This window comes from Nocardioides astragali (assembly GCF_024436375.1).
In the GTDB taxonomy this organism is placed as follows: Bacteria; Actinomycetota; Actinomycetes; order Propionibacteriales; family Nocardioidaceae; genus Nocardioides; species Nocardioides astragali.
Genome location: NZ_JAFMZM010000005.1, coordinates 1 through 224998, shown reverse-complemented (window position 1 = coordinate 224998; position 224998 = coordinate 1). Strand labels below are relative to the sequence as shown.

Annotated in this window: 230 protein-coding genes and 1 tRNA gene (1 of these 231 cut by a window edge); 108 read left to right on the top strand and 123 right to left on the bottom strand. The window is 70.8% G+C overall.

What is annotated here, in order from left to right; all coding sequences use genetic code 11:
- A protein-coding gene (glgP, locus tag J3P44_RS18120) for an alpha-glucan family phosphorylase (protein ID WP_255891862.1) crosses the window boundary here: on the bottom strand, positions 1-531 show its 5' end (the start). 2052 nt of this gene lie to the left of the window's left edge; the window shows 531 of its 2583 coding nt (coding positions 1-531); it begins with the start codon at positions 529-531; the stop codon falls past the left edge of the window.
- 92 nt (positions 532-623) lie between these two features.
- On the opposite strand from glgP, the gene J3P44_RS18115 reads away from it, so the two are divergent.
- From J3P44_RS18115 to glgB, 5 genes are all read left to right on the top strand, one after another.
- Complete coding sequence (locus J3P44_RS18115) at positions 624-4472, top strand: M36 family metallopeptidase (RefSeq protein WP_255891861.1); 3849 nt, start codon at positions 624-626, stop codon at positions 4470-4472.
- A gap of 104 nt (positions 4473-4576) precedes the next feature.
- Positions 4577-6571, top strand: coding sequence for an alpha-1,4-glucan--maltose-1-phosphate maltosyltransferase (locus J3P44_RS18110; RefSeq protein ID WP_255891860.1), 1995 nt, complete (start codon positions 4577-4579; stop codon positions 6569-6571).
- A 38-nt stretch (positions 6572-6609) separates the two neighbouring features.
- A complete protein-coding gene (gene treS / locus J3P44_RS18105; protein WP_255892129.1) occupies positions 6610-8355 on the top strand; it encodes a maltose alpha-D-glucosyltransferase in 1746 nt (581 codons plus the stop codon).
- Positions 8352-9782 carry a maltokinase N-terminal cap-like domain-containing protein gene (locus J3P44_RS18100; protein WP_255891859.1) on the top strand — a complete coding sequence of 477 codons (1431 nt, stop codon included), beginning with the start codon at positions 8352-8354 and terminating at the stop codon, positions 9780-9782. Before treS ends, J3P44_RS18100 begins: the two co-directional genes overlap by 4 nt.
- On the top strand, positions 9779-11668 hold the full coding sequence (gene glgB / locus J3P44_RS18095) for a 1,4-alpha-glucan branching protein GlgB (RefSeq protein ID WP_255891858.1): 1890 nt from the start codon (positions 9779-9781) through the stop codon (positions 11666-11668). The genes J3P44_RS18100 and glgB overlap by 4 nt, the downstream gene beginning before the upstream one ends.
- 47 nt (positions 11669-11715) lie before the next feature.
- Here glgB and J3P44_RS18090 read toward each other — a convergent pair whose 3' ends face one another.
- Entirely contained in the window at positions 11716-12582 is an 867-nt protein-coding gene (locus J3P44_RS18090; protein WP_255891857.1) for a hypothetical protein, read from the bottom strand.
- Positions 12583-12746: 164 nt separating this feature from the next.
- On the opposite strand from J3P44_RS18090, the gene J3P44_RS18085 reads away from it, so the two are divergent.
- The 4 genes from J3P44_RS18085 (at position 12747) to ppdK (ending at position 19629) form a co-directional block, all read left to right on the top strand.
- Positions 12747-14594, top strand: a complete 1848-nt coding sequence (locus tag J3P44_RS18085; RefSeq protein WP_255891856.1) for a multicopper oxidase domain-containing protein — start codon at positions 12747-12749, stop codon at positions 14592-14594.
- 97 nt (positions 14595-14691) lie between these two features.
- A complete protein-coding gene (locus J3P44_RS18080; protein ID WP_255891855.1) occupies positions 14692-15756 on the top strand; it encodes a type IV toxin-antitoxin system AbiEi family antitoxin domain-containing protein in 1065 nt (354 codons plus the stop codon).
- 169 nt (positions 15757-15925) lie between these two features.
- Entirely contained in the window at positions 15926-16951 is a 1026-nt protein-coding gene (locus tag J3P44_RS18075; RefSeq protein ID WP_255891854.1) for an NUDIX hydrolase, read from the top strand.
- A 14-nt stretch (positions 16952-16965) separates the two neighbouring features.
- Positions 16966-19629, top strand: a complete 2664-nt coding sequence (gene ppdK / locus J3P44_RS18070; RefSeq protein WP_255891853.1) for a pyruvate, phosphate dikinase — start codon at positions 16966-16968, stop codon at positions 19627-19629.
- Positions 19630-19641: 12 nt separating this feature from the next.
- Here the strand turns inward: ppdK and J3P44_RS18065 are convergent, their stop codons facing one another.
- The gene (locus J3P44_RS18065; protein WP_255891852.1) at positions 19642-20598 is read right to left on the bottom strand and encodes a co-chaperone YbbN; all 957 of its coding nucleotides are present in this window, start codon (positions 20596-20598) and stop codon (positions 19642-19644) included.
- A 59-nt stretch (positions 20599-20657) separates the two neighbouring features.
- On the opposite strand from J3P44_RS18065, the gene J3P44_RS18060 reads away from it, so the two are divergent.
- The 3 genes from J3P44_RS18060 to J3P44_RS18050 all read left to right on the top strand — a co-directional run bounded on the left by J3P44_RS18060 (position 20658) and on the right by J3P44_RS18050 (position 22765).
- Positions 20658-21245, top strand: a complete 588-nt coding sequence (locus tag J3P44_RS18060; protein WP_255891851.1) for a GtrA family protein — start codon at positions 20658-20660, stop codon at positions 21243-21245.
- Between the two features lie 101 nt (positions 21246-21346).
- Positions 21347-22078 carry an SDR family oxidoreductase gene (locus tag J3P44_RS18055; RefSeq protein WP_255891850.1) on the top strand — a complete coding sequence of 244 codons (732 nt, stop codon included), beginning with the start codon at positions 21347-21349 and terminating at the stop codon, positions 22076-22078.
- Between the two features lie 210 nt (positions 22079-22288).
- Positions 22289-22765 (top strand): hypothetical protein, encoded by a 477-nt coding sequence (locus tag J3P44_RS18050; RefSeq protein ID WP_255891849.1) that lies wholly within the window; start codon positions 22289-22291, stop codon positions 22763-22765.
- Here J3P44_RS18050 and meaB read toward each other — a convergent pair.
- Complete coding sequence (meaB, locus tag J3P44_RS18045; protein ID WP_255891848.1) at positions 22756-23715, bottom strand: methylmalonyl Co-A mutase-associated GTPase MeaB; 960 nt, start codon at positions 23713-23715, stop codon at positions 22756-22758. The genes J3P44_RS18050 and meaB overlap by 10 nt on opposite strands.
- A gap of 19 nt (positions 23716-23734) precedes the next feature.
- On the bottom strand, positions 23735-24919 hold the full coding sequence (locus tag J3P44_RS18040; protein WP_255891847.1) for an acetyl-CoA C-acetyltransferase: 1185 nt from the start codon (positions 24917-24919) through the stop codon (positions 23735-23737).
- Positions 24920-25082: 163 nt separating this feature from the next.
- Here J3P44_RS18040 and mce point away from each other — a divergent pair, with 163 nt between their 5' ends.
- The 4 genes from mce (at position 25083) to J3P44_RS18020 (ending at position 29853) form a co-directional block, all read left to right on the top strand.
- Positions 25083-25565 (top strand): methylmalonyl-CoA epimerase, encoded by a 483-nt coding sequence (gene mce, locus J3P44_RS18035; protein ID WP_255891846.1) that lies wholly within the window; start codon positions 25083-25085, stop codon positions 25563-25565.
- A gap of 108 nt (positions 25566-25673) precedes the next feature.
- The gene (ccrA, locus tag J3P44_RS18030; RefSeq protein WP_255891845.1) at positions 25674-27014 is read left to right on the top strand and encodes a crotonyl-CoA carboxylase/reductase; all 1341 of its coding nucleotides are present in this window, start codon (positions 25674-25676) and stop codon (positions 27012-27014) included.
- A 140-nt stretch (positions 27015-27154) separates the two neighbouring features.
- A complete protein-coding gene (locus tag J3P44_RS18025) occupies positions 27155-28501 on the top strand; it encodes a hypothetical protein (protein ID WP_255892134.1) in 1347 nt (448 codons plus the stop codon).
- A gap of 26 nt (positions 28502-28527) precedes the next feature.
- Entirely contained in the window at positions 28528-29853 is a 1326-nt protein-coding gene (locus J3P44_RS18020) for an AI-2E family transporter (protein ID WP_255891844.1), read from the top strand.
- Here J3P44_RS18020 and J3P44_RS18015 read toward each other — a convergent pair.
- Entirely contained in the window at positions 29831-30823 is a 993-nt protein-coding gene (locus J3P44_RS18015) for an EamA family transporter (protein ID WP_255891843.1), read from the bottom strand. The two genes, J3P44_RS18020 and J3P44_RS18015, sit on opposite strands and share 23 nt — an antisense overlap.
- A 47-nt stretch (positions 30824-30870) precedes the next feature.
- On the opposite strand from J3P44_RS18015, the gene J3P44_RS18010 reads away from it, so the two are divergent.
- Positions 30871-31407, top strand: coding sequence for a CGNR zinc finger domain-containing protein (locus J3P44_RS18010; RefSeq protein ID WP_255891842.1), 537 nt, complete (start codon positions 30871-30873; stop codon positions 31405-31407).
- Positions 31408-31429: 22 nt separating this feature from the next.
- Here J3P44_RS18010 and J3P44_RS18005 read toward each other — a convergent pair whose 3' ends face one another.
- Both J3P44_RS18005 and J3P44_RS18000 read right to left on the bottom strand, forming a co-directional pair.
- Positions 31430-32200, bottom strand: a complete 771-nt coding sequence (locus J3P44_RS18005; protein ID WP_255891841.1) for an alpha/beta fold hydrolase — start codon at positions 32198-32200, stop codon at positions 31430-31432.
- Positions 32201-32204: 4 nt separating this feature from the next.
- The gene (locus tag J3P44_RS18000) at positions 32205-32966 is read right to left on the bottom strand and encodes a hypothetical protein (protein ID WP_255891840.1); all 762 of its coding nucleotides are present in this window, start codon (positions 32964-32966) and stop codon (positions 32205-32207) included.
- Between the two features lie 225 nt (positions 32967-33191).
- On the opposite strand from J3P44_RS18000, the gene J3P44_RS17995 reads away from it, so the two are divergent.
- On the top strand, positions 33192-35621 hold the full coding sequence (locus J3P44_RS17995; protein ID WP_255891839.1) for a LuxR C-terminal-related transcriptional regulator: 2430 nt from the start codon (positions 33192-33194) through the stop codon (positions 35619-35621).
- A 98-nt stretch (positions 35622-35719) separates the two neighbouring features.
- On the top strand, positions 35720-36181 hold the full coding sequence (locus J3P44_RS17990; protein WP_255891838.1) for a VOC family protein: 462 nt from the start codon (positions 35720-35722) through the stop codon (positions 36179-36181).
- A 6-nt stretch (positions 36182-36187) separates the two neighbouring features.
- Here the strand turns inward: J3P44_RS17990 and J3P44_RS17985 are convergent, their stop codons facing one another.
- Entirely contained in the window at positions 36188-37996 is a 1809-nt protein-coding gene (locus J3P44_RS17985) for a 3-hydroxyacyl-CoA dehydrogenase family protein (protein ID WP_255891837.1), read from the bottom strand.
- A gap of 47 nt (positions 37997-38043) precedes the next feature.
- Positions 38044-39000 carry an MOSC domain-containing protein gene (locus J3P44_RS17980; RefSeq protein WP_255891836.1) on the bottom strand — a complete coding sequence of 319 codons (957 nt, stop codon included), beginning with the start codon at positions 38998-39000 and terminating at the stop codon, positions 38044-38046.
- On the opposite strand from J3P44_RS17980, the gene nucS reads away from it, so the two are divergent.
- Entirely contained in the window at positions 38989-39714 is a 726-nt protein-coding gene (gene nucS, locus J3P44_RS17975) for an endonuclease NucS (RefSeq protein WP_443678177.1), read from the top strand. The two genes, J3P44_RS17980 and nucS, sit on opposite strands and share 12 nt — an antisense overlap.
- Here nucS and J3P44_RS17970 read toward each other — a convergent pair.
- Entirely contained in the window at positions 39711-40304 is a 594-nt protein-coding gene (locus J3P44_RS17970; RefSeq protein ID WP_255891834.1) for a 3'-5' exonuclease family protein, read from the bottom strand. The two genes, nucS and J3P44_RS17970, sit on opposite strands and share 4 nt — an antisense overlap.
- Before the next feature lie 17 nt (positions 40305-40321).
- Between J3P44_RS17970 and J3P44_RS17965 the strand changes: the two genes are divergently transcribed.
- Entirely contained in the window at positions 40322-40774 is a 453-nt protein-coding gene (locus J3P44_RS17965) for a DUF952 domain-containing protein (protein WP_255891833.1), read from the top strand.
- Positions 40775-40787: 13 nt separating this feature from the next.
- Here the strand turns inward: J3P44_RS17965 and J3P44_RS17960 are convergent, their stop codons facing one another.
- The 5 genes from J3P44_RS17960 to J3P44_RS17940 all read right to left on the bottom strand — a co-directional run bounded on the left by J3P44_RS17960 (position 40788) and on the right by J3P44_RS17940 (position 44991).
- Positions 40788-40979, bottom strand: a complete 192-nt coding sequence (locus J3P44_RS17960; RefSeq protein ID WP_255891832.1) for a hypothetical protein — start codon at positions 40977-40979, stop codon at positions 40788-40790.
- Positions 40980-41010: 31 nt separating this feature from the next.
- A complete protein-coding gene (locus J3P44_RS17955) occupies positions 41011-41628 on the bottom strand; it encodes a histidine phosphatase family protein (protein WP_255891831.1) in 618 nt (205 codons plus the stop codon).
- Positions 41621-42532, bottom strand: a complete 912-nt coding sequence (locus J3P44_RS17950) for an FAD-dependent oxidoreductase (protein WP_255891830.1) — start codon at positions 42530-42532, stop codon at positions 41621-41623. Before J3P44_RS17950 ends, J3P44_RS17955 begins: the two co-directional genes overlap by 8 nt.
- Before the next feature lie 34 nt (positions 42533-42566).
- Positions 42567-44606 (bottom strand): ethylmalonyl-CoA mutase, encoded by a 2040-nt coding sequence (locus J3P44_RS17945; RefSeq protein WP_255891829.1) that lies wholly within the window; start codon positions 44604-44606, stop codon positions 42567-42569.
- Positions 44607-44682: 76 nt separating this feature from the next.
- Entirely contained in the window at positions 44683-44991 is a 309-nt protein-coding gene (locus J3P44_RS17940) for an STAS domain-containing protein (RefSeq protein WP_255891828.1), read from the bottom strand.
- Positions 44992-45119: 128 nt separating this feature from the next.
- Here J3P44_RS17940 and J3P44_RS17935 point away from each other — a divergent pair, with 128 nt between their 5' ends.
- The gene (locus J3P44_RS17935; protein WP_255891827.1) at positions 45120-45692 is read left to right on the top strand and encodes a cob(I)yrinic acid a,c-diamide adenosyltransferase; all 573 of its coding nucleotides are present in this window, start codon (positions 45120-45122) and stop codon (positions 45690-45692) included.
- A 7-nt stretch (positions 45693-45699) separates the two neighbouring features.
- Here J3P44_RS17935 and J3P44_RS17930 read toward each other — a convergent pair whose 3' ends face one another.
- Positions 45700-46869: an MFS transporter gene (locus J3P44_RS17930; RefSeq protein WP_255891826.1), complete on the bottom strand. Its 1170-nt coding sequence runs from the start codon at positions 46867-46869 to the stop codon at positions 45700-45702.
- Positions 46870-46928: 59 nt separating this feature from the next.
- Between J3P44_RS17930 and J3P44_RS17925 the strand changes: the two genes are divergently transcribed.
- On the top strand, positions 46929-47900 hold the full coding sequence (locus J3P44_RS17925) for a LacI family DNA-binding transcriptional regulator (RefSeq protein ID WP_255891825.1): 972 nt from the start codon (positions 46929-46931) through the stop codon (positions 47898-47900).
- Here J3P44_RS17925 and J3P44_RS17920 read toward each other — a convergent pair.
- The 22 genes from J3P44_RS17920 to argS all read right to left on the bottom strand — a co-directional run bounded on the left by J3P44_RS17920 (position 47897) and on the right by argS (position 68988).
- A complete protein-coding gene (locus J3P44_RS17920) occupies positions 47897-48340 on the bottom strand; it encodes a DUF2550 domain-containing protein (protein ID WP_255891824.1) in 444 nt (147 codons plus the stop codon). The genes J3P44_RS17925 and J3P44_RS17920 overlap by 4 nt on opposite strands.
- 114 nt (positions 48341-48454) lie before the next feature.
- Positions 48455-48862 carry a F0F1 ATP synthase subunit epsilon gene (locus J3P44_RS17915; protein WP_255891823.1) on the bottom strand — a complete coding sequence of 136 codons (408 nt, stop codon included), beginning with the start codon at positions 48860-48862 and terminating at the stop codon, positions 48455-48457.
- The gene (gene atpD / locus J3P44_RS17910) at positions 48862-50319 is read right to left on the bottom strand and encodes a F0F1 ATP synthase subunit beta (protein WP_255891822.1); all 1458 of its coding nucleotides are present in this window, start codon (positions 50317-50319) and stop codon (positions 48862-48864) included. The genes J3P44_RS17915 and atpD overlap by 1 nt, the downstream gene beginning before the upstream one ends.
- A gap of 2 nt (positions 50320-50321) precedes the next feature.
- On the bottom strand, positions 50322-51224 hold the full coding sequence (locus J3P44_RS17905; protein WP_255891821.1) for a F0F1 ATP synthase subunit gamma: 903 nt from the start codon (positions 51222-51224) through the stop codon (positions 50322-50324).
- A gap of 2 nt (positions 51225-51226) precedes the next feature.
- Complete coding sequence (gene atpA, locus J3P44_RS17900) at positions 51227-52870, bottom strand: F0F1 ATP synthase subunit alpha (protein WP_255891820.1); 1644 nt, start codon at positions 52868-52870, stop codon at positions 51227-51229.
- A gap of 72 nt (positions 52871-52942) precedes the next feature.
- Positions 52943-53737: a F0F1 ATP synthase subunit delta gene (locus J3P44_RS17895; protein WP_255891819.1), complete on the bottom strand. Its 795-nt coding sequence runs from the start codon at positions 53735-53737 to the stop codon at positions 52943-52945.
- Positions 53737-54327 carry a F0F1 ATP synthase subunit B gene (locus J3P44_RS17890; RefSeq protein WP_255891818.1) on the bottom strand — a complete coding sequence of 197 codons (591 nt, stop codon included), beginning with the start codon at positions 54325-54327 and terminating at the stop codon, positions 53737-53739. The genes J3P44_RS17895 and J3P44_RS17890 overlap by 1 nt, the downstream gene beginning before the upstream one ends.
- A gap of 30 nt (positions 54328-54357) precedes the next feature.
- The gene (atpE, locus tag J3P44_RS17885) at positions 54358-54546 is read right to left on the bottom strand and encodes an ATP synthase F0 subunit C (RefSeq protein ID WP_207208869.1); all 189 of its coding nucleotides are present in this window, start codon (positions 54544-54546) and stop codon (positions 54358-54360) included.
- 102 nt (positions 54547-54648) lie between these two features.
- Positions 54649-55446: a F0F1 ATP synthase subunit A gene (atpB, locus tag J3P44_RS17880; protein ID WP_255891817.1), complete on the bottom strand. Its 798-nt coding sequence runs from the start codon at positions 55444-55446 to the stop codon at positions 54649-54651.
- A gap of 12 nt (positions 55447-55458) precedes the next feature.
- Positions 55459-55683 carry a hypothetical protein gene (locus tag J3P44_RS17875; RefSeq protein WP_255891816.1) on the bottom strand — a complete coding sequence of 75 codons (225 nt, stop codon included), beginning with the start codon at positions 55681-55683 and terminating at the stop codon, positions 55459-55461.
- A 29-nt stretch (positions 55684-55712) separates the two neighbouring features.
- Positions 55713-56192, bottom strand: a complete 480-nt coding sequence (locus J3P44_RS17870) for a hypothetical protein (protein WP_255891815.1) — start codon at positions 56190-56192, stop codon at positions 55713-55715.
- A gap of 73 nt (positions 56193-56265) precedes the next feature.
- Positions 56266-57480 carry an MraY family glycosyltransferase gene (locus tag J3P44_RS17865; protein ID WP_255891814.1) on the bottom strand — a complete coding sequence of 405 codons (1215 nt, stop codon included), beginning with the start codon at positions 57478-57480 and terminating at the stop codon, positions 56266-56268.
- A gap of 2 nt (positions 57481-57482) precedes the next feature.
- A complete protein-coding gene (locus tag J3P44_RS17860) occupies positions 57483-58148 on the bottom strand; it encodes an L-threonylcarbamoyladenylate synthase (RefSeq protein WP_255891813.1) in 666 nt (221 codons plus the stop codon).
- Positions 58145-58996, bottom strand: a complete 852-nt coding sequence (gene prmC / locus J3P44_RS17855) for a peptide chain release factor N(5)-glutamine methyltransferase (RefSeq protein ID WP_255891812.1) — start codon at positions 58994-58996, stop codon at positions 58145-58147. The genes J3P44_RS17860 and prmC overlap by 4 nt, the downstream gene beginning before the upstream one ends.
- Entirely contained in the window at positions 58997-60070 is a 1074-nt protein-coding gene (prfA, locus tag J3P44_RS17850; RefSeq protein WP_255891811.1) for a peptide chain release factor 1, read from the bottom strand. It abuts the gene before it with no gap.
- A gap of 87 nt (positions 60071-60157) precedes the next feature.
- A complete protein-coding gene (gene rpmE / locus J3P44_RS17845; protein ID WP_255891810.1) occupies positions 60158-60403 on the bottom strand; it encodes a 50S ribosomal protein L31 in 246 nt (81 codons plus the stop codon).
- Between the two features lie 140 nt (positions 60404-60543).
- A complete protein-coding gene (rho, locus tag J3P44_RS17840; protein WP_255891809.1) occupies positions 60544-62439 on the bottom strand; it encodes a transcription termination factor Rho in 1896 nt (631 codons plus the stop codon).
- Between the two features lie 145 nt (positions 62440-62584).
- Positions 62585-63484: a homoserine kinase gene (gene thrB / locus J3P44_RS17835; RefSeq protein WP_255891808.1), complete on the bottom strand. Its 900-nt coding sequence runs from the start codon at positions 63482-63484 to the stop codon at positions 62585-62587.
- 4 nt (positions 63485-63488) lie between these two features.
- A complete protein-coding gene (gene thrC / locus J3P44_RS17830) occupies positions 63489-64568 on the bottom strand; it encodes a threonine synthase (protein ID WP_255891807.1) in 1080 nt (359 codons plus the stop codon).
- On the bottom strand, positions 64565-65881 hold the full coding sequence (locus J3P44_RS17825) for a homoserine dehydrogenase (protein WP_255891806.1): 1317 nt from the start codon (positions 65879-65881) through the stop codon (positions 64565-64567). The genes thrC and J3P44_RS17825 overlap by 4 nt, the downstream gene beginning before the upstream one ends.
- Positions 65878-67296, bottom strand: coding sequence for a diaminopimelate decarboxylase (gene lysA, locus J3P44_RS17820; RefSeq protein ID WP_372496643.1), 1419 nt, complete (start codon positions 67294-67296; stop codon positions 65878-65880). The genes J3P44_RS17825 and lysA overlap by 4 nt, the downstream gene beginning before the upstream one ends.
- Before the next feature lie 6 nt (positions 67297-67302).
- Positions 67303-68988, bottom strand: coding sequence for an arginine--tRNA ligase (gene argS / locus J3P44_RS17815; protein ID WP_255891805.1), 1686 nt, complete (start codon positions 68986-68988; stop codon positions 67303-67305).
- A gap of 106 nt (positions 68989-69094) precedes the next feature.
- Here argS and J3P44_RS17810 point away from each other — a divergent pair, with 106 nt between their 5' ends.
- From J3P44_RS17810 to J3P44_RS17800, 3 genes are all read left to right on the top strand, one after another.
- Complete coding sequence (locus J3P44_RS17810; RefSeq protein WP_255891804.1) at positions 69095-69592, top strand: thioesterase family protein; 498 nt, start codon at positions 69095-69097, stop codon at positions 69590-69592.
- A 96-nt stretch (positions 69593-69688) separates the two neighbouring features.
- A tRNA-Arg gene (locus J3P44_RS17805) sits at positions 69689-69761 on the top strand.
- A 179-nt stretch (positions 69762-69940) separates the two neighbouring features.
- Entirely contained in the window at positions 69941-71356 is a 1416-nt protein-coding gene (locus tag J3P44_RS17800; protein ID WP_255891803.1) for a choice-of-anchor P family protein, read from the top strand.
- Positions 71357-71383: 27 nt separating this feature from the next.
- Here J3P44_RS17800 and J3P44_RS17795 read toward each other — a convergent pair whose 3' ends face one another.
- Positions 71384-72301 carry an LCP family protein gene (locus tag J3P44_RS17795; protein WP_255891802.1) on the bottom strand — a complete coding sequence of 306 codons (918 nt, stop codon included), beginning with the start codon at positions 72299-72301 and terminating at the stop codon, positions 71384-71386.
- Positions 72298-72918, bottom strand: coding sequence for a hypothetical protein (locus J3P44_RS17790; protein ID WP_255891801.1), 621 nt, complete (start codon positions 72916-72918; stop codon positions 72298-72300). The genes J3P44_RS17795 and J3P44_RS17790 overlap by 4 nt, the downstream gene beginning before the upstream one ends.
- Before the next feature lie 132 nt (positions 72919-73050).
- Here J3P44_RS17790 and J3P44_RS17785 point away from each other — a divergent pair, with 132 nt between their 5' ends.
- The 5 genes from J3P44_RS17785 (at position 73051) to J3P44_RS17765 (ending at position 79013) form a co-directional block, all read left to right on the top strand.
- Positions 73051-76869 carry a multifunctional oxoglutarate decarboxylase/oxoglutarate dehydrogenase thiamine pyrophosphate-binding subunit/dihydrolipoyllysine-residue succinyltransferase subunit gene (locus J3P44_RS17785; RefSeq protein ID WP_372496642.1) on the top strand — a complete coding sequence of 1273 codons (3819 nt, stop codon included), beginning with the start codon at positions 73051-73053 and terminating at the stop codon, positions 76867-76869.
- A 21-nt stretch (positions 76870-76890) separates the two neighbouring features.
- Positions 76891-77067, top strand: coding sequence for a DUF6104 family protein (locus J3P44_RS17780; RefSeq protein WP_255891799.1), 177 nt, complete (start codon positions 76891-76893; stop codon positions 77065-77067).
- Between the two features lie 25 nt (positions 77068-77092).
- Entirely contained in the window at positions 77093-77725 is a 633-nt protein-coding gene (locus J3P44_RS17775; protein WP_255891798.1) for a TetR family transcriptional regulator, read from the top strand.
- 65 nt (positions 77726-77790) lie between these two features.
- Positions 77791-78291 (top strand): sigma-70 family RNA polymerase sigma factor, encoded by a 501-nt coding sequence (locus J3P44_RS17770; protein ID WP_255891797.1) that lies wholly within the window; start codon positions 77791-77793, stop codon positions 78289-78291.
- Positions 78288-79013, top strand: coding sequence for a hypothetical protein (locus J3P44_RS17765; protein ID WP_255891796.1), 726 nt, complete (start codon positions 78288-78290; stop codon positions 79011-79013). The genes J3P44_RS17770 and J3P44_RS17765 overlap by 4 nt, the downstream gene beginning before the upstream one ends.
- A gap of 15 nt (positions 79014-79028) precedes the next feature.
- Here the strand turns inward: J3P44_RS17765 and J3P44_RS17760 are convergent, their stop codons facing one another.
- Together J3P44_RS17760 and J3P44_RS17755 are read right to left on the bottom strand one after the other, a co-directional pair.
- Positions 79029-79736: an SDR family oxidoreductase gene (locus J3P44_RS17760; RefSeq protein WP_255891795.1), complete on the bottom strand. Its 708-nt coding sequence runs from the start codon at positions 79734-79736 to the stop codon at positions 79029-79031.
- On the bottom strand, positions 79733-80701 hold the full coding sequence (locus J3P44_RS17755; protein WP_255891794.1) for a zinc-binding dehydrogenase: 969 nt from the start codon (positions 80699-80701) through the stop codon (positions 79733-79735). Before J3P44_RS17755 ends, J3P44_RS17760 begins: the two co-directional genes overlap by 4 nt.
- Positions 80702-80771: 70 nt before the next feature.
- Here J3P44_RS17755 and J3P44_RS17750 point away from each other — a divergent pair, with 70 nt between their 5' ends.
- The gene (locus J3P44_RS17750) at positions 80772-82013 is read left to right on the top strand and encodes a GNAT family N-acetyltransferase (protein WP_255891793.1); all 1242 of its coding nucleotides are present in this window, start codon (positions 80772-80774) and stop codon (positions 82011-82013) included.
- Positions 82014-82040: 27 nt separating this feature from the next.
- Positions 82041-83183, top strand: a complete 1143-nt coding sequence (locus J3P44_RS17745) for a glycosyltransferase 87 family protein (RefSeq protein ID WP_255891792.1) — start codon at positions 82041-82043, stop codon at positions 83181-83183.
- Here J3P44_RS17745 and J3P44_RS17740 read toward each other — a convergent pair whose 3' ends face one another.
- Both J3P44_RS17740 and J3P44_RS17735 read right to left on the bottom strand, forming a co-directional pair.
- Positions 83184-84359: an NAD(P)-dependent malic enzyme gene (locus J3P44_RS17740; protein ID WP_255891791.1), complete on the bottom strand. Its 1176-nt coding sequence runs from the start codon at positions 84357-84359 to the stop codon at positions 83184-83186.
- Between the two features lie 20 nt (positions 84360-84379).
- On the bottom strand, positions 84380-84688 hold the full coding sequence (locus J3P44_RS17735; protein WP_255891790.1) for a S24 family peptidase: 309 nt from the start codon (positions 84686-84688) through the stop codon (positions 84380-84382).
- Positions 84689-84839: 151 nt separating this feature from the next.
- Here J3P44_RS17735 and sodN point away from each other — a divergent pair, with 151 nt between their 5' ends.
- The 3 genes from sodN (at position 84840) to J3P44_RS17720 (ending at position 86742) form a co-directional block, all read left to right on the top strand.
- Entirely contained in the window at positions 84840-85241 is a 402-nt protein-coding gene (gene sodN / locus J3P44_RS17730; RefSeq protein ID WP_179620218.1) for a superoxide dismutase, Ni, read from the top strand.
- A 249-nt stretch (positions 85242-85490) separates the two neighbouring features.
- The gene (locus J3P44_RS17725; protein ID WP_255891789.1) at positions 85491-85907 is read left to right on the top strand and encodes an ATP-binding protein; all 417 of its coding nucleotides are present in this window, start codon (positions 85491-85493) and stop codon (positions 85905-85907) included.
- A gap of 1 nt (position 85908) precedes the next feature.
- Entirely contained in the window at positions 85909-86742 is an 834-nt protein-coding gene (locus tag J3P44_RS17720) for a SigB/SigF/SigG family RNA polymerase sigma factor (protein ID WP_255891788.1), read from the top strand.
- 8 nt (positions 86743-86750) lie between these two features.
- Here the strand turns inward: J3P44_RS17720 and J3P44_RS17715 are convergent, their stop codons facing one another.
- Positions 86751-87125, bottom strand: coding sequence for a hypothetical protein (locus J3P44_RS17715; RefSeq protein WP_255891787.1), 375 nt, complete (start codon positions 87123-87125; stop codon positions 86751-86753).
- Positions 87126-87324: 199 nt separating this feature from the next.
- Between J3P44_RS17715 and J3P44_RS17710 the strand changes: the two genes are divergently transcribed.
- A complete protein-coding gene (locus J3P44_RS17710) occupies positions 87325-87576 on the top strand; it encodes a WhiB family transcriptional regulator (RefSeq protein ID WP_056601527.1) in 252 nt (83 codons plus the stop codon).
- Between the two features lie 27 nt (positions 87577-87603).
- On the opposite strand, the gene J3P44_RS17705 is transcribed toward J3P44_RS17710, so the two are convergent.
- Positions 87604-89073, bottom strand: coding sequence for a sensor histidine kinase (locus J3P44_RS17705; protein WP_255891786.1), 1470 nt, complete (start codon positions 89071-89073; stop codon positions 87604-87606).
- A 46-nt stretch (positions 89074-89119) separates the two neighbouring features.
- Here J3P44_RS17705 and J3P44_RS17700 point away from each other — a divergent pair, with 46 nt between their 5' ends.
- The 3 genes from J3P44_RS17700 to J3P44_RS17690 all read left to right on the top strand — a co-directional run bounded on the left by J3P44_RS17700 (position 89120) and on the right by J3P44_RS17690 (position 92209).
- Positions 89120-89974: a DUF2785 domain-containing protein gene (locus J3P44_RS17700; protein WP_255891785.1), complete on the top strand. Its 855-nt coding sequence runs from the start codon at positions 89120-89122 to the stop codon at positions 89972-89974.
- A gap of 89 nt (positions 89975-90063) precedes the next feature.
- Entirely contained in the window at positions 90064-91722 is a 1659-nt protein-coding gene (locus tag J3P44_RS17695) for an acetolactate synthase (protein WP_255891784.1), read from the top strand.
- Positions 91723-91729: 7 nt separating this feature from the next.
- Positions 91730-92209 carry a GNAT family N-acetyltransferase gene (locus J3P44_RS17690; protein ID WP_255891783.1) on the top strand — a complete coding sequence of 160 codons (480 nt, stop codon included), beginning with the start codon at positions 91730-91732 and terminating at the stop codon, positions 92207-92209.
- A gap of 16 nt (positions 92210-92225) precedes the next feature.
- On the opposite strand, the gene J3P44_RS17685 is transcribed toward J3P44_RS17690, so the two are convergent.
- Together J3P44_RS17685 and J3P44_RS17680 are read right to left on the bottom strand one after the other, a co-directional pair.
- On the bottom strand, positions 92226-93638 hold the full coding sequence (locus J3P44_RS17685) for a hypothetical protein (RefSeq protein ID WP_255891782.1): 1413 nt from the start codon (positions 93636-93638) through the stop codon (positions 92226-92228).
- Entirely contained in the window at positions 93635-94141 is a 507-nt protein-coding gene (locus J3P44_RS17680; RefSeq protein ID WP_255891781.1) for a SigE family RNA polymerase sigma factor, read from the bottom strand. The genes J3P44_RS17685 and J3P44_RS17680 overlap by 4 nt, the downstream gene beginning before the upstream one ends.
- An 87-nt stretch (positions 94142-94228) precedes the next feature.
- Here J3P44_RS17680 and J3P44_RS17675 point away from each other — a divergent pair, with 87 nt between their 5' ends.
- Positions 94229-94609 (top strand): thioesterase family protein, encoded by a 381-nt coding sequence (locus J3P44_RS17675; protein WP_255891780.1) that lies wholly within the window; start codon positions 94229-94231, stop codon positions 94607-94609.
- 152 nt (positions 94610-94761) lie between these two features.
- Complete coding sequence (locus J3P44_RS17670; protein ID WP_255891779.1) at positions 94762-94956, top strand: hypothetical protein; 195 nt, start codon at positions 94762-94764, stop codon at positions 94954-94956.
- A gap of 92 nt (positions 94957-95048) precedes the next feature.
- On the opposite strand, the gene J3P44_RS25820 is transcribed toward J3P44_RS17670, so the two are convergent.
- From J3P44_RS25820 to J3P44_RS17645, 6 genes are all read right to left on the bottom strand, one after another.
- Positions 95049-95123, bottom strand: coding sequence for a 50S ribosomal protein bL37 (locus J3P44_RS25820; RefSeq protein WP_369759046.1), 75 nt, complete (start codon positions 95121-95123; stop codon positions 95049-95051).
- 64 nt (positions 95124-95187) lie between these two features.
- Positions 95188-95460 (bottom strand): mycothiol system anti-sigma-R factor, encoded by a 273-nt coding sequence (rsrA, locus tag J3P44_RS17665; RefSeq protein WP_255891778.1) that lies wholly within the window; start codon positions 95458-95460, stop codon positions 95188-95190.
- Positions 95457-96128 carry a sigma-70 family RNA polymerase sigma factor gene (locus J3P44_RS17660; RefSeq protein WP_255891777.1) on the bottom strand — a complete coding sequence of 224 codons (672 nt, stop codon included), beginning with the start codon at positions 96126-96128 and terminating at the stop codon, positions 95457-95459. The genes rsrA and J3P44_RS17660 overlap by 4 nt, the downstream gene beginning before the upstream one ends.
- 105 nt (positions 96129-96233) lie before the next feature.
- Positions 96234-96887, bottom strand: a complete 654-nt coding sequence (locus tag J3P44_RS17655) for an alpha/beta hydrolase family protein (protein ID WP_255891776.1) — start codon at positions 96885-96887, stop codon at positions 96234-96236.
- A 13-nt stretch (positions 96888-96900) separates the two neighbouring features.
- Entirely contained in the window at positions 96901-97638 is a 738-nt protein-coding gene (locus J3P44_RS17650; protein WP_255891775.1) for an SOS response-associated peptidase, read from the bottom strand.
- 124 nt (positions 97639-97762) lie between these two features.
- Entirely contained in the window at positions 97763-98530 is a 768-nt protein-coding gene (locus J3P44_RS17645; RefSeq protein WP_255891774.1) for a hypothetical protein, read from the bottom strand.
- Between the two features lie 191 nt (positions 98531-98721).
- Here J3P44_RS17645 and J3P44_RS17640 point away from each other — a divergent pair, with 191 nt between their 5' ends.
- From J3P44_RS17640 to rsgA, 4 genes are all read left to right on the top strand, one after another.
- A complete protein-coding gene (locus tag J3P44_RS17640; RefSeq protein WP_255891773.1) occupies positions 98722-100407 on the top strand; it encodes a sigma-70 family RNA polymerase sigma factor in 1686 nt (561 codons plus the stop codon).
- A 69-nt stretch (positions 100408-100476) separates the two neighbouring features.
- Positions 100477-101007 carry a DoxX family membrane protein gene (locus J3P44_RS17635; protein ID WP_255891772.1) on the top strand — a complete coding sequence of 177 codons (531 nt, stop codon included), beginning with the start codon at positions 100477-100479 and terminating at the stop codon, positions 101005-101007.
- 18 nt (positions 101008-101025) lie between these two features.
- Positions 101026-102342, top strand: a complete 1317-nt coding sequence (gene aroA / locus J3P44_RS17630; RefSeq protein ID WP_255891771.1) for a 3-phosphoshikimate 1-carboxyvinyltransferase — start codon at positions 101026-101028, stop codon at positions 102340-102342.
- A complete protein-coding gene (rsgA, locus tag J3P44_RS17625; RefSeq protein ID WP_255891770.1) occupies positions 102339-103343 on the top strand; it encodes a ribosome small subunit-dependent GTPase A in 1005 nt (334 codons plus the stop codon). Before aroA ends, rsgA begins: the two co-directional genes overlap by 4 nt.
- A 15-nt stretch (positions 103344-103358) precedes the next feature.
- On the opposite strand, the gene J3P44_RS17620 is transcribed toward rsgA, so the two are convergent.
- Positions 103359-103826, bottom strand: coding sequence for a DUF2231 domain-containing protein (locus J3P44_RS17620; RefSeq protein WP_255891769.1), 468 nt, complete (start codon positions 103824-103826; stop codon positions 103359-103361).
- A gap of 41 nt (positions 103827-103867) precedes the next feature.
- Here J3P44_RS17620 and J3P44_RS17615 point away from each other — a divergent pair, with 41 nt between their 5' ends.
- The 3 genes from J3P44_RS17615 (at position 103868) to J3P44_RS17605 (ending at position 105733) form a co-directional block, all read left to right on the top strand.
- A complete protein-coding gene (locus J3P44_RS17615) occupies positions 103868-104776 on the top strand; it encodes an inositol monophosphatase family protein (RefSeq protein ID WP_255891768.1) in 909 nt (302 codons plus the stop codon).
- Positions 104777-104898: 122 nt separating this feature from the next.
- Positions 104899-105330, top strand: coding sequence for a CBS domain-containing protein (locus J3P44_RS17610; RefSeq protein ID WP_255891767.1), 432 nt, complete (start codon positions 104899-104901; stop codon positions 105328-105330).
- Positions 105331-105391: 61 nt separating this feature from the next.
- Positions 105392-105733, top strand: coding sequence for an FKBP-type peptidyl-prolyl cis-trans isomerase (locus J3P44_RS17605; RefSeq protein WP_255892127.1), 342 nt, complete (start codon positions 105392-105394; stop codon positions 105731-105733).
- Between the two features lie 21 nt (positions 105734-105754).
- Here the strand turns inward: J3P44_RS17605 and J3P44_RS17600 are convergent, their stop codons facing one another.
- Positions 105755-106432 carry a response regulator gene (locus J3P44_RS17600; protein WP_255891766.1) on the bottom strand — a complete coding sequence of 226 codons (678 nt, stop codon included), beginning with the start codon at positions 106430-106432 and terminating at the stop codon, positions 105755-105757.
- Entirely contained in the window at positions 106429-107607 is a 1179-nt protein-coding gene (locus tag J3P44_RS17595; protein ID WP_255891765.1) for a sensor histidine kinase, read from the bottom strand. Before J3P44_RS17595 ends, J3P44_RS17600 begins: the two co-directional genes overlap by 4 nt.
- 138 nt (positions 107608-107745) lie before the next feature.
- Between J3P44_RS17595 and J3P44_RS17590 the strand changes: the two genes are divergently transcribed.
- Positions 107746-108642 (top strand): ABC transporter ATP-binding protein, encoded by an 897-nt coding sequence (locus tag J3P44_RS17590; RefSeq protein WP_255891764.1) that lies wholly within the window; start codon positions 107746-107748, stop codon positions 108640-108642.
- The gene (locus J3P44_RS17585) at positions 108639-109442 is read left to right on the top strand and encodes a hypothetical protein (protein WP_255891763.1); all 804 of its coding nucleotides are present in this window, start codon (positions 108639-108641) and stop codon (positions 109440-109442) included. The genes J3P44_RS17590 and J3P44_RS17585 overlap by 4 nt, the downstream gene beginning before the upstream one ends.
- Before the next feature lie 19 nt (positions 109443-109461).
- On the opposite strand, the gene J3P44_RS17580 is transcribed toward J3P44_RS17585, so the two are convergent.
- Both J3P44_RS17580 and J3P44_RS17575 read right to left on the bottom strand, forming a co-directional pair.
- Positions 109462-109719, bottom strand: coding sequence for an RNA-binding S4 domain-containing protein (locus tag J3P44_RS17580; protein ID WP_255891762.1), 258 nt, complete (start codon positions 109717-109719; stop codon positions 109462-109464).
- 4 nt (positions 109720-109723) lie between these two features.
- A complete protein-coding gene (locus J3P44_RS17575; protein WP_255891761.1) occupies positions 109724-111022 on the bottom strand; it encodes a DUF445 domain-containing protein in 1299 nt (432 codons plus the stop codon).
- A gap of 53 nt (positions 111023-111075) precedes the next feature.
- Here J3P44_RS17575 and J3P44_RS17570 point away from each other — a divergent pair, with 53 nt between their 5' ends.
- Both J3P44_RS17570 and J3P44_RS17565 read left to right on the top strand, forming a co-directional pair.
- Positions 111076-111471 carry an FAD synthase family protein gene (locus J3P44_RS17570; RefSeq protein WP_255891760.1) on the top strand — a complete coding sequence of 132 codons (396 nt, stop codon included), beginning with the start codon at positions 111076-111078 and terminating at the stop codon, positions 111469-111471.
- 64 nt (positions 111472-111535) lie between these two features.
- Positions 111536-113116 carry an MXAN_6640 family putative metalloprotease gene (locus J3P44_RS17565; RefSeq protein ID WP_255891759.1) on the top strand — a complete coding sequence of 527 codons (1581 nt, stop codon included), beginning with the start codon at positions 111536-111538 and terminating at the stop codon, positions 113114-113116.
- Here J3P44_RS17565 and J3P44_RS17560 read toward each other — a convergent pair.
- Complete coding sequence (locus J3P44_RS17560; RefSeq protein WP_255891758.1) at positions 113106-113714, bottom strand: TetR/AcrR family transcriptional regulator; 609 nt, start codon at positions 113712-113714, stop codon at positions 113106-113108. The genes J3P44_RS17565 and J3P44_RS17560 overlap by 11 nt on opposite strands.
- A gap of 40 nt (positions 113715-113754) precedes the next feature.
- On the opposite strand from J3P44_RS17560, the gene J3P44_RS17555 reads away from it, so the two are divergent.
- The 5 genes from J3P44_RS17555 to J3P44_RS17535 are packed head-to-tail and all read left to right on the top strand — an operon-like array spanning position 113755 to position 118295.
- A complete protein-coding gene (locus tag J3P44_RS17555) occupies positions 113755-115008 on the top strand; it encodes an acyl-CoA dehydrogenase family protein (protein WP_255891757.1) in 1254 nt (417 codons plus the stop codon).
- Complete coding sequence (locus J3P44_RS17550) at positions 115005-115799, top strand: SDR family NAD(P)-dependent oxidoreductase (RefSeq protein ID WP_255891756.1); 795 nt, start codon at positions 115005-115007, stop codon at positions 115797-115799. The genes J3P44_RS17555 and J3P44_RS17550 overlap by 4 nt, the downstream gene beginning before the upstream one ends.
- A gap of 5 nt (positions 115800-115804) precedes the next feature.
- Complete coding sequence (locus J3P44_RS25605; protein WP_255891755.1) at positions 115805-116869, top strand: phosphotransferase family protein; 1065 nt, start codon at positions 115805-115807, stop codon at positions 116867-116869.
- Positions 116866-117534, top strand: coding sequence for a histidine phosphatase family protein (locus J3P44_RS17540; protein ID WP_255891754.1), 669 nt, complete (start codon positions 116866-116868; stop codon positions 117532-117534). Before J3P44_RS25605 ends, J3P44_RS17540 begins: the two co-directional genes overlap by 4 nt.
- 17 nt (positions 117535-117551) lie before the next feature.
- Complete coding sequence (locus J3P44_RS17535; protein WP_255891753.1) at positions 117552-118295, top strand: SDR family oxidoreductase; 744 nt, start codon at positions 117552-117554, stop codon at positions 118293-118295.
- A 102-nt stretch (positions 118296-118397) separates the two neighbouring features.
- On the opposite strand, the gene J3P44_RS17530 is transcribed toward J3P44_RS17535, so the two are convergent.
- Together J3P44_RS17530 and J3P44_RS17525 are read right to left on the bottom strand one after the other, a co-directional pair.
- Positions 118398-119003: a dihydrofolate reductase family protein gene (locus J3P44_RS17530; protein ID WP_255891752.1), complete on the bottom strand. Its 606-nt coding sequence runs from the start codon at positions 119001-119003 to the stop codon at positions 118398-118400.
- A gap of 63 nt (positions 119004-119066) precedes the next feature.
- A complete protein-coding gene (locus J3P44_RS17525) occupies positions 119067-119921 on the bottom strand; it encodes an NmrA/HSCARG family protein (RefSeq protein ID WP_255891751.1) in 855 nt (284 codons plus the stop codon).
- Between the two features lie 465 nt (positions 119922-120386).
- On the opposite strand from J3P44_RS17525, the gene J3P44_RS17520 reads away from it, so the two are divergent.
- The 3 genes from J3P44_RS17520 (at position 120387) to J3P44_RS17510 (ending at position 123875) form a co-directional block, all read left to right on the top strand.
- The gene (locus J3P44_RS17520; protein ID WP_255891750.1) at positions 120387-121616 is read left to right on the top strand and encodes a hypothetical protein; all 1230 of its coding nucleotides are present in this window, start codon (positions 120387-120389) and stop codon (positions 121614-121616) included.
- Positions 121617-122059: 443 nt separating this feature from the next.
- Entirely contained in the window at positions 122060-123001 is a 942-nt protein-coding gene (locus tag J3P44_RS17515) for a S66 peptidase family protein (RefSeq protein ID WP_255891749.1), read from the top strand.
- Positions 123002-123092: 91 nt separating this feature from the next.
- Positions 123093-123875 (top strand): phosphotransferase enzyme family protein, encoded by a 783-nt coding sequence (locus J3P44_RS17510; protein WP_255891748.1) that lies wholly within the window; start codon positions 123093-123095, stop codon positions 123873-123875.
- Between the two features lie 167 nt (positions 123876-124042).
- Here J3P44_RS17510 and J3P44_RS17505 read toward each other — a convergent pair whose 3' ends face one another.
- From J3P44_RS17505 to J3P44_RS17470, 8 genes are all read right to left on the bottom strand, one after another.
- Positions 124043-124288, bottom strand: a complete 246-nt coding sequence (locus J3P44_RS17505; RefSeq protein ID WP_255891747.1) for a hypothetical protein — start codon at positions 124286-124288, stop codon at positions 124043-124045.
- A gap of 494 nt (positions 124289-124782) precedes the next feature.
- Entirely contained in the window at positions 124783-125340 is a 558-nt protein-coding gene (locus tag J3P44_RS17500; RefSeq protein ID WP_255891746.1) for a response regulator, read from the bottom strand.
- A 57-nt stretch (positions 125341-125397) separates the two neighbouring features.
- A complete protein-coding gene (locus J3P44_RS17495) occupies positions 125398-125787 on the bottom strand; it encodes a Rid family hydrolase (RefSeq protein WP_255891745.1) in 390 nt (129 codons plus the stop codon).
- Between the two features lie 304 nt (positions 125788-126091).
- Positions 126092-126313: a hypothetical protein gene (locus tag J3P44_RS17490; protein ID WP_255891744.1), complete on the bottom strand. Its 222-nt coding sequence runs from the start codon at positions 126311-126313 to the stop codon at positions 126092-126094.
- Between the two features lie 157 nt (positions 126314-126470).
- On the bottom strand, positions 126471-126671 hold the full coding sequence (locus tag J3P44_RS17485) for a hypothetical protein (RefSeq protein WP_255891743.1): 201 nt from the start codon (positions 126669-126671) through the stop codon (positions 126471-126473).
- Positions 126672-126743: 72 nt separating this feature from the next.
- Positions 126744-127019, bottom strand: a complete 276-nt coding sequence (locus J3P44_RS17480) for a hypothetical protein (RefSeq protein WP_255891742.1) — start codon at positions 127017-127019, stop codon at positions 126744-126746.
- On the bottom strand, positions 126994-127461 hold the full coding sequence (locus J3P44_RS17475; RefSeq protein ID WP_255891741.1) for a DUF5709 domain-containing protein: 468 nt from the start codon (positions 127459-127461) through the stop codon (positions 126994-126996). The genes J3P44_RS17480 and J3P44_RS17475 overlap by 26 nt, the downstream gene beginning before the upstream one ends.
- A gap of 144 nt (positions 127462-127605) precedes the next feature.
- On the bottom strand, positions 127606-129720 hold the full coding sequence (locus J3P44_RS17470) for a DEAD/DEAH box helicase (protein WP_255891740.1): 2115 nt from the start codon (positions 129718-129720) through the stop codon (positions 127606-127608).
- Positions 129721-129985: 265 nt separating this feature from the next.
- On the opposite strand from J3P44_RS17470, the gene J3P44_RS17465 reads away from it, so the two are divergent.
- Entirely contained in the window at positions 129986-130585 is a 600-nt protein-coding gene (locus J3P44_RS17465; protein ID WP_255891739.1) for a TetR/AcrR family transcriptional regulator, read from the top strand.
- 12 nt (positions 130586-130597) lie between these two features.
- Here the strand turns inward: J3P44_RS17465 and paaE are convergent, their stop codons facing one another.
- The 5 genes from paaE to paaA all read right to left on the bottom strand — a co-directional run bounded on the left by paaE (position 130598) and on the right by paaA (position 134497).
- Entirely contained in the window at positions 130598-131647 is a 1050-nt protein-coding gene (gene paaE, locus J3P44_RS17460; RefSeq protein WP_255891738.1) for a 1,2-phenylacetyl-CoA epoxidase subunit PaaE, read from the bottom strand.
- A 3-nt stretch (positions 131648-131650) separates the two neighbouring features.
- Positions 131651-132190, bottom strand: coding sequence for a 1,2-phenylacetyl-CoA epoxidase subunit PaaD (paaD, locus tag J3P44_RS17455; protein WP_255891737.1), 540 nt, complete (start codon positions 132188-132190; stop codon positions 131651-131653).
- 5 nt (positions 132191-132195) lie between these two features.
- Positions 132196-133134: a 1,2-phenylacetyl-CoA epoxidase subunit PaaC gene (paaC, locus tag J3P44_RS17450; protein ID WP_255891736.1), complete on the bottom strand. Its 939-nt coding sequence runs from the start codon at positions 133132-133134 to the stop codon at positions 132196-132198.
- Between the two features lie 92 nt (positions 133135-133226).
- On the bottom strand, positions 133227-133529 hold the full coding sequence (gene paaB / locus J3P44_RS17445; RefSeq protein ID WP_255891735.1) for a 1,2-phenylacetyl-CoA epoxidase subunit PaaB: 303 nt from the start codon (positions 133527-133529) through the stop codon (positions 133227-133229).
- A complete protein-coding gene (paaA, locus tag J3P44_RS17440; RefSeq protein ID WP_255891734.1) occupies positions 133526-134497 on the bottom strand; it encodes a 1,2-phenylacetyl-CoA epoxidase subunit PaaA in 972 nt (323 codons plus the stop codon). The genes paaB and paaA overlap by 4 nt, the downstream gene beginning before the upstream one ends.
- A gap of 100 nt (positions 134498-134597) precedes the next feature.
- Between paaA and paaZ the strand changes: the two genes are divergently transcribed.
- The 3 genes from paaZ (at position 134598) to J3P44_RS17425 (ending at position 137344) form a co-directional block, all read left to right on the top strand.
- Positions 134598-136628 (top strand): phenylacetic acid degradation bifunctional protein PaaZ, encoded by a 2031-nt coding sequence (gene paaZ, locus J3P44_RS17435; RefSeq protein ID WP_255891733.1) that lies wholly within the window; start codon positions 134598-134600, stop codon positions 136626-136628.
- A 170-nt stretch (positions 136629-136798) separates the two neighbouring features.
- Positions 136799-137098, top strand: a complete 300-nt coding sequence (locus J3P44_RS17430; RefSeq protein WP_255891732.1) for a hypothetical protein — start codon at positions 136799-136801, stop codon at positions 137096-137098.
- A gap of 30 nt (positions 137099-137128) precedes the next feature.
- Positions 137129-137344 (top strand): PLDc N-terminal domain-containing protein, encoded by a 216-nt coding sequence (locus J3P44_RS17425; RefSeq protein WP_255891731.1) that lies wholly within the window; start codon positions 137129-137131, stop codon positions 137342-137344.
- A gap of 3 nt (positions 137345-137347) precedes the next feature.
- Here J3P44_RS17425 and J3P44_RS17420 read toward each other — a convergent pair whose 3' ends face one another.
- The 3 genes from J3P44_RS17420 to J3P44_RS17410 all read right to left on the bottom strand — a co-directional run bounded on the left by J3P44_RS17420 (position 137348) and on the right by J3P44_RS17410 (position 139343).
- Positions 137348-138004: an SDR family oxidoreductase gene (locus J3P44_RS17420; protein WP_255891730.1), complete on the bottom strand. Its 657-nt coding sequence runs from the start codon at positions 138002-138004 to the stop codon at positions 137348-137350.
- A 25-nt stretch (positions 138005-138029) separates the two neighbouring features.
- Positions 138030-138242, bottom strand: a complete 213-nt coding sequence (locus tag J3P44_RS17415; RefSeq protein WP_255891729.1) for a hypothetical protein — start codon at positions 138240-138242, stop codon at positions 138030-138032.
- Between the two features lie 78 nt (positions 138243-138320).
- The gene (locus tag J3P44_RS17410) at positions 138321-139343 is read right to left on the bottom strand and encodes an LLM class flavin-dependent oxidoreductase (protein WP_255891728.1); all 1023 of its coding nucleotides are present in this window, start codon (positions 139341-139343) and stop codon (positions 138321-138323) included.
- 138 nt (positions 139344-139481) lie between these two features.
- Here J3P44_RS17410 and J3P44_RS17405 point away from each other — a divergent pair, with 138 nt between their 5' ends.
- The 3 genes from J3P44_RS17405 to J3P44_RS17395 are packed head-to-tail and all read left to right on the top strand — an operon-like array spanning position 139482 to position 142081.
- Positions 139482-140162: a GntR family transcriptional regulator gene (locus J3P44_RS17405; RefSeq protein WP_255891727.1), complete on the top strand. Its 681-nt coding sequence runs from the start codon at positions 139482-139484 to the stop codon at positions 140160-140162.
- Positions 140159-141199, top strand: coding sequence for a 1-aminocyclopropane-1-carboxylate deaminase (locus J3P44_RS17400; protein WP_255891726.1), 1041 nt, complete (start codon positions 140159-140161; stop codon positions 141197-141199). Before J3P44_RS17405 ends, J3P44_RS17400 begins: the two co-directional genes overlap by 4 nt.
- A 21-nt stretch (positions 141200-141220) precedes the next feature.
- A complete protein-coding gene (locus J3P44_RS17395) occupies positions 141221-142081 on the top strand; it encodes a phosphotransferase family protein (protein ID WP_255891725.1) in 861 nt (286 codons plus the stop codon).
- A 21-nt stretch (positions 142082-142102) separates the two neighbouring features.
- Here the strand turns inward: J3P44_RS17395 and J3P44_RS17390 are convergent, their stop codons facing one another.
- Positions 142103-143536: a hypothetical protein gene (locus tag J3P44_RS17390; RefSeq protein WP_255891724.1), complete on the bottom strand. Its 1434-nt coding sequence runs from the start codon at positions 143534-143536 to the stop codon at positions 142103-142105.
- A 96-nt stretch (positions 143537-143632) separates the two neighbouring features.
- Here J3P44_RS17390 and J3P44_RS17385 point away from each other — a divergent pair, with 96 nt between their 5' ends.
- Positions 143633-145330 carry an NAD(P)/FAD-dependent oxidoreductase gene (locus tag J3P44_RS17385; protein ID WP_255891723.1) on the top strand — a complete coding sequence of 566 codons (1698 nt, stop codon included), beginning with the start codon at positions 143633-143635 and terminating at the stop codon, positions 145328-145330.
- A gap of 15 nt (positions 145331-145345) precedes the next feature.
- Here J3P44_RS17385 and J3P44_RS17380 read toward each other — a convergent pair whose 3' ends face one another.
- Positions 145346-146047, bottom strand: coding sequence for an aspartate/glutamate racemase family protein (locus J3P44_RS17380; protein ID WP_255891722.1), 702 nt, complete (start codon positions 146045-146047; stop codon positions 145346-145348).
- Between the two features lie 31 nt (positions 146048-146078).
- Between J3P44_RS17380 and J3P44_RS17375 the strand changes: the two genes are divergently transcribed.
- The gene (locus J3P44_RS17375; protein ID WP_255891721.1) at positions 146079-146708 is read left to right on the top strand and encodes a GNAT family N-acetyltransferase; all 630 of its coding nucleotides are present in this window, start codon (positions 146079-146081) and stop codon (positions 146706-146708) included.
- Here J3P44_RS17375 and J3P44_RS17370 read toward each other — a convergent pair.
- The 4 genes from J3P44_RS17370 to J3P44_RS17355 form a co-directional block, all read right to left on the bottom strand.
- Complete coding sequence (locus J3P44_RS17370) at positions 146662-146820, bottom strand: hypothetical protein (protein ID WP_255891720.1); 159 nt, start codon at positions 146818-146820, stop codon at positions 146662-146664. The genes J3P44_RS17375 and J3P44_RS17370 overlap by 47 nt on opposite strands.
- Positions 146821-146823: 3 nt before the next feature.
- Positions 146824-147939 carry a carboxylate-amine ligase gene (locus J3P44_RS17365; protein WP_255891719.1) on the bottom strand — a complete coding sequence of 372 codons (1116 nt, stop codon included), beginning with the start codon at positions 147937-147939 and terminating at the stop codon, positions 146824-146826.
- Positions 147940-147965: 26 nt separating this feature from the next.
- Entirely contained in the window at positions 147966-149099 is a 1134-nt protein-coding gene (locus J3P44_RS17360; protein ID WP_255891718.1) for a fatty acid desaturase family protein, read from the bottom strand.
- Positions 149100-149280: 181 nt separating this feature from the next.
- Positions 149281-149754 carry a DUF4383 domain-containing protein gene (locus tag J3P44_RS17355; RefSeq protein WP_255891717.1) on the bottom strand — a complete coding sequence of 158 codons (474 nt, stop codon included), beginning with the start codon at positions 149752-149754 and terminating at the stop codon, positions 149281-149283.
- A gap of 186 nt (positions 149755-149940) precedes the next feature.
- Here J3P44_RS17355 and J3P44_RS17350 point away from each other — a divergent pair, with 186 nt between their 5' ends.
- Complete coding sequence (locus J3P44_RS17350; RefSeq protein ID WP_255891716.1) at positions 149941-150498, top strand: hypothetical protein; 558 nt, start codon at positions 149941-149943, stop codon at positions 150496-150498.
- A 13-nt stretch (positions 150499-150511) separates the two neighbouring features.
- Positions 150512-150853, top strand: coding sequence for a DUF2200 domain-containing protein (locus J3P44_RS17345; protein ID WP_255891715.1), 342 nt, complete (start codon positions 150512-150514; stop codon positions 150851-150853).
- A gap of 3 nt (positions 150854-150856) precedes the next feature.
- Here J3P44_RS17345 and J3P44_RS17340 read toward each other — a convergent pair whose 3' ends face one another.
- Both J3P44_RS17340 and J3P44_RS17335 read right to left on the bottom strand, forming a co-directional pair.
- Positions 150857-151762, bottom strand: coding sequence for a helix-turn-helix domain-containing protein (locus J3P44_RS17340; RefSeq protein ID WP_255891714.1), 906 nt, complete (start codon positions 151760-151762; stop codon positions 150857-150859).
- Between the two features lie 70 nt (positions 151763-151832).
- On the bottom strand, positions 151833-152315 hold the full coding sequence (locus J3P44_RS17335) for a hypothetical protein (RefSeq protein ID WP_255891713.1): 483 nt from the start codon (positions 152313-152315) through the stop codon (positions 151833-151835).
- A gap of 61 nt (positions 152316-152376) precedes the next feature.
- Here J3P44_RS17335 and J3P44_RS17330 point away from each other — a divergent pair, with 61 nt between their 5' ends.
- Both J3P44_RS17330 and J3P44_RS17325 read left to right on the top strand, forming a co-directional pair.
- The gene (locus J3P44_RS17330) at positions 152377-153063 is read left to right on the top strand and encodes a response regulator transcription factor (RefSeq protein WP_255891712.1); all 687 of its coding nucleotides are present in this window, start codon (positions 152377-152379) and stop codon (positions 153061-153063) included.
- On the top strand, positions 153063-154331 hold the full coding sequence (locus J3P44_RS17325) for a sensor histidine kinase (protein ID WP_255891711.1): 1269 nt from the start codon (positions 153063-153065) through the stop codon (positions 154329-154331). Before J3P44_RS17330 ends, J3P44_RS17325 begins: the two co-directional genes overlap by 1 nt.
- Before the next feature lies 1 nt (position 154332).
- On the opposite strand, the gene J3P44_RS17320 is transcribed toward J3P44_RS17325, so the two are convergent.
- On the bottom strand, positions 154333-154620 hold the full coding sequence (locus tag J3P44_RS17320) for a hypothetical protein (RefSeq protein ID WP_255891710.1): 288 nt from the start codon (positions 154618-154620) through the stop codon (positions 154333-154335).
- A 343-nt stretch (positions 154621-154963) separates the two neighbouring features.
- Between J3P44_RS17320 and J3P44_RS17315 the strand changes: the two genes are divergently transcribed.
- The 5 genes from J3P44_RS17315 to J3P44_RS17295 are packed head-to-tail and all read left to right on the top strand — an operon-like array spanning position 154964 to position 158364.
- Positions 154964-155446, top strand: coding sequence for a hypothetical protein (locus J3P44_RS17315; protein WP_255891709.1), 483 nt, complete (start codon positions 154964-154966; stop codon positions 155444-155446).
- A gap of 2 nt (positions 155447-155448) precedes the next feature.
- The gene (locus tag J3P44_RS17310; RefSeq protein WP_255892126.1) at positions 155449-156372 is read left to right on the top strand and encodes an FAD:protein FMN transferase; all 924 of its coding nucleotides are present in this window, start codon (positions 155449-155451) and stop codon (positions 156370-156372) included.
- On the top strand, positions 156369-156935 hold the full coding sequence (locus tag J3P44_RS17305; RefSeq protein WP_255891708.1) for a DUF8596 domain-containing protein: 567 nt from the start codon (positions 156369-156371) through the stop codon (positions 156933-156935). The genes J3P44_RS17310 and J3P44_RS17305 overlap by 4 nt, the downstream gene beginning before the upstream one ends.
- Positions 156932-158173, top strand: a complete 1242-nt coding sequence (locus J3P44_RS17300) for an NADH-ubiquinone oxidoreductase-F iron-sulfur binding region domain-containing protein (protein ID WP_255891707.1) — start codon at positions 156932-156934, stop codon at positions 158171-158173. Before J3P44_RS17305 ends, J3P44_RS17300 begins: the two co-directional genes overlap by 4 nt.
- A complete protein-coding gene (locus tag J3P44_RS17295) occupies positions 158170-158364 on the top strand; it encodes a ferredoxin (RefSeq protein ID WP_255891706.1) in 195 nt (64 codons plus the stop codon). The genes J3P44_RS17300 and J3P44_RS17295 overlap by 4 nt, the downstream gene beginning before the upstream one ends.
- Before the next feature lie 9 nt (positions 158365-158373).
- Here J3P44_RS17295 and J3P44_RS17290 read toward each other — a convergent pair whose 3' ends face one another.
- The gene (locus J3P44_RS17290) at positions 158374-159237 is read right to left on the bottom strand and encodes a LysR family transcriptional regulator (protein WP_255891705.1); all 864 of its coding nucleotides are present in this window, start codon (positions 159235-159237) and stop codon (positions 158374-158376) included.
- Between the two features lie 84 nt (positions 159238-159321).
- Between J3P44_RS17290 and J3P44_RS17285 the strand changes: the two genes are divergently transcribed.
- On the top strand, positions 159322-160227 hold the full coding sequence (locus J3P44_RS17285; RefSeq protein WP_255891704.1) for an EamA family transporter: 906 nt from the start codon (positions 159322-159324) through the stop codon (positions 160225-160227).
- A gap of 15 nt (positions 160228-160242) precedes the next feature.
- Here J3P44_RS17285 and J3P44_RS17280 read toward each other — a convergent pair whose 3' ends face one another.
- The 4 genes from J3P44_RS17280 to J3P44_RS17265 all read right to left on the bottom strand — a co-directional run bounded on the left by J3P44_RS17280 (position 160243) and on the right by J3P44_RS17265 (position 164197).
- Complete coding sequence (locus J3P44_RS17280; RefSeq protein ID WP_255891703.1) at positions 160243-161268, bottom strand: cytochrome d ubiquinol oxidase subunit II; 1026 nt, start codon at positions 161266-161268, stop codon at positions 160243-160245.
- Positions 161265-162719: a cytochrome ubiquinol oxidase subunit I gene (locus tag J3P44_RS17275; protein ID WP_255892125.1), complete on the bottom strand. Its 1455-nt coding sequence runs from the start codon at positions 162717-162719 to the stop codon at positions 161265-161267. The genes J3P44_RS17280 and J3P44_RS17275 overlap by 4 nt, the downstream gene beginning before the upstream one ends.
- Positions 162720-162789: 70 nt before the next feature.
- On the bottom strand, positions 162790-163149 hold the full coding sequence (locus J3P44_RS17270; RefSeq protein ID WP_255891702.1) for a hypothetical protein: 360 nt from the start codon (positions 163147-163149) through the stop codon (positions 162790-162792).
- A 214-nt stretch (positions 163150-163363) separates the two neighbouring features.
- Entirely contained in the window at positions 163364-164197 is an 834-nt protein-coding gene (locus J3P44_RS17265) for an alpha/beta fold hydrolase (RefSeq protein ID WP_255891701.1), read from the bottom strand.
- 101 nt (positions 164198-164298) lie between these two features.
- Here J3P44_RS17265 and J3P44_RS17260 point away from each other — a divergent pair, with 101 nt between their 5' ends.
- On the top strand, positions 164299-164907 hold the full coding sequence (locus tag J3P44_RS17260; protein ID WP_255891700.1) for a TetR/AcrR family transcriptional regulator: 609 nt from the start codon (positions 164299-164301) through the stop codon (positions 164905-164907).
- On the opposite strand, the gene J3P44_RS17255 is transcribed toward J3P44_RS17260, so the two are convergent.
- The 15 genes from J3P44_RS17255 to J3P44_RS17185 all read right to left on the bottom strand — a co-directional run bounded on the left by J3P44_RS17255 (position 164882) and on the right by J3P44_RS17185 (position 178653).
- Positions 164882-165631, bottom strand: a complete 750-nt coding sequence (locus J3P44_RS17255; RefSeq protein WP_255891699.1) for an enoyl-CoA hydratase/isomerase family protein — start codon at positions 165629-165631, stop codon at positions 164882-164884. The genes J3P44_RS17260 and J3P44_RS17255 overlap by 26 nt on opposite strands.
- A gap of 1 nt (position 165632) precedes the next feature.
- Positions 165633-166811 carry a thiolase family protein gene (locus J3P44_RS17250; RefSeq protein ID WP_255891698.1) on the bottom strand — a complete coding sequence of 393 codons (1179 nt, stop codon included), beginning with the start codon at positions 166809-166811 and terminating at the stop codon, positions 165633-165635.
- The gene (locus J3P44_RS17245) at positions 166808-167602 is read right to left on the bottom strand and encodes an SDR family NAD(P)-dependent oxidoreductase (RefSeq protein WP_255891697.1); all 795 of its coding nucleotides are present in this window, start codon (positions 167600-167602) and stop codon (positions 166808-166810) included. The genes J3P44_RS17250 and J3P44_RS17245 overlap by 4 nt, the downstream gene beginning before the upstream one ends.
- Positions 167603-167671: 69 nt before the next feature.
- Positions 167672-168685, bottom strand: a complete 1014-nt coding sequence (locus J3P44_RS17240; protein ID WP_255891696.1) for an MBL fold metallo-hydrolase — start codon at positions 168683-168685, stop codon at positions 167672-167674.
- Positions 168685-169017: an EthD family reductase gene (locus J3P44_RS17235; RefSeq protein WP_255891695.1), complete on the bottom strand. Its 333-nt coding sequence runs from the start codon at positions 169015-169017 to the stop codon at positions 168685-168687. Before J3P44_RS17235 ends, J3P44_RS17240 begins: the two co-directional genes overlap by 1 nt.
- Before the next feature lie 92 nt (positions 169018-169109).
- Entirely contained in the window at positions 169110-169730 is a 621-nt protein-coding gene (locus J3P44_RS17230; protein WP_255892124.1) for a TetR/AcrR family transcriptional regulator, read from the bottom strand.
- Between the two features lie 69 nt (positions 169731-169799).
- Complete coding sequence (locus J3P44_RS17225) at positions 169800-171302, bottom strand: class I adenylate-forming enzyme family protein (protein WP_255891694.1); 1503 nt, start codon at positions 171300-171302, stop codon at positions 169800-169802.
- 41 nt (positions 171303-171343) lie between these two features.
- Positions 171344-172138 carry an SDR family NAD(P)-dependent oxidoreductase gene (locus tag J3P44_RS17220; RefSeq protein WP_255891693.1) on the bottom strand — a complete coding sequence of 265 codons (795 nt, stop codon included), beginning with the start codon at positions 172136-172138 and terminating at the stop codon, positions 171344-171346.
- Between the two features lie 11 nt (positions 172139-172149).
- On the bottom strand, positions 172150-172902 hold the full coding sequence (locus J3P44_RS17215) for an SDR family NAD(P)-dependent oxidoreductase (protein ID WP_255891692.1): 753 nt from the start codon (positions 172900-172902) through the stop codon (positions 172150-172152).
- On the bottom strand, positions 172899-174140 hold the full coding sequence (locus tag J3P44_RS17210) for an acyl-CoA dehydrogenase family protein (RefSeq protein ID WP_255891691.1): 1242 nt from the start codon (positions 174138-174140) through the stop codon (positions 172899-172901). The genes J3P44_RS17215 and J3P44_RS17210 overlap by 4 nt, the downstream gene beginning before the upstream one ends.
- 36 nt (positions 174141-174176) lie before the next feature.
- On the bottom strand, positions 174177-175145 hold the full coding sequence (locus tag J3P44_RS17205) for a phosphotransferase family protein (RefSeq protein WP_255891690.1): 969 nt from the start codon (positions 175143-175145) through the stop codon (positions 174177-174179).
- Entirely contained in the window at positions 175142-176347 is a 1206-nt protein-coding gene (locus tag J3P44_RS17200; RefSeq protein ID WP_255891689.1) for an acyl-CoA dehydrogenase family protein, read from the bottom strand. The genes J3P44_RS17205 and J3P44_RS17200 overlap by 4 nt, the downstream gene beginning before the upstream one ends.
- A gap of 10 nt (positions 176348-176357) precedes the next feature.
- Entirely contained in the window at positions 176358-177503 is a 1146-nt protein-coding gene (locus J3P44_RS17195; protein ID WP_255891688.1) for a thiolase family protein, read from the bottom strand.
- The gene (locus J3P44_RS17190; RefSeq protein WP_255891687.1) at positions 177500-177880 is read right to left on the bottom strand and encodes a Zn-ribbon domain-containing OB-fold protein; all 381 of its coding nucleotides are present in this window, start codon (positions 177878-177880) and stop codon (positions 177500-177502) included. Before J3P44_RS17190 ends, J3P44_RS17195 begins: the two co-directional genes overlap by 4 nt.
- Positions 177865-178653: an enoyl-CoA hydratase/isomerase family protein gene (locus J3P44_RS17185; RefSeq protein ID WP_255891686.1), complete on the bottom strand. Its 789-nt coding sequence runs from the start codon at positions 178651-178653 to the stop codon at positions 177865-177867. The genes J3P44_RS17190 and J3P44_RS17185 overlap by 16 nt, the downstream gene beginning before the upstream one ends.
- A 131-nt stretch (positions 178654-178784) precedes the next feature.
- Here J3P44_RS17185 and fabG point away from each other — a divergent pair, with 131 nt between their 5' ends.
- The 5 genes from fabG (at position 178785) to J3P44_RS17160 (ending at position 184083) form a co-directional block, all read left to right on the top strand.
- A complete protein-coding gene (gene fabG / locus J3P44_RS17180; RefSeq protein ID WP_255891685.1) occupies positions 178785-179543 on the top strand; it encodes a 3-oxoacyl-ACP reductase FabG in 759 nt (252 codons plus the stop codon).
- A 73-nt stretch (positions 179544-179616) separates the two neighbouring features.
- Positions 179617-180648: a Gfo/Idh/MocA family protein gene (locus J3P44_RS17175; RefSeq protein WP_255891684.1), complete on the top strand. Its 1032-nt coding sequence runs from the start codon at positions 179617-179619 to the stop codon at positions 180646-180648.
- Positions 180645-181118 (top strand): heme-degrading domain-containing protein, encoded by a 474-nt coding sequence (locus J3P44_RS17170; RefSeq protein ID WP_255891683.1) that lies wholly within the window; start codon positions 180645-180647, stop codon positions 181116-181118. The genes J3P44_RS17175 and J3P44_RS17170 overlap by 4 nt, the downstream gene beginning before the upstream one ends.
- 75 nt (positions 181119-181193) lie before the next feature.
- Positions 181194-183548 (top strand): ATP-binding protein, encoded by a 2355-nt coding sequence (locus J3P44_RS17165; RefSeq protein ID WP_255891682.1) that lies wholly within the window; start codon positions 181194-181196, stop codon positions 183546-183548.
- 253 nt (positions 183549-183801) lie between these two features.
- Positions 183802-184083: a hypothetical protein gene (locus tag J3P44_RS17160; protein ID WP_255891681.1), complete on the top strand. Its 282-nt coding sequence runs from the start codon at positions 183802-183804 to the stop codon at positions 184081-184083.
- On the opposite strand, the gene J3P44_RS17155 is transcribed toward J3P44_RS17160, so the two are convergent.
- Positions 184073-184729, bottom strand: a complete 657-nt coding sequence (locus J3P44_RS17155; protein WP_255891680.1) for a response regulator — start codon at positions 184727-184729, stop codon at positions 184073-184075. The genes J3P44_RS17160 and J3P44_RS17155 overlap by 11 nt on opposite strands.
- Positions 184726-185856, bottom strand: a complete 1131-nt coding sequence (locus J3P44_RS17150; protein WP_255891679.1) for a sensor histidine kinase — start codon at positions 185854-185856, stop codon at positions 184726-184728. The genes J3P44_RS17155 and J3P44_RS17150 overlap by 4 nt, the downstream gene beginning before the upstream one ends.
- A 132-nt stretch (positions 185857-185988) precedes the next feature.
- Here J3P44_RS17150 and J3P44_RS17145 point away from each other — a divergent pair, with 132 nt between their 5' ends.
- The 7 genes from J3P44_RS17145 to J3P44_RS17115 all read left to right on the top strand — a co-directional run bounded on the left by J3P44_RS17145 (position 185989) and on the right by J3P44_RS17115 (position 195186).
- Positions 185989-188154, top strand: coding sequence for an MMPL family transporter (locus J3P44_RS17145; RefSeq protein ID WP_255891678.1), 2166 nt, complete (start codon positions 185989-185991; stop codon positions 188152-188154).
- A 31-nt stretch (positions 188155-188185) separates the two neighbouring features.
- Entirely contained in the window at positions 188186-188536 is a 351-nt protein-coding gene (locus tag J3P44_RS17140; RefSeq protein WP_255891677.1) for a hypothetical protein, read from the top strand.
- Positions 188537-188768: 232 nt separating this feature from the next.
- Positions 188769-190730, top strand: a complete 1962-nt coding sequence (locus J3P44_RS17135; RefSeq protein ID WP_255891676.1) for a GTP-binding protein — start codon at positions 188769-188771, stop codon at positions 190728-190730.
- Positions 190731-191240: 510 nt separating this feature from the next.
- A complete protein-coding gene (locus tag J3P44_RS17130) occupies positions 191241-191762 on the top strand; it encodes a SigE family RNA polymerase sigma factor (protein WP_255891675.1) in 522 nt (173 codons plus the stop codon).
- 82 nt (positions 191763-191844) lie between these two features.
- On the top strand, positions 191845-192906 hold the full coding sequence (locus tag J3P44_RS17125; RefSeq protein WP_255891674.1) for a hypothetical protein: 1062 nt from the start codon (positions 191845-191847) through the stop codon (positions 192904-192906).
- A gap of 221 nt (positions 192907-193127) precedes the next feature.
- Positions 193128-194069, top strand: coding sequence for a hypothetical protein (locus J3P44_RS17120; protein WP_255891673.1), 942 nt, complete (start codon positions 193128-193130; stop codon positions 194067-194069).
- On the top strand, positions 194062-195186 hold the full coding sequence (locus tag J3P44_RS17115; RefSeq protein ID WP_255891672.1) for a hypothetical protein: 1125 nt from the start codon (positions 194062-194064) through the stop codon (positions 195184-195186). Before J3P44_RS17120 ends, J3P44_RS17115 begins: the two co-directional genes overlap by 8 nt.
- A gap of 7 nt (positions 195187-195193) precedes the next feature.
- Here J3P44_RS17115 and J3P44_RS17110 read toward each other — a convergent pair whose 3' ends face one another.
- Positions 195194-196696, bottom strand: coding sequence for a hypothetical protein (locus J3P44_RS17110; RefSeq protein ID WP_255891671.1), 1503 nt, complete (start codon positions 196694-196696; stop codon positions 195194-195196).
- A gap of 127 nt (positions 196697-196823) precedes the next feature.
- Between J3P44_RS17110 and J3P44_RS17105 the strand changes: the two genes are divergently transcribed.
- A complete protein-coding gene (locus tag J3P44_RS17105) occupies positions 196824-197216 on the top strand; it encodes a response regulator (protein ID WP_255891670.1) in 393 nt (130 codons plus the stop codon).
- 16 nt (positions 197217-197232) lie between these two features.
- Here the strand turns inward: J3P44_RS17105 and lon are convergent, their stop codons facing one another.
- A complete protein-coding gene (gene lon, locus J3P44_RS17100; protein ID WP_255891669.1) occupies positions 197233-199545 on the bottom strand; it encodes an endopeptidase La in 2313 nt (770 codons plus the stop codon).
- A 246-nt stretch (positions 199546-199791) separates the two neighbouring features.
- On the opposite strand from lon, the gene J3P44_RS17095 reads away from it, so the two are divergent.
- Positions 199792-201456, top strand: coding sequence for an amidase (locus tag J3P44_RS17095; protein ID WP_255891668.1), 1665 nt, complete (start codon positions 199792-199794; stop codon positions 201454-201456).
- Between the two features lie 72 nt (positions 201457-201528).
- Here the strand turns inward: J3P44_RS17095 and J3P44_RS17090 are convergent, their stop codons facing one another.
- Genes J3P44_RS17090 through J3P44_RS17075 form a run of 4 tightly spaced genes read right to left on the bottom strand, consistent with a single transcriptional unit; the run spans position 201529 to position 205499 of the window.
- Positions 201529-201999, bottom strand: a complete 471-nt coding sequence (locus J3P44_RS17090) for a MaoC family dehydratase (RefSeq protein WP_255891667.1) — start codon at positions 201997-201999, stop codon at positions 201529-201531.
- Positions 201992-203215: an acyl-CoA dehydrogenase family protein gene (locus J3P44_RS17085; protein ID WP_255891666.1), complete on the bottom strand. Its 1224-nt coding sequence runs from the start codon at positions 203213-203215 to the stop codon at positions 201992-201994. Before J3P44_RS17085 ends, J3P44_RS17090 begins: the two co-directional genes overlap by 8 nt.
- Positions 203216-203229: 14 nt before the next feature.
- Positions 203230-204291, bottom strand: coding sequence for a phosphotransferase family protein (locus tag J3P44_RS17080; protein WP_255891665.1), 1062 nt, complete (start codon positions 204289-204291; stop codon positions 203230-203232).
- An 11-nt stretch (positions 204292-204302) separates the two neighbouring features.
- Positions 204303-205499 (bottom strand): acyl-CoA dehydrogenase family protein, encoded by a 1197-nt coding sequence (locus J3P44_RS17075; protein WP_255891664.1) that lies wholly within the window; start codon positions 205497-205499, stop codon positions 204303-204305.
- Positions 205500-205624: 125 nt separating this feature from the next.
- Between J3P44_RS17075 and J3P44_RS17070 the strand changes: the two genes are divergently transcribed.
- Together J3P44_RS17070 and J3P44_RS17065 are read left to right on the top strand one after the other, a co-directional pair.
- On the top strand, positions 205625-205984 hold the full coding sequence (locus J3P44_RS17070; RefSeq protein ID WP_255891663.1) for a nuclear transport factor 2 family protein: 360 nt from the start codon (positions 205625-205627) through the stop codon (positions 205982-205984).
- Positions 205981-206355 (top strand): hypothetical protein, encoded by a 375-nt coding sequence (locus J3P44_RS17065; protein ID WP_255891662.1) that lies wholly within the window; start codon positions 205981-205983, stop codon positions 206353-206355. The genes J3P44_RS17070 and J3P44_RS17065 overlap by 4 nt, the downstream gene beginning before the upstream one ends.
- Here J3P44_RS17065 and J3P44_RS17060 read toward each other — a convergent pair.
- Positions 206346-206951 (bottom strand): TetR/AcrR family transcriptional regulator, encoded by a 606-nt coding sequence (locus J3P44_RS17060; RefSeq protein ID WP_255891661.1) that lies wholly within the window; start codon positions 206949-206951, stop codon positions 206346-206348. The two genes, J3P44_RS17065 and J3P44_RS17060, sit on opposite strands and share 10 nt — an antisense overlap.
- 80 nt (positions 206952-207031) lie before the next feature.
- On the opposite strand from J3P44_RS17060, the gene J3P44_RS17055 reads away from it, so the two are divergent.
- Positions 207032-207544, top strand: coding sequence for a cupin domain-containing protein (locus tag J3P44_RS17055; protein WP_255891660.1), 513 nt, complete (start codon positions 207032-207034; stop codon positions 207542-207544).
- A gap of 95 nt (positions 207545-207639) precedes the next feature.
- On the top strand, positions 207640-208032 hold the full coding sequence (locus J3P44_RS17050) for a hypothetical protein (protein ID WP_255891659.1): 393 nt from the start codon (positions 207640-207642) through the stop codon (positions 208030-208032).
- A 4-nt stretch (positions 208033-208036) separates the two neighbouring features.
- Here J3P44_RS17050 and J3P44_RS17045 read toward each other — a convergent pair whose 3' ends face one another.
- Together J3P44_RS17045 and J3P44_RS25600 are read right to left on the bottom strand one after the other, a co-directional pair.
- On the bottom strand, positions 208037-208801 hold the full coding sequence (locus tag J3P44_RS17045; RefSeq protein ID WP_255891658.1) for an SDR family NAD(P)-dependent oxidoreductase: 765 nt from the start codon (positions 208799-208801) through the stop codon (positions 208037-208039).
- Positions 208802-208820: 19 nt separating this feature from the next.
- Entirely contained in the window at positions 208821-209846 is a 1026-nt protein-coding gene (locus tag J3P44_RS25600) for an NADP-dependent oxidoreductase (protein WP_255891657.1), read from the bottom strand.
- A gap of 168 nt (positions 209847-210014) precedes the next feature.
- Between J3P44_RS25600 and J3P44_RS17035 the strand changes: the two genes are divergently transcribed.
- Positions 210015-210635 (top strand): TetR/AcrR family transcriptional regulator, encoded by a 621-nt coding sequence (locus J3P44_RS17035; RefSeq protein WP_255891656.1) that lies wholly within the window; start codon positions 210015-210017, stop codon positions 210633-210635.
- Between the two features lie 23 nt (positions 210636-210658).
- Here J3P44_RS17035 and J3P44_RS17030 read toward each other — a convergent pair whose 3' ends face one another.
- The 4 genes from J3P44_RS17030 to J3P44_RS17015 are packed head-to-tail and all read right to left on the bottom strand — an operon-like array spanning position 210659 to position 215748.
- Complete coding sequence (locus J3P44_RS17030) at positions 210659-211723, bottom strand: NAD(P)-dependent alcohol dehydrogenase (protein ID WP_255891655.1); 1065 nt, start codon at positions 211721-211723, stop codon at positions 210659-210661.
- Entirely contained in the window at positions 211720-212187 is a 468-nt protein-coding gene (locus tag J3P44_RS17025) for a nuclear transport factor 2 family protein (RefSeq protein ID WP_255891654.1), read from the bottom strand. Before J3P44_RS17025 ends, J3P44_RS17030 begins: the two co-directional genes overlap by 4 nt.
- Positions 212188-212230: 43 nt before the next feature.
- Positions 212231-214174: an oxidoreductase gene (locus J3P44_RS17020; protein WP_255891653.1), complete on the bottom strand. Its 1944-nt coding sequence runs from the start codon at positions 214172-214174 to the stop codon at positions 212231-212233.
- A gap of 17 nt (positions 214175-214191) precedes the next feature.
- A complete protein-coding gene (locus J3P44_RS17015) occupies positions 214192-215748 on the bottom strand; it encodes an aldehyde dehydrogenase (RefSeq protein WP_255891652.1) in 1557 nt (518 codons plus the stop codon).
- 227 nt (positions 215749-215975) lie between these two features.
- Here J3P44_RS17015 and J3P44_RS17010 point away from each other — a divergent pair, with 227 nt between their 5' ends.
- The 8 genes from J3P44_RS17010 to J3P44_RS16975 form a co-directional block, all read left to right on the top strand.
- Positions 215976-217538: a sugar ABC transporter ATP-binding protein gene (locus J3P44_RS17010; protein ID WP_255891651.1), complete on the top strand. Its 1563-nt coding sequence runs from the start codon at positions 215976-215978 to the stop codon at positions 217536-217538.
- Entirely contained in the window at positions 217535-218638 is a 1104-nt protein-coding gene (locus J3P44_RS17005) for an ABC transporter permease (protein WP_255891650.1), read from the top strand. The genes J3P44_RS17010 and J3P44_RS17005 overlap by 4 nt, the downstream gene beginning before the upstream one ends.
- A 73-nt stretch (positions 218639-218711) precedes the next feature.
- Entirely contained in the window at positions 218712-219851 is a 1140-nt protein-coding gene (locus J3P44_RS17000) for a sugar ABC transporter substrate-binding protein (protein WP_255891649.1), read from the top strand.
- 100 nt (positions 219852-219951) lie between these two features.
- A complete protein-coding gene (locus J3P44_RS16995) occupies positions 219952-220647 on the top strand; it encodes an alpha/beta fold hydrolase (RefSeq protein WP_255891648.1) in 696 nt (231 codons plus the stop codon).
- A 117-nt stretch (positions 220648-220764) separates the two neighbouring features.
- Positions 220765-221862, top strand: coding sequence for a sugar ABC transporter substrate-binding protein (locus J3P44_RS16990; RefSeq protein ID WP_255891647.1), 1098 nt, complete (start codon positions 220765-220767; stop codon positions 221860-221862).
- A 263-nt stretch (positions 221863-222125) separates the two neighbouring features.
- Positions 222126-223379, top strand: coding sequence for a cytochrome P450 (locus J3P44_RS16985; RefSeq protein ID WP_255891646.1), 1254 nt, complete (start codon positions 222126-222128; stop codon positions 223377-223379).
- Complete coding sequence (locus tag J3P44_RS16980; RefSeq protein ID WP_255891645.1) at positions 223376-223576, top strand: ferredoxin; 201 nt, start codon at positions 223376-223378, stop codon at positions 223574-223576. The genes J3P44_RS16985 and J3P44_RS16980 overlap by 4 nt, the downstream gene beginning before the upstream one ends.
- Positions 223527-224998, top strand: a 1472-nt coding sequence (locus J3P44_RS16975; protein ID WP_372496626.1) for a 2-oxoacid:acceptor oxidoreductase subunit alpha, incomplete at its 3' end; no start/stop codon positions are given. The genes J3P44_RS16980 and J3P44_RS16975, both read left to right, overlap by 50 nt.

Genomic DNA, 224998 nt, shown 5'->3' with positions numbered 1-224998 from the left:
GGGGTCGAGCACGGGGTAGCTCTCCAGCTGCCACCCGTCCCGGTCGAGGGCCTGCTTGAAGTAGCCGTGCCGGTAGAGCAGGCCGACGCCGATGAGCGGGATGCCGAGGTCGGAGGACGCCTTGAGGTGGTCGCCGGCCAGGATGCCGAGTCCGCCGGAGTACTGGGGCAGCACGGAGGTGATGCCGTACTCCGGTGAGAAGTACGCGATGGAGCGCGGCGCGTCGGCGCCGGCCTTCCGGGCGTACCAGCGGTCCTCGGAGAGGTATCGCTCCAGGTCGGCGTGGGCGGCGTCGAGCCGGGCCCGGAAGTCGGCGTCGTCGACCAGCTGGTCGAGCCGTTCGCGGCCCACGGCCGCGAGGAAGCGCACGGGGTCGCCCTGGACCTCCCGCCACACCTGCGGGTCGATGGACGAGAACACGTCCTGCGTCGGTGGGTGCCACGACCAGCGGAGGTTGCCTGCCAGCACGGACAGGGCACCCAGGGGCTCGGGCAGGACGGGACGGACCGTGAATCGTCTGAACGCTCGCACGATCGAGCACGCTAGGGCATTTCTTTTAACGATCCAACCCATCGGAGCTGTGGCCTGCATAACTCGCGAGTAGCTTTCACAGTTGTTGCGGCATGACCTTGCCCCGCACCCGTTCCGGTCGCATCACCCTCGCGGCCGTGTCGCTCCTTGCGATCTCCACCTTCGCCATGATCCCCGTGCCGGCCACCGCCGAGCCCGAGACGATCACCCCCGGCCCGGCCCCGGCCGACGTCCGCACGCTCGGTGACCCGCTCGCCGGCCCGCGTGACATCGACGCACGCGGCACCGCCGTCCCGACCCAGCTGCAGCGCCAGGCCGTCGCCGCGCTGGGGGACGTGACGGCACGCTGGAACCAGCTCGGCACCCCCGCCTCGATCCTGCCCTCCGACGGCACGCTCGGCGCGGCGCCCGGTGCCCCGGCCGACGGAGCCCGCGGCTGGCTGCGTGACCACGCGGCGGCGTTCGGGATGACGTCGTCAGACGTCGACGGGCTCGCCCTCGTCAGCGCGCAGAAGCTCGCGCAGTCCGACGCCCGGGCCGTGCTCTTCCGCCAGGAGTTCGGCGGCGTCGCCGCAGCGCTCGGCGGACTGGTCACCGTCGGCGTGGCCGACGGCAAGGTCGCCTACGTCTCCTCCTCCCTCGCGCGGACGACCGGCGCGATGCCGCAGGCCACGCTCACGCCGCTGCAGGGCTGGCTGAAGGCGGCCACCGACCTCTCCGTCGGTGTGCCCTCCGACCGAGTCGCCGAGATCACCACGACCGTCAGCGGCGGCTGGACCCGCCTCGTCGTCCCGGGCTTCGCGCAGGAGCAGCAGGTCCGGCTCCGCGCACTCCCGATGGCCGACGGTTCCGTCCGACCGGTCCTCGAGGCCAACGTTGTCAACGTCGTCGGGGGCGCCTCCCTCGCCTTCACCAGCCTCGTCGACGCGGTCACCGGCGAGGTGCTCGCCCGGCACAACAAGACGGAGAACTTCGCCTACAACGACATCTTCACCGGCTCGGTCGACCTCACGACCGGGTGCGGCCCCAAGCACCCGTTCGACCTCGAGGACGACCTGACCCGGCAGATCAACGCCCTGGCCACCGGGTCGCCCTCGGACGACTTCGTCCTCAAGCTGTTCAGGGGCTCGACCCTGCTCACCTCGCAGGACCTCGCCACCAACCCGGAGGCCCTCCAGTACGCCGCGCCGAGCATCCCGGGCGGCACGTACTCGCTCCAGGTCTGTGAGTTCGAGCCCGGCACCGTCATCGTCGGTCAGTACGCCCTCGCGGTGAGCACGAGCGACGCAGCCGCTCCAGGCACCGGCGACCTGACGGGCAACCCGATGTGGCGCTACTTCACCGCCAACCCGACGCTCGACTCCCCCGACGAGACGCCGAGCAACTCGGTCGTCGGCTGCTGGAAGCTGGCCGACCCGGCCTGCGCCACCCCGCCCGGCGCGCTCGCCAACGTGGCCGCCTTCGGCCCTTGGGACACCATCGGCGCGCTGCCGACCTTCACCACCGTCGGCAACAACGCCAACACCCATGAGGCCTGGACGAGTCCCCTGACGCCCGGCGGGCTGGCGCAGGCGCCGGTCTCCCCGACGCGGGAGTACACCGAGGAGTTCGAGGACCGCTGGAACAACACCCGGTGTGACGTCGCCGAGCTCACCCCGGGGGGCAACGACATCAACGCCTCGGTCGGCAACCTGTTCGCCGCGCACAACCGGATGCACGACTACTCCTACTACCTCGGCTTCACCGAGGAGAACTACAACCTGCAGCTCGACAACGGCAGCCGCGGCGGCGTCGGGGGCGACCAGGAGATCGGCAACGCGCAAGCCGGCGCCGTCTCCGGCGGCAGCCCGAGCTTCCTCGGCCGTGACAACGCCAACCAGGTCACGCTGCAGGACGGCACGCCCGGCATCACCAACCAGTACCTCTTCGAGCCGATCGCCGGTGCCTTCTACGCCCCGTGCACCGACGGCGGCCTCGACATGGGCATCGTCGGCCACGAGTACACCCACGCCATCAGCAACCGCATGGTCGCCGGCCCCGACGAGGGCCTGACCTCGGAGCAGGGTGGCGCGATGGGCGAGTCGTGGAGCGACCTGGTCGCCGGCGAGTACCAGTTCGCGCACGGCTACAGCAACGGAGGCAACGTCTGGGCGGTCGGCGCGTACGCCACCGGCAACACCGAGACCGCGATCCGTGACTACTCCATCGACGAGAACCCGTTGAACTTCTCCGACTACGGGTTCGACAGCACCGGGCCCGAGGTCCACGCCGACGGCGAGATCTGGAACGGCACGATGTGGGAGGTCCGCCAGGCCCTCGTCGAGAAGTACGACGCCCAGTTCCCGTACGCCGACACGGCCCTGCAGCTGCAGTGCGCGGACGCCACCGCGACGAGCACCCCTCGCCCGGCCGACGCCTGCCCCGGCAACCGTCGCTGGGTCCAGCTGATGTTCGACGCCTTCCTGCTCCAGCAGGGTGCGACCTCGATGCTGGACGCCCGCGACGCGATGATCGCGGCCGACCAGATGCGCTTCGGCGGCGCCAACAGGGACGTCATGTGGGCGGCGTTCGCCCGACGTGGCATGGGCGCCGGCGCCTCGGTCGTCGACGCCGACGACCACGAGCCGACGCCGAGCTTCGCGACCCCGGCGGGTCCGAACTCCACGATCACCTTCGCCACGACGGGCAAGGCCAGGATCTACGTCGGTGACTACGAGGCCCGGGTGACCCCGGTGGCCGACACCGATCCGGCCACCGACCTGGGCGCCAGCGCGGCGTTCACCCCCGGCACCTACGACATGCTTGCGGTTTCCGAGGACCGCGGGTTCACGCGCTGGACCATGACCGTCCTCGCCGACGGGAGCTCGCGGACCGAGACGCTCGGCGACGTGGTCAACCTGGCCGGCGCCGCGGCCGGGGCGACCGTCATCGGCTCCACCGAGGGCTCCCTCAACCCCGAGGCGCTCATCGACGGCACCGAGGCCACGAACTGGGGCGGCGTCACGGAGGCGCAGGTCGACGAGTCCAACCCCTCGGTCGCCGTCGACCTCGCCGGCGACGTCAGCACGGTCAAGCGGGTCCAGGTGAGCGCCTACCTCACACCGGCCCCCGCCTCACCGACGGACATCCCGCTGGCGCAGGACGACCCGGACTCGGGCTCGCGCTTCACGGCGCTGCGCCAGTTTGCCCTCGAGGCCTGCACCGCGAGCTGTGCCTCGGGTGACGCCACCTGGACGCGGTTCTACACCTCGCCCGCCGATGCGTTCCCCAGCGAGCTGCCCCGACCGGTGGCGCCGACGCTGACCATGCGCGAGTTCGACGTGCCCGACACCGCGGCGGCTGCCGTCCGGCTGGTCACGTTGGAGAACCAGTGCACCGGGCAGGAGGCGTACGCCGGCCAGCAGACCGCGAGCGCGACCGTCCTGACCGACTGCAAGGAGGGCTCCGACCGCGGCACGATCGTCCACGCCTCCGAGCTGCAGGTCTTCGCCGAGAACGCCGCGCTGCCGCAGCAGCCCACCCAGCCCGGGACCGGCACGGGGACGGGCACCGGGACCGGCACGGGCACCGGTACGGGCACGGGCACCGGCACCGGCGCCGGCGCGGAGACCGGCACCGCGGCCGCCGTACGCACCCGCACGCGCATGATCGTCAAGCGGGCCTACCAGACACGGCAGAAGCCCGCTCCCGTCCTGTTCCTGTCGGTGCGTTCGGCCGTGGACACGGAGCCCGGGAAGTTCGTGGTGCGGATCAACAAGCGCACTTGGAAGGTCGTGAGGACGGCGGACGGCACCGCTCGCGTCCGCGTGCCGAAGGCGGTCCTGCGCCAGGGGCGCAACACGGTGCGGGTGCGCTTCGTGCCCGCAGACCCGAAGGCGTTCGTGTCGTCGAAGACCCGTCTGCGGTCCATCACCGTCTCCGGCAGCCGCTCGCGCAGCTGACGCAGGCGGCGCGCCGCGGCCGAGCCACCCCACGGGTCGTCCCAAGGGGTGGCCTCGGCCGCGGTCGGCTTGCGCACGGGAGACGGGTTCGCAAGTGTGGGGTCATGGTTGGCCGCATACCCGTGATGGATGTTTCCCCCGTCGTCGACCTCGGTCGGCAGTCTGCGAAGGCCACAGTGGGTGAGCCGATGCCGGTCCGGGCGACCGTGTTCCGCGAGGGGCACGACCAGCTGGCCGCCGAGGTCGTCGCCATCGACCCCGGCGGGAAGAGGCGCGACCCGGTCCGCATGGTCCCCGACGGGGAGCAGCCCAACCGCTACGTCACCCACGTCACTCCTGACACCGAGGGTGAGTGGACCTTCGAGATCCATTCCTGGTCCGACCCGATCGGCACCTGGCAGCACGACGGGGGCATCAAGATCCCGGCGGGCGTCGACGTGGAGCTGATGTTCACCGAGGCCCGGCTGCTGCTCGAGCGCGTCGCGGCCGGGAAGGGCGCGGACAAGCTTGACAAGGCCTCGGCCGCGCTGGTCGCCGGCGCGATCGCGGCGGCGGGCGACACCTCTCGGCCGGCGGGTGCGCGACTGGCCGCGCTGCAGGACCCCGACCTCGACGCCGTGCTGCGGGCCCACCCGCTGCGCGAGCTGACCACCGTGACCGGGCCGTTCCGCTTCCGAGCCGACCGGGTGCGCGCGCTGTTCGGCAGCTGGTACGAGTTCTTCCCCCGCTCCGAGGGCGCGACCCGCGACGAGAAGACCGGCAAGATCACCAGCGGCACGTTCCTCACCGCGCTCGAGCGCCTCGACCGCGTCGCCGAGATGGGCTTCGACGTCATCTACCTCCCGCCGATCCACCCGATCGGCGAGGTCAACCGCAAGGGCCCCAACAACACCCTGACGCCCGGGCCTGACGACACGGGCTCGCCCTGGGCGATCGGCAGCAAGGACGGCGGCCACGACGCGATCCACCCCGACCTGGGCACGTTCGACGACTTCGACGCGTTCGTGGCCCGGGCCGCCGAGCTCGACCTCGAGGTCGCCCTGGACCTGGCGCTGCAGGCGGCACCCGACCACCCCTGGGTCACCACGCACCCGCAGTTCTTCACCACCCGGGCCGACGGCACCATCGCCTACGCGGAGAACCCGCCCAAGAAGTACCAGGACATCTACCCGATCAACTTCGACAACGACCCTGCCGGCATCTGCCGCGAGGTGCTGCGGATCGTCAAGCTGTGGATCTCCCACGGGGTGCGGATCTTCCGGGTCGACAACCCGCACACCAAGCCCCTGGCCTTCTGGGAGTGGTTGCTGGCCGAGGTGCGGCGTACGGATCCCGACGTGATCTTCCTGTCCGAGGCGTTCACCAGGCCGGCGATGATGCACGGCCTCGGCGCGGTCGGCTACCACCAGAGCTACACCTACTTCACCTGGCGCACGGGCAAGCGCGAGCTCGAGGACTACCTCGTCGAGGTCTCGAGCGAGTCCGACCACCTGATGCGGCCGAACTTCTTCGTCAACACGCCCGACATCCTCCACGCCTACCTGCAGTACGGCGGTCCGGCGGCGTTCAAGGTGCGTGCCGCCCTCGCCGCGACCGGGTCCCCGAGCTGGGGCGTGTACGCCGGCTACGAGCTGTTCGAGCACGTCGCGGTCAAGCCCGGCTCGGAGGAGTACCTCGACTCGGAGAAGTACCAGATCCGGATCCGCGACTGGAAGAAGGCCGACGCCGAGGGCACCACCCTCGCGCCCTACCTCACCCGTCTCAACCAGATACGGCGCGCCCACCCTGCGCTGCAGCTGCTGCGCAACGTCTCCATCCACGCGAGCGACGACGACAGCGTGCTGGTGTTCTCCAAGCGCCACACGCAGGCCGACGGCACCGACGACACCGTGCTCACGGTCGTCAACCTCGACCCCCACGGCACCCGCGAGACCATGGTCCACCTCGACATGCCCGCGCTCGGCATGGGCTGGCACGACTCGTTCATCGCGCACGACGAGATCACGGGTGCCGACTGGAGCTGGAGCCAGCACAACTACGTACGCCTCGATCCCGGCCACGAACCCGCCCACGTCATCAGCGTCAGGAGGACCCGTTGACCGACCAGCTCTCGTCAGCACACCTCACATCGGCCCAGATGCCCAGGGACGCCGGAGCGGCGACGGCGGTGCTGAACGCGGAACCCGACTGGTTCCGCACGGCGGTCTTCTACGAGGTGCTGGTCCGGTCGTTCCGCGACTCCAACGGTGACGGCACCGGGGACTTCAAAGGCCTCATCGAGAAGCTCGACTACCTGGAGTGGCTCGGCGTGGACTGCCTCTGGGTGCCGCCGTTCTTCACCTCGCCCCTGCGCGACGGCGGCTACGACGTCGCCGACTACAACAACATCCTCCCCGAGTGCGGCACGGTGGACGACTTCCACGAGTTCATCGACGCCTGCCACCAGCGCGGCATCCGGGTGATCATCGACTTCGTCATGAACCACACCAGTGACGCCCACCCGTGGTTCCAGGCCAGTCGCAGCGACCCGGACGGCCCCTACGGCGACTTCTACGTCTGGTCCGACACCGACGAGCTCTACCAGGACGCCCGGGTGATCTTCGTCGACACCGAGCCGTCCAACTGGACGTGGGACCCGGTGCGCCAGCAGTACTTCTGGCACCGCTTCTTCCACCACCAGCCGGACCTCAACTTCGACAACCCCAAGGTCCACGACGCGATGCTCGACGCGATGGCGTTCTGGCTCGACATGGGCCTTGACGGCTTCCGCCTCGACGCCGTGCCCTACCTCTACGAGCGGCCCGGCACCAACGGCGAGAACCTGCCCGAGACGCACGACTTCCTGAAGAAGTGCCGCCGGTTCGTCGACGAGCACTACCCCGGACGCGTCCTGCTGTGCGAGGCCAACCAGTGGCCGGCCGACGTGGTCGAGTACTTCGGCCCCGAGAAGACCGACGACGGACGCTGGATCGGCACCGAGTGCCACATGGCCTTCCACTTCCCGGTGATGCCGCGCATCTTCATGGCGGTGCGTCGGGAGTCGCGGTTCCCGATCTCCGAGATCCTCGAGCAGACCCCGCCGATCCCCGAGGGCTGCCAGTGGGGCATCTTCCTGCGCAACCACGACGAGCTCACCCTCGAGATGGTCACCGACGAGGACCGCGACTACATGTGGTCCGAGTACGCCCACGACCCGCGCATGAAGGCCAACATCGGCATTCGCCGCCGTCTCGCGCCCCTCCTCGACAACGACGTCAACCGGATGGAGCTCTTCACCGCTCTCCTCCTCTCGCTGCCGGGCTCTCCGGTCCTCTACTACGGCGATGAGATCGGCATGGGCGACAACATCTGGCTCGGTGACCGCGACGGAGTGCGTACGCCGATGCAGTGGACGCCCGACCGCAACGCCGGCTTCTCCTCCGCCACGCCGGGGAAGCTCCACCTGCCAGCCGTCCAGGACCCGATCTACGGCTACCAGTCCGTCAACGTCGAGGCGCAGTTGGAGAACACCTCCTCACTGCTGCACTGGACCCGGCGGCTCGTGCACGCGCGGCGGCGGCACCCGGCGTTCGGCCTGGGTGACTTCGTCGACCTCGGCGGCTCCAACCCGAGCGTGCTGTCCTACATCCGCGAGCACGACCCTTCGACAGACTCAGGGCAGGCGTCGGAACGCGACGTGATCCTGTGCGTCAACAACCTCTCCCGCTTCCCCCAGCCCGTGGAGCTGGACCTGCGGCACTGGGAGGGCATGGTCCCGGTGGAGCTGCTCGGCGGGGTGCCCTTCCCGGCCGTCGGCGAGCTGCCCTACCTCCTGACCCTCGGTGGCTACGGCTTCCTCTGGCTGAGGCTCACCGACCCGACGACGTCGGGGGTGGAGCCGTGAGCACCGAGCACCACACCAGCGAGATCACGGGCTGGATCTCCCAGGCCCGCTGGTTCGCCGGCAAGGGTCGCGACTGGGAGCTGACCAGCCTGCGCCGGGTGGGCGAGCTGCCACGTCCGACCGGGGAGGGCCAGACGGCGCAACCGCCGCCCGAACTGCACGTCGTGATCGACCTCGCCGAGGTGACCTATGCCACGGACGGCGAGGACGAGACCGACCTCTACCAGCTCCCCCTCGCGTTCTACGCCGAGCCGCAGGAGCGGATCAGCCACGCCCTGATCGGCGAGTGGGACGACGAGGACTTCGGTCACGCGTTCGTCTACGACGCGCTGCACGACCGCGAGTCCATGGCGCTGTGGCTGGCGGCCTTCGCCGCTCCCCCGAGCCCGGTACGTGGACAGCTCGAGTTCCACCGCCTCCCCGGTCACGACCTGGACGTCGAGGCCCACTCGACGCTGTTCTCGGGCGAGCAGTCGAACTCCTCGGTCGCCTTCGGCGAGGACTCGCTGATGAAGGTCTTCCGCAAGGTGACCCCGGGCGTGAATCCCGACGTCGCGATCCACCGGGTGCTGACCGAGGCCGGGTCCACGCACGTCGCCTCCCTCTACGGCTGGCTCGACCTGGTCGACGAGGACACCGGCACCACGTTCCAGCTCGCGATGCTCCAGCAGTTCCTGCGCACGGCCAGCGACGGGTGGGACCTGGCCCTCGCGAGCGTGCGCAACCTGTTCGCGGAGGCCGACCTGCACGCCGAGGAGGTCGGTGGCGACTTCGCGGCCGAGGCCGCCCGCCTCGGCGTCGCCCTCGCCGAGGTGCACGCCGACCTTGCCGCGCACTTCCCCGTCGAGCAGCGCGACGCCGCCGACCTGGGCCACCTGGCCGGAGCGATGGAGGGACGGCTCGACGCCGCCCTCGACGTCGTACCGGCCCTGGCGGAGCACCGGACGCGACTGCGCGCGACGTACGACCAGCTGCGTGGCCTCGACCAGGTCGAGGTGCAGCAGGTGCACGGCGACCTCCACCTCGGCCAGACCCTGCGCACGGTGCGGGGCTGGAAGATCGTCGACTTCGAGGGCGAGCCCGCCAAGCCGCTCGCGGACCGGCTGCAGCCCGACTCGGTGTGGCGTGACGTGGCCGGGATGATCCGGTCCTTCGACTACGCGCCGCGAGTGGTGGCCATGACCGCGTCCGGCGACGGCCCCGAGGCCGACCAGCGCAACTACCGGGCCTCGGAGTGGGCGGCACGCAACCGCGCCGCGTTCCTCGAGGCCTACACCACGCAGCGTGGTGAGGAGCTGGGCAGCTCGGCCCGCACCCTGCTCGACGCCTATCTCGCAGACAAGGTCGTCTACGAGGCGGTCTACGAAGCACGCAACCGTCCGGGATGGCTGTCCATCCCGCTGGCAGCGTTGGGAGAGACGACATGACCGACATCAGCCACACGCACCAAGCCCCCGGTGAGCTCGACCTGCACCTGATCGGCGAAGGGCGCCACGAGGAGCTCTGGAAGGTCCTCGGGGCGCAGGTCTCGACGTCCGGCACCTCGTTCCGCGTCTGGGCCCCCAACGCCATGGAGGTCCAGGTGGCCGGCGAGTGGGCCGGCTGGGACGGCGCGGCACACCCGATGACCCGCCTCGACGGCTCCGGGGTCTGGCACGCCCACGTCGAGGGCGTGGGCACCGGCGCGCAGTACAAGTACCGGCTGCGCGGCGCCGACGGACAGTGGACCGACCGCGCCGACCCGTTGGCCCAGTACGCCGAGAAGCCGCCGAGCTCCGCCTCCGTGGTCTGGGCCTCCCAGCACGAGTGGGGCGACGACGCCTGGCTGGAGAAGCGCCGCAACAGCCAGCCGGTGGACGAGGCGATGTCGACCTACGAGGTCCACCTGGCCTCGTGGCGCAAGCACTACTCCGGCGAGCTCTACACGTGGGACGAGATCGCCGACGCGCTCGTGCCCTACGTCTCCGACCTGGGCTTCACGCACGTGGAGTTCATGCCCGTGATGCAGCATCCGTTCGGCGGCTCGTGGGGCTACCACGTGACGTCCTACTTCGCGCCCGACTCACGCTTCGGTGACCCCGACGGGCTCAAGCGCCTGATCGACCGGCTCCACCAGGCCGGGGTCGGCGTGATCCTCGACTGGGTCCCCGGCCACTTCGCCACCGACGAGTGGGCGCTGGCCCGCTTCGACGGGACCCCGCTCTACGAGGACCCCAACCCGCAGCGCGGCTGGCACAAGGAGTGGGGCTCCCACATCTTCAACTTCGGCCGCCACGAGGTCCGCAACTTCCTCTACGCCAACGCGGTCTACTGGCTCGAGGAGTACCACGCCGACGGCCTGCGCGTGGACGGCGTGGCCTCGATGATCTACCTCGACTACGCCCGCGAGCACGGCGAGTGGTCGCCCAACAAGCACGGCGGGCGGGAGAACCTGGAGGCCGTGCAGTTCCTCCAGGAGATGAACGCCACGGTCTACAAGCGCGTGCCCGGCATCGTCACGATCGCCGAGGAGTCCACCGCCTGGCCGGGGGTGACCGGCCCGACGAGCGAGGGCGGCCTGGGCTTCGGCTTCAAGTGGAACATGGGCTGGATGCACGACTCGCTCAACTACGCGTCCAAGGACCCGCTCTACCGCAGCCACCACCACGGCCAGATGACGTTCTCCCTCGTCTACGCCTTCGCGGAGAACTACGTCCTGCCGATCAGCCACGACGAGGTCGTGCACGGCAAGGGATCGCTGCTGCGCAAGATGCCGGGCGACCGGTGGAAGCAGCTGGCCAACCTGCGGGCCTACCTCGCCTACATGTGGGCGCACCCGGGCAAGCAGCTGCTCTTCATGGGCTGCGAGTTCGGCCAGGAGTCGGAGTGGGCCGAGAGCCGCGAGCTCGACTGGTGGCTGCTCGAGCACCCGGAGCATGCCGGCGTGCACGCGATGGTGCGCGACATGAACGCCACCTACAAGGACTCCGGTGCCCTGTGGGGTCGCGACAACGACCCGGCCGGCTTCGGGTGGATCGACGCCAACGACGCGGGTCGCAACGTCTTCACGTTCGTGCGCCGCTCCCCCGGCCAGCCCGACCTGGTCTGCGTGGCCAACTTCGCGGGCCAGCCCCACGAGGGCTTCCGCCTGGGCCTTCCCTCGGCCGGGACCTGGTCGGAGGTCCTCAACACCGATGCGGAGGCCTACGGCGGCTCGGGCGTGGGCAACCTCGGCTCGATCACGGCCGTCGAGGGTGACCACCACGGCCAGCCGGCGTATGCCGACATCGTGGTCCCGCCGCTCGCGACGGTCTGGTTCCGCAGGTCCTCCTGACCCCGGGGCCCCCACGCTGGGGGTCAGGAGGCTGCGTCACCCCCGGATCAGGTGAGGTGGATCATCTTGATCATGCCCATCAGCGCGTGGGGCATGCCCCCCATCTTCGGGTCGGGGAAGAAGCACATGACGGCGTACTGCCCGGGCGGCAGGTCGTAGTTCACCGTCATGCTCCGTCCGGGACTGAGCGACCCGGTGTCCATGAACGCCGGCAGGCCCCAGGGCGGAGGAGTCTCCTCCCCGCTCTGCAGGTACTCCAGCACCTGGTCGACGGTGGTGCCCTCCTGGACCTGCTGCATCAGCACGAAGTGGGGGACCCCGGTGTTGCCCCTGTTCTTGAACAGGAACCGGCCCTTGGCCGGCAGGTTCGACGCCCCTCCCCACGAGGGACCGTTCTTGGCGATGATGCGACCGTCGGTCCTCGGCACCGACGACGCCCGGCGTGGGCCGCGGACGACCAATGTCTTGCCGCTCACCACGCCGCGCGGGCCGACGAAGATCGGCGTGTAGGCGCCGGCCCTCGGGAACACGATGGTGCCGGAGCCGCCACCGGCGAAGCCGCCGATGATCGTCGTGTTGGCGATCGCCCGCTTGAGCGCCTTGACGTCGTTCTTCGCACCGAACTTGTTGACGTCGGCGGTGAAGTCCGCGATGTCGTAGCCGGCCTTGAACTTCGCGAACTCGACGATGCCCTGGCCCTTGACGCTCATCCTCACCCGACCGGCCCGCAGGCCCTGGGCGCCCTTGACGATGATCGTCTTCTTCGTCAGCGTGGCGGTGATCTGTGGAACCGCCGCCCGTGACGTCATCGCCGCGGGTGAGGCGTCCGCCCCGACCGGCGACAGCAGGAGCGGCGTGCTCGCGAGCGCTGTTGCGCACACGACCGCCACCGTCCCGCGCAGTCTCTTCCCCATCTGCATGAGTTGACCAACCCTTCTGGTGAGCTCTTCCGGCGACCGCCGGTCGAGCCTTCCCATAGAGCCACGAATCCCCTCTGCCGTCATCCCCGGGCCTGCCGAGGTCCAGACCACCGACGAAAGGGTGTGCCGACCCGCGACCCGACGTGGACACTCGCCGGATGAGGAGGTTCGTGGCGCACCGTCGATGGGCGCCTGCCGTGGCAGTCGTCCTGTGCGCCGCTGCGTTCGTGGCGTACGACGTCGGGCCGGCGCACGACGCACGCCCCGCCTGGGCGGAACCGGTCCGCAACGCCACGATCGTCATCGACCAGGGCGCGACGAGGAAGGGCTTCGCCACGCCGGAGGTGACCGTCTCAGGAGGCGGTGAGGTCACGGTGGTGAACCTCGACTCGATGGACCACACCGTCACCTCGGTGGCCGACGGTCCCGACGGCCTGCCGGTGTTCGACGTACGCGTCAAGGCCGGCACCACCGCGACCGTGCCTGGCGTCGCCGCGCTCGCCGCCGGGGAGTGGGCCTTCTACTGCAAGTTCCACCCGAGCATGCGAGGCGTGCTGACGGTGGTGGGCGGCGGCGGTGGGGTCGAGCCGGAGCGCCCCAGCTTCGAGCAGCCGCTGGTGGTGCCGCCCACGAAGCGTGGCGCGGACATCCGACTGGTCATGCGCCGCAGCCTGGTGCGCACGATGCCTGACGGCCCACGCACCTCCATGTGGACCTACGACGGCACCTACCCCGGCCCGACCATCCGCCGTCGTGGCGGTCAGGGCACCAAGGTCACGTTCGTCAACCGCCTGCCGCGGGCTGCGGGATCGATGTCGACCCACCTCCATGGAGACCACCACGAGCCCCAGCACGACGGGCAGCCGACGACGCACCTGATCCGACCCGGCAGGAGCCGGACCTACGACTACCCGCTGACCGTCGACGGTCGCCCCGAGCCGGGATCGTTCTTCTGGTACCACGACCACCGGATGGACCGCACCGCACGCAACAACTGGCGCGGGCTGCAGGGGATGTTCATCGTCACCGACCCGCCGACGCCCGGCCTCCGCCTGCCCACGGGTGCCCGCGACGTGCCGCTGATGATCTCGGAGCGCTCGTTCCGCGCCGACAACCAGCTGACCGACCCGTTCGCCCACGGCCCGCGAATGGTGGGCCACCACGGCGAGATGGCGTGGGTCGGGCCGCACGCGCCGCCCGACGACGCGACGGTCGGGGACACGGTGCTCGTCAACGGCCGCCACGCGCCGTACCTCGGCGTCTCGGCCACGCGCTACCGCCTGCGGCTGCTCAACTCGTCCCCGTTCTCCAGCTACAACCTCACGCTGTCCGACGGGCGACCGTTCCTCCAGATCGGCACCGGGAGCGGGCTGCTGCCGAGGGCGACCGTACGGACGTCCGTGCTCCTCGGCCCCGCGCAGCGCGCCGACGTCATCGTCGACTTCAGCGGCGCGACCGGTCGGCGCCTGGTTCTCGAGTCGGTCCCGGCAGCCCCCGGCCTGACCGGGGACGATGCGCGCGAGACGGCCGTCATGGAGTTCCGGGTGGGTGCCCGGGCACGCGACACCTCGCGGTTGCCGGCGCGCCTGCCCTCACCGAAGCTCGTCTCCCCCGTCCCGACCCGGGTCGCGAGGACGTGGACCTTCGGCCTCGACGGGAACGACCGCCACGGCACCTTCTGGTCCATCAACGGTCGGGCCTTCGACCCCGAGCGGGTCGACCACCGCGCACGCCTGGGCACCGTCGAGCGCTGGCGCTTCCGCAACACCAGCGACGTGACCCACTACGTCCACATCCATGCCCAGCAGTGGCGCACCCTGCGGCGCGACGGCAAGGCGCCACCGCCCTGGGAGCGCGGACTGGAGGACACCTGGCGCCTCGAGCCCGGGGAGGAGGTCGAGGTGGCCGCCCGGTTCACCGACTACACCGGCGCGTTCATGATCCACTGCCACATGCTCGACCACGAGGACCACGGGATGATGGCCCGCTTCGACGTGATGCCCTGAGGGCCTCCCCGCCGCTGCCTGTTCATCATGGGATGTCGGTCCACCCGCACTCACCTGCGTCAATTGACATGGGGAAGTGCTGGTTCGCCTGCATCCCATGGTGAAGCGTCAGCAGGAGTCCGACGCCACCGCTCGTCCCCAGCCCAGCCGTACGCCGAGTTGTCCCCAGCGCAAGCGTTACGCCCAGGACACGCGCGACGTGGACGTCGATCCTGAGGTGATGGATGACCCTCTGCGAGCGATCTGCCTCGATCTCGGATTCTTCACCCGGGCCCACGCCCGCGCGGCGGGTTTCGACGACCGCGCCGTCACCAAGGAGGCGCGCGCCGGGCGATGGTTCCGCATACGTCGTGGCTATTACACGTTCCCCGACATCTGGTCCTCCAGCACGGAGGAACAACGTCACCTGATGCGATGCCGGGCGGTGCTCGACTCGTTGGGCGATGACGTCGCTCTGAGTCACACGTCGGCATGCGTCGCCCAGCGGATCGCTGTGTGGGGACTCCCGCTGGACCGCGTGCACGTCACCCGGCTCGACGGCGGGGCCGGCAGGATCGAGGGTGATGTGGTCCACCACGAGGGGTTCGTCGCGGACCACGAAGTGGGGATGGTCGACGGCATGCGCGTGCTGGCACCAGCCCGCTGCGTCCTCGAGGCCGGGACGTTGGGGACGCCTGAGAGTGCACTCGTCTGCCTGAACTCAGCACTCCACCGCCGGCGGTGCGGCCTCCAGGACATCGGTGCGCAGTTCGACCTGATGGCGCACTGGCCCCGCGTGCGCCACCTTCACGTCCCCGTCCGCATGTGCACCGACAAGGCCGAGTCGGTGGGCGAGTCGCGGGGGCTCTGGCTCTTCTGGACCCAGAACCTGCCGGCACCCACCTTGCAGTTCGAGGTCCACGACCGCGGAGAGCTCGTCGGGCGCACCGATTGGGGATGGCCCAGGCTTCGTGGACTCGGTGAGTTCGACGGCAAGGTCAAGTACGGCCGCTTGCTCAAGCCCGACCAGGACCCGGGCGAGGTGGTGTTCAAGGAGAAGCAGCGTGAAGACCGTCTGCGAGAGGTCACCGGAGCGTGGATGGTCAGACTTGTCTGGTCCGACCTCAGCGAGCCGGCACGGACCGCCCAGCGGCTGCGCCGTCTGATGTCGGCGGCGAGCTGAGGGCGTACTGGCAGGACGTCCGCCTCCCGAGGCTGACTGTTCATCATGGGATGTCGATCAACCCGCACTCCCCTGCGTCAATTGACATGGGGAAGTGCTGGTTCGCCTACATCCCATGATGAAGCGGCGGCGGCGAAGGGCGCGTGGGCATTCTCGCTAGGGTGAAGCCGTGCCTGATGACCAGCCGACGCTGACCGACGGCACGGTCACGTTGCGACCGTGGCGCGACGACGACGTGGAGGCCGCCGTGGCCGGGCACGACGACGAGATGGCGCTCTGGTTCGGGTGGGAGCCCCACGACGTCACCCTGGAGAGCCATCGCCGCGCGATCCAGGACTGGCGCGACGACTTCGCCGCCGACCGGCGCCGCACGTCCTTCGTCATCGAGCACGAGGGCGCTCCGGTCGGCAGCGTCGAGGCGACCCGGCAGGGGAAGCTGGGCGCGAGCCTCAGCTGGACCCTGTACGCCGGCCAGCGCGGCCATGGCTTCGCGGCCAGGGCCGTGCGGATCCTGGTCGACTGGGCCTTCACCGACGTCGACCAGGGTGGCTTGGGCCTGCAGCGGGTCGAGGCGCGGATCGACCCGCGCAACGACGCGAGCCGACGCGTCGCCACCCGCGCCGGCCTGCGCCTCGAAGGTGTGCAGCGGGTGACCCCGGGCATGGGCGACCGGCCTGACGCGACGTCGTACGCCGTCTACGCCCGCCTCGTGAGCGACCCACCCCTGAGCGACCCGGAGAGCTTCCGGTCCCTGCTCAACTCCTTCCTCCCCCGCAAGCGCGCGATCTCGCAGATGCTCGTGCGCGACCCCGAGGGTCGCGTGCTGCTGTGCCAGCTGACCTACAAGCGCGACTGGGACCTGCCCGGCGGTGTCGTCGAGGTCGGCGAGTCCCCGCGGCTGGCCGTGCAGCGCGAGGTCGAGGAGGAGCTCGGCCTCGACATCGAGCCGACGGGCCTCCTGCTGACCGACTGGCTGCCGGCGTGGGGTGGCTGGGACGACGCCGTCTGCCTCGTCTTCGACGGGGGCACCCGTCCCGCGGACGTCCTCGACGAGGTGGTCAAGCAGGAGCGAGAGATCCGCGACGCCCGGTTCTGCACGCTGGAGGAGGTCGACGAGCTCGCCGCCGACTTCACCGCGCGACGCGTGCGCGCGGCGGTCGGCGGCAACCAGCCGTATACGGAGTCCGGCCGCTGAGGCAGGATGCCTTCATGGCTTGGGTCTACGAATTCTCAGAGGGCAGCAAGGACCAGAAGGACCTCCTCGGCGGCAAGGGGGCGAACCTCGCCGAGATGACGACGCTCGGGCTCCCCGTGCCACCGGGCTTCACGATCTCCACGGAGACCTGCCGGGCCTACCTCGCCGAGGGCGGGGAGCCGGACGGTCTGGCCGAGGAGGTCACCGACCACCTGGCGACGCTCGAGTCCGCCATGGACAAGCGGCTGGGTGACGCCGACGACCCGTTGCTCGTCTCCGTGCGTTCGGGCGCCAAGTTCTCCATGCCGGGGATGATGGAGACCGTCCTCAACGTCGGGCTCAACGACACGTCGGTGGGTGGCCTCGCCGCCCGCAGCGAGGACGAGCGCTTCGCGCTGGACTCCTACCGACGCCTGCTCCAGATGTTCGGTGGCACCGTCCTCGACGTGGACTCCGAGCTCTTCTCCGAGGCCCTCGACGACGCCAAGCGCGCCAAGGGCACGGAGTCCGACCTCGACCTCGACGCCGACGACCTGCGCGACCTCGTGGAGACCTTCAAGGTCATCATCAAGGACCAGACCGGCCGGGACTTCCCGCAGGACCCGCGGGAGCAGCTGGACCTGGCGATCCGGGCCGTCTTCGACTCCTGGAACACCGACCGCGCCCGCCTCTACCGCCGCCAGGAGCGCATCCCCGAGGACCTCGGCACGGCCGTCAACGTGCAGGCGATGGTCTTCGGCAACTTCGGGATGGACTCCGGCTCCGGCGTGGCCTTCACCCGCGACCCCGCGAGCGGTGAGCAGGGCGTCTACGGCGACTACCTGCAGAACGCCCAGGGCGAGGACGTCGTCGCCGGCATCCGCAACACCGTCTCGCTGGCCGACATGGCCGACATCGACCAAACGTCGTACGACGAGCTGATCGGCATCATGACGCGGCTCGAGCGCCACTACCGCGACATGTGCGACATCGAGTTCACCGTCGAGCGGGGCAGGCTCTGGATGCTCCAGACCCGCGTCGGCAAGCGCACCCCGGAGGCAGCCTTCCGGATCGCGATCCACATGGTCGACGAGGGCCTGATCCAGATGGACGAGGCCGTCCTGCGCGTCACCGGCGACCAGCTGGCCCAGCTGATGTTCCCGAGCTTCGACGAGACGTCCGAGCGCACCCTGCTCGCCACCGGCATGAACGCCTCCCCCGGCGCCGCGGTCGGCAAGTGCGTCTTCGACTCCGACACCGCCGTGGAGTGGGCCGAGCGCGGCGAGGACGTCATCCTGGTCCGCAAGGAGACCAACCCCGACGACCTGCGCGGGATGGTCGCGGCCCGCGGCATCCTCACCAGCCGCGGCGGCAAGACGTCGCACGCCGCCGTCGTGGCCCGCGGCATGGGACGTACGTGCGTGTGCGGCGCCGAGTCGCTCGACGTCGACACCAAGGCCAAGGAGTTCCGCGTACGCGGTGGCGAGACCGTCCGCGAGGGCGACGTCATCTCGATCGACGGGACCACAGGTCAGGTGTTCGCCGGGGCCGTCCCGGTGGCCGACTCCGTCGTCGTGCGCCACTTCGAGGGCGAGAAGCTGGACGACGACCTCGCGCTGGCCGTCTCGCGGATCATGGCCCACGCCGACGGCGCACGCCGGCTGCGAGTGCGCACCAACGCCGACACCCCCGAGGACGCGGCCCGCGCCCGTCGCTTCGGCGCCCAGGGCATCGGCCTGTGCCGCACCGAGCACATGTTCCTCGGCGAGCGGCGAGAGCTCGTCGAGAAGCTGATCGTCGCGGAGGGCGACGACGGCCAGGAGGCCGCGCTCGCCGAGCTGCTGCCGCTCCAGCGACAGGACTTCACCGAGATCCTCGAGGCGATGGACGGCCTGCCGGTGACCATCCGGCTGCTCGACCCGCCACTGCACGAGTTCCTCCCCGACCTGACAGAGCTGAGCGTCGAGGTGGCGCTCGCCGAGGAGCGGGGCGAGGTCGACGAGCACGCCACGAGGCTCCTCACGCACGTACGCCGCCTCCACGAGCAGAACCCGATGCTGGGCCTGCGCGGTGTCCGCCTCGGCATCCAGATCCCCGGCCTGTTCCGGATGCAGGCGCGTGCGATCGCCGAGGCCGCCGCCGACCGGATGGCCGTCCACGGCACGCCGAGGCCCGAGATCATGGTGCCGCTGGTGGCCAGCGTGCGGGAGCTCGAGATCGTCCGCGCCGAGATCGAGCAGGTCATCAAGGACGTCCAGGAGTCGAGGGGTGCCAAGCTCGAGATCACCATCGGCACGATGATCGAGCTCCCCCGCGCGGCCTTCCTCGCCGACCGGATCGCCAAGGCCGCCGACTTCTTCTCCTTCGGCACCAACGACCTCACCCAGATGGCGTGGGGCTTCTCCCGCGACGACGTCGAGGCCGCGTTCTTCTCGCGCTACTTCGAGCGCGGGATCTTCGACGTCTCACCGTTCGAGTCGCTCGACCAGCTGGGGGTCGGCGGCATGGTCGAGATGGGGACGACGAAGGGGCGGGAGACCAAGTCCGACCTCAAGGTCGGGGTGTGCGGTGAGCACGGCGGCGACCCGCTGTCGGTGCACTTCTTCGACCGGATCGGCCTCGACTACGTGTCGTGCTCGCCGTTCCGGGTGCCGGTCGCCCGGCTCGAGGCCGGGCGGTCGGTCCTCGACCGGCGCTGATCAGCGACGCTGTCAGAAGAGGGCGGACGCGAGGTTGCGACGCCCGGCGAGGACGCGCGGGTCGTCGTTGCCGACCGCCGCGAAGAGGCCGAGCAGGTGGTCGCGCGCCCGCGACCGGTCCGGGTCGGCCGTGCGCGCGACCAGGTTGACCAGCCGGTTGAAGGCGTCGTCGACGTGCCCGCCGAGCATGTCGAGGTCCGCGACCATGGTCTGCGCGTCCACGTCGTCGGGGTTCTCGGCCGCGGCGGCCCGGGCCTGTGCGAGGTCCACGCCCTGCGTGCGCTGCATGACCTTCGCGATGGCCAGGCCACCCACCGCCTCCACGTCGGCCGGGTTTGAGTCGACGAGCTTCTGGTACTCCGCCACCGCACGATCGATGTCGCCGGCTGCCAGGGCGTCCTGGGCGGGCGCGTAGCGCGGGTCGACGACCTCCTCCTCGCCCTCGGCGGCGGGCGGCGCGCTGGAGCGAGGCTGGTGGCGCCCGGTGATCCCCTGGGCGGTGAGCTGCTGGCCGACCTGGGTCAGCGCGGTGCGCAGCTCGTCGATCGGCAGGGGGTCCTGCAGCAGCGGCATCGGCCGGCCGTCGACGACGGCCACCACGAGCGGGATCGAGGGGATCTGCATGGCTTGGGCGATCTGCGGCGCCGCGTCGATGTCGACCAGGCCGAGGAGGTAGCGCCCGTCGTGCTCCTCCACCACGGTCGCGAGGTCGTCGGCGAGCTGGCCGCTCTCGGGCATCCGGGTGCGCGAGTAGAACGCCAGGAGCACCGGCGCGGTGATCGACTGCTCGAGCAAACCCTGGAAGCTCTGCTCGTCCACGACCACGGTGTACGACAACCCGCCACCCGCCGTCGTACCGGTGGACCTGCTGGTCGATGTCCCGGCGGGCGCGCCGGCCTGCGGGGCAGGCTGCTTCCCCAGGCCGGAGAGGTCGATGGCTCCCGGGCGGCTGAACGGCTGCTGCGTCATGCGGACAATCCTAGAGAGACGTGTCATGAGGGGCACCGGGGGTCGGTAGCCTCGGGTGCATGGGATCTCGCGGGGCCGCGTTGTTCGCGCGGCACCGGCGCAACCTGAACCTGCTCCTGCGCTTCGGTGTGGTGGGCGTCCTGGGGGTGCTGGTCAACCTGCTGACGCTGATCGTGGTGCGCAGGCTGGGCCCCCACTTCGACGACGCGGTGGTCGGGCTGGGTGTCTCCGAGTTCAACCTCCGCTGGTACCACGTCTACTCGACGCTCGCGTTCCTCGTCGCCAACCTCTTCAACTTCCAGCTCAACCGCTCGTGGACGTTCCACAGCAACCGGCAGTCCCGATGGTGGCCCGAGTACTGGCCGTTCCTGGTGGTCGGTCTGGGCGGACAGGCCGTCGGCCTGGCCCTGCTCACCATGCTGATGCACCCGCAGTCGCCGGTGAGCCTGCCGACCAGCGTCTTCGACGACTCGACCGGCCTGCGGACCCGGCTCTACTGGTCCCAGCTGATCGTCATCGCGCTGGTGATGCCGGTGTCCTTCGTCCTCAACAAGCTCTGGACCTTCGCGGCGGTGAGGGGCGGCCGGCCCGACCTCGCGGATCCCCTCCATGAGGGTGATGTGGTGCTCGGGGACGATGTGGCCTGAATCTGCCGGGGTGTGTCCGAGATGAGCACAGCCTCACCTATCTCCACACCCCTACCGCGTGGTAGAACATGCCGCGGGGTTATTGGGAGGGGCACCACGGCATGACATCGGGGTCATACGACTTCACCGGCTACGAGGTGCTCGTCGTCGGCGGGACGCGCGGCGAGGGTCACGCCATCGCTTCGTCCTTCGCGCGGTCCGGGGCCTCGGTCACGGTGACCGGCACGATGATGCTGCGCGAGCTCTACGACACCGACCTCTCGCCGTTCGACTACGAGTCGGTCAACCTGGCGCGGCAGGAGTCCATCGACCACCTCGTCGGGGCCATCGACCACCTCGACGTGCTGGTGCTCGCCGCGACCTGCAACCTCCCCTACGGCCTGCCGCCGGGCGAGCAGGCCTTCGTCGCCGAGGCCGCCCGCTCCGGGTTGCTGGGGCCGACGTTCCTCACCACCCGACTGCGGTTCAAGCTCAGCCACAGCCCGGCGCTCGGCGGTGGCTGCGTCGTCAACACCGGCGCCGTACGCACGTGGCTGGAGCTGTCCTCGACACCGGAGGCGGCGCAGGCCGAGATCGTGGAGTCGACCGCCCGCGCCGGCGACAACTGGGCCGGCCTGGGCGTGCGCGTGAACTCCGTGCTGCAGGCCCCGCGCTCGGTGTTCCCCCGGCAGTACGCGCCCCCGTCGGAGCTCATCGGCGGCAGCCGGGTCGCGGGCGGCACCCTCGTCCGCACCCAGCAGCAGCGGGCGAGCGACTCCGTGGCCGACGCGACCCTCTTCCTCGCCAGCAGCGCCGCGTCGCGCATCACCGGCCAGACCCTGCGGATCAGCTGACCCCGACGAGCTCCCGGTCGGGCTCGTCGACCTGCTGCGGCGGCGCAGAGTACGAGCGAGCGCTTTTCGACGTCCCGAGTTCTCGCATATCGCACCGGACACCGCCGACTCGCAGTTACATTCCATCCACACGAAAGCAACAAGAGATCCACAAGGACTCGCCGCCGCCTCGGGCTCCGTCGCCACCTCGTCACTTGGAAGGACCCGCCGATGGCCGCTCCCCTCATCCCACCGCCCTTGTTGAGGGGCGGTGCGTCCTGGGTGGGACGCGCGTCCCACCATCGCCGCCACCAGGTCCGCTCCGGTGGATCCGCGCCACTCGCCGGCGTACAGACGCTGTGGGAGTCGCTCGTGGAGGTGCTGCGTGCGATCGAGGGCCCCTCGTCCGCGTTGTTGTGCACTGCGGACGGGTCCGCGGTGGCGACCTTCGGCCTCCCGAGGTCGGACGTGCCCCGAGTCTCCTTCGAGACCGGTTCGGCGTTCGCGGCACGGACCCCTTCCGCCGGGGTCGAGACCATCGAGCTCACCGCGGACCAGCGACACACCGTGATCGCCTGGGTGCCCGGACCTCCGCAGCAGCACCACCTGCTCTCCGTGACCGCCGAAGGGGTCAGCCCCCCGCTGTTGCACGCCTGGACCCAGCGAGCGGCCGAGGACCTCGGCGAGCTGCTGGCTGCTCAGCCCTGAGCCAGCAGCTCGTCGGCCGCGGCGTAGGGATCCACGTCACCGGTCGCCACCCGCCCGGCGAGGGTGTCCAGGTCGGCGCTGCCCCCTGCCTCACCCCAGCGCGCGCGCAGCGTCGCCAGCGCGATCGCCTCGACCTCGCGTCGCGCCCGGTCCGTACGGCGCCGAGCCAGCTCGCCGGACCCCTCGAGCCACGCGGCATGGCGATCGACCTCCGCGAGCAGCTCGTCGATCCCCTCCCCCGTGCTCGCCACTGTCTGCAGGACGGGCGGTCGCCACGCGCCCTCGCGGCGCTCGGCCATCGAGAGCATCGTCCGCAGCTCACGACGGGTGCGGTCGGCACCCTCCCGGTCGGCCTTGTTGACGGCGTACACGTCCCCGATCTCGAGGATGCCGGCCTTCGCGGCCTGGATGCCGTCGCCCATGCCGGGCGCGAGCAGGACCAACGTGGTGTCGGCCAGTCCGGCCACCTCGACCTCGCTCTGCCCGACGCCGACCGTCTCCACGATCACCACGTCACACCCTGCGGCGTCGAGGACGCGCGCCGCCTGCGGGGTCGACCAGGCCAGGCCGCCGAGGTGCCCGCGCGCGCCCATCGAGCGGATGTAGACGTCCGGGTCGAGCGCGTGGTCCCCCATCCGGACGCGGTCACCGAGGAGGGCGCCGCCCGAGAAGGGTGAGGACGGGTCGATCGCGAGGACGCCCACCCGCTTGCCGGCGCGTCGCATCGCCGACACCAGCGCGTTGGTCGAGGTGGACTTGCCCACGCCGGGGGCGCCGGTGATGCCGAGCACGTGGGCGCGCCCGGTGTGCTCGCGCAGTGCCGACATCACCTCTCGCAGGAGCGGGGAGGCGTCCTCGACCAGCGTGATCAGGCGGGCGACGGCCGCTGGGTCTCCTTGGCGCGCCCGAGCGACGAGGTCGGGGACGTCGAGGGTCCCCCGTCGGCTCACGCCTGCCTCACACCCCGGCTCATGAGGCGGGGACGCGGATGATCAGCGCATCGCCCTGGCCGCCGCCACCGCAGAGCGCGGCGGCACCGACGCCACCGCCGCGGCGCTGGAGCTCGAGAGCCAGGTGCAGCACGATCCGGGCCCCGGACATGCCCACCGGGTGGCCGAGCGCGATCGCGCCGCCGTTGACGTTGACCTTGTCCTGGTCGACGCCGAGCTGACGGGCCGACTCGATGCCGACGGCTGCGAAGGCCTCGTTGAGCTCGAAGAGGTCGATGTCGGAGACCGCGATGCCCTCCTTCTCCACGGCCTTGCTGATCGCGTTGGCGGGCTGGAGCTGCAGGGAGGAGTCGGGGCCGGCGACCTGGCCGGAGGCGCCGATCTCCGCGAGCCAGGTCAGCCCGAGCTCCTCGGCCTTGGCCTTGCTCATCACGACGACGGCGCAGGCGCCGTCGGAGATCTGCGAGGCGGAGCCGGCCGTGATGGTGCCGTCCTTCGCCACCGGGCGCAGGCGGGAGAGGGAGTCGACGGTGGTGTCACCGCGCACGCCCTCGTCCTCGGCCACTGTGATGTCGCCCTTGCGGGTGGAGATGGTCACCGGCACGACCTCGTCGTCGAACACGCCGTTCTTCCAGGCGAGCGCCGCACGCTGGTGCGACTGGGCAGAGAACGCGTCCTGCTCCTCGCGGCTCAGGTTGGCACCGGCGCCGTTGCAGCCTTCGGTCAGGTTGATCATCGCCTGGTGGGTGAACTGGTCATAGAGCGCGTCGTAGGCCATCGAGTCGACCAGCGCGGTGTCGCCGTACTTGAAGCCTTCTCGGCTCTTCGGCAGCAGGTGAGGCGCCTGGGTCATCGACTCCATGCCGCCGGCGACGACGATCTCGTGCTCGCCGGCGCGGATCAGCTGGTCGGCTATCGCGATCGCGTTGATGCCGGAGAGGCACACCTTGTTGATCGTGATCGAGGGGACGGTCATCGGGATGCCGCCCTTGACCGCGGCCTGGCGGGCGGTGATCTGGCCCGTGCCGGCCTGGATGACCTGGCCCATGATCACGTAGTCGACCTGCTCGCCACTGACGCCGGCCTTCTCCAGCGCACCCTTGATGGCCACGCCGCCGAGGTCGGCTGCCGACTGGTCCTTGAGGCCGCCGAGGAGGCGGCCGATCGGGGTGCGAGCCCCAGCGACGATCACGGAACCAGACATGGGTTTTTCCTCCAGGCAGTGCGGGGGTGGGGTGGTGCTCAGCGTTCTCCGATCGACGATACCCATCGAGGCACCTCGACCGGGAGGGTCTCCGGCCCGGCCGTCGTGAGGCACACGTCACACCCCCTCGCGCCCCGTGCCGGTGTCCGCCACCATGTGCTCCATGAGCGCCCCCGAGCAGACCGACGACCGACTCAGCGAGGTCCGGCACCTCTTCACCGCCATCGACCACGTCGGGATCGCCGTGCCCGACCTCGACGAGGCCGTGGCGTTCTACCGCGACGCCTACGGCATGCAGGTCCTCCACGAGGAGACCAACGAGGAGCAGGGCGTCCGGGAGGCGATGGTCGGGGTCGGCGACCGTGCCACGAACCCGGCGGGGTCCTGCATCCAGCTGCTGGCGCCGCTCTCCCCCGACTCGACGATCGCCAAGTTCCTCGACCGCAACGGTCCGGGCCTCCAGCAGCTCGCCTTCCGGGTCGAGGACGTGGAGCACGTGGCCGGCGTCCTCCGCGAGCGCGGACTGCGACTGCTGTACGACGCCCCGAAGCGTGGCACGTCCGACAGCCGGGTCAACTTCATCCACCCCAAGGACGCCGGCGGCGTGCTGGTCGAGCTGGTCGAGCCGGCGCAGAACCAGCACTGACCGAGCCGGCCCGCCGAGCGCGACCTATCTCACAGCCCGCCCCACACAAGGTTACTCACCGGTATCTTGACCACGATCGCGCCACCGATGCCTCACCAGGAGACACCCGTGCAGAACATCCTCGAAGCCATCCAGTCCGGGAACGCCACCTCGGAGGACTTCGCCTCCTTGGAGCTGCCCGAGTCCTACCGCGCCGCCTTCGTGAAGAAGGACGAGGTGGACATGTTCGAGGGCCTGACGGCGAAGGAGAAGGACCCCCGCAAGTCCCTCCACGTCGACGAGGTCCCCCTGCCCGAGCTCGGACCGGGCGAGGCCTTCGTCGCGGTGATGGCCAGCGCCATCAACTACAACACCGTGTGGACCTCGATCTTCGAGCCGGTCTCCACCTTCGGCTTCCTCCAGCGCTACGGACGCAACTCCGAGCTGACCAAGCGCCACGACCTGCCCTACCACGTGGTCGGCTCCGACCTGTCCGGCGTGGTGCTCAAGACCGGGCCCGGCGTGACGAAGTGGAAGCCGGGCGACCGCGTCGTCGCCCACTGCCTCTCCGTCGAGCTCGAGGGTCCCGACGGCCACAACGACACGATGCTCGACACCGAGCAGCGGATCTGGGGCTTCGAGACCAACTTCGGCGGCCTGGCCGACGTGGCCATGGTCAAGGCCAACCAGCTCATGCCCAAGCCCGAGCACCTCACCTGGGAGGAGGCCGCCTCCCCCGGCCTCGTCAACTGCACGGCGTACCGCCAGCTCGTGTCCAAGAACGGCGGCGACATGAAGCAGGGCGACAACGTGCTGATCTGGGGCGCGTCCGGCGGCCTCGGCGGCTTCGCGACCCAGTACGCCCTCAACGGCGGCGCCACCCCGGTGTGCGTGGTCTCCAACGAGGAGAAGGCCGCCATCGCCCGCAGCATGGGCGCGGAGCTGATCATCAACCGCTCCGAGGAGGACTACCGGTTCTGGAACGACGAGGGCACCCAGCAGGACCCGAAGGAGTGGAAGCGGTTCGGGGCGAAGATCCGCGAGCTCACCGGCGGCGAGGACATCGACATCGTCTTCGAGCACCCCGGCCGCGAGACCTTCGGCGCCTCGGTGTTCGTGACCCGCAAGGGCGGCACCATCACCACGTGCGCGTCGACCTCGGGCTACATGCACGAGTACGACAACCGCTACCTGTGGATGAACCTCAAGCGGATCATCTCCAGCCACTTCGCCAACTACCGCGAGTCGTGGGAGGCCAACCGCCTCATCGCCAAGGGCAAGATCCACCCCACGCTGTCGCGCACCTACCGCCTCGACGAGGTCGGCCAGGCCTCGCTCGACGTCCACCAGAACGCCCACCAGGGCAAGGTCGGCGTCCTCTGCCTGGCCCCAGAGGAGGGCCTCGGCGTCCTCGACCACGAGATGCGCGCCCAGCACGAGACCGCGATCAACCGGTTCCGCGGCGTCTGACCGGGCGTCCCACCCGACGTCGAACAGCCACCGACCACCCCGGTTCGCGGACTATCCGCGAGCCGGGGTGTGTTTGGCTTCGGCCATCGGACACACTGGGCATGACGCAGACCGTACGAACCGAGAGTGGGTGCCGCAGCATGAGCCGCGACCAGGGCCTGTCCATCTTCGACGAGCCGGAGTCCACTGACGACGCAGCGGAGGCGACCCAGGTCCTCCCGGTCATCCCGAAGGACGAGCCCGTCGACGCGCCACCTGTCGAGGCCGAGCCTGTGGACGCCCAGCCTGTCGACGCCCAGCCTGTCGACGCCGGACCCGCCGACGCCGAGGTCGCTGAGCCCGCCGAGGTCACGCCCGATCCCGAGCGCACCCGTCGCACCCCGGTGATCCCGCCCCCGGCGTCGGCTCCCACCCCCCAGCCCCAGAGCGGCTCTCCAGCCGCTCCCCAGACCCGCCTTCAGGCCCCCGTGGCCGCCCCGAGGCCCGCACCCGCCGCGGCGCCCCTGCCGCTGGTGCGTCGCGGCGGCTACGACAAGACCGCCGTCGACCAGCGCATGGGCCAGCTCCTGAGCGAGAAGTCCGGCCTGGCCACCAGCCTGGCGAGCAGCGAGCAGCGGGTCATCGAGCTCGAGGGCGAGCTGGAGCGGCTGCGCAGCGAGCTGCAGGAGAACCTCAACCCGACGTACGCCGGCCTCGGCGGCCGCGCGACGTCCATGCTCAAGCTGGCCGAGGACGAGGCCAACGACGTCCGTACGGCGGCCCAGCGCGACGCGGCCGAGATCCGCGCCCAGGCCGAGCGCGACGCCCGCAGCATCCGCGCCGACGCCGCACGCGAGGCCGACGACATGCGGATGGTGCAGCTCAAGGAGCTCGACGAGATGCGCTCGCGGCTCACCACCGACGCCGAGACCGAGCGGAGCCTGGCCAGGTCCGAGGCCGAGGACATCCTCGCGGCCGCCAAGCGCGAGGCCGACCAGCTCCGGCTCGCGGCCCAGCAGGAGACCAAGGAGCTGCGTACGACGGCGGTCCGCGAGGCCGAGCAGGCCCGCGCTGCCGCCGACCGCGAGGTGCAGGAGGCACGGCGCACCCTGGCCGTCGAGAAGGAGCGGCTGACCCGCGAGGCCGCCGAGCACCACAGCAACGCGACCTCCGAGACCCAGCGCCTGGTCGCCGAGGCCGAGGACCGGGCCACGGCTGCCGAGCAGCGGGCGCGCGAGGCCACCGCCCAGGCCAACGCCCACCGCCAGCAGGCCCAGAACGAGGCCGAGGGCCTGCTGACGCGTGCGCGGCGCGAGGCCGAGCAGGTCGTGGCGTCCGCCCGCACCCAGGCCGACTCGATCAACGCGACGCGGATCGCCGAGGCCGAGCGCGAGCTGGCCAACATCCAGGCGGAGGTCGAGCGCGTGACCAAGCGCCGTGACGCGATCACCGCCCAGCTCGGCGCCCTGCGCGACGTCGTCGCCGGGTTCGACAAGGACGAGTCCTGAGCTGGCGCTCTCGGCTCCTGGAGGCGATGGGCACCCGGGACTCCGAGCCCGTGCCGGCGCCCACAGCACCGCAGCGCGTCGAGCAGGCCGTGGAGAAGGTCGTCGAGCAGGTGAGCGACGAGGCGGACCGTGCCGAGGCCGCAGCGGACTCCGCTGAGGAGTCGGCCAGGTCCGCCGCCGTCATCGCCGAGCAGATCGACGACGCCACGGTGGCCAGGTCCGCCGCCGTCATCGCCGAGCAGATCGACGACGCCACGGACCTCGTGGTCGACGAGGCCACACCCGCGCCCTACGTCCCCGTCGCGCCTGCCACCCAGCCGACGCTGCTCCGGCACACGCCGTTCAACATCGGCTTCTACGGCGCCCTGGGCGCCCTGGTGGCGATCTTCCTGGCCCAGCAGCTGCAGAGCATCTCCTCGATCCTGGTGCTGCTCGTGATGTCCATGTTCCTCGCGATCGGCCTCAATCCCGTCGTGGAGTTCTTCATGCGCCGCGGCATGAGGCGAGGCCTGTCGGTCCTGCTCGTGCTCGTCGTCGTGATCAGCGTGCTCGCGCTCTTCGTCGTCGCGGTCGCTCCGGTCATCAGTGAGCAGATCGCACAGATCACGCGCAACGCGCCGGGGTGGCTCGACGACCTGCAGGCCAACGGCCAGGTCCAGCGTCTCGACGACAAGTACGACGTGATCGCCCGGGCCCGCGACTACATCGAGGACGGCAACTTCGGCGAGAGGCTGTTCGGAGGCGCCCTGGGCGTCGGGCTCAAGGTGCTCTCCGCCCTGACCAACAGCCTGATCGTCCTCGTGCTGATGATCTACTTCCTGGCCTCGCTCCCGAGCATCAAGCACGCCGCGTACTCCCTCGCGCCCGCGTCCAAGCGCCCCCGCGTGAGCGACCTCGGCGACCGGATCATCCGCTCCACCGGCGCCTACGTCGCCGGCGCGTTCCTCGTCGCCCTGTGCGCCGGCATCAGCACGCTCCTGTTCTCCTTCATCGTCGGCCTGGGCGACTACGCCTTCGCGCTCGCCTTCGTCGTCGGACTCTTCTCGCTGATCCCCGTCGTCGGAGCGATCGTCTCGGGCGTGATCATGACGCTGCTGGCCCTGACGGTCTCACCGACCGTCGCACTGGTGGCGCTGATCTACTACCTGGCCTACCAGCAGATGGAGTCCTACGTCATCTACCCCCGGATCATGAAGAAGTCCGTGGACATCCCGGGCTCGGTGACCGTGGTGGCGGCGCTCGTCGGTGGCGCGCTGATGGGCGTCATCGGGGCCCTGCTGGCGGTTCCGGTCGCCGCGGCGCTGCTCCTGCTGCACCGCGAGGTGTTCCTCAAGCGGCAGGACGCCCGCTGACGGACTCCGGCTCCGGCCTCGGCTCGGGCTCGGGCTCGGCCACCAGTGGCGCGCGCGTCTCCCCCAGCTTGACCACCACGACGCCGGCCAGGACGAGCAGGCCGCCGGCCAGCTGGATCGGGCGGGGCAGCTCGCCGAGCACCAGCCACGCGAAGACCACGGCGGCCAGCACCTCGCCGAGCGCCACGAACGAGGCCAGCCTGCTGCCGAGTCGGCGACCGGCCTCGATGCCGGTCACGTAGGCGAACGCCGCGGTGACCAGGCCGAGGGCCAGGACCGGCAGCCACCACGGGACGGCGTGGCCGTCGTACACAGCGGGAGCGGTGGAGGCACGCAGCGGCAACAACCCCAGGCCACCCGCTGCGAGCAGCACGGCGCCGGCGACGAGCAGCCCACCCGCGGCCAGGCTGATCCCGGGCAGCCCGTTGCTCTCGTCGGCGGAGATCACGAAGTAGGTCGCGGCACCGACCATCGCACCGAGCGCCCAGAGGACTCCCACCGTGCTCAGCTCGGCTCCGGAGACCACGTCGAGCACCAGCACCAGGCCGACGGCCGCGATCGCCGCGCCCAGGATGGTGAGGCGAGAGGGCCGGTGACCGTGCCTGAGCCACAGCCACAGCACGACGGCGACCGGCGCGGTGTACTCGAGCAGGAGCGCGACGCTCACCTGCATGTAGGTGACGGCGTAGAAGTAGCAGAGCTGGGCGCCGGCCACCGCCGCGACGCCGTAGATCGTGACCAGGCCGGCGTTGTCGCGGACCAGGTGCCAGCGTCCGCGGAGCGCCAGCACGCCCGGCACGATGAGCACGGTCGCGGCGATCGCGGTGCGCACCGTCACCGCCGCACCCGCGCTCCACCCGGAGTCGATCAGACCACGTGCGAGCACGCCGGACATCCCGAACGTGGTGGCGGACGCGAAGGCGAGCAGCAGGCCGACGGCCGTCCGGGACGAGGTCGTGTCATGTGTCATAGCCGTCACGGTCATGACATTAGGACGTGCTCGTGTAATGTGTCAACGTGCTTTTCACGGATGACACCGACGCGGCGCTCCAGGCAGCGGTCGCCCTGGTGAACTCGACCGACGCGCCGGGGCAGCCCCTCGGCTCGGTCGACGACCTGTCCGCCTTCCTCCAGTCCTGGTCCTACACCGGGCGTCACGACGCGACCCCCGCCGAGCTCGAGTCCGTACGCCGCCTCCGGCCCGCTCTGAGGGCCCTGCTCCTGGCCGAGCGCGACGACGCCGCGGAGATGGTCAACGGCATGCTGGCCAAGGCCAAGGCCCTCCCCCAGCTCCAGCGCCACGACCACTGGGACTGGCACCTGCACGCCGTCGACCCGGACCGCCCCCTCGACGAGCGGGTGGTCGTGGAGACGGCCATGGCGATGGTCGACGTGGTCCGCGCCGACGAGATGTCGCGCCTGGCGCGCTGCGCCGCCGACGACTGCGACGACGTCGTGCTCGACCTCTCGCGCAACCGCTCGCGCCGCTACTGCTCGACCACCTGCGGCAACCGCGAGGCCGTCGCCGCCTACCGGGCCAGGCAGAAGGCCTGACCTGTCAGCCTGACTGGCAGGGTCAGCGCACGAACCGGCGCAGCACCTCGAGGAACACCTCGGGCTGCTCGGAGTGCACCCAGTGCCCGGCGCCCTTGACGAGCACCCGTCGGTTGCGCGGGAACCGCCGGTCCATCTCCGCGGCGTGCTCGTCGGAGATGTAGTCGGAGCCGGCCCCGCCCACCCACAGCACCGCACCGTCGTACGACGTGTCGCCCAGCTTCTCGTCCGGCCAGCCGACGAGGCCGTCCATGTCCTCGCCGAGCAGGTCGAGGTTGAGCTGCCAGTGCCAGCCGTCGTCGCTGCGGCGCAGGTTCTGCAGCAGGAAGCTGCGCACCACCGGGTTGGGCACGGCCTCGCGCAGCGCCTCCTCGGCCTGGTCGCGCCGCTCGAGGGTCGTGAGGTCCATCTGGCGCATGGTGTCGATGTAGCCGACGAACTCCCGCCCACTCGCGTACGTCACCGGGGCGACGTCGACGACGACGAGGCGCTCGACCAGCTCGGGGTGGCGCAGGGCCAGGCACATCGCGATCTTGCCGCCCATCGAGTGGCCGACGAGCGCCAGCGGCGCCTCGGGCTCGAGGTGGGAGGCCACCATGTCGGCCAGCTCGACGTAGTCGAAGGTCTCCGTCCACGGCGAACGGCCGTGGTTGGGCATGTCGAGGAGGAGGACGCGGTGGTCGGGGCTGAGCGCCTTGGCGATCTGCGTCCAGTTCTTGCCCTGGCCGAAGAGGCCGTGACAGAAGGCGATCGTCGACCCGTGGTCGCCGAGGACCGTCGTGTGCAGGCTCACCGGGCTAGAAGTCGAAGCCGTCGAAGAGGCCGCCGATGCCGTCGCCGATGCCGCTGAAGAGGTCGCCGACCCCCTCGCCGATCGCACCGATCCCCTCGCCGAGGCCGTCGAAGCCGCCGCCGAACAACATGCCCATGAACATCCAGTCCATCGGCCCGAAGCCACCGAAGTAGCCCTGGGCGTAGGGCTGGTAGGCCCGGCCGCCCTGCCAGTAGGGCACGCGCCGCGACCCCACCATCACCTTGCGGATGTCGGGCTCGGCACCGGCCCGCACCCGCTCGACGTCCAGGGCGCATGCCGGGACGTCGCGCGAGGCGCCACCCGGGGGAACCCACGGCACATCCGCGACGGACAACCCGTGGCGCGGGTCGAAGAAGCAGGGTGGACGCCGCTGCGGCAGCGGCTGGCCGGCGACGCGGGCCCGCACGCACGCCATGGCATAGCGCCCGTCCTCGAGGATCTCGGTGACGTGCCTGACGTCCTCGGGCCGGGTGAGGGCGGCTGCCGCGGCCTTGGCGGACTCGTAGGCGTCGAGAGCGCGCTGGTAGTCGGCGTTGGCGCCCGGGTCGAGCTCCTCACCGGCGAGGTCGATGTCGAGGTCCTGGAGCTCGACACCCAGGGCCGTGACGTCCTCCTCGGCCAGCCGCTTGACCGGAGCGACCTCGGCCTCGGTCCGGGCCAGCTGGCGCTTCTTGCCCGACTTGCCGGCGGCCACAGCGACGGCCGTGAGCCCGCCGAGGACGACCAGCACGAGCACGAGTTCCATGGCCACAGACTACGCAGCGGCGGCAAGGTCCGGGCAGCACAAGAGCAGGCCGCGCATCGACCCCCGACGACGCGCGACCTGCTCATAGAGACGGCCGACGGGCTGCGGGACCGTCCCCTGTGCGGTCCCGTCGCCCTCGGCGTACGAGAAGACTCCCGCAGACATGCGGGTGCCAGCATCCGTAGTCCTACCTATCTCTCCTTCGCGGCGAGATACATTCAGCGGGTGCTGTCCCCGTGCCTCGGTCGCGACGACGTCCAGCGCGCGTTGGTCGAGGCGATGGCGGAGTCCCGCTGGGTCACGGTGGTCGGGCCGCCCGGAAGCGGCAAGACCCTCCTCGTACGCCACGCCGCCGCCGACGCGAGCGCCTCGTGGGTCGACGCGCGCAACCTGCACAGCCTCGACGACGTGCTCGTCGCCGCGCTCGAGAGCCTCGGGTCGGAGACTGCGCCCGGCGACTCGCTCAGCGGAGCCCTCAGCCGCGCCCTGGACGGTCGCGAGTGCCTCCTCGTGCTGGACGGTCTCGACCTCGACGCCACCGGCGCAGGTCCGGTCCTCCAGGCGCTGCTCGACAGCACCACCGACGCACGCGTCGTGGTGACGGCGCGGACCACCGCCGGCCAGCCCTACGAGTCGGTCGTACGTGTCGGCCCGCTGCCGGTGCCCCATGCGCGCTCTCCGCTGGAGGGGCCGGCGGTCGAGCTGTTCCTGCGGTGCATCCGCTCGGCCGGTGGGCAGCGGGTGGACCTCGCCACGCAGGCGACCGAGGTACGCCGACTCCTGCGCGCCACCGGCGGCCTGCCCCTGCTGATCGAGCAGGTCGCCGTGCAGTCGGCGCTGGTCGGCCTGAGCAACGCCATCTCCACGGTGAGCCTCGACCAGGCGGTCGACTCCGCACACGCGCTGCTCGATGACGCGAGCGCGACCGCGCTGCGGCGGATCGGTGTCCTCGACTTCCCGGCTGGCCTCGGCGTGCTCGCCCGGGTGCTCGCCCTCCCCGTCCCCGAGGCGGCCGAGCTGGCCGGCAACCTCGTGCGGCGCAGCCTGCTCGAGGTGGACTCCCGAGGACGCTTCGACATGCTCTCCCCCATCAGGGGGCGGGCGCGCGCCCTGGCCGGGCCCGGGGACGTCGCCGCAGTGGAGGCCGGACTCCTGAGGTGGGCGCAGGACCACGCCCCGGCGCACGACAACGTCGGCGCCGCGGACGCCGAGTGGCTCGCCGACCTGCCCGCGATGCGCCAGGCGGTCCTCACCGCGTGCGCCCATCCGGAGACCCGAGCGGCCGGCTACAGCGTCGCCAATCGGATCTACGGCTCGCTCTACACCTCCATGCGTGCCCGCGAAGCGCTGGAGATCCTCGAGGGTGCGCTGACGAGCGGCGACGGCCCGCCGGCGATCGGGGCCCAGGTCGCGCGTCGAGCCGGCATCGCGGCCTCGGAGATGCGTGGGACCTATGAGGGCTTGTGGCTGCTCGACCGCGCCGACGAGCAGGCGTCCGCCGCCGAGCGGCCCGAGGAGCAGCTGGCCAAGACCGCCTCGATCCGCGCGGAGATGCACCTCGACGCCGGCGACCTGAGGCGAGCGGAGGCCGAGGCCCGGCGCGCCATCGACCTCGACCCCGATGGGTCCATTCGCCGGCAGGCCACCCGCACGCTGGCCGACGTCTACGTCTCCCGTGCGTGCTTCGCAGAAGCGGCTGCCGCCGCCAACGACGCGATGCCGGGGCGCATCGCCCAGGACGAGCGGTGGATCGATCTCTCCGCGCGCACGTTGCTCGCCCGCATCGCCCTCGAGCAGGGGCGGGTGGCCGAGGCGGTTGCGGCGACGCGTGCCGTGGTGGCGGAAGCGCGCGAGCTGGCCGAGGACCGGGTCGGCCTCCTCGCCGAGACGATGCTGCGCAGCCTGGATCCCCACTGGGAGCCGAGCCCGGTCAACCGGGAGACGCTCCCCTGGGCGGTGCGCCTCCCGGTGCTGGCCCAGGATGCTCGCGACCTCTTCGCGCGGGGCGAGAACCGCCGGGCAGCCGGGCTGGCAGCCGACGTCGTGGCGCTGGCCGACTCCGCCCGCCTCGGGCGCGACGCGGTGGAGGCCCGGCTGCTGCTCGGGCGCGCCCTGCTCGCCCAGGCCGACCACGACCAGGCCGCCACCACGTTCCTGACTGCCCTCGAGCAGGCGGCGGCCATGCCGATGCCGCTGCGCGTCGCCGACGCGCTCGACGGCCTGGCCTCCGTGGCGCAGCACCGCGGCATGCGCGAGGCGCGCCAGGTCGCGGCGGCGGCGGCCGCCGTCCGTGCGCCGCGTCTCGCAGCCCCTTGGGGGTACGCCGCGGCCCACCACGTCCGGCCGGCACACACCGCCCCCGACCGCTGGATCGTGGACGGGGATCTGACGCCCGAGGGCGTCCGGACCGCGACGGCGCTCTTCACCGGAGGCGCGCCCGCCGGTCCGTCGCCCCTCGATGCCCTGACGGCGGCCGAGCAGCTGGTCGCCCAGCGGGTGGCCCAGGGCCTGACCAGCCGGAAGATCGCGGAGGAGCTCTTCGTGTCCCCCCGCACGGTGGACGCGCACCTCACGCACATCTACCGCAAGCTGGACATCAACACCCGAGCGCGGCTGGCCGCGCTCGTGATGGAGCAGACGCACCTCGCGCTGTAGCCGACTGTCGGTGGGCCTGTGCAGGATGGACGCATGAGCACCCCACGACGTTCTTCTCCTCCGCTGCGCTCCCCCGAACAACGCCGCGGGGACCCCGCATGAGCCGGACCATCCAGGTGACCTTCGACGCCCACGACCCGCAGTCACTCTCCCGCTTCTGGGCCGAGGCGATGGGCTACCGCAACCCGCCTCCGCCCGGACGCGAGCTCGAGCCGGGCCAGGACCCGTTCGACGCCTGGCACGCCTTCCTCGCCGAGGTCGGAGTGCCGGAGTCGGAGTGGAACTCCGCGTCCGCGGCCGAGGATCCCGACGGTGACGGGCCGCGGCTGTTCTTCCAGCGGGTGCCCGAGGGCAAGAGTGCCAAGAACCGCGTGCACCTCGACGTCCGCGCCGCGCCGGGGCTGGAGGGCGAGGAGCGGATGGCCGCGCTGGAGGCTGAGTGCGAGCGGCTGGTGGCCCTAGGCGCGGCCCGGGTCGAGCGGCACGAGCCGTCCCCGCCCATGACCGCGGGTCACATCGTGATGACCGATCCCGAGGGCAACGAGTTCTGCCTCGATTGACCAGGCTCAGCGGGCGCTGTAGTCCCGGAAGCCGCGCCCGGTCTTGCGACCGAGGTAACCGGCCGTCACCAGGTGCTCCAGCAGCGGCGCCGGGGAGAAGCCCGGCTCGCGGAACTCCAGGTAGAGCTCCTTCTGGATCGCCAGCGAGACGTCGTTGCCGACCACGTCCAGCAGCTCGAATGGCCCCATCGGGAGCGCGCAGCCGAGCTTCATCGCGGTGTCGATGTCGTCGGCCGTGGCGTAGTGCGCCTCGAGCATCTTCACCGCGTCGTTGAGGTAGGGGAAGAGCAGGGCGTTGACGATGAAGCCGGCGCGGTCACCGCACTTCACCGCGACCTTGCCGACCCGGTCGCACAGTGCGAGCACGGTCTCGGTCACGGCCTCGTCGGTGGCGACGGTGGAGACGACCTCGACGAGCTTCATGATCGTGGCGGGGTTGAAGAAGTGCATGCCGATGACGTCCTGGGGACGCTTGGTCACCCGAGCCATCGAGATGATCGGCAAGGAGGACGTCGTGGTCGCCAGGATCGCGCCCGCCCCTCCTCGACCACCCGTACAGATCTCGTCGAGGTTCTCGAACAGCGTCGTCTTGACGGCCAGGTCCTCGGCGATCGCCTCGACGACGATGTCGACGTCCTTGAGGTCGTCGAGCGACGTGGTGCCGCGGACCCGGCCCAGCACCTCGGTCTTCTGCTCCTCGGTGGCGCGCCCGCGCTGGATCTGCTTGTCGAAGTTCTTGGTGATCGCGGCGACCACGCCGGCGACCTTGTCCTGGCCGCGGCCGGCGAAGAGGACGTCGTAGCCGGCCTTCGCGAAGACCTCCACGATCCCGGACGCCATCGTGCCGGTGCCGACCACGCCGACGAGCTTGATGTCGTGGCGCAGCTGCGGCTTGTCGTCCTCGCTGGGGGTCTGCGCGTCCGCGACGACGACTGGTGAGTCGGGGGCCTCGTAGGTGTAGAAGCCGCGGCCCGACTTGCGACCGAGCAGCCCCGCGGTGACGTACTGCTTCAGGATCGGGGCCGGCGCGTGCAGGCGGTCGCGGCCCTGCTTGTACATCGTGTCGAGGATCTCGTAGGCGGTGTCGAGGCCGATCAGGTCGAGCAGCGCGAGCGGACCCATCGGATAGCCGCAGCCGAAGCGCATGGCGGCGTCGATGTCCTCGCGCGAGGCGTACTTGCCCTCGTACATCGCCACCGCGTGGTTGAGGTAGCCGAAGAGGAGGGTGTTGGCGATGAAGCCCGCCTTGTCGCCGCACACGACGGGATCCTTGCCGAGGTCGCGCAGCACGCGCTGCACGTCGGCGAGGACATGGGGCTCGGTGACGACGGTGCGGATGATCTCCACGAGGTCCTGCACGGGTGCGGGGTTGAAGAAATGGACACCGATCACGCGACCGGGCAGCGAGTTGGCGGTGGAGATCTCGGTGACGCTGAGCGAGGACGTGTTGGTGGCGAGGATGGCGTCGGGGCCGACGACGTCGTCGAGCGCCCGGAAGATCGACTTCTTGAGCTCGATCGACTCGATGACGGCCTCGATCACGAGGTCGGCGCCGGCGAGGTCGCTCATCGACGTGGTGAGGGTGATCCGGCCCAGCAGCTCGGCCTGCTGCTCCTCGGTCATCTTCTCTCGCTTCACGGCGCGCCCGGTGGAGTGCTCCAGGTGCTGCCGGCCGCGCTCGACCCCGGTCTCATTGACCTCGACGCCGATGACGGAGTAGCCGTTGCGCGCGAACACCTCGGCGATGCCGGCGCCCATCGTGCCCAGGCCGATCACGCCGACGGTGGTGAACTCGCGGGTAGTTTCGTCGCTCATGGCCCGCATACTCCCACGGGGGTGAGGGCCGATGGGTGTGGGAACCGTCACGCCCCACCGCTGCCGGAGGGACGTACGACGACCACCTCGTCACCCGGCCGGACGGGTCCGGGGCGGACCACCCTGGCGCAGAGTCCGCGCATCCGTCGGGGCTTGCCCTCCGGCCCGTTGACGAACGCCATCGCGGCCTTGCCGTAGCGGGCGATGAACTTGCCGCACCCGTTGTGCGGCTGGTCCGTCACCACGATGACGGCACCCTCGGGGCCGCCGATGTGGAGCTCGCTCCACGCGGGGAGGTTGGCGTGGGAGAGGTCGAGGTCCATGAACATCTGGTCGCCGGCCAGCGCCTCGCGCTCAGGGTCCTGGGCCAGGAACTCCACGAGTCGGTGGTTCATGAGGTTGAGCTGCATGTCGGGGTGAGCGGAGCCGTCAGGCGTACGACGGCTGCCGCGCGCCTTCCACGTGTCGCCCACCAGGCCGTCGACGACGTCGAGGTGACCCACCTCGAGCACCTCGCGCTCCCCCGTCGCGGGACGGCTGATGACGGCCCTGAGCACGCCCACGTCCCGGGGCGACGCGTCGAGCGTGGGCAGGAAGCCGGCCAGCTCCTCAGCGGTGCGGTGGCGCCGCAGGACCCGGCGCATCAGGACGAGGTCGGCGTCCTCGTGGACCTCTGCCAGGTGGCCGGGCACCGGCTCGTCGGCCGGGATCTCGTCGAACCCCAGCCGGGAGAACGTCCCGACCTCCGTCGTGGTCGCGGCGGCCAGCACCTGCCCCTGCCCCCGCGCTGCCAGGCGCCCGCACGCGGCCTCGACGAGCGACGTCCCCATCATCGGGTCCCCGTGCAGGCCCTCGACCACGGCGTGGCCCTTGGAGAGACCGACCCGCACGTGCGCGACGGGCGGGTCCCCGGCCACCATGACGAAGCCGGGTCCTTCGGTGTGTGGGATGGCCAGAGCAGCCAGGTCGCGGCTTCGCGCGGGACGCACGTCGTGGAGGGTCACGGGGTCACTGTAGATTCGCCCGTCGTGAGGATCGTCGTCGCACGCTGCCAGGTGGACTACGCCGGACGGCTCACGGCCCATCTGCCGCTCGCCACCCGGGTCCTGATGCTCAAGTCGGACGGCTCCGTGCTGATCCACTCCGACGGCGGGTCCTACAAGCCGCTCAACTGGATGTCGCCCCCGTGCACGGTGCGCGAGGGCTTCGCGGAGGACGGCCGGCCCGAGTGGCTGGTGACGGCCTCCAAGTCCGACGACACCCTGCGGATCCTCATCGACGAGGTCCTCCACGACACCTCGCACGAGCTCGGCGTCGACCCCGGCCTGCAGAAGGACGGCGTCGAGAAGCACCTCCAGGAGCTCCTCGCCGAGCACCCCGCCACCCTCGCGGACGGACTCACGCTCGTACGCCGGGAGTTCATGACCGCGATCGGCCCGGTCGACCTGATGTGCCGCGACGCCGAGGGGCTCTCGGTCGCCGTGGAGATCAAGCGCCGGGGCGAGATCGACGGCGTCGAGCAGCTGACCCGCTACCTCGAGCTCCTCAACCGCGACCCCCTGCTCAGTGCCAAGGGTCCGGTCCGCGGCATCTTCGCCGCCCAGGAGATCAAGCCCCAGGCCCGCGTCCTCGCCACCGACCGGGGCATCGCGTGCGCCCTCGTCGACTACGACGCCCTGCGCGGCATGGACGACGGCGCGGAGCACCGGCTGTTCTAGGCGGGTCGGCGCGACCTCCGCAGCACCTCGACCAGCAGGTTCGCGTAGCCGCGGGCGTCGTCGATGGCCCGGTGCGTGTGGGGCACGTCGCCGAACCACTCGCTCGGCAGGTCGTGCACCGAGAAGGTGGCCCAGTCACCGCCCGTCACGCCGCAAGCCAGGCTCTTGAGGCAGAGGCCAGGGCCGTGGAAGAGGCGGTCGGTGTCGTACATGCCCTGGCAGACGGCGTACGGCGTGAAGCGGCGGAGGTAGTGGTCCACGTACATGCCGTCGAAGCCGAGCGGCGAGGACACGAACTCCCGCGCCTCACCGAGGCCGCGCACCCACGACACGAAGTCGGCCATCACCTCCGGGACCGGCCGCGGGTCGGCCGTCGCCGCCGCGAGCACCTCCGGTGGCTGGGAGTGGAAGAACGCCATCACGTCGGGATCGGCTTCGGCACCGGGCAGCGGCTCCAGCACCGCTTCGAACTCCCCGACCGGCTTCCCGCTCGCGGTGACTGCCACCGAGGCGAACGAGAGCATGGAGCTGGCCCCGGGGACGAAACCGTCGACCTCGATGTCCGTCACCACGTAGACGCGCTCAGTCATGTCGCTACCCTCGCACGGTGACTGCGACGCAGCCGGAGCGCATCTTCCACATCGCGACCGCGTCCGACTGGCGGCGCACCCTCGAGACCGGCACCTACACCACCTCGACGATGGGACGGACCCTCGCGGAGGAGGGCTTCATCCACGCGAGCCGTCGCGACCAGGTGCAGGGCGTCTTCGATCGCTACTACCGAGGCGCCGGCGAGCACCTGGTGCTGCTCACGATCGACCCCGCGCGCCTGACCGACGCGGAGGTGCGTGTGGAGGCGGTGGGCGACGACACCTACCCGCACGTCTACGGCCCGATCAACCGCACCGCCGTCGTGGACGTCGTGCCCCTCGACCGGCGGGGAGCCACCGAGACGGTCATCTCGCTGTGGGTCAAGGGCATGGCAGCGCGGATGGGCATCGCGCTGGCCGTCATGGCCGTGGTCGCGCTGGTCGTCCTCGTGGCCCAGCGGCTCGCCTGAGGAGGTCAGGCGGTCAGGCGGCCTTCTTGCCGCTCTTCTTGACCCCGACCTTGACCAGCTTGCGCTTCTTCACGGTGTAGCCGGGAGGGAGCGTCCCCTCCTTGAGCATCCGCAGCGGACACCGGTTGCACTTGGTCGTGGACACGCAGCACTTCTTCTTGGGCAGCTTGGCGACCTTTCCCGCCTTGTCCTTGGACTTGCCCATGCCTGCACCCTACACCGCGGTTAGGGCAGGCTTACCTCGCCTCAAGGGGTGAACCGGCCCACGACCGGGCCACCCAGCCGTCCACGTCCGCATCCATCGCCACCACGCCGCAGTGCGGCATCGGCAGCTCGCGGCTGTGGCTCATGTCGAGGTTGCGGGCCAGGGCGGACAGCGCCATGCACATCACCCCGCCATGGCTCACCACGAGCACGCCTTCCCCACGGTGGTCGTCGGCCAGCTCGGCGAGGACCGCCTCGAAGCGCTCGACGACCTCCGTGCCGCTCTCCGCTCCAGGGATGCGGGCCGTCAGGTCGCCGTCGAGCCAGGACGCGAACGTGGCGGCGAAGGGGTCGGGAACGCCGTTAGTGCCGGCTGCGTCGCCGACCCCGAACTCCCGCAAGGCCTTGCGCACCACCACGTCGACTCCGAGCACGGAGGCCACGATCTCGCCGGTCTGGACGGCGCGAGCCATGTCGCTGGTCCACACCCGGGCGATCCGTTCACCACGCAGCGACTGGGCGAGCTCACGCGCCTGCTCGCGCCCGAGCGGGCTCAGCCAGCCGCCGGCATCGCTGAGCAGCTCGCTCTCGTAGACGGCCTCGCCGTGCCGGGCGACGAACACCCGGGCGGGGCACTGCAGGTCACTCACTCGCCAATCCCACCACGTCGTCCGCGCACCCCCAGCTCACGGTGACCCCGAACCCGCCGTGGCCGTAGCAGTGGATGACGTCCCCCTCGCGCTGCAGGCGCACCGAGGGGCGTCCAGGGCGCAGCCCGACCTTGTGCCGCAGGATCCGGGCGACAGCCAGGCGAGGCTCGATCTCGGCGGCGTTGCGCAGGATCGCCTCGGCGGTCGCCGGGTCCGGCGTACGGCTCCACTCCCCCTCGATCGCCGTGCCGCCGAGCACGACGTCGCCGCTGCGCGGCACGATGTACGTCGGCGTCTCGGCGTCCACCCACCACCGGTCGATGCCGACCTGCTCGACGACCACGACCTGCCCTCGCACGGGAGCGACGCCGGGGTCGGTCCCGAGGAGCCTGGCGCCGATCCCGCTCGCGTTGACGACGAGCGCCTCACCGGCGGGCAGGGCGGAGAGGTTGATCCGGGTGATCGACCCGCCCAGCGCCTCGACCCGGGCGGACAGCCAGCGGAGGTAGACCGGCATCTCGATCACGGGTGTCCGCATCGTCACCCCTGAGGCGTAGCCCGGTGGCAGCGAGGTCTCCCGGTCAGGGCCTGCTCCGTCCGGGAGCGCGGCGCGCCACCACAGGTCGCCCTCCCCCTCGCGGAAGAGCTCGGTGCCGGTGCGCATCACCACACCCGTCGACTCGTCCTCGCACAGCGCCGCGAAGGCGTCGTACGCGGCCCTCGCCCAGCGGAGGACGTGGTCCTGGGGACGGGCGTACGGCAACCACACGGCCGCGGCGACCGCGGAGGTCGTCTCCAGCGGTAGATCGCGCGCCACCACGTCGACGCGGTGCCCGGCCTCCAGGAGCCGGACGGCGCACGACAGGCCGATCACTCCGGCCCCCACCACGATCACCCGTCGCATGGCAGGGAGTCTGCCAGTCGAGCGTGGGCGGGGGTCAGTCCAGGTCGTTGGCCTTGCGGATCACCTGCACGATGCCGCCCATGATCTCGGTCAGCCCGAAGTCCTTGGGTGTGTAGACCGCCGCGACACCCAGGTCCACCAACCGCTTGCCGTCGGACTCGGGGATGATCCCGCCGACGATCACCGGCAGGTCCTCGCGTCCGGCCGCCTTGAGCCCCGCCAGCACGTCGGGCACCAGCTCCATGTGCGACCCGGACAGGATCGACAGGCCGACGCAGTGCACGTCCTCGGCCACCGCCGCGGCCACGATCTGGTCCGGCGTGAGCCGGATGCCCTGGTAGATCACCTCGAAGCCGGCGTCGCGGGCGCGTACGGCGACCTGCTCGGCGCCGTTGGAGTGGCCGTCGAGCCCTGGCTTGCCCACCAGGAGCCGCAGCCGACCACCGAGCTCCTCGCCGGTGGCCCTGACCTGCTCGCGCACGGCCGAGAGCTCGGCTCCGGCCTCGCCGACCTGGCTGGCCCCTCCGACGGCGCCGGAGACCCCGGTGGGTGCCCGGAACTCACCGAAGACCTCACGCAGGGTGCCGGCCCACTCACCGGTCGTCGCGCCCGCCCGCGCCGCGACCAGGGTGGCGTGCATGAGGTTGGCGTCGGTCTTGGCGGCCTCGGCGAGCGCCGTCAGCGCAGCCTCGACGGCGGCCTCGTCGCGCTCGGCCTTCCAGGCGCGCACCGACTCCAGTGCGGACTGCTCCGCCTGGGGGTCGGCCGCCATGATCGCCTCGTCGAGGTTGGCGGTGAGCGGCGACGGCTCCGTCGTGTCGTACTTGTTGACCCCGACGATGATCTCCTCGCCGGACTCGATGCGCCCGCGGCGCGCGGCGTGGGCCGAGACGAGGTTCTGCTTCATGTAGCCCGACTCGACCGCAGCGATGGCGCCGCCGAGCGCCTGCACCTGGTCGATCTCGGCCTTGGCGCCATCGACCAGCTCGGCCACCTTGGCCTCGATGACGTGCGAGCCGTCGAAGATGTCGTCGTACTCGAGGAGATCGGACTCGAAGGCCAGCACCTGCTGGAGGCGCAGGGACCACTGCTGGTCCCAGGGCCGTGGCAGCCCGAGCGCCTCGTTCCAGGCCGGCAGCTGCACGGCGCGGGCGCGGGCGTTCTTGGAGAGCGTCACCCCGAGCATCTCGAGCACGATGCGCTGGACGTTGTTCTCCGGCTGGGCCTCGGTGAGGCCGAGCGAGTTGACCTGCACGCCGTAGCGGAAGCGGCGCATCTTCGGGTCGGTGACGCCGTAGCGCTCGCGCGTGATCTCGTCCCACAGCTGCACGAAGGCGCGCATCTTGCAGGTCTCCTCGATGAAGCGGACGCCCGCGTTGACGAAGAACGAGATCCGGCCCACGACCTTCTCGAAGTCGTCCTCGGAGACCTGGCCGGAGCTCTTGACCTGGTCGAGGACCGCGATCGCGGTGCACAGTGCGTACGCCAGCTCCTGCACGGGGGTCGCGCCGGCCTCCTGCAGGTGGTAGCTGCAGATGTTGATCGGGTTCCACTGGGGGATCTCGTGGACGGTGTAGGCGATCATGTCGCTGATCAGCCGCAGGGAGTGCTCGGGCCCGAAGACGTAGGTGCCCCGGGAGAGGTACTCCTTGATGATGTCGTTCTGGGTCGTGCCGGCGAGCTGGTGGGCGACCTCGCTGGGGTCGAGCCCGGGGTTCTGCTCCTCGGCCACGACCTGGTACATCGCGAGCAGCCACATGGCGGTCGCGTTGATCGTCATCGAGGTGTTCATCTCGGTGAGCGGGATGTCGGCGAAGAGCTTGCGCATCTCCCCCAGGTGCGGGACGGGAACGCCGACCTTGCCGACCTCGCCGCGGCTGAGGGGGCTGTCGGGGTCGTAGCCGGTCTGGGTCGGCAGGTCGAACGCCACGCTGAGGCCGGTCTGCCCCTTGGCCAGGTTGGTGCGGTAGAGCGCGTTGGACGCCTCGGCCGTGGAGTGGCCGGCGTAGGTGCGCATCACCCATGGCCGGTCCTTGGCGGGGCGATCCGGCTGCGTGCCCGGAGGTGGGGTCATGGCGACAGGGTAGGACGCCGGTTACCCGCGAGTCACCGGTCGCCGGTGTGACAACAACCTCAGCGACAGGGGCTGGTCAAGCGCTTGCGGCGGCGCGCTCGACGTCGAGCGCATGGGCCAGCCTGGCGAGGTGCGCCATACGTCGTACGGCCGGGCCGGGGTTGCGCACCGTCAGGTGGTGGCCGGTGAGCCACGCGTGCCGCGTGGCGACGGCCAGCAGACGCAGGGCCGTGAGGTCGATGGTCGTCACGTCGGTCATGTCGAGGACGACGTCGCGGTCGAGTCCGTCGAGGCGCTCGTAGATCGCAGCGCGAACCTCACGGGTGCTGCGCACGTCGAACGCACCGTGCAGGACCAAGGTCGGTCCGTCGATGACGATGTCCATCCGGTGCTCCTCCCGACGTCCCCGACGCCGTCTGCGTGACCTCTGTCACTCTACGACGTTTTTTTACCTTTTGTGGTTGCGTCCACGCCTCACCTTTTACGGCGATTCCTGACCAGTAGGTTTGCCGCATGGTCAACCTCACGCGCATCTACACCCGCACCGGCGACACCGGCCACACCCGACTCGGCGACATGAGCAAGACGTCGAAGACCGACCTGCGGCTCGAGGCCTACGCCTGCGTGGACGAGGGCAATGCCCACATCGGCGTGGCGCTGGCCCACGGCGGGCTCGAGGACGATGTCGTCACGGTGCTCACCCGAGTGCAGAACGACCTGTTCGACGTCGGCGCCGACTTCTCCACGCCCGTCGTGCCGGACCCGAAGTACCCGCCGCTGCGGGTGGAGCAGGACTACGTCGACCGTCTCGAGGCTTGGTGCGACCACTACAACGAGGACCTGCCGGCGCTGCGCTCCTTCATCCTCAACGGCGGCACCGTCGCCGGAGCGCACCTGCACGTCGCTCGCACCGTCGTACGCCGTGCGGAGCGCGCCGCGTGGGCCGCGTGGGGCGAGCACGAGGACACCATGAACATCCTCGCGATCACCTACCTCAACCGGCTCTCGGACCTGCTGTTCATCCTCGCCCGGCACGCCAACCGCGAGGACGGCGACGTGCTGTGGGTCCCGGGCGGCGAGCGCTGACCTCGGCTCAGGCGCTCCTCGCCGCGGTCGCGACCCTCTGCTCCCGCGCCGCGGGGACGACGAGGGCGGCCGGCATGAGCAGCACGGCGACCACCAGCAGGGCCTTGAGGGTGCCGACCTCGTCCCCGACGAAACCGAGGAGCGGGGGTCCGGCGAGGAACGCGGCGTAGCCGATGGTCGAGACCACGCTGACGCGCGACGCCGCCCGGACCGGGTCGTCCGCCGCGGCGCTCATGCCCACCGGGAAGCCGAGCGAGGCGCCGACGCCCCACAGGACGATGCCGATGACCACGAGGGCGGGCTGCTCGGCGAAGACGATCAGCAGCACACCCGCGCCGGCGACGGCCATGGTGCCCCACAGGACCGCGACCCGGCCGAAGCGATCGATCAGGCTGGTGCCGGCGATCCGGCCGGCCGTCATGGCGAGGACGAAGACGGCGAAGCCGGCCACGCCCACGGCGTGCGAGACGCCGTGGCCGTCGACGAGGGCCACGGCGAGCCAGTCGTTGGCCGTCCCCTCGGTCATGGCAAGGGCGAGCACCATCACGCCGATGAGCAGCGTGCGGGGCTCCAGCCACGCGCGGGCGGCCGAGGTCCGGTGCTCCTCGTGCACCTCGGCGACGGGCAGGAACGCCGGGGACGTACGCCACACGACCGCGATCGCCAGCAGGACGACGGCGACGAGGTGGGCCACGGCAGGCACGGAGAGCTCGATGACGAGCGCCCCGACCAGAGCGCCGACCACGGTGCCGCCGCTGAAGCCGGCGTGGAAGCGCGGCATGATCGTGCGCCGGAGGCCGCGCTCGACCTCCGCGCCCTCGACGTTCATCGCCACGTCCCACACACCGATGCCGACGCCGTAGAGGAAGAGCCCGCCGACGGTCAGGGGCAGCACGTGCCCGAGGCCCACTGCGGCGGCGAGCATCCCGACGGTCGCGGCGGCGGCGCCGATGCGCACCACACGCACTGTGCCCCAGGAGTTGATCGCCGCGCCGGTCGTGGGCAGGGCCAGGACCGAGCCCACGGCGATCGCGAGGAGGACCAGGCCGAGCTGGCCGTTGGTCAGCTCGAAGCTCGAGCGGACCTCCGGGATGCGCGAGACCCAGCTGGCGAAGACCAGGCCGTTGAGGAAGAACGTCAGTCCGACGGCGTTGCGGGCGGCGGTCAGCTGGGGCACGGCTCTCCTTGGACGTCGAAACGTTTCGATCGAAACGATTCGATGTTAACCTCTCTCCTGTGTCCGGGCAAACGCGCACCCTCACGCTGGCCGACGTCGCCGCGGCGGCCGGGGTGTCGCTGTCGACGGCGTCGCTGGCGTTCTCGGGCAACAAGCCGGTCTCCGAGGTGACGCGCGAGCGGGTGCTGGCCGCTGCCGCGACGCTGGGCTACTCCGGCCCCAACCTGCTGGCGCGCAACCTGCGCCAGGGCCGCAGCGGCGTCGTGGGCATCGCGGTCGGCAAGCTCAGCACCGCGTTCCAGGACCCGGCGGCGCTGCCGATGATGGACGCCGTCTCGCAGGTGCTCGGCTCGGCCGGCATGGGCCTGCTGCTGATGGGCGACGACGACGGGCACGCCCGGCTCCCGCTCGACGCGGTGATCTACGCCGTCTGCGGTCGCGACACCTGGGCGGCGTACGACGACCTGGTCGTGCGCGACGTCCCCGTGGTCGTCGTGGACGGGCCCTCCTGGGCGGGGGCGTCCCTCGTGGACGTCGACCACCGCGCGGGGTGCGTCGACCTGGGTGCCCACCTGCACGGGCTGGGGCACCGGCGCGTCGCCACCGTGACCCTCGAGGCCTCGCACCCGCAGCGCGAGCGCGACGCGGGCCTGCGGGAGGTCTTCCCCGACGCCGTCACCATCGGCGCCTGTCCCAGCGACCTCGCTGCGGCGCAGTCCCTCGCCGGGACCTACCTGGCCGAGCGGCCGGACGTCACCGCGATCGTGTGCCAGAGCGACGTGCAGGCCGCCGGCGTCGTCCTCGAGGCGCGGCGGCGCGGCCTGGCCGTGCCCGGCGACCTGAGCGTGGCAGGCTTCGACGGCGTGCCCACGCCGTGGCTCGACCTGGTGCTGACGACCGTCGTCCAGCCGCTGGCGGAGAAGGGCCGGGCGACGGCCGATGCCGTGCTGAAGCGCATCGAGGGCGAGGACGTCGCCGACGTCGTGCTGCCGGTGGAGCTGCGGGTGGGCGACTCCACCGGACCCGCCTAGCGGCGGTTCCAGTCGGTGCCGGGCGGGCCGGACTCCAGCCAGGACTGGAAGCCGGTGAGCGAGGCCTCGCTCATGGCGATCTCGAGCGGCTCCCCGCCGTAGTGGCACGACGCCACCACGTGGCCGTCGTAGAGCGACATCTCTTCAGCACCGGCCGGAGCGCGCCGGCCGGAGTACTCCAGCAGGTCGCGCGCCCAGACGCGTTTGGGGCGCGGGGACAGCGAGAAGATCCGGAACCACTCCAGCGACTGACCGGAGTAGCGGCCGATGCCGAGCAGCCAGCCCCGTCCGGGGGTGTCGGTGCGCACGCGGTAGCTGAGCTCGAACGTGCCGCCGTGGCGGGCGAGGAACCGGCGCCGGAAGATCAGGGAGATGCCGTAGAGCAGGGCAAGGAAGAGCCCGAGCCCGACAACGTCGAGCAGCCAAGCCCAGACCGGCATCCACACCCTCCTGACGACGCCCCGCGCGTCCCGTCCGACAAGCCTGAAGAAACAGGTGAGCGCACGAACCCGGAAGTTCGTGCGCTCACCCTAGCGGTCGTGCGTGACGGTCTGTCAGGAAGCCCGCTCCGCAGCACGGATGCGAGCCTCGGCGCGACGTACGGCCTCGTGGGCCTCGTCGTTGTTCTCGCCGGACTCCTTGGCCCGCTCGAGGTCCTGACGTGCCTTCTCGAGGTCGATCTCGTGGGACATCTCGGCCCGTTCGGAGAGGATCGAGACCCGGTTGTCGGCCACCGACAGGAAGCCGGCGTCGACGGCCGCGACCCAGGTCTCGCCCTCCACCGTCTGTACGTCGACGACGCCCTCGATGATCGAGGACAGCAGCGGCGCGTGGTTGGGCAGGATGCCGACGTCACCCTCGGTGGTGCGAGCGATGACCATGGTGGCCTGACCCGACCAGACCAGCCGGTCGGCCGCGACGAGCTCCACCTGGAGGACGGCGCCCGAGGACGAGTCCGCCATCAGAGGCTCTTCTGGATCTCGGCCCACTTCTGCTCGACGTCGTCCAGACCGCCGCACATGAAGAAAGCCTGCTCGGCCACGTGGTCGTACTCCCCGTCGGCGATCTTGTTGAACGCCTCGATGGTGTCGGCCACCGGGACGGTCGAACCCTCGATGCCGGTGAACTGCTTGGCGACGTAGGTGTTCTGCGACAGGAAGCGCTGGATGCGACGGGCCCGGGAGACGATGATCTTGTCCTCCTCGGAGAGCTCGTCGACACCGAGGATCGCGATGATGTCCTGGAGCTCCTTGTTGCGCTGCAGGATCTGCTTGACCCGGACCGCGCAGCGGTAGTGGTCCTCACCGATGTACTGCGGGTCGAGGATGCGCGAGGTCGAGGTCAGCGGGTCCACGGCCGGGTAGATGCCGAGCGAGGCGATCTCGCGCGACAGCTCGGTCGTGGCGTCCAGGTGCGCGAACGTCGTGGCCGGCGCGGGGTCGGTGTAGTCGTCGGCGGGGACGTAGATCGCCTGCAGCGACGTGATCGAGTGACCACGCGTCGAGGTGATGCGCTCCTGCAGCTGACCCATCTCGTCGGCCAGGTTGGGTTGGTAGCCCACCGCGGACGGCATGCGACCGAGCAGCGTGGAGACCTCGGAGCCGGCCTGGGTGAAGCGGAAGATGTTGTCGATGAAGAGCAGCACGTCCTGCTTCTGCACGTCGCGGAAGTACTCCGCCATCGTCAGCGCCGACAGGGCCACGCGCAGACGCGTGCCCGGCGGCTCGTCCATCTGGCCGAAGACGAGGGCGGTCTGGCCGATGACGCCGGCCTCCTCCATCTCGACGATGAGGTCGTTGCCCTCGCGGGTGCGCTCACCGACACCGGCGAACACCGACACACCACCGTGGTCCTTGGCGACTCGCGCGATCATCTCCTGGATGAGCACGGTCTTGCCCACGCCGGCACCGCCGAAGAGGCCGATCTTGCCGCCCTGGACGTAGGGGGTCAGCAGGTCGATGACCTTGATGCCGGTCTCGAACATCTGGGTCTTGGACTCGAGCTGGTCGAAGGCCGGAGCCTTGCGGTGGATGCCCCACCGCTCCTTGACGTCGAGGGTCTCGCCCTCCTCCAGGTTGAGGCAGTCACCGGTGGTGTTGAACACCTTGCCGAGGGTCACGTCGCCCACGGGGACGGTGATCGACTCACCCGTGTCGGTGACCTGGCCGCCGCGCACGAGGCCGTCGGTCGGCTTCATGGAGATCGCGCGGACCATGCCGTCGCCGATGTGCTGGGCGACCTCGAGGATGATCGACTTGGTCTCGCCGCTGAGCTCGAACTCGCAGGTCAGGGCGTTGTAGATGGCGGGCATCGAGTCGGTCGGGAACTCGATGTCCACGACCGGGCCGATGACCCGGGCGATGCGGCCGACCGCGCCGCCCTCGCTCGTGGTGGTCGTCTCTTCAACAGTGGCAGTCATGTTCACTCACTCCCGGCTTGTGCGTCGGCAAGGGCGTTGACGCCACCGACGATCTCGCTGATTTCCTGGGTAATGCCAGCCTGGCGTGCCTGGTTGGCGATGCGCTTGTACTTCTTGATGAGCTCGTCGGCGTTGTCCGTCGCGGACTTCATCGCCTTCTGACGTGCGGCCAGCTCGGAGGCGGCCGCCTGCAGCAGGGCGAAGAAGATCCGGCTCTGGACGTAGCGCGGCAGCAGGGAGTCGAGCACCTCGGACGGTGAGGGCTCGAACTCGTAGAGGGGCAGCAGGTCGCCCTGCTCGGGCGGCTCGGTGCCCTCGACGACCTCGAGCGGCAGCAGGCGTACCGCGGTGGGCTCCTGGCTGAGCATCGAGCGGAACCGCGTGTAGACCACGTGGACCTCGTCGACACCCTCCTCGTCGAGGAACGTCGCGATGAGGGTCGCGCCGATCTCGGCAGCCACGTCGTAGGTCGGCTGGTCCGAGAACCCGGTCCACGACTGCACCACGGGGCGCTGGCGGAACTTGAAGTAGGCCTCGCCCTTGCGACCGCTGCAGTAGAGGTCGACCTCCTTGCCCTCGCCCTTGAGCTTCTCGACGAGGCGCTCGGCCTCCTTGATCACGCTCGAGGAGTAGGCGCCGGCCAGACCACGGTCCGAGGTGACGACGAGGATCGCCGCCTTCTTGGGGTCCTCCGGCTCGACGGTCAGGGCGTGGTCCACGTTGGAGAACGTCGCCACGGCCGAGACCGCGCGGGTCAGCTCACGGGCGTAGGGCGCTGCCGCCTGCGCTCGCTGCTGCGCCTTGATGATGCGGGACGCAGCGATGAGCTCCATGGCACGCGTGATCTTCTTCATCGACTCCGTCGACTTGATCCGCGCGCGGTACTCGCGTACCGAGAGAGCCATGGTCAGCTCCGCTTCTGCTTGACGATCTGCTCCTGCTCGACGTCCTCGTCCTCCAGGGCGACGTGCTCTTCCTTGCCGGCCTTGATGCTCTGGCCGTCGGAGGTCTCGAACTGGTCGAGGAAGGAGTCGTAGGCCTTCGCGAGCTCGTTCTCGGTCGAGTCCTCGAACTTCAACGACTCGCGGATGCCGGCGAGGATGCCGTCGTGGCTGCGCCGCAGGTAGTCGAGGAACTCGTTCTCGAAGCGCAGCACGTCGTCGGTGGGCACCTTGTCGAGACGGCCCGACGTGCCGGTCCACAGGGAGACGGTCATCTCCTCGAGGGGGTACGGCGAGTACTGCGGCTGCTTGAGCAGCGCCATCAGGCGCTGGCCGCGGTCGAGCTGCTGGCGCGAGGCCGCGTCGAGGTCGGAGGCGAACATGGCGAACGCCTCCATGGCGCGGAACTGCGCCAGGTCGACCTTCAGCGAGCCGGTGACGGACTTCATCGCCTTCGTCATGGCCGAGCCGCCCACGCGCGACACCGAGACACCCACGTCGATGGCCGGGCGCTGGTTGGCCGCGAACAGGTCGGACTGCAGGAAGATCTGGCCGTCGGTGATCGAGATGACGTTGGTCGGGATGAACGCCGAGACGTCGTTTGCCTTGGTCTCAATGATGGGCAGACCCGTCATCGAGCCCTTGCCCATGTCGTCGGACAGCTTCGCGCAACGCTCGAGGAGCCGGCTGTGGAGGTAGAAGACGTCACCGGGGTAGGCCTCGCGACCCGGCGGGCGGCGCAGCAGCAGCGACACGGCGCGGTAGGCCTCGGCCTGCTTGGTGAGGTCGTCGAAGACGATCAGGACGTGCTTGCCGTCGTACATCCAGTGCTGGCCGATGGCCGAGCCGGTGTAGGGGGCCAGGTACTTGAAGCCCGCCGAGTCCGACGCCGGGGAGGCGACGATGGTGGTGTACTCGAGCGCGCCGGCCTCCTCGAGGGCGCCACGCACGGCGGCGATGGTCGAGCCCTTCTGGCCGATCGCGACGTAGATGCAGCGCACCTGCTTGTCCGGGTCGCCGGACTCCCAGTTGGCCTTCTGGTTGATGATCGTGTCGATGGCGATCGTGGTCTTGCCGGTCGACCGGTCACCGATGATCAGCTGGCGCTGACCACGGCCGATGGGCGTCAGGGCGTCGATGGCCTTGATGCCGGTGGCCAGCGGCTCGTGCACCGACTTGCGCACCATCACGCCGGGAGCCTGGAGCTCCAGCGCGCGCCGGCCCTCGAGCGGGGTGATCTCGCCGAGGCCGTCGATCGCGGTGCCGAGCGGGTCGATCACGCGGCCGAGGTAGCCGTCACCGACGGGGACCGAGAGGATCTCGCCCGTGCGACGCACGACCTGGCCCTCCTCGATCTTGTCGAAGTCACCCAGGACCACGACGCCGACCTCGCGGGTGTCGAGGTTGAGCGCGATGCCGAGCGTGCCGTCCTCGAACTCGAGCAGCTCGTTGGCCATGACCGACGGCAGGCCGCTCACGCGGGCGATGCCGTCGGCGGCCTCTGCGACCGTGCCGACCTCTTCCTTGGCCGCCGAGTCGGGCTTGTAGTCCGACACGAAGCGCTGAAGCGCGTCCCGGATCTCGTCCGGACGGATGGACAGCTCCGTCATTTCATTCACCTGTTCTCTGACTGTGCTCGAAGTTTGATGGGCTCGAAAGGTTCTTGGATGTCGGTCAGGTGGTCAGCCGGCGAGCCTGCGCGCCGCCTCGTCGAGGCGGCTGGAGACCGTCCCGTCGATCACGTCGTCGCCGATCTCGACACGGATGCCGCCGATGACCTCGGGGTCGACGACGACGTTGAGGTGCACCTGGTGGCCGTAGGAGCGCTCGAGCGCACCGGCCAGGCGCTGGCGGTCGGCGTCGGCGAGGGGGCGGGCGACGCGAACGGTCGCGACCCCCTGGCCCCGGACGTCGGCGGCGATCTTCTGGTAGGCGGCGAGTGCCACCGTCACCGTGCGGTGGCTCCCGGACAGCGACTGCTGGACGAGGGTCACCGTGGCCGGGAGCACCTTGTCGCCCAGCAGGCCGTTGATCAGCGCTGCCTTGTCCTCGCGGCTGCGCGCCGGGTCGGAGAGGGCGTCACGCAGGTCGGGGTTGGCCTGCACGAGCTGTCCGACGGCGAAGAGCTCGTCCTCGAGACGACCCGCCTCGCTGCCGGTGGAGCGGACCGCTGCCACGACGCCGAGCTGCTCCAGGGTGTCGGCCAGGTCGCGCCCGGCGCTCCACCGCTGCGAGACAGCTGTGGTGACGACGTCCAGCGCCTCGGACGAGACCTTGTCGGCCAGCACCGACCGGAGCAGCTCGGCCTTGGCCTTGCCGTCGATCGAGGCGTCGGTGGCGACCCGGCGCAGGCCCGGCTCGGAACGGACCAGGTCCGCGACCCCGAACAGGTCCTGAGCCACCCGCCCCGTGTCGCCGGTGCGCGGAAGCACCTCGGCGGCAGCGGCGTAGGCGTCGGCAGACGCACCTCGCATCATCAGTTGACGCTCCCCGAGGTGGCGCCGTCCTGGGCCTCGAGGTCGGCGAGGAAGCGCTCGACGACGCGGCTCTGGCGAGCCTCGTCGTCCAGGCTCTCCCCGACGATCCGACCGGCCAGGCCGGTCGCGAGCGCGCCCACCTCGGCACGGAGCGAGGTGACCGCCTGCTGGCGCTCGGCCTCGATCTGGGACTTGCCGTGCTCGACGATGCGCGAGGACTCGGCCTGGGCCTGCTCCCGCATCTCCGCCACGATCTGGGCGCCCTGCTCACGCGCTTCCTCACGGATGCGCGCCGCCTCGTGCCGGGCCTCGGACAGCCGCTGCTCCAGCTCGGCGAGCTTGGCGTCGGCCTCGGCCTGCTTGGTCTCGGCGGCGGCGATGCCGCCCTCGATCGCCTGCGTGCGCTCGGCGAAGGTCTGCTCGAAGCGAGGAGCCACGAACTTCCAGATGAGGAAGAGCAGCAGGCCGAAGACGACGAGCGACAGGACGAACTCGACGGGCACGAAACCGAGCGGGTTCTCCGGGGCGTGGCCGCCCTCGGTGCCCTCGGTGTGCTCGGTCGTGTCCGAGAGGAGGATCAGATTCTGCATGAGGCAGTCCTAGTCAGTGGAGGGCCAGCGTCAGTTGAGGACGAAGGCGAGGGCGATACCGATGATCGCCAGCGCCTCGGCGAGCGCGAAGCCGAGGATGGCGATCGACTGCAGGCGGCCCTGGGCCTCCGGCTGACGAGCCACACCGGAGATGTAGGCCGCGAAGATCAGGCCGATGCCGATTCCGGGGCCGATGGCCGCCAGACCGTAGCCGATCATGTTGAGCGAGCCGTTGAGAGTGCCGTCCACGGCAATTTCCTTTCGGTTGGTGCTACTTCAGGTGGGGTGGTGCAGATCGTGGGTGCTGTGCTTGCTCCGGGCTCAGTGCTCGTCGGCGAGCGCGCCGGAGATGTACATCGCGTTGAGCAGGGTGAAGACGTAGGCCTGCAGGAACTGCACCAGGAGCTCGAGGAACGAGATCGCGATGGCGAGGACCCAGGCGAGGGGGCCGGCGACGTAGCCGACGCCGCCGTACTCGATGAGGAAGAGGCCGCCGGTCGAGAAGAGGATCAGCAGCAGGTGGCCGGCGAACATGTTGGCGAACAGACGCAGGGCCAGCGTGGCCGGGCGGACCAGGATGTTGGAGAAGAACTCCAGCGGCACCAGGAGCGGGTACATCGCGGGGCTCACACCGGACGGGACGCTCTGCAGCTTGAGGTAGCCGATGAACCCGTGCTTGTGGATGCCGACCGCGTTGTAGATGACCCAGCTCAGGGCAGCCAGGGCGTAGGCCATCGAGGCCCGCGAGAAGGTCGGGAACTGGATCGCGGGGATGGACGCGAAGGCGTTGTTGACCAGCAGGAAGAAGAAGATCGTCACGAGGTAGGGGACGAACTTGAGGAAGTCGCGGCTGCCGATGATGTCGCGGCCGATCGAGTTGCGGACCATGCCGTAGGCGGCCTCTCCGGCGAACTGCAGACGACCCGGCACAAGGGTGGCGCGGCGGGCGGCGGCGTAGAAGAACACGAAGACCACGAGGGCGCCGAGCAGCAGCTGGACCATCGGCTTGGTGACCGCGAGCCCACCGAGGTGGAACAGCGGCACAGCGTCGAAGTCGAAGCTGTTGGGGCCCGGCGCGACGAATTCATCGCCGGACGCAGCCATCGTGATGCCGAACATCGAGTCAGTCTCCTACTGGCTTGCCTTGTTGAACCGTGCGTATGTCATGTAGATCCCGAAGCCGGCACCGATGAGGATGCCGATCGCCACGAGGAACGTCGTTCCCAGCCAACGATCGAGGGCCCACCCAGCCAGACCGTAGAAAGCCACACCCGAGACGACGTAGCCGAAGGCGTGCCAGGGGTCGCCCTTGGGGGTGTCGTCGGGTCCGGCCGTCGGGGGAAGCTGTCGAGCCATCGCGCCCCGCACACTAGCAGCGGGAACAGTCATCGCTCACCCCCGGGGTGAGGGACCGGCTGGTCGCTGGCGGAGGCGCCTTCGGGGGCGTCGTAGAGCGGGATCCGCTGGCGCGTCGCGGCCACGACCTGCCCCACCAGCCAGAGCAGGGTGACGGCGATGACGCCCGCCGCGAACCAGCCCCGGGACAGGGTCTCGGCCCCGACGCCGGCGCGCTGGATCGCTGCCACGACGAGCGCCAGGACGAGGAGCTGGAGGGCGTACGTCAGCAGCGCCACGAGCAGCGAGGCTGCTGGCAGCAGCCGGGCGACCGCACCCACGCTGGCGACGCCCAGGGCGAACACCACGAGCGTCAGGACTCCCCCGGACGCCGCCCCGACCACGGCCGGACGACCGTCCGTCAGTGCCGCTGCGACCACGAGGACGAGCACCGCGACCGCGCCGGCAGCCACCGCACCGAGGAGCGGGGACACCCTGCTCCGGGTGCCTTGCTTCGACTCGGTCGTCATGGCGGCGGCCTGTCTCTCAAGGGTCTGGATGACTGCTCGTGAAAACTATCACAAAGTCCTCGGCCCCCTCCAATCAGGTCCCAGGCAGGGGTTCCTCCGCCTCCGGACGGGGGTCGACGGGCTCCTCGGGCCGGCCTTCGACGGCGGCGTACTCGGGCAGCCCGGTGTCGCCCAGGCCGGTCTTCGGTGGGCGGTGCAGCTTGGGCAGCACGAAGGTGAGCGCGATCGACAGGGCCAGCATCGAGCCGAGGCTCCACCACACCCAGGGCTTGTCGCGCAGGCTGACGATCACGGCGCCGGCGGCGATGGTGAAGGCCCACATCCACATGATGAGGACCGCGCGCCGCTGGGAGTGGCCGATCTCGAGGAGCCGGTGGTGCAGGTGCTGCTTGTCGGCGCTCATCGGTGAGCGGCCGGCCCGCGTGCGTCGTACGACGGCGAGGACGAGGTCGGCGATGGGCACCATCAGCAGCGAGATGGGCAGCAGCACCGGCAGCACGGTGACGAAGAGGCTGTTGCCTCCCGAGGACGGCATGCCGGAGAACTGTCCGGTCAGCGTCAGCGCGCTCGCCGAGAGCACCAGCCCGATCAGCATCGATCCGGAGTCGCCCATGAAGAGTCGGGCGGGGTGGAAGTTGTGCGGCAGGAAGCCGGCGCAGGCACCCGCCAGCGCGGCGCTCAGCAGGGCGCCGGTGGTGGCCAGGGTGAGGTTGTTCTCGGCGGTGAGGGCGTAGCAGTAGAGGAAGAAGGCGGCGGCGCCGATGCCGACGACGCCGGCTGCCAGGCCGTCCAGCCCGTCGACGAAGTTGACCGCATTCATGGTGCCGATGACCACGAGCAGCGTCAGCAGCGCGCCCTGGGCGTCGTCGAGCGCGAACTGGGTGCCGTCGGCGCCCGGGAAGTACCAGAAACGCACGCCCATCGCGACCAGCAGCCCGGCGGCGAGCACCTGTCCACCGAGCTTCGTCAGCGCGTCGAGCTCGAAGATGTCGTCGATGACCCCGACGGCGCAGACGAGGGCCCCGGCCCCCAGCACCACCCCGGCGTCGGTGAAGACGAAGTCCTCGCTGGCGGTGGAGAGGAACGGGAGCTGTCGCGCGACGAGGTAGGCCGCGCACAGTCCACCGAGCATCGCCAGCCCGCCGAGGTAGGGGATCGGCTCGGCGTGGACGTCGCGGTCACGCACCGCGGCCACGGCTCCGGTGCGGAGCGCGATCTCGCGGGCGATGACGGTGAGCAGGTAGGTCACCGACAGGGCGACCAGGAAGACGAGGAGGTACTCCCGCACCGTCAGCCCTCGTCCGAGAGGACCACGCCGTGCTCCTCGAGGACCGCGTTGAGCTCGTCGAGCGAGAGGGCGCCCAGGCGCAGGACCCGGCCCTCCGGGACGGTGACGTCGACGATCGTGGAGGCCTCGCCACCCGAGGAGGCTCCCCCGTCGACGATGACAGCCACGACGTCGCCCAGCATCTCCTCGGCCGCGTCCGCGTCCGTGGCGGCGGGGCGGCCGGTGAGATTGGCCGAGGACACGGCGAGCGGGCCGGTGCGCTCGAGGACGGCCAGCGCCACCTCGTCGTCGGGCATCCGGACCGCGACGGTCCCCCGGGTCTCCCCCAGGTCCCACATCAGTGACGCCTGCTGGCGGCAGACGAGGGTCAACGGGCCGGGCCAGAACTTCTCGACGAGCGTGCGCGCCCACGGGGGTACGCCGTCGGCGAGCGCGTCGAGCGTGGTGGCCGCCGAGACGAGCACCGGTGGCGGCATCTCCCGGCCGCGGCCCTTGGCGTCGAGCAGGCTCCGGACGGCCTCGTGGGAGAACGCGTCGGCGGCGATGCCGTAGACGGTGTCGGTGGGGATCACCACCAGGTCTCCACGTCGTACGGCGCCGGCAGCGGCGGTCACCGCGGCCTCACGCTCCTCCTCCGTCGAGGTCGTCAGCCTGTCCACGTCGCTCATCGTGCCAGTCGCGCGGTCAGGTAGCGCGGTCGACCCGCGAGGTCGAGATGGTCGGTCACGTCGAGCCACCGCCCCGCGGCGGTGAAGACACCGGGGGCCGACTCCCCCTGCACGTCGGCGTGCTCGGCGCCGACCACTCCCCCGGGCCGCAGCAGCAGGGCAGCTCGCCGCTCGAGGACGCGCATCGCGTCGAGCCCGTCCTGGCCCGAGAAGAGGGCCAGGTGCGGGTCGTGGTCGCGGGCCTCGGCCGCCACGGACTCCCACGCCTCGAGCGGGATGTAGGGCGGGTTGCACACCACGACGTCGACGGTGCCGAGCAGGTCGTCGAAGGACGTGGCGAGGTCGCCGTGGCGCAGGTCGACGCCGGTGCCGGCCAGGTTGCGCTCGGCCCAGGCGAGGGCTCCCTCGTCGAGCTCGACGGCGTGCACGTCGGCGTCCGGGACCTCGTCGGCGACGGCCTTGGCGATCGCCCCCGAACCCGTGCAGAGGTCGACGACCCGGCAGGTCCGGCCGGCGTGCTCGACCGCGCGAGCCGCATCGATCGCCCAGCCGGCGAGCAGCTCCGTCTCCGGGCGAGGCACGAAGACGCCCGGGCCGACCGCGAGCTCGACGTGGCGGAAGGCGGCGGTGCCGGTCAGGTGCTGGAGCGGCTCGCGAGCGGCGCGGCGCGCCAGCAGCGCGACGTACTGCTCCTGCTGCTGGCGATCGAGGTCGTCGACGAGCGGCAGCCGTCCGAGGGGGACGTCGAGGACGTGGGCGAGCAGGAGGTCGGCGTCGCGCTCGGGGGAGGCCACGCCTCCCTCCCGAAGCACTGCGGCACCCTCGCGCCGCGCCGCGCGGGCGCGCACTCAGGACTCCAGCGCCGCGAGGCGGGCCGCCATGTCGGTCTCGACGCACGAGTCGAGCACCGGCTGGAGGTCGCCGTCGAGCACCTGGTCGAGGTTGTAGGACTTGTAGCCGGTGCGGTGGTCGGAGATCCGGTTCTCGGCGTAGTTGTAGGTGCGGATCCGCTCGGAGCGGTCGACCGTGCGCACCTGCGAGCGCCGCGCGTCGCTCGCCTCGGCGTCCGCGGCATCCTGGGCGGCCTGGAGCAGCCGCGAGCGAAGGATCCGCATGGCGGACTCCTTGTTCTGGAGCTGGCTCTTCTCGTTCTGGCAGCTGGCCACGATGCCGCTGGGCAGGTGGGTGATCCGCACCGCGGAGTCGGTGGTGTTGACGCTCTGGCCGCCGGGACCGCTGGAGCGGTAGACGTCGATGCGCAGGTCGTTGTCGTCGATCGTCACGTCGACCGGCTCGGCCTCGGGCGAGACGAGCACTCCGGCCGCCGACGTGTGCACGCGTCCCTGCGACTCGGTGACGGGCACGCGCTGGACCCGGTGCACGCCGCCCTCGAACTTGAGCAGGGCGTACGGCGCCTGGCCGGGCTCCACGGTGCCGCGAGCCTTCACGGCCGCGGTGACCGACTTGTAGCCCCCGAGGTCGGACTCGTTGGCGTCGAGGATCTCCACGCTCCACCCGCGGGTCTCGGCGTAGCGGGTGTACATCCGGAGCAGGTCGCCCGCGAAGAGCGCGGACTCCTCCCCGCCCTCCCCGGACTTGATCTCCAGCAGGGCGTCCTTGCCGTCGGCCGGGTCGCGCGGCACCAGGAGCCGGCGCAGCCGCTCCCCGGCCACCTCACGGCGCGCGGCCAGCTCCTCGGCCTCGGCGGCGAAGCCCGGGTCGCTGGCGCCGAGCTCACGGGCCGCCTCGATGTCGTCGCCGAGCTGGAGCCAGTCCTGCCAGGTCGTCACCACGGCGGTCAGCTCGGCGTAGCGCTGGTTGAGCTGCTTGGCCAGGCGCTGGTCGGCATGGGTCTCGGGCAGCGTCAGGCGTCGCTCGAGATCGGCGTGCTCCTCACGCATTCCCTCGACGGCCTCGAACACGGCGCTCCTCCTCGGCTCGGCAGCAGGTGGGCAGACGACAAGGCGCCGGTCACCCGCGCGAAGCGGGCGACCGGCGCCTGGCGTGAGCTACTTGCTCTCGGCGGTCTCGGCAACCTTGTCGGCCGGAGCCTTCTTGGCGTAGCGGGCCTCGAAGCGGGCGACGCGGCCGCCGGTGTCGAGGATCTTCTGCTTGCCGGTGTAGAACGGGTGGCACTGCGAGCACACGTCGGCGTGGAGCCGGCCGGACGTCGCGGTGCTGCGAGTGGTGAACGACGCGCCGCACGTGCAGGTGACGGCGGTCTCGACGTACTCGGGGTGCGTGTCCTTCTTCATGGTTTCCTCTCGAATTGTTCCGGGTCGCCCGCGTGGATCGCTCAGGACGTGAACCGGAACCGACACACAAGTGTGCCACCGGTGTGAACAACGGCGCCAATCCGGGGATTCCCCGCCGGCGGCCCGCCAGCTGCGCGGGATCAGCGCGAGCCGACGAGCTTGGTCACCGCCTGGGGGGAGTCCGCGGCCGCGAGCTGCTTGCGCAGGTCACCGACGACCGCTCCCTCAGCGGGTGCGAGCAGCTTCTCCTCGTGGCGCGTGCCCGACGCGGCGATGTCGACGGCCGGCACGATCCCCTTCGCGGCACGGTCCGCGCTGAGCACCAGCTCCAGGTTGGCGGTGCCGGAGAGCTCCTCGAGGAAGAACTCGTCGGTGGCGGACCCGGTGCCCACGGTGACCGTCGCGAGGATGGTCAGCGAGCCCGCGTCCTCGATCTTGCGTGCCGCACCGAAGAACTCCTTGGTCGGGTGCACCGCGGACGCGTCGACCACGCCGCCGAGGATCCGGCCGTTGGCGGGCGCGGCGAGGTTGTAGGCCCGGCCCAGGCGGGTCAGGGAGTCGAGGAGCACGACCACGTCGTGGCCGAGCTCGACGAGGCGCTTGGCGCGCTCGATGGCCAGCTCAGCGACCAGGGTGTGGTCGGCCGGCTGACGGTCGAACGTCGAGGCCACGACCTCGCCCTTGACCGCGCGCTGGAAGTCGGTGACCTCCTCGGGACGGGTGTCGACGAGCACCACCATCACGTGGCACTCGGGGTTGTTGGTGGTCACCGACTGGGCGATCGACTGCAGCAGGGAGGTCGCACCGGTCCGCGGCGGGGTGAGGACCAGCCCGCGCTGGCCCTTCCCGACCGGTGCGGCGATGTCGATGACCCGACCGCTCAGGTTGGCGTCGTCGGTGGCCAGGCGCAGGCGCTGGTGGGGGTGGACCGGCACCGCGTCCGCGAACTCCGGGCGCTCCTTGGCGCCCTCTGCCTCGGTGCCGTTCACGCTGTCGATGCGGACCATCGGGTTGAACTTCTCCCGACGCTCCCCCTCCCGCGGCTGGCGTACCTGCCCCACGACCGCGTCACCGCGACGCAGGTGGTACTTGCGCACCATCGACAGCGAGAGGTAGACGTCCTCGGGACCGGGCAGGTAGCCCGAGGTCCGCACGAACGCGCAGTTGTCGAGCACGTCGAGGATGCCGGCAGCCGGCACCAGGACGTCGTCCTCGAGGATCGTGGTGTCGGGCTCGTTGCGGGCACCGGTGCGCGGGACCGTCCGGTCGCGGTCGCGGCCGCGGCGGCGGCGGTTGCGGCGGCTGCCACCCTCGTCGTCCTCGTCGTCGGCCGGGCCCTGGCCCTGGCCCTGGCCCTGGCCGGCCTGGGCCTGCTGGTTCTGGTTCTGCTGGGTCTGGTTCTGGTTCTGCTTGGCCTGCTTCTGGCTCTGCTTCTGGTCCTGCTTGGCCTGGTCCTGCTTGGCCTGGTCCTGCCGGGCCTGCTGGTCCTGCCTGGCCTGGTCCTGCCGGGCCTGCTGGTCCTGCCTGGCCTGGTCCTGCCGGGCCTGCTGGTCCTGCCTGGCCTTGTCCTGCCTCTGGGCGGGCCGGTCGGCCTGCTTCTGCTCGGGCTGCTCCTGCTCGGGCTGGGCCGACTCGCCGGCCTGCTCGGCCTGGCGCTGCTTGCGGGTGCGGGTCCGCACCGTCGTCTGGGCCGTCACCGGGGCCGTCGACGCGGCCGCAGGCTCGGGGTCGGCGCTCGGCAGCTCGGGCTGCTCGGGCTGCTGTCTCCGGGGTGCATCGGCGCTCGGCGCCACGGACGTGTCGGGCCGGGCGGCGGAGCCCGACTGGGACGCCTTGATCGCGTCGACCAGCTGGGCCTTCTTCATCGATCCGGCACCGGAGATGCCCAGGCCGGCGGCCATCGACTTGAGGTCGGCCAGCAGCATCGAGCTGAGGCCGCCCGACTTCGACGCTGGCTTCGAAGCCGCCTTCTTGGCAGGCTTCTTCGCCGCCGCGTCCGCGTCAGCAGAGGGGGCAGCAGTGGGGGTCTCGGTCACGTGGGTCCTTCGCACGTTGCGTCGCCTGCGGTGACCGGCGAGCGGCCTGCGAGGCGGATGGTGGTCGCCCGTGCACGCAGTCGTCGTGGAGGTCGTGGGACCGCCAGGGAGACCGGGACGGGCAGGTGCGCCGAACGGCGCGCCGTCAGGTTAGCAGGACCGCTCCGGCTGGTTCGATCGACAGGTCGTGACAGGTCCACCCGTCCGGGCAGCGCCCGGTCAGGGCCGAGGTGTCGGCGGAGCCGAAGGCGAGCACGGTGGGTCCCGCGCCGGAGACCACGGCGGGTACGCCGTCGGCACGGAGGCGGCGTACGAGCGCCAGGGTCTCCGGCATCGCCGGCTCCCGCTGCTCCTGGTGCAGCCAGTCGCGGGTGGCGGCGAGCAGGTGCTCCGGGCGGCCGGCGAGGGCGGCGACGAGGAGGGCCGCGCGACCCGAGTTGGCGGCAGCGTCGGCATGCGCCACCGACGCCGGCAGCAGGCCGCGCGCGACCGAGGTCTCGACCCCGCTCGGCGGGACGAAGGCGACAGCGGTGATCCGCGGGTCGACGCCGGCGCGGACGGCGTACCAGTGGTCGTCCTCGCGGCCCGAGATCACGAAGCCGCCGTAGAACGCCGGAGCCACGTTGTCCGGGTGTCCCTCGAGGTCGGCGGCGAGGTCGAAGAGGGCCTCGTCGGACGCAAGGAGCTGGCCGCCGGCGACCAGGCCGCGGGCCAGGACCACCCCCGCGACGATGGCTGCCGAGGAGGAGCCGAGCCCACGGGCGTGCGGGATCACGTTGTGGCAGGAGAGCCGCAGCCCGGGAGGCCGGGCGCCCATCAGCTCGAAGGACGCCCGCATCGCGCGCACGACCAGGTGCGACTCGTCGCGGGGTACGCCGTCTGCGCCGGCACCCTCGACCTCGACGAGCAGGCCCTCGGGCAGCACCTCGGCCTCGAGCTCGTCGCGCAGCGACAGCGCGAGCCCGAGCGAGTCGAAGCCAGGACCGAGGTTGGCCGACGTGGCCGGGACGGTGACCCGCACCGCGCCCTCGACGAAGGTCGTCACGCCCTCAGGCCAGCCCGGCCGCGGCCGCGGCAGTGTCGACGTCGGCGTCCACGACGGTGTCGACGATGTCGCCGCAGGACTCCAGCGCCGTAGCAGTGTCCTTGAGTCCGTGGCCCGTGACCGTGATCGCCACGGTCGACCCGGCGAAGGACTGCCCGGAGGCCACCGCTGCCAGCAGGCCGGCGACTCCCGCTGCCGAGGCGGGCTCGACGAAGACGCCGTCGTTGCGGGCGAGGTCGAGCTGCGCGGCGAGGATCTGGGCGTCGGTCAGCGCCGCGAAGCCACCCTCGGACTCCTTGGCGGCCTGCTCGGCGAGGTGCCACGAGGCCGGGTTGCCGACCCGGATGGCGGTGGCCTTGGTCTCGGGATCGGGGAACGGCTCACCGGTCACGAGCGGCGCCGCGCCCTCGGCCTGGAAGCCGAGCATCCGCGGTCGCCGGGTGGCGCGGCCGAGGTCGGCGTACTGCTGGTAGCCGAGCCAGTAGGCCGAGATGTTGCCCGCGTTGCCCACCGGCAGGAGGTGGAAGTCGGGGGCGTCGCCGAGGAAGTCGACGATCTCGAAGGAGGCGGTCTTCTGGCCCTGGAGCCGCACCGGGTTGACCGAGTTGACGAGCTCGACCGGGTAGCCCTTGGAGAGGCCGATCGCCATGGCGAGGCAGTCGTCGAAGTTGCCGCGGACCATGATGACCTGCGCCCCGTGCACCACGGCCTGCGCGAGCTTGCCGGCGGCGATCTTGCCCTCGGGGATCAGGACGAGCGGCTTGAGCCCGGCCTTCGCGGCGTAGGCGGCCATCGAGGCCGAGGTGTTGCCGGTGGAGGCGCACACCACCGCCCGGGCGCCGAGGTGCTTGGCGTGCGAGATCGCCGCGGTCATCCCGCGGTCCTTGAAGGAGCCGGTCGGGTTGTCGCCCTCGACCTTGAGCCACACCGCGGCGCCCGTCACGCCGGAGAGCCACTCGGAGTGCACGAGGGGGGTCCCGCCCTCGCGGAGGGTCACCGCCTCGAGGCCATCGGGCAGGTCGAGCAGGTCGCGGTACTCCTCGATCACGCCGCGCCACTGGTGGGCCGCCCTGAGCTCGCTCATTCGGAGTCTCCTTCCACCCGCATCACCGAGGTGACCTCGCGGACGATGTCCATCCCGCGCAGCTGCGCGACGGTCGCGCTGAGTGCGGCGTCGGGTGCCTCGTGCGACACGACGACGAGCTGGGCGTCGGCCCCACGGCCCTCCTGCCGGACGGTCTGGATCGACACGTCGTGGTCGGCGAAGGCGTTGGCGACAGCGGCGAGCACGCCCGCCCGGTCGTCGACGTCGATCGCCACGTGGTAGCGGGTGCGGGTCTCCCCCATCGGCTGGACGGCCCGGTCGGCGTACGCCGACTCCCCCGCGCCGCGCGTCCCGGCGAGGCGGTTGCGGGCCACCGTGACCAGGTCGCCGAGCACGGCGCTCGCGGTGGGCGCCCCGCCGGCACCCGGTCCGTAGAACATGAGCCGGCCGGCCGCCTCGGACTCCACGAACACGGCGTTGTAGGCCTCGTGCACGCTGGCCAGCGGGTGCGAGCGCGGGATCATCGCGGGGTGCACCCGGGCTGCGACGACGTCCTGCCCGTCGGGCCCGGGGCGCAGCTCGCAGATGGCGAGCAGCTTGACCACCGAGCCCATGTCGCGGGCGCTGGCGACGTCGGCCGCGGTGACCTCCGAGATGCCCTCGCGGTGGACGTCGGCGGCGGTCACGCGGGAGTGGAAGGCCAGGCTGGCGAGGATCGCCGCCTTGGCCGCGGCGTCGAAGCCCTCGACATCGGCGGTCGGGTCGGCCTCGGCGTAGCCGAGCTCCTGGGCCTCCTCCAGCGCCTCGGAGAACCCGGCCCCGGAGGTGTCCATCCGGTCGAGGATGAAGTTGGTGGTGCCGTTGACGATGCCCAGCACCCGGGTGACCCGGTCACCGGCGAGCGACTCCCGCAGCGGGCGCAGGATCGGGATCGCGCCGGCCACGGCCGCCTCGTAGTAGAGGTCGCGCTCGGCCTTGGCGGCCGCCTCGAAGAGGGTCGGTCCGTCCTCGGCCAGGAGCGCCTTGTTGGCCGTGACCACACTGGCGCCGTTCTCGAGTGCGGAGAGGATGAGCGAGCGGGCGGGCTCGATCCCCCCGATGACCTCGACCACCACGTCGACGTCGTCGCGGGCCACGAGAGCGGCAGCGTCGGTGGTCAGCAGCCCGTCGGGCACCTCCACGTCACGCGGCGCGTCAAGCCGGCGTACGGCGACCCCGACCAGCTCGACCGGCACGCCGACGCGGGCGGCCATGTCGTCGTGCTGCTCGGCCAGCAGCCGCACCACCTGGGAGCCGACTGCTCCGCAGCCGAGCACCGCCACCTTGAGCGTGCGCTTGTCACCCTCGTTCATGAGACACCCACATCAGTCGCCAACAAGTCGGCGACAGTCTCTCGTCGCAGCACGGTGAAAGTCTTCCCGTCCCGAACTCCGATCACCGGAGGACGCAGCGCGTGGTTGTAGTTGGAGGCCATGGATCTGCAGTAGGCGCCGGTGCCGGGCACCGCCACCAGGTCGCCGGGACCCACGTCTCCGGGCAGGAACTCGTCCTTCACGACGATGTCGCCCGCCTCGCAGTGCTTGCCGACGACCCGGGACAGGACCGCCTCGGCATCGGAGCGGCGCGAGGCGAGCGTGGCGGAGTAGTCGGCGTCGTAGAGGGCGGTGCGGATGTTGTCGCTCATGCCCCCGTCCACGGAGACGTACGTGCGCCGCGCGCCCCCGTCGAGCTCGACCTGCTTGACGGTGCCCACCTCGTAGACGGTGCACACGGCCGGGCCGACGATCGCCCGGCCGGGCTCGATCGAGAGCCGCGGCTCGCTGATCCCGAGCCCGCGGCACTCGTGCTCGACGATCTTGGACATCTCCGTGGCCAGCTGGGCGGGGTCCGACGGGTCGTCCTGGGTGGTGTAGGCGATGCCGAAGCCTCCACCGAGGTCCATCTCGGGCATCTCGACGCCGATCTCCTCGCCCACGGTCGCGTGCAGCGCGAGCACCCGCCGGGCGGCCACCTCGAAGCCGGAGGTGTCGAAGATCTGGCTGCCGATGTGGGAGTGCAGGCCGAGCAGGTCCAGCCCCTCGGCCTGGTGGACGCGGCGTACGGCCTCCAGGGCGTCACCGCTGGCGATGGAGAAGCCGAACTTCTGGTCCTCGTGGGCAGTGGCGATGTACTCGTGGGTGTGGGCCTCGACCCCGGCTGTGACGCGCACCATCACCCCGACCGTGCGGCCGAGCTCGGTCGCCACCGCGGAGAGCCGCTCGATCTCGACGAAGGAGTCGACGATGACGCGCCCGACGCCCAGCTCGACGGCGCGCTGGAGCTCGCCGAGGGTCTTGTTGTTGCCGTGGAAGCCGACACGGTCCATCGGGAAGCCCGCACGCTCGGCCACCGTGAGCTCGCCGTCGGAGCACACGTCGAGCGAGAGCCCCTCCTCGGCCAGCCAGCGGGCCACCGTCGTGCAGAGGAACGCCTTGCCGGCGTAGAAGACGTCGTAGCCGCCGAAGGCGTCGCGGAAGGCGCGCGCCCTGCTGCGGAAGTCGGCCTCGTCGAGGACGTACGCCGGCGAGCCGTGCTCGCGGACCACGTCGGTCACCGGCACCCCGCCGACCGCGAGAACGCCGTCGGACTTGGCGGCCGTCTGCGACCACAGGTGGGTCACCAGCTCGTTGGGGTCGGCTGGCTCACGCAGCCAGTGGGGCCCGCCGGGGCGTGTGGAGCGCAGCGCGCCGTCGGCGTGCGCCCAGCCGGAGGGATGGGCAGTCGGCACGCCCGATCACATCCTCTCGGGCGCGGAGACGCCGAGCAGGCGGAGGCCGTTGGCGATGACCGTCCGGGTTGAGGCGACCATCATGAGCCGCGCCTCGTTGACCGGGGCCACCGGCTCGTCTCCCTGGGGCAACATGCGGCACTCCTTGGTGTCGTACCACTTGTTGAAGACCGATGCCGTGTCCTCGAGGTAGCGCGCCACCCGGTGGGGCGCGCGCAGCTCAGCGGCGGCGGTGACCACCCGCGGGAACTCCGCCAGCGCCCGGAGCAGCGTGCCGTCCAGCTCGTGGGCCAGCAGCGTCGGGTCGAACGAGTCCTCGGGCAGCGACATGCCGAGGTCGGCGGCGTTCTCCATCATCCGGCAGGTGCGGGCGTGGGCGTACTGGACGTAGTAGACGGGGTTGTCGTTGTGGGCCCTGGCCCACAGGTCCAGGTCGAGGTCGATGTTGGTGTCGTTGGTGTAGCGAGCGAGGGCATAGCGCGACGCGTCGACGCCGATGGCGTCCACCAGGTCGTTGATCGTGACCGTGGTGCCGGCACGCTTGGACATCCGCAGCGGCTTGCCGTCGCGCAGCAGGTTGACCATCTGGCCGATGAGGATCTCCAGGTCCTTGCCCGGCTCGTCCCCGAACGCGGCGCACATGGCGTTCATCCGGCCGACGTAGCCGTGGTGGTCGGCGCCGAGCATGATGAAGCAGCGGTCGAAGCCCCGCTCCTTCTTGTCGAGGTAGTAGGCCAGGTCACCCGAGATGTAGGCCGGAGTGCCGTTGGAACGCACGATCACGCGGTCCTTGTCGTCGCCGTACTTCTCGGTCCTGAGCCACAGCGCGCCGTCAGCCTCGTAGGTGTTGCCCATCTCGGTGAGTCGCGAGATCGCGCGCTCGACGGCGCCGGACTCGTGCAGGTTGTTCTCGTGGAAGTAGACGTCGAAGTCGACTCCGAAGTCGTGCAACGACTGCTTGATCTCGGCGAACATCAGCTCGACGCCCTCGGCACGGAAGACCTCCTGGGCCTCGTCCTCGGGCAGGTCGAGGACCTCGGGCCGCTTGGCGACGACGTCCTTGGCGATCTCCTCGATGTAGGCCCCGCCGTAGCCGTCCTCGGGCACCGGCCGCCCCTTCGCCCAGGCCAGCAGGGAGGAGCTGAACCGGTCGAGCTGGGCGCCGTGGTCGTTGAAGTAGTACTCGCGGGTCACCTCCGCGCCGGAGAAGGTGAAGATCCGTCCCAAGGCGTCGCCCACGGCGGCCCAGCGGACCGCGCCGATGTGCAGCGGTCCAGTCGGGTTGGCGGAGACGAACTCGAGGTTGATCTTCTCGCCGGCGAACGCGTCGGAGGAGCCGTACGACTCCCCCGCGGCGACGATGTCGGCCGCGACCTGCCCCTGGGCACCGGCCTCGACCGTGATGTTGAGGAAGCCGGGTCCGGCGATCTCCACCTCGCTGATGCCGTCGGAGGCGCGCAGCCGCTCGGCCACGAGGTCGGCGAAGGCGCGCGGGTTGGTGCCCTGCCCATTGATCAACACTTGCTTCGCCAGCTGCAGCGCCACGTTGGTGGCGTAGTCGCCGTGGCCCTTCTGCCGGGGTCGCTCCACCGTGACCCGGGTCGGCACGCCGTCGGGCAGCGTGATCGCGCCGTCGGCCACGAGGGCCCCCAGCGCGTCGACGATGGTCTCGGAGAGCTGATCAGGATTCACCCGCCAACCCTATCGGCGCGGCACACCGGGGACCGAACCGGTTTCACGCCCTGGCCACCCGTCCGTCGCTCCAGGGCGCACCGGCACTGCCCTATGGTTCTGGGCTGTGACGACGCATCCCACCTACGACCAGCTGGTCGCCCTTCCGGCCTACGTCGAGCAGCCCGTGCCGATGCCGTTCGAGGACATCAACGGCCATCTCAACGTGCGGCACTACATCGGCATCGCCAGCGAGGGCCTCGACGAGTCGCTGGTCGAGGTCGGGATCCCGATGATGTGGCCGCTGACGCACGGCCAGGCCTGCTTCACCGCCGAGCACCACGTCACCTACCTGAGCGAGCTGCGCACCGGCGACACGATGTCGGCCCGGGTGCGCCTGCTCGGTCGCTCGGAGCGCGCCGGTCACGCGCTGGTCTACCTGCTCGACGAGACGCACCGGAGGGTGGCGTGCGTCGTCGAGGAGGTCTTCCTGCACGTCGACCTCGAGTCGCGCCTGACGTCGCCGTGGCCGGAGGACGTGGCTGCGGCGCTCGACGCCCGCGTCGCGGAGCACGAGGCGCTGCCGTTCGCGCCGACGACGTCCGGTTCGCTCGCGCTGCGCTGAGATCCCGCGCTGGGACCCGCACTGTCGGCCAACCGGTTTCACGCCCCCGTCGGGCGACCGGTAGTCTTCACCGCGCACTGGCCGAGGCCCGTGCGGGCCTCCGTAGCTCAGGGGATAGAGCACTGGTTTCCGGTACCAGGTGCCGCAGGTTCGAATCCTGCCGGAGGCGCAGATCTGGTCGCCGAGCGGTGGCACCCTCGCGGGTGTCACCGCTCGAGGCATTTCAGCCCATAGTCTGACCCGGCCGTGACCAAACCGTGCCCGCCTCGTTGATCGGGCGAGGGAGTTACTGACCGGTACAAGGGGATCGGCGTCAGGAGAGCTCCCGGGGACCCTTTGGGAGGGAACATGCACCACAGCACCACTCGTCGCCTCGCGGCCGCGATCAGCATCGGCCTCAGCGCCGCGCTCGCCACCACGTCCGGGCTGGCGGCGCCGGCCCAGGCCACGGAGGGCGCGGAGGCTCGCGCCGGTCGAGCGGCCCAGCTGACCGACTTCGGCTACCGCGGCGACGTCTACGGCGTGAAGCTGGTGACCAACAGCGTCGAGGCCCTCAACCTCAAGGACGCCCACGCCCAGCAGCTCTGCACCCGTGCGGCCGGCCAGGTCGTCGAGCGCGAGAGCGTGGTGTCGGTGCCCGACAACCCGCTGATCAACGTCTCGGCCAGCACCAGCCGCACCGAGACCTACGTCGACGGCAGCACCCACGGCGTACGCGGCACCAGCACGATCGGCGACATCAGCATCGGCGGCACGGTCGGCCCACTGACCACGCCCAAGCTGGTCATCAAGGGTCTCCAGACCACGGCGAACGCCTTCAACACCCCGCAGGGCTACGGTCACGCCGAGAGCTTCACCTTCGCCAGCATCTCCCTCTCGCTGCTCGACAACACCGTCATCCAGAGCCTGCCGCCCGAGCTCCAGGAGCTCCTGGCGCCGCTCGACCAGGTCACCGACACCGTCTTCACCGGCACCCAGCAGGTCGCCCAGGAGGTGTTCCAGGTGCTGAGCGACGTGACCAGGCCGATCCAGATCCCCGGTCTCGGCAGCATCGCGCTCGGTTACAAGAACGGTCGCGCCAACAGCCACAACGCCCAGTCCCAGGCGTCCGCGCTGCGGATCGAGGTCACCGCCGGTGACCGCCGCCAGCTCGTCGAGCTCGGCACCGCTCGGGTCCGGATGGGCGGCCCCGCGCCCGTGGGCGTCTTCCGCTCCGGCGGCACCGCCATGGACTACCAGGCCCTCGAGGGCGCCCTGAAGTTCGGCAACGTCGAGCACAAGGCCCTCCCGTGCCAGGGCTCGCGCGGCAGGACCCAGACCTACAAGGTCCCGCACGCCAGCCAGCTGCTGCCGGTGCCGGTTCTGCTCGACGGCGTCGTCTACCAGGTCAACGGCGACCAGTTCCGTGCCAAGCAGGTCGCCAAGGGCTGGTCGCGCACCGCCATCGGGTCCGTGTCCATCCCCACTGCCCAGCTGGTGATCACCGACATCAGCTCGCGCGCCGCCATGCGGCAGAAGACCGGCCAGCGGGTCCGCTCCAAGGTCTCCACCGCCATCGGCTCGATCACCGTCGCTGGGGAGGCCCTCGCGATCCCCGAGCCCGGCGGTGTCGTCGAGCTGCCCAACGGCATGGGCGAGATCCAACGACAGCTGGTCGACACCGGCTACCGCGGCTCCCAGGTCATCGGCCTGCGGATCAAGCTCTACTCCGAGGCCGTGGTGATCGACCTGGCGCGCACCGCGGGGCGCATCTACCCGCGCTGACGCGCACGGCCGGCCAGCAACGGGTGGTCAGCAGTGACGCAGCGCGGCGTCGCTGCGCGCCTCGCGACCGAGGCGACGGGCCTGCGCGACGTCGGGGAACACGACGCTGGCGGCGCCGACGAAGCCGATCCGCCCGCGTACGACGCACGTGGTGATCTTCGACGGATCCACCCGGGCCACCGCCTGGGCCAGCTCGTAGAGCTCGGCCGGGGAGGCGTTGGTGTCCATGTGGGCCATCACGGTCATGACGCCGCGCTCGATGAAGCCGGGACGGTCGGCCTGGGACCTGATCCGGGCATGGATGCCGCGCAGCGTGCGCTGCTGGTTGGCCGACCGGTCGAAGTCACCGCCGACCAGGCCCTTGCGGATCCGGGAGAAGGCCATCGCGTTGTAGCCGTTGAGATGGATCCGGCCCCGGGCGAAGCCCTCCTTCTTGAGGTAGGGGTCGTAGAAGCGGCGCGGGTTGGTCACGGTGATCCCGCCGATGTCGTCGACCATGTCCTCGAAGAACGGGAACCGGGTGACCATCACGTAGTCGGGCTCGATGCCGGTCAGGTTGCGCATGGCCCCCGCCATGCCGCGCGGTCCGGCGAAGTAGAGGGCGGAGTTGATCTTCTCCCGGCCGTGGCCGGGGATGCTGACCCACGAGTCGCGGGGTACGCCGATCGCGGTGGCCGAGCCGGTGCGGGTGTTGATGCCGACCAGCTGGAGCGCGTCGCCGCGCGAGCGGACCATGCTCTGGCCCGGACGGGCGTCGGAGCCGACCGCCAGGATCCACACCACGTCCTCGCCGCCGACGGCGACGCCCTGGGCGTGGCGGATCTTGACCAGGCTCACCTCGGTGGACTGCACCGTGGACTGGGGCACGACGAGGGCGGTGACGGCGAGGACGGACGCGAGGGCGGCGGTCCGTGCGGCTCGGCGTACCCAGTGTGGGGCGTTCATCGCCGCGCTCCCTTCGAGACGTCGTAGCCGAAGATGCGCCACGCACCTCGCTTGTAGGTGAGGAACAGGCGTCCGCGGACGACCGTGGTGCCGGCCTTCTCGCCGCTGGTCGCGAAGCGCAGCTTCACGTGGGCCGTCACCGAGCGGGCGCGCCTGCCGGTGGCGAGGATGTCGAGGGAGACCGTGCGGCGCTGGGCGGTCACGGAGTCGATGCGGGGCCCGAGGGTCTGGTTGGTCAGCAGGGCCTTGTCGGCCCGGGCGAGCTTCTCGGCGCCGTCGGTGAAGCCCGGGAACGCGTCGGGGAAGCTGCTGCGCGGGTAGGTCCCGCCGAGGTAGGCCGCCTCCCACCAGCGGTCGACGACCGCACCGACCTGCTGGCGTACGGCCTTGCGACGCTTGTCGGGCAGGCGGCCGAAGACCCGGTGGATCTTCGTGGTGGTCTCGACGGGATGGGACGCGAGCGTCACCTGGGCGTCGTTGCGGCTGAGCCGCTCGGGTGCGGCCGACGGTTCGGAGACCGACCGGCAGGCAGCGGCGGACAGGGGCAGGGTGCAGACGAGCATGAGTCCGGCGCAGCGGCGGGCCCACGAGGTGCGGCCCGGCAAGGGGCTTGGCATGACGACTCCAGGCAGGTGGTGCGGGGGGTGATCCGGGTGTGGGCGACACCATGCCTCAAAGGACCTCCCCGCCCCTGCATTTGCACGCGTGTGCGACTAGCCTTGTCAGCGACTTGGTCAAACCCTTGCGCGATGAGATCTGGAAGAGGCGAAAGAAGCGTGGCGCAGTCCCCGAACGGGCAGTCCGGCAACCAGTCCTCGGTTGCTCCGTCATCTGACCTGGGAGCCAACGAGTGGCTCGTGGAGGAGATGAAGGAGCAGTACGACAAGGACCCCGCGAGCGTGGGTCCTGAGTGGGCGAGCTACTTCAGCAACGGGATGCCCCCGAAGGCTGCGCCCGCCGAGGCTCCGGCCGCTGCCACCACGCGGGCCGCCGACAAGCCCGCCGACAAGCCCGCCACCCAGGCTTCTGCCCCGGCGCCCGCGAAGGCCGCCGCCCCGGCCGCCAAGGTCGCGGAGACCCCCGCGCCGAAGTCGACCCCGCGCCCGGCGGCCGCCGCCGATGAGCCCGCGAAGGGCACCACGACCCCCGTCGCCAAGGACCCCAAGCCGGCCGCGCCGGCGACGGCCAGCGACGAGCCCACCTACACGGTCCTGCGCGGTGCCCCTGCTCGCACCGCCGCCAACATGGACTCGTCGCTGACCGTGCCCACGGCCACCTCGGTGCGCTCGGTGCCGGTCAAGCTGCTCTGGGACAACCGCACGGTCATCAACAACCACCTGGCCCGCGCACGCGGCGGCAAGGTCTCCTTCACCCACCTCATCGGCTACGCCCTGGTCCGGGCGCTGCGGTCGATGCCGGAGATGAACGTCGGCTACGCGGTCGTCGACGGCAAGCCCAACCTGATCACCCCCGCGCACATCAACCTCGGCCTCGCCATCGACATGAAGAAGCCCGACGGCACCCGCCAGCTGCTCGTCCCGAGCATCAAGGCCGCCGAGGCGATGGACTTCGCAGCCTTCTGGACGGCGTACGAGGACGTGGTGCGCAAGGCGCGCGACAACAAGCTCACCGTCGCCGACTTCCAGGGGACCACGATCTCCCTGACCAACCCGGGCGGCATCGGCACCGTGCACTCCGTGCCGCGACTGATGGCCGGCCAGGGCGCGATCATCGGCGTCGGCGCGATGGAGTACCCGCCGGAGTGGCAGGGCGCCTCCGAGGAGGCGATCAACCGCAACGCCATCAGCAAGTCGATGACGCTGACCTCGACCTACGACCACCGCGTGATCCAGGGCGCGCAGTCGGGCGAGTTCCTCAAGCGCGTGCACGGCCTGCTGCTCGGCGAGGACGGCTTCTACGACGAGATCTTCCGATCCCTGCGCATCCCCTACGAGCCGATCCGCTGGGCCCGCGACGTGGTCGCCAGCCACGACGACGACATCGTCAAGCAGGCCCGCATCCTCGAGCTCATCCACGCCTACCGGGTCCGCGGCCACCTGATGGCCGACACCGACCCGCTGGAGTACCGCCAGCGCAGCCACCCTGACCTGGAGATCGAGTCGCACGGCCTCACTCTCTGGGACCTCGACCGCGAGTTCGCGACCGGGTCGTTCGGCGGCGAGGGCCGCCGCTTCATGAAGCTGCGCAACATCCTCGGCATCCTGCGCGACTCCTACTGCCGCACGACCGGCATCGAGTACATGCACATCATGGATCCCGAGCAGCGCAAGTGGATCCAGGAGCGGGTCGAGCAGCCCCACGTGAAGCCGCCCCGCGAGGAGCAGCTGCGGATCCTGCTCAAGCTCAACCAGGCAGAGGCATTCGAGACGTTCCTCCAGACCAAGTTCGTCGGGCAGAAGCGCTTCAGCCTCGAGGGTGGCGAGACCACCATCCCGCTCGTCGACGAGCTCTGCGAGGCGGCGGCCGAGACCGGGCTCGACGAGGTCACCATCGGCATGGCCCACCGCGGCCGGCTCAACATGCTCGCCAACATCGTCGGCAAGAAGTACAGCCAGATCTTCCGCGAGTTCGAGGGCAACATCGACCCGCGGACGGTCCAGGGCTCCGGCGACGTGAAGTACCACCTCGGCGCCGAGGGCGAGTTCGTGGCCGGCTCGGGCGACAAGATCAAGGTCTCCGTCGCCGCCAACCCCTCGCACCTCGAGGCGGTCAACCCGGTGCTGGAGGGCATCGCGCGCGCCAAGCAGGACCTGCTCGACCAGGGCGAGAAGTTCCCGGTCCTCCCGCTGCTGGTGCACGGCGACGCCGCGTTCGCCGGCCAGGGCGTGGTGGCCGAGACGCTCAACCTCTCGCAGCTGCGCGGCTACCGCACCGGCGGCACCGTGCACGTGGTCATCAACAACCAGGTCGGCTTCACCACCGCACCCGGCTCGTCGCGCTCCTCCCTCTACGCCACCGACGTGGCCCGCATGGTCCAGGCGCCGATCTTCCACGTCAACGGCGACGACCCCGAGGCCTGCATCCGGGTGGCCCGTCTCGCCTTCGACTACCGCCAGGCGTTCAACAAGGACGTCGTCATCGACCTCGTCTGCTACCGCCGCCGCGGCCACAACGAGGGCGACGACCCGTCCTACACCCAGCCGCTGATGTACGACCTGATCGAGCAGAAGCGCTCGGTGCGCAAGCTCTACACCGAGTCCCTCATCGGTCGTGGCGACATCACGATCGAGGAGGCCGAGCAGGTCCTCAAGGACTACCAGCAGCAGCTCGAGCGGGTCTTCACCGAGGTGCGCGAGGCCAGCTCGTCGGCGCCCACCGAGTGGACCACCGTCCCGGACTACCCGGACAAGCCGACCGGTGACTTCTCCACCGCCGTGACCCCGGAGGTCCTCAAGCGGATCGCCGACAGCTACGTCACGCCGCCGGACGGCTTCACCGTCCACCCCAAGGTCATGCCGCAGCTGCAGCGTCGTGCGGCGGCGATCACCGAGGGCCCGATCGACTGGGGCACCGGTGAGATCCTCGCGTTCGGCTCGTTGCTGATGGACGGCCGCCCCGTGCGATTGGCCGGTCAGGACTCGCGCCGCGGCACGTTCGTGCAGCGCTTCGCGACGATCATCGACCGCACCAACGCCGACGAGTGGACGCCCCTGACCAACCTCACCGAGGACCAGGCCAAGTTCCACGTCTACGACTCGCTGCTCTCCGAGTACGCCGCGCTCGGGTTCGAGTACGGCTACTCCGTGGCCCGCCCCGAGGCGCTCGTCCTGTGGGAGGCGCAGTTCGGTGACTTCGTCAACGGCGCGCAGACCGTCATCGACGAGTTCATCTCCGCAGGCGAGACCAAGTGGCGCCAGCAGTCGGGCGTCGTCCTGCTGCTCCCCCACGGCTACGAGGGCCAGGGTCCCGACCACTCCTCGGCGCGCATCGAAAGGTTCCTGACGATGTGCGCGGAGGACGCGATGGTGGTCGCGCAGCCCTCGACCCCCGCGTCGTACTTCCACCTGCTGCGTCGCCACTCCCTCGGTGAGGAGCACCGCCCCCTCATCGTCTTCACGCCGAAGTCGATGCTCAAGCGCAAGGAGGCGGCCTCGCAGCCGGCCGACTTCGTCGGGGCCACCACGTTCCGGCCGTTCATCGGGGACGACGACGCGGACCCGGCGCAGGTGGAGACGCTGATCATGTGCTCGGGCCGCGTGACCTGGGACATCATGGTCGAGCGCACCAAGCGCGACAACGGTGCGAAGTTCGCCGTCGGTCGCATCGAGCGGCTCTACCCGAACCCGCTCGAGGAGATCAAGGCCGAGGTCGCCAAGTACCCCAACCTCAAGGCGATCCGCTGGGTGCAGGACGAGCCGCGCAACATGGGCCCGTGGCCGCACTACCAGCTCAACGTGTGGCCCGAGCTGGGCCTGACCGTCGAGCCGGTCACCCGCCCGTCCTCGGCGTCGCCGTCGGTCGGCACGCTGAAGCGCCACGTGGAGGAGCAGAAGACGCTGCTCGACGCGGCCTTCGAGTCGCCCCGCGGCGGCGACACCGACTACTGAGGCGCGCAGGGAGAAGCACCGGTGTACTTCACCGACCGAGGGATCGAGGAGCTCGAGCGGCGCCGGGGTGACGAGGAGGTCACCTTGGCGTGGCTCGCCGAGCAGCTGCAGGCCTTCGTCGACGCCCACCCCGAGTTCGAGACGCCTGTCGAGCGGCTGGCCACCTGGCTGGCCCGCCTCGACGACCCGGACGACTGAGCCGCGACTGCCCTACGATCACGCCATGGGGGAACCGGGGGCTAGCGGGTCGCGGGCCGAGCGCAAGGAACGCACCCGGCGGGCCATCCTCGACGCCGCCCTCGCGCTGGCCGCCGACTCGAGCCTGGGGGCGATCTCCCTGCGCCAGGTCGCCAAGCAGGTCGGGGTGGTGCCGACCGCGTTCTACCGGCACTTCGGCTCGCTCGAGCTGCTGGGGCTGGCCCTGGTCGACGAGAGCTTCCGGTCCCTGCGACTCATGCTCCTCGACGGGTGGCGGCACGCGCCGGAGTACCGAGACGTCATCGACGGGTCGCTGCCGATCGTCGCGCAGCACGTGCGGGAGAACCGCACGCACTACGCGTTCATCGCGCGCGAGCGCACCGCCGGCTCGCCCCGCATCCGCGAGGCCATCAACCACGAGATCGAGCTGATCACCCGCGAGCTCGCCACCGACATCGCCCGCAGCGGAGCGGCCGAGCACTACTCGAGCACCGACATCGCCCTTCTCGCCGACCTCGTCGTCTCCTTCGTGGTCACCATGGCCGAGCGTCTCGTGGACGACCCGGACGCCGAGGCCCAGACCCTCGACCAGGCTCGTACGCAGCTGCGGATGCTGCTGGTGGGCGCCCTCAACTGGCGTTCCCGCGAGCCGCTCTGAGGGAACCTCCCGTGCCGCTCGTGGATCTCTACTCATGACGACGCCTACACGAATGAGGAGACGGCATGCGAGCGCCTGCCTGGGAAGCGACCTACTGCGAGTTCTTCGTGACCCGCCGCCGGCGCCTGCTCGGCATCGCGTACGCCATCCTGGGCAGCTGGCCGGCCGCGGAGGACGCGACGCAGACGGCCTTCGTGAAGCTCTACCTCCATTGGCCGAGGATCGATCCCGCGGCCGTGGACGCCTACGCCCGGCGCACGGTGGTGACCACCAGCATCCAGTCGGCCCAGAAGCGCGCGCGTGAGCCGCTGACCGACTCCGTCGCCGACCATGCGGCGCGCGAGATCGACGTCGACGTGCGCGTCGACCTCATGGGCGCCCTCGCCCAGCTCTCTCCACGCGATCGCGCGGTCCTCGCGCTCCGCTTCCTCGAGGACCTGTCGGTCACGGAGGTCGCCGGGTTGCTCGGCGTGGCCGAAGGCACCGTCAAGAGCCAGACCAACCGCGCCCTCGCGCGCCTTCGGGCCGACGAGGCGACAGCCAGCACCGAGAGGAAGACCTCATGAGCTCCGACACCGACATCAGGCAGGCCTACACCCGCGTCACCGACGATGCCTCGAGCGGACCGGACCTCGCCGAGGTCCTCGCGCGCGGCCGCGGCGCACGGCGACGGCGTACGCGACTTCGTGTCGCCGGGGCTGCGGGCGTCGCCGCGGCAGTGGTGGCCGCAGGCGTCCTCGTGCCTCGGGTGACGGACGCCGACGACGTCGTCGCACCCGCGGCTGCGCCGGCTGCGACTGACTACGTCGCCGGGACGACGGTGGACGACACGATGGTGAGCACTGTCTCTGCGCACCTCCCCGGTCTCGGGCAGCCACGCGACGTCTTCCCCAGCAATTTCGACCACACCGGCCCGATGCCGGACCAGGACTTCGCCGCGGCCACCGACTGGCAGGCGGAGTACGACGTCGAGGGCGGTGGCTTCTTCCGGCTGCTGCTGGCGCACGCCGGGAAGCCCTACGTCCCGCTGTGCGACGACTGCCTCCGCACCGAGGTGCCGGGCGGCCGGATCGGCGTCGACTGGAGCCAGTCCCTCGCCGACATCGACGCCGATCACCCGTGGGCGTTCCGCGTCGTGTTCCAGGGCGACGACGGCCGCATCGCCGTCGCCACCGAGAAGGTGGCCGGCGCCACCCTGAGCTCGGCGCGGCAGGCACGTACCTTCACCGACGCGCAGCTGGCAGAGCTCGTGCAGGACCCGACCCTCACGTTCCCGGATCCGGACTAGCGCGCCGGCCGGATCCTAGGTCCCCGCACGCGGCACGACCGGACGCACGGTCACGTCGGGGATCGTCGCGTCGGCAGGCAGGTCGATGACGTGCAGGATCGTGTCGACGACCGTCTCCGCGCTGATCCAGCGCGAGGAGTCGTACGTGCGCCCCTCCTGCTCGTGCACCTTCTCCTGCATGGGGGTGGCGGTGCGACTCGGGTAGACCGTGCTCACCCGCACCCCCGACTCGACCTCCTCCGCGCGCAGGGAGTCGGCCAGGGCCCGCAGGCCGAACTTCGAGGCGGCGTAGGCCGACCACTCCGCGCTCGCGCTGAGGCCGGCGGAGGAGTTGACGAAGACCACGGTCCCGCGGCTCTCGCGCAGGTGCGGGAGGAGCTCTCGGGTCAGCACCGCCGGGGCGGTGAGGTTGACCGCCAGCTGCTCCTCCCAGTCGGCCAGGCGCAGCCGCGCCACAGGACTGAGGTCGACCACGCCGGCGACGTGCAGCAGCGTGTCCGCTCCCCCGTCGACCTGGCGCCCCAGGCCGTTGAGCGTGCCGGGGTCGGCGAGGTCGGCGACCAGCACCTGGGCCTGCGGGAAGGTGTCGCCCAGCTCGGCGGCGCGCGAGTCGTCGCGGGCGACGAGGACGAGCGCGTCGCCACGGTCGGCCAGGCGGTGCGCCAGCGCGAGCCCGATCCCCGAGCCAGCGCCGGTGAGGACGTGCCGCATCTGCCCGGTCACCGGGTGAAGACGATCTTGCCGAAGACGTCGCCCTCCGCCATCGCCGCGAAGCCGTCGCGCGCCTGGTCCATCGGGAGGGTGCGGTCCACCAGCGGACGAGTGCCGGTCGCGTCGAGGAACTTCACGAGGGCGTCGAGCTCGTGGCGGGTGCCCATCGTCGAGCCGATCACGGACAGCTGGAGGAAGAAGATGCGCGTCAGCTCCGCGTCGTCGACGTTGGGACCGGAGGTCGTGCCGCTGATGACGATGCGGCCGCCCGGGCGAAGCGAGCGGATCGAGTGGCTCCAGGTGGCCCGGCCGACGGTCTCCATCACCGCGTCGACCTTCACCGGCAGGCGGGCGCCGGACTCGAAGACCTCGTGGGCGCCGAGCTCGAGCGCACGCGCCCGTTTGGCCTCGTCGCGGCTGGTGGCGAGGACCTTCAGGCCCGCCGCCCGGCCGAGGATGATCAGGGCGGTGGCCACGCCGCCGCCCGCGCCCTGCACCAGCACGGTCTCACCGGGCTTGAGGTCGCCCTGGCTGAAGAGCATGCGATAGGCCGTGAGCCACGCGGTCGGCAGGCAGGCCGCCTCCTCGAAGGAGAGCGAGGCGGGCTTGGGGACCAGGTTGCGGCGCGGCACGATGACCTGCTCGGCGAAGGTGCCCTGGTGGCGCTCGGAGAGCAGCGAGCGCGTGGGGTCGTACGTCTCGTCGCCGCCCCACGCCGGGTCGCTCACCACCGCATGCACGACGACCTCGTTGCCGTCCTCGTCCAGGCCCGCGGCGTCGCAGCCGAGGATCATCGGCAGCGCCTCCTCGCGCAGGCCCACGCCACGCAGCGACCACAGGTCGTGGTGGTTGAGGCTGGCCGCCTTCACCGTGACGGTGGCCCAGCCGTCCGGGGCCTGGGGAGCAGGTCGCTCTCCCACCACCAGTCCGCTCAGCGGGTCGTCGGTGGCGAAGGACTCGGCATAGACGGCGAACATGGCGTCGACCCTAGCGAGTGGCGGTCGTTATCCGGTTGCACCTCCCCACCGCGGACGGTTGGCTGGCCGCGTGAACATCGACGTACGCCCCTCGCACGACGCCGAGAAGTTCCTGGCCACCGACCAGCTCGTCTGGTTCGCCGAGGTCACGGACTCCGACGCCGCCCTCCTCCGGCTCGGGCTGCCGGAGGACCAGCGGTTCGTGGTCGACCTGCCTGACGGGCCGGAGGGCCTGCACAGCGGGATCTACGGCGTGCGCCCGATGGAGATGTCCGTGCCCGGCGGGACCGTGGTGCCGATCGCGGGCCTCACGTGGGTCGGTGTCCACCCCGACTCCCGCCGCCGGGGCGTGCTCGCCGCGATGATGACCGACCACCTGTCCCGCTCGCACGATGCCGGGTTGGCGATCTCCGCGCTCCACGCCAGCGAGCCGGGCATATACGGCCGCTTCGGCTACGGCACGGCCGCGCTCACGCACCAGGTCAGCATCGGCCGCGGGACGACGTTCACGGCGCCGCAGCTCGAGGACGAGGTCTCGGGCATCACCACCCACGTGACGACGATGTCGCAGCCGGGTGTCGCCGAGCGGATGCGCGCCTGCCAGCTGGCGCACGCCGGCGACTTCCCAGGCACCATCGTCGGATCACCGGACTTCTTCTCCCTCATGACGACCGAGCCCCCGGAGGCGCTGCGCGACAAGGAGCGGCGCCGGGTCCTCTTCGCCTGTCGCAATGGCGGGGACGTCGGCTTCGTCGGGCTGCGCCGCGAGCACAAGTGGGACAACGCCCGGCCGTCGGGCACCGTCACCGCCGGCATGTTCTGCGGGGGTCCGGCGGCCCGGCTGGCGCTCGCCCGCCGCCTGGTCGACATCGACCTGATGGGCACAACGAAGCTGGAGAACATCGGCGTCGACGACCCACTGCTCGGGTGGGTGGGAGGCCCGCGCGGCACCGGCGACCTCCAGACCTGGGACAGCACCTGGATCCGCCTCGTCGACGTCGACGCGGCCTGGCCGCTCCGGTCCTACGACGACGACTGCGACGTCGTGGTGGAGGTGGAGGACCGCTACGCCCCGTGGAACGCCGGACGGTGGCGGTTGAACGCCTCTGGTGGCGAGGGCAAGGCCACTCGGGCCGACGAGGACGCCGACCTCACCCTCGACGTCAACGTCCTCGGCGCAGGCTTCCTCGGGCACGGGATCGGCGGCCTGCTGCGCGCGGGCCTCGTGCGCGAGCACCGCACCGGGGCGTACGCCGAGCTGACCAGGGCGATGCGGACGCTGGTCGCGCCGGAGCCGTCGATCGGGTTCTGAGCGCGGGCAGGCGTCTACCCTGCGATGGTGAAGGCCCCACGCCCGTTCCGTGGTCCGACCTGGCCGGCGCTGCTCGGCCTCGTGGTCGCCGGGGCCGTCGCGGGAGCCCTCGGTGGCGAGCTCAAGGACCTGCTGGTCTACCAGCACGCAGGCCAGGCCGTGCTGGACGGCGTGTCGCCCTACGCACGCGACGAGCCGGTCCACGGACTGCCGTTCACCTATCCCCCCTTCGCGGCGGTGCTGATGGTGCCGCTGGCACTCCTGCCGGCGTGGCTCGCCGCAGCGGTGTGGACCGCTGCCTCGGCCGGCGCGCTCGGGGGATCCGTCGTGCTGGTGCGCCGCGCACTGGGACGTACGTCACCTGCCTGGCTCGTCGTCCTGCTCGTCGTCGCGGCCCTCGCCCTCGAGCCGGTGTGGCAGACCGTCACCTTCGGGCAGGTCAACCTGCTTCTCATGCTGGCCGTGCTGGTGGACCTGCTTCGCCCGGAACGACGGCTGTCGGGCGTGGCGCTGGGCCTCGCGGCCGGCGTGAAGCTGACGCCGCTCGTCTTCGTCGTGCTGCTCGCGCTCGCGGGACAACGGGCCGCCGCCGCTCGCGCGGTGCTTGCCTTCGGCGCGACCGTCGCTGTCGGGTTCGCAGGGGTGCCGGGCTCGGCGACGTACTGGACCGACCGACTGTTCGACCCGAGCCGGGTGGGTCCCCCGGCGCTGGCCCACAACCAGTCGGTGTACGGCTCGCTGACGCGACTGCTGGACTCGGCCCCGTCCACTCCCCTGTGGCTGGTCGCTGCCACGCCGCTCGCCTGCGTGGTGGTGCTCGTCGCCGCGGTGTGGTGGCGTCGCGGGGACCGGGTGCTCGGCGCCTGCCTGGGCGCGATGGCGATGCTGGTCGCCTCGCCGATCGCCTGGTCACACCACTGGGTCTGGGCGGTTCCCGTCGCCCTCGTGCTGTGGGAGCACAACAGGTGGGCGGCCGCGGCCTGGACCGCCGTGTTCGTGACCCGTCCCATCGTGTGGCCGCCCTGGGGCGAGGGACGCGAGCTCGAGTGGGGAGCCACGGAGCAGCTGGTCGGCAACGCCTACCTGCTCGCCGCGCTCGTGCTGGCAGCCTGGGCGGGAAGCGCTCGCCGCCAAGCGTCTCGAGCCAGCGAGGAGCAGAAGACCAACTGATCAGCGGCGGGCGACGCCGTCGCGGCGAGCGGCCTCCGCGACGGCCTCGCGCACGGCTCCCGGGACCCGCGGGTCGAACGGGGAGGGGATCACGAGGTCCTCGCGCAGGTCGTCCCCGACGAGCTCGGCCAGAGCGGTGGCCGCGGCCACCTTCATGCCCTCGGTGATCGCGGTGGCGTGCACGTCGAAGGCGCCGCGGAAGATGCCGGGGAAGGCCAGCACGTTGTTGATCTGGTTGGGGAAGTCGGAGCGGCCGGTGGCCACGACGCGGGCGTACTTGTGGGCGAGGTCGGGGTGCACCTCGGGCGTGGGGTTGGCCAGTCCGAAGATGATCGAGTCGGCAGCCATCGAGGCGACGATCTCCTCGGGCACCTGTCCTCCGGAGACGCCGATGTAGACGTCGGCGCCGGCCATCACGTCGGCGAGGCCACCTCGGCGGCCGAAGACGTCTGCGGTGTCGCGGGCGAGGGCGGCCTTGACCTCGGTGAGGTCGTGACGCTCGGAGTTGAGGACTCCCTGACGGTCGAGGACCGCGACGTCGCGCACGCCGGCCTCCAGCAGGATGCGGGCCACGGCCACGCCGGCCGCACCTGCCCCCTGCACCACGACGCGGACGGTCGCGGCGTCGCGGCCGGTGAGCCGGAGCGCGTTGGTCAGCGCGGCGAGCGCGACCACGGCGGTGCCGTGCTGGTCGTCGTGGAAGACCGGGATGTCGAGCCGCTCCTTGAGCCGCGCCTCGATCTCGAAGCAGCGCGGCGCGGAGATGTCCTCGAGGTTGATCCCACCGAAGCTCGGGGCGAGTCGGACCACCGTCTCGATGATCTCCTCGACGTCGGTGGTGTCGAGGCAGATCGGCACGGCGTCGACGCCGCCGAACTGCTTGAACAGCACAGCCTTGCCCTCCATCACCGGCATCGCTGCGGCGGGGCCGATGTCACCGAGCCCGAGCACGGCTGTGCCGTCGGTGACGATGGCGACCGTGTTGGGCACCCACGTGTAGTGCTGGGTCAGCGACGGGTCGGCGGCGATGGCCTCGCACACCCGCGCCACACCGGGGGTGTAAGCGAGGGACAGCTCGTCGGGGCCGTGGAGGGCGACCGTCGAGACGATCTCCATCTTGCCGCCGACGTGCAGGTCGAACACGGGATCGCCCGCGTGCGGGTGAAGCGGAGCCATGCCGGGGATCCTTGCACAGCTCACCACCCCGACAGCCGCCGTCCCATGCGTGGGGAAGGCCACAGTCGCAGCCGTACGACGGCGAGCACCTGGTCCTCGGCCACCGGCCCACGATGGCGGGAGTCCACGCCCTCGTCCGGGTTGTCGCTGACCAGCCACCAGCCGGCCCCGCCCGAGCTCGTACGTCGCTGCTCCTGGGCCCGCTTGACCGTGAGCGTCCCGTCCGGGAAGCGGGCGACCACCAGGGCTCCCGGCCGGGTCCGGGCGCCGTAGCGGACGAGGAGCCGGTCACCCTCGCGCAGCGTTGGGAGCATGGACCGACCGCGCACCACGGCCGTTCCGAAGGGCGCTCCGCGAGCCGCTCTCCGCCGGACGAGACCCCGCTGCCGACCGCTCTGCACGCGGAGTAGTCTCGCAGCCGGATGCCATACCCCGATTGATCCCTACCCGATTGACACTGTCCCGATCGAGAGGAACACGATGCTTCGCCACCTGCTTGCCCCGACCGTCGAGGTCTCCGCCCACTGCGACCTGCCCTGCGGCGTCTACGACCCCGCCCAGGCACGCATCGAGGCCGAGTCCATCAAGGCGATCATCGCCAAGGTCGCCGACAACGACGACCCGGACTTCCGCACCCGCGCCATCCTGATCAAGGAGCAGCGCTCGGAGCTGGTCAAGCACCACCTGTGGGTCCTGTGGACCGACTACTTCAAGCCCCCGCACTTCGAGAAGTACCCGCAGCTGCACACGCTGGTCAACGAGGCCACCAAGCTGGCCGGCGCCAGCGGCACCAAGGGTGAGCTCGACGCCGGCAAGGCTGACGAGCTGCTCGCGAAGATCGACGAGATCGCCGAGATCTTCTGGGAGACGAAGAAGGCCTGAACGAAGTGAAGGGCTTCGAGTCATGAGCGCCATGAGCGTGCGAAGTCGCGACCGCAGAAGAAGGCCTGAGCGGGGACCGTGAAGCGGGCACCGCTCAGGTCTTCTTCTGAGCGGCTTGCCGCTCCGTCGCGATGCGCGGAGCGACACTTCGCCGCCATGCCTGCCGGGCCCGGTTGCCACCTCGTGGCGGCCGGGCCCGGTTAGTGTGTGGCCAGCACATCAGCCTCGAGGGACGGGACGCAGACGCAGATGGCAGATCACAACGGGGGCTCTCGGGCCGACGTCGAGCTCCGACTTCCCGCCGAGGGTGCCTACGCCACGATCGTTCGCACCACGGCCGCCGGCCTGGCTGCCCGGCTGGACTTCACCATCGACGACATCGAGGACCTCCGCATCGCCATCGGCGAGGCGACCGCGCTCGCGATCCCCGCTGCCGACCCGGGCACCGACCTCGTGTCGTCCTTCTTCTTCGGCCATGGCTCGCTGACCGTCACGCTCGAGGTCGAGTCGATGGACGAACCGGCCCTCGACACGGAGAGCTTCGCCTGGCAGGTGCTCGACACGATGGCGCAGGACGCGTCGGCGGGCGCCGAGGACGGGCGCTTCCGCGTCCGCTTCACGGTGACATCGCAGGTTGCTGCGGGAATGACGGGTGTCGAGCGCTGACATGAGCGCACACACGGGGGAAGAGGCGGCGGGGGCCGTCGAGCACCGCGAGATCGACGAGGTCGAGCTCAGCGGGCTGGAGCACGTACGCGCGCGCAGCGCCGAGCTGTTCGTGATCCTGCGGGACGACGACTCGAGCGCCGCGGTGCGCTCGGTGGCGCGCGACGACCTGGTGCACCTGCACCTCTCGCTCGTCGAGCACTGCGCCCGGCGCTTCCGCAACCGCGGCGAGCCCTTCGAGGACCTGGTGCAGGTCGGCACGATCGGGCTCATCAAGGCGGTCGACCGCTTCGAGACCGACCGCGGCGTCGAGTTCTCGACCTACGCGACGCCGACGGTGATCGGGGAGATCAAGCGCCACTTCCGCGACAAGGGCTGGGCGATCCGGGTGCCGCGGCGCTTGCAGGAGCTCCGCATGCAGATCGGCGGCGCGACCGGGGAGCTGACCCAGAAGCTGGGCCGCTCCCCCACACCTCGCGAGCTCGCCGAGGTCATCGGGTGCACGGTGGAGGACATCATGGAGGGCATCGAGTCCTCCCACGCCTACGCGACGCTGTCGCTCGACGCCTCCGACGACAGCGACGACGGACCGCCGGCCATGCTGGCGACGCTCGGCGTGCTGGACGCCAACATCGAGCACGTCGAGGTCCGCGAGTCGCTCAAGCCCCTGCTCGAGGGGCTCGGTGAGCGGGAGAAGCGGATCCTGTTGCTGCGCTTCTTCAAGAACATGACGCAGTCGCAGATCGCCGAGGAGATCGGGGTGTCCCAGATGCACGTCTCCCGGCTGCTCACCCGCACGCTGGCGCGGCTGCGGACCTCGCTCGAGCAGGACTGAGCGGCCGGTCAGGGCTCGAGCCGCGCGTCCTCCTCCAGCACCTGCGTGCTGGCCGGGTGGACCAGTCCGGCGATGACGACGAGCGCGACGAGCGCCAGGCCGGCGGAGACCGGCTTGGTGGACCCCGCCCACAGGTTCCACGCGAGCCCGAGCTGGATGAGCTGGGTCATCACGACGGGCCCCCGCGCCCAGCGTCGTACGTTCCACAGCGACCAGGCGCACCAGGCGAGCGCGGCAGCCGCGGCGAGGAAGAACGCCGCGGTGGTGGCGCCCATGGTCAGTCGTGTCGAGCGGATGCTGGCGAGCTCCAGGACGCCCAAAGCGGCGAGGACGAAGGCCTCCACCGCGACGAGCGAGGCGGCCACCACGAGGGGTGGCGGCACGGCACCGTCTCGACCAGTGGGCAGGGCGGGCGGCGTAACGGGCACTAGGCAATTCTAGTTGTGACGGACACGACCACCATTTGGGGTTGTGTGAACGTTCAAGTCTTGCGAGTCTTGTCGCTGCGCAACTCGCGCCCGGGCCTCGCTGATTGTCCGAAACAGCCACCTGCCTGTGAAAGAAAGAGGGACTTCCCCACTCATGGATTGGCGCAGCCGCTCCGCATGCCTCGACGAGGACCCTGAGCTGTTCTTCCCGATCGGCAACACCGGACCGGCCATCCTCCAGATCGAGGAGGCCAAGCAGGTGTGCCGACGCTGTGAGGTGCGCGAACAGTGCCTTGCCTGGGCCCTGGAGGCCGGGCAGGACCACGGAGTGTGGGGTGGCCTCAGCGAGGACGAGCGTCGCGCGCTGAAGCGCCGCAACGCCCGCGCCCGCATCCGCACCGCCTGAGCCCTGCCTCCGGGCCCAGCTCTGGACCTAGTCGACCGGCAGGTCAGCCTGCACGCGGGTGCCCCGCGAGCCGGGACCGATGTCGAGCACGCCGCCGAGCTCGGACTCGACCAGCGTGCGCACGATCGACAGCCCGAGCTGGGTCGATCCGTCCAGGTCGAAGTCGTCGGGCAGCCCCCGCCCGTCGTCCTCGACGACGAGGTGCAGCCGGCCGACGATCCGTCGCGCGGTCACCACGACCCGGCCCTCGGTGCGGCCGGACAGGCCGGCGTACCCGTGCTCCACGGCGTTCTGCAGCACCTCGGTCAGCACCATGGCCAGCGGCGTGGCGGCCTCCGACGGGAGCTTGCCGAAGGACCCCTCCCGCACGACCCGCACCGGGACCTCGACGCCACTGACGTCCACCACCATCGCGCCGAGGCGGTCGGCGATGTCATCGAAGTCGACGGTCTCCTCCACCGCGTGGCTGAGCGTCTCGTGGACGATCGCGATCGAGCCCACCCGGCGCACCGCCTCCTCGAGCGCCGCCTTGGCGTCCTCGGCCTGCGTACGACGTGCCTGCAGGCGCAGCAGCGCGGCGACCGTCTGGAGGTTGTTCTTCACCCGGTGGTGGATCTCGCGGATGGTGACGTCCTTGGTCACGAGCTCGCGGTCACGGCTGCGCAGCTCAGTGACGTCGCGGACCAGGAGCAGTGCCCCGCTTCGCTCCCCCTGCGGGCGCAGCGGGATGCTGCGCACGATAAGGGTCACCTCGTCCGTGCCGACCTCCGTCGCCCGTCCGTCGCGGCCGCCCAGCACGGCGCTGAGCGTCTCCTCGTCCGGCCGCTTGCGCGCGGGCACGAGCTCCCGGGTCAGGTCGGAGAGCACCAGCCCGGCCAGGTCGCCCTGCAGGCCCAGTCGCCGGTAGGCGGAGAGGCCGTTGGGGCTGGCGTAGACGACCTTGCCCGCGGGGTCCAGGCGGACGAACCCGTCCCCCACCCGCGGTGAGTCGGCGTGGTCGCTGCGCTGTCCCGCCAAGGGGAAGTGGCCCGCGGCGATCATCTGGGTGAGGTCGGCCGCGGTCTGGAGATAGCTGAGCTCGAGCCGGCTCGGAGTGCGTACGCCGAGCAGGTTGGTGTTGCGGGCGATCGTCGCGATCACCCGACCGGCACGGCGTACGGGGATGACCTCCACCCGCACCGGCACGTCGTCACGCCACTCGGGGTCTCCCTCGCGCACCAGGCGACCCGTCTCGTAGGCCTCGTCGAGCATCCGGCGTCGCCCGGACGGGATGAACGTGCCGAGCACGTCGTCGACCAGCGCCGTCGGCCCCGTGGTCGGTCGCATCTGCCCCCCGGCCCAGTAGCCCTTCCCCTCCCGGTCGGGCAGCCACAGCACCAGGTCGGCGAAGGAGAGGTCCGCGAGGATCTGCCAGTCGGCCATGAGCAGCTGCAGCCAGGCGACGTCGTCCTCGACGAGATCGGTGTGGGCTCGCACGAGCTCGTGGAGGGAGGGCACCCCACCAGCCTATGGCCGTGTCGGGGCCGGCTGGCAGGATGGAGGCATGTCGATCGGCTACTGGAACCAGGTGCAGGCGGCCGACTTCGAAGTTCCCGCGGACCGGCCGCTGGACGACCTGACCGCCGAGCTGACGACCATGCTCGGGTCGACCCGGCCCGAGGTCCGCGACGGCACCGCCTACCCGGCGCTGGCGACCTGGATCGATCGCGGCGTCTACGACGACCTGCTCTCCGGGCTCGGCGACGGGATGATCACCGGGCTGTCGGTGGGGATGGGCGAGCGCGGCACCGACACCGTCTTCCGCCGCAGCTTCAGCGCGCTGATCCTCGCCGAGTGCCTGGAGCGCGACAACGAGCAGCACCTCCTGCCCGGCGCCAAGATCATGGACTGGGGCGACCGGATCGCGGTCTGGTTCCTCGGCGAGCGCGACAGCCGGGGCTTCGTCCCCGACAAGGGGTGGGCCCACGCGATCGCGCACGGTGCCGACACGATCGGCGCCCTGGGCGGGTCGCCGCACCTCGCCGGCGCCGAGCACGCCGTGCTCCTCGACGTCCTCGCCGAGCGGCTGCTCGAGCAGCCCGCCGACGAGCCGCTGGTGGCAGGCGAGCCCGACCGGATCGCGCATGCCGCGATGCGGATCCTGCGGCGCAACACCCTGGGCATCGACGTCCTCGAGCCTTGGGTGCACCGGATCGGGGGGGCCTCCAACGCCTTCGGGAAGGGCGGAATGAGCGACCCCTTCGCGCCCACCGCCGCGCCCCAGGCCTTCCTCCGCGCCCTCTTCGTCCAGCTCTCGCTCGCGCCCCAGGCACCGACCGTCCGCCCCGACCTGCTGCTCGTCGTGATCGAGGCGCTCCGCATGTCGAACGCTCCCTACCTGCAAGTAGGCAACGACTAGCCTCGGGGCATGAGCGAGCGCAGCGAGCGAGTCATCCCACACAGCGCCACATGTGCCTCATGCGCGCACGGAGCGAAGCGAGTACGTGCATGAGCAAGCCCCACGAGATCTCAGGCCACAGCGGCGAGCTGGCGGTGCACGTCGCGCGCACCCACGGCGTCGAGACCATGTTCACCCTCTCGGGTGCCCACGTCTTCCCGATGTACGACGGCGCGGTCAAGGCCGACCCGCCGATGCGGCTCCTCGACGTACGCCACGAGCAGACGGCGGCCTTCGCGGCCGAGGCCACCGGCAAGCTGACCCGCGTCCCCGGCCTCGCGGTCCTCACCGCCGGGCCGGGCGTCACCAACGGCATCAGCGCCATCGCCCAGGCGCAGTTCGCCGGCTCGCCGATGGTCGTGGTCGGGGGCCGTGCACCGCAGAACCGCTGGGGCACCGGGTCGCTCCAGGAGCTCGACCAGCCGCCGATCATCGAGTCGGTGAGCAAGCGCGCGTGGACCATCGAGACCGCGGGCGAGGTGCTCGACGGCATGAACACGGCCTTCTCCTCCGCCCGCAGCTCGCACCGCGGGCCCGTGTTCGTCGACGTCCCGATGGACGAGTTCTTCAACCAGGCCACGGGGCCAGCACTGGCCGCGCCCGTGGCGGTCAGGATCGATCCCGACCTCGACGAGCTGGAGCGGATCGCCGCCCTCCTCGGCCGGGCCGAGCGCCCGGTGCTGATCCTCGGCACGGACGTGTGGGCCGACCACGCGGAGGAGGCCGCCCTGCGACTCGTGGAGCAGCTCGGGCTCCCGACGATCACCAACGGGATGGGCCGCGGGATCGTGCCCGGCGGCCACCCGTTGCTGGTCACCAAGGCCCGCGGCACGGCCCTCAACGGCGCCGACCTGGTCGTCGTGGTCGGCACCCCGCTCGACTTCCGGCTCGGCTACGGCGTCTTCGGAGGCAAGGACGACACGACCCCGGCCCGAGTCGTGCACGTCGCCGACTCCCCCACCCAGGTCTCGAAGCACGCCGACCTCGCCGCGTCGGCGTGCGGTGACCTCACCTCCGTCCTCGACGGCATCCAGTCCGCAGTGGAGCGCGGCCCCAAGCCGCAGTGGGGCGACTGGGTCGCCACCCTCCAGGACACCGTCCGGGCAGCTGCCGCCCGCGACGCCGAGCTCCTCACCGCGGAGGCCGACCCGATCCACCCGGCGCGGATCTACGGCGAGCTCGTGCCGCGGCTGGCGGATGACTCGGCGGTCATCGGCGACGGCGGCGACTTCGTCTCGTTCGCCGGCAAGTACGTCGAGCCCAAGCGCCCGGGCGGCTGGCTCGACCCCGGCCCCTACGGCTGCCTCGGTGCCGGGCTCGGCGCCGCCATCGCCGCCCGGATCGCCCGGCCCAGCGCCCAGGTCACCCTGCTGCTGGGCGACGGTGCCGCGGGGTTCTCGCTGATGGACGTCGACACCCTGGTGCGCCACCACCTGCCCCTTGTGATGGTGATGGGCAACAACTCCGCCTGGGGACTCGAGAAGGGACCCATGCAGATGCTCTACGGCTACGACGTGGTCGCCGACCTCGCCCAGCGCACGCCGTACGACGAGGTGGTCAAGGCGCTCGGCGGAGCCGGTGAGACCGTCACCGACCCCCGGCAGATCGGACCGGCCTTGGACCGTGCGTACGCCGCAGGCGTCCCCTACCTCGTCAACGTGATCACGGACGTCGAGGCGGCCTACCCGCGCAGCACGTTCGGCATCTGAGGCACCGGTGGAGCTGCGCCGCATCCGTCCGCAGGAGCACGCCGCGGCGGGCGACGTGTGCGTCGCGGCGTACGAGCCGTTCCTGACCGGCGCCGAGGACGACTACCGCGAGCGACTGCACGACGTGGCCTCCCGGGACGCGCAGGCCGAGGTGTGGGTGGCCGTCGACGGCGACCGGGTGCTCGGCAACGTGACCTACTGCCCGCCCGGCTCGCCGTGGCGCGAGATCGGTCGCGAGGACGAGGGCGAGTTCCGGATGCTCGCGGTCGCGCCCGCCGCGCAGGGTGCCGGCGCCGGCACTGCCCTCGCCCGCCTCTGCGAGGAGCGTGCCCGCCGGGACGGCGCGACGGGCATGGCGCTCTCCTCGCTGGCGACGATGACCGCGGCACACCGCGTCTACACCCGGCTCGGCTACACCCGTGACCCCGGGCGCGACTGGTCGCCGATGCCCGGTGTGGACCTCATCGCCTTCTCCAAGGCGTTCTGAGCGCGAGAGCCGTGCCCTAGCAGGAGCGAGCGGTCGAGGGGTCGTCCACGTCGTCGAAGCACACCGTCCCGGTCGGGAGGGCCGCCATCTCGGCGCGCGACACCCACATCCACTGCCAGGCCTGCCAGGTGTCGCCCTCCCCGGCGACGACGGTCACGAGGGCACCGTTCTGCGTCAGCCAGGTGCGGACGTCGCCGTCGTTCTCGAGGTCGACCTCACCGACGGGCCGGAGCGCCCGCAGCTCGTCGCCGTCCTGCACGAGGACCTGGAGGTACGTCGGGTCGGCCGCGGACGTCACCAGCAACGAGGCGCCGTCGTGGAAGACCGACATCGGCTGCACGGTCGAGACCCGCGGGTCGCCGACCTCGAGTCCGTAGGTGAGAACTCGTCCGTCGCTGCCCTCCACGACCACGCTCGGGTCGGCGAAGGCCTCGAGCCCGACCGTGAACCGGTAGCCCTCCGTGAACTCTGCTTCCTCTCCGATGCCGATCGTGCCCGTCGCGACCGGGGACACGTAGGGCACCTCGTCGACCTCGTTCGCCCCGCACGGCGCCTGGGCCTCGAGTCCCAGCCGCAGGCAGCCCGCGTCCGAGGGAGTCAAGACGCCGTCCTGACCGAGCGTCCACTCCCAGGTGTCGACCACGATGGTCTCGGGACGGAGCAACGTCATGTTGCCGGCGGCGTACGCGTTGACTGAGCGGCTGGAGAGGAGACGCCCCTCCTCGACCCAGTAGTGGTGGATCCGCACCATGTCGTAGTGCTCGGTGCCTGCGCCCGGCACCGGCACGTCACCGCGGACCAGCAGCTCCGGGTCCTCGACGAGGGCCCGCACAAGTAGGCCCTCCCGCAGGTCGAAGACCAGGGGGTAGCCACCCCCACCGACCGCCGTCACGTCGTCGTACCAGAGCACCAGCTCCTCGTCGCCGTCCGAGTCGGCGTCGATCGGCTGGAGGGCGGTGGTGCCGATGGTGGTGCCGAGCTCGGCGATGCCGTAGGCGTCGTCCCCTGTCGTGCTGAGGATCGTCTGGAGGCGGATCCGACCGTCGAAGTCCTTCGTCGGCTCAGCCAGGAACTCGACCCTCTCCGGCGTCCCGTCGCCGTCCAGGTCCAGCCTCGCCGGTGTCGACTGATCGGCGGCCTTCCAGTCCCGCCCGACGTCCGCAGGCAGCTCGACCCGCGGCGTGTCCGGCCGGGGCGCGACGTCGTCCGACCTCTCGCGACCTCCTGTGCGCTGAAGGACCACCCCCAGGACGAGCAGAACCACGGCGGCGCTGGCGAGGAGCACCCACGGCGACTGCCAGCGCGACCGCAGGTCCACGACCGGAGCCAGGGGGCGCAGGTCCTCGGGGCGCACGAGCTCGGCCCGCGCGGTCAGCGCGGCACGGACCCGCTCCTCGATGGCTCGCCCCGTCCCAGGCGTGGTGCTCATCGCTCCTCCTTCCCCGAGGTCGACTGCATGGCCTTCTCCAGTGCCACCAGCGCGCGGCTGGCGGTGGACTTCACGGTGCCCGGGCCGATGTCCAGCGTCCGGGCGATCTCGGACTCGGACAGGTCCGACCAGTAGCGCAGCACCAGGACCTCGCGCTGCCTGGGCGCGAGCGCCCTCAGGGCGGCGATCACCTCGCGGTGCTCCTCCGCCAGCACCGCGCTGTCCTCGGGGGACGGCGGCGACAGGTCGTGGGGTGGTGCGTACGCCCGCGCCGTACGACGGCGGCGCAGCGCCGAGCGGGCGCCGTTGACCACCGACACGCGCAGGTAGGCGAGCGCCTTGGACGGGTCCTTGACGGCGTCCGGGCGTCGGGCCAGGGCGGCGAAGGCGTCCTGGACGACATCCTCCGCGGACGCGACGTCGTCGACGAGCAGGACGGCGAGACGCACGAGGACGAGGCGGTGGGCGGCGTAGAGCTCAGTGATGTCCACTGATGGCTCCATGCCGAGGGTCCTCGTGCTCATGTCTGGTAGACGTGTGGGTGGCACTCAGGTTGCCTCACCCTCACAGGATTTCCCGAAAGGCCCGCCATGTCGCCCCTCGCGCCCGCCAGCTTGACCTTCACGGTCACCGACGCCGACACCGCCGCAGCCGTGGGGAGCGGGTCGCTGCCGGTCCTGGGGACGCCGCGGTTGCTGGCCTGGCTCGAGGCGGCGACCTGCGCGTGCCTCGACCCCGTGCTGCCGGAGGGATCCACGAGCGTCGGCACCCGGGTGCAGGTCGAGCACCTCGCGGCCAGCCCGGTCGGCGCCGAGGTCGAGGTCAGCGCGTCGAGTGCCTACGAGGACGGGCGGCTGCACCGCTTCACGGTGAGCGCGCGCGACACGGCCGACGGGAAGGTCCTCGCGGCGGGCGAGATCACCCGCGTCGTGGTGGACGCGGGGCGGTTCCTCGGTCGGCTCTGGCCCTGACCCGGCGTCAGGGCCGGGTTGACTAGACCCCCCGGCAAAATCACGTTCGTTATCAAGGCCTGCGGCGCCTTCCTCTGGCAGGCTCCGTTGCGGTGTCCGCGTGGGGCGGATGCCGTGTCCGCGTGGGGCGGACGCTGTTGAAGGGGGAGTCCATGGACGACCGATTGCGCGAAGAACTGGCGACACTCGGCCAGCTCATCGAGGTGGCGGAGTACGAACGGCGGCTCGCCGTCGACCAGGTGCGCGAGCTGGTGTCGCGACACCGAGCTGACCTGCTGCTGCCCCAGGTGGCGGAGCTGACCACGCTCCCGCCGCCGACGCTCGCGGCGATGCTGCGCGAGACGTGACCACGGCGTCGCGGAGGCGGCGTCGCGGCGGCTAGGCCCCGGGCATGCAAAAGTCCCCGCCTGGGCGGGGACTTCTACGGTGACTGTGCGCGTCAGGCGTTGGGGCGCTTGCCGTGGTTCGCGCCCTTCTTCTTGCGAGCGCGGCGCTTGCGTCCGGTCTTGCCCATCTGGTCCTCCTGAAGTCGGTGCTCGGAGCAGTCTCTCAAAAGACCAGGGATGGAGCCAATCGGCTCAGGCCTCGCCCTCGGTCAGGCGGATCTCCACCTCGCGCAGCTGGATGCGGACCCGGTCGCGCAGCGACTCCGGCGCGGACTCCGAGCAGGAGCGGGCCACCAGCTGCTTGACCGCGCGCTGCAGGTCGTAGCGCTCGAGGCACGGCCCGCACTCGCGGAGGTGGAGCTGGACGACGGCGCAGTCGGCCTGGTCGAGCTCGTTGTCGATGAGATAGACGATGCGCTCGATGTAGTCGACACAGTCGTCGCGGCCGTGCTCGTGCGTGCTCACGACCCGCTCACCCCTTCCACGCTCGAGCTGGGTTGCTCCGGGAGCGACGCAGCCGGCAGCAGGTCGTTGGCCCGGACGTAGTCCGCGAGCATGTCGCGCAGCTGGCGACGACCGCGGTGCAGACGCGACATCACGGTGCCGATCGGCGTGTCCATGATCTCCGCGATCTCCTTGTAGGGGAATCCCTCGACGTCGGCCAGGTAGACCGCGAGGCGGAACTCCTCCGGCAGCCGCTGGAGGGCGTCCTTCACCTCGGAGTCGGGGAGGTGCTCCAGCGCCTCCATCTCCGCCGACCGCAGGCCGGTCGAGGAGTGGGACTCCGCGCGGGCGAGCTGCCAGTCCTCGACGTCCTCGGACATCGACTGCTGCGGCTGTCGCTGCTTCTTGCGGTAGGAGTTGATGTAGGTGTTGGTCAGGATCCGGTAGAGCCAGGCCTTGAGGTTGGTGCCCGGCTTGAACTGGTGGAAGGCGCTGTAGGCCTTCGCGAAGGTCTCCTGCACCAGGTCCTCGGCGTCGGCCGGGTTGCGCGTCATCCGCATCGCCGCGCCGTAGAGCTGGTCGAGGAAGGGAAGGGCGTCGCGCTCGAAACGCGCCGAGCGCTCCTCGGAGGTCTCGTCCTCCCGGAGGGTCTCGGATGGGGACGTGTCGTCCGTGATCGATTCAGTCATCGCCTCCCACAGTACCGCCGTGGGCGTGGACGATGCGTCGCGCTCCAGGGGCCGCGGACGTTCGAGGGTCAGTGACTGCACACCTGCCTCAACACGACGCCTCGTTCAGGGATTCCCGACGACTTCACGCACCAGCCATTCGAGGGTCGACTCGACGATGATGCCCATGGCCTCGTCCTGGCTCACCTCGCCGCGGGCCGGGACCTTGAGGCCGTGGTCGCCGCCCGGGATGACGACGACGTCGACCCCGGGGAGGTCTCCGGGAAACTCCTCGGGCCGGCCCATCGGGTCGCGCTCCCCCTGCACCACCAGCGTCGGCAGTCCCGTCGCCCGCAGCTCGGGCAGCCGGGTCGGCTCGGTCCGGCCGGGCTGGTGCAGCGGGAAGGACAGGGCCAGGCAGCCGCTCGCCCCCAAGGCGCGTGCCGTGCGGGCCGCGGAGCGGGCACCGGCCGAGCGACCGCCCACCACCAAGGGCGTACGCACCCGCATCACGTCGGCCGCACACGTGAGGGCGACGTCGAGGGTCGGCGGGGCGGTGGCGACCTTGCGACCGGCGACGCGCCACGGCTGCTCGAACAGCACGACGCTCACGCCCTGTGCCGGGAGGGCGTCGGCCAGCGCCCACAGGTCGCGGGACTCGATCCCGCCGCCGGCACCGTGGCTGAGCAGCATCGTCGCGATCGGGCTGGTGGCCCGGCGCGTGTGCAGGCGCCCCTCCCCGTGGGGGGTGTCCACGCTGCGGATCGTCGCCTTCTTCACGCGGTCGCCTCCTTCATGGGGTCGCCTCCAGCGGCTGCACGAGCTCCGGGCCGTTGTTGCGCACGTTGCTGACCAGGGTGGGGACGGCGTACGCCTCGAGCCGGCCGGGAGCCGCCGGCACCAGCAGGGACGTGTCCCCCGGCGTCGTGGGGTCGAGCCACTCGTGCCAGCGCTCACGCTCGACCATCAGCGGCATCCGGTCGTGGATGTGGCCGAGCGAGTCCTCGGCCTCGGTCGTCAAGACGGTGCACGTCCACCGGAAGCGGTCGGTGTCGTCCTCGCCCTTCCCGGGGTCACGCCAGATCTCGTAGAGCCCCGCCATGGCTAGGACCCCGCCGTCGCGCGGGCGGATGAAGAACGGCTGCTTGACCGACTTGCCGCGGGCGTTGGTCTGCGAGGTCGGGTACCACTCGAAGTAGCCGTCGGCGGGGAGCAGGGCCCGGCGGCTGGCGAACGCCTTGCGGTAGGCAGGCTTGTCGGCGACGGTCTCCATCCGCGCGTTGATCATCCGGTTGCCGATGGACGGATCCTTCGCCCACGAGGGCACCAGGCCCCACGTGAACACCCGCAGCTGGCGCTGGGGAGGCTCCGCGGACTCACGTGAGGGCGGCCGCTCGACGACGGCGTAGACCTCCTTGGTCGGCGCGACGTTGTAGTCGGCACCCAGCGGGGCCGCGATCCGGCTCTCCACGACCTCGAACTCCTCGATGAGGTCGTCCGGTTGCCGGGACGACGCGTAGCGGCCGCACATGTCACGACCCTAGCCGGGCGCGACGGAGGAGCGCACGGCGTGGGTCGGGAGGTTGAGCAAGCCCGCGGCTGAGCCTGCGAAGGCGCGACGGCGCGTCGAAACCGCGCGGAGCGCACGGCGTGGGTCAGCCGCGCGCCAGCTCGTCGAGCAGGACGCCGGCGACGCGGTCGGACGCGGGAAGACCCTCGATCCACACCCGCACCTGGGGGCCCTCGGACGCTCCCTCCGACTGCACCCGGTCGAGCAGGGTGCGCAGCACCCGCACCCGTCGGCCCAGCCGGTCGTCGCGACGGGCGAGGATCGCGACCCGGTGCATGCCGAGGCGCGCGATCGTCTCGTCGCGGGCGAACACCGTCCGTGCGAGCTCTCCGGCCCGCGCCAGCCGCATCGCCCGGGTGAAGTGGTCGCCGGGCTCCTCGGACGGGTCGTCGTCGAAGGGCATCGCGCACAGCACGAGCGCGTGGCCCGCGAGGGCGTCGGCGGCGTCCTGGCCGCGGTAGACCTCCGAGATCCGGCTGCGCAGGTGCGCCTGGCTGGCCAGACCCGTCAGCGGGTCCTCGCACGAGAGCTGGTGGAGATAGCCCAGCGTGGTCTCGCTCCACGCGGTGATCAACGCCGCGAGTCCGTCGTACGACGGATCGGTGCCGACCGCGAGCTGCCACGTCGTGCGCAGGCCATCGAGCGTCTCCTGCATGGAGGCCCCGTCACGCGCCAGGTCCTGGCCGGCCACCGCACACACGTCGAGCACGTCCGATCCTGAGATGAGCGCCTCCCCGAGGGCCTCGAACCGGTGCGGCAACCCCGACCGCACGTCCGCAGACCCCGACCCGCTCATCCCAGGACCGGCGCCCGTGAGTCGTCGCCCACCCATGGCGAAGAACTTCACGGCCACCCCCACTTCCTGTTGTCATGCTCCCCCGTGTGACGTGCCTCGAGGCAGGTCATGACGCGGACCAGACCAGAAATCTCGGATCGCGCCCAAACTCCGCCCGCGAGCACGAGCGCAGGTCTACAGTCAGGGTCACCTGGCCCACCCAGGCGCCAGGTGCTTTCCCGGAAGCGGCACCCCATGAGCAGTTCCCTATGAGCATTGCCAGCAGCATCGAGGCCCCCGGGGACGCCGAGCTGATCTCGGCGGTCCGCGGTGGGGACGTCGATGCCTACGGCACGCTCTTCGAGCGCCACGTCGACGCTGCCCGCCGCCTGGCTCGCCAGCTCGTGCCGGCCGGCGACGCCGATGATCTCGTCTCCGAGGCCTTCGTCAAGGTGCTCGGCGTGCTCCAGCGCGGCGGCGGCCCCGATGTGGCCTTCCGTGCCTACTTGCTCACCTCGGTCCGCCGGTTGCAGGTCGACCGCTTCCGCGCCACCGCCCGGCTGCACACCACCGACGACATGGAGGCCTTCGACCCGGGCGTGCCGTTCGTCGACACGGCCGTCGAGGGCTTCGAGAGCGCCGCCGCGGCCAAGGCGTTCGCGTCGCTGCCCGAGCGCTGGCAGCTGGTGCTGTGGCACACCGAGGTGGAGGGGGAGAAGCCCGCCGACGTCGCGCCCCTCCTCGGCATGAGCGCCAACTCGGTCTCGGCACTGGCCTACCGCGCCCGCGAGGGCCTGCGGCAGGCCTTCCTCACCCAGCACGCCGAGGAGCTCGAGCTCGAGGCGGACACCTGCCGCTGGACCCACGGGCAGCTGGGCGCATACGTCCGCAACGCCACCTCCCGACGCGACGCCGCCAAGGTGGAGGACCACCTCGGCGAGTGCCGCTCCTGCATGGCGATCTACCTCGAGCTCACCGAGGTCAACTCCGGCCTCGGGGCGCTCCTGGCCCCGCTGCTGCTGGGCGGAGCGGCCACGGCCTACCTCGGCGGCACGGTCACCGCCGGAGCGCTGCCGGGGGGCCTCGGCCTGCTGGTGGGCAGGATCCGCGACGCGATCGCGGGCAGCTCCGGCACTGCGGCCGTCGCCGGTGTCGCCACCACCACCGTCGTCGTCGCGGGCGGGCTGGCTCTCGGGCTGGGTGGTCCCGACAAGGCGCCGGCCGACCCCGCCGCCCTGCGGCCCACCTCGCCGCCGGCGGCGAGCAGCTCCTCGGGCGACACTGACCCGTCGCGCTCACTAGAGCCGTCCCAGCGCGACCGCCCCGGGACGGCCACGGACGAGCTCGTCCTCACACCCGGGGACGAGGTGGAGGTCGTTCCCACCACGACGCCCGAGACGGTTCCCACGTCCGACCCGACACCCACTTCCGACCCGACACCGACCTCCGACCCGACACCGACCTCCGACCCGACACCGACGTCCGACCCGACGCCCACGTCCGACCCGACGCCCACGTCCGACCCGACGCCCACGTCCGACCCGACACCGACGGCCACCCCGACCCCGACGCCCACGCCGACTCCCACGGCCACCCCGACCCCGACGCCCACCCCCAGCCCCACTCCACCGCCCGCACTCCCGGACGCCTCGCTCGGTGGGAGCGTCGGCGGCGCCCATCCGACGTACGAAGTGGTGCTCCGCGTGGCGGGACTGCCCTCCGGTGCCACTGCGGTCCTCACCGTGGCGGCGTCCGAGGCCAGCGTGGTGCGCACCGGCGACGCACGGTGCGTGGTCGTCAAGGCGCTCGCGACCTGCCAGATCTCGGGTGCCGACCCGTCCCCCGTCGCGCTCCAGGTGGTCGCCCCGCAGGGGGCCTCGGTCGTGGCCGCCCTCGCCCCCGCAGCTCCGGACCCCGACCCCGGCAACAACACCTGGCGCGCCTCGCTCGACTGAGCCTCCCGCCGCCTGCAGGCACCCCTGTGGACGGAGCGTGGTCCCAGGGCATCGTGTAGACAGGGGTGCATGACGATCACCCGGTTGCTCGCCCGTCCGATGCTGGCCTCGATCTTCGTCGCCGGCGGGATCCATGCCCTCCGCAACACCGAAGCCCACGCGGTCAAGGCCAAGCCCGTCGCCGACCGGTTCGTCCCTCTCGTCCAGCGCGCAGCGCCGAGCGCGCCGATCCCCACCGACGCCGCCACCCTCGTGCGGATCAACGCCGGCGCGCAGCTCCTCGCCGCCGCGGCACTGGCGACCGGTCGGGCGCCGCGCCTCAGCGCCGCCGTGCTCGCCGCGTCGCTCGTGCCCACCACCCTCGCCGAGCACGCCTTCTGGGAGGAGAGCGACCCCCAGGCGAAGGCCGCACAGCGCCGCGAGTTCATCAAGAACACCTCGGTCCTCGGCGGCCTCCTGCTCGCCGGCGTCGACACCGAGGGCAAGCCCGGCCTCGCCTGGCGCGCCCGCCGGGCGGCAGCTGACGTACGCCGTGAGGCACGTCAGGTCGCCAAGGACGCCCGTCGCGAGGCGAAGCTCGCCAAGGCCCAGCTGACCTGATCTCGATAAGGTGCGCGGGTGAGTGAGCCTGCCCCGTCCCCCGACCTCTGGGCGGCGCCGCGCCCCCACGACGCGGTCGACCGTGTCGTGTCCCTGCCCGGGAGCAAGTCGCTGACCAACCGTGCGCTGCTCCTCGCCTCGCTCGCCGACGGACCCAGCGTCGTACGCCGACCGCTCCGGTCGCGTGACACCCGCCTCATGGCCGCGGCACTGACCGCCCTCGGCACTCGCCTCGAGGACCAGGGCGACGACATGGCCGTCACCCCCGGAGCGTGGGACCGCGACGGCGACGTCGACTGCGGGCTCGCCGGCACGGTGATGCGGTTCGTGCCGCCCGTGGCCGGGCTCTCCAGCGGCACGGTGCGCTTCGACGGCGACCCCCACATGCGGCTGCGCCCCGTGGGCCAGATGCTCGCCGCGCTCGGCGCGCTCGGCGTCCACATCGACGACGGCGGACGCGGTGCCCTCCCGTTCGCGGTGCACGGCGCCGGCGCGGTCCCCGGCGGGACGGTGACCATCGACGCGAGTGCCTCCTCCCAGTTCGTGTCGGCGCTGCTGCTGGCGGGCGCGCGCTACGAGCACGGAGTCGACGTGCGTCACGTGGGCAAGCCCGTGCCCTCCCTGCCGCACATCGAGATGACCGTGCAGATGCTCCGCCACCACGGTGTCGAGGTGGACGACACCGACGCCAACCGCTGGGCGGTCGCCCCGGGTCCGGTCGCTGCCGCCGACCACGACATCGAGCCCGACCTCTCCAACGCGGCCCCGTTCCTCGCCCTCGGCGCCGCCACCGGCGGGCGCGTCACCGTGCGCGACTGGCCCGCTCGGACGACCCAGCCCGGTGACGAGCTCCGCGAGATCCTGGCGCTGATGGGCTGCGAGGTGAGCCTGGCCGACGGTGACCTGACCGTGGTCGGGCCACAGCGACTCTCGGGGGTCGACCTCGACCTCCACGACGTCGGTGAGCTCACGCCCGCCGTCGCCGCGCTGTGCGCGCTGGCCGACTCCCCCTCCCACCTGCGCGGCGTCGCCCACATCCGTGGCCACGAGACCGACCGGATCACCGCCCTCGCCACCGAGCTCGGCCGGCTGGGGGCGGATGTCACCGAGCGCGAGGACGGGTTGTCCATCCGTCCCGCGGTCCTGCGCGGCGGCGTCTTCCGGACCTATGCCGACCACCGGATGGCCCACGCGGGCGTCATCCTCGGGTTGGCGGTCGACGGCGTGCTGGTCGAGGACATCGCCACGACCTCCAAGACGTTCCCCGACTTCGCCTCCGCATGGAGCCGAGCGGTGCTCGGCACCGCCGGGGCCGGGCCCGGAGCGGCCCCGTGACGGGTCGCTACTCCGACCACGACCAGGAGCACTACGAGCGGCCCCGGCGCCGCACCCGGCCGCGCACCAAGGACCGGCCGACCTACGACGACGCCGTCGACGCCCGAGTGGTGACGGTGGACCGCGGCCGCTTCACCCTGCTCCTCGAGGGTCGCCGGGTGATGGCGATGAAGTCGCGTCCGCTCGGCCGCAAGGGGGTCGTGGTCGGCGACCGCGTCCGCGTGGTGGGTGACACGAGCGGGGCCGACGGGTCACTCGCCCGGATCGTCGAGGTGGTCGAGCGCACCACGACGCTGCGTCGCACCGCCGACGACGACGACCCGGTCGAGCGGGTGATCGTGTCCAACGCTGACCAGCTCGTCGTGGTGACCGCGCTCGCCGACCCCGAGCCGCGACCGCGGCTCATCGACCGCGCACTCGTGGCGGCGTTCGACGCCGGCATGGCGCCGCTGCTGTGCCTGACCAAGGCCGACCTGGCCGACCCGGAGACCCTGCTCTCGACCTACCGGTCGCTCGGCGTCCCCTGGGTCGTCACCCAGCTCAAGGGCGAGGGGGCCGGCGACCTGTCCGAGCTGCTCGACCGGTTGCGCGGACGTACGAGCGTGCTGGTCGGGCACAGCGGCGTCGGCAAGTCGACCCTCGTCAACGCCCTCGTGCCCGACGCGCACCGCGAGGTCGGCATCGTCAACGCCGTCACCGGCCGTGGGCGTCACACCTCGACGAGCGCCTACCTGCTCGAGCTCCCCGACGGCGACGGCTGGATCATCGACACACCGGGCATCCGCTCGTTCGGCCTCGCGCACGTGCGGCCCGAGGACCTGATCGAGGCGTTCCCCGACCTCGACGAGATGACCGAGAGCTGCCCGCGCGGCTGCTCGCACGGCACCGGCGAACCGGAGTGCGGCCTCGACGAGGCGCTGGCGGCGGGCGAGGCCGACCCCGATCGGGTCGAGTCGTTCCGCAGGCTCCTCACTGCGCGGGAGAGCGCCACCGACTGGTAGGCAGCGACCCGTGGCTCAGCCCCAGACAGCGCGGGCGCCGGAGTCCCCGGCCAGGTAGAGCATGACCAGGAGCGCGACCGCGGCCGCGGCCAGCAGGACGGCCGCGACGATGCCGAGCGGGCCTCGCGACTCGCGCGCTCCCCGGCCCGACGCCAGGGCGGAGACCCCGCCGAGGGCCCAGGCGGCGAAGGCGGAGAGGAGCGCGTAGCCCAAGGCCACGTTGCGCAGCAGCTCGCCCCGCTCCATGTGCACCTCCACGATCGGGGCCAGTTCCGGGCGTGCCTTCAGGAGGTCCTCACCGGACATGACCGCGACCCACGAGACGACCGCGACGACGACGGCGAGCACGACCAGCGGCCAGCGCAGCAGCCAGCGCCACCTCGGGACCGCCGCATAGACCAGGCCCGCGAGCGCGGCCAGCGGACCGAGGACGACCACCGCGTGCACCACCAGTGGGTGCAGCGGGACACCGTTGAGCTCCATGGGTGCACCCTAGGACCCGTTGCTGGCAATAGCCTGTGGACATGCCCATCACCGGCTCCTCCAACCCACGAGGCTCGATCGACTACACCGACGACCTCCGTCTGGCCCACGTGCTCGCCGACGACGCGGACTCGTTGACCGTCGCCCGCTTCAAGGCGCTCGACCTCCACGTCATGAGCAAGCCGGACCTCACCCCGGTCACCGACGCCGACTCCGCGGTGGAGGAGGGCATCCGCCGTACGCTCTCGCGCGTCCGTTCCCGCGACGCCGTCGTCGGCGAGGAGCAGGGCACCACCGGTCACAGCCAGCGGCGCTGGATCGTCGACCCGATCGACGGGACGAAGAACTACGTCCGCGGCGTCCCCGTCTGGGCCACCCTGATCGCGCTCGCCGTCGACGAGGAGGTGGTCCTCGGCGTGGTCTCCGCACCCCAGCTCCAGCGACGCTGGTGGGCCTCGGCGGGCAACGGCGCCTGGACCGGACGGTCGCTGCTCAAGGCGACGAGGTGCGAGGTCTCCGACGTACGTCGCCTCGAGGACGCGTCGCTGAGCTACTCCTCCCTCTCCGGCTGGGACGAGCGCGGCCGGCTCGACGACTTCATCTCCCTGTCTCGACGGTGCTGGCGCACCCGCGCCTACGGCGACTTCTGGTCCTACATGCTGCTGGCCGAGGGCGCCGTCGACATCGCGGCCGAGCCCGAGCTCGAGCTCTACGACATGGCTGCGCTCGACGTGATCGTGCGCGAGGCGGGCGGACGCTTCACCTCGCTCGACGGCACCGACGGGCCCTGGGGCGGCAACGCGCTCGCCTCCAACGGCCACCTCCACGACGCAGCCCTGTCCTTCCTGGGCTCGCTCGGCGACGACGACACCGACCCCGACGTACCCCGACGCGGCCCCGGCTCGGTCAGCAGCCTGCGTGACAGGCAGGCCCCACCCGTCCTTGACTGACCCTTCCCGACGGCCCGACCCGCGCGGGATGGGACGGGACCTGTTCCCCGTTGCCGCGCTTGGCTACGGTGACCTCACAGTCGGACGCAATCCCCGACGCATCCGGACGAGAGGTGCAGATGATGAAGATCAACGACGTGCTCCACGGCAAGCCGAGCCAGGCCGTGGTGACCGTCCGCCCTGACGCCACCGTCCGCGAGCTGATCGCGCTGCTCGCCGAGCACAACGTCGGTGCGCTCGTGGTGAGCGAGGACGGCGAGCAGGTCTCGGGCATCGTGAGCGAGCGCGACGTCGTACGCCGCCTGCACGCCGACGAGTCCGTGCTCGACACGCCCGTGAGCCAGATCATGACCTCCGACGTGCGCACCTGCGCGGGCGAGGACGGCGTCACCGACCTCATGCAGACCATGACCGAGCACCGCATCCGGCACGTCCCGGTGGTGGCCGACGGAAAGCTGACCGGCATCATCAGCATCGGTGACGTGGTCAAGAGCCGCATCGGCGAGCTCGAGTTCGAGCGCGACCAGCTCGACCACTACGTCCACCAGACCTGACGAGCACACCCCCCGATCGGAGCACGAAGTGAGCGACCAGAAGCCTGACGTCGACCCCCACATGGGCGAGGCGCCCACGGACCTCGAGGTCACCGACCTCGTCGAGGGCGACGGGGCCGAGGCCACGTCCGGCTCGACCGTCTCGGTCCACTACGTCGGCGTCGCGCACTCCTCGGGCGAGGAGTTCGACGCCTCCTACAACCGTGGCACGCCCCTGCAGTTCCGCCTGGGCGTCGGCCAGGTCATCTCAGGCTGGGACACGGGCGTGCAGGGCATGAAGGTCGGCGGTCGCCGTCGTCTCGTGATCCCGCCGCACCTGGGCTACGGCGACCGGGGCGCGGGCGGCGCGATCAAGCCCGGCGAGACCCTGATCTTCGTGGTGGACCTGCTCGAGGTCCGCTGAGCGCAGCTCCAGTCGGGCGGCTCAGCCCTGGGCCTCGTGCACCAGGATCGCCACTTGGACCCGGTTGTCCACGCCCAGCTTGCTGAACAGCCGCCCGACGTGGGTCTTGACGGTCGGCACCCCCATGAAGAGCTCGGCCGCGACCTCGGCGTTGCTGAGGCCGCGTGCCACGGCGTGCGCGACGTCCCGCTCTCGCTCGGTGAGTCCGGCGAGGGCTGACTGCGCCGCCCGAGCCCGGTCCCGGGACGCCTGGGTCGCGTCCGTGCGCGTGACCGCCGCGATGAGCTGGGCGGTCACGCTCGGTGAGAGCATCGGGTGACCAGCGGCCACCGTCCGGATGGCCTCGACCAGCCGCGCCGGCGGGGTGTCCTTCAGCAGGAAGCCCGCGGCACCGATCCGCAGGGCGCGCAGCACCATGTCGTCGGTGTCGAACGTCGTCAGCACGATGATCTTGAGGTGCGGGTGCGTCCGGAGCAGTTCCTCGGTCGCGCTGAGTCCGTCGCGCACGGGCATCCGGATGTCCATCAGCACGACATCGGCCCCGGAGTCGGGCACCACGTGGAGTGCCTCCTCGCCGTCGCCGGCCTCCGCGACGACGGTGATCCCGGAGCCGCCACCCAGCATCATGCCGAGCGCTGCGCGCACCATCGGGTCGTCGTCGACGACGGCCAGCGCGACAGGGGCGGGGACCGAGCTCACGACTGCCACGGTATCCAGGCGCGGACCACGTAGCCGCCCGAGGCGTCGGCCCCGTGGTCGATCCGGCCACCCACGAGGGCCACCCGCTCGTCGAGCCCCAGGAGCCCGAGACCCGAGGCCGGCAGGGCGGGGGCGGGCGACGGGCCGACCGGTGGGGCGTTGCGCACGGCGACGACGAGCCCGTCGTCCGGGGTTCCGTCGACGTCGACCGTGACGGTCGTCCCGGTGGCGTGCTTGCGCACGTTGGTGAGCGCCTCCTGCACGATCCGGTAGGCCGTACGGCCCGTGGCGGCGGGCACCTCTGCCGCGACCCGGTTGTCGAGGCGTACGCGCATCCCGCCCGCCACCTCCTCCTCGACCAGACCGGCGACGTCGCGGAGGTCGGGCTGGGGGCGCTCGGGAGCATCCCCCGGGCGGGTCGGGTCGCGCAGGACGCCCAGGACCGAGCGCAGGTCCGAGAGCGCCCGGTGGGCGTTCTCCTCGATCGACCTGGCGGCGGTCGCCTGCTCGTCGGCCGAGAGGTCGCTGCGGTAGCTCAGCGTGCCGGCGTGCATGGCGACCAATGAGATCCGGTGGGTGAGCACGTCGTGCATCTCGCGTGCGATGCGGGTGCGCTCGGCGGCCTGGGCCTGCGCGACCCTGGCCCGCTGCTCCCGCTCGGCGGTGACGGCCCGGTCCCGGTAGGACTCGACCAGCTGGCGCTGGGAGCTCATCGCGTAGCCGGTGGCGTCCACGATGCCCACCACGAGCACGCCGAAGGCGATCGAGGCCCACAGGGGCAGCGTGTCCTCGGCCATGCTGATGCGCTCCTGCACCACGCCGCCCACGAGGTTGAGGGGGGCCGCGACGGCCAGCAGCCGCCACCTCCGGTGTGAGGCCAGCGATCCGATGATCCACAGCGCCGGTCCGGCGGTGGAGATCGAGACGAAGGAGAAGGCCCCGAGCACCAGAGCGACCCACGTGGGTCGCCGGTGGCGCCACCGGATCAGCACGAACGAGACCAGCCCCAGGAAGAGGTCGCCGGACAGCAACCAGGCCACCAGCGCCTGACCGCGGTCGGCGTCGGTCGCCGACAAGAACGTCACCGACCAGGCGAGGGCACTGATCGACAGCGCCAGGACGTAGCGCCACGCGGACGCCAACCGGCCGGTCCGATCGTCCTCCAGGGGTGGCATGGCCCGAGGGTAGGTCCACCCGGAGCGTCACCGCGTCCGACCAAGGTGTCGTCCTGCCGCCACCATCGATACCGAGGTCGGACCCGGTAGACCCCTGTGCACGATGTCGCGCCGCCGCTGCTCGCCGAGGCTGGAGCCATGATCACGATCGAGAACCTCACCAAGCGGTACGGCGGGTTCACCGCCGTCGACGACATCTCCTTCCGGGTTCGCCCCGGCAGCGTGGTGGGCTTCCTGGGGCCCAACGGCGCCGGCAAGTCCACGGCGATGCGGATGATGACCGGGCTCACCCCGGCCACTTCCGGGCGGGCCACCATCCTGGGCCAGCCCTATCGCGAGCTGCACAACCCCGGCCGACAGGTCGGCGTCATGCTCGACGCGTCGGCGCAGCACCCCGGCCGTACGGGTCGGGAGGTGCTGCGGGTCGCCGCCATCTCGGTGGGGGTGTCGCGGTCCCGTGTCGAGGACGTGCTCGCGCTCGTCGGGCTGACCGACGAGGAGGCGGGCCGCAGGGTCCGCAACTACTCGCTCGGCATGCGTCAGCGCCTCGGCATCGCCGCAGCCCTCATCGGTGAGCCGCAGGTGCTGATCCTGGACGAGCCGGCCAACGGTCTGGACCCCCAGGGCATCCACTGGATGCGCGGCCTGCTGCGGCGCTTCGCCGATGGCGGCGGAACGGTGCTGCTGTCCAGCCACCTCCTGCACGAGGTGCAGATCGTGGCCGACGACCTGGTCATGATCGGCCGCGGCCGGATCGTGGCGATGGGCACCAAGGAGGAGCTGCTCGAGCGCGGCGGCACCACCGTGCGCTCCACCGACGACGCCCGGCTCGCCGCCCTGCTCGAGGCCGCCGAGGTCCCCGTGACCCGGACCGGCTCGGGCCTGGTCGTCGACGCCGACCCCCGCGTGGTCGGCGAGATCGCCGCCGAGGAGCGCATGGTGCTCCTCGAGCTCCGGTCGGGGGGCTCGGAGGGCCTCGAAGAGATGTTCCTCGGCCTCACGGCCGCCACCTCACGCGAAGGAGACGCAGCATGAGCACCGACACCGTCGCCCCCACGGCCGCCGGGGGTCCGAGCACGGGCGACAGTCCGTCCACCGCCGCACTGCCCGGACGGCCCGGCGTGCCGTTCGGCCGCACCCTCCACGCGGAGCTGCGCAAGATGGTCGACACCCGCTCCGGTCGCTGGCTGGTCATCGTGATGTCGGCCCTGGCCGCCATCGTGCTGGGGGCCTTCGTGATCTGGGGTCCCGACGAGGACGCCACCTTCCGGAGCCTGCTCGAGCTCGCGAGCCTGCCACTGGCCCTGCTGCTGCCGGTCCTCGGGATCATGGCGGCGACCGCCGAGTGGAGCCAGCGCACGGGGCTGGTCACCTTCACCCTGGAGCCCCACCGGGGCCGGGTGGTGCTCGCCAAGGCGCTCGCCGCCCTGCTCCTCGCGCTCGTGGTCCTCGCCTCGGCCCTCGTCGCCGCGGCCCTCGCCAACCTGGCGGGTGGCGGTGCCTGGGACCTCCGGGCACCCGCGGCCGGCGGGGTGCTCCTTGCTCTGTTGGTCTACGTCCTTCAGGGCGTGGCGTTCGGCCTGCTGTTCCTCAACACACCGGTGGCCATCGTGTCCGTGCTGGTGCTGCCCACCGCGTGGACCATCGCCACCCAGGTCATCGCCTCGCTGGCAGACATCGGCGCGTGGCTCGACCTGGACTCGGTCACCCGTCCGCTGTTCGCGGGCGAGATGGCGGACAAGGACTGGGCACAGCTCGCGACCGCCGGTGCGGTCTGGGTGCTGCTCCCCCTCGCCATCGGCACCTACCGCGTGCTGCACCGAGAAGTGAAGTAGGCGCTCGCCTCACCGCCCCTCACCAGGGGACGTCGATCTCGACCTCCCCGGTGGCGACCCTGGCCGCCAGCCCGCCCAACGTGACGACGTCGCCCGGGACGAGCTGGCGGCCGCGGCGCGTCTCGACCTCGCCGTTGACCGAGACCGCGCCGTCGGCGATCACCGGCTTCGCCTCGGCTCCGGTCTCCACCAGGTTGGCGAGCTTGAGGAACTGGCCGAGCCGGATCGACTCGTCGCGGATCGGGACGTCCACGGGCTCAGGCGTCTCGGGGGGCATGTGCTCAGTCAACCAGCAGGCTCACGGTGTGGATCAGCACGCCCACGAGCCCGCCGACGATGGTGCCGTTGATCCGGATGAACTGGAGGTCGCGACCCACGTGCAGCTCGATGCGGCGGGCGGCCTCCTTGCCGTCCCAGCGCTCGATGGTGTGAGTGATCACGGTCGTCAGCTCGGCGCCGTAGCGCTCGATCACGAAGACGGTCAGCTCGGCCGCCGTGCGGTCCAGGCGCTCGCGCAGCGCCGCGTCCTCGCGCAGCCGCTGGGAGAAGAGGTTGAGCTCGACCAGGAGTCGCCGGCGCACGGCGCCCTCGCGGTCCTGGATGGAGCCGAGGAGGGCCGAGCGCATGGCCTTCCAGAGCGAGATCGCGGTGGTCACGACCTGCGGGTGGTCGAGCAGGCGCACCTTGAACGCCTCGGCCCGGGCCTGGGTCTCCTCGTCGTTGAGGAGGTCCCGCGCGAGCTGCCCCAGCATCGAGTCCAGCGCATCGCGCGCACGGTGCTGCGGGTCGGCCCGGATGTCCTCGATCCAGGCCACGGCCTCGACGTGGATCCGGGTGGTCACCGCGTCGTTGAGCTTGGGCGGGGCCCACCACGGCGCCCGCTCCCCCAGGACCCGCGAGAAGGTCTCGGGGTTGTCGACGAGCCAGCGGTGCATCTCCTCGAGCGCCAGGTCGACCAGGCCGTGGTGCAGGTCGTCGCGCAGCACCTCCATCAGCGTGGTGCCGAGCAGCGGCGCGATGGGCTCCTCGCGGAAGCGCGGCACGAGCGCCTCGGTCACCAGGTCGGCGATGTGGTCGTCGCGAACCTTGCCCAGCGCGATCGCGGCCACGTCGGACACCTCGTCGACGACGCGGCGTGCGTTGGCCGGGTCGGACAGCCAGTCGCCCACGCGCGCGGAGATCGCCGCGGCGGCGACCCGCTCGCGAATGATGTCCTCCTGCAGGAAGTTCTCACCGACGAACTCCTCGAGCCCCTTGCCGAGCTCGTCCTTGCGCTTCGGCACCAGGGCGGTGTGCGGGATGGGGAGGCCCAGAGGGTGCTTGAACAGGGCGGTGACCGCGAACCAGTCGGCGATGGCGCCGACCATCGACGCCTCGGCGCCCGCGTTGACGAAGCCCCAGAAGCCCTCGCGTCCCAGCGTGGCGACGTACACGCAGGCCGCCAGGAGCAGCAGCCCGACGGCGACCGTACGCATCCGGCGGAGGCCGCGGCGCCGCTCCTCGTCCGCGCCCGGGTCGGGCACGATGAGCGAGATGCGGGGCTGCTGTGAGGGAGGTGTGGCGGTGGCCTGGCGGGGCATGGGTGCCATCCTCCCCCACTGCCCATCAGATTCAGCGTGCCAGAATGCCGCGCATGCCTCGCACCGTGATCACCTTCGGGACGTTCGACGTGTTCCACGTCGGGCACCTGCGCGTGCTGGAGCGCGCGGCGGCACTGGGCGACCGGCTCGTCGTCGGCGTGTCCGCCGACGCCCTCAACGAGCGCAAGAAGGGCCGCGCCCCGATCTTCAGCGAGAAGGAGCGGCTCGCGATCGTGGCCGCCCTCAAGGTGGTCGACGAGGTCTTCGTCGAGGAGAGCCTGGAGCAGAAGCGCGACTACATCCTCGAGCACGGCGCCGACGTCCTCGTCATGGGCGACGACTGGGCCGGGAAGTTCGACGAGCTCGACGACGTGTGCGAGGTCGTCTACCTCGAGCGCACTCCGGCGATCTCCACCACGGCGATCATCGAGCACATCGCCGACCTGTGATGCGTTTGGCTGTCCCCGGCACGGGTTAGGGTCTCTCTTCGAGATGACAACCATGAGGGGAACCATGCGCAGACTCGTCACCACAGCTGTGGCTCTGGCACTGATGGGCGGCGCGGCTCTCTCCGCACCCGCCGTCGCCGCCGACCACGAGCGTCAGACCGGCCCCGGCACCACCGGCGTCCTGGACCCGGCCGAGGCCCTGGAGCTCGCTCCCGAGCCGGAGCTTGACCGTCTGGAGACCGCGAGCGCCTCCGAGACCCTCGCCACCGCGCGCCGGGTGATGAGCGGCAACGCCCTCCCCCGCGACCCGTCCGCGACGCTCGTGCTGCGCGACCTCTGGTTGAAGAAGTCCGAGCTGCGTGGCGCCGAGCGCCGCCAGGCCGACGCGATGCTCGCCAGGCCCACCGACGGCGCCGGCGACCCACAGGGGTTCGGCTACACCGCCCCCGAGGCGCCTCCGCTCTGCAACACGCGGCTGTGCCTGCACTACGTCGCCTCCGGCCCTGACGCCCCGCCCTCCGCGGAGTGGGCAGCGCACAACCTGGCGGTCATGGACTCGGTGTGGACCTCCGAGGTCGACCAGATGGGCTTCCGCCCGCCGCTGGCCGACGGGGCCAAGGGCGGCAGCCCGCTCTTCGACGTCTACCTCAAGGACCTCGGCGGCGACATCTACGGCTTCTGCGCCGGTGAGAAGCGCGTCAAGAAGCGCACTGCCTACGGCTACTGCGTCCTCGACAACGACTTCGCCGCGGCCCAGTTCCCGACCGGCACGCCCGACGGCAACCTGCGGGTCACCGCCGCCCACGAGTTCTTCCACGCGGTGCAGTACGCCTACGACTACGCCGAGGACCCGTGGATGATGGAGTCCACCGCCACCTGGATGGAGGAGCGGCTCGCCACCGACGTCAACGACAACCGCCAGTACTTCCCCTGGAGCCAGATCTACGCGCCCTACGTCCCGCTTGACGCCTTCAGCCGCAACGCCGGCTTCCAGTACGGCAACTGGATCTTCTGGGAGTACCTCTCCACGCGGTACGGCGTCGGCATCGTCAAGAAGGCCTGGGACCAGGCCGGCTCCCTCAAGAGCGACGGCGGCAAGTACAGCATCACCGCGCTGCAGAAGGTGCTGAAGGGCAAGGGCGGCCTGACCAAGGTCTACGCCAAGTTCGCCGCCGGCAACCTGACGCCTGCCGCCACGTACCCCGAGGGCGCCGAGTACGCCTTCCCGAAGGTCCGCGGCGCCAAGAAGCTGAGCAAGGGCAAGCGCACCAAGCGCTACGCCACCAAGATCGACCACCTGGCCTCTGCCTCGTACGTCTACGTCCCCGGCAAGGGCCTGGGCGCGAAGAAGTGGAAGCTGTCCGTGGCCGTCACCGGTCCGGTCAAGAGCACCTCACCCTCCGCGGTCGTGATCGTCCACCTCGCCAACGGCAAGCGCCAGGTCAAGCTGGTCAGGCTCAACCGCGGCGGCGACGGCCGGATCAAGGTCAGCTTCGACAACCGCAAGGTGGGTGCCGTGTCAGTCACCCTGGTCAACGGCTCCACGCGCTTCAAGTGCAACAAGCGCACCGTGCTCGCCTGCGGTGGAAAGCCGCTGGACGACAACGCGCGCTTCTCGGTGACGGGACGCGTCGTCACGCGCTGATCCGCAGGAGCGCGTGGAGGGCTGCGACGCACTCCGCCACCAGCTCCGACAACGAGACCGGGCGTTCGCCGGTCGGCACTGCCGACCAGGTGAGCGCCCGGTCCTCTGTGTAGGCCCACCACGCGCGTACGACGTCGCGCTGGCGCTCCGGCACCCCCAGCCCTTTCACCACCCGGTCCGTGCTGCCGTCGCGCACCGACTCCATCACCTCGCTGACCCGTGGGTCGGCGACGCCGTGCCCGTGCACGAGCGCGAGGTAGAAGTCGCGCCGCCGCTCGATCTGCTCGATCATCAGCCGGGTGGTCGCCTCGACCTGCTCGTCACCGGAGAGCCCCTCGTCGGGTGCCGTGTTGCGCAGGATCCGCCGCCCGGCCGCCCCGATGCAGGCGAGGTAGAAGTCCGTCTTGGTCGGGAAGTAGTGGAACAGCAGCCCGCGGGAGATCCCGGCCTCGGCGGCGATGTCGTCCATCGAAAGGTCCTGGATCGGGGTCTCGACGATCTGGGACAGGCCGATCGCCACCAGCTGGCGTCGGCGGTCGTCCGCGCTCAGCCGACGGCGTACGGGTGTGCTGGGCGGAGCGTCGGCGTGATCAGGCACACTGTTGAGCATTGCTCAACAGTGTGCCAAGGTCAATGCCATGGACTTCTCCCTCTCCCCGCGGGCTGCGGACCTCCGCGACCGCGTGCGCGCGTTCGTCACCGACGAGATCGAGCCGGTCGAGGCCGCCGCCCACGCCCGGATCACCCGCCTGCGCGAGTCCGGTGGCGACAGCTGGACCCCTGACCCGGTGATCGCCGAGCTCCAGGCCAAGGCGCGGGAGCAGGGTCTCTGGAACCTCTTCCTGCCGGCGGCCCACGCGGGCCGGTACGCCGCCGACTTCGGCACCGACGGCGGCGAGGGCCTCTCCAACGTCGACTACGCGCCGGTGGCCGAGGCGATGGGCCGGTCGTTCCTCGCTCCCCTGGTCTTCAACTGCAACGCGCCCGATACCGGCAACATGGAGGTGCTGCTGAGGTACGGCACGCCCGAGCAGAAGGAGCAGTGGCTGGAGCCCTTGCTGCGCGCGGAGATCCGCAGCGCGTTCTGCATGACCGAGCCCGACGTGGCGTCCTCCGACGCGACCAACATGGCCGCCACCGCGCGTGTCGAGGGCGACGAGGTCGTGATCAACGGCCGCAAGTGGTTCTCCACAGGGATCGGCAACCCGGACTGCAAGATCCTGGTCTTCATGGGCCTCTCCGACCCCGAGGCCGACCGCCACTCGCGCCACACGATGGTGCTGGTCCCCCGCGACGCGGAAGGGGTGAAGGTCGAGCGGATGCTCAGCACGATGGGCTACCACGACGAGCCGCTGGGCCACGGGGAGGTGTCCTTCGACGACGTGCGCGTCCCGGCCGTCAACGTGCTGCTCGGTCCGGGTCGGGCCTTCGAGATCGCCCAGGGCCGGCTGGGGCCGGGGCGCGTCCACCACTGCATGCGAGCCATCGGGCTCGCCGAGCGAGCGCTCGAGCTCGGGTGCGCCCGCGCCGTCGGGCGCACCGCCTTCGGCAAGCCGATCGCCAACCTCGGCGGCAACCGCGAGCGGATCGCCGACGCGCGGATCGCCATCAACCGCTCCCGCCTCCTGGTCATGCACGCGGCCTGGCTGCTCGACCAAGGCATGAGTCGCGAGGCCTACTCCGCGGTCAGCGAGATCAAGGTCGAGGTGCCCAACATGGCGCTGGGCGTCATCGACATGGCGATCCAGCTGCACGGCGCGGCCGGCATGACCGACGACTTCCCGCTCGCCGCGGCCTGGGTCGGCGCCCGCTCGCTGCGCCTCGCCGACGGTCCCGACGAGGTGCACCGCAACGTGATCGCCAAGATCGAGCTCGGAAAGCACCTCGCATGAGCACCCCGAGCGGCCGGCGGGTGCTCGTCACCGGCGCTGCCTCGGGCCTGGGCGCCGCCCTTGTCCGGGCCTTCCGCGAGCGGGGTGACGAGGTGCTGGCCACGGACATCTCCTCGGCGCCCGGCATCGACCTGGTCCTCGACATCACCTCCGACGACGACTGGGCGGCGGCTGTCGACAACGTACGCCACCGGTGGCGCGGGCTCGACGTGCTGGTCAACAACGCCGGCGTCGCCGTCGGTGGCCGGGTCGACCTCTGCACGCTCGACGAGTGGCAGCGACTCACCGACATCAACCTCTTCGGCCTCGTGCGCGGCACGAAGGCATTCGTCCCGATGCTGAAGGAGCAGGGCTCCGGGCACCTGGTCAACGTGGCCTCGCTGGCCGGTCTCGTGCACCCGGGCGGAATGGGCTCCTACAACGCGGTGAAGGCCGCGGTGGTCGCCTTCACCGAGACCTGCGGCCACGAGCTGGCGTCGTACGGCATCCGCGCCAGCGTGGTGTGTCCCTCCTACTTCCGCACCAACCTGATGGACTCGATGCAGGGAAGCGACGAGGTCGTGGGCCAGGTCGTCGCCGGACTGGTCGAGCGCTCCCGGATCACGGCGGAGGACATCGCGGCCGCTGTGCTCGCGGGCATGGATGCCGGAGAGGACGTCATCGTCCCCGACGAGCCGGCGCGCCAGGCGTACTTCCTCAAGTGGGCGGACCGCCCCGCCTACGACGCGCTCATGCGCGAGCAGGCAGCCAAGCTCCACGCGGCTACGCTCGAGACGGGACCGGCGCAGTGACGGCGGTGCCGGGCGCACGCGAGGTGCGCGAGGAGGACTCGTTCGACGTGGCGCGGGTGGCGGACTGGCTCCGCGCCCACGCGACCACGCCCGACGGCCTCGAGGGCGAGCCCGCGGTGCGGCAGTTCACCGGCGGCGCGTCCAACCTGACCTACCTGCTGCGCTACCCGTCCGGACGCGACCTGATCGTGCGACGGGCGCCCCAGGGAACCAAGGCAAGAGGGGCGCACGACATGCGCCGCGAGCACCTCATCCAGTCGGCGCTGGCACCCGTCTTCGACTACGTCGCGCCGATGGTGGCCTTCTGCGACGACGCCGAGGTCGTCGGCGGCGACTTCTACGCGATGGAGCGCATCCCCGGCGTGATCCCCCGCAGCGAGTGGCCCGCCGACGTGCCCCTGTCGCCCGAGCAGGCTCGCGCGCTGTGCCTCGACGTGGTCGATGTCCTCGCCGAGCTGCACGGCATCGACGCCGAGGCAGCCGGGCTCGCCGACCTCGGCAAGGGCGCGGGCTACGTCCGACGACAGGTCGAGGGGTGGTCGGTGCGCTACCGCAACGCCCGTACCGAGGACGTGCCCGACCTCGAGCGCGTGATGGCCTGGCTCGACCAGCGCCAGCCCGACGACGTCGCCACCTGCGTGATCCACAACGACTTCAAGCTCGACAACCTCGTCCTCGACAGTGACGACGTCACCCGCGTGGTCGGCGTGCTCGACTGGGAGATGGCCACGCTCGGCGACCCGCTGATGGACCTCGCCGGCTCGATGGCCTACTGGGTCCAGGCCGACGACCCCGAGGACGTCCAGCTGATGCGGCGCGTGCCGACCCACCTCCCCGGCATGCTGACCCGCGACGAGTTCGTCGCGGCCTACTGCGAGCGCACCGGGCGGTCGGTGACGTCCGAGCAGTGGCGCTTCTACGAGGTCTTCGGACTCTTCCGAATGGCCGTGATCGCCCAGCAGATCTACTATCGCTTCTTCCACGGCCAGACGACCAACGAGATGTACGCGCTCTTCGGGCCGGCCGTGCAGATCCTCGGGCGGCGGCTCGACGGGCTGGTGGAGACGTGAGCCGCGTCCTCCTCGTCCGCCACGGACAGGCGTCCTTCGGCGCGGCTGACTACGACGACCTCTCCCCCACCGGACACGAGCAGTCGCGGGTGCTGGGCAGCGCCCTGGCGGCGCGCGGCATCGTCGCGGACGTGGTGGTGGCCGGTGAGATGAAGCGGCACGCGCAGACCGCCGCCGGGGTCCTCGACGGCGCGGGGTGGGGTGGCGGCGTACAGGTGGACGCCGGCTGGAACGAGTTCGACCACGTCCAGGTGCTGGCGGTCCACGACCGGCCCGCGACGACGGAGGGCGAGTCGGAGAAGGCCGCCTTCCAGCGCTGGTTCGAGGCCGCGTCGCTGCGCTGGACCTCCGGCGACCACGACGACGCCTACGACGAGTCGTTCAGTGCCTTCACAGCCCGCGTGGGGGCCGCCCTCGCCCGGCTCGTCGACGACCTGCCACGCAAGTCCACCGCCGTCGTGCTCACCAGCGGTGGCCCGATCGCGTGGGCAGCCGCGTCCCTGCTGGCAGATGACTCCGCTGCCCGCACCGCCCTGTGGCTCCGGCTCAACCCGGTGTCGATCAACACCGGCGTCTCGACCCTCGTGTGCGGTGGCCGTGGCACGACGCTGGTCGCCTTCAACGCCCATGACCACCTGTCCCCCGACCAGCTGACCTACCGCTGACTTCCTCAGGAGCTTCCATGTCGACGATCCTCATCACCGGCGCGAGCAGTGGCCTCGGTGCCGAGATGGCCCGCCAGTTCGCAGCCCGGGGCCACGACCTCGCCCTGTGCGCACGGCGTACGGACCGACTCGCCGAGCTCGCCACCCAGATCACCACGGCGCACCCCGACCGGACCGTGTCGGTCAAGGCGCTCGACGTCACCGACCACGACGCCGTCTTCCGCGTCTTCCAGGAGTTCCGCGCCGAGCTCGGCGGGCTCGACAAGGTCATCGTCAATGCCGGCCTGGGCAAGGGACAACCGCTCGGCACAGGGCGCTTCGACGCCAACCGCGAGACCGCGGAGACCAACGTCATCGGCGCCCTCGCGCAGACCGAGGCGGCGGCGCAGATCTTCCGCGCGCAGGACGCGGGTCACCTGGTGATGATCTCCAGCATCTCGGCGCTGCGCGGGATGCCGGGCAACATCACGACGTACGCCGCGACGAAGGCCGCGGTCGCCCACCTCGCCGAGGGCTTCCGCGCCGACGTGCACGGCACGCCGATCAAGGTGACCGTGCTCTACCCCGGCTACATCGTCTCCGAGATGTCCGGCACCGCCACGAGGACCCCGCTGATGGCCTCGACCGAGAAGGGTGTGCGCGCCATGGTCGAGGCGATCGAGAAGGAGAAGGCCTCCGCCCGCGTGCCGGCCTGGCCGTGGGGTCCGCTGGGGTTCGTGATCAAGCACGTGCCGGTCGGGTTGCTGCGGCGGATGAGCTGACGCCTGGTGGGGCCTCGCGTCCGTGACCGCGATGGCCCACGAGGTGGCACAGGCTGGTGACCGGCGACGGTCATGTGGCCATGAGTGACGCAGGGTTGGCGGCTAGTGCTTGACGACCTCATACGTGAGATGGGTAGCTCGGGGTGACTCGGTCACTTCGCGCTGGAGCAGCGTGGTCGGGCCGACGAGGGCGAACAGCCTCGTGCCGCCACCGACCAACAGTGGTGAGAGGTGGATGCGAAGCTCGTCGACGAGGCCGGCTGCCAGGCACTGGTCGATGACGTTCGCGCCGCCCATGATGAACACGTCCTTGTCGCGCGCAGTGGCACGACCCTGGTCGATGGCGGCCGCAACCCCCTCCGTCACGAACCGGAACCTCGACGCGAGCCGCACGTGGGCGGGCGGCTCGTGCGTGACGACGTAGCACAGCGGAGCTACAGATTGGTCCTGGTCGTGCCCGTATCCAACTTCGTCACTCCAACCGTTCGGACCGTCGACGATGTCGAACAGGTGCCGGCCCATCACCACCGCGCCCGTCGCCTCGAAGCTGCTCGCCAGGACTGCCTCGTCGACGGGCGAGCGCGGCTCTTCTAGCACCCATCCGTGGATCCCCTCGCCTTCGATGCCGAGGCCGTGCTCCTGATCCGCGGCGGGCGCAGTGACGTAGCCGTCCAGCGACATCGAGATGTCCGCGATCACTTTGCTCATACTCACTCCTCGTTCTGTCTGACTCGGGGTCGCGCGGGAGGTTGGGTGCACGACCACGACCCTCTACGCGCGCCCTCGGACGAAGTCCTCCACGGTCGCGGCGGTCGGGAGGAGCGCCCGCGTCCGGGTGACGTCAGCGTCGACGTCGTGATCTGCGAGCCAGCGCCACATGCGGCTCAGATCCCGACCAACGAACCGTTCGAACATCCACAACGGCATCGGAAAACGCCGGGGGCCGTGGCCGGTCGCTCGCCGCCACACGGCCCGGCACTGCGCAAGACTGCGAACGTCGGCGGCGAGGCCGATGTCCAGGCCGACATAGGTCGCCGGATCGTCAAAGGCTCGCGCCGCGATCGCTCCCAGGTCGACGGCGGACAACCAGGGCAGTGGCCGGTCCTCGCCGACCAGCCGCGGCATCAGGTGCCAGACCGCGACAGGAGGGTATAGGTCCTTGTCGGTCATCAGCTCCATGAAGGCCATCGGTCGCAGCACCGTGAGCGGCAAGCCGCGACTACGGGCGTACGCCGCTATCTCGATCTTGACGTCCCAGGCCGCGACACCGGTGGCGGGAGTACCGGGACCCGCCGACCCATAGACCAGGTGGGAGATGCCCGCCTCTGCGGCCGCGGCGACGACGTTGCGGCCCTGCGCTTCCTCACCTTCCTCGCCGGAGATCATCGGGTTCTGCACGTTGTAGACCCCGTACGCGCCCGCGCAGGCACGCTTCAGAGCGTCAAGGTCGTTCATGTCGGCTGTCACGACCTCGATCCCACGACGGGCCAGCTCGCGGGCCGCGGCCGAGCCCTCCGACCGCGTCACCCCCCGCACACGCCAGCCGTCGGCAACGAGCTGTCGGGCGACCGCACCTCCTTGGCGCCCGGTCGCGCCCGTGACCACGACCAGCTCGTCCCTCGTCATGACCCACCTCCAGGATCGCGCCACGCCAGACTCCAGTGTGCCGCGCGGCGCGCCCCGAGGGGAGGTCCACTGGGGCCCAGCCTCTCCGCGGGAAGCACGAGTCGGCGCGCCGCTCAGCCTCGCCTCCCGAGCCAGTGCACGACCGTCTCGCCTCGGCTTCAAGACACCATCAGAGGCACTTGCCGGTGTTGCGTTGACCGCCTGAGCCCGCACCGATGGGCGGACGTCGACGTAGCGCCTGAGGTCGGCGCACCTCCGCATTGCCGACCGTGAGCAGCGTGCGCACTACCTCCTCGACGGCAGCCGCGTTGCACGATGTCAGGGTCTTCACTCGTGTCTGGCTGACTTTGTGACCGTCGGCTGGGCCGACCTATTCCGGGGGCGGCCCAGTCTCCGCCAGAGGGTGATGACAACCTTTTGGGCCGATGCCTAGTCGTACGGGTTCGTCAACGATCAAGGGGAATCATGAGGAACATCAGTCTCACCGCCGCCGCGCTCCTAGGCGCGGCCCTGCTCGCGCCGATCAGCACGGCCACCGCAGCGGGCGAGACATGTCAGGGGCAGGCTGCGACCATCGTCGGGGAGCCCGGGAGTCAGGTCACCGGCACGGAGCGCGCGGACGTCATCGTCACGAACGGCGCGATGCGTGTCGAGGCGCTCGGCGGCGATGATCTCGTGTGCGCGACCGGCGAGAACGGCGGCGTGACCTACGCTACCGGCATCGTCATCCTCGGCGCGGGGGCCGACACGTTCAGCGGCGGGCACCACGTGATCTACGCGGGCACCGAGGACGGCACCGACACCGAGGCCGACGTCATCCGCGTCAACGGTTACGCCAACGTGATCTCCGGCATGGCAGGCCAGCCGAACGCCGACATCATCGACCTCGCCTTCGGCGAAGTCACGTGGAGCGGCATCCAGGCCGCCCCGGGCGCGGTGTCCGTGGGCACGAACGGCACCCTGGGCGTTCGATCCGCCAACGGCGACGTCACGATGGACGCCACCGGCACCGTGACCGGCGCCGACACGATGCTCACCTGGACGGGCCAGTTCTACAGGTTCGCCTTCACCACGTCGGCCGCTTACGGACGGTTCACGTTCCGCGGCACCGATGGCACCGAGCACGTCAAGGTCGGTGCGCCGAGGACGTTTGACCGCGACATCGCGCTCGGCGGCGGCGACGACTCCTACGAGTCGAACAGCCTGGGCGGAAAGGCGACGCGGATCAAGGGCGACGGCGGGCGCAACGAACTGCTGCTCGAACTCGATCGCCATGACCGGGTGCGTGCCGACCTGAGCCGTTCCCGGGTGACGGCCACCAAGGCGGGCGTCACGGACTCGATCCGCGTGCGCGGCTTTGGTGACCTCATCGTGACCGCGAAGCGCGCCGACGTCATCGGGACCAACGTCGCGAACAGGATCGGCATCATGGCGTGCCGAACGACGGTCAAGGTCAAGAAGGGCCGGGACAACGTCTCCGTCAACTCCACGTATCGCGGCGCCGAATCGTGGACCACGCCGCGGTGCGCCAAGTACAAGGCCACGATCTACGGCCACCGTGGCAACGACACCATCACCGGCAGCAGGGGCAATGACCGTCTCATCGGCGGCCCGGGCAAGGACATCGTGAGGGGTTTGGCCGGGCGCGACGTGTGCCAGGGCGAAACGATGTGGGGGTGCGAGAAGCGCATCTGACCGCCGCGTCAACGTGTCTCGTATGCCCCGCAGTGGGTGGGGCAGGAGCCGGGGGGTCCCCTTCCCCCGGGGGTGGCCCGGCGTACCGTCCGCGGTCCGACCGCGCGGAGCACACAGGTGACCTTGATAGGACGATGGCTTCTCCAAAGCGTCCGCTCGTGCCGCGATCTGCTCGACCGGATCTGCCGAGATGCGGATCATGCAGCCACGCGCTCATTCGATCCTGGCTCAGCGTGAGGAGAGCCATGATCTAGCGTCTGCGAGATGTCCACGGTGGATGAGCGGTGCTCGATGTGGGACGTGCAGAAGCAGGAGCGTCTCCGGGTGGGCAGACTCCCTCGCACCGCCCCGAAGCGTGGAGGTTTCCCGCCCCTGACACGCCGATGACGGGCATGAACACTCAGCACCCGGAGTCGCCGGGTTGCACCGAAGGAGACGCATCCATGAGTCCAGAGAACTTGCTGAGTTGGCCCACACTGGCCGCAGGCGACCTCGTTCGACTTGTTTCTCCTGCCAGCACCCCCAGCGAAGACGTCATCGCTGCTGCGCAGGCGGTCCTTGAGTCGTGGGGACTGGAAGTTGAAGTTGGCGAGCACGCGCGTGATCAGTGGGGGTACATGGCTGGGCGCGACTCCGACCGGCTTCAAGACCTGAACGACGCCTTCCGCGACCCGAACGTCCGCGCAATCATCACAACCCGAGGCGGGGCCGGGGCATACCGGATCTGCGACGACATCGACTTCGACGCCGTCCGGGCAAACCCCAAGCCGGTGGTCGGTTTCAGTGACATCACCTACCTGCACATGGCGCTATGGCGCGAAGTCCGTCTGCCCACCGTGCATGGGTTCCTGTTCCAGGTCGGCAAGCAGTCCCTCCAAACCGCGCGGAGCCTGCTGCTCGACGCTGAGCCCGTGGTGGTCCACCGCGACAGTGACGCCTACTCCGCCCGCATCCACAACAGCGGTGTCGCGGAAGGTCCGCTTCTGGGCGGGAACTTGTCATCGCTTTGCCACATGGTCGGGGCTGGACTGCCTCCGCTGCACGGGGCCATCCTGCTGCTCGAAGACAAGCGCGACATGGGCCTCGGTCGGATCGACCGACAACTCACCCAACTGCGTCGGGCGGGTGCGTTCGACGGGCTCGCGGGAATCGCGCTGGGCCTGTTCACCGGGTTCGACGACTACGAGGACCGAGGGTGGGCCTTGGTGGACGTACTACAGGACCACTTCGGAGCACTCGACCTCCCCATACTGGGTGGCCTGTCCATCGGACACAACGGCTTCGACGACGCTGGAGTGATGGACCAAGCCTGTGTCGCACTCGGCACGAACGCCGCCCTCGACGCTGACGCAGGCACACTCACCTCCCACCCCCCAACGCACTGAGTGCCGCGACCCGAGCATCCGCTCATGCCGATGAGTTCGCGTCCTCGTAACTTGTTGGTGTCCCGTCCGGCGATCGTGGAAGGGTGCCAGCATGGCGAACGACGAGGTACTCAACCGAGCGGCGGAAGTGAACGAGCAGTTCCGCCCGATCGAGTTGACGTCCGAGACGGTCACTCGTCCGGCCGGGGCGCACACCGCCACCGTGCACTCGTTTCTGCGGCACCTTCGCGCGAAGGGCCTGGACTGCGTCCCCGAGCCCGTGTCGCTGGACGGCGAAACCGAGACGCTTCGATTCATCGAGGGCGAGAGCGGCGGGGACGGGTGGAAACACCAGCACGACGAGCAGGGGTTGCGGTCGGCGGCGCGACTCTTGCGACGTATCCACGACGCGTCCGCGGATTGGGTCCCACCCGGCGACGCCGTCTTCGCCGCACCGGCGGTTCAGGGCGGTGACGTCTTCGTCAACGCCGACCCCGGACCCTGGAACTTCGTCTGGCGTGACGGCGAGGCCGTCGCGCTCATCGACTGGGACTTCCTTCACCGCGCACCCAGGCTCAGCGATGTTGCGTACGCCCTCCAGTGGTTCGCCCCGATGAGGGATGACCAAGCAGCCCTCGAATGGCACCACTTCCCGGAGGTCCCCGACCGGCGCGCACGCATTGAGGCCTTCCTTGACGCGTACGGGATGCCCGCCGACTTCGATGTTGCCGATGCTGTCGTCCAGCGCATCCGCTACACCAGCGAACACGTCCGGTTCCTTGCCGCCCAAGGGCAAGAACCTCAGAAGACGTGGGTCGCCGAGCACAGGGTCGAGAAGGAGGAACTGGCCGACATCTCATGGATCGAGGAGAACGGGATGCTCTTCTGCCGCTAGCACCTTGCGCGTCTCCGCACGGGGACGGCGTTCGCCGCATGGCCATCAGCGACGAACATCCGGATCTGCCGCGATCCGCGCGCTCGTGGTCAGGTGCTCCGCTCGTGGGACGCGCGCACAAGCGAGCGCCTGGGACACGAAGCGAGGCTCACGGAGTTTGGGGAGTGTTAGGCGTATCGGCGCCGACCGTCGGCAGTGAAGTTGACGATCACCGATTCGTTCTGACGGTGGTACCGGCAGATTCCCGCCCTGTGCAGCTCTTCTAGAGCTTCGATCGGCGGCTCGTCATCCGGGCTGCACCACTCGATCCCCGCGGCCTCGGGGTCGCCTTCGTCGTGAGCAATATCGACAAGCTGATCAATGATGCTGACTGCCTCGGGTGAAAGCTGAATGTATGGGTCGGTTGCTTCCATGCCCATCTCCCTGATTGTTTCAGTGGCCCAAACTCCCGGCGGACTGTCGACGGCTAACCTCTCGCACTGCCGTCGCCCGCAATGAAATTCTCATGAAGCTCAGTATCTCGATCTGGCTCCAGCGCCCGTTCTGTTGGGCCTGCCCCATTTTGACTGACAGTGCTACACCGTCAGCTCGACCCAGACCCGGGTGCTCCACTGCCACTGGGTCCGCCTCGCGTGCCCCTACGCCCAGCACGACAATCAGAAGACACGGGTCCCTCAAGCCGATCCCCATACGAGGCGAGCGCGCTCCTTCCAGGACCTTCACTGTCGGCAACGCTCGAAAATGAATCGTCGCTATGGTCTCGTTCTCGAGCGTCGTCGACACTTCACACATCACTCGCGGAGTGACGCGGGCGGACGACTCGATCGGCATCGACACCGGCGCTTCACCCAGGTTCTGGAGCGGAGGTCTGACCCCGTCGAGTCGTCAGTGGTGGCGATTCGGGTGCTCAGTTGCGCCCCAACCCCGACTCGCGAGCCAACATCGCGGCTTGGGTGCGGTCGGCAACTTGGAGCTTGGTGAGGATGTTGGAGATGTGGTTGCTGATCGTCCTCGGCGCCACGCTGAGTCGTCGAGCGATCACGGCGGTCGGCGTCGCTGCGGCCAGCAGGTCGAGGATCTCGAGCTCTCGCGCGGTGAGGTCCGGGAAGGGAATTGGCTCGGCGGGGGGCGAGTTGAGATGGTGCAGCACCCGTTCGGCGATGCTCGGACCGAAGATGACCTCGCCCGCCGCGATGGCACGGACCGCACGTGCGATGTCGTCCTGCTCGGCGCCCTTGAGCAGGTAGCCGTGGGCGCCGGCCCGCATCGCGGCGAAGAGCGAGTCGTTGTCGTCGTACATGGTCAGCACGTAGACCCGCACCGATGGCGCGACTCGAGCCAGCTCGCGAATGGCTGTGAAGCCGTCGGTGCCCGGCATCTTCAGGTCCATCAGCGCGACGTCCGGTCGAAACAGCACGGCTTCTCGCACGGCCTCCTGACCGTCCGCGACCGAGCGCCTTCGCACCGCATGAGAGCGACCCGGTCTTGGTCCTCTTGGGGTCGCGCGTCGCAAGCGGATCGCCTACAGGACGACCGCGTCGGCCTCGATCTCGACGAGCAGCGCCGGGTCGATGAGCCTGCTCACCTCCACCATCGACGTGGCAGGCCGGATGACGCCGAACACCTCGCCGTGCGCCCGACCGACTTCCTCCCAACGGCTGATGTCGGTCACGAACATGCGTGTCCGGACGACGTGCTCGGGTCCAGCGCCGGCCTGCGCCAGGGCGGCCACCACGCGACGCAGCGCCTCGCGCGCCTGGGCGCCGATATCATCACCACCCACTGCGCCGCCGCCGTCCGCGGCAGCCGTGGTGCCGGCCACCGACACCCACGGGCCCACGCGCACTGCCCGCGAATAGCCGACCACGGGCTCCCACATGGCCCCGGAGCTCACCAACTGTCGCTGCGTCATGGCGCCATCCTGTCCGGACGCGATCGAGAGCTCGGCGATGCCCGCTGGACGATCCCGCACCGGGTCATCTCTCGTGCTGAACGTGCCACTGCGACAGTTCGCTGGTGCTGCGCATATCTCATGAACCGGCTCACTACTCGTGCCCCTTCTGCAGAATTCAGCGAGGTGAGCTCAACGAGCATGATCAGCCGAGCGATGTCATCGCCGTCACCGACCGCGCGTATGCCCGCATCGCTCCCTCAGTTAAAGCGCCTTGGTAGACCTTGCCCCAGAACATCGCAAAGGCAGCAGGTAACGAAGTCTTTCAGCGGACCAGCCTGCGCACGTCCGGTGGCAGGTCCTCTGGCTCGATCCAGGTGTCGACGGGGGGAACGGCACCGGACTCGTAGGCCGTGACGACGGTCGAGACCAGCTCGGCGAGGTCGGGGAAGAACCGTTCGGGCTCGAACGGGTCCTGGCCGGCCTGCGGATCGAAGACGAACAGCGTGCCCGGCGGCCTGGCCGAGCCGTCGCTGTCGAGGCACACGTGCCAGCCGTTGGAGGAGATGAGGACTGGGTGCCAACTGGGTCGGTAGGGTTCGATGCCGACGTGCTTCTTCCATTCTGGGTTGAATGAGACGTCGAAGGCCCTTTGGGTGCTCGCCTGGGCCAGCGTCGGGACATGCAGGCTGAGGCAGAGGTGGTTATCGGGGCCTGTCAGCGACCATCCGGCCGGGTCGGTCGCCGACGACCAGCCCGACGGCGACGACGGCGGTCAGACCCGCAGAGGTCGCGCGAGCGTTCGCCCGCATGAACTCGGCGACCTTGCGCGCCCAGTCGGTGTTGATCCGGATGCCAGGCACGCCTTGGGGCAGTGCGACGGGGACCGAGTTCAGACGCGTCATCGCCTCGACGCTGTCGCCGCTCGGCAGGTCCCCGACCGTGGTGAGCGCACGGTCGCAGTCGGCCCGGTTCGCCTACGTCACGCACAGGTAGTAGGACTGCATGAGCACGTAGTCCCCACGCATCTCACCGCCGGCGTCCCAGATGCCCTGGGCCACGCGGATCCGGTCCATGATCTCGCCCAACTGGTCCCAGTCGTTCTCGCAGAAGCCAACCATGTTGACGCAGAAGAGGCTGTCGTCGTTGTCCCACGCGTAGACGACGTCCCACACCGGGTCGCACGGGTCACCCGAGCAGAACGGCTGACTCAGCCAAGGAGTCCGTTCACCCGGTCGGCGGCTCCGGCTCACGGGTGATGTGCATGGCGGCCTCCTCGGCTGAGGCGCCGGCACCGTCGATTCCGACGTCGAAGGCGATCTCCTGCTTGTCGACGTCCTCCCCCAGCCCTGAGTCGGGCTGGACGAGGCGGCCCGTGCGCTCGTCGGCCTCGTCGAGGCCGAGCTGCTCGTCGAGTGCGTTCTCGTCCTCGGAGTCCGAGTCCAGGTCGGCCTCCTCCTCGGCGTAGGGGTCGACCTCGGGCTCCTCCTCCGCCAGCCGCTCGTCGAGGCTCTCGCCCTGACGCATCTCGGCCTCGGTCGGGTAGTCGTCATAGCCCTTGGGCGGTCGGTCCGGCGGCGAGTAGCCGCGGTCGAGCACGTCGTCCAGGTCGTTGTCGTCGAGTGTGTCGCCCGACTGGAGCTGGTCCTCGTCGTCGATGGACATGTCGCCGTAGGTCTCGCGATCCTCACTCATGCACGTACTCGCTTCGCTCCGTGCGCGCATGAGGCACATGTCGGGCTGTGTTGGATGACTCGCTCGCTGCGCTCACTCATACCTTCAGTCGTACGCGTTCACGGAGCCGCGGACAACCCCCCAAGGGTGAGGCCAACGCAACAGCTAGCCGAGCTCGCGCTCGAGAGCGTCGGTGAGCAGGGCGACCAGGGCCTCGGTCTGGACGTTGGCCGAGGACGAGACCTCCTCGTCGGAGCCGTCGAGCGCGCGCGCCGCGAGGCCCGCCTTGGAGTCGATCAGCTCCGCGATACGGGTGTCGATCGTCTGCGCGGCGATGATCCGCCAGGCCGTGACGGGGTCGCTCTGGCCGATGCGGTGCACGCGGTCGATCGCCTGGGTCTGCTCGGCGTCGGTCCACGAGAGCTCGGAGAGCACGACGTTGGAGGCGACCTGCAGGTTGACGCCGACGCCGGCCGCGGCCAACGAGCAGACGATGACCTGGACGTCGGGGTCGTTGACGAAGGCGTTGATCGCCTTCTCGCGCGCCTTCGGCGTCTGGTCGCCGCGGATCGAGGCGTGCTTGAGGCCGCGCCGGGTGAAGGTCTCCTCGGCGATGTCCATCACGTCGATGTGGCGGGCGAAGAAGACCACCTTGCCGACGTTGCGCGCCAGCTGGGCGGCATAGTCGGCCGACAGGTGCGCCTTGGCCCGGCCGATGCGGCGGAACATCGAGAAGACGTTCTCCCCCGAGGTGCCGGAGTCCATCTCCTCGCGCTCCCACGTCGCGACGCGGCGTACGAGCTCGTGGTCGATGCCCTCCACGACGGAGCCCGTACGCCTGGTCTCCAGGGCGGCCTTGTAACGCTGGACCAGCCGTCGCGCGAGCTCCTTCTCGGCCGCGCGGATGGAGCGGGCGTCCTCGTCGTCGAGCTCGACCGGGATGTCGGCGATGCGGCGGGCGGGGATGTCGGCGGCCACGTCCACCTTGCGGCGCCGCACGATGCCCATGTCGATGACGGCCTTGCGCGCCGCGGGGTAGAAGGGAGGATCAGCCGGGGTCAGGTCGGTCTCCTCCAGCGCCTCCATCAGCCGCGCCAGCGGCTTGTTGTCGTCGATCCAGCCGAGGAACTGCCAGATCGCGCGGAAGTCCTCGATGTCGTTGATCAGCGGTGTGCCGGTCAGGGCCATCAGCAGCGGTCGGGCGGTGCGCTCACGCAGCCGCTCGGAGAGCTCGAGCACGTGGCGCGAGCGCTGCGAGGTCTTGTTCTTGATGAAGTGGGCCTCGTCCACGACCATGCCGCGGAAGCCGAAGGTGCTGAGCCAGCCGACGTGGCGGTCGAGGATCTCGTAGTTGACGATGATGACGTCGGCGAAGGCGTCGAGCTGGTCACCGTCGCCGTGGATGACCGTCGCGCGGCGGCGCGGGGTCCAGCGCTCGGTCTCGCGGGCCCAGTTGGTCTTGACGACGTTGGGGCACACCACGAGCAGCGGGTAGGCGTTGGCGGCCTGGGCGGCGAGCAGTGCCTGCGCGGTCTTGCCGAGGCCGGGCTCGTCGGCCAGCAGGAAGGTGCGGTGGCCCTCCGCGGCCGCGGCGATCATCCGGGCCTGGTGCGGCATCAGCTCGAGCTTGCCGGGCGCGTTGAGCGAGGTGGCCTCAGGCAGGTCCATGCACGAGGAGGCGCCGCCGAGCTCGAAGGAGCGGAACAGCGGGCCGAGCAGCTCCCACGTTGCCAGCCGGCCGTGGGTGCTGCGGCGCTCGTTGCCGATCTCGAAGTCGGGGACCAGGAACGGGTTGGCGAGCTGGTGCTGCACCACGGACTGCGGGATGACCCTGCGCTCGCCGAGGCCGGGGCCGGCCTCGTCGTCGGGCTTGGGCTCCTCCGGGACGGCCTCGATGCCCGCCTTCCGCAGCATCTCCAGCCGCAGGTCGCGGGCGCTGTCGGTGATGCGGGACTCCTCGGACAGCAGGCCGAACAGGGACGGGTCCCGGGTGGCGGTCTTGGCCAGGATCGTCGCGATGCCGTCGAGGCGCTTGAGCTCGTCGGCCTTCTGGGCGTCGGTCAGCTCTGCCGAGGCGCGTACGTCGCTGCGGTGCTCGCGCGCGAGCAGGGCCACGACCTGGAAGCGCACGCGCTGTCCGGGGGCGAGCGGGCCGCGCTGGACGGCCGACTCGAGCTCGCGCACGGCGCGCGCCAGGACGGGGACGATGCCCTCGTTGTCCTTGTGGCGGGCGTGTGCAGGGGTGCGGCGATTGCCGCGTTGACGCTGGCGCTGGGCCAAGGGGTCCTCCCGGACTGGGGTACGCGTCGTGGAGCAGGCGAGCCCGGGTCGGCGCTGACCTGCACAGCACGGCGTGGAGGTTGGAGCGATGCGTCGTGGTCGTGTCCGGTGGATCATGGCTGATCAGTTCGGCACGGCGTCGGGACGCTGTGACCACTGTAGCCCCCGAGTGGCGGTTGCCGGCAAATACCCCGAGGACGGCGTGGCTGCCTCGATCTCAGGATCGGTCTCCGGCTGGCTCCGCGGGTCGTGGGAGGGTGTCCCCATGTCGGAGACCACCGGGCGGCGCGGACGCCCCGGCCACGACCAGCAGGCCGTGCTGCGGGTGGCCGTCGACCTCTTCAACCGACAGGGCTACGACGCGACCAGCGTCGGCGACGTGGCCCGCGAGCTGGGGCTGACGAAGTCCGCGATCTACCACCACGTGCCCAGCAAGGAGCACCTGCTCCAGAGCGCGATCGACGAGGCGCTCGACGCGCTGACCGCGGCGCTCGACGCGGTGTCCGCCGCCGAGGGGCTCGACGCCGGGCAACGCCTGCGCGCCGCCGTACGCAGCAGTGTGACGGTGCTGGTCGACCACCTGCCGGCGGTGACGCTGCTGCTGCGGGTGCACGGCAACACGCCGGTCGAGAAGGCCGCGCTGGCGCGTCGACGCGGCATCGACGAGCGGCTGGCCGCGATGGTGCGCGAGGCGGCAGACGTCGGAGCGATCCGCGCCGACGTCGACCCGCTGCTCACCAGCCGGCTGATCTTCGGGATGGTGAACTCGATGACCGAGTGGCTGCGCGGCGACACTGACGGGGAGGCGCTGGCCGACACCGTGACGACCCTGGCCTTCGACGGCCTGGTGCGGCACGAGGACTGACGCGGTCGCGACCTACGCGTCGTAGTCGACGGTGACGGCAGGGCTCACCGGGAACGACTGGCAGGTGAGCACGAACTGCCGCTCGACCTCGTCCGGCTCGAGGGCGTAGTTGCGCACCATCTCGACCTCGCCGTCGACCACCTTGGCGCGACAGGTGCCGCACACGCCGCCCTTGCAGGCGAACGGCAGGTCGCTGCGTACGGCCTGCGCCGAGTCCAGCAGCGTCGTGTCACGCGGCATCGGCGTGGTCGTCGACCGCCCGTCCAGCACCACGGTGACCTCGCTCGTCACGCCCTCGACCACTCGGTCGGGGTGCCGCAGCGTCGGCGGCGGCTCGTCGACGAAGAAGAGCTCGAAGTGGATCTTCTCCCTCGGCACGCCGAGCTCCTCCAGCACGGTGCGCGAGTCCTCGATCAGTCCGAGTGGACCGCACAGCCACACGTGGTCCACGGCTGCGAGCGGCACCTTGATCGGCAGCAGCCGTCGGAGCCGGTCGGCGTCGAGGCGACCGGAGAACAGCTCCACGTCGCGGGGCTCGCGCGAGAGCACGTGCACGAGGTCGAAGCGGGGGCCGTGGAGGTTCTTGAGGTCGCTCAGCTCCTCGGCGAACATCACCGAGGTCGTCTCGCGGTTGCCGTAGAGCATCGTCACGGTGCTGTCGGGGTTGGCCAGCACCGACGCCGCGATCGACAGCATCGGCGTGATGCCGGAGCCGGCCGCGATGCACAGGTGCCGTCCACCCAGGGTCGGGTCGGCGCGGAAGCTGCCCGAAGGCTCGGCGACCTCGATGCGCTCCCCCGGCGCCACCTCGCGGATGAGCCACGAGGAGAACATGCCGCCCGGGATCTCGCGGACCCCGATGCGCGGCGCCGCCCCGGCGGGCGCGCAGATGGAGTACGTCCGGCGGTGCTCGACGCCGTCGACCACGCGGCGCAGCGTGAGCGACTCCCCCGGCTCGAAGTCGAAGAGCTCGCGGAGGTCGTCGGGCACGTCGAAGGTGACGGCGGCGGAGTCGTCGGTCAGCGGCTCGACCTCGCGGACCGTCAGCGCGTGGAAGGCCATGCCCTAGATCTCCTTCACGTGGTCGAACGGCTCGAGGCAGCACGAGCAGCGGTACTGCGCCTTGCAGGCCGTCGAGCCGAACTCGGAGACCAGCTCGGTGGCAGGTGAGTCGCACTGCGGGCACCGGACCTGTCGGGCCGTGGGCAGCAGCGTGAGCGGGATCGGACCGGTGCTCGAGGGGGCCGGACCGGGCGGTGAGATCCCCGCGGCGGCCAGGGCCGCGCGCCCGTCGGGCGTGATCCAGTCGGTCGTCCAGGCGGGGTCGAGGCTCACCCGCACCTCGACACGGTCGAACCCCGCCCCGGTGAGCTCGCGGACCAGGTCGTCGCGCATCGCGGCCATGGCCGGGCAGCCGGAGTAGGTCGGCGTGATTTCGACGACGACGTGGGAGTCCCCCACGACGTCGACGCCGCGCAGGACGCCGAGGTCGGCGAGGGTGAGCATCGGGAGCTCGGGGTCGGTGACGGCCGAGGCGACAGCCCGAGCTCGAGCTGCCTGCCGTCGCGGTGATCGAGGAGCCCGGGTGGCACGAGTCGGGGTCACGAGGTTCACCACAGTCCCTTCGGGTGGGCGCGTGCCACGGACTGCATCTCGGCCAGCATCCGGCTGAGCGGCTCGCCGTGCATCCCGTCACGGCCGGTGCGTCCGAGCACGCCTGCGCGCCGGGCCACCTCGGGGCGCGGGACGTCGGCGGCGGCCAGGACCTGGTCGAGCACCGCCTCCGCGGACTCGCGGACGGTGGCGGGGTCCACGCCGACGCCCGACCCGGCGGCAGCCGCCTCGACGGGATGGGTGTCGAACAGCTCGGGCCACAGCGGCCACAGCGCGTCCAGCGCCGCGAGGAGCCGCGACCGGGACTCGTCGGTGCCCTGGGCGAGGGTCACGAACCAGCGCGCCGCGTAGTCGCGGTGGTAGGCCAGCTCCTTGACGCCCTTGGCCGCGACGGCAGCCAGCACGTGGTCACGGCTCGTGCGCAGCTGCTCCCACACGGCCAGGCGCCAGACCGAGAACAGCAGCACCCGCACGGTCGCCTCGGCGAAGTCGCCGTTGACGACCTCCGCCAACCGGACGTTGCGGAACTCGTGCGCCTCGCGGAAGAACGCGAGGGCGTCCTCGGGCGGGGCGGGCGAGCCATCGGGCAGGGCCGGCACGATCGACTCGTCCGCCTTGGCGGCCCGCGCGAGCAGGAGCCGCGCCTGGCCGAGCAGGTCGAGGGCGATGTTGGACAGGGCGATGTCGTCCTCGAGCTCGGGGGCGTTGCTGGTCCACTCCGCGATCCGGTGCGACATCACGAGGGAGTCGTCGCCCAGCATCAGGGCGTACGCCGCCAGGGTGGGCGCGTCGATGCCCTCGGGGATGGTCGTGTCGACCCCGGCGAGAGGATCCTCGAAGTCGGTGCCGAAGGCCCAGTGGGCGTCGTTGACGAGCAGCCCGGAGTAGGCGCTCTCGTGCTCGTCCTCGGGGGACGTGTGTACGTGTTCGGTCATCAGCTCTATCCGTCGACCTTTGTGAGAGAACGGGGTCCCCGCGGCGTTGTTCCTGGAGGAGCGCAGCGGGGGAAGGAAGAACGTCGTGGGGTTCACATATGCGGGACGTTGTCGGGGATGTCGTAGAAGGTCGGGTGGCGATAGACCTTGTCGCCGCTGGGAGCGAACATCGGGTCCTTCTCGTCCGGGCTGGACGCGGTGATCGCGTCGGCCCGGACCACCCAGATGCTCACGCCCTCGTTGCGGCGCGTGTAGACGTCGCGCGCGTGCAGGAGCGCCATCCGGTCGTCGGCCGCGTGCAGCGACCCGACGTGGACGTGGTTGAGCCCGCGCTTGCCGCGGACGAAGACCTCGTAGAGCGGCCATTCTGGTTGGACTCGCTGCTGGTCGGTCATGCCGCGCCTTCCTCTCGGGCCTGCTTGGCGGCGTACGCCGTCGCCGCCGCGCGCACCCAGGCGCCGTCCTCGTGGGCGCGACGACGGTGGGCGATCCGCTGCGCGTTGCAGGGGCCGTTGCCCTTCACGCCCTCCATGAATTCCTCCCAGTCGGGCTGGCCGAAGTCGTAGTGGCCGCGCTGCTCGTTCCAGGCGAGCTCGGGGTCGGGCAGGGTGACGCCGAGCGCCTCGGCCTGCGGCACCGACATGTCCACGAACTTCTGGCGCAGCTCGTCGTTGGTGTTGCGCTTGATGCCCCACGCCATCGACTGCGCGGTGTTGGGCGAGGCGTCGTCGGGCGGGCCGAACATCATCAGCGCGGGCCACCAGAACCGGTCGACCGACTCCTGCACCATCGCGCGCTGCTCGTCGGTGCCACGCATCATCGTGGTGAGCAGCTCGTAGCCCTGCCGCTGGTGGAAGGACTCCTCCTTGCACACGCGGATCATGGCGCGGCCATAGGGCCCGAACGACGTACGGCACAGCGGCACCTGGTTGCAGATCGCGGCACCGTCGACCAGCCAGCCGATCGTGCCCACGTCGGCGTACGACAGGGTCGGGTAGTTGAAGATCGAGGAGTACTTCTGCCGCCCGGAGATGAGCATCTCGGTGAGCTCGAGCCGCGACACCCCGAGGGTCTCGGCCGCGGAGTAGAGGTAGAGCCCGTGACCGGCCTCGTCCTGCACCTTGGCCAGCAGTATCGCCTTGCGTCGCAGGCTCGGCGCGCGCGAGATCCAGTTGCCCTCCGGCTGCATGCCGATGATCTCGCTGTGCGCGTGCTGCGCGATCTGGCGCACCAGGGTCTTGCGGTAGCCGTCGGGCATCCAGTCGCGCGGCTCGATCCGGTCGTTGCGCCCGATGGTCGCCTCGAACTGGCTCTCCAGCGCAGCCTGGGAGCTCGCGTCGAGCGGGGTCTCGGTGAGGGTCATCCATCCTCCGAACGTCGGTGTCACCGCATTTACTGACCGATCGGTCTGGTATTAGTGTGGCACCACTCACTCTGGCACGCAAACATCGAAGGGAACCACCGTGACCCGTCTGCTCGAGAGCTACGCCGTCGGCCGCTGGTACGCCGCCTCCGCCGAGGGTGACCCGCTCCTCGACGCGGCCACGGGCGAGGAGGTCGCCCGGATCTCCAGCAGCGGGCTCGACCTCGGCGCCATGGCCCACCACGCCCGTACGGTCGGTGGGCCCGCCATCCGGGAGCTGACCTTCCACGAGCGCGCGCTGCTGCTCAAGGAGCTGGCCACGCACCTCACCGGACTCAAGGACGAGCTCTATGAGCTGTCGCTGCGCACCGGCGCCACCCGGCGTGACTCGCTGATCGACATCGACGGCGGCTTCGGCACGGTGTTCAGCTACTCCTCCAAGGGACGCCGCGAGCTGCCCAACGCCCACGTCGTGTGCGACGGGGACCTCGAGCAGCTCGGTCGCACCGGCATCTTCATGGGCCAGCACGTCTACACCTCGCGGCCCGGCGTCGCGGTGCAGATCAACGCCTTCAACTTCCCCGTCTGGGGCATGCTCGAGAAGCTCGCGCCGGCCTTCATCGCGGGGCTCCCCTCGATCGTCAAGCCCGCCAGCCAGACGGCCTACCTCACCGAGCTCGTCGTACGGCGGATCATCGAGTCCGGCATCCTCCCCGAGGGCTCGCTCCAGCTGCTGTCCGGCTCGGCGGGCGACCTCCTCGACCACCTCGGCGTGCAGGACTCGGTGGCCTTCACCGGCTCCGCGCACACCGCGGGGATCCTGCGCCAGCACCCCTCGGTGCTCCACGGTGGCGTGAGGCTCCAGGTCGAGGCCGACTCGCTCAACTGCTCCGTCCTCGGTCCCGACGTGACCTCGGGCGACCCCGAGTGGGACCTCTTCGTCAAGGGCGTCGTCACCGAGATGACCGCCAAGGCCGGGCAGAAGTGCACCGCGATCCGACGCGTCATCGTGCCCGCGGCCGTCGCCGACGAGATGACCGAGGCCATCACCGCCAAGCTCTCCACGATCACGGTCGGCGACCCGGGCGAGGAGTCGGTCCGGATGGGCCCGCTGGCCTCGCTCGGCCAGCGCGAGGAGGTCCGCAAGGCCGTCGAGGCACTCCGCTCCTCCTGCGACCTGGTGCACGGCGACCCGACCGCGACCTCCGGCTTCGTCGGCGACGCGGAGCGCGGTGCCTTCATGGCGCCGGTGCTCCTGAGGGCGCGAGCCGGAGCGGTCGAGCCGCACGACGTCGAGCCCTTCGGCCCGGTCTCGACGGTCATGTCCTACGACTCGCTCGAGGACGCCGTCACCCTGGCGGCACGCGGCAAGGGCTCGCTGGTGGGCTCCGTCGTCACCCACGACCCCGCCGTCGCCCGCACCCTCGTGCTGGGGCTCGCGCCGTGGCACGGTCGCATCCTGGTGCTCGACCGCGACGACGCGCCCGAGTCCACCGGCCACGGTTCCCCGCTGCCGATGCTCGTCCACGGGGGGCCGGGGCGGGCCGGCGGCGGCGAGGAGCTCGGCGGCGTACGCGGCGTGCTGCACCACATGCAGCGCTCGGCGATCCAGGCCTCTCCCGACATGCTGACCGCCATCACCGGGCGCTGGACGCGCGGCTCGCAGCGCAACCTCACCCCCGAGCACCCGTTCCGCCACTCCCTGGCGACGCTCGCGGTCGGCGACACGATCGTCTCCGAGCCGCGAGTGATCGCGATCGAGGACATCGACCACTTCTCGGAGTTCACCGGTGACACCTTCTACGCGCACACCGACCCGGAGGCAGCCGCGCAGAACCCGCTCTTCGGCGGGATCGTCGCCCACGGCTACCTCATCGTCTCGATGGCGGCGGGCCTGTTCGTGGACCCCGCCCCGGGGCCGGTGCTGGCCAATTTCGGCGTCGACAACCTGCGCTTCCTGACGCCGGTCAAGCCCGGCGACTCGATCCGGGTGACGCTGACCGTCAAGCAGATCACCCCCCGCTCGTCCGCCGACTACGGCGAGGTGCGCTGGGACGCGCTCGTCACCAACGCCGACGGCGAGCCGGTGGCGACGTACGACGTGCTGACGCTGGTGGCCAAGGAGGCCTGACAGCTCCCTGCTTCAGCGGTGCACTAGGGGCATTCTGGACTGCTAGAACACCCCAGGGCACGCCCGCGGGCGCGTCGATCCTCGCCACGCCGACGAGCGGTGCGTGAGCGGCATTCTGGACCGCAGAAATGCCCCTGACGCACCGCTCAGATCGGCACTAGCGTGTCCCTGTGAGTCCAACCGCCCAACGCATCTTCGGAGCCGTCGTGCTGCTGGCGACCGGCATCCTCAGCCTTCCGCTGTCGGCGGCCCTCTTCGACGGGGAAGGGAGCGAGAACTGGATCGCCCCCGTGCAGCTGCTCGTGATGGCCGGGATCGGCGCCGGGCTCGCGGTGGTGCTGCCCGCCCTGGCCCGCGAGGGCGCGTCCACCGGACGCCGGGCGATGACCGGGATGTGGTGGGGCCTGCTCGCCGCGCTGGTCGGCGTGCTGGTCTTCTGGCTCGCTCTGAGCGGCGTCGGCGGCGCCTGACGGCTGGGGCGGTCGCGCTACCTTCGCTCCATGGCGAAGAAGTCCTGGGCCGAGATGACGCCCACCCAGAAGAAGGTCGTCATAGCGGCCGGGATCGTCGAGGTCGCGGTCACCACCTGGTGCCTGCGCGACCTCAAGCAGCGTCCGGACTCCCTCGTCCGCGGCCCCAAGCTGCTGTGGGGACCCGCGATGTCGGTCCAGCCGTTCGGACCGATCGCCTACCTCGTCTGGGGCCGCAAGCGCTGAGCCTCACCCGCTGTAGGGCACCTCGCTGCTCCAGTCCCCCACGTCGCGGGTGACTGCGGACCAGATCGCCTCCGCGACCCGGTCGGGGGTGAAGGCGCCCTCGCTGGCGAGCGTCCCGCGCACCGTCACCGACACCGCACGGATCCCGTCGGGCGACAGCGTCTTGTCGATGCTGTGCACCAGGTTGCGCACCCCGGCCTTCTGCACACCGAGCGAGGCCGCGCCCTCCCACGGGTCGTCCGCGGCCATGCTGCCAGTGACGCTGATCCGGGCGCCCTCGCCCATGAACGGGCGGGCCGCCTGGACCACCGAGAGCAGGGCCCCGACGCCCAGTGCCACGTCCTCGAGGAGCTCGGCGACCGTCAGAGACAGCGGGTCCTTCTCGCGGAAGGCACTGGGGTTGAAGTGCAGGACGTCGATGCGTCCGGTGTGCTCGCCCATCCTGCGTACGGCGTCGCGCGCGGCCTGCTCGTCGGTGATGTCGACCAGCGCCTGTCCGACCGTCGCTCCGCGCGCCTCGAGCGCGCGTCCCAGCTCGTCGAGGACGCCCTTGTCCGCACCGAGCAGGCCGACGTCGTACCCCTCGACCGCGAAGCGGCGCGCCACGGAGCCGCTCACGCCGGGCCCGGCACCCACCACGATGATCACTGGTCTCGTCATGGGACGTTTCTACCGCAGGGTCGGATCAGCGCGAGGACTCGTTGCTCTCCTCGGGGATCCCGTGGCGCGGCGGCGCGTCCGGGCCCTGGGTGCCCTCCTGCACCTCGCCGGACTCGGCCTCCGGCTGGCCGGCCACGGAGTCGCCGGAGCTGATCGGGTCGGGCTCGCCGCCGGCCTCGGCCAGCTCGGAGACCTGTCCGTCCTGCTCGTCCCGCGGGTCGTCGTGGTCGTGCGTCATGGCTCGCTCCTTGTCTCGTCGGGTCGGTCCCTCCAGACAAGCAGTACCCCCAAGCACCGGGTTCACCTGCGCGGGTGATCAGCGCCAGCCGAGGGCCGGAGCCACCTCGGTGAGGAGCGACTCCAGCAGGTGGGCGTTGTAGTCCACGCCGAGCTGGTTGGGCACCGTCAGCAGCAGGGTGTCGGCGGCGGCGATGGCCTCGTCCTCGGCGAGCTCCTTGACCAGGACCTCCGGCTCGGCGGCGTACGTCTTGCCGAACACGGCCCGCAGGTTGGGCTCGATCTGGCCGAACTGGTCGGAGCTGGTGCCCTCGCGGCCGAAGTACATCCGGTCCAGGTCGGTCGTGATCGGCATGATCGAGCGGCTCACCGAGACCCGCGGCTCCCCCTCGTGGCCCGCCTCGCGCCAGGCGTCGCGGAAGACCTCGATCTGCTTGCGCTGCTGGACGTGGAACGGCTCGCCGGTCTCGTCCGCCTTGAGCGTCGAGCTCATCAGGTGCATGCCCTTCTCCGCGGTCCAGCGGGCCGTGGCGTCCGACGCCGCGCCCCACCAGATCCTCTCGCGCAGCCCGGGTGAGTGCGGCTCCGGCCGCAGCAGGCCCGGCGGGTTGGGGAACATCGGGCGCGGGTTCGGCTGTGCGAAGCCCTTGCCCTCGATGACCCCGAGGAAGACCTCGGTGTGGCGGCGCGCCATGTCAGCCTGGTCCTCGCCCTCGGCGGGCTCGTAGCCGAAGTAGCGCCAGCCGTCGATCACCTGCTCCGGTGATCCGCGGCTGATGCCGAGCTGCAGCCGACCACCGGCGATCAGGTCGGCGGCCCCGGCGTCCTCGGCCATGTAGAGCGGGTTCTCGTAGCGCATGTCGATCACCCCGGTGCCGATCTCGATGCGGCTGGTGCTGGCGCCGATCGCCGCCAGCAGGGGGAACGGCGAGGCCAGCTGCCGGGCGAAGTGGTGGACGCGGAAGTACGCGCCGTCCGCGTCCAGCTCCTCGGCGGCGACTGCGAGGTCGATGGACTGCAGCAGTGCGTCGGAGGCCGTGCGCACCGCGGACTGGGGTGAGTCGGTCCAGTGGCCGAAGTTGAGGAACCCGATCTTCTTCATACCTGGTTCAACGCTCAACCACCCGCGTTGTTCCCGCCCGATACCTGAGGACGTGGTGGACGTGGATCGCCCGGGATCCCGTCCACCACGTCCTCATATCGGGTTGACGTCGAGCGGGTGCGATGTGCAATATATTGCATGCCCGTTCCCGCCCCAGCCGTGCCGATCCGCACCTCGCTGCTGCGCGACACCGTCCACGACCGGCTCCGCGACGCGATCGTCGACGGCACGCTGGCACCGGGCGAGGTCGTCCGGGACACCGACCTCGCCGGCTGGCTCGGCGTGAGTCGTACGCCGGTGCGCGAGGCGCTGCTCCGGCTAGGGGAGTCCGGACTGGTGCGGTCTGCGCCCGGGCGGTCCACCGTCGTCGCCGACATCGACCTGTCAGAGGTTCGGGACGCGCACGCCGTCGTCGCGACGATGCACCGGCTCGCGGTCGCCGAGGCCGTCGTCCGCCTGACGGCCGACGACCTCGACCGGATGCGCCTGGCTAACGAGCGCTTCACCGCCGCCATCGAGGCGCACGACGCCGACGCCGCCCTGCGCGCCGACGACGACTTCCATGCCGTCGCCGTCGACGTGTCCGGCAACCGGGCGCTGGCCACGGTCCTCGACCAGTTCAGCCCGGTCGTACGTCGCCTCGAGCGCCTGCGCTTCGCCTCGCACGCCGCAGCGGAGTCGGTCGCGCTGCACGAGCGACTCGTCGAGGCCTGCGCGGCCCGGGACGTCGACGCCGCGGCCGAGGTCGCCTTCCGCACCTGGCAGAACCTCGCCGACCTGATCCCCGAACCCGACTCCCACCCCCAGGAGACCCCGTGAAGCTCGACCAGTTCCCGCGTCACCCGCTGACGTTCGGCCCCTCCCCCGTCCACCACCTGAAGCGGCTGAGCGACCACCTCGCCGGCCGGGGCGGTGGAGCGCAGGTGTGGGCCAAGCGAGAGGACGTCAGCAGCGGCCTCGCCTTCGGCGGCAACAAGATCCGCAAGCTCGAGTACATCGTCCCCGACGTGCTCGCCAGCGGCGCCGACACGCTCGTCTCCATCGGGGGCTACCAGTCCAACCACACTCGCCAGGTCGCGGCGGTCGCCGCACACCTCGGGCTCGGGTGCCGCCTCGTGCAGGAGAAGTGGGTGCCGTGGGACGACCCGACCAACACCCAGGTCGGCAACATCCTGCTGAGCCGGATGATGGGCGCCGACTCGCGTCTCGACCCGCACGGCTTCGACATCGGGATCCGCGACTCGTGGAAGGACGCGATCGGCGAGGTCGAGGAGGCCGGCGGCACGCCGTACGCCATCCCGGCCGGCGCCAGCGAGCACCCGCTGGGCGGCCTCGGCTTCGCCAACTGGGCCTTCGAGGTGGCCGAGCAGGAGAAGGCGCTCGGCATCACCTTCGACACGATCGTCGTCTGCACCGTCACCGGCTCCACGCACGCCGGGATGATCGCCGGGTTCGCGGCACTCGAGGACCTGACCGGCGTACGACGTCGCGTCATCGGAATCGACGCCAGCGCCACCCTGGAGAAGACCCGCGACCAGGTCGGCCGGATCGCGCGCAGCACCGCCGAGCTGATCGAGCTCGGCCGCGACCTGCGCGACGACGAGATCACGGTGCTCGACGGCTGGGCCGGCGAGCTCTACGGGATCCCCGTGGACTCCACCATGGAGGCGATGGCCCTCGGTGCGCAGCTCGAGGCGATGATCACCGACCCCGTCTACGAGGGGAAGTCCCTCGCGGGGCTGATCGACCTCGTCAGCGACGGCGAGATCCCCCGGGAGTCCCACGTCCTCTACGCGCACCTCGGCGGGCAGCCGGCGATCAACGCCTACCACTCCCTCTGGCCGGCGCAGGGCTGATCGGTCGCTAGGTTCGACCACATGGTCGACCTGGACGGAGCCCTCGCCTGGGCAGGTGATGTCCTCGGCGCCCCTGTGCTCGCGTCGCGGGAGCTGACCGGCGGACTGACGTCGACGATGCTGGCGCTGCGGGACGCCTCCGGCGCGGAGTCGGTCCTCCGGCTGATGACCAACGAGCCTTGGCGGACGTACGGCGCCGAGCTGACCACGCGCGAGCACCACACCCAGAATGTGCTGGCGGGCACCGCCGTCCCCGCACCGACGTCCCTGGGCCTCGACGCCGACGGCGTGGCCGCGGAGGTCGGCGCCCACCTGATGTCACGCCTCCCGGGCGAGCCGCTGACCGCCGTCGACGACGGCGTCCTGCGGGCGATGGCGGAGATGCTCGCGACGATCCACGCCGTGCGACCGGCGGAGCCGTTCCGCACCTTCCAGTCGTGGGCGTGGGAGGCCAAGTGGGTGGTGCCGGGATGGACGCGTCACCCCGAGTCGTGGCGTCACGCCTTCGCGCTGCTCGGCGGGCCCGCACCGGCGTACGAGCCCACCTTCCTGCACCGCGACTTCGGCCACCGCAACCTCCTGTGGCAGGGCGGCATGATCACGGGCGTCGTCGACTGGGTCGAGACCTCGACCGGGCCGGCCTGGCTCGACGCGGGACATGCGGCGACCAACCTCGCCGTGTGCGTCGGGACCGAGGCGGCAGACGCCTTCGTGGAGTGCTGGGCCGCCACGTCCGGGACCGCGGCGGAGCCGTACTGGCTGGTCATGGACGCGGTCGGGTTCCTGCCCCCGCCCGGACGACCGCCGATGTTCTCCCACCCGGCCGAGCTCGAGCGGCTCGACGAGTGGCTCGACCGGCTGGTCCGGACCCGCCTCGGCTGAGGGCGAGGTCGACCGGTGTCGTCAGGCTTGGGTCGCGAGGAGGGCGCGGGCGCGCTCGGCGTCGACCACGGCCCCGATCTGCTCGTACGCCACCAGGGCGTCGGCCTCCTCCACGCGCGCCCCGGCCAGGTTCCCCTGCGCGTGGTGGATCCGACCGAGGAGCTCCGAAGCCCTTGCCGCCTCGTAGGTGAGGTCGATGCCCGCGAACAGGGAGTGGGCCCGGTCTGCGGCGATGGCGGCCTCCTCGAGCCTCCCCTCCACCAGCAGGACGGCCGCGGCTCCCACGTCGGCCATCGCGCGCATGGCCGGCGTCGGGTGCTGGCCGGCGATCGCGGCCAGCTCGTCGGCAGCGGCTCGGGCCGTGTCGAGGTCATCGAGGGACAGGGCCACCTCGAGCTGGGTCGGCAGCATCTTGGCCCGCTCCAGGGGTCCGAGACCGTTGCTGGCCAGGATTCGTCGGAGACCGGTCGCGGCCTGCTCAGGATGGCCTCTCTGGACCATCGCCTGCGCCAGGCCCGGATGCGGCGTCACCCCCATCTCCGAGGCTTGTCTGAACGCCTCCTCGGCGGCGTCGAGGTCGCCCATCTTCAGCCGCACCTCACCGAGCTCACGGAAGGCCAATGCCGAGAACATGAGGTTGAACGAGCCCAACTCGACGGTTGCGGCGCGCGCCTCCTCCTCGGCGTCAATCAGGAAGCCGCGCAGGCGGAGGATCTCGGCGCGGTGCACGCGGCAGATCCCGGGGAAGCCGTTGATGGCCTGGCGATCGCACCACCGCGTCGCGGCCTCGGTCCAGTGCCCGGCGCCCTGCCAGTCGGCCAGCTGGGCGTTGACCGAGATCATCATGCAATAGATCATCCCGGTGGCCCGGGCTCCGAGCTCGCCGGAGACCGCCCCTTCGGTCGCCTCCTCCACCATCGCCAGGCCACGGTCGGCATCCGCGCCGTTGGCGACCAGGCTGATGCCGTGGAACGCGTGCCCGAGCGCGAAGAGGTCCTTGTCGCCGTGCCGTCCACCGATCTCGGAGGCAAGCTCGGCGTGCTCCACCACCGCGTCGTCCTCGCCCTCGGCGTGCGCCATGAGCGCCCGGGCCAGGTGCAGCCAGCCGTGCTCGGCTCCCTCCGGCTCCGGCTCCAGCAGGCGCGTCGCGTTCTGCAGCCAGGCCGCGGCATCGCCCTGGTCGCCGAGGTCTCCGTGGTGCTGGGCGAGGTCGATCGCCACGCCGGCGGCGTGCCGCGGGTCGTCCTTCTTCAGGTACTCCCTGTAGGCACGCTCGCGCAGGGCCATGCAGTGGTGCATCTTGCCGATCCACCACGCACACTCGGCCATCTCGTCGAGGTGCTCCGGCTCGAGGGGCGCAACGGCGTCAGCGGACGCGAAGAGGTCGAACGCCTCTTTCCAGGCATAGCGCGACGCGGCGTCGCGTGCATCCCTCAGTGTGGACGGCTCCACCATCTGCTCAGTGTGCATCGCGGGCCGAGATTTCACTAGGCGCAGTGGGGGTCTGGTCCACGGGTGTCCCCCGAGCCCCGACCGGGCCACAATCGACGTGTGGACCCCCCACCGCCCGCGCCATCCCCGGAGCGCCGACCCGTCATCCTCGCCGTCGATGACGACCCGGACGCGATCGCGCTGCTGGGCAGCGAGCTGGAGGACCGCTACGGCCGGGCGTACACCGTGCTCACCGCCCGCGCCGTCACGACGGCGCGGCAGCAGCTGGCCGACCTCTGTGCGGCCGGGGAGCGGCTGGCGCTGATCCTCTCCGACCAATGGCTGCCCGACGGCACCGGGTGCGAGCTCCTCGCCCGGGCCGGCGAGCTGTTCCCCCACTCGCGGCGCCTGCTGCTCGTCTCGTGGGGAGAGTGGGAGGTCGACGCCACCGCGCACCCGCTGAGACGCGCCATCGCGCTCGGCCAGGCGGACTACTACGCACTCAAGCCGTGGCGCAGGGCGGACGAGCTCTTCCACCACGTCGTCACCGAGAGCCTGCACGTCTGGGTCGGGTCGGACGCCTCGCTCTCCCGCGAGCTCGCGATCGTCGCCGACGCCGGAAGTCCACGAGCCTCACAGCTGCGCAGCCTCCTGGACCGCAACCGGGTGCCGTTCGTCTTCCACGCGACCGGATCCCCGGACGGGATGCGCCTCCTGCAGGAGTACCGTCAGCCCGACCCGGGTGTACCGGTGGTCATCCAGCGCAACGGCCGGGTGCTGGTCGACCCGAGCAACGCCGAGATCGCCGAGGCCTACGGAGCCCGCACCCGGCTCTCCGGCTCTCTCGAGTACGACGTCACGGTGATCGGCGCCGGGCCGAGCGGCCTCGCCGCCGCCGTGTACGCGTCCTCGGAGGGGCTGCGCACCCTGGTGGTCGAGCGCGAGACCATCGGTGGGCAGGCCGGCTCGAGCTCTCGCATCCGCAACTACCTCGGCTTTCCCCGCGGCGTCACCGGCGCGGACCTGGCCACCCGGGCACAGCAGCAGGCCTGGGTGTTCGGGACGACGTTCCTCCAGATGTGCGAGGCGCAGGGTCTCCGCAGCAGCGGTGACAGGCTCTACCTCACCACGGCGACCAGCAACGAGATCTCCACCGGCGTCGTCGTCCTCGCCATGGGCGTCAGCTACCGCAGCCTCGGCGTCCCGGCCCTCGACCCGCTGGTGGGGCAGGGCGTCTTCTACGGCGCCACCGCCTCGGAGGCCGAGCGCTTCAGCGGACGCTCCGTGTACGTCGTGGGCGCGGGCAACTCCGCCGGCCAGGCCGCGGTCCACCTCGCATCCCACGCCGCTTCGGTGACCATCCTCGTCCGCCGCGACACCCTCGCCGAGACGATGTCGACCTACCTGATCGACGAGATCGAGGGCCGGGGCAACATCGACGTCCGCTTCCGGACCGAGATCGTGGACGGCTCGGGCAGCGGGTCGCTGGCCACCCTCACCCTGCGCGAGGCAGGGGAGGGCGAGCCGGAGACGGTCCCGGCCGACGCCGTCTTCATCCTCATCGGCGCCCGACCCCTCACCGAATGGCTCCCGGACGAGGTCGTCCGCGACCGGTTCGGCTTCGTGGTGACCGGCCCGGGCGAGCACTGGGGGGCACCGCGGCCACCGTTCATGTTCGAGTCCTCGATGCCGGGCGTCTTCGCAGTGGGCGACGTGCGCTCCGGCTCGGTCAAGCGGGTCGCCTCGGCAGCCGGCGAGGGGTCGGTCGCGATCCAGCAGGTCCACCAGTACCTGCAGATGATCGAGACCGGAGGGTGACGTCCGACCTTCGGGTCAGGCGAGCGCGAAGTCCACGGCCGCCCTCGCGTGCAGGGCGGTGGTGGAGAAGACCGGCACCTCGACGTCGCCCGGCCCGATCAGCAGCTCGATCTCGGTGCAGCCGAGCACCACTCCCCCGGCACCCCGGTCCACCAGCCGCCGCACCACGTCGACGTACGCCGCCCGCGACTCCTCGCGGACCACGCCCAGGACGAGCTCGTCGTAGATGACGTCGTGGACCAGCGCGCGGTCCGCCTCGTCGGGCACCAGCACCTCGAGCCCGTGCGAGCGCAGGCGGTCGGCGTAGAACGGCTGCTCCATGGTGAACCTCGTGCCGAGCAGCGCCACCCGGTCGAGCCCGGCGCCGCGCACCGCGTCGGCGGTGACGTCGGCGAGGTGCAGCAGCGGGATGCCGACTGCCGCCTCGATCGCGTCGGCGACCTTGTGCATCGTGTTGGTGCACAGCACGAGGCACTCGGCTCCTGCGGACTCCAAGGCCCTGGCCTCGCTCGCCAGCAGCTCACCCGCCGCAGCCCAGTCCCCCGCGACCTGCATCGCCTCCACCTCGGCGAAGTCCACCGACGCCATCACCACCCGAGCCGAGTGGAAGCCGCCGAGCCGGTCGCGGACCTCCTCGTTGACGAGCCGGTAGTAGAGCGCGGTGCTCTCCCAGCTCATCCCGCCCAGCAGACCGATCCTGCGCGTCGTCCGACCCATGTCGTCATTGAACACGGCTAGCGTGGGCCCCATGGCCACGCCGCCCCTCGTGACCTCCCGCGGGTTCACGGTCCACCCCGCCACGCACGCCCGGTTCGACGACGTCCGCACGATGCTCGGGCCGAAGAACCCCACCTCGAGCGTCTGCTGGTGCCTGAGCCACCGCATTCCCGGCAAGGACAACCGGTCCCTGGCCGGTCCCGAGCGCGCGGCGTTCGTCGAGGCACTGACCCGCAGGCCCACCAAGCCGGGCGTCCTCGCCTACGACGGCGACGAGGTCGTCGGGTGGGCCGCCGTCGCACCTCGCGCCGACCTGCCGTTCGCCCGGTCCACCAAGATCCCGCACGTCGACGACCTGCCGGTCTGGTCGGTCTGGTGCATCCGCGTACGTCCGGGGCACCGCGGTCGCGGCATCGCCCACGTGCTGCTCGACGGCGCCGTGGCCTATGCGCTCCAGCGTGGGGCGCCGGCCGTGGAGGGCTACCCCGTGGACAACCACGGGGACAAGGTCGACCTGACCATGGCCTACGTCGGCACCCGCAAGCTCTTCGAGGACGTCGGCTTCCAGCTGGCGGCGAGGACCGACGCGACGTCTGCCGGCTTTCCCCGCGTGGTCATGCGCATCGGGGGAGCTGGAGGTACTCCTCCATCGTCGCGGTGACGCCAGCCGGATCGCGCAGACCCACGTGGGTGTGGGCGTCGAGGACCTCAGCGGTGGGGAGCTCGTCGACGAGAGGGTCGTACCACGGCTGCACCAGGTGGTCGGCGTACACCGCTCAAGCCTCCAGGTCTGCCGTGCGTGCCAGCAGGTCCTCCAACAGCGCGGGCATGCCGCCGGTCGCGACCAGCCGCCGCTGGCGGTCGGGCTCGGTGGGACCTCGGAGCATCGCCTCGACCGCGTCCAGCGGGGCCTCCAGGTCGTCGGCCACGAGGGTGGCGCGGACCTCCGCGAGCTCGCGGGCCGCGACCACGCGGATCGGCTGCATCGTGCCGTCGACGTCGACGACGCGCGCCTCGAGGCCATGCCTGATCACCCGCTGGTCGTTGACGGCGAGCACGTCGTCGCTGAGCTCGGCCGGGTCGGGCGCCTCGACCGCTCGTCGCGCGAAGCCCTGCACCAACGCCGTGAGGCCGGCGACCGCGGACAGGGACGGCACGACGTCCATCACCCGCACCTCGAGGGTGCCGAGCAACGGTCGCGGTCGCAGGTCCCACCAGACGTACGTGAGGTCCGGGACCTCGGCCGCCGCCATCAGGGCCTCGGTGCGAGTGACGTACTCGTCCCACGAGCGCAGCAGCGGTGGCATCGCGGTGCGGGGGTAGGACCTCAAGATCGCGGAGCGCGCCGAGGCGAGCCCGGAGTCGATCCCGTGCCAGTGGGGCGAGCCCGCCGCCAGCGCTCGCAGGAGCGGCAGCCGGCGACGCAGGCCGCGGTAGGCCAGCATCGCTGTGTCCTCGTCCGGGAGGCCGACGTGGACCTGCAGGGCCGCGGTCGGGGTGCGGAGCAGACCGCCGTAGTCGTCGAGGATGCGGTCGTAGCGCGGCGAGCCGACGATGGCGGTGGCACCCAGCGCGGCCGTCGGGTGGACGCCCACCGCGAGGCAGCGCGCGCCCTGCGCCGACACGGTGCGGCGCAGCTCCTGGAGGGATCGCCACACGCCCTCGGCGTCGGCACACACAGGCGTGTTGAGCTCCACCTGGTCGGCGTACACCTCGCCCGTGACCACCCCGGACGGGGTCCTCTCGGCCAGTGAGGCGACAAGGGCGACGGCCTCGGTGCCGAGCAGCTCGCCGGACGCGTCGACCAGCATCAGCTCCTCCTCGACCCCGACGGTGAAGTCACCGCCGGGCACGTAGGGCGGCACTCGTGCGGGGCCGGCGATCTGCCTCACTCCCGAGCCGAGAGGGCCCGACACGATCACGCGCCCGCCGCTGCTCGCCGACCGCGAGGAGGCCGTGCGAGCCGCAGCACCTTGTGCCAGGCGCTGGCGACCTGTCGGATCAGCGGTCGGCTGTTGTAGGCGAGGCCGTGCCGCTCGAAGAGGTCACGGACCGGGCCGGCGATCTCGCCGTACCGGTTGCTCGGCAGGTCCGGGAAGATGTGGTGCTCGATCTGGTGGGAGAGGTTGCCGCAGAGCACGTGGAGCAGCGGCGGACCGGAGATGTTGGCCGAGCCGAGCATCTGGCGGAGGTACCACTGGCCACGCGTCTCCGACTCGTCGAGCTCGTCGACCTCGAACGTCTCCACGCCCTCGGGGAAGTGCCCGCACATGATCACGCTGTGCGACCACACGTTGCGCACCAGGTTGGCGGTGAGGTTGGCGGTCAGGGTGGACCGGAAGGATCCGGTCGGGAGCGAGAGGAGCGGGTGCAGGACGTAGTCCCGGCCGGCACGACGCCCCGCCCGCCGCAGCGTGGTGCGCAGCTCCTTCTTCATCTGCGGTGAGAACCCCGTGCCCTCGCGGAGCCGCGTGCCGAGGTCGAGGTCGTACATCGCGATGCCGTACTCGAAGATGCAGGCGTTGACGAGGTTCCAGAGCGGCTGGACCAGGTGCCGAGGCTCCCACTCCTGGGCCTCGTCGACGCGCAGGATGCCGTAGCCGAGGTCGTTGTCCTTGCCCAGCACGTTGGTGTTGACGTGGTGCCGGTCGTTGTGGGCGCGCTGCCACTGGTCCGGCGGGGTGGCGTGGTCCCACTCCCATGTCGACGAGTGGATCTTCGGGTCGCGCATCCAGTCCCACTGCCCGTGCAGCACGTTGTGCCCGATCTCCATGTTGTCGAGGATCTTCGCCAGCGCCAGGGAGGCTGTGCCGAGCCACCAGCACGCGCGGTTGCGACTTCCCAGCAGGGCGAGGCGGCCCGTGACCTCGAGACCCTTCTGGACTGCGATCAGGCGACGGATGTACGCCGCGTCGCGCTCGCCGCGGCTGGCCAGCACGTCCTCGCGCAGGGCGTCCAGGGTGCGGCCGATCTCCTCGACCTCCTCCGGCGTCAGGTCGGCGTACGAGCGGCGGCCGGAGGGCGTGAGGGTCTGCTGCAGCAGTGCTGGCATGCCCACCAGTATCCGTTCGGGGCACCACCCATGCGCAACGGCTGAGCGGATCGATCCCACCTCCCCCTACGGGGTGGAGCAGGTGGGCATCGGTGGTGTGGATCAGCCGACGAGGGGGCAACCCCGATCCGGCGCCGGACGCCGGATCGACCGACGGTCAGTCGGACTGACGTTCGATCGGTCAGCGGGAGACGCGGCTCCCCGTCCGCCGGCCGAGCAGCATCCCGAGGGCGACCATGGCCGCGCCCAGGACGAAGTGCAGCCAGTCATCCGCGGCGTTGAGCGGCACGAAGTTGGCCTCGGACGTCTTGTCGATCAGGAGGCCGTACAGCCACAGCACGAGGTAGACAGCGCCGCCACCGATCAGGAACGCCCGCGCGCCCGAAGCGGTACGAGCGAGCGCGAGCCCGGCGGCACCGAACAGGAGGTGCACGACGTTGTGCAGGATCGACACCTGGAAGATGCCGAGCAGCTCGGCGTGCGACTCGTGACCGGCAGCCTCGAGGCTGTCGTACGACGTCGTGATGCCCGGGATGAAGCCCAGGACGCCCACCAGCAGGAAGACCGCGCCCACGAGTGCTGAGGCCGCCTGGACCGGCGAGCCCATGGTGCGCCCAGTGCCGGAACGCGTGTGCATGTGCGTCTTGTCAGTCATCGGTTCTCCTCTCAGCGCCGGACGCAGGTCCGGCCATCGTCTTGTCGACGCTCGGTACCCACCGCCCATCCGGACACGCGTGCGTCCCACCCCAAGAGCGGTAGTGCTGCCACGTGGCACACGCCACGGTCTGCAATGGCGCCCGACGGGGTACGGACGGCGCAACACGCGACAAGAGGAGTCCTCGTGAACCCCATCAGCAAGGTCCCTGGAGTGATCACCCGCCCGGCACGCACGGTCGGAGCGGTGGCCGGTGCGACGCTCGGCGTCGGACTGCGCACCACGGCGCGCGTCCTGGGCTGGGCCGTCGAGCGGGTGGTCCCGAGCCCCGAGCAGTCCTCGCCCCCGATGCCGGAGGCGCCCACCGCCGAGGCACCTGCCGAGACCACGCCGGCTCCCGCCGACGTGGCCCCCGCCCCGGAGGCTCCGGCGAAGAAGACCACCGCGAAGAAGGCCACCTCGAAGACAAGCACCGCCAAGAAGGCCCCGGCCAAGAGGGCCCCGTCCAAGAAGGCGGCTGTGGTGGCGCCGGCGCTCGGCCTGACGGAGGCCGAGGTCGAGGCCGAGCTCGGACCCGAGCTCACGCCCGGGTCCGGGTCCGGGCCTGAGTCCGAGGCCGAGTCCGAGGATGAGTCCGGGGTCGACGCCCCGACCGACGAGCCGCTCCTGGACCCGGGCACCGCCAAGGCCGTGGCGAGCGAGGCCGAGGTCCTGCAGCGCGCAGCCGATCCCGAGAAGGGCTGACTATCCTCGGAGGATGAGCCGGATCTTCACCACGAGCGTGTCCTCCATCTACCCGCACTACGTGACGAAGGTGGAGAAGAAGGGGCGCAGCCGGGCGGAGCTCGACGAGGTCATCGAGTGGCTGACCGGCTACGACCAGGACGCCCTGAGGTCCCACCTCGACCGGGAGACGACCTTCCAGGACTTCTTCGCCGGCGCCGACCTCAACCCGCACGTCGACCAGATCACCGGGTCGGTGTGCGGGGTCAAGGTGCAGGAGGTGGAGGACCCGCTGATGCGCCGGATCCGCTACCTCGACAAGCTGGTCGACGAGCTGGCCAAGGGTCGGCCGAGGGAGAAGGTGCTGCGCGGCTGAGCCTCAGGCCTCCCCTCGCTGGACGCGCAGCCACGTGATGGGGTCTCCGTCGTCCACCTCGACGCCGTGGTGGCGAAGTGCGTGCCGGGCGACCTGACGTCGCGCGGCGGCGTAGGTGACCACATGTGCGAAGACGCTGCCCATCACGAAGCTCTCGGGCGGGTCGCACAAGGCATCGATGAGCCGGTCGTCCCACGCTCCCCTGCTGTCCAGGTCGCGCACCGTCGCGAGCCAGCGCGGCGCGACCTCGTCGTGCCGGGCCAGGAGGCCCGCCGGGGAACGGTCTCCCTTGGCGGGGAAGTCGCCGCCCTCGATCGCGGCCAGCCACACCTCCTTGGTGAAGACCAGGTGCTCGAGCAGGTGGGCCAGCGAGTCGTCCGGCCCGTCGAACCCGAGCATCTGCATCCCGGGCAGCAGCCGTGACTCGTACGCGTCGGCGGACACCCCCTTGGCCAGGTCGAGGAGGTGCCGGGTGTCGTCGAGGTCGTGCCGGACGAGGTGCTCGGTGATCGGGTTCATGGCGTGCTCCGTGGACTGCACCCACAGGGACATGGGTGGATGGAAGTGGATCCCGTTGGGCGCCGGCAGCCAGTGGCCCGCAGCAGGCGTGCTCGGCGGGTGACCGAAGGCGCGGGCGTACGCACGGGCGAAGCCCTCGACGGACTCGTAGCCCGCCTCGAACGCGGCGTCCGTGACGCTCGTCCCGAGCCCGATCCGCCACGCCGCGCGCTCCAGCATGACCCGGCGTCGCATCGCCACCGGCGGTTCGCCGGCCTCGCGCCGCAGCCGGCGGTTGAAGTGGTAGGTCGAGTAGTGAGCTCCACCGGCCATGTCCGCCAGGGTCACGTGCTCGTCGGCCAGCACGGCGTCGAGAAGCTCGCGGAGGCGATCACGACCGGTGTCGAACATGTCGACCAGTCTGGAGCACGGACGGCGTCCTCGACCCGACCGAAATTGCGCCCTCTGCCCGCTCGCGGCGTCAGTCGACGTCGACCTCGGCCTCGAAGACCGGGATCCCGTCGACGCACCGTGCCTCGATCCGCGACCGGTCGCCGTCGCTGGCCCGTTCGAGCTCGACGCGCACCCGATCCGGACCCCGGTCGTCGATCTCGAACCCGAAGCCACTGTCGGGGATGGCGTTCACCAGGCTCGCCGCCGGACCTCGGCACTCGACCGTGACCTGGCCCCCCACGCCCTGCCAGGTGCGGCGTGCCGGCCCCGCTGCCGGCGGTGTGCTGGACGACGGCGACGGCGACGGCGACGACGTGGAGGGGTTCGACTCGGACCGGGGCGACCGGGCGGACGCGTCCGGGGTCGGTTGCCCGGTCGCGGGCGCAGGCGGCTGGGACGACACCACTCCGTCACCGGCTCGGGAGATCACCACCCACACCAACGTCGATCCCACCGCCACCACCAGCAGCCAGACGGCGACGCCGACGGCCAGGGAGCTCGTAGGTCTCACGGCCGACATCCTTCCAGCCGTTCTCCTCGCACGACGGAGGATGCGGCGGTTACCGTGCCGCATGACCAGCATCCTCGTCGTCGAGGACGACGAACCCATCCGCCGCGCGGTGCATCGTGGGCTCAGCGACCGGGGGTACGCCGTCGCCTCCGTCAGCACCGGGCTCGCCGCCCTCGAGCACGTGCTGGCCGAGTCGCCCACCCTGGTCCTGCTCGATCTCGGCCTGCCGGACGTCGGCGGGCTGACGCTGCTGTCGATGATCCGAGCCGCGAGCCAGGTGCCGGTCATCGTGATCACCGCGCAGGACGACGACCCGACCATGGTCAAGGCACTCGACAGTGGCGCCGACGACTACATCGTGAAGCCGTTCGGCACCGACCAGCTCGCGGCCAGGATCCGCGCCGTGCTGCGCCGGGGCGGACGCGACGCAGCGCCGCCCGAGCCGCTGAAGCTCGGCGCCCTGACGGTCAACGAACGCACCCGCACGGCGACGCTGTCCGGGGAGCCCCTGGATCTCGCTCGCAAGGAGTTCGACCTGCTCCTCGCGCTCGCCACCCGGGCGGGAGACGTCGTCACCAAGCGCGAGCTGCTCGCCGAAGTGTGGCAGGAGGCCTACGGCGGCTCCGAGCGGACGCTCGACGTCCACCTCTCGCAGCTGCGACGCAAGCTGGGCGAGTCCGCGGCCGAGCCGCGCTACCTCCACAGCGTGCGCGGCGTCGGCGTACGCCTCGTCGCTCCGGACGCCTGATGCGTCGCCGGATCTCGCTGTTGGTGGTGGCCACGACCTCCGCGGTCGTGGTGTCGTTCGTGATCCCGCTGTGCCTGCTCGTCGGCACGCTGGCCGAGGACAGGGCACTCGCGGCGGCCGACCAGGAGGCGCGCAACGTGGCGATCCTTGTCTCGGGACTGACCGACGAGGCCCAGCTCGCCGAGCTCGTCGCCGGCATCGACAGGCGCGGCACGCCGTCGACCCAGGTGTTGACCGCCGGCGGCCGACAACTCGGCTCGGGTCCCGACATGACCGACGATGCCGACGTACGCCGCGCACTCGACGGCGAGGCGTTCACCGTCGTCGACGAGACCGGGGGGCAGGTCCTGCTGCCGGTCGTGGGCCCGGAGGGCACTGCCGTCGTGCGCAGCGTGGTCGGCCCCGACGACCTCGATCGCGGTGTGCTCCGGGCCTGGACCGGCATCGTCGCGCTCGGGCTCGTCCTGCTGGCGGCGGCCCTGGCGATCGCGAGCCGGCTGGGCCGACGGGTGAGCGATCCGTTGCGCCAGGTCGCCGACACCGCCCACCGCCTGCGGAGCGGCGAGCTCGCCGCCAGGGCCGAGGTCGCCGGCACCGAGGAGACCCAGGAGCTGGCTCGAGCGCTCAACGGACTGGCCGAGCGGACGACGGAGCTGCTCACCGTCGAACGCGCAGCGGTGGCCGACCTCTCCCACCGATTGCGGACGCCTGTGACGGCGCTGCGCCTGGATGCCGAGGCCGTCGCCGACCCCGAGCTGGGTCAGCGGCTGCAGGAGCACATCGGCGTCCTGCAGCGGACCGTCGACGCCATCGTCCGAGAGGCGCGCCGCCCCGTCCGCACCGACCTGGCACCGGACTGCGACGTCACGGCGACCGTCGCACGACGACTGGAGTTCTGGCGGCCGCTGGCCGAGGACCAAGGTCGCCCGCTCCAGGTGGTGCTGCCCGCCGAGGAGGTCCGCGTCCCCCTGAGCGAGGTGGACCTGGCCGACCTCGTCGACGTGGTGATCGACAACGTCTTCGCGCACACCCGCGAGGGCACCGCCCTGCGGGTCGAGCTGCACCGCTCCGGCGAGGTCGCGGTGCTGGCGGTGAGCGACAGCGGACCCGGCTTCTCGGACGACCGCGCGCAGCGCGTGGGCACCAGCGGACTGGGTCTCGACATCGCGTCCCGGACCGCCGCAGGGGCTGGCGGCTCCGTGCGGACCGGCCGCTCCGCAGAGGGCGGAGCGCTCGTCGAGGTGACCCTCCCCGTCCGGCGCCGATGACTCAGTCGTCGTCACGGTCGTCGTCATCGTGGTCGTCGTCATCGCGGTCGTCGTCGTGGTCGTCGTCACGGTCGGCGTGGTCGTCGTCGTGGTCGTCGTCGTGGTCGTCGTCGTGGTCGTCGTCGTGGTCGTCGTCACGGTCGTCGTGGTCGTCGTGGTGGTCGTCGCTCTCGTGGACCAGACGGGACGTGGACCGTCCACCGGCTGTCAGCGCTGGGGTCTGCACGACCGGCCGTGCATCCTGGGGCTCGCCAGCGGGAAGGACGACGGTGCGCACCACGTCGGTCACGCACACTCCGCGCTCGAGCTTCGCCGGAGTCGTGCACGGCGCGAATCGCGGGCGGTCGGGTCCGCGCTGCGTCCGACGCGCCGCCGTCTCGAGCGGTGCCGCAGCCACGCCGGCAGCGGGGGTCGACGGTGTCGCGAGCTCGTAGGCGGCGAAGGCTCCGCCCGCCCCGGCGGCCACGGCTGCGGACAGGACGGCGACGGTCACGATCCTCATGCCGGAATGGTGCGCCGACCGACCTCAGGTGCGCCTGTCCCCCACGTCAAGAGAGCGTCAGGGGGTCCCCTGAGGATCACTTGACGCAGCCCTGACGCGCGCTTTGCGTGACGCCGCCGAGGCTTGGGGCATGAGGACGAAAACCTTGCGAAGCACCACGCGCAGCCGCGACCGCCACCGCCTGGCCGTCGCCGCCGTCACCGGTGCGGCGACGGCGGTGTCACTGACCGCCACCGGATGGGTGGTGGGGGTGGCCACCGCGGACTTCGAGGCCGAGCAGGCCGCGCGCGATGCGGCGCAGGCCAGGGCCGACCGGCAGCGCGCACGCTATGAGCGGCAGGTCGCTCGTGCGCAGGATGCCTCGGCGCAGCAGGCGACGTTGCGCGAGCGGCCGACCCGGACTCGCGTGACCACGCGTTACGTGAGTGCCGGCACGAGCGGTGGCGTGGGGGGCGGCAACCTCACCGTGCCTGCGCGGTCCTCCGCCGCCACGTCCGGCACGAGCTCCGGCTCGGGCAGTGGATCGAGCGGTCCGTCCGGCGGCGGATCGGGCAGCTCGTCAGGCACGTCCACACCACCTCCGCCACCTCCGCCCACCACGAGCGGATCGTGAACATGGGCGTCGCGCCGCGGCACGCCACGTTCCGGGCCCTCGGCACCGAGGTCTACGTGGCTGTGCGCCGCTCCGCCCAGCTCGACCGTGCGCTTGCCGTGACGCGGGTGGTCCTTCGTGACGTGGACGAGGTGGCGAGTCGCTTCCGGGACGACTCGGATCTCGCACGGGTCAACGCACGACCGGGGCGATGGGTCGCCGTGGATCCGCTGCTCGTGTCTGCCGTCGAGGTCGCGTGTGCAGCTGCCAGGCAGACCGACGGTCTGGTCAACCCGCTGCTCGGCCGGGCGCTGGTGCAGGTCGGCTATGACCGGGACTTCGCCCTCATCGAGCACACGGCTGCGGGTCCGTCCACCGAGCCGGACCCACCGCCGCTGGATGCCTGGCGCGAGATCCGCACCGCTCCCGACGGCTACGTCCTGATCCCGCAGGACACCGCCCTCGACCTCGGTGCGACGGGAAAGGCCTGGGCGGCCGACCTCGTGGCCGCGGCCCTCACCGAACACCTGGACTGCTCCGCGATCGTCAGCGTGGGTGGCGACGTGCGCGTGGCTTCACCTGATGGCGGCGCGTGGCCGGTCGCTGTCTCGGAGCGCCCCGGGAGCGAGCCCGCCGAGATCACCGCACTGGTGGACGGCGGATTGGCCACGTCGACGACGACCGTGCGCCGGTGGACGCGCCACGGGATCCGCCACCATCACCTCCTCGACCCGCGGACCGGTATCCCCGCGAGCGGGACCTGGCGCACTGCCACGGCCGCTGGCACCACCTGTGTCGGCGCCAACACCGCCAGCACGGCCGCGATCGTGCTCGGCTCGCCGGCGGCCGGGTGGCTCGAGGCCCGCGGCGTCGCCGCGCGACTTGTCGACCAGCAGGGAGCCGTGGTCCGCACTGGTGCCTGGCCTCGGGGAGGGCGAGCGGCATGATCGCCGAAGGACCCCTGCTCTGGTACCTCAACCGCGCGACGGGACTCACCCTGCTCGTCCTGCTGACGGTCAGCACCGTGCTGGGAGTGCTCGCGACGGGCGGCCGGCCCGGCCACCGAGTTCCGCAGTTCGTGACCCAGCAGGTGCACCGCAACCTGGCGCTCCTCTCGGTGGTGGCCCTCGTCGTGCACGTCGGGTCCGCAGTGCTCGACACGTTCGTCGACATCTCGTGGTGGGAGGCGGTCATCCCCTTCGGGGCGTCGTACGAACGGCTGTGGCTCGGCCTCGGCGCTCTGTCGCTCGACCTGGTCGCGGTGGTCGTGGTGACCAGCCTGGTGCGGTCCCGGTTGACGCACCGACGCTGGCGCGCGGTCCACCTGCTCGCCTGGCTGGCATGGGCGCTGGCCGTCGCGCACACCGCGGGGATCGGCACCGACATCGAGCAGCGCGCGACGTGGGCCGTGGTGCCGACCGTCGTCTGCGTGCTGGCCGTGGTGGCGGCCCTCGGGCTGCGCCTGGGGCAAGCCCTGAGCGATCACCACCTCGTCAGGAGCGACTCGTGAGACCACCGGTCCCGTTCCCGGACCAGATCCGGGTGCACCCCGGGCCTGCGTTGCTGTCCGGGATCGAGCGGGGGCCGTCGTTGGCGGCCCACCGGTCCCAGCACGGCGCCGTGCCCCGGCTCGACTCGGCAGCGTTGACCGACGTGGTCTCCTCGGTGGGGCTGCGCGGCCGAGGCGGGGCGGCCTTCCCGTTCGGGATCAAGCTGGGCGCGGTGCTCGACCGAGCCGGCCGGACCCGCCGGCCGGTGGTCGTCGTCAACGCCAGCGAGGGCGAGCCGGCCAGCAGCAAGGACTCGGCTCTCGCACTCACCCGCCCCCACCTGGTGATCGACGGAGCCGTCGCGTCCGCTGTGGCGCTCCGGGCACAGGAAGTGCACATCGTGCTCCCGGGTGACCGTCCGCCCGCAGCGGCAGCCCTGCGCCGGGCCATCGCCGAGCGTGACGACCCGGTCGAGCTGATCGAGCACACCGCTGCACGACGGTTCGTCGCCGGGCAGTCCAAGGCGGTGTCGGAGCTGATCTCCGGCAGGCCGAACCTGCCGGTCACGTCCTGGCAGCCCGAGGCGACGTCCGGGGTGGGTGGTCGCCCGACCCTGCTGTCGAACGCCGAGACGTGGGCTCACGTGGGTCTGCTGGTGCATCACGGCACCGCGGCCTACCGCAGGTTCGGGACCTCTGCGGAGCCCGGCACGGCCCTGCTCAGCGTCACCACCCCAGGTGCGGTTCCGTCCGTCCACGAGGTGGAGTACGCCACCCGGATGCGGGACGTGCTGCCGACGACCCTGGCCGGGGCGCCGGTCCTGATCGGGGGGTTCCACGGGTCGTGGGCCACCTGGGACACGGTGGCCAGCCTGCGGGTGTCGGTGCCGGGGATGCGTTCGCTCGGCGTTGCGCTGGGAGCCGGGGTCGTGCACGCTCCCGGCCACGGGACCTGTCCGCTCGCCCTGACGGTGCGGATCACCGACTACCTCGCCTCGCAGAGCGCCGGGCGGTGCGGACCGTGCCTCAACGGGCTGCCCGCGCTGGCACTGGCGCTGCACCTGGTGCTGGACGGATCCGGTGGACGGGACCGCGTGGAGGAGCTCGCCACGCTCGTCGTACGCCGCGGTGCGTGCGCGCATCCGGACGGCACCGTCCGGCTCGTGCGGTCGCTGTTCACGGCCCTTCCCGGTGAGGTGTCGGCCCACGCCACGGGTGGCTGCGTCGCCACCGGGCCGATGGAGAGGCTGGCGTCGTGACCCGCCAGCTCCGCGTCGACTGGCCCGCCTGCCAGGCCCGCGGCCTGTGCCACGAGCTGCTGCCGGAGATCGTGGACCTGGACGAGTGGGGCTATCCGATCGTCACCGGTCCGGTGACCGACGACCTCCGCGGCGACGCCGCGACCGCCGTGCGCGCCTGCCCCCGTCTCGCCCTGAGGGTCGTGGGCTGAGCGCGAGCCTCAACCCGTCGCCAGGCGCTGCATGACCGCCCGCAGGGGCGGCCACGTGTCGCGGCCGCGGCGGATGACGGCGTACGCCCGCAGCATCGCGCCGCGATCGGGAAGTCGCAGCACGCTCACGCCACGGCGTGAGGTCCGGCCTCGCGGCAGCAGTCCCACTCCCCTGCCCGCGGCCACGAGGTCGTCGAGGAGCTCGAGGGCGTCGATCCGGTGCACCACCCGCGGCACGAACCCGGCACGGGAGGCCAGCGTGCGCAGCGCGTCCTCGTCGGCGGTGTGCCGCGAGTTGACGATCCAGTCCCGGTCGGCGAGGTCCGCGAGCCCGAGGTGGCGGTCCCGGGTGGGCACACCCACGCCCCACTCGTGCTCCCACAGGAATGTGGCCTCATGGTCGTCGCGCCACTCGGCGGGAGCGAGGTCGTAGTCGTAGACGAGCCCCAGGTCCACCTCGTCGCGCGCCAGGAGGTCGAAGGACTCCAGCGGCTCGTACTCGTGGATCCGCACCTCGATCCCGGGGTGCGTGCGGCGGAGGTCGTCGATCGCCGGCAGCAGGGAGCGGCGGATGGCCGAGGCGAACCCGGCCACGCGCAGGACACCGACCGGCTCGGAGGACGGGTCCAGGTCGAGGCGGGCCGCGTCGACGGCAGCGAGGATCGAGACCGCGTGCTCGGACAGCCGCCGTCCCGCCGGGGTGAGACGCACCCGGCGACCGTCCGGCTCGAGGAGCGGGGTGCCGACGTCGCGGGCCAGCGCCGCGATCCCTTGGGAGACGGTCGAGGTGGTCGTGCCGAGTGCTTCGGCCACCTCGTGCATCGACCCGAGGCGGGAGAGCTCGAGCAGCATCCGCAGCCGCCGCACGTCCATGCCACGATTGTGTCGTCCTGACGAACGGTTTGTCCAGCATAGTCACGTGGACGCGAACGGTGTGGATGGCCTTCACTGGGCTGCATGACCCACACCACGACCCGCTCGCCCGCACGCACCGGGGCCACGATGGCGGTCGCCTCCATGCTCTGTGTCCAGCTCGGACTGGCCGCCTCGGTCGGAGTGATGGACGACATCGGCGCTGCCGGAACCGCGTGGCTACGGCTGTCCTGGGCCGCCATCCTGCTGCTGGTGATCGTCCGGCCGCGGCTCGGTGACTACAGCCGCGAGGCGCTGTGGGCCGGTACGGCGCTCGGCGTGGCGACGGGCGGGGTGACGCTGCTCTTCATGGCCGCCGTCGCCCGGCTGCCCCTCGGCACCGCGAGTGCCCTGGAGTTCCTCGGTCCGCTGACCATCGCAGTGGTCCGCAGCCGGGGGGCCGGACGGGCCTGGGCGCTGCTGGCAGCCGCGGGCGTCGTCTGCCTCACCCAGCCGTGGACCGGCGACGCCGATCCCGTCGGCGTGGCCCTCGCGCTGGGCGCGGGCGTGTGCTGGGCGGCGTACATCCTGCTGACGCAGCGCGTGGGTGACGCCGTGAGCGGCCTAGGTGGTCTCGCCATCTCGATGCCTGTCGCCGCGCTGGTGGCGACTTTCGTGGCCGGCCCCGGCGTGGTCGGCGACCTGACGCCGCAGCTGCTGCTGGTCGGCCTCGGCCTGGCGATCCTGCTGCCGGTCGTGCCCTTCGCCCTGGAGCTGCTGGCGCTGCGACGGTTGACCACGGGCGCGTTCGGGACGCTCATGGCGCTCGAGCCTGCCTTCGCCCTGGTGATCGGATTCCTCGCCCTGAGCCAGGTGCCCAACGGTCTCGCCGTGGGCGGCATCGTGCTGGTCGTCGCGGCCGGCGTCGGGGCCGAGCGGAGCGGGGCGCGCACCGCCGAGGTGAGCGCCGAGTCGGGCGAGCCCGTGAGCACGGCGCCGACTCCGGCCTAGCCCCGCGCGTACGGCTCAGTGATCGCTGGGTGCCTGTTCCCCGTGGTGCGACCACGTCTCCGACTGGGTCAGCCGGTAGAGATAGCCCAGCGCCGGAAGCACGATCACGACGGCGAGGCCGACGGCGACGAGCAAAGCCTCCAGCGTGGCCGGGGCGCCCGCAGCCTCGGCGATGGTGACCTGGTCGACGAGCAGCCACGGGTACTGCGCCACGCCCCACCCGCTGACCACGGCAGCGACGGCGACCAGCGCAGTCCCACGTGCGACCGCGTAGCGACGCGTACTGACCAGCACCAGCGTGGCGATGCCGGCGAGCGCGGACGCCACGACCAAGGGTGCGGCCCGGGTCTCGAGACCATCGGCCAGGGTGGGCGCGTCGCGCTGCAGCGGGATCAGCGCAGCGAACACGACAACCCCGGTGACGGCCCCGACCGCCAGCGTCCGTCGGCGCAGCTGCTCGGCGAGGACCCGCCCGCCCGAGCGGCTCGCGTCGGCGCACAGGAAGGTCCCGGCGAGGAACGCGCAGGTGCCGACCGCGATGATCCCGCCGAAGACGGAGGTCGGGTTGAGCCATGAGCTCCACAGGTCACCGCGCCCGGTCGCCGGCACCCGCCCGGAGGCGATGGCGCCGGCGACGGCGCCGAGGAAGAACGGCGTGATCACCGACGAGATCGCGAAGACGGCGCCGAACAGGCGTGCCTGCCCGAGCGTGGCGGCGTACTTGCGGAATGCGAAGCTCGCCCCGCGGAGCACGATCCCCAGCAGGGCCAGGAGCATCGGGAGGATGAGTGTCGACATCGTCGCGGCGAAGGTCTCGGGGAACGCCGTCCACCAGGTGACGAGGACGTAGATGAGCCACACGTGGTTGGCCTCCCACACCGGTCCGATGCTGTGGTCGACCAGCGTGCGCAGCTCGGCGCCGCGGGCCGTGCCGCCGGCGGTGAGGTCGTAGAAGCCGGACCCGAAGTCGGCACCGCCGAACAGGGCATAGGCGAGGACTCCCACGAACAGGGCGGCGGCGACCACGTCAGCCAGGCTCACCGGACCGGCTCCTCGGCGGCCTCGGCGCTGGTGGAATGACCAGGACCCTGGGCCTGCGGCCCGTACGGGCTGGGCAGGTCGACCTCCCCCGCCCGCCAGCGCCGCGCCATCGAGCGGAGCACCACGATCGCCCCGACGGTCATGAGCGTGTAGACCACCGCGGTCACGCCGAGCAGCCACCACAGGCCTGAGTTCTCCCCGGCCGCTTCGTGGGTGCGCATGAAGCCGTAGACGACCCACGGCTGCCGACCGACCTCGGTCGCGATCCACCCGGCCTCCATCGCCACGACGGCGAGCCCGCCGGTCACCGCGGCGAACCTGAGGAACCAACGTCGCTCCATCAGGTCGTGGCCCCGCCAGCGGGCCACCCAGAAGACGACCGCGGCCACCATCAACAGCGTGCCGATCCCCACCATGCTCTGGAACGCCAGGTGGGTGATGTTGACCGGCGGGTGGTCCTCGACGGGGAAGCTCGACAGCCCCTCGACCGGCTTGGTGAAGGAGTTGCGGGCCAGCAGCGAGCCGAGGTGGGGGACGTCGATCGACCACCTCACCTCGCCGTCGACGAGCAGCCCGCCGAGCCGCAGTGGCGAGGGACTCTCGGTCTCCGTCGCGAGCTCGAACGCCGCGAGCTTCGTCGGCTGCGTCTCCGCGAGCCGGCTGCCCAGCAGGTGACCCACGAGCGGCTGGACGACTGCCGAGACGCTCGCGAACGCGAAGGCGAGGGTGAACCCGAGCCGGTGCGGCCGGTCGCGGCGGCCGCGCAGCATCCCCACGGCGTACACGGACGCGATGGTGAACCCAGCGACCATGTAGGCGGCCACCCACATGTGCAGGAACTGCCAGAACGCGTCGGGGTTGAGGAGCACCGCCCACGGCTGGATGTTGCGCACCTCGCCGTCGACGAGCTCGAACCCGACGGGGGCGTTCATCCAGGCGTTGACCGCGATCACGCAGAAGGTGCCCACGACACCGGTGACGGCCATCGGCACCACCATGAGCAGGTGCCGCGCCGGTGGCATCCGGTCCCAGCCGTAGAGGTAGATCCCGAGGAAGATCGCCTCGATGAAGAACGCCAGCCCCTCGAAGGCGAACGGCAGGCCGAGGACGTCTCCGTAGGTGCCCATGAGCCCCGGCCACAGCAGGCCCATCTCGAAGCTCAGCACCGTCCCCGACACCGCCCCGATCGCAAACAGGACCGCGGAGACCTTGGCCCACTTGCGCGCGAGCAGCAGTGCGTCCCGGTCGTCACGCCGGATGCCGATCAGATGCATCGTGAAGATCATCGCCGGGAAGGCGACCCCGAAGCACGCCAGGACGATGTGCCATCCCAGCGACAGCGCCATCTGCTGACGCGCGGGAAGCAGGCCGGCCGGGTCGGCCTCCCCCGCGACGTGGGCCAAGCCGGACACGGAGTCGGCCACGACTGCGAGGAAGAGGAGAGGATCCATCACGCTGCCACCGTAGGCACCCGGCGGCGCGGGATCACGCTCTTGTGAATGTTTTCACAAGATCTGTGCGTCAGTCCCCGAACACCAGGACGGCCACCACCAGCAAGGTGCGCGCCAGGCCCAGCAGCGGTCCGAAAGGAAGCGCGAAGCCGATCCAGAACACCAGCTCCGCAGGCAGCAGGGCCAGTGCCAGCCACAGTGCGGTCGCTGCGTCGTGCCACAGCAGCACCCCCACGACGACCTCGGCCCCGCACACGGCCGCGAAGGCGAGGAGCAGTGCGGTGCTGGTCGGGAGTCCCCAGCGCTCGAAGGGGCCGCCGCCGTACGTCGGGAAGCCGAGGAACGTCCAAGCCTGGTTGTGCTGGGCGAAGTACCACGCGCCGTACACGCCGGGGAGGCCGAAGCCGAGGCCGAGCACGAGGGAGCACACAGCCGCCGCCTTGGTCACGGGATCCCCGGGCTCGCACGCGGCGCGAGGGCGTGCCGCAGCTGAGTCATGTTGGCCTCGCGCTGACGGCTGGCCATCACCACGACCGCCGGGAACAGCGCGACTCCATCCCTCACCGTACGGCTGCGTCGCCGTTGGACACCACTCGAGATGCTGAAGACCCGGACCGTGCTGGTCCGGGCCTTCGCTCGGCGACTCAGCGACCGAGGAAGTCGAGCAGGATCTCGTTGACCTCGTCGGCGTGCGTCCAGAGCATGCCGTGCGGGGCGCCCTCGATCTCGACGTACGTCGCGGCGGGCAGCGCCTGGGCGAAGCGCCGGCCGGTGGCGTCCACCGGGAGGATGTTGTCGGCCGTGCCGTGGACGATCAGGGACGGGACGTCGATCTTCTCGATGTCGCCGCGGAAGTCGGTGAGCCAGGTGGGCTGCGCCCAGACCGAGGCGTAGGGCGAGGCGTTGTAGGCCAGCTGCTGGTTGGCGTCCAGCGCCTCCTGGCTGAGCCGGTTGCCGAGGAACTCGTCGGTGTTGAAGAAGCCGGCGAAGAACTGGGTGAAGAACGCGTAGCGGTCGGCCTGCACCGCGGCCAAGAGCCCGTCGAAGACGCTCTGCGGGACACCCTCGGGGTTGTCGTCGGCCTGCAGCAGGTAGGGCTCGAGGGAGCCGAGGAAGACCGCCTTGGCCACCCGCTCCGAGCCATAGGCGCCGAGGTAGCGACCTACCTCGCCGGTGCCCATGGAGAAGCCGACGAGCACCACGTCGCGCAGGTCGAGGGTGTCGAGCACGGTCTTGAGGTCCGCGGCGAAGGTGTCGTAGTCGTAGCCCTCGGTCGCCTTGCTGGAGCGACCGAAGCCGCGCCGGTCGTAGGTGATGACGCGGTGGCCGGCCTCGAGGAGGGCGGCGGTCTGCTTCTCCCACGACGAGCCGTCGAGCGGGTAGCCGTGGATCAGCACCACGGGCTGCCCGGTGCCGTGGTCCTCGTAGTAGAGCTCGAGGTCGGTGGAGTTCTCGGTGCCGACGGTGATGAAGCCCATGTGCATTCCTCTCATCGAGGAGAACGTGCGTTCTCCGGTTGTCCGCTACTGTAGAGAACGTTGGTTCTCAACGCAAGCCAGAAATGGAACTGGAGCACCCGATGCTGCCCCGCCCCGAACCGGAAGTCGACCCCGCGCAGCGCGTCGTCGACGCTGCCGACGAGCTCTTCTACGCGCGTGGGATCCGCGCGGTGGGGATGGACGACGTACGCACCGCCGCCGGCGTCTCGCTCAAGCGCCTCTACTCGCTCTTCCCCGGCAAGGACAGCCTGGTCCTGGCCGTGCTCCGCAAGCGCCACGCGATGTGGACCGAGGGCCTGACCGCGGCGGTGGAGTCGATCGAGGAGCCGCGCGAGCGGCTGCTCGCGGTCTACGACTACCTGGCCGAGTGGTTCGCCGAGGACGGGTTCCGCGGCTGCGGCTTCATCAACGCCTTCGGCGAGCTGGGACCCACCTCGCCGGAGGTCGCGGACTACGCCCGCGAGCACAAGAGGTCGTTCCAGGACCAGCTCGCGGCCCTGGTGGCCGAGGCGGGCTTCGACGTCTCGCTCGCACCGCAGCTCGCGATCCTCGCCGAGGGCGCGCAGACCACCGCGGCGATCGAGGGCTCACCGGACGCGGCCGGGCACGCCCGGCGGGCTGCCGAGACCTTGATCGACGTAGCAGCGTCGCTCGACCCGGGGGTCAGCGACTCGCGAAGCCGGCGATGAGCCTCTGGGCCTCCTCGCCCTTGACCATCTCGGCGATGGTGCGAGCTTCTTCCGCGCCGGTCTCCGCCCTCGACATCTCCCACGCCTGGCGCATCAGCCGACGGACCTGACCCAGGGCCGTCGCCGGACCGGCGGCGAAGCCGGCGGCCAGCTCTCGGGCACGTGCGCCTGCATCGCCGGCAACCTCCGAGACGAGTCCCCACTCCAAGGCCTCCGACGCCGTCAGCCGCTTTCCCGTGAGCGCGAACGAGAGCGCCCGCTGCTGCCCCACCGCGCGCGGCAGCAGGTAGGAGACACCGCAGTCGGGAGTGAACCCGATGCTCGGATAGGCGAAGACGTACGTCGTCGCGGGTGCGGACACGATCACGTCGCTGCTGAGCATCAGCGCGAGTCCCGCCCCCGCGACCGCACCGTGCACCGCCGCCACGACGGGTTTCTCCATCGCGGCCAGCGCACGAAAGGTCGCGTCCAGCTCCGTCGCGAGCTGTTCGACGTACGCAGCCTGGTCGGGCGCCGCGGCGAAGGAGGACACGTCGCCCCCGGCACAGAACCGGGGCCCGGCCCCGGTGACCAGGACGGCCCGGACGTCAGGGTCCGCCGCGGCCGCGTCCACAGCAGTGGCGAGCTGGCGCGCGGTCTCGAGGTCGAGCGCGTTGGCAGCATGCGGCCGGTTCAGCTCGAGGTGTGCGACCCCGTCCGTCACCGCGACCTCCACGAGGGCCATCTCAAGCCCTCCGGAACAGCGCGGCCAGTGCCTGGCCGCCGCCGATGCACATGGTGACGATGCCGAGCTCGAGGTCGCGGCGGACGAGGTCCTTGGCCACGCGCAGCGACAGGATCGCCCCGGTCGCGCCGACCGGGTGCCCGAGTGCGATGGCGCCGCCGTAGGGGTTGACCTTCGCGGGGTCCAGCTTGGCGTCCCGGATGACTGCCACCGCCTGGGAGGCGAACGCCTCGTTGAGCTCGATCGTGTCGATGTCGGAGGGCGAGGTGCCCGTCTTCTCGAACAGGGCCTGGAGCGCCAGCACCGGCGCGTAGCCCATCAGCTCGGGCTCCATCGCCGCCGTCGCCACCGCTTCCAGGGACACCAGAGGAGTGAGCCCCAGCCCGGTGGCCGCTGACTTCCGGGCGAGCACCACCGCCGCCCCGCCGTCGTTGATGCCCGATGCGTTGCCGGCGGTGACGGTGCCTCCCTCCGCGAAGGCGGGGCGCAGCCTCGCCAGTGCCTCCAGCGTGGTGCCGGGCTTGGGGTGCTCGTCCGCCTCCGCCGTGAACGGCGTCCGCCCGCCGACCTCGATGGGCACGATCTCCTCCGCGAACGCCGCCTGCGCCTCGGGGGTCGCCGCACGACGTTGTGACTCGACCGCGAACTCGTCCTGCTCCTCGCGCGAGACGCCGTACGCGGTGGCCACGTTCTCCGCGGTCACCCCCATGTGGATGTCGCCGAACGGGTCGGTGAGCATCATGACGGTCCCGTCGACCAGCGACCGGTTGCCGAGCCGGTAGCCGTTGCGCGCCCCGAAGTCGTAGAACGGCATCCGGGTCATCGACTCGTCTCCCCCGGCGAGGGTGAGGTCGAGGTCGTTCCAGCGCATCTCCATCGCAGCGGACCAGATGGCCTGGAGGCCCGAGCCGCACAGCCGATTGACGGTGTAGGCCGGCACGTTCTTCGGCACTCCGGCGGCCACCGCGACCCGCCGTGCGTTGTAGGCGTCCGGACCGACCTGGCCGATGCAGCCCATCACCACTTCGGCGATGTCGGCGCCGTCCACGCCCCCGCGCGCCAGCGCTCCCCTGGCAGCGGTGGCTCCGAGCTCGTGGGCGGACACATCCTTGAACATCCCGCCGAAGCTGCCGATCGGCGTACGCGCGCCGTCGACGATGACGATCTGATCTTCACTCATTGCGTGCTCCTAGGACGTCCTGCGAATCTGCCGGCGGCGATCCCGCCGTCGATGACAAGGTCGGTGCCCGTGACGTAGCGGCTCTCGTCAGAGGCGAGGTAGAGAACCGCCTGGGCCACCTCGACGGGCGCGCCGCGCCTGCCGACAGGGATGGTCCGCACGTAGGCGTCCCAGTCCGTGTCCGCGAAGTCCGCGGAGTCGGTGATGGCCGTGTCGATGCTGCCGGGGCAGACCGCGTTGACCGTGATCCCCCGGTCCGCCAGCTCGAGCGCCGCGACGCGGGTCAGCGCCGAGACCGCCGACTTGGAGGCCACGTAGGCGCCCAGCCCTGCAGTGGGCAGCACTCCGTTCACCGAGGAGATGTTGACGATTGCGCCGTGGTCCACCATCCGTCGGGCAGCGAGCCGGATGCCGAGGAACGTCCCGACGAGGTTGAGCTCCATGATCCTGTTGAAGTCGTCCAGCGTCGTGTCCGCGATCGAACGCCTCAGCGCCGCGCCGGCGCAGTTGACCAGGGTGGTCAGGCGGTCGCCGGCGTCCTCCATTGCGGCTGCGACGGCTGCCCAGCCCGCTTCCTCGGTGACGTCCAGCCGGACGAACCGGGCGCGTTCACCGAGGGCCCCTGCGAGTGACTCAGCACGTTCCTGGTCAATGTCGGTGACGTAGACCGTCGCACCCGACGCGTGGAGGAGCTCGCTGATCGCGAGGCCGATCCCGCCGGTCGCCCCCGTGACCAGCACGCACTTGCCCGTCAAGCGGCTCGTGGACGGGCTCATCAGAGCTGACGTCATGTGTGCGTTCCTCCTGTGGTCGATCTTCGTGCGCCCGGACGCGGACGCGGGCGGGCGGGCACGAGCGCTTCAGACGAGCGAGAACAGCGCACCGTCGGGGTCGTCCTGGACCTGGGCCTGCCCCCGGTCGACGAGCACGTCGAGGTGGGCGATCGTCTCGCAGGTCGCGATCATCTGGTTGAAGCTGTCGAGCTCGTCGAAGCGACGGTGCCGCCGGGTCCAGGTGAGCGCGCGGGCCACGCGCCCGGCGACCACCTCGCCGAGCTCGTCGAGGACCCGTACGGTCGCCGCCAGCCGCAGGTCGTGGTGCTCGAGGAGCTCGGTCGCCCGGGCATGGGCGGTGCGTCCGGGGGCGCCGTGCGCAGGGAGCAGCAGCGCGTCCGGCCGCGCCAGCGTCGACTCGAGCGAGGAGAGGTAGTTGGCCAGCGGGAGCTCCCAGTCGCCCAGCTCGAACCCGATGGACGGGGTGATCGTGGGCAGGAGGTGGTCGCCGCTGAAGAGGATCCGGGCGTCGAGGTCGTGGTAGACGAGGTGTCCCTTGGTGTGACCGGGGGTGGCCACGGCGTCCAGGGTCCTGGTGCCCACGGCGAGCTCACCAGGGTCGAGCCACGAGTCCGGCTTCTCCCATCCGTCGGCGTCGAACTCCTCGCTCTCGGTCATGACGCGGACCACCGCCGCCAGGTCCTCCTCGCCGGACCTGCGCAGCTGCCGCAACGCCGTGATCGGCACGTTGGTGGCGATCTCGAGGAGCTCGTGGAGTCCCGGGGCCTCGTCCCGCCCCAGGTGCACCCGCGTCCCGAAGTGGCGCCTCAGCTCGACCGCGAGCGTGTAGTGGTCGCGGTGGACGTGGGTCACGTAGATGTCGTGGATCGACGTGACGTCGTGCCCGACGCTGGCCAGTGCCGAGGAGAGCTCCTCGAGACCGGTCGACGTCCGCCAGCCACCGTCCACGAGGGCGAGTCCCTCGCCGGTCTCCATCGCATAGACGTTGACGGCGTGCAGCCCGTCGTTCGGCAGGCGCAGCGGCACCCGGAACACGCCGTCCGCGACCTCGTGTGCTCCCGGTTCGTCCCAGTCGACCATCAGGCGTCCCGTCGCTCGCCCACCATGGTCATCTCGTCGCCCGTGAAGATCATGCGGCGCCCGCGCATCGGTCCGACGTGGGCGACCGCGGCCTGCCACTCCTCGCTCGCGAGTGCCACGTCGAGTGCCTCCTTCGAGTCGAAGCTGAGGATCGAGAGTCCGTCCCAGCCTGCCGACTTCTCGTCGGTGCCCTCGGCGAGCTCGGTGTGCAGCCAACGGCGGAGGCCGGGAAGCGGGTACGTCACCTCCGCGTGCTCACCGCGCCACCAGTCGATGAACTGTCGGTGCGTCCAGTCATGCGGCCGGGCAGCGAGGACGATCAAGTTGTGCATGGAAACTTCCTGACCTGAATTTAGTTCAATTCGATGGGTCCAAGTTACCCGACCGCCCTCGTTCGCACCAGTGCCCCGCGCAGAGCCATGCCCTAGGGGCCGACCACGCGGACCGCGGCGTCCGCGATCAGCTCACGCACGTCGTCGAGCGACAGCCGTCCGCCCGGGCGGTACCACCGCCACACGCTGACCACCATGGCGAGCACCACGGTCGCCAAGGCACGCGCGTCCCGCTCGGGGAACGCGCCGGAGGCCATCCCCCGCTCGACCAGGGCGGTCCACTCGTCCTCGATCTCGCGTACGTGCTTGCGGGCCTGCTGCCGCTCGACCTCCTCCCTCTCGGAGGCCCGAGGCGTGGCGAGCAGGTCCATGTGGTTCTGCAGGATCCGCATCTGGAGGACCTCGCGCGGGCTCACGTCGTACGCCGCGGCGATGGCCGCCCGTAGCGCGGCGTCGGCCTGCGGGACGTCGGCCGTGACCTCGCGGAAGCGCTGGAGCGAGCGCGCGAGCTCCAGGCTCATGATCGTGAGCAGGCAGTGCGCCTTGGACTCGAAGTAGTGGTAGAGCGCGGTCTGGCCGATGCCGACCTCGTCGGCGATCTTCGCCCACTTCGTGTGCTCGTAGCCGTCCTGACCGAAGCTGTCGATCGCCGCGGCGAGGATCCCGGCACGTTTGGAGCGCGGGCCCTCTCGTTCCATCACGTCCTGGACCATCTCGTGCACCCCGTTCCGAGTCGATTCACGTGGTTGGGTCGCCGTCCAGCCTAGCGACGTGACGTGAACTCAGGTCACCTCGAGGGATGCGCTCATCAGGCGTTCGGCGAGGTCGGTCGCGTCCCGACGCGAGAGCTTGCCCACGCGGTTCTGCGGCAGGTCCGAGACGACGAACACGTACTCCGGCCACTTGGCCTTCGGGACCCCGCTGTCGCCCAGGAATCCGGTGACGCTCTCCAGGCTGAGGGCGGGATCCGACGACACCACGAGTGCCGCGGCCCTCTCCCCCAGCAGCTCGTCCGGCACGGGAACCACGCACACCTGCGTCACCGACGGAATGCGAGCCACCGCTGCCTCGACCTCGTTGATGTCGATGTTGCGGCCTCCTCGGATGATGATCTGCTTCTCACGGCCCAGGATCGAGATCGTCCCGTCCGCGTTCACGCGGGCGAGGTCGCCCGTCGGCAGGAATCCGTCGTCGGTCAGCTCTCGGGAGGGCGAGCCGTCGCGGGCGTAGCCGACGAACAGGCTCGGGCCACGCACCTGTGCCGCGCCCACGCTCCCTGTCGCGATGGCGCGGCCGGCATGGTCCACGACGCGCACCTCGGTGCCCGGGAACGGACGGCCGTCGGTGCCGAGTCGCGTGGAGGCTTCCTCGTCGGGTCGCGTCGTGGTGTGTCCGAGGCACTCGGACATGCCGAAGACCCGGATGATCCTCGTGCCGAGAGTCCTCTCGGCCCGACCGAGCGCGTCGGCGTTCATCGGTCCGCCCCCGACGGTCATCGCCCTCAGGCCGGCGAGCCTGCCCTCCGCCTCGGGGCGGACGGCGAGCTGCAGCGCCATGGTGGGGACCAACATCGTCCACCTCACCTCGTGCCTCGCCATCGCCTCGACCGCGAGCTCCGGCTGCCACGAGTCGATGCACACCATCGGGCCGCCGAGCATCGCCGGGAGGTACATCCCGAAGCAGAAGGCTGCCACCGACGACAGCGGCACGAAGGCGCCCACGGCATCGCCGGGGCGGAGCCCGATCGCCTCGATCGTCGAGCGACCGGCGTACCGGATCGACTCCTCGGACTGCACGACGCACTTGGGACGGCCGGTGGAGCCCGACGTCATGGCGACGGCTGCACCCCCGTTCCAGCGTTCGACCGGGCTGACCGGTCGGCCTGACGTGGCCACGGTCCATCCGTCGATGCTCGGGCGTCGGTGCGGGAAGGCCGTGTCGGAGACCCCCCACCGCTCGAGCACGCCCTCGGTCGCGAACACGGCGTCGGGCCGGATGTCCTCCATCGCGAGCTCGAACTCGGCGGCGGACGCGTGGTCGCTGAAGACCGCGACCATGCCGCCCCTCAACCCGACGGCGACCGCGGCCGCCAGCGTTCGCCACGTGTTGTCCGCCTGCACCAGGACCGTCGGGGAGCCGCCGAGCGAGTCGGCCAGGAGGGCTGCGATCTCGCGCGCGGCCCGTACGACGTCGCCGACCGTGTGCGTGCCGAGAGCGTCCACCACCGCCACGTCGTCCGGGGCGCGACGGGCACGCTCGGTGAGCTCCTGGGCAAGAACCTGCATGGGGTTGTCCTCCTGCGATCAGTGTTGCTGATGTACGGCCGTCATCGGGCCGTCCACCCTCCGTCGACGACCAGGGAGTGGCCGGTGACGTAGGACGAGGCCGGCGAGGCCAGGAAGAGCAGGGCGCCGTCGACCTCGCCCGGTCCGCCCCCTCGGCCGAGCATCGTGTTGCGGCGGACCCAGCCTGCGGACTTCTCGTTGGCGAAGAGCCCGTCGGTCATCTCCGTGTCGAACCAGCCGGGGACGATGGCGTTCACGCGGATGCCGCGGCGACCCCACTGGCCGGCGAGCTCGCGGGTGAGTCCGAGTGTCCCGGCCTTCGAGGCCGCGTAGCTCGCTCCTCCGATCGGCGAGGTCGAGACGAGCCCGATGACCGAGGAGATGTTGACGATCGAGAGCGTCCGACCATCAGCCACGGTCGAGGCGACCTGGGAAGCCAGATGGAACCCGGACGCCAGGTTGAGGTCGAGCAGACCGGCAAAGCCCTCGACCGTCTCCTGCTCGGCGTTCGGCGGTCCCGGCATGCCCGCGTTGTTGACGAGCACGTCGATGTGGCCGGCGATCGCGGCGGCCGTCTCGACCAAGCTCCGCCGATCATCCTCGGAGGTCACGTCGCACGCGACCGGGACCACCCTTCCTCCGGCCGGCCCGGTCCCGTCGAGCTCCTTGGCGAGCACCTCGAGGCGGTCGAGCCTCCTCGCCGCGGCCACGACGGTGGCGCCGGCGTCGACCAGCGTGCGCGCGAACCCCTCCCCCAGCCCGGACGAGGCTCCGGTCACGATGGCGACGCTGCCGCGCAGGTCGAAGAGGTCGCTGACCCTGGATCCGTTGCTCATCTCGTCTCCGATCAGTAGACGGCCGTGCGGCCGCCGTCGATCGGGATGAGCGCCCCGGTGGTGTAGCCCGCTCCGTCCCCGGCGAGGTGGACGACCATCCCGGTCACCTCGTCGGGACGCCCGAGCCTGCCTGCGGGGAGACGGTCGACTATCTTGCCGACGAACTCCTCGTCCCACTCCCCCGCCATGTCGGTCGCGAAGGCACCCGGCATCACGCAGTTCACGCGCACGTGCGGGGCGTACTCCTGCGCGAACGCCATGGTCAGCGCGTTGAGGCCGTTCTTCGCGGCGGCATACATCGCCTCGGGCGGGCTGGGCCGCACGGACCCGATGCTGGAGATGTTGACGATCGAGCCGCCTCCGGCAGCCGCCATCCGGGCGCCGGCCACAGCCATCAGCCGGAACGGACCCTTGAGGTTGACCTCGATGGTCTTGTCGAACAGGGACTCCGAGACGTCCTCGAGGCTGGGCGACAGCGGTGCGATCCCAGCGTTGTTGACGAGGATGTCGAGGCGTCCCAGCCGGGCGTAGACCTCGTCGATGGCCGGCTCGATGCTGTCCCAGCGTCCGACGTGCAGGGCCAGCGGGACGGCGGTGACGCCTGTCGCCGCGGTGATCGCCTGGGCCGCGGCCTGGCACGACTCGAGCTTGCGGCTCGAGACCACGACCGTGGCTCCGGCCGCGGCGAGTGCGCTCGCGATGGCGAAGCCGAGCCCGCGGGTCGCTCCCGTGACGAGGGCGACCTTTCCGGTGAGAGTGCTCATGGCCTGCCTCCCATGTACGTCGCCGCGTCGGCCGGCTTGCGGTAGCCGGCCAGCTCGAGCTTGCCGATGGTGCGCAGGTGCACCTCGTTGGGTCCGTCCGCGATCTGCAGGGCGCGGGTGATGGCGAAGAGCCTGGCCAGCACGGTGTCCTCGCTGACGCCCGCGGCGCCGTACGTCTGCACTGCGCGGTTGACCACGTTGTGGGCCACCTCCATCGCGGCCACCTTGATGGCGGCCACGTCGGACCTCGCCGCGGCGTTGCCCTGCGTGTCCATAAGCCAGGAGGCACGCAGGGTGAGCAGCCGGACCTGGTCGATCTCCATCCGGCTGCGCGCCACCCACTCGCGGACGACACCCTGGTCGGCCAGCGGTCCGCCGAACGCCTCACGGTCCACGGCGCGTCGGCACATCATCGACATCGCCCGCTCGGCGAAGCCGATCGCGCGCATCGCGTAGTGCATGCGGCCCGGCCCGAGCCTGCCCTGGGCGATGGCGAAACCGTCGCCCTCGACGCCAAGCATGTTCGCGGCCGGCACTCGCACGTCCGTGAAGTCGACCTCACCGTGCCCGAGCCGGTCCTGGTAGCCGAACATGGTCAGGTCGCGCAGCACCTCGATGCCGGGTGCGTCGGTGGGGACCAGGATCATGCTCTGCTGCCGATAGGTCGGCCCGTCGGGGTCCGACTTGCCCATGAAGATGACCAGCTTGCAGTCCGGGTCGAGGATGCCCGAGGTGTACCACTTGCGCCCGTTGAGGACGTAGTGGTCGCCGTCGCGGCGGATCGTCGCGGTGATGTTGGTGGCGTCGGAGCTGGCCACGGCAGGCTCGGTCATCGCGAACGCCGAGCGGATCCGGCAGTCCAGCAGGGGATGCAGCCACTGCTCCTGCTGCTCCGGCGTGCCGTACATCGCCAGGATCTCCATGTTCCCGGTGTCGGGCGCCGAGCAGTTGAGGGCCTCCGGGCCGATGATCGACCGGCCGGCCAGCTCCATCAGCGGTGCGTACTCGAGGTTGGTCAGGCCCGCCCCCCAGGACCCGTGCGTCATGAAGAGGTTCCAGAGTCCCTGCTCCCGCGCCGTCGCCTGCAGGTCACGCATCACCTGCGGCTGCTCGTGCGGGTTCGCGGACGCCGCGACCTGCGCGTCGTAGACCGCCTCGGCGGGGTAGACGTGCTCGTCCATGAACACCTGCAGGCGGGCCGTCAGGTCACGCGTCCGGGCGGAGGGCTCGAAGTCCACGGAGTTCCTCTCGTGTCGTTGGTGGTGGTGGCGGGGTCAGAACGTCGTCGACAGTCCGGTGGCGATGAGCCGCTGGATGGTGTCGGGCAGGCGTTCCTGGTCCGGATCGTGGTGGCGGCCTTCGAGGTGCCGGCGCAGGTTGTGGCCCATGATCGCGGCCATCTTGTAGCGGCCGAGGGCGTCGAACCAGGCGAGGTCGTCCACCGGCCGGCCGTCGGCGGCGTACGCCTCGACCAGCTCGTGCGCGGTGGGCAGTCCGGCGACCTCGCGGCCGACTCCGGGGAAGTTGGAGCCGTCGGCGAAGACCAGGAACCAGCCGAGCTCCACGCGCGGGTCGCCCACGCTCCAGATCTCCCAGTCGATCAGCGCGACCGGCTCGGTGCCGTCGCAGATCAGGTTCCCCAGCCGGTAGTCGCCGTGCACCAGCGTCGGCTCGACAGCGGGAGGAATGCACTGCGAGAGCCGTTGGTGCAGGCGATCCGCGTCGGGCACGAGGTGTGGGGGGACCGCGGCCATCGTGCGAGCCCAGCGGGCCAGCTCGTCACCGGGGGACAGCGCGTCGGCGTCCACCGGCACCTTGTCGAGGGGTACGTCGTGCAGTGCCGGCAGGATCTCGGCCGCGCGGAGCATCCGCCGCGCGGCGAGGGTGGACGGCACGGCCGGGTCGTCGAGCACCGGCTCGAGGGACTCGCCACCGACCAGCTGCATGGCGAACCAGGCCGGCTCGGCATCGTCCGTGGCGACGACCGCTGGGACAGGGACGTCGGTGGGCGCGAGCGCGGAGATCATCCGTGCCTGACGGAGCATGTCGTGCCGTCCGACGGCCAGTTGGCCCTCCGGGACGGACTTGACCACCAACGGCCCCGCGCTGGTCTCGACCCGGTAGGTCAGGCCCGAGTGGCCACCGGGCAGACGGGTGAGGGCGCCCACCTCGAGGTCCCTACGTTCGCGGCGAAGGGCGACCTCGACCCGATCCGCGAGACGGTCCTCGAAGCCGGTGCTCATGGACGCGGCTCCCTGGGCAGGCCGAGGACGCGCTCGGCGAGGATGTTGTGCTGGATCTCGTCCGTGCCGCCGGCGATGCGATAGCCGGGCGCGCCGAGGAGGTGCTCGGTCCAGGCCCACGTTCCCCAGCCGCCGGTGTTCGCGGCCAGCTCGGGTCCGAGCAGCGCGCGTACCACCTCGGAGGTGCGCGCCATCGTGTCGGTCGCCAGGAGCTTGCCCACGGAGGCCTCCGGGCCGGGGTCGACGCCGGACACGAGGGCGGCCGCCACTCGCATGCCCGTCAGTCTCTGCACGTAGCTGCGCGTCACCAGGTCTGCGACGAGGTCCTGCTCGAGCTCGCTGAGCGGTCGGCCCAGGTTGCGAGCCAGGTCGACGGCACGGTCGGCGTTCGCCAGCCCGAGGTTGCCCGAGTCGAGGCGCTCCGCGGCCAGCACCGTCAGCGCCACCTTCCAGCCCTGCCCGACCGGCCCGAGCCTCATGTCGTCGGAGAGCTCCACCCCGTCGAGGTACACCTCGTTGAACGAGCTGCCGCCGGTCATCTGCCGGATCGGTCGCACGGTGACGCCGGCTGCGTCCATCGGCACCAGGAAGACGGTGAGGCCGGCGTGCTTGGCGGCCGAGCTGTCCGTTCGCGTCACGGCGACGCCGATGTCGGCCACGGGTGCTCCCGAGGTCCAGACCTTGTGTCCGTCGAGCACCCAGTGGCCGTCCCGCTCGACGGCCCGCGTGCGCACGGCCGCGAGGTCGGAGCCGGCCTCGGTCTCGGAGAAGAGCTGGCAGGCGATCAGGTCCGTGCGCAGCATCGCTCTCACGTAGTGGTCGCGCTGCTCGGTGGTCCCCCACTGGGCGATCGCCGGCGCCACGAGCTGCTGGGTCACCGAGAACATCTCGGTGCGCCGGGGCACGTCGAAGGCCTCCTCCTCGTGCCGGAACGCCAGCGCGTAGGACATCGGCAGGCCCCGCCCGCCGTACTCCTCGGGCCAGGTCAGCGCGCCCCAGCCCGCGTCGTACTTGACCTTCTCGTAGGCGCTGATCCGGTCCGTCTCGGCCCGCTCCTCCTCGGCCGTCCAGTTCTCGAAGACGGCCACGGAGTCCGGGCCGACGCCCCACTGGGCGGTGCGCCGCGGCTCCGCGACGGAGGAGAGCCACGCCCTGGCGGCGATCGTGAACTCGTCGAGGGAGATGGGTTCGGGGGGCGTCATCGTCGTCCTCTCAGACTGCGAGCACCGTGCAGGCACTGATGCCTGGTGCTCCGTAGACATGGGTGAAGCCGATCTGCGGGGCGCTCACCTGCCGCTCCCCCGCCTCGCCGCGGAGCTGCGTCACGATCTCGTGGACCTGCCGGAGCCCGGAGGCGCCGATGGGCTCGCCGTTGGCGATGCAGCCGCCGTCGGTGTTGACCGGAAGCCGGCCGCCGATCTCGGTCTCGCCGGCGGCCACCATCGCCTCCTGCTCGCCGTGCTTGCAGAACCCGCACTCGGCGAGGTGCATGACCTCGGCCCCGCTCTCGGTGTCCTGGACCTGGACGACGTCCACGTCCGAGGGGCTGACCCCGGCAGCCGCGAACGCCGCGGCGGCCGCGTCGGCGCTGACGCTGGAGGGGACTCCGGTGCCCTGGATGGAGGGGCTGAAGACCTCGAAGGAGCCGAACCGGCGCGTGCGGGTGGCGGCGCCCAACAGGCGTACGGCGCGCCCCAGGCGGGCCGCGACGGCGTCGCTGGTCACGATGATCGCCGCGCCGCCCTCGCCGGGTGAGCAGAACATGAAGCGCGTGAGGGGATCGTTGACCATGTCGGCCGCGGCGATGTCGTCGGCCGGGATCGCCTCGCGTCGCCAGGCGTTGGGGTTCAGGGCACCGTTGCGATAGGCCTTCTCCGCCACCAGGGCCAGGGTCCGCTCGCTGATGCCGTGCTCGCGCATGTATCTCGCGATCTTGATGCCGAAGAACTGCGTGGTCACCATGAGGCCCGCCTCGCCGTACGCCGCGGGCAGACCCCAGTCCTCGGGTCGCGGGTCGAAGGCGCCACGTGGGTGCTTGTCGAAGCCGACAGCGAGGGCGATCTCGGCGCTGCCCGAGCGGATGGCGTTGACCGCCGACATCAGCGCGCTGCCGCCAGTGGCGCAGCCGTTCTTGACGTTGGTGAACGGGATCCCGGTCAGGCCGAGGTCGGCCACGAGGGTGTCGGCCAGGCCTGACCCGTCGCTGCCACCGAACGCGACCTGCACATCGGTCCAGGCCAGCCCCGCGTCGAGCAGCGCGGCCCGGATGGCGTCGAGCGCGAGCTCGCGACCGGTGCGACCCGGCTGCCGGCCGAACCTGGACAGGCCGGCGCCGACGATCGAGACACCGGTGCTCATGCTCGTTCTCCGATCGTGGCCGAGCTGGCCAGCGCCAGGTCGGTGGCGAACCGCGGCACCGGGTCGGCGCTGACGAGCGTGACCTCCGCATCGCCCGCGAGCTCCGCGAAGTCTGTGCAGTCCAGGACGGCCTCCACCTTCACGCCTTCCGGCAGCTCGACGTAGCCGACCGCGAACGGCACGAATCCCCCGGCGGGCTCGACGTACGGCGGGGACTTCGGCGCGAACCGCTGCACGGTGAAGCCCCACACGGTCCCGCGGCTGCCGAGCTCGATCGTCTCCTGGGAGGTGCGACCACAGCTCTGGCAGCCACGGGCCGGCGGGAAGGCGACCGTCGAGCAGTGCAGGCAGCGGCTGCCCGTCAGCGACCGACCCATTTGGGTTCACGCTTCTCGAGGAAGGCGTTGACGCCCTCGCGAGCATCCTCGGACTGGAGCGCGTTGCCCACAGCGAGGTGCTCCATGACCATCAGGGACTGGATGTCGGCGTCGAGGCCACGGTCGATGGTCATCTTGGTGAGCCGCATGGCGAAGGGGCTCTTGTCGATGATCGGCGCGATGAAGTCGGTGACCAGCTGGTCGAGCTCCTCGGCCGGGGCGGAGGCGTTGATCAGGTCGAAGTCGACCGCTTCCTTTCCGGACAGCAGCTTGCCGGTGAGCATGAGCTCCTTGGTCTTGCGGATGCCGATCATGCGCGGGAGGCGGTAGATCGGGCCGGCGCCGCCGAACAGGGCACGGCGGATGTGGAAGTCGCCGATCTTGGCGTCGTCGGCGGACACGGCGAAGTCGCAGGAGATCATCAGCTCGAAGCCACCCGCGGTGACATAGCCCTCGAGCACCGCGACCGACGGCGTGTTCATCGAGTAGAGCCGGTCGCACACCTTGGCCGAGAGGACCGCCACCTCCATCGCGGTCGTGGTGCCGACGTAGTCGGCGAGCAGCTCGTCGAGGTCGAAGCCCGAGCAGAAGGTGTTGTTGCGGCCACGCAGGACCAGGACCTTCAGGTTCGGGTCGCTGTCGACCTCGACGATGATCTCGTCGAGGCGGTGCAGCAGCTCGGTGGTGACGGCGTTGAGCTTGTGCGGCCGGTTGAGCCACACGCGGGCGATCTCGCCGTCCTTCTCGAGCACGACGTGGTCGGTGTCAATCATGGACTGGTCCCCTTCGCTATTTGAACTGAATCCACTTCAGTTTGGTCGAGACCGGTGTTAATGTCAAGCCGCGAACTGAAGTGACTTCAGATCAGGCACCACCCTCCCACAACCGCCTCGAGGAGCATCACGTGAACATCCCCCAGCGCACCGCGATCGTCACCGGAGGAGCCCGCGGCATCGGCGCGGCCGTCAGCAGGCGACTGGCCGCGGACGGGTGCCAGGTCGCGGTCGTCGACCTCGACGATTCCGCGTGTGCCGAGACCGTGGCTGCCGTCGAGGAGCTCGGCAGCAAGGCCATCGCCGTCGGGGCCGACGTCTCCGACGAGGCCGCGGTCCAGGCTGCCGTCGACCGGGTCGCGTCCGACCTCGGCGCCCCGACGGTCCTGGTCAACAACGCGGGCATCACCCGCGACAACCTGCTGTTCAAGATGTCGACGGCGGACTGGGACTCGGTGATGAACGTCCACCTCCGCGGTGCCTTCCTGATGAGCCGCGCGACGCAGCGGCACATGACCGAGGTCGGCTGGGGCCGGATCGTGAACCTCTCCAGCATCTCGGCCCTCGGCAACCGCGGCCAGGCCAACTACGCCGCCGCCAAGGCGGGTCTTCAGGGCTTCACGAAGACGCTCGCGCTCGAACTCGGCCGATTCGGGGTCACGGTCAACGCGATCGCTCCCGGCTTCATCGCCACCGAGATGACCGCGGCCACCGCCGAGCGGCTCGGCATGTCCTTCGAGGACTTCAAGGCGGCGAACGCCAAGGAGATCCCGGTCGGCCGCGTGGGCGAGCCCGACGACATCGCCAACGCGGTGTCGTTCTTCGCCGACGAGCGGGCGAGCTTCGTCTCGGGCCAGGTGCTGTACGTCGCGGGTGGTCCGACGGCCTGAGCGGCGGGCTTGACCGCTGGCACCCGGACCCGGGCAGACTGGCGCGAGCGTCGTCGTTGGAAGAGGTGCGCACGTGGATCCGGTCAAGATCGGACTGGTCGGCTACGGCTTCGGCGGCAGGTACTTCCATGCCCCGCTGATCGCCGCCGCGCCCGAGTGCGAGTTCGTGGGCGTCGTCACCTCGTCCACCGAGCGTCGTGCTCTCGTGGGTGCCGAGCACCCGGCAGTGGGCGTGTTCGACTCGCTCGAGGCCCTGGCAGCCGCCGGCGCAGAAGCGGTGAGCATCTCCACGCCGGCGGACACCCACTCGGGGCTCACGGACGAGGCGATCGCCCTGGGCCTGTCGGTGGTCTGCGACAAGCCGTTCAGCCTGGATCCGGCCGCGGCGCGCAGCTCGGTGGCGCTCGCCTCGGCTCGCGGGGTGACGCTGTGCCCCTACCAGAACCGTCGCTGGGACTCCGACTTCCTGACGGTGCGGGCCCGGGTCGACGACGGGACCTTGGGCGAGGTCCACCGCTTCGAGTCGAGGTTCGAGCGGTACGCCCCCTCGAACGGTCCCGGCAGGTCGGGCGGCGGCACCCTTCTCGACTTCGGTGCCCACCTCGTCGACCAGGCGCTCACGCTGCTCGGCCCGGTGGAGTCGGTGCATGCGGAGTCGCGGACGCGTGACAGCGGGCTCGACGACGACGTCTTCGTGGCGTTGATGCACGCCGACGGTGCCGTGTCGCACCTGTGGGGCAGCTGGAGCCAGCACGCCCCCGGGCCACGCTTCCGGGTCACCGGCTCGGCGGCCACGCTGGTCGTCACCACGGCAGACACGCAGGAGGACGTGCTCGTGTCGGGCACGCACCCCTCGACGGACGCCCCCTGGGGCGTGGAGGAGCCCTCGGAGCTCGACCGGGTCTTCGCGCCCTCGGGTTCGCGGCCGGTCTCGCTCGAACCTGGCGCCTGGGACACCTACTACCCGGCCTTCGCCCGGGCCGTACGCGGTGAGGGCCCTCCCCCGGTGGCAGCGGTCGACGCCGTCGCGACCGCCGACGTCCTCGAGGCGGCCCGGGTCAGCATCGAACGGCGTACGACGCAACGCCTGGGAGCCGAGCTGTGACCGGCCGCGCGCTGCTCGACGAGCTGCAGGCCCAGGAGGCGCGCCTCGTCTTCGACCACTTCGACGAAGACACCGCCTGGGAGCTCGGCGCAGCCCTGCGGGACGCCGCACTCGCGGCTGGGCTCCCCGTGGCCATCTCGATCCGTCGCAACGGCCAGCGACTGTTCCACGCCGCGCTGGCGGGCTCGTCAGCGGACAACGACGGCTGGCTCGAGCGCAAGAGCGCCGTGGTCGACCGCTACGGCCGGTCCTCGCTTCGCGTCGGGGAACAGTTCCGCGTCGACGGTGGGTCCTTCGATGCGGACGCCCGACTGTCCCCGTCGGACTACGCCGCACACGGAGGTGCCTTCCCGATCCTGGTGCGGGGCACCGGCTGCGTCGGCACTGTCGCGGTCTCGGGCCTGCCCGAGCTGGAGGACCACCGGCTGGTCGTCGAGACCCTCGAGGCCTTTCTCCCCCGAGGCGCCTGACAAGGACGTGGGTGCGCCAGCGGCTCGGTAGCATCGACCTCGAGGCTGCCTCGGGCAGGACGGCAGGAGCCGCGCATGAGGACGAGGTCGACGACGGCTGGTCGGGGAGCACTGCCCGCCGAGCTGACCACCTTCGTCGGCCGGCGCCGGGAGCTGCGGGATGCCAGGCGGCTGCTGGGGAGCACCCGGACGCTGACCCTGACCGGGCCGGGCGGCGTGGGCAAGACCCGATTGGCGATGCGGGTCGCCGCGGAGGTGCGGCGTACGTTCCCCGACGGGGTGTGGTTCGTCGAGCTGGCCGCGCTGAGGGACCCCGACCTGCTGCCGCACACGGTGGCCAACACCCTGGAGCTGCGGCAGGTATCGCTCGACCCCGCCGCGGACCTGGCCGCCCACCTGGAGCAGAAGCAGCTGCTGGTGGTGCTGGACAACTGCGAGCACCTGACCGAGGCGTGCGCGGTGCTCGCCAGCAAGCTGCTGGCTGCGGCCCCAGACCTGAGGATCCTGGCGACCAGCCGTCACGTCCTCGGCATCGAGGGCGAGCAGATCCTCCAAGTGCCTCCCCTGTCCGTACCGGCCACCGAGGTGTTGGCCGGCGACGCCACCCACTATGAGTCGGTGCGCTTGTTCCTGGACCGGGCAGGAGCCGTCGCACCCGATTTCGCCATCACCGAGACCAACCGGGACGCGGTGATCGAGCTGTGCCGGCGGGTCGAGGGGATCCCGCTGGCGATCGAGCTGGCCGCGGTGTGGCTGCGGATCCTCTCGCCCACACAGATCCTGGACCGGCTCGAGGACCGGTTCCGGTTGCTCACGAGCGAGCGACGTGCCGCGCCCGCACGACAGCAGGCGATGGACGCGACCGTGGGGTGGAGCTACGACCTGTGCTCGGCCGAGGAACAGCTGATGTGGGCACGCCTCTCGGTCTTCTCCGGCGGTTTCGACCTCGAGGCCGCCGAGGACGTCTGCAGCGGCGAGGGGATCTCTCGCTCCGAGGTCCTGAACCTGATTGCGAGCCTGGTGGGCAAATCGATCATCGTGCGCCACCTGGCCACCGAGCGCAGCACCGCCAGGTACGAGATGCTCGAGATCATCCGCCAGTACGGCGCCCAACGACTCGACGAGGACTCGGCGCAGGCTTTGCACGTTCGGCACCGTGACCACTACCGGTCGGTGGCGCAGCGTTTCGCAGCCGAGGGCTTCGGCCCGCACCAAGCGGACTGGTTCATGCGGCTCCGCCGAGAGTCGGGCAACGTCCGCGCAGCCCTGGACTTCTGCCTCGCGCACCGAACCGAGGCGGTCGTGGCGTTGGACATCGCCGCGCCGCTGTGGAACTTCTGGTTCGCGGGCTACCTCAGGGAGGGGTATCGCTACCTGACCCGCGCCCTCGACCTGGCCACTGAACAGACCCGCAGCCGCGCCTACGGCCTGTGGGCCGCGAGCTATCTGGCCATGTTCGCCACCGACTTCGAGCGGAACGCCACGCTGCTCGCCGAGTGTGAGGAGATCGCCACGAGGCTCGATGACGACCTGCTGTGGGCACGGATCAAGGAGTGCCGGGGGCAGGCCGCGCTCTACCGCGGCGACCTGACGGGCGCCATCGAGCTGCTGGACCAGGCGCGCCGGGAGTTCCGGACGGTCGGGGACCCGCTGGGCGAGTTCGACACGTTGATCCTGCTCACCGCTGGCACGTTCTTCCTCGACGATCCCCGGGCCGACGAGTTCAGCCAGGGCGCGTTGACGCTGGCTGAGCAGCACGGCGCTCAGTCGTCGACGGCGTACGCGCTCTGGGCCGTCGGCATCGCACAGTGGCAGGCCGGGAACTTCGACGCCGCGACGCATGCACTGCGGAAGTCGATCCGGCTGTTCCAACCGATGAAGGACCTGACCGGCATCAGCTTCGGCGTACAGGCGCTCTCCTGGTGTGCTGCCTTCGCGTCCCCCGACGAGCGGGCGGCCCGGCTGCTCGGCGCGTCCCAGGCCGTCTGGCGGACGAGCGGGGCGAAGGTCGACGAGACGACCGCGTACAGCGTGTTCGACAGGCGGTCCGAAGTCGCCCTGCGCGCCGCCCTCGGGTCCGCCAAGTTCGAGTCCACCCGGTTCGAGGAGGCATTCGCGGACGGTGCGTCGTACTCCTTCGAGCAAGCCGTGGCCCTCGCCCTGGGCGAGGACGGCGACGCCCCTGAATCCCAGGCAGGGGCCGCCACCCAGGCGCCACGCCCGGGGTCCGAGGCACCGGGCGGGCTGACTCCCCGGGAGCGGGAGATCGCCGGGCTGCTCGCCGAGGGCCTGGCCAACCGAGAGATCGCCGCGCGGCTCGTCATCTCCCTGCGCACGGCCGAGACTCACGTCGACCACATCCTCACGAAGCTCGGCATGACCTCCCGAGCCCAGGTCGCCAGCTGGGTGGCCGAGCAGCAGGCCCGCTGACACGCTGGCCGCTGGGTCGAGCACGCGGCTGCCCTCCTTCGACACTGCAGGTCACCAGCGGTTCGCGACGGGCTGGCAAGACCCAGAGTCCACCTCCTCCGGCGAGCTGGCGGTGACGTCCTCGGGACGCGTGCTGGCCGTGTCAGCCGGCAGCCGCCGGGCCACGCTCCGCTCCTACGCCGGCTCGGGACGGCTCTTGAGTTCCGAGCGAGTCCTGATCGCCGACCGTGGCCGCGACCGTGGACTACCGAAGGTGGCCATCGACCCTCGGCGCGGACGTGCGCACATCCTGAACGACGTGAACTGGCCCGACTACATCGCAAGGGTGTACTCGTTCACGTTCGCCGGGCGACGGCTCTCGCGTCCCATCGTGGACAAGGGCAAGTTCATGGCCTCCTCCGCCATCGCCGTGCACCCGACGAACGGCCGCGTGTTCGCTGCCACGACCCTGTGGCCGCGGGGGGCGCCACCGCATCACGGCACTCAGCGATTGAACGAGCTCAGGCGCGGCACCTCGTTGGGCCTTATCCCTTGACGCGCCCGGTCTCGTACGCCCACATCGCGACCTCGACGCGGTTGCGGGCGCCGAGCTTGTTCATCAACGCGCCGACATGGGTCTTCACGGTGCTCAGGGTGATGTGCAGCTCGTCGGCGATCTCGGCGTTGGTGCGGCCGCGGGCGACGGTGAGGAGCACTTCTTCCTCGCGTTCGGTGAGCGGTTCGATCGGCTGGGTCGGCGGGGTCGCGCGCTCCAGGCCAGCCAGCGTGGTGAGCAGGCGGCGGGTGATGTCGGGTGAGATGAGCGCCTCGCCGTTCGCGGCTGCGTGGATCGCCTGGACCAGCAGCTCGGGCCCGGCGCCCTTGAGGAGGAAGCCGCGGGCGCCGGCCTTGAGGGCGCCATGGACGTACTCGTCGAGGTCGAAGGTCGTGATGATCACGATGGCCAGTGGGTCCTCGACGCCTGGGCCAGCGAGCTGGCGGGTGGCCTCGACGCCGTCGATGCCGGGCATCCGGATGTCGAAGAGGCAGACGTCGGGACGCAGCTCACGTGCCACGGCCACCGCCTCGTGACCGTCCTTTGCCTCGCCGACGACCTCGATCCCGGGCTGCGCGTTGAGGATCATGGTGAGCCCGGTGCGGACCAGGAGCTGGTCGTCGGCGACCACCACCCGGATGGTCATCGCGGCACCTCCCGCGGGAGAGTCGCCTCGACGGTCCAGCCGCCGGCCGGGTCCGGCCCGGCCTGACAGGCGCCGCCCAGCAGCTTGGCTCGTTCTGCCATGCCGAGCAGGCCGTAGCCCACGGTGGTCGCGGGGCGGGCTGCTTCTCCGTCGTCGTGCACACGCAACCGTACGACGCCGTCGTCGCCGGTGACCCCCACGGTGACCGCCGTGGCGTTCAGCGAATGTCGTATCGCGTTGGTGACCGACTCCTGACAGATCCGGTAGACCGCAACCTCCACCGGTTGCGGCAGGCCAGCGAGGTCGCCGCCGCGGTGCACCTGCACCACGGGGCTCATCCGGGTCAGCTCGTCCAGGTCGCTGATGCCCCGCTGCGGCGCGTAGTCGGCCGCCTCGCTGTCGCGGAGCACCCGGACCATCGTGCGCATCTCGTACAAGGTCCGCGACGCCTCCGCCTCGATCACTGCCAGCGCCTCGACCGCCGAAGCCGGGTCGGTGGCTGCCACCGCTCGCCCCGCCTGGGCCTGGATCGCGATGGCCGACACGTGGTGGGCGACGGTGTCGTGCAGCTCGCGGGCGAGCTCACCGCGCTCGAGCATCCGGACCTGCTGCACCTCGCGCTGGCGCGCGACCGCGCGGTAGCGCATCGCGGCCCCGAGGGCGAACACCGCGACCAGCACGGTGGTGCCACCGATCACGTCGCCGAGGGTCTGGCTGGTCGCGAGACCCAGGCCGGCCGGCACGGCGACGATCGCCGTGCCGACCAGCGCCTCAGGGCCGGATGCCCAGCGGTACAAGGCGTACGGCAGCAACATGATGCCGGCCATGGAGTACAGACCCACGTCAACGACGTCCTCGACGAAGGCCGGGATGTGCAGCACCATCGCGCCGCCGAAGCCGACCGCGGTCGCCAGGAGTGGATGCGTACGCCGCCAGAGCAGGACCGGGATCACCAGGAGCGCGACCACGGTGGCCAAGGGCCGCATCGGTACGTCGGGGCGGAGGATCGCCTCACCCGTTGCCGTGACCAGCAAGGCGCCGACCAGAGCCCAGTCCCACCACGCCCGCGCCGGCGGGTCCGGGGCTCGGGGCTCGGCAAGGACCGAGCGGATGAAGGCGGCGAACACGTCTCCACCCTAGAGAGCGGTGACGCTCGTCGTACTGGGCACAAGCACGAGCCGCTTCTCGTCCCTTCGGCCGAGGAATCCCCCACTCCTGGGCCCGATGTACGTCGCCCGCCGCCGGGCCACCGTGAAGGCATGTCGAATCTCCTCTACCGGCTCGGCCGGTCTGCTGCCACCCGGCCCTGGGTGGCCATCGGCGCCTGGGTCGTTCTCGCGCTCGTCGTCATCACTTCCTCCGTCGCCTTCGGGCGCGATCTCGAGGAGAGCTTCGAGGCACCCGGCCTCGACTCCTACCAAGCTGCGGAGCTGCTCGCCGAGGCCCAGGCTGACGAGGGCGGCATCACCGCCCACGTCGTACTCGAAGCACAGGACGCTGCGGCGCAGCTCGCGCCGGTGGAGGCCGCTCTCGAGGCACTCCCGCGCGTGCTCACGACGACCAGCAACGTCTCGCCCGACGGCGACATCGCACTCGTGCGCGTGCAATACCCCGCGATCGAGCACCTCGATGCCTCCGACCTGGACAACCTCAAGGACGCCGTCGCCGACCTGCGTGACGAGTCGTCGCTGACGCTGGAGACCGGAGGCGACCTGTTCTTCGCGTTCGAAGAAGCACCCACCGGGCTCGGCGAGGTCGCGGGGATCGTCGTCGCGATGGTCGTCCTGCTGATCGCGTTCGGCTCCTTCGTCGCGATGGGGTTGCCGATCGGGATGGCGCTGTTCGGTCTGGTCATCGGCGTCACCTCGATGAAGCTGGTGACGTACCTGATCGACATCCCGGCGTGGGCGCCGCAGCTCGCGGCGATGGTGGGGCTCGGCGTCGGTATCGACTACGCGCTCTTCCTGGTCACCCGGCACCGCGAGCACCTGGCGCTGGGGATGCCGGTCGCCGAAGCGGCCGGCCGAGCCCTGGCAACCGCGGGACAGGCGGTGATCTTCGCCGGGGGCACGGTCGTCGTGGCGATCCTCGGGTTGCTCGTCGCGGGAATCCCGTTCGTGACCGGTGGTGGGGTCGCCATCTCCGCGATGGTGCTCGTGATGGTGCTCGCTTCGGTCACCTTGCTGCCGGCGCTTCTGGGGCTGGCGGGCCACCGGATCAACGGACGCCGGCGTACGCCGCACATGCCGAGCACCGGCTGGTACCGGTGGGGCGCTCACGTGACCCGCAACGCGACGGCGTACCTCGCCGGCGGAGCGGTCCTCATGATCGCCCTGGCCGCACCGGTTCTCGCGCTCAACCTGGGATTCCCGGACGACGGGACCAAGCCCGAGTCGAGGACCGAACGCCGGGCGTACGACCTGATCGCCGACGGCTTCGGCCCCGGGGCCAACGGGCCGCTGGTGATCGCGGTCGACATCTCCCAGGGCGCCGGAACATCGGACCAGCTGAGCGTCGTGGCGCCGCTGGCCGCGGCGATCGCAGCCGACCCGGGCATCACCTCGGTCGGCGACCCGACCATCGATCTCACCGCAGGCGTGGCGACCCTGGTGGCGCAGCCGACCACGTCGCCCCAGGACGAGGCCACCCAGGAGACTGTCGCGAGGCTCCGCAGCGAGGTCTTCCCGACGGTGCTGGACGGCTCCGCGGCGACCGCCCACGTCGGCGGTCAGACTGCCACCTTCGCCGACCTCGGTGACCGGGTGCAGGAGCGGATGCTGCGCTTCGTGGTGGCCGTGCTGCTGTTGTCGTTCCTCCTGCTCATGGTGCTGTTCCGGTCGGTTCTGGTGCCGTTGAAGGCGGTCGTGCTGAACCTGCTGAGCGTCGGCGCGGCCTACGGCGTGCTCGTCATGGTCTTCCAGTGGGGCTGGGCGGCCGGCCTGATCGGCGTCGAGTCAACGGTGCCGATCGTGTCGTTCATCCCGCTGTTCATGTTCGCGATCCTGTTCGGTCTCTCCATGGACTACGAGGTGTTCCTGTTGTCGCGGGTGCGCGAGGAGTACCGCCGCCACGGCGACAACACCCGCGCGGTCATCGCGGGGATCGCCGGCACCGGGCGCACCATCACCGCAGCCGCGCTGATCATGGTGGCGGTCTTCTCGGGCTTCGTCCTGGGCAGTGACCCGGTGGTGAAGATGATGGGAGTGGGACTGGCCACGGCGATCTTCCTCGACGCGACCGTCGTACGCCTGGTGCTCGTCCCGGCCACCATGAAGCTGCTGGGCATCGCGAACTGGTGGCTGCCAGGGTGGCTGGATCGGCTGCTGCCGGAGCTGGACGCTGCGCCGGTGGAGAAGCCGGTGGAGGTAACCACCACGGCGCCTGATCACTCGACGCTGCAGCGTCAGGAGTCAGAAGCGCGCTGAGTCGAGGTCGCCGGGTGACTACCGTGAGCTCGTGCCGATCGTCGACGTCGCCTACCAATCACCGATAACGCAGGACGAGCTTCGGACACTTGCCGCGATGCTCCCTCACGCCGTGTCACTTGCGGTCGAGTGTCCAGAGGAGCCCTTCGACGGCGATCTGCGTCCAGGTGACGTGGTGATCCGCTTCCAGCAACGCAGCCCCTATGACAGTGCTGATCTTGATCTGTTGATCGAGGTGCGATCGAAGTGGTTCGCCACCCGGGCTGAAGACCGGCACGAACGGTGCGAACGACTACGCGATGCGATCCTCGATGCAATGGGTCCACTGAGCGTCGGGGTCTATCTGTCGCTCCCGGTCGCTGGATGGGCACAGACCGACTAGCCCTGCCACTCGCCATCGTCCGAGCGGTGGTCAAACCACCCTCATGCGATCCGTTCGATGTCCGCAAGCTGACGTCGGAGGGCGGGGCGCTGCCACGGAAAGCGAGTGCGCGGTACGAGGTTGTCGTGCGATCGTCGTTCCCACGCCCGGCCGAGCGGCCACGACCCAGGAGCAGACATGCGAGCAGCCACCACGCCCCGGACCTCTTTCCGTCCAGCCGTGGAGCTGCCCTGTGACCTCGCCCCCGCCCACCCTCAACCTCGGCATCGTCGCCCATGTTGACGCCGGCAAGACCAGCCTGACCGAACGCCTGCTGTTCGAGGCAGGCGCCATCGAGGCGCCCGGTAGCGTCGATGCCGGGACAACCCGCACCGACTCGCTCGACCTCGAGCGTCGTCGCGGCATCACCATCCGGGCTGCCGTGACCTCGTTCGCGCTCGACGACGTGGTCGTCAACCTCCTCGACACTCCCGGCCACCCCGACTTCATCGCCGAGGTCGAGCGCTCGCTCGGTGTCCTCGACGCGGCCGTCCTCGTGCTGTCCTCGGTGGAGGGCGTCCAGCCGCAGACGTTGGTGATCTGGCGGGCGCTCCAGCGGATTGGCGTGCCGACCGTCATGTTCGTGAACAAGGTCGACCGCTCCGGCGCCGACATGGAGGGCGTCCTCGAGCAAGTACGCCGCCGCCTCACGCCGAACGTCGTTGTCCTGGCGCAGGCGCACGGCGCCGGCGCCCGGGACGCCCGGGTGACCGCCGTGCCGTTGACGCGCGAGGACGTGGTGGTGGCACTCGCCGAGGGCGACGACCGGGTGCTCGACGACTGGGCCTCGGACCGTCCGGTCAGCGGTGCAGCTGCCCTCGCGGCCCTGCGCCGAGGGCTGAGGACCGGGGCGCTGACACCAGTGCTGTGCGGCTCGGCCACCACTGGAGCCGGGCTGCCGCTGCTTCGAGACGCCTTGGTCACGCTGCTCCCCCGGCTCTCGCCGCCGCCACACGAGCAAGCGGCCACAGTCTTCGCCGTCGACCGCGACGAGCGCGGACGCCGGGCGTGGGTGCGGGTGTGGTCTGGCGACCTGCGCGTCCGCGACCGGGTGGCGTTCGGCGCCGCGGAGCCGGCCCGGGTGACCGAGGTGGCGGTGTCGACGCCGGACGGCCTTCGCCCGGGAGTGGCAGGCGCGGGCCAGATCGCCGTCGTCCGCGGCCCGTCGGCACGGATCGGCGACGCCGTGGGCCGGCCGCCGTCGCGCCGGGAGCACCGGTTCACCCCTGCCTCGCTGCAGGCCCTCGTCGAGCCGGTCGACCCGACCCGCCGTACGGCGCTCTACGCGGGCCTCGCCGAGCTCGCCGACGAGGACCCGCTCATCGACCTGCGGCTCGACAAGGTGGACGGCGAGGCGGCCGTGAGCCTGCACGGCGAGGTGCAGAAAGAGGTGCTGGCCGCCCTGCTCGAGGAGCGGTACGGCGTCGCCGTGCGCTTCCTCGACACCTCGACGGTCTGCCTTGAGCGGGTGCTCGGGGTAGGCGCGTCGGGCGACCGCATCGGAACCGGCGGCAACCCCTACCTCGCCGGGCTCGCCCTGCGGGTCGAGATGGCGCCGGTGGGGCACGGCGTCGAGTTCTCCCCCGGCGTCGAGCGCGGCAACCTGCCGCCGGCCTTCGTCGCGGCGACCGAGGACGGGGTGCGCGCCGGACTGCGGCAGGGCCCGCACGGTTGGGAGGTCACCGACTGCGTGGTCACGATGACGGCCTCGGCCTACTACCCGCGGCAGAGCCGGCCGCACCAGAAGTTCGACAAGTCCATGTCGACGGTCGCTGCCGACTTCCGCCACCTCGCGCCAGTGGTCCTCGCCGCCGCGCTCCACGAGGCACGCACCCGCGTGTGCCGCCCAGTCGACCGGTTCGAGCTTGACCTGCCCACGCCTGCGTACCCGGTGGTCACGGCGCTGCTGGGCCGGCTCGGCGCGAGCCTGTTGGAGACCTCGACCGACCGTGGCTACACGCGCCTGGTCGGGCACCTGCCGTCGGAGGTCGTGCCGGACGTCGCGTCGAGGTTGCCCGACCTCACCGGCGGCGAGGGCGTGCTGGTGACCAGCCTGGACCACCATGCCCCCGTACGCGGGCAGCCGCCGCGACGGCGCCGCCGCGGCCCCGACCCCCTCGACAGGGCGGCATGGTTCCGCGACGTCCCGAGGTGACGGCGGATCACAGCTGTGCGCAAGGAGCCAGCAGGCCTCGTCAGCGAGGCCGAACGGTCCACAAGGCCCAGATCTATCGCCGTGCGACAGGTGCAACCCGGAACGACTCGAGCAGTGCCGCTGCCCGCCGTAAGCACGGGCACCGACATGCTGCTCATCGACTTCCGCTGAAGCCCATCCGCGGCCTCACGAGGCGTCCACGAGCTCGTTGGGCACGGCGTACTCGACCTCAGGCCGGGACTCCAGTCGTGCAGACCACAGACGTCGAGTGCTCACCACGACTCTCGCTCCCTTCGCCTCGAGGTCCTGGATCGGCGCCTCGTCGCGTGGGACGGTGGCGCCATTGCTCCGGTTCCGTCCGGCCCGCTCGAGCCCTGACCCGCATCGTGCCGCCACGGGCTGGTCATCGGTGGTCTTGACCGCGAAAGATTATTGCGACCACGGTCAACCGAACGAGGATCCTACGGCTCTGAGTGGTGAGGATCCGATCGTTGACGGGAGGACTGCTGGGTGACGGCTCGGGACGAGGAGTTCACGCGATACATGGAGACGCGGAGCGCCGCGCTGCTGCGCACTGCGGTCTTCCTGTGTTCCGGCGACTCCGCGGCAGCCGAGGACCTCGTCCAAGCGACGTTGGTCAAGGCGTACGTCCATTGGTCCCGGCTGCGCGACGAGCACAAGCGCGACGCGTACGTCCGCCGCATCCTGGTGCGGGAGTCGTACCGCCGCGGGCCGGCACGCGCCAAGGACGTCGCGCACGTCGCGGAGATCCGTGACCACGCCGCGCCCGTCCGTGACCACGACGACCACCTGTCCCTCTTCCCCCAGCTCGCCGCGCTTCCCCGACAGCAACGCGCCGTCGTCGTCCTTCGCTACTACGAGGACCTCAGCGAACAACAGATCGCCGATGCCCTCGGATGCTCGGCGGGATCGGTGAAGCGACACGCATCGCGCGGGCTCGCCACGTTGCGAGCACGCCTCCACGACACCTACCGAGCACCCGCCGAAGGAGCCGACGTTGAGCGTCGATGAAGACTTCGAAAAGGTTCTCAGGCAGCAGTTCCGCATCCAGGAACCACGGGTAGCCCCAGCTGCCGGCCTGAGCCATCGCGTCGTGGCCGAAGGGCGGCGGGAGAGCAGGAGGCGCCGGACCCGGTACGCCGTCTCGGCCGGTGTCGGTGCCGCCGTGCTCGTCGCCGGCGTCACCGCGACCGGGCTGAGGTCCCCGGGCCCGACCACTGGCAACGAGCCGGGCGTCCCCGCGACGAGCGGACCTGCACGTACGGCAGACAAGCAGGCACTGGCGGAATGGGCAGCCGCCCTCCCTCGCGGCGCCGCTCCCGAAGTCGCCTACCTGGCGGGAACCACCATCCACCTCCCCGGCGGAGCGGTGACCGAGCTGGACGTCGCAGACGCCGCGATCATCGGCCAGACCGTGGCAGGCCTGATCGTCTTCGTGGAGGAGAACAACGCGCAAGGGGTCCTGGCCAGCACCCGCTTCGTGCTGGTCGAGGACGACGGCGCCACCACCGACATGCAGACCAGCACCGCGGTCGAGGGCGCGGCACATGAGGCCGTGGTCTCTCCTGATGGTCGCTACTTCACCAACGGCGACCAGGTGATCGACAAGTCCACCGGCGCCCCGGTCGGCGAGATGCCGGAGGCGGCGGAGGTCCTGCTCTCCTGGACGTCGCAGGGCATCATCTACTCGGCCCGTGGCCAGCAGGACTACTACCTCTGGCGAGTCGGCGAGCAGCCCATCGCCCTGCACGGGTTACCCGGCGTCTTCGACGCGGGCACCGACATCGGGGTTCGTCGTAGCGGGAGCTGCGCGGAGGCCGTACGCATCGCCAGCACCGGCGAGATCACTCCCGTCGGAGCCGATTGCGTGCCGGACCTGTTCAGCGTCTCCCCCGACGGCACCACCGGGATCACCACCGACCTCCGCGTGGTCGACCTCGCGACCACAGAGGCCGCACCGTTGTCCGACACCCCGCTGGATAGCGTCCCTCGATTCACGGAGGTGCACTGGCTCGACGACGACGACTTCCTCCTCTCCGTGCCTGCCGGAGACGGATCCTCGCGACTCGTGCGCTGCCTCACCGCCGCTCTCCGCTGCGAGTCGGCCACCGACTCGCTCCAGGTGGGCGTCAACGAGTCGGTGCGGTTGCCGTGACGGTTCGCAGGAGCAGCCAGAGGCGTCGTACGTGCTTGGGCGTGCTGACGTGCTCAGTGCTCGCCCTTGTTTCCGGCTGCAACCTCAGCAACGAGCCGCGGGTGGATCCCCCACCGGTCCGCTCCGACCGAGCGGCGGACCCAGCCCTCCCGAAGCCCCAGCGGCTCCTGGACTCGGGCCTCGGCGAACTGCCCCGTCTTCGTACCCGTCTCCCGCGCTCCGTGCCCGAACGTGCTGACTTCCCCTCGCTGTTGACGGACCCGCCGGGACGCGCGCTCGTGGTCTACCACCCACCGGAGGTGATCGGGTCCTTCACGGCGCAGGGCTGGGCCAGCGAGACTCTCCTCTTCTTCGGCTCCGACGGACGCTGGCGAAGCCTCCGGATGGACGAGCTCGACCTGCCCCCCGAGGCGCGGCCCGGCAGTGACACCTATGGCGCCGGGGAGCTGTCCCCGGACGGCCGTTGGTGGGCCAGCGGGTCACGCGCAGGCGTGGTCCTGCTCGATCTCTCGAGGGGAAACCACCGTCTGGTCGACACCGGCACCGACTGGGTCGCGGAGATCCGCTGGTTGTCCGACAGCCGGGCCTTCGTCGTGTCCAACGGCTACGTCGGGAGCCGTGGGCGCACCCAGCGCGTGAGTGTGCCCGACCTGGAGATCTCCGAGCTGCCGTACCGCTTGTGGCAGGTCGGCATCGCACCGGACGACAGGGCCTATTCGCTGCGCCGCACTCGCATCGGTGAGGCCGAGCTCGTGGAGCATCGAGGAGGCGCGCTGGTCCCTCGCGGCCGGCTGGAGCTGCCCGGGCTCGGCAGGGATCTCCAGCGCCTGTGGGGCGTGGCCCCCATCGACGGCCGGTTCGCGGTCCATCACCAACCACGCCCGCGTGACTTCCGTCGAGTCGAGGTCGTCGTGGTCGACGCCACCAGCCTCGAGGTGGAGGCGCGGTTGGCATTCGACAACCGCGCCGGAATCGTGAAGTTCTACAACTGGTTCGATCCCGAGACGATGCTGATCGAGACACCTGACGGCATCGTGGCCTGGCGTCCCGACAGCGCGCGGTTGCTTCGCGTCCTCGACATTCCTGCAGCGGCGAAGTACCAGTACTGGAGCGTCGAGCTGGCGGGACCGGTCGGCGCGGGGGTGCTGACCACCAGTGAGTGAGACGACCCGCCGCCTGACCGCCGGACGCCACGTCGCGACCCTGCTCGTGGTGGTCGCACTCCTCGTGGGCTGCTCCGGCGAGGCTCTGCCCACCGAGAGTGACGTACCCCGAGCGGCGCAGGTCACGTCCGACTCGCCCAGCCCCAGCGCACCCGGTCCCACCCGCTGGGACCCGGCGACGCAGCCCGTCTGGGATCCGGCCAGCATCGAGACCCTCCCGTTGCGGCGGACGAGGCTGCCCGAGCAGATCGACCTGAGGTCAGCGCACGGACCCACCCTGCTGGCGCAGCCGATGTCGGGGATCGTCGCTGCCATGCGCGACGCGGCGGGTCTTCGCCTGCTGGACACCGACGGCACGTGGCGCCTCGCGCCGGTGCCGCCGGCCCAGCACACCGTGTTCGGCGTCACCGACTTCGCCCGGCCCGCCATCTCGTCGGACGGCACTCGCGTCGCCGTGGCCCTCGAGGCGGGGATCCGGGTCATCGACGCGACGACGGGTGACGAGTCCACGATCCCGTGGCCGCCGCGGTTCAGCGGACGCCGGGACGCCCCGCCCAGCGTGGTGTGGCAGCCGAGAGATGACGGCTTCTTCGTCTTCGACACCGTCTGGACGTGGCTGGTCGCACTCGACGGATCCCATCGCGAAGCGCCCTTCCGCAGCTATGCGTTCGGCATCGACCCGGACGGGCCGGTCTACGAGAACGCGTTTCGCATGACCCGGCTGGTGACGTGGGCCGGCGATCGCGTCATCGACCGATCCCCCTTCGTCCAGTGCGAACGGATGGTGGCGGCCCATGGCATGGTCGCCTGCACGGCGGGGAGTCTGCAGTCCTTCCGCAGCGGCCCGGTCGTCGTGGACCCGCGGACCGGGAAGATCATCGCCTACGCCCCCATCAAGGACCGAAACTCCCTCTACAGCGACAACGGGGGCCTGACCGTGCTGGGGTTCCTCGACGAGGACACGGTGCTGATGGTGGTCGGTCCGCTGGCTTTCCATCGCAACGGCATTGGTGAGGAGAGGTCCCTGGTGTCTTGGCAGTTCCGGACGGGCGAGCTCCAGCGCATCTCGACCGGACGGCTGCGCTCGATCGCCGTCGCGCCGCAGCTGTTGGACTGACCGTGCTCTAGAAGCCCAACAGCTTGCCGACCGCTGAGAACACGGCGCCGAACGTCTTTGCGATCGGGTTGCTGGGCCCGTCGGCGCTGGACTTCTGCCAGAAGAGCGGATGGAGACCGGTGAACTCGTCGTCCACCAGTGGTGTCCTGCCCCACAGGTACGGCAAGAACACCTCGGTCCGATTGACACCCACGGTCAGGCGAGAGTCGAAGCCCATCACCAGGTTCTGTTCGATCCTCATGGACCTGCCCCCCGGGTCCTCCCTCTTGACATCGCCGCTCCCTTGGACGATCAGGCTGCCGCTGCCGGCGAACATGATGTAGCGCAGCTGCCATGTCGCAAAGGACTGGATGCCCCACCGCCAACGCGTCTCCAGCTCCGGCGTGCCGATGACGCCGACGACGTGCTTGGGATGCATCACCAGGCCCGGGTGGTCTGTGAAGTCGATGCGCATCAGGTACGAGTTCGGGTCATTGGGCGTTGCCAGCGTCGCCGAGGTGACACCCTCGTCGCCGGTGATGCGACTCAGTCCGTAGAGCCCGGCTGCATAGCTGATGAACGGCGACCTCCAGTCGTAGAGAACTTGGCTGCGGACCTTCCCCTGGACCGGACGAACATGTTCCGATCGCGCGAACAGCACCTGACCGGCGGCGAGCTCGACCGTGAGAGTCCGCTGGGCAGGGCTGGTGCGAAGGTCGGCACCAGCGTTCTCAGACCCAGCCGCCAGGTGGATCGGCCTGTGCACCCGACTCACCACCGGCATCAGCAGGAAGTAGCTGACGGTGCGCAGTGCCCCCGGCAGGACCAGCACGAGCAGAGCGATGGCAGCCAACCACTTCCACGACCGGGCCCACTGGTTGACCACCCATCCCACCCCGGAGGCCTGGGCTTCCTCCAAGCTCTGCTCTTCGGCCTTCTTCTGGCCCAGCTCCGACTCCTTGTTGTCGATCTCCCTCTCGACGATGGACTGGTCGCCGCCTTCGCCAAGGCGATCGAGCTTCTGTTGAGGGGTCAGGGCGGGGTCGCGAAGGACAGCGGCGTCCTCCTCAGCCTGGCCGAGGGTTCGTTCGAAAGTGTCCAGCGCTTCGTCCGCCTTCTCGACCGCCAGCTCAGCGGTCTTGCACGCGCTGCCGGGTGTCACCAGATCGATCAGATCCTGGACGAAGCCGCAGACCTCCTCCTGGTCGTCACGCAGCCGCTCGACCTCCGCCTTCTTCTCAGCGACGTTGCGGCGCCCGTCCTGGATCTCGTCGTCGATCTTGCCCTGCAGCAACGCGACCGCTCTGCTCTGCTCTTCCGCGGCGGCGCTTCTCAGCTCCTCGAGATCCTCCTCGAGAGCTGCTCGCTCGTCAGCCACCCGTTGCAGTCGATCCCGGTCTGCCACGGCTTCCCGGAGAGCTGGGACCAAGGCCTGGATGAGCAGATAGGCGAGGAACAAGGACAACACGAGCGCCCCGAAGAGTCCCGCCTTCTTCAGCAGGTAGCCGAGTACCAACGACATCAGGCGCACAGGCGCGATCCTAGTTGCCGTACCGTCGCGCGGACTTGCTCACGGTTCTCGTCACAGCGGAGTCGGCTTTACCGTTTTGTGTACGTATTGTGGATCGGGATTGTAACGTCGGGGAGTGCCTCGAACCGTGCTGCTCGTCGAAGACGAGCCTGACCTGATCCAGGTCATGGAGCTTGCCTTGCGCCGCGTCGGGCTCGACGTCGTCGTCGTCAGGTCAGGCGCACAGGCAGTCCAGATCACGCGGTCACGACACATCGACGTGGTGACGGTGGACCGAGGCTTGCCCGACATGGATGGCACGGTCGTCACCGCGCAGATGCGAGCTGGCGGATTTCACGGCGGCATCCTGGTGACCAGCGGGTACTCGGGACGGGAGCACGTAGACGCTTGTCGCTCCGCTGGTGCCGATGGCGTCCTCAGCAAGCCATTTGCGCTGTCCGAGCTGGTCGGCCGGGTCGCGGAGCTGATCGACGCTGCGGAGGCCGTCCAGGCGCCCGCCCCGAGCCTCGCTCACGGATAGCGCGGCAGCACAGAAGTCAGGCAGCCACCGTCGCCGCGGTCTCGATGGACAGGGCACCCCGGACCACGTCGAGCACGTCGCCCACCACGTGCACGGTCAACGCCTCGAGCACGTCGGCGGGGACGTCGTCCAGGTCCGGCTCGTTGCGCAGCGGGACGAACACCTCGGTCAGCCCGTGGCGCTGGGCGGCGAGCAGCTTCTGCTTCAGCCCGCCGATCGGGAGCACCCGGCCATTGAGGGTGACCTCCCCGGTCATGCCCACCTCGGATCGCACGGGCCGGCCGGCCGCGAGCGAGGTCAAGGCGGTCACCATCGTGATGCCGGCGGACGGGCCGTCCTTCGGCGTCGCCCCGGCGGGCACGTGCACGTGGATCGCCCGGTCGAAGAACGCCGGGTCGACGCCGAGCTCTGCAGCGTGCGAGCGGACGAAGGTCAGCGCGATCTGCGCCGACTCCTTCATCACGTCGCCGAGGTGACCGGTCAGTGTCAGTCCCGCTGGACCCTCGTGCGCGGACGCCTCGATGAAGAGCACGTCACCGCCGAGCCCGGTGACGGCGAGCCCGGTGGCGACGCCCGGGACCGACGTGCGTTCGGGGGCCTCCGGGGTGAACCGTGGCCGCCCCACGAGCTCCTTCAGGTCGGCGAGGTCGATGTCGACCCGCTCGGATCCGGTGGCCAATCGGGTGGCCGCCTTGCGCAGCGCCTTGGCGAGGAAGCGCTCCATCTGGCGTACGCCGGCCTCGCGGGTGTAGTTGGCCGCGATCTCGCGCAGCGCCGCGTCGGAGATCGTGACCTCGTCGGCGGTCAGCGCGGCCCGCTCGAGCTGTCGCGGCAGCAGGAAGTCGCGCGCGATCGCGACCTTGTCGTCCTCGGTGTAGCCGTCGAGGGTGACCAGCTCCATCCGGTCCAGCAGCGCCGATGGGATCTGCTCGATCACGTTGGCGGTGGCGATGAAGAGCACGTCGGAGAGGTCCAGGTCGAGCTCGAGGTAGTGGTCGCGGAACGTGTGGTTCTGCGCCGGGTCGAGCACCTCGAGCAGCGCCGCGGCCGGGTCGCCCCGGTAGTCCGCGCCGACCTTGTCGACCTCGTCGAGCAGGACGACCGGGTTCATCGAGCCGGCCTCCTTGATCGCCCGCACGATCCGGCCCGGGAGCGCGCCGACGTACGTCCTGCGGTGTCCGCGGATCTCGGCCTCGTCGCGTACGCCGCCCAGGGCGACGCGGACGAACTTCCGACCGAGCGTGCGCGCCACCGACTCACCGAGCGAGGTCTTGCCGACTCCGGGCGGACCGGCGAGCAGGACCACAGCGCCGGAGCCACGCCCGCCGACGACCTGCAGCCCCCGCTCGGCACGACGGCTGCGGACGGCGAGGTACTCCACGATCCGCTCCTTGACCTCGTCGAGGCCGTGGTGGTCCGCGTCGAGCACGGCGCGGGCCGCGACCACGTCGGCGGAGTCCTCGGTGGTGACGTTCCAGGGCAGCTCGAGCACGGTGTCGAGCCACGTCCGGATCCACGCGGTCTCGGGGCTCTGGTCGCTGGCGCGCTCGAGCTTGTCGACCTCGCGCAGCAGAGCCTCGCGCACCGCGTCCGGGACGTCGGCGGCCTCGACGCGGCCGCGGTAGTCGTCGGCACCCTCGGGCTCGCCCTCGCCGAGCTCCTTGCGGATCGCGGCGAGCTGCTGGCGCAGCAGGAACTCCCGCTGGCTCTTCTCCATGCCCTCCCGGACGTCCTCGCCGATCTTGTCGGTGAGCTCCGCCTCGGCGAGGTGGTCGCGCGTCCAGCCGATCAGGGCCTCGAGGCGCGACTCGACGTCGGGGTTCTCGAGCAGCTCCCGCTTGCGGTCGACGGACAGGTAGGGCGCATAGCCGGCCGCGTCGGCGATCGCGCTGGGGTCGGTCATCTGGTGGACCGAGTCGATGACCTGCCAGGCCTCGCGCCGCTGGAGCACGGCGACGACCAGCCTCTTGTAGTCCTCCGCGAGCTCGCGGGCACGGTCGGTGACGTGGTCGTCGACCGGCTCGACCTCGACCCACAGCGCCGCACCGGGTCCGGTCACACCGGTGCCGATCCGGCCGCGCCACTCGGCCTTGAGCACGGCCGCGGGACTGCCGCCGCTGAAGCGGCCGACCCGGTCGACGGACGCGATCACGCCGTACGACGCGTAGCGGTCATCGAGCCGCGGGGCGACGAGGAGCCGGCCGCCGCTGCTGGCGCGCGCGGCGTCGATGGCGGCCTGGGAGGACTCGTCGAGCTCGAGCGGGACCACCATGCCCGGAAGCACGACGAGGTCGGACACGAACAGGACGGGGAGGCGGCTGTGGGACACGGTGTCATCGCTGTCGGAAACGTGGGTCATGTTGGCTCAACTGCCACAAGCAGGGTTCGTGTTCCGCAGGATGCCGCTGTTCGTCCACGGCGAACACGCGGCAGCCTCGTGACCCGAGCGCGCGGGCGAAAAGTCGGCGACAGCCCGATATCCGGCGGCAATCGGCGGGAAACAACTCATCCCTAGGTTCCGGAACGACGCCCTCTCACCCCTGTGGCGTCTCCCCCTGAGAATCGAGAACAGCTGATGAGAATCACTTCGCAGACGCATCGAGCACGGACCGCCGGGCTCGCCGTCGGTGCCCTCCTGGCCACCACCGTCCTGACCGCCACCACGACCGGCAGCGTGTCCGCCGCTCCGGTCATCTCGACCAAGGATCCGGTCGGCGGCGGCTGGGGCAACCTCGCCACCGCGGACCCCACCACCTTCACCATCACCGAGACACTGAAGGCGCTGGAGACCGGCAAGTACACCTCGGTCGACCTCACCAAGGCCTACCTGGCGCGGATCGACATCTACGAGCCCTACTACAACGCGTTCACCCAGATGAACCCGAACGCCTTGGCCGACGCCGCCGCCTCCGACGCGCGCCGGAAGAAGTCGAGGAAGGACGTCGGGCCGCTCGAGGGAGTGCCGATCGTCATCAAGGACTCGATGGACGTGAAGGGCATGCCCACCACGTCCGGCTGGCCGCTGACCTCCCCCATCAGCGGCGGCGTCTCGCTGGTGCCGGAGGCCGACGCCCCGGCGGTCAAGCGCCTGCGCGATGCGGGCGCCATCATCATCGGCAAGACGAACCTGCCCATCCTGGCCGGCAGCGGCTCCAACGCGAACAACAGTGCCTACGGCCCGACCTACAACGCCCTCAACCAGGGCTGGGCGCCGGGCGGCTCGTCGAGCGGCTCCGCCACGTCGGTGGCGGGCGACTTCGCCGTCGCGGGCATGGCGGAGGAGACCGGCGGGTCGATCCAGAACCCCGGCTCCGCCCAGAGCCTGTACGCCGTCAAGCCGACCTTCGGGCTGGTGCCGAGCACCGGCAACTTCCCGCTCCAGGGCCTCACCCGCGACGTGCTCGGCCCGCTCGCCAAGAGCGTCGAGGACGCCGCCATCATGATGGACGTCCTGGCCGGCTACAGCGCTGAGGACCCGAAGACCGAGGGCGCGGTCGTGCCCGCGGGCGGCTACACCTCGCAGCTCTCCACGCACGCGCTCGAGGGCAAACGCATCGGTCTGTACGGCGCCGGGTGGCGGGTCGGCAACAACTCCGTGCTGTCGCCGGAGACCGCCGAGCTCTATGCCGAGGCAGTCGCCCACCTGGAGGAGCAGGGCGCGACCGTGGTCGAGGACCCGTTCGCGGGTTCGGGGTTCAGCGCGCTGCGCACCGCAGGAGGGTCGACCGGTGGCGGCAACAGCTGGGCGATCCAGCAGTACCTCGGGCGGCTGGGCCCGAGCGCTGCGGTCCACTCCATCGAGGAGCTCAACACCTGGGCCGACGCCAACGGCTTCGAGGGCGACACGCGCATCAACAACATGGTCACCGGGCTCAGCACGCCGCTCGACCTGGCTCCCTTCCTCGCCAACCGTGACAACTACCTGCGGATCTTCGGCGAGGTGATGGAGGCGCACGACCTCGACGCGCTGGTCTTCCCGCAGCAGGTCGCCGAGGTCGGGCCGATCTTCGGCGGCAGCGTCGCCGCGAGCACCGTCTCGGAGATCAACGTCTCGCAGCTGCCCGGGGTCGTCGTACCTGACGGCGCCTATGCCAGTGGCAAGCCCTTCAACCTCATCATGCTGGACGAGAAGTGGAGCGAGGCAGAGCTCCTCGGCTACGCCTACGACTATGCCGAGGCGTACGGCGGGCGCATCGTCAACCGTGACCTCAGCACCACGCCGGGGCCGACGGCTCCATGAGTCACTGACATCCAGTCCGCGCCACTGTCCGGGGGTCCGAGCCGAGTGCTCGGGCCCCCGGGTCAGGGTGAGTCAGCCGACGAACAGGATGACGACGTCCGCCACGCAGACCGGACGGTCGACGAGGTCGCAGCCGATCGACACCCTCAGGGTCAGCCGGACGGACCCGTCCTGCGGTTCCACGTCGACGACCTCCGCCGACGCCTGCAGGCTCGAGCCCACAGGGACCGCGGCCGGGAAGCGCACCTTGCCCAGGCCGTAGTTGACCGCCATCGAGATGCCAGTCACCTCCAGCAGCTGGCCTAGGAAGAACGGCACCAGCGACAGCGTCATGTAGCCGTGGGCGATGGTGGTGCCGAACGGTCCCGCGCTCGCCCGCTGCTCGTCGACGTGGATCCACTGGTGGTCGTGGGTGACGTCGGCGAAGGCGTCGATCTGCGGCTGCGTGACCATCGACCACGGCGTCGGCCCGAAGCGGGCTCCGAGCGAGTCGACGAGGTCGGCGTAGGCGATGGTGCGGGACGGCGCGATGACCTCAGGCATGGACGGTCCTCTTCTCCTCGGTGACGGCCGGTGCCGCGCCCTCGCGCAGCCGGCGCTTGGCGATGGCCCAGCGGTGTGTCTCCGACGAGCCGTCGTAGATGCGGAACGGCCGCACCTCCCGGTAGTAGCGCGAGAGCAGGATGTCCCCCGAGACGCCCAGCGCGCCGCAGATCTGCAGCGAGCGGTCGACGACCCGACCGACGGCCTCGGCGACGAACGTCTTCGCGATCGAGCTGGACTGGGCGGCGCTGCGACCGTCGTCGAGCTCGGTGCACGCCTGCCAGATCAGCAGCCGTGACGCCGCGATGTCGATCTCGGAGTCCGCGATCATCGCCTGCACCATGCCGAGGTCACCCAGCCGGGAGCCGAACAGCTCGCGCTCCCTCGCCCGCGCGACCGCGATCTCCTGCGACCGGCGGGCGATCCCGAGCCAGCGCATGCAGTGGGTCAGGCGCGCCGGCGCCAGCCGGACCTGCGCGTAGGCGAAGCCCTCGTCCACCGCGCCCAGGACCGAGGCCTCGGACACGAAGACGTCGTCGAGCTCGATCTCGCAGTGGCCGCCGAAGAAGCCCTGGTCGAGGGTGTCGATGTGCCGGACGATCCTCATGCCGGGCGTGTCCGCGTCGATCAGGAACATGGTCGCGCCACCCCGGTCGCCGGGACGCCCCGAGGTGCGGGCCATGCAGATCGTGTACGCCGCCCCGTCGGCCCCGGTGATGAACCACTTGCGGCCGTTGACCAGCCAGCCTCCGGACGTGGGGGTGGCCGTCGTCGCCAGCGCGGCCGGGTCCGAGCCGGCGCCGGGTGCGGGCTCGGTCATGGAGAAGCTGGACCGGACGCTCCCAGCGGCGAGCGGCCGGAGGTAGCGCTCCTTCTGCTCCTCCGTGGCGACCGCCTCGAGGAGGTGCATGTTCCCCTCGTCCGGAGCGGCGATGTTGAGAGCGAGTGGGCCGAGCAGCGACCGACCGGCCTCCTCGAACACGACGGCACGACCGCGCATGTCGAGTCCCTGTCCGCCGTACTCCTTCGCCACGTGCGGTGCGAAGACGCCGGCCTCGCGGGCGGCCTCCTGGAGGCGCACCCGCAGCGCCTCGCCGCCGTCCGTCGCGACACCGCCGAGCCGAAGCTCCTCCGGCGCGACGACGGCGTCGACGAACGCGGCGGTCCGGGCCGCCAGCTCGGTGACGGCAGGGTCATGGGTCAGGTCGATCGTCATGTTGTTCCTTGTGATCAGAGGGTCTCGGCGAGCGCGAGGGCCCGTGCGGCGATGTGACCGACCTGCTCGCCCCGCGCGGTCATCCGGTCGTCCGCGCTCTCGCCGCGCAGGTGCCGGACGTAGAGCTGCTGCAGGATCACTGCTGTCTTCCAGCAGCCGAACGCCTCGTACCAGGCGACATCGCGTCGCGTCAGGTCCAGGCCCGTCCTTGCGGCGTAACGCTGGACGACCTCGTCCCGCCGCGGCAGACCGACGTGCTCCACACCGGGTACGCCCTCAGCCGGAGTGGTCCCGTCGGGCCAATAGTTCAGCAACGTGCCGAGGTCGGTGAGCGGGTCGCCGAGCGTCGCCATGTCCCAGTCGAAGACCGACGTGACCACTCCCGGATCACCGGCGGCGAACTGGCAGTTGTCGACCTTGAAGTCGTTGTGCACCAGGGCCGGCGGACCGGACTCCGGGAGGTGGCGGACGAGCAGCTCCCCCACCCGGTCGAGGGTCCCCCGCCCGTCGAGCGCGACCGCCTCCCACCGTCGCTGCCAGCCACCGACCTGTCGCTCGAGGTAGCCGTCGGGTCGACCGAGCTCGCCCAGCCCGCAGGCGTGGTGGTCGACCAGGTGCAGGTCGGCGAGCGCGTCGACCACGGCGAACCCGATCCGACGGCCGACATCCGGTCCGACGTCGAGCTGGGTGGGCACCCGGTCCCAGACCACGACGCCCGTGCGGTACTCGGACACCAGGAAGTGGGCGCCGATGACCGACTCGTCCGCGCAGTAGTGCAGTCCCAGGGGCGCTCGCGGGTATGCCCCGTGCAGCCGCGACAGCACCGTGTGCTCGCGCCGCATGTCGTGCGCCCCGGCCGCGATGGTGCCGAACGGGGGTCGCCGGACGACCAGTGCCTCGTCGCCGAAGCGAACCAGGTAGGTCAGGTTCGCCGAGCCGTTGGGGAACTGCAGCACCGAGAACTCGCCGCGCACCTCGGGGAGGTGGGCGCGCAGGTAGTCCTCGAGCGCGGGCCAGTCCAGCTCCTCCCCCGGTCGCACGGCGGCCACGTCAGGCCGTGGGGCGACATCTCTCATCACGTCGCGCATCAGACGCCGAGCAGCTCTGCGACAAGCGCGCGGTGCGCGTGGGCCGGGCCGAAGACCGCCTCGTCACCGAGGGCGCGGCGGAGGTAGTAGTGGGCAGGATGCTCCCAGGTGAAGCCGATCCCGCCATGCAGCTGGACCGTCTCGTGCGCGACCCGGATCACCGCTTCTGTCGCGACGGCAGCGGCGACAGCAGCAGGCAGCTCGGCGGATCCGGGATCCTGGACGAAGACCGCAGCGGCGTAGCGGGCTGCCGACCGCGCGCGCTCCAGGTCGACGAGCACGTCGGCGAGCCGGTGCTTGATCACCTGGAAGGAGGCCAGGGGACGCCCGAACTGCTCGCGCTGCCCGAGATAGGTGCGGGTCAGGTCGAGCATCGCCTCGATCATGCCGACATGCTCGGCGGCCAGCACGATGCGGCGTACGACGTCCAGGTCGGCGAGCACAGCCCCTGCGTGCTCCGGTCCGGCGATCAGGTGTGCCGGGGCCGCGACCAGCTCGACCGCGGCCTGTCGACGGGTGTGGTCGAGCACCTCCAGCGGCCGGCGCTCGGCCTCACGCACGTGGCGGAGGTCGACGAGGTGGAGCGCCTCTCCCCCGGCGCTGTCGGCGACGACCACCATCAGGTCGGCCGTCGCGCCGAGCAGGGCCCGACCGACCCGTCCGGAGACCGTCAGCGCTCCGTCGGTCCCGGTGGCGGCGAGCGACGCGTCGGCGCCCGGTCCGGTCGCGAGCGCGGCGACCAGGTGTCCCGCGGTCAGGCCGTCCACGAGCTCGCCGGGGATGCTGCCGAGCGGTGCGGCCAGGACGGCACGGACACCGAGCACGGCGGAGACCAGCAGCGGCTCAGGCAGCAGGGCCCGACCGGCCTCCTCCAGCACGACCGCCACCATCCCGAGGCCGACACCGAGTCCGCCTCGGTCCTCCGGCACGGCCATGGCTCCCACGCTCATCTCGTCGTTGAGGAGCTTCCACAGCTCGGCGGAGTAGCCCAGCGGACCGTCTGCTGCTCGGCGTACCTGCTCGTGGTCGGCGTGGGCGCCGAGGATGTCGCGGACCACCTTGCGGAGGTCCTCGTGCTCGGCCACGGGGGCGAGGACGGACGCATCGGCCTCGGGCCAGGGTTGGTGCCAGGCCGGGGACGGTGCCGACGCACCGTCGCCCGGCCTGGGATCGGGGGCGAGTGCCGGATGGTCCATGGTCCCTCGCGAGGTTGAGTGCCGGTAGAAGCAAACTGACTTGAATTCAATTTAGGGCGCTGCGCACCCGGTTGGCAACCCCCACGGTCTCGACAAGGCCCCCAAGTTGAACTAACTTCAGTTTCATGTCCGAGACCACCCTCGCCCGCTACTACCGGGCCGTCGACGAGGACCGCCTCGACGACGCCCTCGCCATGCTCGACCCCGACGTGCGCTTCACGATCGTGCTGCCCGCCGGGGCCAGGCGCGGCCTCGGACGCACGGAGATGGGCGGCTACCTCGGGGCCCGCGGCGTGTCCAACCGGGCCCACGTGGTCCTGCGGCAGTCACGCGACGCCGATGTCGAGTTCGTCTACGGGAAGGTCACCGAGGGGCCCACCACGACCGGACGGTTCCTCTCCGGCGTACGGCTCGGCGCGGACGGGCTGATCGCCAGCTATCAGGTCACCTTCGACACCGACCACGTCCTGGTGGAGGACCGATGACGGCGACGCCCTTCCTCGAGCGGTGGTTCGAGATCATGGACTCCGACGAGCCCGAGCGGGTGCTCGACCTGATCACGGACGACTTCGTGATGTCGGTGCAGTTCTCCAGGGGCGCGGGCGAGTCCGCCGAGTTCGTGGGTGACCGTGCCGGCCTCGAGGCCTACCTCGAGCAGCGGGAGAAGAGCGTGCTCGTCCACCACGTCACCGAAGGTGCTCGGGTCGGCGACGTCGAGCTGGTGCTCGGCCGCACCACCCGCGATGGTGACTTCGAGGCGTCGTTCAACGCCTCCGCCATGCTCGACGGCGCCGGCGACAGGTGTCGCCGGCTGCTCATCGGGCGCACGCCGCAGATCGAGTTCCCTCAGCGCTGAGCGGCGCGTTCGACCATCCCCACCACCAGCTCGACCGCTGAGCGGTCGGACAAGCCGTGTGCGCCGCAGAGCGACTGCCACGTCGTGAAGCTCGTGGCGTGCGCGACGGCAGCCCGGACCAGCTTGCGGCGGTGGCCGGGCAGGGGCCTCAGGAGCGCGTGCAGCCACTCCTGCTCGCGTGAGCGCCGGCCGGCCACGACGACGGCCGGCACCGCCTCCACATCGCGATGGATGAGTGTCATCATCTGCGCGCCGCGGCGGTAGAAGCCGTAGATGTCCATCAGGCCCGTGCGCAGTCGCTCGGCCGGGTCGTCGATGAGCCCCCAGGCACTCGGGTCGGGAAGCTGCTGCCGCGACAGCCACTCCCGTGAGCAGGCGAGGAAGAGCGCCTCCTCGTCGGCGAAGTGTCGATAGACGGTGGCGCGCGTGACACCAGCGCAGTCGGCAACCGCGGAAACCGTCGTCCGGGCAGGCCCGAGGGAGCCATGGAGGTGCTCCGCCGCGTCGACGATCCGTCCGCGCGTGCGCTGCTCGTCCTCCGCGCGCTTGGCCTTCTGGTAGGCCCGCTTCGGCACCGGACCCTGCTGCTCGCTCAACGCATTGACACCCTCTCGCTCCGGGACGACCATTTGGAGATACAACACTGTATTGCCAAATCTTCCGAAGGGTGAACACCATGAGCAGTGCCAGGGCACCTGAGCTGACCGTCGTACGACCAGGGGAAGGCGAGGAACGGACCCTCGGAACCATCGGCGTGGTCTTCAAGCTCTTCGGTGAGCAGACGAACGGACAGGTGTCCGTCGTGGAGCATCCGTTCCCGGTCGGCGCGTGCGTCCCGCCGCACATGCACACGCGTGAGGACGAGTACTCGATCGTCACCGACGGAGAGATCGGCTTCCGGTCGGGCGACCGGGAGGTCGTCCTCGGCGCCGGCGGCTACATCACCAAGCCGCGGGGCGAGACGCACACCATGTGGAACGCCGGTTCCAGCCCGGCACGGATGATCGAGATCATCAGCCCGGCCGGCTTCGAGCACTTCTTCTGGGGCGTGACGGAGCTGGCCTCGGCCGGCCCGCCGGACCCCGAGAGCCTCGCCGCGCTCGCCGCCGATCACGGGCTGGTCTTCGGCAACGCTCCGTGGCTGGACGACGTCGTCGCCCGCTACGGCCTCAGGAGGCCGCCCGGCTGAGCGTGACTGCGCGGGTCCGTTAACTGTTGACAATCGACAGGACTCGCCGTAGCGTGGAAGCCCCAGCCCGGGAATCGAGTGGCAGGAGCGGACCAATGAGCGGACCCACCACGATGCAGCGTCCATCCCCTCCCCTGCCTGCCGCCCCGGAGCCGGTGCGCGAGTGGCTGGCCGTCGACATCGGCGACGGCGAGACCCTGTCGGCAGCCGACCTGCTGCGGATGCTCGACGGGATGCGCCACGAGCTGGCCTGCCGCCTCGTCGGCAGCGCCGGGGCCTTCATCGGCTACGACCGCCTGACCGTTCCCCAGGGCACGGTCCAAGGCCCGGGTCGGGTGATCCTGGAGGCTCGGCTGACGGGCTGGTCCGAGCGGCTCCACGACGTCGACTACCTCGCCGTGTCCGTCCCCACGGGAGCGGAGCGACCGGCGGCGACAGACCCCCTGCTCGTACGCGGCAGCGGGCGCACCCTCCACCTCGCGTGCTGACGGCTCAGCGCGCGGTGTAGCCGCCATCGGCATAGACCTCGGAGCCGGTCATGAAGGTCGAGTCGTCGCTCACCAGGAAGGCGACGACTGCCGCGATCTCGTCGCCTCGCCCCAGGCGGCCTACGGGCGTGTTGGCGAGCATCGCCTCGTGCCGCGGGGTGCCCTCGTAGCGCTCCAGCAGCTGGGCGGTCCCGATGAAGCCGGGGTGCAGCGAGTTGACCCGCACGCCGCTGGTGGCCCAGTGCAGGGCGGCGTTCTTGGTGAGCGTGCGGACCGCACCCTTCGCCGCGTGGTACGCCGCACTGTTGCCGAGGCCGCCGACGGTCCCCAGGATCGAGGACAGGTTGACGATCGAGCCACCGCCCGACAAGGCGATGATCGGACCGAGGTGCTTCATCCCGAGCCAGACGCCGGTGGAGTCGACGGACATCACCGCGTTCCAGTGCTCGAGGGTCTCCTCCTCGACGGTCGCGAGGCTGCCGATCCCGGCATTGTTGACGAGGCCGTCGAGCCGGCCGTACTCACGCTGGATCAGCGCGGCCAACTCCAGCCACCCGGTCTCGTCGGCGACGTCGAGACGCGCCACGACGTGCCGACCGGTCCCCGGTAGGTCGTCTGCCAGCGCCTGGCACGCCTGCTCGTCGAGATCGGTGAGCACCAGGTGTGCGCCCTCTTCGGCGAGACGCTCGGCCGTCGCCAGGCCGAGGCCCCCGGTCGCCCCGCTGAGGAACACGACCTTGTCCTTGAGGCGTCGCTCCATCGTCGTCATGTCGATCCTGTCTGTCGGGTCAGCCGATGCTGACGAGGGTCTTGCCGATGGTGCGCCCGGCGATCATCTCGGCCAGTGCGTGAGGGGCGGACTCGAGGCCCGTGAACACCGTCTCGCGGTGCACGAGCTCGCCGGTGGCGAGCCAGCCCGCGATCAGTTGCCGCATCTCAGGCATCAGGTGCAGGTTGCTGCTTCCGCGGAAGCCGCGCAAGGTCAGGTCCTTGGAGACCGCGAGGAACAGGTTGCGCGGACCCTTCGGCTCCGACTCGTAGTCCGAGATCGAGCCGCACATCGCGACCCGGCCGTTGCGGCCGAGGTGATCCAGGGCCGCCTCGAGATGGTCCCCCCCGACCGAGTCGAAGCAGACATCGACGCCGTGGGGCGCCAGTGCGCCGAGCCGGTCGTCGAGGCCGTCGCGGTAGTTGAACGCCTCGACGCCGAGAGATTCCTGCAGCCAGGCCACCTTGTCGTCGGATCCGGCGCTTGCGATCACCCGGTTCCCGCTGAGCCTGGCGATCTGCACCGCGAGGCTGCCGACCGCCCCCGCTGCGGCGGAGACCCAGACGGTCTCTCCTCCTCGCAGCGCGTCGACCACGTGCAGGCCGGCGTACGCCGTGAGCCCCATACCTCCCAGCGGGCCGAGGAACCACGACGCCTCGGCCCCCTCGAGCTCGACACGGGTGAGGGTGCCGATGCCGCCGAGCTGGACCTCGGCGGGGTCGACGACGGCGTACTCCCGCCAGCCCTTGGCGTGCGTGACGGTGTCGCCCACCGCGAAGCCCTCGGCGCAGGACTCGACCACCTCGCCGACTGCCATCACCCCGTCCATCGGCTCCCCCAGCGGGAAGGCGACGAAGTAGCCGGCGGGAGCATCTGGTCGCAGTCGCAGGCGCAGTCCGGGGTCGACGGACGTCCACGTGTTGCGGACGAGCACCTCTCCGGGCGCAGGGCCGGGGACCTCTACCTCGACCACCTCGAAGTCGCCGGTCGTGACCGGGCCCGCGGGGTAGCCCCGGACCCGGACCTCGCGTCCGACGCGGGTCACGAGTCTCGCTGCCCGGGCGGCCGAGGTTGTGGAGGACGCGGATGAGGAGCCATACTTGAAGTGATATCAGTTCACGTCCTCCCCGGCAACAGCTCGGGAGACATCGACAGAGCCGATCCAGGAACGTGTGGCGCTACCCTGAGCGACCACGTCTCGGGAAGGGGAGCCATGGAGACATCGACAGTCCCGCGCACCGAGAGCGCGCGTTCCAAGCGCTCGGCGATCGTTGCTGCCGCCGTCGACCGCTTCGGCAGCGACGGCTACGAGCACACCAAGTGGGCGGCGATCGCCGACGACGTCGGCATCGGGCAGACGGCGCTCTACCACTACTTCGAGTCCAAGGCCCACTGCCTGCTGACCATCATGCGCCTCGAGCTCACCCAGTCGCTGGCTCGGTTCCAGGAGGTGACGGGGTCCATCGAGGATCCGGCGGAGGCGCTCGCCCAGGCGGTCCGCTCTGCCTACGAGGCCAGCGCGCGGGACGCCCTCCAGCGCCGGATCCTGCAGAACCACCTCGACCTGCTCAGCACCGAGCGACCTTCGGAGAAGGAGGAGCAGGAGCGACTGCGCTCCCGGGCGCTGGTGCGTGACATCGAGAAGGCATGGACCGACCTGATCCGGCGCGGAGTCGAGAGCGGCGCCTTCGCCGACCGGGACGTCGAGCTGTCCGCACGGATGGCCCTCGCGCTCGTCGTCGGCGTGTGGCGCTGGTATCGCCCGGGCGGTCCGCACTCGCTCGAGGAGATCGGTGTGCTGACCTCTGACGCGGTGCTTCGCGTCGTCACGTAGACCCGAGCCGGCCCCACCAGTCGTCAGGGAACCACGACGAGCCGCCCGGTCACCCCACCGTCGTGCAGCCGCGCGTAAGCATCGGGCACCTCGCCGAACGACACCACCTCGATGACCGGCTCGAGCAGGCCCTGCTCGGCGAGCTCGACGACGGCGACGAGATCCTGCCGAGAGCCCCAGAACGGGGCGCTGACCTGCCAGCCCAGGGGCAGGTCCAGTCCCTTGCCCACCGCCATGCTGCCGCGAGCACCACCGACGACGACCAGTCGACCTCCGGGAACCAGGGCAGCGGCACCGACTCGCATGGTCTCGTCCGAGCCGACGAAGTCCAGGACGACGTCTGCTCCTGGAAGCCCAGCGGCGGCCGCCAGCCGCATCGCCTCGTCCACCGACGTCGCCGCATGGTGGGCGCCCAGCCTCTCGGCCAGGGCGCACGCCTCGGGTCGGGGGTCGGAGGCGACCACGCGCGCCGAGGTGGTGGCCCGCAGGATCTGGACCGCCAGGTGGCCGAGGCCGCCGACACCGATCACCAGGGCCGCGCACTCACCGACCAGGGCGTCGCGGTGCTGCTGGATCGCGTGATAGGCGGTGAGGCCGGCATCGGCGAGCGGCGCCAGCATGGTCGGCGGTACTCCGGTCGCGGTGACGAAGTGGCGAGCGTCGGGCAGCAGGACGTACTCCGCCAGTCCCCCGTCGCGGCCGAGCCCACAGCCCACCCGCCCGGCGAGTGCGATGCAGTAGTTGTCCTGCCCGCGGCGACAGTTGTGGCACTCGCCGCACGACCAGACGCCGTGCACCACGCCGTCCCGCCCGAGGAGTGAGGAGCTCGCCCCGTCTCCGAGGGCGACGACACGGCCGGCCACCTCGTGTCCGAGGGTCAGCGGGAGGTCGTAGGGCAGCACTCCCTCGTCGCAGGACATCACGAAGAGATCGGAGTGGCACAGGCCCACGGCCTTCACCTCGACCAACACCTCCGGGCCCCGCGGCACCGGCACTGCTACGTCGACCAGGTCCACCGGTCGACCCCAGCCGGAGAGTCGGTAGGCCGACATCGTCCCGGTGCGGGGACGCACGGCTGCCTCGATCATGGCCAGTTCGGCACCTGCGGGCCACGGCCACCGACCGCCTCGAGGTAGCCCGCGGTGTCCGCGCGGCGCTCCCCCCACATGATCTCGAAGACGAGCCGGGAGATCTTCCACGTGCCTTCGTGCCGGATCAGCTCGTCGTGGTAGCGGCCGACGAGCACACAGACGTCGTCGTCGCCCTCGAACTTCTGGTACGACGTGTGGTAGACGAGGGCGGTCGCGGAGTCGCCCTGCACGTCGACGTGGTAGACGCTCAGCAGGTGGTGCTGCCAGACGCAGTTCTTGGTCGCCTCCCGGATCCAGCCGATCACGGTGTCGGCGCCTCGTGCGGGCTCGGCGTTGCCGTACTGCGCCCACAGCTCCGGGTGCAGGACGTCCTCCAGCGCGTCCGGGTTGCCCGAGTCGATGCTCGACGCATAGCGGTAGATGGTGTCCTCGATGAGGATCCGGTCCTCGACACTGGTCATGGCTCTTCCTTCTCTGTGGTCTCTTGGGGGTTCTCGGGGGGCATCAGACGGTCGCTCCGAGCCGGTAGCCCTCGGCGATGGCATGGCTGATCCGGCGCGGCGTCACGCAGTCACCGATCGCCGTCGTGGTGGCGCCGGGCGCGATGGCGCGCACCAGCACGTCGTCGACGGTCCGAGGCTGGTGCCAGACCAGGAGGTCGGCCGCGACGGGGACGTCCGCCCCGCCGAAGAGCGGCTGCAGGACGACCGCACCGGCGGCGTCGTCAGGGACGAGCAGCCGGTGTGCGACGTGCAGCGCGACGCCCGCGTCCCCGAGGCGCTGCAGGAGCGGGCCGACGCTCTCCGCCGGCACGCGCGGAGCGAGTGCGGTCAGGCCGGTGGCGAAGGAGACCTGCCAGCCCCGTTGGGCGAGCGCCTCGGCGGCACTGTAGGCCGGCCAGAAGCCGTCGCCCTCGTCGTACACGACGGCGTGACCGGGCTCGCGCTGTCCGACCGGTCCGGTCAGGACGTCGTCGACCGAGACCGCTCCCCGCGAGGCGAGCGCGTGGGGCAGGACCCCGGCGCTGGAGCCCGTGGCGATGACGACGTGGTCGGCGATGCCGGCGATCTCCTCGAGGTCCTCGACCGAGATGGTGGCGCCGAGGTTGACGTCGACCTTGAGCCGCCTGGTCTCCCGGTCGAGGTAGTCGACGATGTCGATCAGGGTCGCGCGGTGCGGTGAGGCGGCTGCGACGCGTACGGCTCCGCCGAGCACCGTCTCGCGCTCGAAGAGCGTCACGCGATGCCCACGCTCGGCGGCCACCCGGGCCGCCTCCAGACCACCCGGGCCGCCGCCGATGACGTAGATCTCCTTGGGCCGGTCGACCTGGACCCCCGCGCCGGGCAGCCGGCCACGGCCCACCTCGGCGTTGACGGCGCAGTGCAGGTGGGGGTCGAAGGCCCGGCAGTCCTGGTTGATGCCGAGGCAGCCGCGGATCTCGTCGAGACGCCCGGACTGCGACTTCGTCGGCAGGTCGGGGTCGGCGATCAGCGCCCGGGCCATGCCGACCAGGTCGGCGTGCCCCGCCTTGATGACGTGCTCGGCAGTGCCGACGTCGCGGATCCGCTGGCCGACGATGGTGGGCAGGCCGGTGGCCGCACGGACGCGGGACGCCGAGGGGACAGCCACTGCGTCGGGGCCGGTGGAGTCCTTGACGTACTTTCCCCGGGTCCCGTGGGTGATGCTGAAGTAGTCGACCGTGCCGAGGGCGGCCAGGTCCTCCGCGATCCGCACGCAGTCCTCGATGCCCATGCCACCGGGCACCTCCTCCTCGCCGCTGAGCCGGACGCCGAGGGCGAACCCCGCCGGCGCCACCTCGCGCATCGCCTCGATCACCAGGTGCAGGAACCGCATCCGGTTCTCGAAGGAGCCTCCGAAGGAGTCGGTGCGACGGTTGGTCAGCGGGGACATGAACTGAGCCGGCAGGTAGCCGTGCGCCGCATGGATCTCCACCCCGTCGAGCCCGGCCTCGACCAGGTGCGTGGTCGACACCCGCCAGCCCTCGACGATGTCGTCGATCTCGCGGTGCGTGAGGACGTGCGGCGGATAGGCGTCGCGGACGGTCTTGATCGCCGACGGGGCCACCGGAGCGTGGTCGGACTCGCCGCCGATGAACTCGCGTCCGAGGTGGCACAGCTGCCCGACCAACCTCGCGCCGTGGCGGTGGACGACGTCGGCCTTCGCCGCCATCGCCGGTACGACCGCGTCGAGGTAGGCCTCGACCAGCTTGCCGGACCTCAGCGCGGACGTCGGGTGCACGACCATCGCACCAGCGACGACCAGCCCGACACCCCCGGCCGCGAGCCTCTCGAAGTGCTCGACGTCGCCGTGCGTGGGGATGCCGTGCTCGACCAGGCTCGTCCCGGCGGGCAGGGCCACCAGTCGGTTCCGGACGTCGAAGCCGCCGATGCGCAACGGTGAGAAGACGTGCGGGAACTGGTCATCCATCGCCTGCTCCGGCGGACTCAGTGCGTGCCCGGGCCGGTGCCGCGGGGCACGCCGGCCGTCACGGACTCGGGGAGGGCCCGGCTGGGGTCGACCGAGATCGTCTTGTAGTGCAGGAACTCCTGGTAGGCCGTCGGCCCGTGCTCGCGCCCGATGCCGGACTTCTTGTAGCCGCCGAACGGCGAGCCGAGGTCCGCGGCGAAGGTGTTCACCGAGAACGTGCCGGCTCGCACCTTGCGGGCGACCTCGAACCCGTGGACGTCGTCGGCCGTGAACACGGCGCCCGACAGGCCCAGCTCGCTGTCGTTGGCGATCCGGATCGCGTCGTCCTCGCCGTGATGGGCGATGAGGCAGGTCATCGGGCCGAAGATCTCCTCGCGAGACACCCGCATGGAGTTGTCGGCGTCCGTGACCAGGGTCGGCTCGAAGTACCAGCCACGGCCGAGGCCCGCCGGTCGACGGCCGCCGGTGGCGATCGTGGCGCCCTCCTTGCGGGCGAGCTCGACGTACTCCTCCACGCGGTCGCGCTGACGCTCGGTGACCAACGGGCTGATGACCGTGTCGGCCTCCATCGGGTCACCGATCTTCAGGGACCTGAACCCTTCGACGAGCGCCTCGGCGTAGTCGTCGTACTGCGCTGCGGGGACGACGAGGCGGGTGAGCGCGACGCAGCTCTGTCCTGCGTTGGTGCCGACACTCGCGCCGATGAGCACCGGCAGCGCGTCCTCGAGCTTGGCGTCGTCGAGGACGATCGCCGCGGACTTGCCACCGAGCTCGAGCACGCAGGGACGGATGAGCTCGCCACACGCGGCGGCGATCCTGGCGCCGGTCTGCACCGACCCGGTGAAGCTGACCATGTCCACGCCCGGGTGACGGACGAGGTACTCCGCCTCCGGCGCCCGCGCGGCGACGATGTTGATGACACCGGGCGGCAGACCGATCTCGGCGCAGATGTCTCCGTAGATGAAGGTCGCCAGCGGGTTGGGCTCGGTCACCTTGACCACCGCGGTGCACCCGGCGATGAGGGCGGGCGCCACCTTCTGCGGCACCGCCGGGAACGCGAAGTTGTAGGCCGGGAACGCGGCCACCACGCCGACCGGCTCCTGGGTCACGAGGCTGGCGCCGGCCATCGGGATGATGCTGCCGCCCTCGGAGCTCGCCGCCAGCGGACCGAGGTCACTGAGGCGCACCTGGTCGGTGACCAGCCCGCGGCCGATCTCGGCGTTGTAGTTGAGGCTCATCACCGGCGAAACGACCTGGTAGACCTGGGAGAGGAACAGCGTGCAGCCGAGCTCCTCGGTGATGAGCTCGGCGAGCTCCTCCTGACGCTTGGCGATCGCGTCCGCCATGCGGGTGAGGTAGTCGGCTCGCTCGGCCGGCGTCAGCCGGGGCCACTCCCCTTCGTCGAAGGCCCGGCGAGCGGCTCCGACGGCGGCGTCGATGTCCGCCCTGGACGCCGCGGGCACGTGCCCGATGACCTGCTCCGAGCGCGGGGAGACGATCTCGAAGCGGTCGTCGGTCTGGGCCTGGCGCCAGCCTCCGTCGATGAAGAACGCCTGGTGATCGATCGTTGACATGGGATGCCTCCACTCGGTGACGGACTCGTGGTGCCGGTGCACGTGACGGGCTCGAATTGAACCCAGTTCGATTCAATTTAGAGCATGGTGACGAGGACCACAAGAGCCGGAACCAGCGGAGAAATTTGTGCCGCCATGTGGTTGCGGTCACACCCTCGACGTGCCATGGTTCCAACCGAAGTGAATTCAACTCACCTCGTCTGACGGTGGGAAAGGCGGCGAATCCCATGCGCGTTCCGCAGGTCGATCTGCGCTCCGGTACGGCCCCCGATGCCGCACCGCCCCCCCGGCACGGACCCGTGCTGGACGTCCAGCACCTCTCCAAGACGTTCCCCGGAACCCGGGCCCTCGACGACGTGTCGCTCGAGATCGCACCGGGCGAGGTCCACGCCCTCATGGGGCAGAACGGCTCGGGCAAGTCGACGCTCATCAAGCTGCTCGCGGGCTACCACTCGGCGGACCCGGGCGCCCACGCCGAGATGGACGGGGTCCCCTTCGAGGTGGGCAGGTCGGTGCCCGACGGCTTGCGCTTCGTCCACCAGGACCTCGGCCTCATCCTCGAGCTCAGCGCCCAGGACAACCTGGCCCTGCACGGCGGCTTCGCCCGCGGCCGCGGCGGTCGGGTGCTCTGGCGCCAGCAGGAGGCCGAGACCCGCAGGGTGCTCGCCGCCTTCGACGTCGACCTCGACATCCACCGTCCCCTCGCTGCCGCGACCCCGGTGCAGCGGACGGTCGTGGCGATCGCCGCTGCGTTGCAGGGCTGGGACGGCGGTGGCGTCCTCGTGCTCGACGAGCCCACCGCCGTGCTCCCCCACGAGGAGGTCGAGCGACTCTTCGAGGTCGTCGCCGAGGTGCGCCGACGGGGCACGAGCGTGCTCTACGTGTCGCACCGGATGGACGAGATCTTCTCGCTCGCCGACAGGGTCACCGTCCTGCGTGGCGGGCGGCGCGTCGGCACGTACGACGTCGGGAGCCTCGACTCGCGGAGCCTCGCCAGCCGGATGGTCGGCGACGACATCGATCCGGACTTCCGGGCCACCGTGGTGGAGCAGGTCGACCAACCCGTCACGATCGAGGCGCGCGGGATCCACGGCAAGTGGCTGCGCGGCGTCGACCTCGAGGCCCGAGCCGGCGAGATCCTCGGCATCGCCGGACTCGCCGGTGCCGGCGCTCTCGAGCTGCCCTACGTGCTGGCCGGCAAGGCCGGTGAGCTCGCGCGGGGAGAGATCCGCCTCCCGACCGTCTCCCCCGACTGGTACGACGTCCAGCGCGCCGCCGACCTCGACATCCCGATCGTCCCGGCCGACCGGCAGACGGAGGCGGTCGTCGCCGAGTTCACGGTCGGCGAGAACATCTCGCTGTCGGCCCTTCGGCGCCTCGGCAGCCGAGGTCGACTCTCGGCCAAGGACGAGGCCACCCTCGTCCGGTCGTGGAGCCGGCGTCTCGGGGTGGTCAGCACCGGTCCGTCGGCCCCGATCTCGACGCTCAGCGGCGGCAACCAGCAGAAGGTCATCCTCGCGCGCTGCCTGGCGGTGAGCCCCCGCGTGCTCGTGCTGTGCGAGCCGACCGCCGGCGTCGACATCGGCACCCGTGTGTCCATCTACCAGATCATCGCCGACCTGGCCGCCGACGGACTGACGGTCGTCGTCGCCTCCTCCGACGAGGGCGACCTGCTCGCCCTGTGCACGCGGATCCTCGTGCTCCGGGGCGGCGTCGTGGCCGAGGAGCTGGAAGCCGAGGGGCTGACGAAGAACGTGCTGATCAGAGCCATCGAAGGAGCGGAGCAATGAGCGTGAAGACAGAGGACGAGGTCGTGACGCCGGCCGTGCCGCGCGAGTCGCGGCGAACCACCACGAGTGCCGCTTCGCGCTGGGCGACCCTCCTGGCGTTCGACAAGGTCGGAGCCGTCTACGTGTGGCTCGCGATCATCGTGGTCTTCTCGATCTGGGTGCCCGAGACGTTCCCCAACCTGATGACCGCCAAGCAGATCCTGAACTCCAACGCCATCACCGGGCTGGCCGCCCTCTCGGTCACCATCCCGCTCGCGGCCAGGGTGTTCGACCTGTCGTTCGCCCTCAACATGACGCTCTGCGGTGTCGCGGTCGCCCACTTCGTCGTCGACGGCGTGCCGCTGGTCCTCGCGGTCCTCCTGGGCGTGCTCATCGGTCTCGTCGTCGGCCTCATCAATGCAACGGTCGTGGTGGCCATGAAGATCGACTCGTTCATCGCCACCCTCGCCACCGGCTCGCTGATCCAGGCGCTGATCACGATGGTCACCAACGACACGCCGATCAGCGACGCGAAGCTGGCAGGCGGGTTCGCCACGATCGGACAGACCACCGTCGGCGGTATCACGCTGCCCGTCTTCTACTTCGCGGTCGTGGCCGTCGGCATCTGGTACCTCCTCGAGCACACCGCGACCGGACGACGTCTGTACGCCGTCGGCTTCAATCCCGACGCGGCGCGGCTGGCCGGCGTCAAGGTCGCCCGGTTGCAGTTCCTGGCTCTGGTGACATCCGGAGTGCTGGCAGGATCCGCCGGCATCGTGCTGGCCTCGATCCTGGGCGGCGGTTCGCCCACTGCGGGCACGCCCTACCTTCTCCCGGGCTTCGCGGCGGTCTTCCTGGGCGCCACCCAGCTCAAGAACGGCAGGTTCAACGCCGGCGGCACCCTGATCGCGGTGCTGCTCCTCGGGACCGGCACGACCGGGCTGGGCCTGGCCAACGCGCCTCAGTGGTCCGGAGCCCTGTTCGTGGGCATCGTGCTGATCGCGGCGTTGATGGTCACCGGCCTGCAGCGGCGTACGACCCTCGCCGCGCGCCCCGCAGCTCTCGATGAGCCCTCCCACGGCGACGACGCCACCGCCCCCAGCAAGGACGTCTCAGCATGACCGCTCGCGCACATCTGTTGCGAGGGAACTTCAGCGTCTCGGCACCCAGCAGTCCACAACGAAAGTAGGAATCATGACCGCACTCCGTCCTCGCCTCGGCAGGCGTTCGAGCTGGGCAGGCACGGCCGTCTCGGTCGTCGCCCTTCTGCTCGCCGCTTCCGCGTGTGGCTCCGAAAGCAACGCGTCCTCGGACGCGCCCGTCGACAACGCCGGCCTCGAGGCTGCCGAGGCGACGGTCGCCAAGGCCGCGGTGCGGCCGACGAAGATCACCGTCACGACGCCGATCGACAAGCCGATCCCCACCGGCAAGAAGATCACCTTCGTCAGCTGCGGCGTCGAGGCCTGCGCGATCCAGGGCCCGATCCTGGCTGAGGCCGCAGGCATCCTCGGCTGGACCGTCGACCAGGTGGCGACCGACGGCTCGCCCGAGAAGGTGCAGGGCGCCATCGACGCAGCGATCCGCAACGGCTCCGACGCTGTCATCCTCAACGCGGCCGACCGGGACGCCTACGCCAAGCAGATCGCCGATGCCGCAGCTGCCGGCGTGCAGTTCGTGACCTGCTGCTCGCTCGCGACCACGGGCGACGGGCTCCTCTTCAACACCGCGACCTCCGAGCAGAACGCTCCGATCGGTGACTACCTCGCAGCCGAGGTCGTCAGCGACAGCGGCGGCAAGGCCGACGCGCTCTACGTGAACATCTCGGCGTTCCAGATCCTGGCGAAGGTCGGCGAGACGTTCGAGGCAGGGATGAAGGAGTACTGCCCTTCGTGCACCGTCGACTCCCTCGACATCCCCCTGACCTCGCTCGGCAAGGACGCCCCCGACCGGATCGTCTCGTACCTCCGCAGCCACCCGGACGTCAACTACATCGCCCTGTCCGTCAGTGACGCACTCGGCGCCGGTCTGCCCGCCGCTCTGAAGGCCGCCGGGCTCGCGGACAAGGTCACCATCGTCGGCCAGGGCGGCGGCTCGCAGAACTTCGCCGACATGGAAGCCGGCGACATCGAGGCGCTGGTCCCGACCGACCTCTACGCCTACGACTACCTGATGATCGACGCCCTGGCGCGGCACTGGGCGGGAGTCCCGGTCGGCGAGGCCGGACCGCAGTTCTGGCTGGTCAAGAAGGACACGGCTCCCGACGACACGTCGAAGCCGTTCCCGCTCGTGCTCGACACGGAAGCGCAGTTCAAGGCTCTCTGGGGCAAGTCCTGACCACGTGACGGTGGGTCCGGCACCGAGCTCGTCGGTGCCGGACCCAGCGATCGTCTCGATCCATCAGCTCACCCATCCGCCCGACACACAAGAGGCACGCATGTCCTTCGTACTCGTCCACGGCGCCGGCATGAGTGCCGAGTGCTGGCAGCGGCTCGTCCCACTCCTCGACGGCGACACCATCGCCGTCGACCTACCGGGGCGCGCAGCACGGTCAGACATCGATCTCAGGTCGGTGACCCTCACCGACTGCGAGGACGCGATCGTCCGGGACGTCCTGGATGCCGACCTCTCCGACATCGTCCTGGTGGCCCACTCCTTCGCCGGCGTCTCCGTCCCCCGCGCCATGGCGGCGCTGGCGCCGCGCCTGCGCCACGTCGTGTTCCTCTCTGCCGTGGTTCCTCAGGACGGCACCCGGGTGCTCGACCAGATCGACTCCGAGGTCCGGTCGGCAGTCGAGTCCTCGATCGGCGACGGCATCTACCACCAGGACCGAGCGGGCGCTGAGGCCATGCTGTGCAACGACCTCTCCGAACCCGACACCGCCTGGACCCTGGACCAGGTCGTCGACGAGTCAGCCGCCTTGTTGTCGGAGGTCGTCGACCTCTCGGGCTTGACGGTGGACGTGCCCCGCACCTACGTGCGGCTGACCCAGGACCACTGCTACCCGCCCGACCTGCAGGAACGCTCGTCCCGGATCGTCGGTGGCGACACCGTGTTCCTGGAGTCCGGCCACATGGCCATGGTGTCGATCCCCGACCAGGTGGCGGCCGTGCTGAACCAGCTCCACCGCTGATCGGGCCTTGCGTCTCGTCGCGATGAACACCCCCAACGTCTCGGGACCGGCAGTTCCACACAGAAAGTGAGAATCATGTCCGCACAATGCCCACGCACGGGTCGGCGTGGCAAGTGGATGGCAACGGCCGTCCCGGTAGTCGCCCTCCTGCTCGCCGTCTCCGCCTGTGGCTCCACCAGCGAGGCAACCTCGTCGTCGTCAGTAGACACCGCCGGCTTGGAGGAAGCCAAGGAGACGGTCGCCGAGGCGGCTGTCCGGCCCACCTCGATCCCCATCGACACGCCGATCGACAAGCCGATCCCCACGGGCAAGAAGATCACCTTCGTCAGCTGCGGCGTCGAGGCCTGCGCCATCCAGGGACCGATCCTGGCTGAGGGCGCAGCCACGCTCGGCTGGACCGTCGAACAGGTCGCAACTGACGGCTCGCCCGAGAAGGTCCAGGGCGCCATCGACGCGGCGATCCGCAACGGCTCGGACGCCGTCATCCTCAATGCCGCGGACGCCGACGCCTATGCCAAGCAGATCGCCGATGCCAAGAAGGCCGGTGTGCAGTTCGTGACGTGCTGCTCGCTGGCCGCTGCGGGCGACGGGCTGCTCTACAACACCGCGACGGCCGGGCAGAACGGCCCGATCGGCGACTACCTCGCCGCCGAGGTCGTCAGCGACAGCGGCGGCAAGGCGCACGCGCTGTACGTGAACATCTCCGCGTTCGAGATCCTGGAGCAGGTCGGCGAGACCTTCGAGGAGGCGATGGGCGAGTACTGCTCCTCGTGCAGCGTCGACAGCATCGACATCCCGCTGACCTCGCTGGGCAAGGACGCTCCCGACCGGATCGTCTCCTACCTGCGCAGCCACCCGCAGGTGAACTACGTGGCCCTGTCCGTGACTGACGCACTGGGAGCCGGTCTGCCGGCCGCACTCAACGCCGCCGGGCTCGGCGACAAGGTCACCGTCGTCGGCCAGGGCGGCGGGTCGCAGAACTTCGCCGACATGGAGGCCGGGGCCATCGCGGCGCTCGTCCCGGCCGACCTCTATTCCTACGACTACCTGATGCTCGATGCGCTGGCGCGGCACTGGGCTGGCGTCCCGCTCATCGACGCCGGCCCTCCGTACTGGTTGGTCAAGAAGGACACGGCGCCGGACGACACGTCAGCGGCGTTCCCGGTCGTCGAGGACTACGAAGCCCAGTGGAAGAAGCTCTGGGGCAAGGCCTGAGCCGTCACCGAGGTGTGTCCGGCACCGCTCGGCGGTGCCGGACCACCACCCACCCCCCTTCCCGGGAGACGGATGACCCGTGCACGCGACGGCATGGATCGGCTGGCCGACGGGACCGTCCGGCGACGGACCGAGGCGTGAGCCTTCGGCCTCGACTCGTCGTCCAAGCCGCACAATCGGGCCTTGCGGCCCCGTGTGAGCCACGTTACAGTTCAAACTGAACCGAACTCAGTTTTAGTCCCTGCGAAAGAAGCGAGAGTGCGATGACCGTGACCGAACCGGCAGCGGGTGACCAGCCCCAGATCGCCGACCGAGTGCCTGGCGGATGTCCGGTCATCCACCTGGACGCCTCCCCTCCACTGGAGGTCGGCAGCCACTGGCAGAAGGCCAACGAGCTGCGTGAGGAGAGCCCCACGTTCTTCAACACCCACGCGCAGGGCTACTGGGTCTTCACGCGCTACGACGAGGTGCGCGAGATGTACCAGCACCCCGAGATCTTCTCGAGCGAGTCGATCACGCCGTGGGACCCGGAGCCGGCCTACCGGTTCGTCCCGACCCAGATCGACCCGCCGGACCACGCCAAGTACCGCCAGCTGATCAGCCGCTGGTTCGCCCCCAACGCGGTCGGCCGGGTGGCCCCCCAGGCCCACGAGATCGGCCAGCGCCTGGTGGCCGACCTCGCCGCTCGGGGTGAGTGCGACTTCGTCACCGACTTCGCGATGCGGCTGCCCACCGAGATCTTCCTGACGATCATCGGCGTGCCCGGCTCCGACGCCGACCTCTTCGTCCCCTGGGTGGAGGACTTCTTCGCCGGCTTCGGCGGTGACCTCGAGCAGCAGCAGGCGATGGGTGCGGCGCTCGGCGGGATCCGGCAGTACTGGATCGACGTGCTGGAGGCTCGTCGAGGCGAGGCGCAGCCGCGTGAGAACGACTTCGTCTCGCTGCTGATGCACAGCAGCGTGGACGACACGCCGCTCGGCGACGACCTGATCCTCGACATCCTCACGGTGCTCGTCCTGGCGGGGCTGGACACGACCCGTGGGCAGCTCGGCTACCTCTTCCGTCACCTGGCGGACAACCCGGACGACCGACGCAGGCTGATCGCCGAGCCCGCCCTCATCCCGTCCGCGGTCGAGGAGTCCCTGCGCCTCTACACGATCATCTTCGGCGACGGCCGCAAGGTGGCCCAGGACACCGAGTTCCACGGCTGCCCGCTGCGCAAGGGCGACATGGTCTACGGGCTCGTGTCCGGCGCCAACCGGGACCCTCGGGTCTACGACCAGCCGGACGAGTTCATCGTGGACCGCAAGTCCAACAACCACCTCGGCTTCGCAGGTGGTCCCCACCGCTGTCTCGGCGCGCACCTGGCCCGCATGGTCATGCAGGTCGCCGTCGAGGAGTGGTTGCGGGTCATCCCGGACTTCGAGGTGGCAGCAGACGAGCCGTTGATGGAGCGCGGAGGCGGAGCGATGCTGACTCTGCTGTCGCTGCCGCTGACGTGGGAGGTGACGGCATGAAGCTGAGCGTCGGCGCTGACCTCTGCCGGGGGCACGGGCGCTGCTACACCCTCGCCCCTGACCTGCTCGAGGACGACGACGAGGGCTACGTGACCGTCCGAGGCCAGGAGATCGCCGTGCCGGCCGACCAGGTCGATCTCGCGCGCAATGCTGCCGGCTCCTGCCCGGAGCGGGCCATCGCCCTCCTCGAGGCCTGAGGCGGTGACTCCATCCGTGAAGCAGGTCAAGCAGCTGGATCGCGTGATCATCCGGTTCGCCGGGGACTCTGGTGATGGGATGCAGCTGACCGGTGACCGGTTCACCCAGGAGACGGCCGCGTTCGGCAACGACTTGGTGACGCTGCCGAACTTCCCGGCCGAGATCCGTGCTCCGCAGGGCACGTTGCCGGGGGTGTCGTCGTTCCAGGTGCACTTCGCCGACCACGACATCCTCACCGCGGGTGATGCCCCGGACGTGCTGGTCGCGATGAACCCGGCGGCGCTGCGGGCCAACCTGGGGGACCTGCCCAAGGGCGCGACGATCATCGTCGACACCCACGACTTCACCGCCCGCAACCTCACCAAGGCCGGCTACACCGCGAACCCGCTCGATGGGGACGTGCTGGGCGAGTACGCGGTGCATCCGGTGGACCTGACCGGGATGACGGTGGCGGCGGTCAAGGAGTTCGGGCTGTCCCGCAAGGACGCCTCGCGGGCCAAGAACATGTTCGCGCTCGGGTTGTTGTCGTGGATGTACGGCCGTCCGACCGAGACCACCGATGCGTTCTTGACCAAGCGGTTCGCGAAGGTCCCCGACATCCGCGACGCGAACCTCGCGGCGTTCAAGGCGGGCTGGAACTTCGGGGAGACCACCGAGACGTTCATCGTGCGCTACGAGGTCAAGCCCGCCCCGATGCCGGCGGGCACCTACCGCAACATCACCGGCAACCTGGCCCTGTCCTACGGCCTCATCGCCGGCGGCGTGCAGTCCGGGCTCCAGGTGTTCTTGGGCTCCTACCCGATCACCCCGGCCTCCGACATCCTCCACGAGCTGTCCAAGCACAAGGGGTTCGGGGTCACCACGTTCCAGGCCGAGGACGAGATCGCCGGCGTCGGGGCCGCCATCGGTGCCGCGTTCGTCGGCCAGCTCGGCGTCACCACCACCTCGGGTCCGGGGGTGTCGCTGAAGTCCGAGGCCATCGGCCTGGCCGTGATGACCGAGCTGCCGCTCATCGTCGTCGACGTCCAACGCGGCGGCCCCTCGACCGGCCTGCCGACCAAGACCGAGCAGGCCGACCTGCTCCAGGCGATGTTCGGACGCAACGGCGAAGCACCCCTGCCGATCATCGCCCCCCAATCCCCCGGCGACTGCTTCGACGCCGCCGTGGAAGCGGTCCGGATCGCGATCACCTACCGCACCCCCGTCATCATCCTCTCCGACGGCTACCTCGCCAACGGCTCCGAACCCTGGCGCATCCCCTCCCTCGACGAGCTCCCCACCATCGACCCCGACTTCGCCACCCAGACCAACCACGGCGAAGGGGAGGATGCCGAGTTCTGGCCCTACCTGCGTGACGACGCCACCCTGGCCCGCCCGTGGGCGATCCCCGGCACCCCCGGCCTCGAGCACCGCATCGGCGG

Coding starts and splice junctions, on each gene's coding strand:
- J3P44_RS17145 (WP_255891678.1), top strand. CDS start 185,989: ATGTCGAATCTCCTCTACCGGCTCGGCCGGTCTGCTGCCACCCGGCCC.
- ppdK (WP_255891853.1), top strand. CDS start 16,966: ATGGCTTGGGTCTACGAATTCTCAGAGGGCAGCAAGGACCAGAAGGAC.
- J3P44_RS17255 (WP_255891699.1), bottom strand. CDS start 165,631: ATGGCCCTCGTGGAGGTCGCGGTGACGGACGGGGTCGCACACCTCGAG.
- thrC (WP_255891807.1), bottom strand. CDS start 64,568: ATGAGCGAGCTCAGGGCGGCCCACCAGTGGCGCGGCGTGATCGAGGAG.
- J3P44_RS16985 (WP_255891646.1), top strand. CDS start 222,126: ATGACCGTGACCGAACCGGCAGCGGGTGACCAGCCCCAGATCGCCGAC.
- J3P44_RS17590 (WP_255891764.1), top strand. CDS start 107,746: ATGATCACGATCGAGAACCTCACCAAGCGGTACGGCGGGTTCACCGCC.
- J3P44_RS17225 (WP_255891694.1), bottom strand. CDS start 171,302: ATGCAGGTTCTTGCCCAGGAGCTCACCGAGCGTGCCCGTCGCGCCCCG.
- J3P44_RS17615 (WP_255891768.1), top strand. CDS start 103,868: ATGCCCATCACCGGCTCCTCCAACCCACGAGGCTCGATCGACTACACC.
- J3P44_RS18085 (WP_255891856.1), top strand. CDS start 12,747: ATGAGGAGGTTCGTGGCGCACCGTCGATGGGCGCCTGCCGTGGCAGTC.
- J3P44_RS17795 (WP_255891802.1), bottom strand. CDS start 72,301: ATGAACGCCCCACACTGGGTACGCCGAGCCGCACGGACCGCCGCCCTC.
- J3P44_RS17315 (WP_255891709.1), top strand. CDS start 154,964: ATGAGGACGAAAACCTTGCGAAGCACCACGCGCAGCCGCGACCGCCAC.
- J3P44_RS17305 (WP_255891708.1), top strand. CDS start 156,369: ATGATCGCCGAAGGACCCCTGCTCTGGTACCTCAACCGCGCGACGGGA.
- J3P44_RS17700 (WP_255891785.1), top strand. CDS start 89,120: ATGTCGATCGGCTACTGGAACCAGGTGCAGGCGGCCGACTTCGAAGTT.
- J3P44_RS17875 (WP_255891816.1), bottom strand. CDS start 55,683: ATGGCTCGACAGCTTCCCCCGACGGCCGGACCCGACGACACCCCCAAG.
- J3P44_RS17155 (WP_255891680.1), bottom strand. CDS start 184,729: ATGACCATCCGGGTGGTGGTCGCCGACGACCAGCTCCTGGTCCGCACC.
- J3P44_RS17405 (WP_255891727.1), top strand. CDS start 139,482: ATGCCCGTTCCCGCCCCAGCCGTGCCGATCCGCACCTCGCTGCTGCGC.
- J3P44_RS17605 (WP_255892127.1), top strand. CDS start 105,392: ATGGGCGAGGCGCCCACGGACCTCGAGGTCACCGACCTCGTCGAGGGC.
- J3P44_RS17550 (WP_255891756.1), top strand. CDS start 115,005: ATGAGCACCCCGAGCGGCCGGCGGGTGCTCGTCACCGGCGCTGCCTCG.
- J3P44_RS17720 (WP_255891788.1), top strand. CDS start 85,909: ATGAGCGCACACACGGGGGAAGAGGCGGCGGGGGCCGTCGAGCACCGC.
- J3P44_RS17515 (WP_255891749.1), top strand. CDS start 122,060: ATGAGTCCAGAGAACTTGCTGAGTTGGCCCACACTGGCCGCAGGCGAC.
- J3P44_RS17990 (WP_255891838.1), top strand. CDS start 35,720: ATGAGCCGGACCATCCAGGTGACCTTCGACGCCCACGACCCGCAGTCA.
- J3P44_RS17045 (WP_255891658.1), bottom strand. CDS start 208,801: ATGACGACGATGGAGCGACGCCTCAAGGACAAGGTCGTGTTCCTCAGC.
- J3P44_RS17595 (WP_255891765.1), bottom strand. CDS start 107,607: ATGCCACCCCTGGAGGACGATCGGACCGGCCGGTTGGCGTCCGCGTGG.
- J3P44_RS17205 (WP_255891690.1), bottom strand. CDS start 175,145: ATGAGCACCGGCTTCGAGGACCGTCTCGCGGATCGGGTCGAGGTCGCC.
- J3P44_RS18055 (WP_255891850.1), top strand. CDS start 21,347: ATGACATCGGGGTCATACGACTTCACCGGCTACGAGGTGCTCGTCGTC.
- J3P44_RS18015 (WP_255891843.1), bottom strand. CDS start 30,823: ATGACACATGACACGACCTCGTCCCGGACGGCCGTCGGCCTGCTGCTC.
- atpB (WP_255891817.1), bottom strand. CDS start 55,446: ATGTTCGGCATCACGATGGCTGCGTCCGGCGATGAATTCGTCGCGCCG.
- J3P44_RS17015 (WP_255891652.1), bottom strand. CDS start 215,748: ATGTCAACGATCGATCACCAGGCGTTCTTCATCGACGGAGGCTGGCGC.
- J3P44_RS17505 (WP_255891747.1), bottom strand. CDS start 124,288: ATGGAAGCAACCGACCCATACATTCAGCTTTCACCCGAGGCAGTCAGC.
- J3P44_RS17770 (WP_255891797.1), top strand. CDS start 77,791: ATGCGAGCGCCTGCCTGGGAAGCGACCTACTGCGAGTTCTTCGTGACC.
- J3P44_RS17970 (WP_255891834.1), bottom strand. CDS start 40,304: ATGACTGAGCGCGTCTACGTGGTGACGGACATCGAGGTCGACGGTTTC.
- J3P44_RS17580 (WP_255891762.1), bottom strand. CDS start 109,719: ATGCCCCCCGAGACGCCTGAGCCCGTGGACGTCCCGATCCGCGACGAG.
- paaB (WP_255891735.1), bottom strand. CDS start 133,529: ATGACCGACCAGCAGCGAGTCCAACCAGAATGGCCGCTCTACGAGGTC.
- J3P44_RS16995 (WP_255891648.1), top strand. CDS start 219,952: ATGTCCTTCGTACTCGTCCACGGCGCCGGCATGAGTGCCGAGTGCTGG.
- J3P44_RS17985 (WP_255891837.1), bottom strand. CDS start 37,996: ATGAGCGACGAAACTACCCGCGAGTTCACCACCGTCGGCGTGATCGGC.
- atpA (WP_255891820.1), bottom strand. CDS start 52,870: ATGACGGAGCTGTCCATCCGTCCGGACGAGATCCGGGACGCGCTTCAG.
- J3P44_RS17610 (WP_255891767.1), top strand. CDS start 104,899: ATGAAGATCAACGACGTGCTCCACGGCAAGCCGAGCCAGGCCGTGGTG.
- J3P44_RS17800 (WP_255891803.1), top strand. CDS start 69,941: ATGCACCACAGCACCACTCGTCGCCTCGCGGCCGCGATCAGCATCGGC.
- J3P44_RS17425 (WP_255891731.1), top strand. CDS start 137,129: ATGGCGAAGAAGTCCTGGGCCGAGATGACGCCCACCCAGAAGAAGGTC.
- J3P44_RS18050 (WP_255891849.1), top strand. CDS start 22,289: ATGGCCGCTCCCCTCATCCCACCGCCCTTGTTGAGGGGCGGTGCGTCC.
- J3P44_RS17390 (WP_255891724.1), bottom strand. CDS start 143,536: ATGGTGGAGCCGTCCACACTGAGGGATGCACGCGACGCCGCGTCGCGC.
- J3P44_RS17950 (WP_255891830.1), bottom strand. CDS start 42,532: ATGCGACGGGTGATCGTGGTGGGGGCCGGAGTGATCGGCCTGTCGTGC.
- J3P44_RS18065 (WP_255891852.1), bottom strand. CDS start 20,598: ATGACGCAGCAGCCGTTCAGCCGCCCGGGAGCCATCGACCTCTCCGGC.
- J3P44_RS17010 (WP_255891651.1), top strand. CDS start 215,976: ATGCGCGTTCCGCAGGTCGATCTGCGCTCCGGTACGGCCCCCGATGCC.
- J3P44_RS17945 (WP_255891829.1), bottom strand. CDS start 44,606: ATGACCCCACCTCCGGGCACGCAGCCGGATCGCCCCGCCAAGGACCGG.
- J3P44_RS17710 (WP_056601527.1), top strand. CDS start 87,325: ATGGATTGGCGCAGCCGCTCCGCATGCCTCGACGAGGACCCTGAGCTG.
- J3P44_RS17570 (WP_255891760.1), top strand. CDS start 111,076: ATGCCTCGCACCGTGATCACCTTCGGGACGTTCGACGTGTTCCACGTC.
- J3P44_RS17920 (WP_255891824.1), bottom strand. CDS start 48,340: ATGCCGGTCTGGGCTTGGCTGCTCGACGTTGTCGGGCTCGGGCTCTTC.
- mce (WP_255891846.1), top strand. CDS start 25,083: ATGAGCGCCCCCGAGCAGACCGACGACCGACTCAGCGAGGTCCGGCAC.
- paaA (WP_255891734.1), bottom strand. CDS start 134,497: ATGACCCTCACCGAGACCCCGCTCGACGCGAGCTCCCAGGCTGCGCTG.
- J3P44_RS17240 (WP_255891696.1), bottom strand. CDS start 168,685: ATGGTCGACTGGGACGAACCGGGAGCACACGAGGTCGCGGACGGCGTG.
- paaE (WP_255891738.1), bottom strand. CDS start 131,647: ATGGCCTTCCACGCGCTGACGGTCCGCGAGGTCGAGCCGCTGACCGAC.
- J3P44_RS17485 (WP_255891743.1), bottom strand. CDS start 126,671: ATGACGCGTCTGAACTCGGTCCCCGTCGCACTGCCCCAAGGCGTGCCT.
- atpD (WP_255891822.1), bottom strand. CDS start 50,319: ATGACTGCCACTGTTGAAGAGACGACCACCACGAGCGAGGGCGGCGCG.
- J3P44_RS17825 (WP_255891806.1), bottom strand. CDS start 65,881: ATGAACGAGGGTGACAAGCGCACGCTCAAGGTGGCGGTGCTCGGCTGC.
- J3P44_RS17410 (WP_255891728.1), bottom strand. CDS start 139,343: ATGAAGAAGATCGGGTTCCTCAACTTCGGCCACTGGACCGACTCACCC.
- J3P44_RS17075 (WP_255891664.1), bottom strand. CDS start 205,499: ATGGACCATCCGGCACTCGCCCCCGATCCCAGGCCGGGCGACGGTGCG.
- J3P44_RS17415 (WP_255891729.1), bottom strand. CDS start 138,242: ATGACGCACGACCACGACGACCCGCGGGACGAGCAGGACGGACAGGTC.
- J3P44_RS17565 (WP_255891759.1), top strand. CDS start 111,536: ATGCGCAGACTCGTCACCACAGCTGTGGCTCTGGCACTGATGGGCGGC.
- J3P44_RS17495 (WP_255891745.1), bottom strand. CDS start 125,787: ATGACGCAGCGACAGTTGGTGAGCTCCGGGGCCATGTGGGAGCCCGTG.
- J3P44_RS17070 (WP_255891663.1), top strand. CDS start 205,625: ATGTCCGAGACCACCCTCGCCCGCTACTACCGGGCCGTCGACGAGGAC.
- J3P44_RS17640 (WP_255891773.1), top strand. CDS start 98,722: ATGAGCATTGCCAGCAGCATCGAGGCCCCCGGGGACGCCGAGCTGATC.
- J3P44_RS17960 (WP_255891832.1), bottom strand. CDS start 40,979: ATGGGCAAGTCCAAGGACAAGGCGGGAAAGGTCGCCAAGCTGCCCAAG.
- J3P44_RS17905 (WP_255891821.1), bottom strand. CDS start 51,224: ATGGCTCTCTCGGTACGCGAGTACCGCGCGCGGATCAAGTCGACGGAG.
- J3P44_RS17465 (WP_255891739.1), top strand. CDS start 129,986: ATGTCGGAGACCACCGGGCGGCGCGGACGCCCCGGCCACGACCAGCAG.
- J3P44_RS17345 (WP_255891715.1), top strand. CDS start 150,512: ATGAGCCGGATCTTCACCACGAGCGTGTCCTCCATCTACCCGCACTAC.
- J3P44_RS17680 (WP_255891781.1), bottom strand. CDS start 94,141: ATGGAGCCATCAGTGGACATCACTGAGCTCTACGCCGCCCACCGCCTC.
- J3P44_RS17585 (WP_255891763.1), top strand. CDS start 108,639: ATGAGCACCGACACCGTCGCCCCCACGGCCGCCGGGGGTCCGAGCACG.
- J3P44_RS17020 (WP_255891653.1), bottom strand. CDS start 214,174: ATGGATGACCAGTTCCCGCACGTCTTCTCACCGTTGCGCATCGGCGGC.
- J3P44_RS17260 (WP_255891700.1), top strand. CDS start 164,299: ATGCTGCCCCGCCCCGAACCGGAAGTCGACCCCGCGCAGCGCGTCGTC.
- J3P44_RS17330 (WP_255891712.1), top strand. CDS start 152,377: ATGACCAGCATCCTCGTCGTCGAGGACGACGAACCCATCCGCCGCGCG.
- J3P44_RS17755 (WP_255891794.1), bottom strand. CDS start 80,701: ATGTTCGCCGTCTATGCCGAGTCCTTCGCCACCGACGACCCGCTGAGC.
- atpE (WP_207208869.1), bottom strand. CDS start 54,546: ATGATCGGCTACGGTCTGGCGGCCATCGGCCCCGGAATCGGCATCGGC.
- J3P44_RS18025 (WP_255892134.1), top strand. CDS start 27,155: ATGAGCCGCGACCAGGGCCTGTCCATCTTCGACGAGCCGGAGTCCACT.
- J3P44_RS17025 (WP_255891654.1), bottom strand. CDS start 212,187: ATGACCAGTGTCGAGGACCGGATCCTCATCGAGGACACCATCTACCGC.
- J3P44_RS17375 (WP_255891721.1), top strand. CDS start 146,079: ATGGCCACGCCGCCCCTCGTGACCTCCCGCGGGTTCACGGTCCACCCC.
- J3P44_RS17620 (WP_255891769.1), bottom strand. CDS start 103,826: ATGGAGCTCAACGGTGTCCCGCTGCACCCACTGGTGGTGCACGCGGTG.
- J3P44_RS18000 (WP_255891840.1), bottom strand. CDS start 32,966: ATGGAACTCGTGCTCGTGCTGGTCGTCCTCGGCGGGCTCACGGCCGTC.
- J3P44_RS17785 (WP_372496642.1), top strand. CDS start 73,051: ATGAGATCTGGAAGAGGCGAAAGAAGCGTGGCGCAGTCCCCGAACGGG.
- J3P44_RS17030 (WP_255891655.1), bottom strand. CDS start 211,723: ATGATCGAGGCAGCCGTGCGTCCCCGCACCGGGACGATGTCGGCCTAC.
- J3P44_RS17475 (WP_255891741.1), bottom strand. CDS start 127,461: ATGAGTGAGGATCGCGAGACCTACGGCGACATGTCCATCGACGACGAG.
- J3P44_RS17890 (WP_255891818.1), bottom strand. CDS start 54,327: ATGCAGAATCTGATCCTCCTCTCGGACACGACCGAGCACACCGAGGGC.
- sodN (WP_179620218.1), top strand. CDS start 84,840: ATGCTTCGCCACCTGCTTGCCCCGACCGTCGAGGTCTCCGCCCACTGC.
- J3P44_RS18115 (WP_255891861.1), top strand. CDS start 624: ATGACCTTGCCCCGCACCCGTTCCGGTCGCATCACCCTCGCGGCCGTG.
- J3P44_RS17340 (WP_255891714.1), bottom strand. CDS start 151,762: ATGTTCGACACCGGTCGTGATCGCCTCCGCGAGCTTCTCGACGCCGTG.
- J3P44_RS18020 (WP_255891844.1), top strand. CDS start 28,528: ATGGGCACCCGGGACTCCGAGCCCGTGCCGGCGCCCACAGCACCGCAG.
- J3P44_RS17775 (WP_255891798.1), top strand. CDS start 77,093: ATGGGGGAACCGGGGGCTAGCGGGTCGCGGGCCGAGCGCAAGGAACGC.
- J3P44_RS17420 (WP_255891730.1), bottom strand. CDS start 138,004: ATGACGAGACCAGTGATCATCGTGGTGGGTGCCGGGCCCGGCGTGAGC.
- paaC (WP_255891736.1), bottom strand. CDS start 133,134: ATGACCGAACACGTACACACGTCCCCCGAGGACGAGCACGAGAGCGCC.
- J3P44_RS17200 (WP_255891689.1), bottom strand. CDS start 176,347: ATGACGCCCCCCGAACCCATCTCCCTCGACGAGTTCACGATCGCCGCC.
- J3P44_RS17395 (WP_255891725.1), top strand. CDS start 141,221: ATGGTCGACCTGGACGGAGCCCTCGCCTGGGCAGGTGATGTCCTCGGC.
- J3P44_RS17790 (WP_255891801.1), bottom strand. CDS start 72,918: ATGCCAAGCCCCTTGCCGGGCCGCACCTCGTGGGCCCGCCGCTGCGCC.
- J3P44_RS17005 (WP_255891650.1), top strand. CDS start 217,535: ATGAGCGTGAAGACAGAGGACGAGGTCGTGACGCCGGCCGTGCCGCGC.
- J3P44_RS17725 (WP_255891789.1), top strand. CDS start 85,491: ATGGCAGATCACAACGGGGGCTCTCGGGCCGACGTCGAGCTCCGACTT.
- J3P44_RS18060 (WP_255891851.1), top strand. CDS start 20,658: ATGGGATCTCGCGGGGCCGCGTTGTTCGCGCGGCACCGGCGCAACCTG.
- J3P44_RS17740 (WP_255891791.1), bottom strand. CDS start 84,359: ATGGCTCCGCTTCACCCGCACGCGGGCGATCCCGTGTTCGACCTGCAC.
- J3P44_RS17000 (WP_255891649.1), top strand. CDS start 218,712: ATGACCGCACTCCGTCCTCGCCTCGGCAGGCGTTCGAGCTGGGCAGGC.
- J3P44_RS17195 (WP_255891688.1), bottom strand. CDS start 177,503: ATGAGCACCGGTGTCTCGATCGTCGGCGCCGGCCTGTCCAGGTTCGGC.
- J3P44_RS17275 (WP_255892125.1), bottom strand. CDS start 162,719: ATGGATCCTCTCCTCTTCCTCGCAGTCGTGGCCGACTCCGTGTCCGGC.
- J3P44_RS17325 (WP_255891711.1), top strand. CDS start 153,063: ATGCGTCGCCGGATCTCGCTGTTGGTGGTGGCCACGACCTCCGCGGTC.
- J3P44_RS17650 (WP_255891775.1), bottom strand. CDS start 97,638: ATGTGCGGCCGCTACGCGTCGTCCCGGCAACCGGACGACCTCATCGAG.
- J3P44_RS18080 (WP_255891855.1), top strand. CDS start 14,692: ATGGTGAAGCGTCAGCAGGAGTCCGACGCCACCGCTCGTCCCCAGCCC.
- J3P44_RS17940 (WP_255891828.1), bottom strand. CDS start 44,991: ATGGACATCGTCATCGACGGACCGACCTTGGTCCTGCACGGTGCGTTC.
- J3P44_RS17765 (WP_255891796.1), top strand. CDS start 78,288: ATGAGCTCCGACACCGACATCAGGCAGGCCTACACCCGCGTCACCGAC.
- J3P44_RS17530 (WP_255891752.1), bottom strand. CDS start 119,003: ATGAGCAAAGTGATCGCGGACATCTCGATGTCGCTGGACGGCTACGTC.
- J3P44_RS17695 (WP_255891784.1), top strand. CDS start 90,064: ATGAGCAAGCCCCACGAGATCTCAGGCCACAGCGGCGAGCTGGCGGTG.
- J3P44_RS17895 (WP_255891819.1), bottom strand. CDS start 53,737: ATGATGCGAGGTGCGTCTGCCGACGCCTACGCCGCTGCCGCCGAGGTG.
- J3P44_RS17265 (WP_255891701.1), bottom strand. CDS start 164,197: ATGGGCTTCATCACCGTCGGCACCGAGAACTCCACCGACCTCGAGCTC.
- J3P44_RS17095 (WP_255891668.1), top strand. CDS start 199,792: ATGAGAATCACTTCGCAGACGCATCGAGCACGGACCGCCGGGCTCGCC.
- J3P44_RS17080 (WP_255891665.1), bottom strand. CDS start 204,291: ATGAGAGATGTCGCCCCACGGCCTGACGTGGCCGCCGTGCGACCGGGG.
- J3P44_RS17085 (WP_255891666.1), bottom strand. CDS start 203,215: ATGACGATCGACCTGACCCATGACCCTGCCGTCACCGAGCTGGCGGCC.
- J3P44_RS18040 (WP_255891847.1), bottom strand. CDS start 24,919: ATGTCTGGTTCCGTGATCGTCGCTGGGGCTCGCACCCCGATCGGCCGC.
- J3P44_RS17185 (WP_255891686.1), bottom strand. CDS start 178,653: ATGATTGACACCGACCACGTCGTGCTCGAGAAGGACGGCGAGATCGCC.
- J3P44_RS18110 (WP_255891860.1), top strand. CDS start 4,577: ATGGTTGGCCGCATACCCGTGATGGATGTTTCCCCCGTCGTCGACCTC.
- J3P44_RS17520 (WP_255891750.1), top strand. CDS start 120,387: ATGAGGAACATCAGTCTCACCGCCGCCGCGCTCCTAGGCGCGGCCCTG.
- J3P44_RS16980 (WP_255891645.1), top strand. CDS start 223,376: ATGAAGCTGAGCGTCGGCGCTGACCTCTGCCGGGGGCACGGGCGCTGC.
- J3P44_RS17915 (WP_255891823.1), bottom strand. CDS start 48,862: ATGGCGGACTCGTCCTCGGGCGCCGTCCTCCAGGTGGAGCTCGTCGCG.
- J3P44_RS17935 (WP_255891827.1), top strand. CDS start 45,120: ATGGTCAACCTCACGCGCATCTACACCCGCACCGGCGACACCGGCCAC.
- J3P44_RS17685 (WP_255891782.1), bottom strand. CDS start 93,638: ATGAGCACCACGCCTGGGACGGGGCGAGCCATCGAGGAGCGGGTCCGT.
- J3P44_RS17670 (WP_255891779.1), top strand. CDS start 94,762: ATGGACGACCGATTGCGCGAAGAACTGGCGACACTCGGCCAGCTCATC.
- J3P44_RS17360 (WP_255891718.1), bottom strand. CDS start 149,099: ATGCCAGCACTGCTGCAGCAGACCCTCACGCCCTCCGGCCGCCGCTCG.
- J3P44_RS17285 (WP_255891704.1), top strand. CDS start 159,322: ATGACCCACACCACGACCCGCTCGCCCGCACGCACCGGGGCCACGATG.
- J3P44_RS17510 (WP_255891748.1), top strand. CDS start 123,093: ATGGCGAACGACGAGGTACTCAACCGAGCGGCGGAAGTGAACGAGCAG.
- J3P44_RS17220 (WP_255891693.1), bottom strand. CDS start 172,138: ATGAGCAACGGATCCAGGGTCAGCGACCTCTTCGACCTGCGCGGCAGC.
- J3P44_RS17215 (WP_255891692.1), bottom strand. CDS start 172,902: ATGAGCACTCTCACCGGAAAGGTCGCCCTCGTCACGGGAGCGACCCGC.
- J3P44_RS17355 (WP_255891717.1), bottom strand. CDS start 149,754: ATGACTGACAAGACGCACATGCACACGCGTTCCGGCACTGGGCGCACC.
- J3P44_RS17190 (WP_255891687.1), bottom strand. CDS start 177,880: ATGGGTCGGTCGCTGACGGGCAGCCGCTGCCTGCACTGCTCGACGGTC.
- J3P44_RS17525 (WP_255891751.1), bottom strand. CDS start 119,921: ATGACGAGGGACGAGCTGGTCGTGGTCACGGGCGCGACCGGGCGCCAA.
- J3P44_RS17675 (WP_255891780.1), top strand. CDS start 94,229: ATGTCGCCCCTCGCGCCCGCCAGCTTGACCTTCACGGTCACCGACGCC.
- J3P44_RS17035 (WP_255891656.1), top strand. CDS start 210,015: ATGGAGACATCGACAGTCCCGCGCACCGAGAGCGCGCGTTCCAAGCGC.
- rpmE (WP_255891810.1), bottom strand. CDS start 60,403: ATGAAGAAGGACACGCACCCCGAGTACGTCGAGACCGCCGTCACCTGC.
- J3P44_RS17245 (WP_255891697.1), bottom strand. CDS start 167,602: ATGACGTCAGCTCTGATGAGCCCGTCCACGAGCCGCTTGACGGGCAAG.
- J3P44_RS17055 (WP_255891660.1), top strand. CDS start 207,032: ATGAGCAGTGCCAGGGCACCTGAGCTGACCGTCGTACGACCAGGGGAA.
- J3P44_RS17290 (WP_255891705.1), bottom strand. CDS start 159,237: ATGGACGTGCGGCGGCTGCGGATGCTGCTCGAGCTCTCCCGCCTCGGG.
- J3P44_RS17235 (WP_255891695.1), bottom strand. CDS start 169,017: ATGCACAACTTGATCGTCCTCGCTGCCCGGCCGCATGACTGGACGCAC.
- J3P44_RS16990 (WP_255891647.1), top strand. CDS start 220,765: ATGGCAACGGCCGTCCCGGTAGTCGCCCTCCTGCTCGCCGTCTCCGCC.
- J3P44_RS17555 (WP_255891757.1), top strand. CDS start 113,755: ATGGACTTCTCCCTCTCCCCGCGGGCTGCGGACCTCCGCGACCGCGTG.
- treS (WP_255892129.1), top strand. CDS start 6,610: ATGCCCAGGGACGCCGGAGCGGCGACGGCGGTGCTGAACGCGGAACCC.
- J3P44_RS17165 (WP_255891682.1), top strand. CDS start 181,194: ATGAGGACGAGGTCGACGACGGCTGGTCGGGGAGCACTGCCCGCCGAG.
- J3P44_RS17380 (WP_255891722.1), bottom strand. CDS start 146,047: ATGGGTCGGACGACGCGCAGGATCGGTCTGCTGGGCGGGATGAGCTGG.
- J3P44_RS17870 (WP_255891815.1), bottom strand. CDS start 56,192: ATGACGACCGAGTCGAAGCAAGGCACCCGGAGCAGGGTGTCCCCGCTC.
- J3P44_RS17575 (WP_255891761.1), bottom strand. CDS start 111,022: ATGCCCCGCCAGGCCACCGCCACACCTCCCTCACAGCAGCCCCGCATC.
- J3P44_RS17230 (WP_255892124.1), bottom strand. CDS start 169,730: ATGGTCCAGGACGTGATGGAACGAGAGGGCCCGCGCTCCAAACGTGCC.
- glgB (WP_255891858.1), top strand. CDS start 9,779: ATGACCGACATCAGCCACACGCACCAAGCCCCCGGTGAGCTCGACCTG.
- J3P44_RS17635 (WP_255891772.1), top strand. CDS start 100,477: ATGACGATCACCCGGTTGCTCGCCCGTCCGATGCTGGCCTCGATCTTC.
- J3P44_RS17660 (WP_255891777.1), bottom strand. CDS start 96,128: ATGACTGAATCGATCACGGACGACACGTCCCCATCCGAGACCCTCCGG.
- J3P44_RS17065 (WP_255891662.1), top strand. CDS start 205,981: ATGACGGCGACGCCCTTCCTCGAGCGGTGGTTCGAGATCATGGACTCC.
- J3P44_RS17050 (WP_255891659.1), top strand. CDS start 207,640: ATGAGCGGACCCACCACGATGCAGCGTCCATCCCCTCCCCTGCCTGCC.
- J3P44_RS17090 (WP_255891667.1), bottom strand. CDS start 201,999: ATGCCTGAGGTCATCGCGCCGTCCCGCACCATCGCCTACGCCGACCTC.
- J3P44_RS17250 (WP_255891698.1), bottom strand. CDS start 166,811: ATGAGTGAAGATCAGATCGTCATCGTCGACGGCGCGCGTACGCCGATC.
- J3P44_RS18090 (WP_255891857.1), bottom strand. CDS start 12,582: ATGGGGAAGAGACTGCGCGGGACGGTGGCGGTCGTGTGCGCAACAGCG.
- J3P44_RS17860 (WP_255891813.1), bottom strand. CDS start 58,148: ATGAGCGACGTGGACAGGCTGACGACCTCGACGGAGGAGGAGCGTGAG.
- J3P44_RS17535 (WP_255891753.1), top strand. CDS start 117,552: ATGTCGACGATCCTCATCACCGGCGCGAGCAGTGGCCTCGGTGCCGAG.
- J3P44_RS17310 (WP_255892126.1), top strand. CDS start 155,449: ATGGGCGTCGCGCCGCGGCACGCCACGTTCCGGGCCCTCGGCACCGAG.